Below are 230,686 nucleotides of genomic sequence, written 5' to 3' on the forward strand. Positions count from 1 at the left end.
GCCGGAGGCCGAACCAGCGATGATCTTCAGGCTCTTGCCGTGCGACTTCACATAGCCGTTGATCGCGGGGGAGGGGCCGATCCACCCGATGTCGATGGCGTTCGAGTTGAGCGCCTCGATCTCCGCGGGACCGGCGTTGAAGACCGAGGACTTCACCGCGGTGCCGCCCAGCTCCTTCTGGAACTGGCCGGTCCGCAGGCCGATCAGCGGTGTGGCATGGGTGGTGTTGCCGAAGAATCCGATCTTGACCTGGTCGAGCCCGTCGACCTTGGGCCCCTTCGGGGCGACGGAGGCCGCGGTGTCCTTGGGGGCCTGCGAGCCGTAGCCGCAGGCGCCCAGCGCGGCGGTCAGCAACGGGACGGTGGCGGCGGCCGCCAGGAGGCGATGACGAACGGCAGACACGGGAGGTGTTCCTCTCGGAGGGCCGGGGCGGTACGCGCCTCGCTAAGGGGGCGCGCCCGCCGAAAGGGTGGAACTGCGGAAGGGGGACGTGGGGGGTACGCGGTCGGGTCCGGTCAGCACACACATCGGCCGACTCCGCCCTGGCCGCTCCCGAGGGCCCCGCTGCCGACGCGGCCCCCCTCCTTCGCGAAGGTCGAGAACATGTCCCTGAGCATGATCAGAAGTCCCACCCCTCGTCGTCCGACGCATCCTCCGGCGCGGGGTCCGCGGTCGCCTCCGCGAAGGCGGTGCCCGCCATGCCCGCGGTCAGCGTGGTGCCGTCCGCCGGGTCGATCAGCAGGAAGGAGCCGGTGCGCCGGGAGTCCGCGTAGGCGTCCAGCGCCAGCGGTGCGGCGGTGCGGAGCACGACCCGGCCGATGTCGTTGGCGGCCAGTTCGCCGGGGGCCGGGTGCTGGGAGAGATCGTCCAGGGTCAGCCGGGACGGGATCTCCTTCACGATCGCCTTGACGGTGCGGGTGGTGTGCTTGAGCAGCACCCGCTGCCCGACGGCCAGCGGCCGGTCGGCGACATGGCAGACGGTGGCCTCGACGTCCTGGGTGACCGGCGGCGCCGCGTCGGCCGGGGCGATCAGGTCGCCGCGGGAGACGTCGATGTCGTCGGCGAGCCGGACGGTCACCGACTGCGGCGCCCAGGCGACGTCCACGCTCTGCCCGAGCGCGTCGATGCCCTCGATCGTGCTGGTTCGGCCCGACGGCAGCACGGTGACGGCGTCGCCGACACGCAGCACACCGGAGGCGACCTGGCCCGCGTAGCCGCGGTAGTCGGGGTGGGCGGCGGACTGCGGGCGGATGACGTACTGGACCGGGAAACGGGCCGGGTCGTCCGACGGGTCGGCGACCACCGGCACGGTCTCCAGGTGCTCCAGCACGGTCGGCCCGCCGTACCAGTCCATGGTGGCCGACGGCGTCACGACGTTGTCGCCGGCCAGCGCCGAGATCGGGATGGCGGTGCACCAGTTTTCCTGGGGGTCTTCCCCAGACCCCCAGCCCGGCACGCCCAGCGAGCCGGCGTACGCGGTGAACTCCTCGGCGATGGCCGCGAAGATGGACTCCTGGTAGTCGACCAGGTCCATCTTGTTGACGGCCAGCACGACGTGCGGCACCCGCAGCAGGGCGGCGACCGCGGCGTGCCGGCGGGTCTGCTCGACCACGCCGTTGCGGGCGTCGACGAGCACCACGGCCAGCTCGGCGGTGGAGGCCCCGGTCACCATGTTCCGGGTGTACTGCACATGCCCGGGGGTGTCGGCGAGGATGAAGCGCCGGCGCGGGGTGGCGAAGTAGCGGTAGGCCACGTCGATGGTGATGCCCTGTTCGCGCTCGGCACGCAGCCCGTCCGTCAGCAGCGCCAGGTCGGGCGCCTCCTGCCCGCGGTTGCGGGAGGCGTGCTCGACGGCCTCCAGCTGGTCGGCGAGGACCGACTTGGAGTCGTGCAGCAGCCGGCCGACCAGGGTCGACTTGCCGTCGTCCACGGAGCCGGCGGTGGCGAAGCGCAGCAGCGAGGTCGCGCCCGCGTCCACCACGCCCTCAACAACATTGGTGGAGCTCATGGTCAGAAGTACCCCTCGCGCTTGCGGTCCTCCATGGCGGCCTCGGACAGCTTGTCGTCGGCCCGGGTCGCGCCCCGCTCGGTGAGGCGCGAGGCGGCGATCTCCGCGATGACGGCCTCGATGGTGTCCGCGTCCGACTCGACGGCGCCGGTGCACGACATGTCGCCGACGGTGCGGTAGCGCACCTGCCGGACCTCCAGGTGCTCGCCGTCCTTCGGCCCGCCCCACGCACCGGGCGCCAGCCACATCCCGCTGCGGGCGAAGACCTCCCGCTCGTGGGCGTAGTAGATGGCGGGCAGTTCGATCTTCTCGCGGGCGATGTACTGCCAGACGTCCAGCTCGGTCCAGTTGGAGAGCGGGAAGACCCGGACGTGCTCGCCGGGCGAGTGCCGGCCGTTGTAGAGCTGCCACAGCTCGGGCCGCTGCCGGCGCGGGTCCCAGCCGCCGAACTCGTCGCGCAGCGAGAACACCCGCTCCTTGGCGCGCGCCTTCTCCTCGTCCCGGCGGCCGCCGCCGAAGACCGCGTCGAAGCGGTTCTTCTCGATGGCGTCCAGCAGCGGCACGGTCTGCAGCGGGTTGCGGGTGCCGTCCGGGCGCTCGCGCAGCTCGCCGCGGTCGATGAAGTCCTGCACGGAGGCGATGTGCAGCCGCAGCCCGTGCCGTGCCACGGCGCGGTCGCGGTAGTCGAGGACCTCGGGGAAGTTGTGGCCGGTGTCCACGTGCAGCAGGGCGAACGGCACCGGCGCCGGCGCGAACGCCTTCAGTGCCAGGTGCAGCATGACGATGGAGTCCTTGCCGCCGGAGAAGAGGATCACCGGACGTTCGAACTCGCCCGCCACCTCGCGGAAGATGTGCACCGCCTCGGACTCCAGGGCGTCCAGGTGCGACAGCGCGTACGGGTTGTCCAGTTCCTCGGAAACGGAAGCGACAGTGCTCACACCAGCCCCCTCTCGACGAGCAGCGCGTGCAGCGCCGCCGCGGACTCCTGCACGGTCTGGGTGTGCGACTCGATCCGCAGGTCCGGTGCCGCGGGCGCCTCGTAGGGGTCGTCCACACCGGTCAGGCCGGAGATCTCGCCGGCCGCCTGCTTGGCGTACAGGCCCTTCACATCGCGCTCGGAGCACACCTCGACCGGAGTGGCGACATGCACCTCCAGATACGGGGTGCCCTCGCTCCGGTGGCGCTTGCGCACCGCCTCGCGGCTGTCCGCGTACGGGGCGATCACCGGGACCAGGGCCTTCACGCCGTTGCGGGCCAGCAGTTCGGCGACGAAGCCGATCCGCTGGACATTGGTGTGCCGGTCCTCGCGGCTGAAACCGAGGCCCGCGGAGAGGAACTCGCGGATCTCGTCGCCGTCGAGCACCTCGACGCGGTGGCCCTCGCCGCGCAGCCGGTCGGCCAGCTCGCGTGCGAGGGTCGTCTTGCCCGCGCTCGGCAGACCGGTCAGCCAGACCGTGGCGCCCGTCATCCGTATCTCCTGAAACCCTGCCGCCGGTGCGGTCAGTTCCGTCGTTGCCGTCATCAGTGCAGTCCGCACTCGGTCTTGTCGGTGCCGGCCCAGCGGCCGGCCCGCGCGTCCTCGCCCGCCAGCACCCGGCGGGTGCACGGGGCGCAGCCGACGGAGGCGTAGCCGTCCATCAGCAGCGGGTTGGTGAGCACCCCGTGCTCGGCGACATAGGCGTCCACGTCGTCCTGCGTCCAGCGGGCGATCGGCGAGACCTTCACCTTCCGCCGCCGGGCGTCCCAGCCGACGACCGGGGTGTCCGCCCGGGTCGGCGACTCGTCCCGGCGCAGCCCGGTCGCCCACGCGTCGTAGTGGGCCAGCCCCTCCTCCAGCGGCGCGACCTTGCGCAGCGCGCAGCACCGGTCGGGGTCGCGGTCGTGCAGTCGCGGTCCGTACTCGGCGTCCTGCTCCGCCACCGTCTGACGGGGCGTCAGCGTCAGGACGTTGACGTCCATCACCGCCGCCACCGCGTCCCGGGTGCCGATCGTCTCCGGGAAGTGGTAGCCGGTGTCCAGGAACACCACGTCCACGCCCGGGAACGCCCGCGAGGCCAGGTGCGCCACGACCGCGTCCGCCATCGAGGAGGTGACGCAGAAGCGCGGACCGAAGGTCTCGGCGGCCCACCGGAGGATCTCCAGGGCGGGCGCCTCCTCCAGGTCGCGGCCCGCCTGCTCGGCGAGCCGCTGAAGGTCGGTGGTGGTCACGGCGTACCTCCGTCGGAAGCGGAAGGAGCTGCTGAAGGGGAGGGGGACGGGGCGGAACCGGCGGCTCCCGGGGCCAGCAGTCCCAGGAACTTCAGCCGGAAGGCGCGGCTGCACGCCCGGCACTCCCAGGCCGCGCCCGCTCCGCGGGGGCCGTCCTCCTCGGAGGGCCGCAGGTCCTCGTCCCCGCAGTACGGGCAGTGGAACGGCACGGCGCGCTCGGTCACTTCAGTGCCCCCTCTTCGGCGCGCGCCGCCCAGGTGGCGAACCGCTCGCCCTCCGTGCGCTGCGCCTCGAAGTTGCGCAGCACCCGCTCGACGTAGTCGGGCAGTTCGTCCGCGGTGACCTTCAGACCGCGGACCTTGCGCCCGAAGCCCGGCTCCAGGCCCAGCGCACCACCGAGGTGCACCTGGTAGCCCTCGACCTGCCGGCCGTCCTCGTCCAGCACCAGCTGGCCCTTGAGGCCGATGTCGGCGACCTGGATGCGGGCGCAGGCGTTCGGGCAGCCGTTGAGGTTGATGGTGATCGGCTCCTGGAAGTCCGGCATCCGGCGCTCCAGTTCGTCGATCAGCGTGGCGCCCCGGCCCTTGGTCTCGACGATGGCGAGCTTGCAGAACTCGATACCGGTGCAGGCCATCGTGCCGCGCCGGAACGGCGACGGGGTGACCTGGAAGTCCAGCGCCTCCAGCCCGGCGACCAGGGAGTCGATCCGGTCCTCGGTCACGTCGAGGATGATCAGCTTCTGCTCGACGGTGGTGCGCAGCCGGTCCGAGCCGTGTGCGGCGGCGAGTTCGGCGACCTTGGTGAGGGTGGCGCCGTCGACCCGGCCGACGCGCGGGGCGAAGCCCACGTAGAACCGGCCGTCCTGCTGCCGGTGCACGCCGACGTGGTCGCGCCACTTGTGCGCGGGCTGCTCGGGCGCCGGGCCGTCGACCAGCTTCCGCCGGAGGTACTCGTCCTCCAGCACCTGGCGGAACTTCTCCGCGCCCCAGTCGGCCATCAGGAACTTCAGCCGGGCGCGGTTGCGCAGCCGGCGGTAGCCGTAGTCGCGGAAGATGCCGACCACGCCGGCCCACACGTCGGCGACCTCGTCCAGCGGCACCCAGGTGCCCAGGCGCTGCGCGAGCTTGGGGTTGGTGGACAGGCCGCCGCCGACCCACAGGTCGAAGCCCGGGCCGTGCTCGGGGTGGACGACGCCGACGAAGGCCACGTCGTTGATCTCGTGCACCACGTCCTGGACGGGCGAGCCGGAGATCGCGGTCTTGAACTTGCGCGGCAGGTTGGAGAACTCCTTGCTGCCGATGTAGCGCTCGTGGATCTCGTCCACGGCCGGGGTGCCGTCGATGATCTCGTCCGCGGCGATGCCGGCCACCGGGGAGCCGATGATCACGCGCGGGCAGTCGCCGCACGCCTCGGTCGTGGAGAGGCCCACGGCCTCCAGCTTCTCCCAGATGGCCGGGACGTCCTCGATCCGGATCCAGTGCAGCTGGATGTTCTGCCGGTCGGTGATGTCGGCGGTGCCGCGGGCGTACTGCTCGGAGACCTCGCCGACGGCGCGCAGCTGGGCGACGGTGAGCCGGCCGCCGTCGATGCGGACCCGCAGCATGAAGTACTTGTCGTCCAGCTCCTCGGGCTCCAGCACTGCGGTCTTGCCGCCGTCGATCCCGGGCTTGCGCTGGGTGTACAGGCCCCACCAACGCATCCGGCCGCGCAGGTCGTTGGGGTCGATGGAGTCGAAACCGGCCTTGGAGTAGATCGTCTCAATGCGTGTCCGCACATTGAGACCGTCGTCGTCCTTCTTGAACTGCTCGTTGCCGTTGAGTGGCGTGAAGTGACCAACGGCCCACTGGCCCTCGCCGCGGTGGCGGCCGGCCTTGCGGCGGGTCGTGGCGGTGGGGCTGTCCGGGGTGGCGGCCATGGGTTTACGTCCTTCTGGGCGGCTCAAAGGGGGCGCGCAGGATGCGGTGCACCCCCGTCGACCTGCGCGGACGCGCCACGGCGCGGCGCGGGCGGGCGCGTTGCGCGGTGGGCTGCGGGGTCGGGGGCGCGACGCGTCCGCGACGGTGGGGACGGCGTGCGAAGCGGTGATGCCGGGGGCTGTCCGGGGTGACGCGGGGCGGGGCCCTCACGCGTACGGCGTCAGCCTGTCCGACAAATGGCGCTGGACATGCGGCCGAGGTCGACGTGGCGTCGACTCACCAAGGCAATTCCAGCTCGAGACATGACGGAAGCGTGGCACGCGGCTCTCCGGACAGTCCACCGTCATCCAGGATGTGGACATGGATGTCCCGCATCGCGAGACAGTGTGGCGTCGGTCACGTGGCGGAACGGATGCGTCCGGTGCGGCCGGCCGCACTCCGTGCCGGTGCCTCAGTTCGCGCCGGCCGGCACCGGGCCCGCGCCGGGCCACGGGCCGGGCTGCTCGACCTCCGGCTCCTCGGTCACCGTGGTGTCGTACACCCGGAAGCCGCGCCGCTCGTAGTTGGCCCGCGCATGGACCCCGTCGTCGCTGCACGTGTGCACCCACACCCGCCGGGTCTCCGGCAGCCCCGGCCACCGCTCGGCCAGGTCCCACGCCCGCGCGGTCCCGTACCCCAGCAGATGCCCGCCGATCCGCCGCCCCCGGAACGCCGGCAGCAGCCCGAAGTAGCCGACCTCCACCGCGCCCTCCGGACCGGACCGGAGCTCGATGAACCCCGCGGGCGTCCCGCGCTCGTACGCCACCCAGGTCTCGGTCCCCGGCTCGGCGAGGTGCTCGCTCCACCGCGCGTACGGCCACCCCAGGCGGTCGGTCCACCGGACGTCGCCGCCGACCGCCGTATAGAGGAACCGGCTGAACTCGGGCGAGGGCACCTCGGACCGGACGATCCGTACCCCCTGCTCGGCGGGCGGCTCGACGGCGGGCGCGAGATCGGTGCGCGCGGTCTGTTCGAGATACCAGGTGGTGACGGTGTGGCTCATGGCGCCAGCACATCACACCGGGGGAGGCGGCCCGGGGCCGGTCCGCGGAACGGACGGGGCCCCGCCCCGGGGTTCGGGTCGAGGGCGACGTCCCCCCCGGGCCGGCAGCCGGGGGCGGCCGGGCCGTCCGGCGCGCTCCGGGGTCGCCGCCACATCACGGAACGGGCCGTCCATCTGCTGGGACGGCAGGGCCGCGCCGCGGAGGCCGTCGCCCCACCGGGCCACCCGCTCCACCACGGCCGGTACGCTTCCGCCGCACAGTACCTCGGGGCCGTCGGGCCGCTCAGCCCCGGCCGGCGCCGGCCCCCGCACGGCGGGCCGCCAGTACCGCGGGCGCCGTGGAGTGCGGCAGCAGCTCCGCGGGCCTCGCCGGCAGCCGGAGATCCACCTCCACCCCGTCGGCGAAGCGGTACGGCCGGTGCGCCAGCACCCCGCCGAGATGGCGCCGCAGCCGGGACAGCTCGGCCCGGACCGTCACCGTCCGTCCGCCGTCGCCGAAGAGGTCCCGGGCCAGCTCGGCGGCGCTGCGGCCGGGTGGCCGGGCGGCCAGCAGGAACAGCAGCTCGGCATGGCGCGGGGTCAGCGCGTGCGACCAGCTGCCCGCGGGGCCCGCCACCGTGACCGCCGGGCCGCCGGGCCCGCCGAGGTCCAGCACCACCCGGTGCGGCCCGGCCGCCGGCTCCGGCCGGCCGGGCCGGATCAACCAGCCGCCCGGCAGCGGCTCCAGCGTGCACATCCCGTACCGCGGCAGCCACAGCGGCCCGGCCGCCGGCTCCTTGGGCAGCGCCACCCGGTCCGGCGGGGTCATGCCCGTCACCGCCGCCGTCCAGCCGTGCGGATCGACGGCCAGTGCCCGCCCGCCGATCCGCGCCAGCACCGGCGCCGCGCTCGCCCGCAGCCGCTCCAGGGACGCGTGGTGCCGGCTCCGCAACTCGCCCTCGGCGAGCCGCGCCACCGCGGAGACCAGGGCCAGCGTCGTCGGATGGAACGAGTGGGCCGGGCCGCTGACGTCCACCGTGCCCAGCAACCGCCCGTCGCGCGGGTCGTGCAGCGGCGCCGCGGCACACGTCCAGGTGTGGTGGCTGCGCAGGAAGTGCTCGGCGGAGTGCACCAGCACCGGGCTGCGGGCCACCAGCGCGGTGCCGATCGCGTTCGTGCCGACCGTCCCCTCCGTCCAGTCGGCGCCCCTCTCGAAGCCCAGCCGGTCGGCCATCCGCCGGATCGGGGCGCTGCCCTCCCGCCACAGCACCCGGCCGTCGGCGTCGGTGACCACCATGATCTGCTGGGCGGCGTCGGCGGTCGGCAGCAGTCCGCCGCCGAGCACCGGCAGTATCGACGCCAGCTGCGACTTCTGCCGCCGGTGCTCCAACTCCGCGACGGACAGCGGGTGTTGGTCGCTGCCGCGCTCCGGGTCCACCCCGCGGTCCAGCACCCGCCGCCAGGACTCGCCGATCACCGTGCGGGGCGTGTCCCGGGGCAGGTCCGCCGGCAGGTGGTCGCCGGTCAGCGCCGTCTCGTGCAGGCCGGCCAGCCGCCGCGCGGTCTCCCGGATGTCCTGGGCCGATCGGACGGCGCTCTCGAGCGGTTGTCCGGCCGGCCGCTCCCCGGCCCTGTCGATCGGTCTGTCGCTCACACTGCTCTCCGTCGTGCCCGTCCGTCGGTCCGCCGCCGGTCCGTTGCCGGTCCGCTGCGGTCGGTGCCGTGCCCATCGTGCCGTCAGCCGCCGCCCGGGGAGGGCCCATTGGCCAGATCGGTTGCAACGAGCTGCAACCGTTGTGGCCTATGACGCCGGCGGGGAACTGTGTTCTCAGCGGTCGATGGCGTCCTGTCCCCACGCCGCACGGCATGGGGGGCCCGGAGGTTTCGCCGGACACCCGACGGAGAACCCGCCGGTGCCCACCAAGGACGCGATCGACCGCCCGCGTCGTCGGCACGGTGTGGGAGGGGGCTCGCCATGGTGGCCGCCGCCCCGCGTGTCGTGGTGATCGGCACCGGCGAGGGCGGCCGGATCGCCCGCGCCGGCCGGCTTGCCGGACACTACGGCGTGCCCCGGCTGTCCGCGGTCGACGTCCTGATCAGGCGTCAGCCGCTGCCGGCCGCGGGATATGTGATCGACGGCGCGCCGCAACTCCTCGACCGGGTCGCGCGCTTCGGCGGTCCGCTGCCCGTACCGGCCTTCGCCGATCTCGTCGTGCACCTGCGCGAGGCGGAGCGGGACGGCACGGGCGACGCCTCCCGGGTGATCCGCTACTACGAGGCGCGGGGCGTCCTGGTCGGTTTCCGGCCGGACGTGCCGGACGCCGAGATCATCGTGGCCGTGGACGCGGCGCTGCGTGGGCGCACCGCGCCGCGGCCGCCGACGTGGTCCTGAAGACCGGGACCGGTGCCGAGTCGGCGCGGCACCGCTCCCCGCCCGGCGCGGCGGCGGTTCTTCCCCTGTCGCATCCCCTGCTCGGAGCCGCCTGGCCGCGCGCTCCTCGGGGGACGCGGAACCGCCGCCGCGCCACCGAGGGCCCGGCGGGCGCGCCCGGTGGCCTCCGCTACCCGGTCACCTCCGGTCGCGCCCGTTCCACCACCGCCGCCAGGTCCAGCGTGTGCGGCAGTGTGCCGAACGCCGCCCCCGCGTCGCCGCCGAGCCGGGCGGCGCAGAACGCATCGGCCACCTCCGGCGGCGCGTACCGCACCAGCAGCGCCCCCTGGAGCACCAGCGCCAGCCGCTCGGTCAGCCGCCGGGCGCGGGCCTCGATGCCCTCCAGATCGGCGAGTTCGGTCAGCAGCCCCCGGATCGCCCGGTCCAACCGGTGGTCGGCGCCCCGGGCGGTGCCGATCTCGGACAGATACGCGTCCAGCGCCGCGGGCTCGCGCCGCAGCGCCCGCAGCACATCGAGCGCCTGGACGTTGCCCGCGCCCTCCCAGATCGAGTTCAGCGGCGCCTCGCGCAGCAGCCGCGGCAGCCCCGACTCCTCCACATAGCCGTTGCCGCCCAGGCACTCCAGCGCCTCCGCCACCAGCGGCGTGCACCGCTTGGTCACCCAGTACTTGGCCGCCGGCACCGCCAGCCGCAGGAAGGCCCGGTCCCGCGCGGTGCCGCCGTCGTAGGCCGCCGCCAGCCGCAGCGCCAGGGTGGTCGCCGCCTCCGACTCCACCGCCAGGTCGGCCAGCACGTTGCGCATCAGCGGCTGCTCGGCCAGCCTGCGCCCGAACGCCTCCCGGTACGCGGTGTGGTGCAGTGCCTGCGCCACCGCCTGCCGCATCACCGCCGCCGACGCGGTGACGCAGTCCAGCCGGGTCGCCGCGACCATCTCCAGGATCGTCGCCACCCCGCGCCCCTCCTCGCCGACCCGGCGCGCCCAGGTGCGCCCGTCGAACTCCACCTCCGCGGAGGCGTTCGAGCGGTTGCCGAGCTTGTCCTTCAGCCGCTGGATCCGGAAGGTGTTGCGGGTGCCGTCCGGCAGCACCCGCGGCAGCAGGAAGCAGGTGAGCCCGCCGGGCGCCTGCGCCAGCACCAGGAACGCGTCCGACATCGGCGCCGAGCAGAACCACTTGTGGCCGGTCAGGGCGTACTCCCCGGCCGCCGCCAGCGGCTGCGCCCGGGTGGTGTTCGCCCGGACGTCGCTGCCGCCCTGCTTCTCCGTCATCGCCATCCCCGCCAGCGCGCCCGACTTCCGTGCGGCCGGCCGGAGTTCGGCCTCGTACACCCGTGACGTCAGCAGCGGTTCCCACACCGCCGCGAGCTCCGGCTCGGCGCGCAGCGCCGGCACCGCGGCGTGGGTCATCGACAGCGGGCAGCCGTGCCCCGCCTCCACCTGCGTCCACACCAGGAAGCCGGCGGTGCGCCGGACGTGCCCGTGCGGGCGCTCCCAGGCGTCGGTCAGCCCGGCCGTGACGGCGTGCCCCAGCAGCCGGTGCCAGGCCGGGTGGAACTCCACCTCGTCGATGCGGTGGCCGTAGCGGTCGTGGGTGCGCAGCACCGGCGGATACGCGTTGGCCTGTTCGCCCCAGCGCTGCGCCTGGGCCGAACCGGCCGCCTGCCCCAGCCGGCCCAGCTCCTCGCGCGCCTCGCCCAGGTGCTCCCCGGCGACGTACCGGGCCACCCCCTCGGTGAGCGCCGGGTCGGCGGCGAAGACGTCGTAGCCGGTCAGCGGCGGCGGTTGGTTCGTCACGGTATGCGTACAAGGTGTGGTAGGTGCCATGCCCGATACGGTAAGGAGGTGCAGCCGCCGAACGAACCGACCGAACCGCACGGGCCGCCCCGGGGCCGCCTCACCCGCGCCCGGGTCCTCTACCGCAACGTCTCCAAGCGGCGGCTGGTCTGGCTGCTGCTCAAGGACATCGTCGGCAGCTGCATGCGCTACCGCGTCACCGGCCTGGCCGCCGAGGCGGCGTTCTGGTGTCTGCTCTCCCTGCCCCCGCTGATCCTGGGCCTGCTCGGCGTCCTCGGATACACCGAGGCGTGGATCGGCCACACCACGCTGGAGAACTTCCGCCTGCACCTGCTGCGCGCCGCCGGCACCGTGCTCTCCCACCGCGGTGTCGACGAGATCGCCCGCCCCCTGCTGACCGACGTCTTCACCGGCCGCCGCCCCGACGTCATCTCGCTGGGCTTCGCCATCGCCCTGTGGTCCGGCTCCCGCGCGCTGAACGTCTTCGTGGACACCATCACGATCATGTACGGGCTCGACGGCCGCCGCGGCATCGTCCGGACCCGGCTGCTGTCCTTCGCGCTCTACGTCGCCGCGCTGGCGGCCGGCGCCGTCGCCCTGCCGCTGATGGTGGCCGGACCCGACGCCGTCGTCGGCTGGCTCCCCGCCGGCCAGGACATCGTCCGCATCCTGTACTGGCCGGTGGTGCTGGTGCTGTCCATCGCCTTCCTCACCACCCTCTACCACGTGTCGGTGCCGGTCCGTTCGCCCTGGCGCGAGGACATCCCCGGCGCCGTGGTCGCACTGGCGATGTGGGTCCTGGGCAGCTTCCTGCTCCGCCTCTACCTGACGGCGGCCGTCGAGGGACCCACCATCTACGGCTCGTTGGCGGCCCCGGTCGCGGTCCTGCTGTGGATCGGCGTCTCCGCGTTCGCCGTCCTGGTCGGCGCCGCCATGAACGCCGCGCTGGACCGGGTGTGGCCCTCGGTCGCCACCGCCGCCGCCCGAGCGGAGAGCGAACGGAGCCGTGCGGGAGCCGACGGCGACGACGACTGACCCGCGGCGGCCCCCGGTTGTCGGCACAGCGTCACGGTGCACGGCAGCGCCCGACCCATGACAGCGCCCGACTCACGGCACCGGAACCGGCAGATAGCGCCCGGCCACCCGCAGCTCCGCTTCCACGGCGGCGGCGGTCTCGCGCAGCGCGGGCAGCACGGCGTCCCGGGCGGCCGCCGGCGCCCGGCCCGCCGCATGGGCGGACACCGCGACCGCGGCCACCGTCCGCCCGGTACGGTCCCGCACCGGCACCGCCACGGAGCGCAGCCCCGCCTCCAGTTCGTCGTCCACCAGGGCGTGGCCGTCGGTGCGGACCCGGTCCAGCGAGCCCGGCGGCCCGGCCGGGCCCCCCGCGGGCGGCAGCGCGGCCAGCAGCACCCGGCCGGGCGCGGTGGCCCGCGCCGGGGCGCGCCCGCCCGGGCTGACGGTGACGCTCATGATGCGGGCGGCGGGCACCGCGGCGACGTACCGGACGGCCCGGTGGGCGCGGCCGGCGACGTCGTCCTCGTCGGCCAGCACCGCCAACGAGGCCGACTCGCCGACCCGTTCGGCCAGCGCGGCCAGGTGGGGCCGGGCCAGGTCGGGCAGGGTGAGCCCGGAGAGCCGCGCGAAGCCCAGGTCCAGTACCTGCGGGGTGAGCCGGTGGCGTCCTTCGGAAGAGGCGGTGTAGCCGAGGTGCTCCAGGGTGATCAGGGCGCGCCGGGCGGTGGCGCGGGGGAGCCCGGTGGCCTCGGCGACGGCGGACAGCGTCAGCGCGGACCGGCCGGCGCCGAACGCGGTGAGGACCGCCAGCCCGCGGGCGACGGACTCCACGAATCCGGGCCCCAGTTGCCGCTTGGCGGCGCGCCGGGCCGCGGTCCGGCGGCCGGCGTCCGGGTCCGCGGGGGCGGCCGGCGCGCCCGGCGCGGCCAGGGCGGCCTCCATGGCGGCGACGGTCTCGCGCAGCCGGGGGAGGACCGCCTCCGGCAGCCCGGCGGCGCTGTGCCGGCTGGTGTGGCTGACCACGCTCACCGCGCAGGCCGGTCCGCCGGCCGGGTCCCGGACCGGCACCGCCACCGCGATCAGGCCCGGTTCGATGAGCTGGTCGTCCAAGGACCAGCCGGCGGTCCGGGCCGCGGCCACCCGCGCCGCGAAGTCCGCCGCGATCCGGCGGGCCCCGGTCGGCGCGGCCTCGCCGGCGGCCCGGGCCGGTACGGCGGGGAAGCCCGCGTCGGCCGGGTCGGCGGCCCGGCGCGCCCGCCAGCGGCGCCACTCCGCCGGACTCCAGTCCGCCGCGAACAGCGCGCCCGGCGCGCCCCGTTCGGCCGGCAGCAGATCGCCGATGCGGAACGCCAGCGACATGGCGCGGCGCCGGGTCGCCTGGTGGACGAAGCGCACCCCGTCGCCGTCCGGGACGGCCAGCGACACCGACTCGTCGAGGGTGTCGGCGAGGCGGTCGGCGAGCGGACCGAGCCGGTCCGGCAGGCCGGTGGCGGCCAGATAGGCGTTGCCCAGTTCCAGCAGGCCGGGGGCGAGCGCCGCCTCGCGGCCCTCGGCGCGGACGTGGCCCAGGGCGGCGAGGGTGCTCAGGATCCGGTCCGCGCTGGCGCGCGCCAGACCGGTGGTCCGCACCAGATCGCTCACCGCCGCCCGGCCGCCGGCATCCGTCAGCGCACGCAGCACGGCCAGCGTGCGCAGCAGCGGCGTCACCGCCTCCGGCGGCGGCGTCGGGGCGGACGGGGCGGGGCGGGCGGACGGCGGCAAGGGGCTCTCCTAGATGGTCCGGGGCAGTCCGGAACCGTACCGGGCGCACCGTTGACACGACCCGGGGCCGGTACCAGACTCGGGTCAGCGCACGAGGTGAACTCCAGTTCACTGGGCGAACGCCCTTGACCTGGAAGGGACTTGACCCGCCCGAGCGGCCGGAGCACCGCGTCCGGCCGGGTCCTGACGGGTGTTCGGCAGGACGCCGCGGCCGCCGCCCCGGCGCGCCCCGGTGACCGCCGGGGAAATCGTCGGCACGCTGGACCGCGTCCCGGCAGCAGCGGTGTCCGCCGCCCGGTCCGTACCCGTCCATCGCAGGGAAAGGACACCATGACCGCACCGGCCCCCTCCGCCCCGCCGTCCCCGGCCCCCGCGCCGTACCGCGGTGCGCCGGACCGCCACCCCCGGCACCCGCGCCTCCCCGTCGCCCCCGGCACCGACCCGGAGGCCGTGGAGCTGACCGGGCCGGTCTTCGGCCTCTCCGACGTCGGCGAGCTGGACGCCGACCTCACCCGGCAGCACCCCGGCGTGCCGCTCGGCGAGCGGATCACCGTCACCGGCCACGTCCTGGACCGCGCCGGCCGCCCGGTCCGCGGCCAGCTCGTCGAGATCTGGCAGGCCAACGCCGCCGGCCGGTACGCCCACCGGCAGGACCGCAACCCGGCGCCGCAGGACCCGAACTTCACCGGCGTCGGCCGCTGCCTCACCGACGACCACGGCCGCTACGCCTTCACCACCATCAGGCCCGGCGCCTACCCGCTGCCCGACGAGCGCACCTGGCGCCCGGCCCACATCCACTTCTCCCTCTTCGGCACCGCCTTCACCCAACGGCTGGTCACCCAGATGTACTTCCCCGGCGACCCGCTCCTGCCCTACGACGAGATCCTCGCGTCGGTCCCGGACCCCGCCGACCGCCACCGCCTGGTCGCCGCCTACGACCACGAACTGTCGCTCCCCGCGGGACCGCTGGCCTACCGCTGGGACGTGGTCCTCGACGGCCCGTCCGCCACCCGGACCGAGGAGGGCCGCTGATGCCGGACACCGACGGCCGCGGGCCGCTCGCCCCGACGCCCGCCCAGACCATCGGCCCCTTCTTCGGCCACGCCCTCCCGCACCCCGGTGGCGGCCTGATCGCGCCCGAGGGGCACCCCGACGCCGTCACCGTGCACGGCCGGGTGCGCGACGGGGCGGGCGCGCCGGTGCCGGACGCGCTGCTGGAGTTCTGGCAGGCCGGACCGGACGGCAGCCCGGCCGGCGCGTCCGGCTCGCTGCGCCGCGACCGGGCCACCGGCGAGGCACCGGGCCGCGGCGCGGTGTTCACCGGCTTCGGCCGGGTCCCCACCGACGCCGACGGACGGTACGCGGTGCGCACCCTGCTGCCCGCCGGAAGCCCGGGCGCCGCGCCGCACCTCGCGGTCTGCGTGCACGCCCGCGGCCTGCTGCACCACCTGTTCACCCGGGTCTACTTCCCCGAGCACGCCGCGGCGCACGCCGCCGACCCGCTGCTGGCGGGGCTGCCCGGGGAGCGCGCCCGCACCCTGCTGGCCCGTCCCGACGGCCCGGGCCGCTACCGCTTCGACGTGCAGCTCCAGCAGCCGGCGGACGGCTCCGCCGAGGAGACGGTGTTCCTTGCCTTCGGCTGACCCGCCTTCGGCTGACCCGCCTCCGGCCGAACGACCGGCGCCGGCACCGGCTCGGCCCGCCCCGCGGCCCGGCCGTCCGCGGGCCTGCCGGGGCCGGCGCCGCCGATGCGGTACAACCTCGGTACGGCCGGGCATCCGGTCGCCCCCCTGGGGGCCCCGGGCGCGGTCCGGGGCAGCCTCGCCGCGGCCCTCACCGCCCTGACCGGCCGCGGCGGGGCCTACGGGAGGCCGGCGCCGGCCGGCACGGGCCGCCGCCCCCGCCGGCCGTCGGAGCACTCCCGCCGCCCGGGACCCCGCGCCCGGGACCGCCCGCCGCCCGGCCCGCACCCCGCCCACGGCACCACACGCACCTCACGTCACCCCGCGCACCGCCCCGCGCCTCATCCGCACCACCCGCACGACCGGTACGACCCGCAGGAGCCCGTATGACGCCGCCCGCCGCCCCCGCACTGCACCACACCGCCGACGGCCCGCCCGGCGCCCCGCCGCTCGTCCTCGGCCCGTCCCTGGGCACCGCGCTCACCCTCTGGGACGCCCAACTCCCGGCCCTGGTCCGCCGGTTCCACGTCCTGCGCTGGGACCTCCCGGGCCACGGCGGCAGCCCCGTCGACGCCCTGGCCGACCCCCGGTCCGCCACCGTCCCCGAACTGGCCGGGCTGGTCCTCGCCCTCGCCGACTCCCACGGCCTCGACCGGTTCGCCTACGCCGGCGTCTCGTTGGGCGGCGCGGTGGGCGCCTGGATCGCCGCGCACCACCCGGGCCGGATCGCCTCGCTCGCCCTGATCTGCTCCTCCGCGTGGTTCGGCGAGCCGGCCGGCTGGCGCGAACGGGCCGCCCTGGTCCGTGCCAAGGGCACCGACGCGGTCGCCGACACGGCCGCCGGCCGCTGGTTCACCCCCGCCTTCGCCACCGCCCCCGAGGCCACCGCCCTCGTCGAGGCACTCCGCACGGACGTCACCCCCGAGGGGTACGCGGCCTGCTGCGACGCCCTCGCCGCCTTCGACCTGCGCTCCGCCCTGCCCCGGATCGCCGCCCCCACCCTCGTCGTGGCCGGCCGCGCCGACCCGGCCACCCCGCCCGCGCACGCCCGTGAACTCGCCGACGGCATCCCGGGCGCCCACCTCGTCGAACTGTCCGGCGCCGCCCACCTCGCCGGCGTGGAACGCCCCGCCGAGGTCCTCGCCGCCCTCCTCGCCCACCTCGCCCCCCTCCACACCCACCCCGACCCGGGAACGGACCTCTGATGCCCCGCGGGGCCGCCCCACCGCGCGAGACCGCCGTCGGCATCATCGGCGGCGGGCCCGCCGGGCTGCTGCTGGCCCGGCTGCTGCACCGCGCCGGTGTCGACTGCGTGGTCCTGGAGAGCCGCGACCGCGACTACGTCGAGCAGCGGCAGCGCGCCGGCATCCTCGAACAGGGCACCACCGACGTGCTGCGCGCCTGCGGGGCGGGGGAGCGGCTGGACCGCGAGGGCCTCGTCCACGACGGCATCGAGCTGCGCTACGACCGGCGCGCCCACCGCCTGGACTTCCCGGCGCTGACCGGCGGCCGCCGGGTGACCGTCTACGCCCAGACCGAGGTCGTCAAGGACCTGATAGCGCTCCAACTCGCCGACGGGCCGCCGCTGCTGTTCGGCGCCCGGGCGCTCGCGGTCACCGGCGCGGACACCGACCGGCCCCGCATCCACTACGCCCACGGCGGCCGCGAACACACCCTCACCTGCGGCTACGTCGCCGGCTGCGACGGCTTCCACGGCGTGGCCCGGCAGGCGGTCCCCGAGTCCGCCCGCCGCACCTACACCCGCGGCTACCCCTACTCCTGGCTCGGCGTCCTCGCCGACGCCCCGCCCGCCCACGACGAGTTGGTCTACGCCCACTCCGAGCGCGGCTTCGCGCTGCTCAGCATGCGCACCCCCACCGTCTCCCGGCTCTACCTCCAGGTCCCCAACGGCACCGACCCGGCGGACTGGCCCGACGAGCGGATCTGGGACGAGCTCCGGGCCCGCGCCGCCGTCGACACCGCCCCCTGGAATCCGGTCCGCGGCCCGCTCACCGCCAAGGCGGTCCTGCCGCTGCGCAGTTCGGTCACCGAGCCGATGCGCTGGGGCCGGGTGCTGCTGGCCGGCGACGCCGCCCACATCGTCCCGCCCACCGGCGCCAAGGGCCTCAACCTCGCCGTCGCCGACGTCACCGTCCTGGCCCGCGCCCTGGTGCACCGGCACCGGACCGGCTCGGCCGAACTGCTCGACGGCTACTCCGCCACCTGCCTGCGCCGGGTCTGGCGCGCCGAGCACTTCTCGCACTTCATGACCACGACCCTGCACACCGCCCCGGACCAGAGCCCCTTCGACACCCGGCTCCAGCTCGCCGCGCTCGACCGGATCGCCGGCTCCCGGCACGCCGCCGCCGAACTCGCCGAGAACTACACCGGACTGCCGCTGCCCTGACCGGCCCCGGGGCCCGGCCGCTCCGGGGCCGGACGCCCCCTGCGGTACCGCACCAGCAGCATCGCCGCGTCGTCGTGCAGCGGCCCCTCCGCGTGGTCGACCACGTCCTCCCGGACCGCCTGCAGCGCCGCCTCCGGATCGGGGTCCTTCAGCAGATGGGCGCGCTCGTCCAGCGGGTAGAACCAGCCGGCCGAGTCCCGGGCCTCGGTGACCCCGTCGGTGTAGAAGAGCAGCTGGTCGCCCGGGGCGAACGGCACCTCGTAGGGGACCGGCGCGTCCGGGCGGTGGTCCATCAGGCCCAGCGGCAGGGCGCGTTCGGACGGCGCGGCGTAGCGGACCTCGCCGGAGGGGCGGACGACCAGCGGGGAGGGGTGACCGAAGTTCAGCAGCGTCGCGTTCGGCCCGTCGCCGATCTCGGCGAGCACCGCGGTCACGAACCGCTCACCGGACAGATGGCGGTTCAGCGCCCGCTCGACCCGGGCGCCCACCGCCGGCAGGTCCGGCTCGTCGTGCGCCGCCTCCCGGAACGCGCCGAGCACCACCGCCGCGCTCTCCACCGCCTCCAGGCCCTTGCCCTGCACGTCCCCGACGATGATCCGCACCCCCGCGGGCGAGGTCACCACCTCGTAGAGATCACCGCCGATCCGGGCCTCGGCCACCGCCGAGGTGTACGACACCGCGATCCGCAGCGGGCCGGCGCCGCGCGGCACCGGCCGCAGCAGCACCCGCTGGGCGACCTCGGCGATCGACCGGACGCTGGCCAGCTCCTCCTCCCGGCGCTGCCGCATCACCGCGGCCACCACACCGGCCGCGGTCACCCCGGCCACCGACAGCAGCGCGGTCAGCCCGCGTCGGTTCTCGAACAGCCCGCTGTGCACGCTGAGCCCGACGCAGAGCACGGCCGCGGTCAGCCCGACCAGCGCGGTCCGCCGCCAGCCGCCGACCAGACCGGCGAACGCCGGCCCCAGCGACACCAGGGGCAGAAAGCCGACCCCCGGGCCCGCGGTGAGGTCCACCGCGCCGACCGCGGTCATGACCAGATACGGAAGCGCCGCCAGCGCACGGGAGCGGGTGCGCTGCTCCCCCTTCTCCACGGTCAAAGGTCCACTCCGGCGTTGTGACGGCCCGGGACCGGCCGGCCGGCGGTCCCGGGGAGGCGATCGGGCGCGAAGGGCCGACCACCGGTCCGTCACATGTCCAAAACCGGCCCTGGGGCCCCCGACCTGAGCATATGCAACATTTGCCGGACTGGCCGACGGGGGCCGGACCGCCGTTACCGAATCGCAGCAGCACCGGGCGGCGTCGGCCGGCGGGGACCGGAGGGGTTACGGGAGGTACGTCCGCGCGCTGTTCACCCGGCCGGGGCGCAGGATCCGGATCGGGCCGCGGTTGCAGTCGGGACAGTCCGCGCGGGTCAGCGGTGAGGGCACCCGGTGGCCGTGCGCGAAGTAGTCGGCGCGCCGGTGGCCGGCGAGATCGGTGGTGTGCCGGATCTCGTACTCCTCCTCCCAGCCGTGACCGCAGTGCAGGCAGACGAACGCGTACGCCTCGTGAACCGTCTCGGTGTCCCTCTCCATCGTCACCACGCCCTCTCCCCGGGCCGTCGCAGCCGCGGCGGCGCCGGACGGATCCATGCCGCACCACCCATTATCGCGCCGCAGCGGCGCGCCGGAAGGGTCCGGACCGGCCCTCAGGATCGGCCCTCAGGACCGGCTCCGCATCTCCGCCAGCGCCGTGTACACCGCGGCCACCAGCGCCCGGCTCCGCGGATCCTCGCCGCTGGTCCCGCCCCCGAAGCGGTTCATGGTGTACGCGTAGGCCAGCCCGTTCTCCGGGTCGGCGAAGGCGTACGAACCGCCGGCGCCGCCGTGCCCGAACGCCCGCCGGTTGGGGCCCGCCTGGCCCCGGTCGTTGAGCATGTAGCCCAGCCCCCAGCGGTACGCCGAGCCGCGGCCCGCCGGGGCGAACGCGCCGAGCGTCAGGTCCGGCTCGTCCGGCCGGCTCTGCGAGCGGCGCATCGCCTCCAGGGTGGCCGGGCCGACCAGCCGGCCGCCGGCCAGCGCCGCGTAGACGGCGGCCAGCCCGCGCGCCGTGGCATGGCCGTTGCCGGCCGGGATCTCGGCCGAGCGGTAGGCGGCGCTGTTGACGTCGCCGATGGGGACGTAGCGCAGCGCCAGCGTGACCGGGGCCAGCGGGTGCTCCGCGATCCCGCGCACCGGGGGGTTGGGCAGGTGCGGGTAGCGCTCGTCGAACAGCTCCTCGTCCAGCTGCCCCACCATGTCGGCGCACCGCGGATGCTCCGCGGCCGGGGTGCCGACGAAGAGGTCGGCGCCGAGCGGCCCGGTGATCTCCCGGCGCAGGAACGTGCCCAGTGACTGTCCGGTGATCCGCCGGACCACCTCGCCCACCAGGTAGCCGAACGTCGTGGCGTGGTAGCCCTGCGCGGTGCCCGGCTCCCACCAGGGCGGGGTGTTCGCCAGGGCGTAGCAGACGTACTCCCAGTCGTAGGCGCGGCCCTCGGCGAGCGGTTCCCGGGGCGCCGGGAGCCCGGCGCGGTGGCAGAGCAGCCAGCGCACCGGTAAGGACTCCTTCCCCTCCCGGGCGAATTCCGGCCAGTACCGCGCGACCGGCGCGTCCAGGTCCAACTCGCCGCGGTCCACCAGGAGATGGGCGCACAGTGCGGTCATCCCCTTGGTCGTCGAGTAGACGTTGACCAGGGTGTCGCGCTCCCACGGGCGGACGCCGTCCGCGTCCGCCCGCCCGGCCCACAGGTCCACCACCGGCTCCCCGTCGAGCATCACGGCGACCGCCGCCCCGACCTCGCGGCCCGCGCGGAAGTTCCCCTCGAACGCCGTCCGCACCCCCTCGAAACCCGGTGCGCACCGGCCGTTGACGGTGGCAGCTTCCACGGTGCCTCTCCTCGCGTCGTCGCGGTGCGGTCGTGTGCCGCGCCCCACCGGGCACCTAGGGATGATCCGCCCGGGTCGATGCCTGTGGCAACCATGCGGGTGCGGCCGGAAGTCGTCCCGCCCGACCGGACCAGCGCCGCGGGGCGCGATGATGGCAGGCATGACCGCTGCTCCGCCCGCCCCGCCCGCCCGGCCGATCCGCCCCGTCCACGCGCTCCTCGTCGTCGACGTGCAGTCCGCGTTCGTCGCCGGAGAGGAGGCGGTCCCCGACGCGGAACGGGTCCTGGACCGCGCCCGCGACCTGCTGGGCCGGGCCCGCGCGGCGGGCGCCCTCGTCGTCCACCTCCAGAACGACGGCCCGCCCGGCAGCGTCGACGCCCCGCACACCCCCGGCTGGGAACTCCACCTCCCCGTGGAGTGCGGGCCGCGCGAGCACGTCGTCCGCAAGACCGAGGACGACGGCTTCGCCGACACCCGGCTCGGCGCCCTGCTCACCGGCGCCGGCGCCACTGAACTGGCCGTGTGCGGGGTGCTCTCCGAGATGTGCGTGGCCGCCACCGCGCGGACCGCGCTGGCGCTGGGCCACCGCGTCGTCCTGCCGCACGACGCGCACGCCACCTACGACATCCCGGCCGCGCCCGGCATCAGCGGCGTCGTGCCGGCCGCGATGTCCTCCCGGGCCGCCGAGTGGGCGCTCGGCGACGAGGTCGAGATCGTCCCGCACGCCGTCGCCGTGCCCTTCGCCTCCCTTCCCCTCCCTCCCGCCCCACCCGCCCCCGCCGCCTCCGGTCGTGGGCTCAGTCCTGCGGGGCCGCCGCCTTCTCCAGCGCGCTGACGTACGCGGTGATGAAGTGGTCCCGGACGCCGTCCGTGGCGGGGGCCAGCAGATCGGCGGTCAGGCCCCGGCCGCGGTCCAGCAGGCCGCCGAGCAGCGGCATGGTGTTGTGCAACGCGCCGCGGGAGTCGATGTAGCGCAGCGCGGAGACATGGCGGAAGACCGGCTCCGGGGGGAGCTGGGGGACGATGTCGTTGTTGTTGACGAAGCGGAACATCCGCTCGGTGAAGGCGGAGTTGAACTCCCGGGCCAGGGTCGGGTCGCAGGTGCGGGGCTGGCCGAAGGTGTAGACGCCGTCGGCGGTCAGCCGGGGGTCCTCGAAGTGCAGCCGGGCGCCGGCCAGCATCGCCAGCGCCCCGCCCAGGCTGTGGCCGGTGAAGTAGAGCGCCTGGTCGTCGTCCCGGAACTCCTTGAGCGTGGTGAGGAGCTGGGGCCAGACCGACTCCAGCGCCTCGGCGAAGCCGTGGTGGACGGCGCCCCGGCCGCCCGGGCCCGGCCACGGCGGGGTGTCGGCGTCGGACAGCCAGTCCCGCAGCTCGGCCGGCTCGGTGCCGCGGAACGCGGTGATGATCATGTGCCGCCCGCCGAGGGTGTACGCCTGGGTGTCCCGGAGCGGGAACGGCGGGCGGAACGCGGTGTGGTGGTGGCGCACCCGGTCGAAACCCCACCTCCCGGCCGCCGCCTCGATGGTCGGCTCGTCCTGGTACGCGAGCTCGGCTGCGCGGACCATGCACAGTGCCTGACGGAGGCTGTAGCCGGTGGCCTGCTGGTCGACGAGGGAACTGGTCAACGGGTGCTCCTGGGAGATCGGGAGAAGCGGACGGCTCGGACGCAGAGCGACTACGGAGCGCACGCTCTGACTACACAACGTAACTCCGTGGTGGTGCGGCGAGCAGGTGCGCCCGTTTAAACCACTCGTTCGAGCCTCCGGTCGCACACACCGGGGCGCGGAGCGAGCCTGGAAGCGTCCGGAACCCCCGTGCGGCACCCACAGGAAGGGCCCACAGTGAACAGCGCGGAACACGCGTCATCCCCGGAACACGTATCGGCCGAGGTCGTGGTGGAGGTCGAGGGCTGCGCTGCGGCGGACGCCCACGCCGTCTTCGGCGCCCTGCGCACCGCCTTCCGTTCCGACCGCGCCGCGGACGACGTCCCCCGGGAGATGGCCGGGCCGGGCACGACGGTGTGGACCTCCACCGTCGACGTCGGTGAGCGCGGCACCGAACCCGAACCGCGGCCGCTGACCGCCCCGGTGGTCGTCACCCTCCAGGGCGGCTACTGGGCGGTGGACCAGCTGTGCGCCGGCCTGAAGCCGGCCTTCGCGGTGACCGTCCTCGGCATGGCCGCCGGCGACCAGGAGAAGGAGGTCGAGCTGCGGCTGGAGACGCTGCGGCGGACCGTCACCAAGGGCGCCCCCTGATGGCGCCGGGGGAGGGCCTCCCGGACACCACCGACACCGGCCCCCACCCGGTCAACGGCGGCCACTCCTCGCTCGCCCTCACCATCAACGACACCCCGCACACCCTCGCCCTCGACCACCGCACCACCCTCCTGGACCTGCTCCGCGAACACCTCGGCCTCACCGGTGCCAAGAAGGGCTGCGACCACGGGCAGTGCGGCGCCTGCACCGTGCTGGTCGACGGCCGGCGCGCCAACAGCTGCCTGCTGCTGGCCGTGACGCTCGACGGCCGCCGGATCACCACCGTCGAGGGCCTCGCCGACGGCGAGCGGCTGCACCCCCTCCAGGCCGCCTTCCTGGACCGCGACGCCCTCCAGTGCGGCTACTGCACCCCCGGCCAGATCTGCTCGGCCGCCGGCGTGCTGGCCGAGGCGGCCGCCGGCTTCCCCTCCCTCGTCACCCCGGAGACCGCCCCGTCGGGGGAACCGGTGGCGCTCACCGACGACGAGATCCGGGAGCGGATGAGCGGCAACCTGTGCCGCTGCGGCGCCTACCCCGGGATCGTCGCCGCGGTCGCCGACGCGGCGGCCGCCGGGGCGGAGGTGACCGGCCGATGAGGCCCTTCGGGTACCTGCGGGTCGGCAGCGTCGACGAGGCGGTGCGCGCGGCGGCCGGCCAGCCCGGCGCCCAGTTCCTCGCCGGCGGTACCAATCTCGTCGACCTGATGAAGCTCGGCGTGGAGTCCCCGCGCACCCTGATCGACGTCGGCCGGCTCCCGCTGGACCGCATCGAGGAACTCCCGGGCGGCGGCCTGCGGATCGGCGCCATGGTCCGCAACGCCGACCTCGCCGCGGCGCCCGCCGTCCGCGACCGCTACCCCGCGCTGTCCCAGGCCCTGCTGGCCGGCGCCTCCGGGCAGCTCCGCAACGTCGCCACCACCGGCGGCAACCTCCTCCAGCGCACCCGCTGCGGCTACTTCCAGGACACCGCCAAACCCTGCAACAAACGCGAGCCCGGCAGCGGCTGCCCGGCCCGCGAGGGCGCCCACCGCGACCTCGCGGTGCTCGGCCACTCCGCGCACTGCGTCGCCACCCAGCCCTCCGACATGGCGGTCGCCCTCGCCGCCCTGGACGCCACCGTCCGCCTGCACGGCCCCGAGGGCGAACGCACCGTCCCCGCCGCCGACTTCCACCGGCTGCCCGGCGACACCCCCGAACGGGACACCGAGATCCGGCTCGGCGAACTCCTCACCGCCGTCGACCTGCCGCCGCCCCGCCCCGGCGCCCGCTCCCGCTACCGCAAGGCCCGCGACCGCGCCTCGTTCGCCTTCGCGCTGGCCTCCGTCGCCGCCGTCCTCGCCGTCCGCGACGGCCTCGTCGAGCACGCCGCCCTCGCCTTCGGCGGCCTCGCCCACCGCCCCTGGCGGGCCCGCGCCGCCGAGGCCGTGCTGCACGGCGCGCCCGCCACCGAGGAGACCTTCGCCCGCGCCGCCGACGCCGAACTCGCCGCCGCCGCACCGCTGCGCGACAACGGCTTCAAGGTCCCGCTGGCGCACGCCCTCGCCGTCGGCGTCCTCACCGACCTCGCCGCGCCCGGCCGCCCCGCCCCCCGACCGCAAGGACCCGCGCCATGAACCACGCTCCGTTCCCGCCGGGCCCGCCACCGCACCCGCTGGGCACCCCCCTGGTCCGCCGCGAGGGCCGCGAGAAGGTCACCGGCACCGCCCGCTACGCCGCCGAGCACACCCCGCCCGGCTGCGCCCACGCCTGGCCGGTGCCGGCCACCGTCGCCCGCGGCCGGATCACCGCCGTCGACACCGCCGCGGCGCTGGCCCTGCCCGGGGTGATCGCCGTCCTGACCCACGAGAACGCGCCCCGCCTGGCCGCCACCGACGACCCCACCCTCGCCGTGCTCCAGGAGGACCGCGTCCCGCACCGCGGCTGGTACGTCGCGCTCGCCGTCGCCGAAACCCTGGAGGCCGCCCGGGACGCCGCCGAGGCCGTCCGCGTCCGCTATGCCGAGGAGGAACACGACGTCCTCCTGACCGCGGACCACCCCCGGCTGTACGTGCCGGAGGAGGTCTTCGGCGGCCCGGGGGCCCGCGAACGCGGCGACTTCGACGCGGCGTTCGCCGCCGCACCGGCGACCGTCGACGTCACCTACACCGTGCCGCCGCTGCACAACCACCCCATGGAGCCGCACGCCGCCACCGCCCAGTGGGCGGACGGCCACCTCACCGTCCACGACTCCAGCCAGGGCTCCACCAGGGTCTGCGAGGACCTGGCCGCCCTCTTCAAGCTCGGCACCGACGAGATCACCGTGCGCTCCGAGCACGTCGGCGGCGGCTTCGGCTGCAAAGGGACGCCCCGCCCGCACGTCGTGCTCGCCGCGATGGCCGCCCGGTACACCGGCCGCCCGGTCAAACTGGCCCTGCCCCGCCGCCAGATGTCCGCCGTCGTCGGCCACCGCGCACCCACCCTCCAGCGGGTGCGGATCGGCGCCGGCCGGGACGGCGTGATCACCGCCCTCGCCCACGAGACCGTCAGCCACACCTCCACCCTCACCGAGTTCGTCGAACAGGCCGCGATCCCGGCCCGCATGATGTACACCTCGCCGCACAGCCGCACCGTCCACCGCATTGCCGCCCTCGACGTCCCCACCCCCTCCTGGATGCGCGCCCCCGGCGAGGCCCCCGGGATGTACGCCCTGGAGTCCGCGGTCGACGAACTCGCCGCCGCCCTGGACCTCGACCCCGTCGAACTGCGGCTGCGCAACGACCCCGACACCGAACCGGACTCCGGCCGCCCCTTCAGCAGCCGCCACCTCGCCGACTGCCTCCGCGCCGGCGTCGAGCGCTTCGGCTGGCCCGCCCGCGACCCGCGCCCCGGCGTGCGCCGCGACGGCGACCTGCTGCTGGGCACCGGCGTCGCCGCGGCCACCTACCCCGTCCTGATCTCCGCCTCCGACGCCGAGGCGCACGCCGACCCCGACGGCGGCTACCGGATCCGGGTCAACGCCACCGACATCGGCACCGGTGCCCGCACCGTCCTCACCCAGGTCGCCGCCGCCGCGCTCGGTGTCCCCGAGGACCGGGTCCGGGTCGACATCGGCAGCAGCGACCTGCCGTCCGCCGTGCTCGCCGGCGGCTCCTCCGGTACCGCCTCCTGGGGCTGGGCCGTCCACAAGGCGTGCACCGCGCTGCGGGCCCGGCTCCGCGACCACGACGGGCCGCTCCCCGCCGGAGGGATCACGGTCGCCGAGGACACCCGCCGGGAGGCCGCGGAACCCTCCCCCTACGCCCGGCACTCCTTCGGCGCGGTCTTCGCCGAGGTGCAGGTCGACACCCGCACCGGCGAGGTGCGCGTCCGGCGGCTGCTCGGCCAGTACGCGGCCGGGCGGATCCTCAACCCCCGCACCGCACGTTCCCAGTTCGTCGGCGGCATGACCATGGGCCTGGGCATGGCACTCACCGAGGACAGCGCCCTGGACCCGGTCTTCGGCGACTTCACCGCCCGCGACCTGGCCGCCTACCACGTCCCGACCTGCGCCGACGTCCGGGCCGTCGAGGCGCACTGGCTCGACGAGGAGGACCCGCACCTCAACCCCATGGGCAGCAAAGGCATCGGCGAGATCGGCATCGTCGGCACCCCGGCCGCGATCGGCAACGCGGTGTGGCACGCCATCGGCGTCCGGCTCCGCGAGCTGCCGCTGACACCGGACAAGGTCCTGGCCGCGCTGGCCGTGCCGCTCACCTGAGAGCCGGTCGACTCAAACGGACCTCCCGCGTTGCGGGCCCGGATGCCGCGGGTCAGCATGGCAGTCCACCCATACTGACGGTTGCTCACTCTTCGTGTTCGGGGTTCGTTGGTCCGACGAGGTGAAGGACGTGAGCCTCGCGGTGAGGAGCCACCACATGACACCACCCGGCGACCGGCACTACACGGTCGAACTGCACGTCTCGGCGGAGCGCGTCCCCCAGATCCGGCGGATCGTCGCCGCGCACCTGCGCCACTGGAACCTCGAACCGCAGATCCCGGCCGTGTGCGAGGGGGTGGCGGAACTCCTGACCAACGTCCACCGCCACGTCGGCCCCGACGCCCGCTGTGTGGTCGAACTCCGGCGCACCGGCCGCCATCTGACCGCCGCGGTCGCCGACGAGGGCCCCCGGCTGCCCCGGCTGGAGTCCGCCGCCGACGGCGGACTCGCCCGGATCGCCGCCCGCAACGACAGCTGGGGCACCTGCGGCACGCCCGACGGCAAGGTCGTCTGGTTCACCCGCCGCGTCGGCGCGGCCCGCACCGCCCGGTCCGCCCCGTCCGCCCCGCTGCGCAGCGTGCCCGACGTGGTGCCGCCCCCGCCCGCCCCGCAGCCGCCCCTCCCCGCGGCCGAACCCGCGGCACCCCCCGCCGCCCCGGCCCCCACCGGCCCGTCCCCGTCGGAGGCGACGCTGGTCTAGGACAGGCCCCAGCCCCGGCTCGGCACCGCGAACGGCCGGCGGGTCACGGTAGAACCACCGTGACCCGCCGGCCGTTTGTCCTGCCCGGGCGCCGCCGGCCGGCGAGTTCGCCCTCCGTACCGCGAGGTGTCACCTCCGGGACACCCCCCCTTCCCGGACCCTCGTTCCTCTTGGAACACTCTGCTGACCGCTGTACCCGCGGTATCCGAACGACCCCTTCCGCACCGCCCTCCCGACCCGACCGTCCGTCATCCCCCCACCCACACGAGGTCCCCAGACACATGGCTGACATCAACCGCCGGCGCTTCCTCCAGATAGCCGGCGCCACCGCCGGCGCCACCGCCCTCTCCAGCAGCATCGCCCGCGCCGCCGCCATCCCCGCCCGGCGCAGCGCCGGCTCCATCAAGGACGTCGAGCACATCGTCGTCCTGATGCAGGAGAACCGCTCCTTCGACCACTACTTCGGCTCGCTGCGCGGCGTCCGCGGCTTCGGCGACCCGCGCCCGGTCACCCAGCCGAACGGCAAGTCCGTCTGGTACCAGTCCGACGGCGGCAAGGACCTGCTGCCCTACCACCCCGACGCCGAGAACCTCGGCATGCAGTTCATCGAGGGCCTCAACCACGACTGGCACGGCGGCCACCAGGCGTGGAACAACGGCCGGTACGACCAGTGGATCCCCGCCAAGGGCACCGGCACCATGGCGTACCTGACCCGCAAGGACATCCCCTTCCACTACGCGCTCGCTGACGCCTTCACCATCTGCGACGCCTACCACTGCTCGCTGATGAGCTCCACCGACCCCAACCGCTACTACATGTGGACCGGCTACGTCGGCAACGACGGCACCGGCGGCGGCCCGGTCGTCGGCAACGAGGAGGCCGGCTACGGCTGGACCACCTACCCCGAGCGCCTGGAGAAGGCCGGCATCTCCTGGAAGATCTACCAGGACATCGGCGACGGCCTGGACGCGGCCGGCAAGTGGGGCTGGATCGACGACGCCTACCGCGGCACCTACGGCGACAACTCGCTGCTCTTCTTCAACCAGTACCGCAACGCCAAGCCCGGCGACGCGCTCTACGACAAGGCCCGCACCGGCACCAACGTCAAGCAGGGCGGCGGCTACTTCGACCAGCTCAAGGCCGACGTCAAGGCCGGCAAGCTGCCCCAGATCTCCTGGATCGCCGCCCCCGAGGCGTTCTCCGAGCACCCCAACTGGCCCGCCAACTACGGCGCCTGGTACGTCTCCCAGGTCCTGGACGCGCTCACCTCCAACCCCGAGGTGTGGAGCAAGACCGCGCTGTTCATCACCTACGACGAGAACGACGGCTACTTCGACCACGTCGTCCCGCCGTTCCCGCCGGCCTCCGCCGACCAGGGCCGCTCCACCGTGGACACCGCCCTGGAGCACTTCCCCGGCAACGCCACCTACGCCGCCGGCCCCTACGGCCTGGGCCAGCGCGTCCCGATGCTGGTCGTCTCCCCCTGGAGCACCGGCGGCTACGTCTGCTCCGAGGTCTTCGACCACACCTCCGTCATCCGCTTCATGGAGCGCCGCTTCGGCGTCCACGAACCCAACATCTCGCCCTGGCGCCGCGCCATCTGCGGCGACCTGACCTCCGCCTTCGACTTCTCCCTGGAGAACACCAAGCCGGCCTCGCTGCCGGACACCAAGGGGTACCAGCCGCCGGACCACAAGCGGCACGACAGCTACCACCCCACGCCGCCCGCCAACCCCGTGCTGCCCAAGCAGGAGGCCGGCTCCCGCCCCAGCCGCCCGCTGCGCTACGCCCCGCTGACCGACGGCAAGGCCGATGTCGCCGGGGGCCGCTTCACCCTCACCTTCAGCGGTGGCGGCGCCGCCGGCGCCTGCTTCCTGGTCACCTCCGGCAACCGCACCGACGGCCCCTGGACGTACACCACCGAGGCCGGCAAGACCCTCTCCGACACCTGGAACTCCGCCTACTCCAAGGGCAGTCACGACCTGACGGTGCACGGCCCCAACGGCTTCCTGCGCACCTTCCGGGGCCCCGGCAAGAAGGCGACCCCCGAGGTGACCGCCCGCCACGACGCCGCCTCCGGCAGGCTGGAGCTGTCCTTCACCAACCCGGGCACCGCCCCCGTCCGCCTGACCGTCGCCAACGCCTACGGCGGCGCCAAGCAGACCGTGCGGGTCGACCCCGGCGGCACCGTCACGCAGCGCGTGGACCTCACCGCGAGCAAGCGCTGGTACGACCTGACCGTCACCGCCGACACCGACGCCGGCTTCCTGCGCCGCCTCGCCGGCCACGTCGAGACCGGCAAGCCCGGCGTCAGCGACCCGGCACTGCACACCGCCTGACCGGCCCGGCCGGGAGGCGCCCGGCACCGGCGCCTCCCGGCCCCACCGCTGCCTGCCCCCGCCCGCCAACCCACCGGCGGGAATGTCGCCTTGCCCTGGAGCGCACTCCAGCTCCTAGCGTGTGCCCCACCACCGACCAGAGGGGAACACGTGCGGTACACACTGTTCGGCAGGACCGGTCTGCGGGTGAGCGAACTCGCCCTGGGCACCATGACGTTCGGCGAGGACTGGGGCTGGGGCGCCGCCAAGGAGACCAGCGCGCGCCTCCTCGACGCCTACGCGGACGCCGGCGGCAACTTCCTCGACACCGCGAACAACTACACCGGCGGCACCTCCGAGACGATGCTCGGCGAGCTGCTCGCCGGCCGACGGGACCGCTTCGTGCTGGCCAGCAAGTACACCTGCGCCACCGCCCAGGGCGACGTCAACGCCGGCGGCAACCACCGCAAGAACCTCGTGCAGTCCGTCGAGGCCAGCCTCCGCCGGCTGAACACCGACCGCCTGGACGTGCTGTGGGTGCACGCCCGGGACAACTTCACCCCCGTCGAGGAGGTGATGCGCGCCCTGGACGACCTCGTGCGCTCCGGCAAGGTGCTCTACCTCGGCGTCTCGGACTGGCCCGCCTGGGAGATCGCACAGGCCAACACCCTCGCCGAGCTGCGCGGCTGGACCGCGTTCGCCGGCTCGCAGCTGCGCTACAACCTGCTGGAACGGACCGTGGAGCGCGAACTGCTGCCCCAGGCCCGCGCCTTCGACCTGGCCGTCCTCGCCTGGGCACCGCTCGCCGCCGGCAAGCTCACCGGGAAGTACCGGCGCGGCGAGTCCGGCCGGCTGGACGACCACGACTGGGACAACCGCGCCGACCACAACGCCGAGGAGACCGTCACCGCCGTCCTGGAGATCGCCGAGCAGGGCGGCTGGAGCCCGGCCCAGGTGGCGCTGGCCTGGCTGCGGCAGCGCCCCGGCAACATCGTCCCGATCATCGGCGCCACCAAGGAGCACCAACTGGCCGACAACCTCGGCAGCGTCGAGGTGACCCTCGACCCGGACGCCCTGGCGCGGCTGGACGCCACCAGCGCGGTCCCGCTCGGCTTCCCGCACGCCTTCCTCCGCGAACCGGGCATCACCGAGACCGTCTACGGCGACCGCTGGGCCGCCATCGAGGACCGGCGCTCCACCTACCGGCGCACCGTCCACGACATCCGCTGACCGTCCGTACCTCCGCCCGCGCCCCGCGGAGCCCGGCCGGTACGCGGAACGCCGCCGCCCGGACGTCCCGGGCGGCGGCGCTTTCCGGTCTGATGCGGCCGGTGCGGCTGCCTCAGCGCGCCGTCACTTCAGTGCGCTGCGCTGCTGCCACTGCTGCCAGTTCTCCTGCCAGACCTCCAGGCCGTTGCCGACGTCGGTCTTCGCGGTGCTGGAGGTGCCCTTCACCTCGACCGTGGAGCCGATGCTCAGGAAGTCGTACGCCTTCTTGGCGTCCGAGGTGGTCATGCCGAAGCAGCCGTGGCTGTTGTTGACCACGCCGATGGACTGGTTCCAGGGCGCGGAGTGCAGGAAGGTGCCGGACGCGGTGAGGTGGGTGACCCACTTGGAGTCCAGCATCCACTGGTTGCCGTAGCCGATGGTGGCGGAGTCCATGGTCTCGGCGGCGTTCTTGCTGCGGACGGTGTGGATGCCGCCGCGGGTGGGGGCCTCCGGGGAGCCCGCCGAGCCCTTGATGGTGTCGACCGCCTTGCCGTTCTCGTACAGGGTCATGCTGTGCGAGGGCACGTCGATGACGGCCTTGTGGTCGGCGCCTATCTTGAAGTCGAAGTCGTAGTCCCGCGCGAAGTAGCGGCCGCCGCCGGAATCTATCCCGCCCAGCGCGCCCCGCACCGAGACCTTGGTGCCGCTCGGCCAGTAGTCCTTGGGCCGCCAGTCGATCCGGTCCTTGCCGTCCCAGTCCCGCACCCAGCCCCAGGCACCCTCCACCTTCGGCTGGCTGGTGACCTTCAGCGCCTTCTCGACCTCGGCGCGCCGGCTCTTGTCCACCTTGTCGTCGAACTTGATCGAGATCGGCATGCCGGTGCCGACCGTCTGCCCGTTGCCCGGCGTGTTGGTCAGCTTGTTGACCTTCTCGGCCTGCTCGGTGGTGAAGGTCGAGGTGGCCGAGGACTCCTTGCCGCCGGTGGACTTCGCCTTGGTGGTCACGGTGTAGGTGGTCTTCGGCCGGACCTTGCCCTCGGACGTCCAGGACGCGCCGTCGGCGGCCAGGTGGCCCGGCACCTTGTCGCCCTTGTCGTCCTTGACGTCGACCGCGGTCAGCTTGCCCCCGTCCGCCTTGACGGATATCGGCGAGCCGAGCTTCGCGGCGTTGCCGCCGGCGGCCGGGGTGACGGTCACCTTGGCCGCCGGCTCCGCCGCCGTGGACGAGCCGGCGCCGGTCCCGCACGCGGTCAGCAGCAGTCCCGCCGCGAGGGCGGCGGGTATCAACCGGGCGGTGTGGCGGCGTGTTCCGGCGTGCACGAGGGTCCCTCCAAAGCTGAACAACGGACAGCGGCGGAGCCGGAGGCATCCGCCGCATATACAGATGTTTTGTCCGCTTCAGAGGTTGTGCGGTGCGCCGGTTTATTAGGACACAGTTCGATATCGAAGTCCGGAGGGCGCCGCGCGGATCAACTGGATCCGGACCCGGTCGGGGTGCTGGGGGTCACGCTCCCGCCGGGCTGCTCCGGTGTGGTGGACCCGGGCGTGGGCTGCTCGGGGGTCGAGGGACTGCCCGGCGTCGAGCCGGGACTCGACGGGGACTCCGGCGAGGTGCCGCCCGGCGACTGAGGTGACTGCGGCGTCCCACTCCCCGGCGAACTGGGGGATGACGGGGCGGACGGCGGCGGGGAGAACGGCGAACTGGACGGCGCCGGCGCCGGCTGGTCCGTACTGCCGTCGGTGCCCTGCGGGCGGCTGAAGTACTGCCCGTTGACCCCGTCCTTGAGGACGAACGTCTGCACCGGCTCCGGCGCCGGCTGCACCGTCACCACGTCCGAGTCCCGGAACTCCGGCCAGGGTTTGCCCTGCGTCGTCAGTCCCTGCCCGCCGGCCGCCGGCTTCGTCAGCGGGTTCCCGCAGGCGCAGCGCACCCGCGGCACCCCGAGCGCGTCCACCAGCACTGCCGTGCCCGCCTGGAGCACCGCCTGGTAGGAGGTGGGTTTCCCGTCCTGGTAGCCGTGGTTGGTGACCCAGGTGTCGACCCGCAGCTGCACCGGCGTCAGCGACCGCAGATACGTCGGCAGCTCCCCGACGCTCGTCCCCACCACGCCGGCGAACGCCTGCGCCTTGTCCCGGTCGCGGTCGAGATAGCGGATCTGCTTCTCCACGTCGCAGCTGGCCTTGGATTGGCTGCCGCCGTAGAGGCCGGGCGCCGCCCCCGACACGCTCATGGCCTGGTGGTCGCCGTGCGGTGCGACGGACGGGGTGGCCGTCGGGGACGCGGTGCCGTCACCGTTCACCGTGGAGTCGGTGTACGGGGCCGGGCCCGACGAGCCGGCCGACTCCAGGTGCAGTGCGCCCGCGGTCCCGCCGCCGCCCAGGCGGGGCAGCACCACAGCGAGGACCACGGCCACGACCACCACGGCCGCGGCGAGCGCGATCCGCGGAGCCGACCGCCACCAGGGCCGGGACGGGCCGGGGGGCCCGCCGCCCGGGCCGCCCCGATCGCCGTCCCCTCCGCCTCCGTCGCCCCCTCCGCCCCCTCCGCCGCCGGTGTCGACCGGGGGCGGAGCGCCGCCGGTGCCCGGCACGGTGGGCCGCCCCGGCTGCGGCGACACGCGGGTCGGCGGGTGGGAGTCCCCGGTGGGGGTGAGCGGCCCGGACGGCGGGCCGATCGGCTCGCGTCCCGGCTGGTCGTCCGGTGGCGGTGAAGATGTCACGGGTCCCTCTTCCCGGCGTGCTGGGGCCATCGGGCAAGGCGAACTGAGCCCGGATTTGCGGGTGTAGGAGCAGGTATCGGCATATGCGCGTGTGCTTATGGGCAATTGTGTGCTCAGGTCGGGCGCGCTCCGCAAGCGGGGAGGTACGGAACGTGCGTACCGTGGCCGGGACGGCGCCTCGGCCCCGCGCCCGGCACGAGACACCCGCAGGAGGCAGTCGTGAGCCAGCCGCGCGGCCCGGCGGCGACCGGTCCGGAGAGCCCCTCCCACGGTGTCCCGGCGGTCCTGCGGGGCTGGGCGGAGGCGCTCGGCGCCGCGGTGGCGGGCCTGGTGACCATGGTCGTGACCGCCGCGCTCGGCCTGTGGGCGGCGGGCGCGGCCGACCTCCCCGCGGGCGGCTTCCCCTCCGTGGTCGCGGCCGCCGTCGTCGCCGCGGCCGGCGGCTCGCTGCACGCGACCGGAGACGCCGGGATCATCGCCGAGGCACACGCCGCCGTGGACGCCGTCCCGCTGTCGGTGACCCTCGCCGGCACCCTGGTCACCGCCGCGGTCTTCCTGCGGCCGCTGCGGCACCGCGCGGTCGCCCCGGCCGGCGAACTGCTCGGCCGGATCGCCCGGACGGCGGTGTGCTGGCTGGTCCTGCTGTGGCTGATCGCGCTCGCCGCCCGGCACGACTTCACCGTCTCCGTCGGCAACGACCTCGCCGACCGGATCGGCGCCCTCCTGGGCAGCACCCCCACCGTCGGCTTCCGCGCCGACGTCCCGGCCACCCTCGGCTACGGCCTGCTGTGGGTGCTCGCCGTACTGGCGCTGGCCTTCCTCGTCTCGCGCGGGGCGCCGCTCTCCGCCCGGCTGCTGCGCTTCCAGGACGCGGTCCGCCCGCCGGCCCACGCGATGCTGCTGACCCTGCTGGTCTACGCCGGGCTCGGGCTGCTGGTCGGGATCGCCGAGCTGATCGCCCGCGGCGAACCGGCCCGGACCCTCGCGGTGATCCTGCTGGGCCTGCCCAACCTCGCCTGGCTCGCGCTGGGCATCGGCACCGGCGGCGCCTGGACCGGCCATGTCGACAAGGCGCTCGGACTGCCGCTGCCGCACGCCCTGGAGGAGGTGCTGCGGCACCGCGGGACGCACACCGTCGACCTGGGCTCGCTCGGCGCCGAGGACGGCCGGGTCCGGCTGCTGGTCGCGGTGGCCGCGGTGGTGCTGCTCGGCGCCGCGTTCGCCGCCGCGGTCCGCGCCCCGGCCCGGACGCCCCTGTGGCGGCACGCCCTGGAGATGGCGGTGGCGCTGGCGCTGACCCTCCTCGTCGTCGGGCTGCTCACCCGGGTGGACGCCCGTTACGGGCTCTCCCTGATCGGCGTCGGCGACCTCGGCGGCGACCTGGGCGGCGCGGTGACGCTGCAGCCGCAGCTGTGGCGGCTGGTGGGGGTGGGCGCCGCCTGGGGCCTGGTCACCGGCTTCGCCGGCGGCCTCGCGGCGCGCCGGGTCCGGCACCCCGGTGAGATCCGCGACGCCCGTCCGCCGGGTCCCTGACGACCCGCCGGGCTACGCCCCCCGGGTGCCCGGTGCCGGGAACACCGGGAGTGCCCAACTCGGCGGCGGCGGGGGAGTGGTCCCCGGGCCGGTGCCGCGGTCCGCCCCGCCGGCCGGGACGTCCGACCGGGTCGGCACCGGCGCCGGCATCCCCGCCGACCCGACCCGCCCGGCCGCCCGCAGTGCCGCCACGAACCCCCGGCAGGTCCCGTACCGCTCCTCCGGTGTCTTGGCCAGCGCCCGGGCGAACACCGCGTCCACCGCCGGCGGCAGGTCGGGCCGCGCGGCGCCGGGCGCCGGCGGCGGCTGGTGCAGATGGGCGCCGAGCAGCGCCCGGTCGTCGTCGCGGACGAACGGCGGCGTCCCGGCCAGCATCTCGTAGGTCACGCAGGCCAGCCCGTAGACGTCGCACCGGCCGTCCACCGGGCGTCCGGCGATCTGCTCGGGCGCCACGTAGTCCAGCGTCCCGATGAACTGGCCGACGCTGGTGAAGCCGGTCAGCGACAGCGACTTCTTCATCAGCCCGAAGTCGGTCAGATAGACGTGCTCGGGCCGGTCGCTGTCGGTGCCCTCGGCGATCAGCACGTTGCCGGGCTTGACGTCGCGGTGCACCAGGTCGCGGGCGTGCGCGGCGTCCAGGGCGGACGCCACCTGGCCGGCGATCCGGCAGGCGGTCGCGAGCGGCAGCCGGCCCTCGGCGTCCAGCAGTGCCCGCAGATCGCGGCCCGCGACGTAGCGCATCGCGATGTAGAGGAGCCCGTCGGCCTCCCCGGCCTCGAAGACCGGCACGATGTGCGGGTGGTCGAGCGATGCGGCCACCCGCGACTCGTACGCGAAGCGCTTGCGGAAGGTGTCGTTCCGGGCGAGTTCGGGGGCCAGCAGCTTCACCGCCACGGTCCGGCCCAGCCGCAGGTCCTCGGCCTTGTAGACCACCGCCATCCCGCCCCGGCCGATCTCCTCCCCGAGCAGGTACCCGGCGATCCGCCGGCCGCTCAGCCCGCCCGAGTCCGGCGCCGGCGACCGCTCCCGGGGCCGGGCGCCCGCCGGCTCACCGGCCCGCTCGCCGCCCGGCCACCCGCTCACGTCCGGTCACCCGGCCCGCCGGGCGGTGGGAACGGCGGCGGGAACTCCGCCTCACCGGGCAGCCCGCCCCCGCCCCCCGCGCTCCTCGCGTCCTCCGCGCCGCCGGCCGGCCCGGCTTCCTCCGGCACCCGCCCGTCCCCCGAAGTCCCGTCCTCCGGTGCCCCGTCCGCCGAGGGCTCGTCCGTCACGGCGAACGTCTCCAGCGACACCCCGTCGCAGAAGCACCACCGCTCGTGCGGCGCGTCGTACAGCCACACCGCGTCGCCGTCCACCACCGCCCCGATCCGGCTCCCGCCGGTCCGCTCCGCGAACGCCTCCCGGTCCAGCCGCCCGGCCAGCAGTTCCTCGACCCCCTGCCGGTACCGGGCCAGCGCGTCCTCGACGGCGGCCAGCAGCGGGCGGGGGTCCGCGGTCCGGGCGGTGGGCCGCCCGGCGGTCGGCGGGCCGTGCGGCACCGACAGCAGCCGCCGCCCGTCCACCCACGCCGACCAGCCGTTGGAGCACCGCGCCAGCGCCCAGTCGCCGCGCCGCCGGACGACCTCGACGGGCAGCAGCGGATCGAGCGGCACCAGCGGACGGGCGGCATCGGGCGCCGCCCAGGTCGGCATCCCGTCCGGCGGGACGACATGGCTGGGGCGGAAGTCCGGCGTGGTCACAGGCGGCTCCTCCACGCTCCTCGCGCACGGCCCCGGCGCCGTACGCGCCGACGGTCCCGGCGGCTACCGGCGCATGATCTCGGGCTCATGGCGCCGCAGCAGCCGCAGGACCAGGAAGCCGCACACCGCCGACAGCACCACCAGCATCCCCATGTCCAGCAGCCAGGGGCCCACCGCGTGCCGGAGCAGCGGGTCCTCGGTCAGCGGCTGCGGCGGCAGGATCCGGTGCAGGTCGACGGTGCCCGCCATGGCCGCCAGCGCCCAGCGGGACGGCACCAGCCACGAGACCTGCTCCAGCACCGGTGTGCCGCGCAGCGAGTGCAGCGCCCCGCAGAACACCACCTGCACGATGGCGAGGAGCACCAGCAGCGGCATGGTGACCTCCTCCTTGCGCACCAGCGCCGACACCAGCAGCCCCAGCATCATCGCGGTGAACGCCAACAGCGCCACCGCCAGGGTGATTTCGAGCAGCGGCGGCATCAGCACCCCGGCGCCGCCCGGCGCCCCCAGCCCCACCCCGAACAGCGCGACCACCGTCAGCACCACCGCCTGGACCACCGTGACCGTCCCCAGCACCAGCACCTTCGACATCAGGTACGCCGACCTGGACAGCCCCACCGCCCGCTCCCGCTGGTAGATCACCCGCTCCTTGACCAGCTCGCGCACCGCGTTGGCGGCCCCGGTGAGCACCGCGCCCACGCACAGGATCAGCAGCACGTTCGTCGCGGTGTCCGCGGTCAGCCGCCCGCCGCTCAGGCCGTGCGCCATCGCCCCCATCACGAACGGCAGCGCCACCATGATGATCAGGAACGTCCGGTCCGAGGACAGCGCCGCCGCGTACCGCCGCATCAGCGTCCACAGCTGCGCGCCCCAGCGCCGGGTCGGCGGCGGCGCCGCGGCAACGGCGGCCCGTGGCACCGGCGGCGCGGGCGGCTGCCGGGTCTCCCCGGTGACGTACCGCCCGTACAGCGGCGAGGCCCGGAACTCCGCGGCCCAGTCCCGCCCGCGGTCGTTCTCGAACGCCTCGAACGCCTCCGGCCACTGCCCGAACCCGAAGTACGGCAGCGCCTCCTCCGGCGGCCCGTAGTAGGCGATGGTGCCACCCGGTGCCAGCACCAGCAGCCGGTCGCAGACGTCCAGGCTCAGCACGCTGTGGGTGACCACGATGACGGTCCGGCCGTCGTCGGCCAGCCCGCGCAGCATGTGCATCACCGACCGGTCCATCCCCGGATCGAGACCGGAGGTCGGCTCGTCGAGGAAGAGCAGCGACGGTTTGGTCAGCAGCTCCAGCGCCACGCTGACGCGCTTGCGCTGCCCGCCGGAGAGCTTGTGGATCGGCAGCCCGGCCCGCTCCACCAGGCCGAGTTCGCGGATCACCTCCTCGACCCGGGCGGCCCGTTCGGCCGGCGCGGTGTCCTCGGGGAACCGCAGCTCCGCGGCGTAGCCCAGCGCCCGGCGGACCGTCAGCTGGGTGTGCAGGATGTCGTCCTGCGGCACCAGCCCGATGCGCTGGCGCAGCTCGGCGTAGTCCCGGTAGAGGTCCCGGCCGTCGTAGAGCACGGTGCCCTCGTCGGCGGGCCGCAGCCCGGTCAGCGCGTTCAGCAGCGTCGACTTGCCCGCACCGCTGGGGCCGATCACGGCCAGCAGCGACTTCTCACCGACCGGGAACGACACCCCGCCCAGCAGCGTCCGGCGCGCGGCGCCGGTGCCGACCCGGACGGACAGCCGCTGCACGTCCAGCGAGACCTCGCCGGTGTCGACGTACTCCTGGAGCCGGTCGCCGACCAGGACGAACGAGGAGTGGCCGATGCCGATGACGTCGCCGGGCCGCACCGGGGCGACGTCGACCGGACGGCCGTTGAGGTAGGTGCCGTTGTGGCTGCCCAGGTCGGCGATGAGATAGCCGTCCGGGCCGGACCGGAGTTCGGCGTGCCGGCGGGAGACCGCGAGGTCGTCCACGACCAGGTCGTTGTCGGTGGCCCGGCCGATCCGCGTGGTGCGGGCCGGCGGCAGCGGCCGGACGGTGCTGGGCCGCCGGAAGGTGTGGGTGGCCGCCGGGTGCGACACCGACGACGGCCGGCCGACGGTCGTGGGGCGGGGGACGCCGGCGAGCACCGCGCACGGCCCGTCCGCCGGATTCCCGAAGCGGATCACGCTCCCCGGCCCGACCCCGGACCGCGACACCCGATGCCCGTCCGTGTACGTACCGTTCGTGCTGCCCTCGTCCTCCACCAGCCAGTGGCCCTCGGAGGCCCGGAGCACCGCGTGGTGCCAGGACACCCGGTCGTCGCGGAGCACCAGCTCGCTGTGCGGGTCCCGGCCGACGTGGTAGTCGTGCCCCGGACTCATCACCTGGGTGACCCCGTCGGACTCCACGAGGAGCTCGGGCGCACGGGACGCATCCGGCCGCTCAGCCATATTTCAGATTTTACGGCGCATTCCTCGCCCTCGCTCCTGGTTACTCGCGCGGAGCGACGGAGGTCAACTAGTGTGAGCGCCCCGATGAGCCCGCACCTGCGCATTCCACGGAATTACCGGACTTCGGTCCGCAGATCAAAGGATGCCCCGGCGAACCGGGACGCATCGCACCTGCAGGGCAACGCACCACCGGGCCCGGGTTCCTTCTTATTCACCTACCTCGTGAAGGCAAGGCAGAGATGGCACGACTCGCGCGTAAATCCCCTCGGCAGTTTCCCCGGCAGCGGGCCCATCCGGTCGACGAGGTGCTGCCGTTCGGCAAACTCGCCCTCTACGGCTTCCAGCACGTCCTCGCCTTCTACGCGGCCGCCGTCATCGTCCCGATCATGCTCGGCAACGCCCTCGGACTGTCCCGCGGGGAACTCGTCTACCTCATCAACGCCGACCTGCTGACCTGCGGAATCGCTTCCATCATCCAGGCGTTCGGGATATGGAAGATAGGCGCCCGGCTGCCCCTTGTCCAGGGTGTCACCTTCACCGCGGTCTCCCCGATGATCGCCATCGGACTGGGCGCGGGCGGCGGCACCGCCGGACTGCTGGTGGTCTACGGCGCGGTCATCACCGCGGGAATCGCCACTTTCCTTTTCGCCCCGTTCTTCAGCAAACTGGTGAAGTATTTCCCGCCGGTCGTCATCGGCACGATTCTCACCATCATCGGCCTCACCCTCATCCCGCAGGCGCTCCAGGACGCGGCCGGCGGCGCGCAGTTGGCCGGCAAACCGGAATTCGGCGACCTGAAGAACCTCGGATACGCGCTGGGCACCCTGCTGTTGATTCTCGCGATCGTGCGGATCGGCAAGCCGCTGCTGAGCAGCATCGCGGTACTGCTCGGACTCGTCGGCGGAACGACCGTGGCCTGGCTGCTCGGTGACGTCGATTTCAGCGGGGTCGGCCGGACCGACTGGTTCGGCGTCAGCACCCCGTTCCATTACGGAATGCCCAAGTTCGAGGCGTTCCCGATCATCGCGATGATCGTCGTCATGCTGATCACGATGGTGGAGACCACCGGCGACGTCTACGCCATCGGCGAGATCACCGGCAAGCAGGTCGGCAACGACACCGTCGCCCGGGCACTGCGCGCCGACGGCGTCGCCACCGTCCTCGGCGGCATCTTCAACTCCTTCCCGTACGTGGCCTTCGCCGAGAACATCGGCCTGGTGCGGATGTCGCGGGTGATGAGCCGGTTCGTGGTGGTCGCGGCCGGCGGCTTCATGGTCGTGCTGGGCCTGGTGCCCAAGGCCGGCTCGGTGGTCGCCGCGATCCCGCACCCGGTCCTCGGCGGCGCCGCGCTCTCCATGTTCGGCATGGTCGCCGCGGTCGGCATCCAGATCCTCGGCAAGGTGGACCTGCGCGAGGAGCGCAACGCCCTGATCCTGGCGGTGAGTCTGGGCGCCGCGTTCCTGCCCACCGCGGTCGCGCCGTTCTTCGAGCGGATGCCGCAGGGCCTCCGGGCGGTGCTCGACTCCGGCATCACCCTGGGCGGACTGACCGCCATCGTGCTGAACCTGATCTTCAACGTCCTCACCCGCCGCAGGTCGGTGGAGATCGACTGGGACGAGTTCGCGGCGGACGAGCCCGAGGACGAGGCCGTGGCCGCCGCGGACGGGCCGGCGCCGGCCGGCCCGCCGCCGCACTCCCCGAACGCCTTCGGGCCGGGCGCCTACTGACCGCGCGGCACCCCGCGCACCGGCCCCCGGCCGGACGTGCGGGGCGGGCCCACCACCGGCCCCGCCCCGCCGTCCGGCCGCCTCAGTGCACCGAGTTGAACGGCGGCGCCTCGCCCGCCTCCCCGATCAGCTCCCAGAAGTGGTCCACCAGCCGCCGCAGATACGCCGACCGCTCCGCCGCGATCTCCTTCAGCCGGGCATCGGCGTTCCGCGCCACCACATGCGCCATGTACCGCTCGGAGAAGTCCGCGAACTCCGCGTGCATGGTGCGCAGCGCGTCGCCCACCCGCGTCCGGTTCAGCGTGGTGATCTCGGTGACCGGCCCGACATGCGGCTTCCAGCGGCCCTCGATCGCCGCCCGCAGATGCCCGGCCAGCTCCTCGACCCGCCCCATCACCCCGATCAGCTTGCGCAGCGACAGCCCCAGCGCCTCCACCAGCGCCTTGGTCTGCCGGTAGTCGCCGGGCCACTCGTTGGCCGCCTCCGCCGCGTGGTACTCCTCCGGGGCCATCCCGACCAGCTGCGCCAGCCGCTCCCCGCTCAACTGCCGGGCCAGCCGGTGCTCCGCCAGCGTCCGCGGCTCCACCCCCATCAGCACCGCCGGCGGGCACCACAGCACATCCGCCAGGGCGAACAACTGCGGCTCGGTGGGCAGCAGGGAGCCGTACTCCCACGCCTCGATCACCTCGGGGCGCACCGGCGCACCGCACGCCGCCATGGACTGGGCGACCTGACTCGTGGTCAGGCCCACTCGGGCCCGTGCGGAGCGGGCCTGAGCGGGAGAGAACGGAACGCTGTTCACGTACGCGACACCTCGTTGCACCCGGTGAGTTGGGGGTGCTGGGGGGAGGAGAAATGAGCGGACATGGAGGAACATCCAGGAGCGGGCAGGTTAACAGATCGGCCAGACGTACGAACCTCCAGTCCGGTTCTCCTCACCGGGTATAGCCGATGCGCCGCTGTCTACCGGGTGGTAGCGGCAGTTGGGATCGTCACGAGGGCGGGACGTAATGAAGGCGTTACGTGGATGACGGTGCCGCGTCACAGTGGTCGCCGAGGCTGGCGGGTGCCTACGGGCCTTGCCGAGCGGGGCCCGTCGGTGTACACCAGACATCCGGTCCTCCCCCCACGATCCGATCAGGATGGGACCCTTCCTATGCGATACGCGCTCGACCGCCCCCGTGCGGCCCGATGCCTGCCGTCCGCCGTGCCGCCCGCCGGGGCCGCGTGCCACCGCGCCGCCGCCCGTCCCGCCGGGAGAAGACGCACCCCGGCGCGCCCTCTCCAGCTGTCATGCATCTGACAATCGACTGCGCGTCGCCGGCCCTCGCCCCCGAGTGCCGCCCGGCGCCCGCCTGATCGTCACCCTCCCCGCATCGCGCGCACCACGGAGCCGCCGGCGCCTCACCGCCGGCCACCCGGCATGCCCAACTCGCCGCCGCGCAAGGGCGGTTGCTCCGCCCTGCCCGCGTGGCCACCGGGTCCGGCCCGCCCCGAGGAGCCCGACCGGCTCCCGGCCACCGGCGCCCCACCGCCGGCCTCCGCGTGCCCCGCAGCCAGAAAGGACCACCTCAGGTGCTCACTTCGCACCACGCACACTCCCAGGGCGGCTCACCCACGGCCCTGCTCGGCGGCACGGACCACCCCACCCCCACCGCCCCCCACCCCGCCGGCCACGTCCTCGTCGTCGGCACCCCCGGCCCACGCCTGGAACGCCTCACCCACACCCTCCGCGCCACCGGACACGACGTCACCCACGCACCACCCGGCGAGGCCGGCCCCCGCCTCCACCAGACACCCCCGGACGCCGTCGTCGCCCTCGACGAACCGGCCACCGGACACACCGGCGCCGACGTCATCCGCGAGGTCCGCACCGCCCCCGCCGGACGCGCCCTGCCGCTCCTCATGGTCACCGGCGCCCCCGGCCCCACGGGCGTCGCCGACCTGCTCCGCCGGGGAGCCGACGACTGCATATCCGAGGCATCCGACCCCGACGAACTCTCCGCCCGCATCGAGGCCAAGCTCCGCCGCGTCCCCGTCCCCGTCGAGCACCTGCTCCGCGACCCGCGCACCGGCCTCTACTCCCGCCCCCACTTCCTCGACGAACTCGACCGCGAACTCAAGCGCCCGGACGCCGCCCGGCACCACGGTGTCCTCGCCGTCATCGCGGTCGCCGAACTCGCCGCCCTGGAGGAGCGGCTCGGCCCCCGGGTCCGCCGCGAGATCGCCGAACGGCTGGCCGCGGTCGCCGAGAAACTGGGCGGCGCCTGCGACCGGCTCGGCCGCGACGACGACGGCCACCTGCTGATGCTGCTCCCCGGCATCGACGAGGAGACCGCCGTACGCGGCCTGAGCGCCCTCGCCACCACCGCGGCCGGCACCCGCTTCGTCGTCGCCGACGAGAACGTCCGCCTCACCCCCGCCGTCGGCTGGCTCCCGCTCGCCGAGGCCGCCGACGCCGCCGACGCCGTCGACCGGGCCCGCGACGCGGCCCGCGAGGCGCTCCGCCACCGCGACCTCCGCCCCGTCCGCCACGCCCCCTGGATGCGCGGCACCCCCGGCCGCCACCGCCGGCCACCGCTGCGCGCCCTGCTCCGCCCCGCGCTCTCCGCGCTCTCCCCGGTCCTGGCGCTGCTCCTGGGCATCGGCGTGCCGTTCGTCCTCTACCAGCAGGCGTACCTGGCCGGTTGGGACCTCGGCTCCGGCATGTACTGGGCGGTGGTCGCCGGGCTGGTGCTCTCCGCGCTGCTCATCGTCCTGGAATGCCTCTACGCGCTGGACGCGCCGGCCCGGCCGCAACGACCCGGCGCCCCCTACCCGGCGGCCAGCGCGGTGATCGCCGCGTACCTCCCCAACGAGGCGGCCACCATCGTCGACACCGTCGAATCGTTCCTGCGCCAGGAGTACCCCGGCGAGCTGGAGATCGTCCTCGCCTACAACACCCCGCACCCGCTCCCCGTCGAGGACACCCTCCGCGAGATCGCCGCCCGCGACCCCCGCCTCGTCCTCCTGCCCGTCGCCGGCAGCACCTCCAAGGCGCAGAACGTCAACGCGGCGGTCACCCGCGTCCGCGGCGAGTTCGTCGGCATCTTCGACGCCGACCACCACCCCGCCCCGCACTCCTTCCGGCACGCCTGGCACTGGCTCTCCCACGGCTACGACGTCGTCCAGGGCCACTGCGTCGTCCGCAACGGCGACAGCTCCCGCGTGGCCCGGCTCGTCGCCGTCGAGTTCGAGGCGATCTACGCCGTCAGCCACCCCGGCCGCACCCGGCTCTACGACTTCGGCGTCTTCGGCGGCTCCAACGGCTTCTGGCGCACCGACCTGCTCGCCCGCACCCGGATGCACGGCTCCATGCTCACCGAGGACATCGACTCCACCCTGCGCACCCTCACCACGGGCGCCCGGATCGCCGTCGACCGCACCCTGATCTCCCGCGAACTGGCCCCCACCACCCTCACCGCCCTGTGGAACCAGCGCTCCCGCTGGGCCCAGGGATGGCTCCAGGTCTCCCTCAAACACCTCCGGAACGGCCTGCGTTCCCCCGTGCTGACGCTGCGTCAGAAGGTCGGGTTGCTGGTCCTGCTGGGCTGGCGCGAGATCCAGCCCTGGCTGACCCTCCAGATCCTCCCGATCCTGCTCTACGCCATGTGGAAGACCGGCGGGCCCGGCCACCTCAACTGGGCGGTACCGGTCTGCGTGCTCGCCCTGCTCCTCACCCTCGCCGCCGGCCCCGTCCAGGCCCTCTTCGCCTGGCGGCTGGCCGTCCCCGAACTCCGGGCGCGCCGGGGCTGGTTCTGGTCCTACCTCCTGGTGTCGACCGTCTTCTACAGCCACTTCAAGAACATGGTCGCCCGCCAGGCCCACCTCAAGGAGGCCCTCGGCGACCGCCAGTGGCGGGTCACCCCGCGCACCCGGGCGGCCGAGGCGGTGGCCCGCCGATGACCACCACCACCGCCACCGCCACCGACTCGCCGCCCACACCCGGGAGTCCGACCCGCCGCCGCCCCACCGGGGACATCGACGGCTTCCGCGGCCTCGCCGCGCTCAGTACCGTCGCCTTCCACGTCTGGCAGCAGTACACCTTCTACGACGCACGCGGCACCCACCCGCCGGTGACCAACCCGGCCCTCGACGCCGTCCTCTCCCTCGAAGTCATCGACATCTTCTTCGTCCTCTCGGCGTTCCTGCTCACCCAGTCCTATGCCCGAGCCGCCCTCGACGGCGGCTCCACCCGCCCGGCCCGCGCCTTCCTCTTCCGCCGCGCCATCCGCATCCTGCCGCTCTACGTCCTGGCCGTCGTGGTCGTCTGGGCCACCCGCAACCCCACCCTCCCCGGTGAGTGGCGGGACCTCCTCGAACACCTCACGTTCACCCACGTCTTCGATCAGGACCGGATCTTCTACACCCTCGGCCCGACCTGGTCGCTCTCCCTGGAGGTGCTCTTCTACCTCGTCCTCGTCGGCCTCGGCCCGCTCGCCGTCCGCGCCTGCCGGCGCCTGCGCCGCCGCGGCAGCAGGGTGGCGCTCTGCGCGACCGGCTGCCTCCTCCTCTTCGCCGCACCGCTGGCCTGGATCACCGTCGCGCACTACGCCCTGGACATCCCGCACACCGACTGGGTCGCCTACTTCGGCCCGCAGGCCCGCTTCGGCGGCTTCGCGGCCGGCATGGGACTGGCGGTGGCGCTGGCCGCGCTCGGCGACCGGGCCCGGCTTCCCCGGCGCGCCGCGCTGCCGCTGACCGCCCTGGCGCTGGCCGGCCTCTTCTGCCTCTCGCTCCAGTCCGACGCGGAGGGCTTCACCTTCACCTACTACCACCCGATCGCCTCCGCGCTGTGGGTGCTGCTGCTCTTCAGCACCCTGCACATCCGCCGGCGGACCGTCTGGAACCGCTTCCTGTCGGCCCGTTGGCTCACCCCGATCGGGCTGGTCAGCTACAGCCTCTTCATCTGGCACGAGCCGGTCATGCTCCTGCTCCACAACGCCGGCCTGCTGCCCCAGGGCACCTCCGGCTTCCCCTGGGCCCTGCTGATCGTCCTGGTCGCCGCCCTCGTCACGGCCGCCGCCAGCTACTGGCTCATCGAGTACCCCGCCGGCCTCCTCGCCCGCCTCAAGGACACCAACGGCCACCCCCGCAACTTCTACCCGGACGCAGCCCTGCGCTGACCTCACCGACCGCCCCGGGCGGGCGGGGCCACCCCAACCGGTCCCGCCCGCCCTTCCCGCGGCCCCTGTCGCTCACTCCGGGAAGACCGTCCCCAGCCGGTAGTCCAGCGCCCGCCGTGCCTGGGCCAACGACCGCCGGCCGTGCAGCACATCGCCGCCCAGTCCCACCGCGGCCGCCACCAGCAGGTCGGCCTCCAGGCGCGCGTCCAGCCCCGGCGCGGTCCGCCCCGCGTCCCGCGCCGCCGCGATGAGCCCCGCGACCATGTCCTCCAGCGGGTGCTCCTCGGCCAGGAACACCGCGGCCAGCGCCGGATCGGTCAGGCTGCGCGCGTAGTACGCCGCGAACACCCGCAGCGCGGCGGCCCGTTGGGCGTCCAGCGGCAGGAACTCGTCCAGCACGGCCCGCAGCAGGCCCCGCGGGTCCGCCGGGTCGACGCGGATCCGGGACCGGGCGATCCGCTCGTTCTCCTCGTGCAGCAACCGGAGCGCGTCCACCAGCAGCCGGTGCTTGTCCGCGAAGTGGTACTGCACCGCGCGCACCGACACCCCGCCCTCGGCGGCGACCTCCCGGATGCTGGCGGCGTGCAGCCCGCGTTCCGCCGCGATGCGCCACACCGCCTCGATGATCCGCCGCCGCTTCGCCGCCGCCGCGCCGCCGGCCGGGTCCGTCGCCGGGCCCGCCTCGGCGGTCGGCGGTGGGGCCGGCGGGTGCTTGCGGCGCCGGTAGGCCCGGGCCTGGCAGCTGCGCGAGCAGTAGACGGCGGGGCGGCCCAGGCCGGGTGGGGGAAGGGGGGTTCCGCAGGCGTCGCACACCCGGCGGGACGGCGGAATTTCCGCACGCTGCAAGCCCATTCGGCACCTCGCAAATACTGTGACGAAAAGCGAAATCGGTAGGGCTGAAGCCTAATACGGGGGTGGGGGCGCTGATACGTTCGTAACGTCCCCGTGGGCGGCACAACGTCGCGTCGGCGGTGGCGTTCGTGGGGTGGGTTGTCGGGTGACGTCGTGAGGAGTGCGAGGAGCGTTATGAAGTACGACATCCTGCAGGGGGCCGGAACGGTGCTGGTGGTGCTGGCCGGTCAGGGGGCCGTCCGGCTGCTGGTCGACCATGGGAACACCGGGCTGCTCGGATGGCTCGGCGCCGGCTTTCCGCTGCTGTTGACCGCCTATCTCGGCGTCACCGCCGTCGGCGTCGTGCTCGCCGGCTGGGCGCACGGGCGGGCCAAAGCGCTCGGCCGCCGGAAGTGATCCGGCGGCCGAGGCGGGGCGGGGGAGCGGGCGGCGTCAGCCGACGTGGACCCGCGGGCGGCGGCTGAGGTCCGGCTCCGCGCGGCGCAGCACCTCGCGGGTGACCGGCGCGACCTCGCCGTCACCGAAGACCAGGAACCGCAGCAGATGGCTGAGCGGATGCCCCTCGGTCCAGTTGAAGTAGATGTGCGGCACCTGGCCGGTCCGCTCCCGCAGCTGCATCAGCACCGCCGCGATGGTGTTCGGCACGCCCGCGCCCTGCACCCGCAGGATCCGCGTGCCGTACTCCTCCACGCCGTGCACCTGCGCTTCCGCGGTGAAGTCCGACGAGTCCTCGACGAGCACCTCCAGGAAGAGCACCGGCCCGCCGTCGGGGATGTGGGTCTCCTCGCGCTGGCTGTACTCCTTCTCCCGGTAGTCCGCCGCGTCGCGCTCGTCGGGCTCGTTGGCGATCAACCGCAGCGGGCCGGCGGTCATCGCCTCGTCGATCAGCCGCTCCGCGGCCTCGTCGAACACCACGTCCGCGGCGCGCAGTTCGAAGGCCCGGTGCACCCGCGAGGCGAACGACGTCAGCAGGATGCCGAGGATGAACAGCAGGGCGATCTTCAGTCCGTCCGGCCGCTCGATGACGTTGGTGACGAGGGTGTAGCCGAAGACCAGGGTGATCGTGCCGAAGCCGATGGCCGCGCCCCGGTGGCCGCGGTGCCGGGCGGCGACGGTCGAGGCGAACGACGCGGAGAGCATCAGCACCAGCACACCGGTCGCATAGGCGCCGCTCTGGTCGTCGACGCTGGCGTCGAAGACGAACGTGATCCCGAACGCGATGGCCATGAAGATCAGCACCAGCGGGCGCACCGCCCGGGTCCACTCCGGCGCCATGCCGTAGCGCGGCAGATAGCGCGGGACGAGGTTGAGCAGCCCGGCCATCGCCGACGCGCCGGCGAACCACAGGATCGCGATGGTCGAGATGTCGTAGACCGTGCCGAACGCCTCGCCCAGGTGCTGGTGCGCCAGGTACGCCAGCGCGCGCCCGTTGGCCGCACCGCCGGGGGCGAACTCCTTCTGCGGGATCAGGATGGTGGTGGCCAGACTGGACAGCAGCAGGAAGCCGCTCATGATGATCGCCGCGGTGGTCAGCAGCCGGCGGGTGTCCCTGATCCGGCCGGCCGGCTTGACCGGGTCGTCGCCGGCGTCACCGCGCACCTGCGGCATCACGGCCACGCCGGTCTCGAAGCCGGACATGCCCAGCGCCAGCTTCGGGAAGACCAGCAGGGCGACGCCGACGATCGCCAGCGGTGAGGAGTGCTGGGCGGTCATCGCGCCCCACCAGTTGCCGATGGCCACCGGGTGGGAGAGGACCTGCCAGGCGGAGGTGGCCAGCACGACCACGTTGAGCACGAGGTAGACGCCGACCAGCGCCACGGCTATCCCGATCGCCTCGCGGAAGCCCTTGAGGAAGACCGCGCCCAGCGCGGCGAGCAGCAGCAGGGTGATCCAGAGGTTGGCGCCGTGCAGGGCGGCCGGGGCGAATGGGTTCTCCACGACGTGGGCCGAGGCGTCGGCCGCCGACAGCGTCATCGTGATGACGAAGTCCGTGGCGGCGAACCCGAGCAGCACCAGCACCAGCAGCTTCCCCGCCCACCAGGGCAGCAGTCGCTCCAGCATGGCGATCGAACCCTCGCCCTGCGGGCTCTCCTTGGCGACCCGCCGGTAGACGGGCAGCGCGCCCAGCAGCGTCAGCGCGATCAGCACCAGCGTGGCGAACGGCGAGAGCAGTCCGGCCGCCAGCGCCGCGATGCCCGGCTGGTAGCCCAGTGTCGAGAAGTAGTCGACACCGGTCAGGCACATCACCCGCCACCATGAGTTGCCCTTGTGCTCGGCGGGCGGTGTGCCGTGCGGCCCGGGGTGGCGGGCGCTCTGCTCGCTCAGTCCGTCCAGCAGCCAGGACCGCCACCTCGGCGGGGCGGCGGCCGGCGGCGGAGTGGGGTCCACCTGGGTACTGGTCATGCGGCTACGTCCTGCCGATCGTGGTTCGGCCCGCCGACGGTCACGGATGTCGGTCGGGTGGTGGGTCGAGGGGTGCGGGTCTGTCGAGGGGGTTCCGGCCGCGCGGTCCACGTGCGGGCCGGGCGGGGGCGTGGGCGGAACGCGGCGTCGCATCGGGCGCCGCGGAGGCCGCTCCGAAAGCGCCCAATCCGGCATATGGGCGGCCTACCCCTATAAAGGCCGATTCCGTCCAACTCTCTCTTCCTGCCGCCTTTTGTCGCTTTCGCCACCGGTCGTCGTCCGGTGTGCCGGGCAACGAGGAGCGAGTATGCAACACACTTCCGCGCCACTCGGCGTCCGGGGCGCGTCCGGGACCATCTCGTGTCCTTCCCGCTGCCCTTCCCGTGACGTCAGGGATGCGTCAGAAATATCCCCCGGCCCGTAGGCACCGCGTTAAGTTCCCCGCCCGGGGCTTCCCCCGGCCCCCGGTCCGCGCACCCTGGCAACAGGTCCCAGGAGGTGCACTCATGGCCACCGCTCACCACCCCGTCCCCGCCCATCCGCTGCCCGTCCCGCGCTTCCCGCCGCCCGCCCCGGGCCCCGGACCGGCGGCGTCCGGTACGTCCGGCGCTCCGCTCGGGCCGGTGGCCGGTGCGCGGCGGCCCGCCGACGAGCTGGGCCGCGAACTCGCGCTGCCGGTCGGCGCGGCGCTGACCGCCCTTGCCGTGACCGCGCTGCTGGCGACCGGCCGGGCCGCCGCCCATCCGGCCTTCTCGCTCGCCGTGTTCGCGCTGCTGACGGTCGCCGTCGCGGCCGCGGCCCGGCCCCTCATGGTCCCCGCCGTGGTCGCCGTCTCCTGGTTGTTCTACGACGGCTTCGTGGTGCACCGGCACGCGGAACTCGGCTGGCAGCCGGCCGACCGGACGAGCCTGTGGGTCCTGGCGGGCGCCGGCCTGGCCGCGGCCGGGTGCGCGGTGGCCTTCCGCGCCGCCCGGACGGCCCGGGATCGGCGCGCCGGCGCCGACTGAGGCACGGGCCGGCCCGGCGCCTCCCGGGCGGACGGCGGTAGGTGCCGACCCGTCTCACCAGGCCGTCTCGTCCCACTGGTCGAGGAGCGTGTCGATGCCGTCGTTCCCGGCGTCGCCCGGTGGCGGTGCCGCGTCCAGGGTCTGTTCGGTCCAGATGACCTTGCCGTCGGGGGTGTAGCGCGTCCCCCAGCGCTGGGCGAACTGGGCGACGAGGAACAGCCCGCGCCCGCCCTCGTCGGTGGTGGCGGCCCGCCGCAGGTGCGGGGAGGCGCTGGTGCCGTCGGAGACCTCGCAGACCAGCGCGCGGTCGTGGAGGAGGCGGACGCGGATGGGCTGGGCGCCGTAGCGGATGGCGTTGGTGATCAGCTCGCTGAGGATCAGCTCGGTGGTGAAGCCGATCCCGCCCAGCCCCCAGGCTTCCAGGGTGCGCATGCAGGCGGAGCGGACGGGGCCGACCGCCGCGGGGTCGGAGGGGACCTCCCACTCGGCGATCCGGTCCCGGTCCAGGAGCCGGGTGCGGGCCACCAGCAGGGCGATGTCGTCGCTGGGGTCGGCGGGCAGCACGGCGTCCAGGACGGCGGTGCAGGTCTCCTCGGGGGAGCGGTCCGGGCCGTCGGCGAGGGTGGTGCGCAGCAGTTCCAGGCCGGTGTCGATGTCCCGCTCGCGGTCCTCGACGAGCCCGTCGGTGTACAGGACGAGCCGGGAGCCCTCGGGCAGGGCCAGCTCGACGGTCTCCACGGGCAGCCCGCCCCCGAGTCCGAGCGGCGGGGAGACCGGCACCTCGGGGAAGGAGACCGTGCCGTCGGGGAGGACCAGGGCCGGCCCCGGGTGGCCGGCGCGGGCCAGGGTGACGCGGCCGCCGACCGGGTCGTAGATGGCGTAGAGGCAGGTGGCGCCGGTGATGCCGGCCACGCCGTCGCCGACCAGGGAGGTGTCCCCGCCCGATGCCGACGCCTCGTCGGCCATCGTCCCGGCCGGGTCCTCGTCGCCCGCGGCCCCGCCCCTGCCCCCGCTCCTGTCGTCCCCGTCCGGTCCCGTCCCGCCGGGGCGGGCCTCGTCGGTGTCGATGTGGCTGACGAGTTCGTCGAGGTGGCCCAGGAGTTCGTCGGGCGGCAGGTCAAGGGCGGAGAAGTTGAGGACCGCGGTGCGCAGCCGGCCCATGGTGGCGGCGGCGTGCAGGCCGTGCCCGACGACGTCGCCGACGACCAGGGCTACCCGGGCGCCGGGCAGCGGGATCAGGTCGAACCAGTCGCCGCCGACCCCGGCCTGTGCGGGCAGGTAGCGGTGCGCCACCTCCAGGGCCGACTGCGCGGGCAGCGCCCGCGGCAGCAGGCTGCGCTGGAGGGTGATGGTGGTGGCGTGCTCGCGGGTGTAGCGGCGGGCGTTGTCGATGGAGACCGCGGCCCGCGCGGCCAGTTCCTCGGCGAACGACAGGTCCTCCTCGCCGAACACCTCGGCGCCGGCCGCCCGCCAGAAGTTGGCCAGCCCCAGCACCAGGCCCCGGGCCCGCAGCGGCACGGCGATCAGCGAGCGGATGCCGTTGTCCAGGATGCGGCCGGTGTCGTCGGGGTCCTGCTCCCGCCACTCGCGTTCGGCGCGCAGGTCCCTGACGAGGACCGGGCGGGCGTCGGCGATGCCGGCGGTGATGGGGCTGCCGGGCACAAAGCGGATCTGCTCGCCGACGCGGTAGACCGCCGAGCCCTCCGGTACGCCGTGGACGGCCAGCCGCCGCATCGGCGCGTGCTCCCCGGTCGGTTCGTCGCCGCGCAGCACCGGCTCCAGAAGTTCGACGGAGACCACGTCGGCGAACCGGGGCACGGCGACCGCGGCCAGTTCCTCCGCGGTGCGGCGGACGTCCAGTGTGCTGCCGATCCGCATGCCCGCGTCGTAGAGCAGTTTCAGGCGCCGCTGGGCGACCTCGGCCTTGCCGGTCAGGGCCCGGAGTTCGGTGGTGTCCCGCAGGGTGACGGCGGTGCCGGGCGGGCCGCCGTAGGGGCCGGTGGGGCGGATGTTGACCGCGAGCAGCCGGTCGCCGGCGGGGTGCACCTCGTCGGTCGCGGCCCGCCCGGAGGCCAGCAGGGCGGCGGTGCCCGGTTCCAGGCCCAGTTCGGTGACCCGGCGGCGTTCGGCGTCGTCGGGCAGGTCGAGCAGCCTGCGGGCCTCGTCGTTGGCGAGCAGCAGGCGTCCGTCGCTGCCGATGATGAGCACGCCCTCGCGGACGGCGTGCAGGACGGCGTCGTGGTGGTCGTACATCCGGGTCATCTCGGCGGGGTCCAGGCCGCGGGTCTGCCGTCGCAGTCGGCGGCTCACCAGGGCGGTCCCGCAGACCCCGACGACCAGGGCGCCGGCGGCGCAGCCGATCAGCAGCGGGAGCCGTTGCAGGGCCCATTCGTTGGTGCGCTGCACCTTGATGCCGGCCGCGACCAGTCCGACGACGCGGCCGCCGGCGTCCTTGACCGGGACGGTGGTGTCGACGGCGCGGCCGAACGCCGAGGAGGAGGTGGAGGTGACGGTCCGGCCGGCGAGTGCCGGGCCGTAGCCGCTGGGGACGTGCTTGCCGATCAGCCCGGGGTCGGGGTGGGTCCAGCGGATCCCGGACGGGCTGAACGCGACGAGGTAGTCGAGCCCGGCCTCCCGGCGGGCGTCCTCGGCGCGGAGCTGGAGGCGGGTGGTGGGGTCGGCGGACTGCATCGCGGCGGCGGTTCCGGGGGCGTGTGCGAAGGCCAGCGCGGCGACGGAGGAACGCTGTTCGGCCTCCCGGAGGCTGGCCTGCTGGGCCTGGAGGGCGAGGGCGATCCCGGCGGCCGCGACCAGCAGCACGACGAGGGCGAGCTGTAGGACGAGCACCTGGCCCGCGACGCTGTGCACGCTCAGCACCGAGCGGAGACGGCGCCCGACATCACGCCTGAAATGTCTCTTTCGCTCGAAATTTTCCATCACGCGCCATATTTAGCATTGTGCGCCCTCGGGCAGCGACCGGTTGCGCGCCCTCATAAGCGTTCCTTTTGGAATGACAAAGCGGCTTTGTGAGGGCAAATTTGGTCGGTTGTGAAGTGTGCCCGGGCGTCGGCGGACGGCGCCCGAGGCCCCGTCGGGTGGCCCGTGAAGGCCGATTCCACGCGGCGTGATGGCCGTGCAACGCAAGGTAATCGCACGTAGTTCCGTCATGGTGAGCTTTGGGTTCCGAGTGATTCCGGCCGCGGACCCGTCGACGGGCCGTTGCGGGCCGCATATTCCGGCCCCGACCATCCCGGTGTCCCGCATGTCGCCGGCCCCCGCGCCGGGTGGCCGGCATGCCTTCGGTCCCGTATGGAGGTCCCCTGTGAACGACCGGATGACGCTCGCCCCGGATGCGGCACGGCAACTCGCGACCACGACCAAGACCACCCCCCAGATGCGCGGCATCACCCCGCGCTACCTGCTGCGCGCCCTGCCGTGGGTGGACGTCGAATCCGGCGTCTTCCGCGTCAACCGCCGCCGCACCTACGTCCTCGGCGACGACCGCATCAGCACCTACCAGGACGGCGAGACCCACCGCGTCATCCCCGGTGACCTGCGCGAACTGCCGTATCTGCGCGAGGCAGACGACGCCCTGCTGGCCGAACTCGCCGGTGCATTCCAGATGATGCCCTTCGACGCCGGTCAAGTCCTCGCCGAGAGCGGCGAGGTGACGGACCGTCTGCTCGTCGTGGTGCAGGGCCGCGCCGAGAAGCGGGCGCGCGGCCGCTACGGCGAGGACGCGCTGCTCGAAGTGATCGGCGACGGCCAGTTCTTCGACCTCGACGCCTGGACCCGCTCGGCCCCGATGCCCTACCGGGTCACCGCGCTCACCCCCGGCACCGCGCTCAGCCTCGACCGCGCCACCCTGGCCCGCCTGGGCGACCGCGACCCGGCGCTGCGGGCCGCGACCGACGCCTACCTCGCCGCGGACGGCGTACTGCCGGGCAGCGAGGTGCCCGTCGACCTCAGCACCGGGCACACCGGCGAACCCGAACTGCCGGCGACCTTCGTCGACTACGAGGACGCGCCCCGCGAGTACCACATGAACCTCGCCCAGACCGTGCTGCGCGTCCACACCCGGGTCTCCGACCTCTACAGCGGCACCATGGACCAGGTCCGCACCCAGGCCAACCTCACCGCGCACGCGCTCCGCGAGCGACAGGAGGACGCCCTCCTCAACCACCCCGAGCACGGCCTCTTCAGCAACGTCGCCCCCGGCCAGCGCGTCCAGGCCCGCTACGGCGCCCCCACCCCCGACGACCTCGACGAGCTGCTCAGCCGGGTCTGGAAGCAGCCCGGCTACTTCCTCGCCCACCCCCGGACCATCGCCGCGTTCGGCCGGGAATGTACCCGTCGGGGTGTGCCCCCGGTGATCGACACCAGCTTCGGCAGCCCGCTGCTGACCTGGCGCGGGGTGCCGCTGCTCCCGTCCGACAAGGTGCGGTTCGCCGGCGGGGCGGACACCGGCACCACCGAGATCCTGCTGATGCGGGTCGGTGAGGCCGAGCAGGGCGTGGTCGGCCTGCGCCCGGCGAACGTCGCCGACGAGATCGAACCGGGCCTGTCCATGCGGAACATGGGCGTCGACAAGAAGGGCATCACCTCGTACCTGATGACCGCATACTTCAACGCCGCGGTCCTCGTCGAGGACGCCCTCGCCGTCCTCCAGAACGTCGAGGTGTCCCACTACCATGACTACGCCTGACCTGCTGGGGCTCCCGTCGGCCGGGACCGGCGCGGCGGGCGTCCCCACGACCGGAGCGGCGGTGCCCGGCCTCGGCGCCGCCGCGGTCCCGGCGGCGCCCGCGGCCGCGTCCGGCGCCGGCACCGGTGCCCCCGCGCCGGCCCCCGAGTCCGCCGGCACCCCCTGGAACGGCCCCGAACCGACGGGCCGTCACCTCTCCCAACAGCCCTCCTTCTCACCCGAGTTCGCGCGTCGCGACGTGCCGATCCTGCACCGGACCGTCAACGGCAAGCCGCTGGTCTGGCTCGACAACGGGGCCACCACCCAGAAGCCCCGCCAGGTCATCGAGGCGGTCTCCGGCTTCTACGGCGCGGGCAACTCCAACATCCACCGCGGCGCGCACACGATGGCCCGCGAGGCCACCGAGGCGTACGAGGCGGGCCGCACCGCCGTCGCCCGCTTCCTGGGCGCGGCGTCCCCGGACGAGATCGTCTTCACCCGCGGCACGACCGAGGCGATCAACCTCGTCGCCCAGAGCTGGGGGCGGGCCAACCTCGGCCCCGGCGACGACATCCTGGTGCCGGTGCTGGAGCACCACTCCAACATCGTCCCCTGGCAGATGGTGGCCAAGGAGACCCGGGCCCGGGTGGTGCCGGTTCCGCTGCGGCCGGACGGGCAGATCGACCTCGACGCCTACGCCGACCGGCTCTCCATGCGGACCCGGCTGGTCGCGCTCGGCCAGGCGTCGAACGTCCTCGGCACCGTCCCGCCGGTCAAGGAGATGACCGCGCTCGCCCACCGCTACCGGGCCAAGGTCCTGGTGGACGGCGCCCAGGCGGTGGCCCACTTCCCGGTCGACGTGCAGGACCTCGACGCCGACTTCTACGTCTTCTCCGGCCACAAGCTGTTCGCCCCCACGGGCATCGGCGCCCTGTACGCCAAGCCGGAGGTCCTGGCGGAGATGGCACCGTGGCAGGGCGGCGGCAACATGATCGACTCGGTCTCCTTCGACCGCACCACGTACGCGCCCGTGCCGCACCGCCTGGAGGCCGGCACCGGGCACATCGCCGGCGTGGTCGGCCTGCTCGCCGCGATCAACTGGCTGACCGGCTTCGACCGGTCCGCCGTCGCCGCGTACGAGACGGAGCTGCTGGGCCACGCCCGACAGGCACTGGCCGCGGTTCCCGGCCTGGACCTGATCGGCTCCGCCCCCGACCGGATCGCGGTGCTCACCTTCACCCTGGCCGGCCAGGACCCGGCCCGGATCGCGCAGTGGCTCGACCAGGACGGGATCGCGGTCCGGGCCGGCCACCACTGCGCCCAGCCGGCTCTCGCCCACTACGGACTGGAGAGCGCGGCCCGCGCCTCGCTCGCCCTCTACAACACCCCGGAGGAGGTGGACGAACTGGCCGCGTCGCTCCGGCGGCTCCAGCAGTCCGGCTGATCCCGGCCGGCCTCCCCGGCCTCCCCGGCCTCCCCGCCGTCCGTGCGGAGGCCGTGGTGTGCCCGTGGTGTGTAGGGTGGGGGGCTGCGAAGGGGAGTAGCCCCGCAAACCGGTCGTCGACACACTGGAGCCGCAGGCGGCTCCCGGTGGCCGGGCCCGCGCCTCACGGTGCGGGCGGGCGAGACCTTCGGCCCCTTGTCGACGATTCGAACGCGTCGGCGGGGTCGAAGCCGTCCGCCGCTCCCACGCCGGTCGCCCTCGATGCCCGCCGGTGCGGAAAGGCTGACGATCAGCGTGTTGCATTTCGTCCTGCTCATCGCGTGCGCGGTGGCGATCTACCTCTCCTGCGAGTGGTTCGTCAACGCCGTGGAATGGCTCGGTGAGCGGCTCAACGTGGGCCGGATGGCGGTGGGCACCATCCTGGCCGCCTTCGGCACCGCCCTGCCGGAGTCCGTGGTGACGCTGGTCGCGGTGACCACCGGCGCCACCCCGGAGGCCAAGGACATCGGCGTCGGCGCCGCGATGGGCGGCCCGCTGGCGCTGGCCACCGTGGCGTACGGCGTGACCGGCGTGATGCTGCTGCTCCAGCGGCGCAGGCGGCGCGCCGAGGTCGCGGCCGGCGGCTCCGCCGGCGCGGGCGGCGGGACGGCCACCGCGGAGCGGCCGGGGGAGGCCCTCGGCACGGAGCGGGACATGCGGCGGCTGGCCAAGGACCAGACGTGGTTCCTGCCGGTCTTCGTCGTCAAGGTCGTGCTCGGCCTGGTTGCCTTCGCCTTCAAGCCGGTGCTCGGCGTGGCGTTCTTCGCGGTGTACGCGCTGTACTTCTGGCGCGAGATCCGCGGCGACCACGAGGACGACGAGGAGGGTGCCGAGCTGGAGCCGCTGAAGTTCCAGCCGAAGGCCGAGTCCCCGGCGACCTGGGCGGTCGTCGCCCAGACCCTGGTCACCCTGGTGGTGATCTTCTTCGCCTCGCAGCTCTTCGTCCACCAGCTGGATGCCATCGGCCCGATGCTCGGACTCTCCGCCTCGGTCACCGCGCTGCTGCTGTCCCCGGTCGCCACCGAGCTGCCGGAGATCATGAACGCGGTGATCTGGGTGCGGCAGGGCAAGACCAAGCTGGCGCTGGCCAACATCTCCGGTGCCATGATGATCCAGGCGACCGTCCCCAGCGGCCTCGGACTGCTCTTCACCAGCTGGCACTTCGACACCGCGCTGCTGTGGTCCGGCCTGATCACCATGGTCGCGATCGGCTACCTCCTGCTGACCATGCGCGCCCACCGGCTCACCCCGCGGCGGCTGGCCCTGGCGGCCGGCTTCTACGTGGTCTTCGGACTCGGGCTGATCCCCATCCTGAGCTGAGCCGGCGCGGGCCGACCCCGGGCCGGCGCGGCGTGGTGGTCCAGCGCCGCGTGCGGATCCGCGGCGCCGTCCTCCGGGGTGTGGTCGAGGTGGACGGTGGCCGCGGTCAGCCGCGGCACGCCGTGGATCAGCGCGTGCTCGGCGGCCACCGCGATCCGGTGGCCGCGGGCCACGGTCAGCCGCGGGTCGAGGACGATGTCCGCCTCGGCCCGCAGGGTGTGACCGATCCAGCGCATCCGCAACTGCCCCACCCCGCGCACCCCGGGCACCGCCCTCAGCGCCGCCTCGGCGGCCGCCACCAGCGCCGGGTCCACCGAGTCCATCAGCCGCCGGAACACCTCGCGGGCGGCGCCCTTGAGGACCAGCAGGATCGCGGCGGTGATCAGCAGGCCGACGACCGGGTCGGCGGCCCGCCAGCCCAGTGCGGAACCGCCCGCACCCAGCAGCACCGCCAGGGACGTGAAGCCGTCGGTGCGGGCATGCAGCCCGTCGGCGACCAGGGCGGCCGAGCCGATCCGGCGGCCGGTGCGGATGCGGTGGCGGGCCACCCACTCGTTGCCCACGAAACCGGCCAGCGCGGCGGCCGCGACCGCCCACAGGTGCGCTACGTCGCGCGGGTGCAGCAGCCGGTCGACGGCGGTGTACAGGGCGGGCACCGCGGACGCGGCGATGGTGAGCACGATGACCACCCCGGCCAGGTCCTCGGCCCGGCCGTAGCCGTAGGTGTAGCGGCGGTTGGCCGCCCGACGGCCGAGGACGAAGGCGATGCCGAGGGGGACGGCGGTCAGCGCGTCGGCGGCGTTGTGCAGGGTGTCGCCGAGCAGCGCCACCGAGCCGGAGAGCACGAAGACCGCCGCCTGGACCACGGTCGTCAGGCCGAGGACCGCGAGCGAGAGCCAGAGCGCGCGCAGGCCCTCGCGGGAGCTCTCCAGCGCGGCGTCGACCTTGTCCGCGGCCTCGTGGCTGTGCGGGGTGACGGCGTGCGCGAGGCGGTGCCGCAGCCGGGCCGCCCGGGAGCGACCGCCGCGGGCCGGGTGCGGGTGGTGGTGCGCGTGGCCGTGGGATTCGGGGACCGACTCGTGCGCGTTCACAGGCTTCGCACCTTCCCGCCGTCCGGGGCGCGGCTTGTGCCGCCGCCCTCGTCACCCCATTATGTGCGTATGAGCGCACGCATGCACCTATCAGCTGCGCACGGTGCGCAGGAGCCCGACGACGGCACGCGGATCGCGGCCGCGGTGGAGATCCTCGGCCTGCTCGCCGACCGCACCCGGCTCACCCTGCTGCGGCGCCTCGGCACGGGCGAGGCCGACGTCACCACCCTGACCGAAGCCTGCGGCGCCTCCCGCACCTCCGTCAGCCAGCACCTCGCCCGTCTCCGGCTGGCCGGGCTGGTCACCACCCGCAAGGACGGCCGCCGCGCCGTGTACGCCCTGCGCCACGGCCATCTGCGGCGCCTGGTCGACGAGGCCCTCAACGCCGCCGACCACAAGGTCCGCCAACTGCCGCCGCACGACTGAGCGGACGCCGGGACCCCGGGCCGCGACGGCGCGCGCCCGTATGCCGAGCCCGGCCGGGTCGGCGATACGGGAGGGGCGGCCGTGCGGATCGGAGAACTGTCGGAACGCACCGGCAGGCCCCGGCGGTTGCTGCGCTACTACGAGGAGCAGGGGCTGCTCGCCGCCGGACTGCCGACCCGCATCATCAAGCAGATCCGGCCCTGTCTGGGGTGGGCTCGACGGACACGGCGGACGCGGTGAGTTGAGCCGGCGGCGGACCGACGCCCGCTCACTCCCAGGTCGCGGTCTCCGGATCCACGCCGTGGGCCGCCGCGTTCGCGAAGATCACATCGCGCAGCCAGACGGTGAGGTCCGGCGCGACGGTGTCGTAGTACGCGGCGTACCGGGGGTCGTCGACGAACATCCGCCCGATGCAGACCTGCATCGCATGGGAGCAGTCGAAGTACCGCGAGAGCAGCGCACGATGGCGTTCGGCCAGGGCGTTCGCCTCGTCCGAGCCGGGCGCGACACCGGCCTGCCGGGCGGTGGCGAGGTCGGCGTTGAGCGCGTCGGTCGCCGCCGCGACCTCCTTCCAGTCCTCCGGCGACATGGCGGCCGCCCGTTCGGCGTACTGGGCCCACTGCGCGGTGTCGCCCCAGCGGTCCTCGGCCTCCTCGACCCAGGCCGGCTGCCAGTCCGCGCCGAAGATCTCGACCTGCTGCTCCGGGGTCAGCCGCAGGCCCGTCCTGGACGCCTCCAGCATCCGGTCGACCGCGCCGACCATCTTCTCCAGACGGGCGATCCGGTCCACGAGCTGTGACCGCTGCCGGCGCAGATGCGCGCGGGCGTCGGTGTCCGGGTCGTCGAGCAGCCGGCCGATCTGTGCGAGCGGGAAGCCGAGCTCCTTGTAGACGAGGACCCGGTGGATCCGGGCGACGTCGTCCGCCGAGTACACGCGATACCCGGCCCAGGTGCGCCCGCTCGGCCGCACCAGACCGATCGTGTCCCAGTGGTGCAGCGTCTTCACGCTCACCCCGACCAGCGCGGCCGTGCGGCCGACGGTGAGGCCGTCGGGACCGACCGGCCCGGCGCCCTCCCAGATGATGGTCGGTTCCTCCTGGGGGGAGTCGGGGGGTTCACTCGTCATCGGGCCAGTCTCCCGCACCGCGCGGTGATCCGCCCTCCGCCACCGAGCCGGTCCCCGCCGCCGGTGCCACCGCGGGGCGGGCGGCGGATAAATCGTTGGCGCGCGCCGGCGCGCCCCGTCTACCGTCTGATCCGTCGTCGACACCGTCCGACGGCGCCCGGTGTGCTGCGCGCCGGGGAACGGCACCGAAGAGGGAGGTGGCATCTGATGACTGCCGCTGCCACGGGCACCGCTCGCATCCAGAAGACCATCGATGTCCTCCCCGCGGTCCTCGGCTGAGCCGACCCCTTCTCGTTCCTCCGCGTGCTCCTTGCGTGTGTCGGGCCCCGCCCGGCGCACCGCGCACGCACGGCCGGGACCGCGCCTTTCCGAAGGGCCCTCCCGTTGTTCGATCACGCTCTCTCCGCTGCCCATCCGCTGACCGCCGACTACGGCTGGGACGACGGATTCGCGGAGCTGTTCACCCCCTTCGCCGGGCAGGGGTTCGTGCCCGGCCGTATCGTCCGCGTCGACCGCGGCCGCGTGGACGCGGTGGTGCCGGACGGCGATGGCGTCCGCACCGTCCTGGCGGACACCGCGCTGGTGGCGACCAGCGACCCGACGCGGGTCCCCTGCACCGGCGACTGGGCCGTGCTCGACCTGCACAACGGGCGCGTCGGCGACCATCTCGACGGCGTGGTACGGGCGTTGCTGCCGCGCCGCACCGCCATCCTGCGGTCCGCCTCGACCAAGCGTTCCGAGGGCCAGGTCCTCGCCGCGAACGTCGAGTACGCCGTGGTCGCGGTCTCCCTGGCCGAGGCCCTGGACCTGGACCGCGTCGAGCGGTTCGTCTCTCTGGTGTGGGAGAGCGGGGCGCAGCCGGTGGTGGCCCTCACCAAAGCCGACCTGGTGGCGGACCCGGTCACGCTCGGCCATCTCGTGGCGGACGCGGCGGACGCCGCCCCCGGTGTGCGGGTGGTGGCGGTCAGCGCGGCCACCGGGGAGGGCGTCGACACGCTCTCCACCGTGCTCGCGGGCGCCACCTCCGTCCTTCTGGGGCGGTCCGGGGCCGGCAAGTCCACCCTGGCCAACGCCCTGCACGGCTCGGACGTCCAGGACGTGCGGGCGGTCCGCGACCAGGACGGCAAGGGCCGGCACACCACCACGACCCGCGATCTGCTGGTGCTGCCCGGAGGCGGCGTACTGATCGACACGCCGGGACTCCGCGGCGTCGGAATGTGGGACGCACAGGCCGGTCTGGCCCGGACGTTCGCCGACGTCGAGGAACTGGCCGAACGGTGCCGCTTCCACGACTGCGCACACGGCGCCGAGCCCGGCTGTGCGGTCCAAGAGGCGGTGGAGCATGGTGAGTTGACGGACCGTCGGCTGGAGAGCTACCGCAAGCTGCAACGGGAGAACCAGCGCATCGTGGCCAAGACCGACGCCCGGCTGCGCGCCGAGATCCGGCGCGACTGGAAGCAGAAGCAGGCACTGGGCCGGCACCAGATGGAACAGAAGCGGGGGCCGGCGGCGGCCGGGCGCCGGCGGACGGGCCGGTAGGCACGGGGCACGCGGGGGGGGCGGCGGCCCCGGGCCGCGGCCCGGGCCCGCCGCCCCTCAGCCCGCGAGCACCGCCCCCACCCAGGCACCCACCACCAGCAGGCACGCGAACAGTTCGACCAGCACGCTCAGGCCGATGGCGCGCAGCGCCGTACGGGTCGAGGCCCGGGCGTCGCCGTGGCTGCCCAGGCGGACGCGTTCGAGGAGGTAGAGGCCGCCGACCGCGCCGAGCGGACAGCCGACGACGGGCAGCAGGAAGAACCCCGCCACACCGGCCGCGCCCGCGAGGAGCAGCGTGCGGTAGGGCACGCCCGCATCGCGCAGACTGCGGGTCGGCAGCAGCCACTTGAGCACCTGGTTGAGCAGCAGCACGCCGGTGCCGGCCATCAGCACCGTCCAGGCCAGGGCGGACCGTTCGGCCGTCGCCCACCACAGCAGCCCCGCCCAGATGACCAGCGGACCGGGGAGGCCGGGGACCAGCACCCCGAACACGCCGAACAGCAGCACCAGCCCGACGCCGATCAGCTGCCAGGCATTCATGCGCCGGCCCCGGAGCCGCCGGCGCACCGGCACGGCCCGGACGGCGCACGCCAGGCAGGGGCCCGAACGCTGCGCTCGCTCACGGCCCGCATGGCCCAAGCCTGCCGGAAGGGGGCGGCCGGCGCTTCCTGGAATGCCCTGTTCGCGCCCTGTTTCGGCGGCATGCGCCACGGGACAATGCGGCCCATGAAGCAGCAGGGGGCGGGCCGCGGAAGAGAGGACGACTGGTGGTGGCGGGAGCTGTACGGCGACGATTCCGGAGCGGGGGAGGGGACGGGGGAGCGGCCCGGCGAGCGGCCGCGGGGCGGTAGCCGGGGCGGGCCCGGCACCCGCGGTGTCCACGAGGCCCCGGGCACGCCCCGCACCCCCGACATCCGCGACGCCCCCGGCGCCCGCGACACCGCCGACACGCTCGACGAGCGGATCGAGTCGGTGTTGCGGACGGTGGGGCGGCGCGGGGGTGCCGCGTCCGGGGAGCCCGCTCGCGGGGAGTCCCCTCCCAGGAAGTCCCCTCCCGCGGATTCCTCGCTCCCTGAGTCGTCGCACCCTGATTCCCCGTCCGCGGCAGCCGTTCCCGGGGAGGACTCCCACACGGCGTTCGAGCCCCGGCCGTGGGAGCCGAGCGCCTGGGAACCGCCGTCCTGGGACCCGCCCGCCCGGCGGGCGCCGTCCCCGCCCCGGCCCACGGAGTCCCGCCCCGCGGAGCCCCGGCCCACGGAGTCCCGCCCCGCGGAGCCCCGGCCCGTGGAGCCCCGGCCTGCGGAGCGGCCCGTGGAGCCCCGACCTGCGGAGCCCCCGCCGCCCCTGCCGGCCACCGGTGTCGCCGGGACGGCGGACGTGCCGTTCGACGACGTCATGGACGCCGAGCCCGTCGCCTGGACGACCGCCCCCGTCACCCTTCCCTTCCCCTTCCCCTCGTCTTCCTCCGAGGCGGATCCGGACGCGCTCGGCGAGCCCGTGCCCGACACGGTCCTGGGCGGCGCGCGGTTCGGTCCGGTCGACGTCCGTGCCGTCTCGCAGCGCGGCGCCGACGCGTGCCGGCGGGGCGAGGCGCGCGGGGAGGCGTTCCTCGTCGCCCGGTTCGGGGCGGACGCCGACGCGGTCCTCCTGGTGGCCGTCGCCACCGGTCTGTCCCCCAGGGGAGCGGCCGCCCAGCGCGCGGCCCGCGCGGCCTGCGCCTGGGCCGGCGATGCCGTCGGCCGCTGCGCCACCCGGTTGGCCCAGGACCTCCGCGCCGAGCGGCGCGAGGCGCTCCGGGCGGGGTTGCAGCGCCTCACCGCCCGCGGTCTCGGCCGGCTGCGCGGCCGGGCCGCGGAACTGGGCGTGGCGGCCGACGCGGACCCGGCCGCGCTGTGCTGCCTGTTGGTGCCCGACGACCCGGACTGCCGTACGCGGGTGTTCTTCGGCACCGGCGCGGGCGGACTGTTCCGGCTCCGCCACGACGGCTGGGAGGACCTGGCCCCGGCCGGCGCGACACCGGCCGCCCACACTGCCCCGGACGCCGCCCCTGCCGCCGCCCCCGCTCCTTCTCCCGCGTGCCCGTCGGCGTCCTTCCGGTTCCGCGCCGTGCCGGGCCGGTCAGGGGACGTGCTGCTGCTGTGCGGCGCCGGGGTCGCGGCACCGCTGAGCGGCGATCCGGACTTCGCCGCCCGGCTCGCCGCCGCATGGTCCGTCCCGGGCCCGCCCGACCTCGTCGGCTTCCTCGCCGCCGTCCAGCCGCGCGGCCCCGGGGAGACCAAGGACCGCACTGCGGTGGGCATCTGGGAGGCGTAGCGCACGGAAGCGGAGTCCGGCCCCCGGAGGCGGAGTGCGTCCCCCCATGGGTTCATGGGAAGGAGCCGGAGGGCCGTCGGGACGGAGCGGCCGGCCGGCCGGCCGCCGGCCCGTTCGTCGTGGTGAAGGAGGGTTTCCTCGTGGCCAAGCAGACCGTGGCCGAGCAGTTCGTCGACATCCTGGTGCGGGCCGGTGTCCGACGGCTCTACGGGGTCGTCGGGGACAGCCTGAACCCGGTGGTGGACGCCATCCGCCGCAACTCCGCCATCGACTGGATCCAGGTCCGGCACGAGGAGACCGCCGCCTTCGCGGCCGGGGCGGAGGCGCAGCTCACCGGGAAGCTGGCGGCCTGCGCGGGGTCCTGCGGGCCCGGCAACCTGCACCTGATCAACGGGCTGTTCGACGCGCACCGGTCGATGGCCCCGGTGCTCGCGCTGGCCTCGCACATCCCGTCCAGCGAGATCGGCACCACCTTCTTCCAGGAGACCCACCCGGACCGGCTGTTCTCCGAGTGCAGCCACTACAGCGAGCTGATCTCCAGCACCCGCCAGATGCCGCGGGTGCTCCAGACCGCCATCCAGCACGCCGTCGGGCAGAGCGGTGTCGCGGTCGTCTCGCTCCCCGGCGACATCGCCGCCGACCCCGCGCCGGAGCGCGCCTTCCAGCACGCCCTGGTCACCACCCGCCCCTCGGTCCGCCCCGGTGACGAGGAGATCGACGCGCTGGCCCGGATGGTCGACGCGGCCGACAAGGTCACGCTCTTCTGCGGCAGCGGCACCGCCGGCGCGCACGCCGAGGTGATGGAGTTCGCGGAGCGGGTGAAGTCGCCGGTGGGCCATGCGCTGCGCGGCAAGGAATGGATCCAGTACGACAACCCGTACGACGTCGGGATGAGCGGGCTGCTCGGCTACGGCGCGGCCTACGAGGCCACCCACGAGTGCGATCTGCTGATCCTGCTCGGCACGGACTTCCCCTACAACGCCTTCCTCCCCGACGACGTGCGGATCGTCCAGGTGGACGTGCGGCCCGAGCACCTGGGCCGGCGCACCAAACTGGACCTCGCCGTCTGGGGCGACGTCCGGGAGACGCTGCGCTGCCTGACCCCGAAGGTGCGGGTGAAGGAGAGCCGCCGGTTCCTGGACCGGATGCTGAAGAAGCACGCCGACGCCTTGGAGGGCGTGGTCAAGGCGTACACCCGCAAGGTGGAGAAGCACGTTCCGATCCACCCGGAGTACGTCGCCTCGGTGCTCGACGAGGAGGCCGCCGAGGACGCCGTCTTCACCGTCGACACGGGCATGTGCAACGTCTGGGCGGCGCGCTATCTGACGCCCAACGGGCGCCGGAGGGTGATCGGTTCGTTCAGCCACGGCTCGATGGCCAACGCGCTGCCGCAGGCGATCGGCGCCCAGTTCATGGACCGCGGGCGGCAGACCGTGTCGATGTCGGGCGACGGCGGCTTCGCGATGCTGATGGGCGACTTCCTGACCCTGGTCCAGTACGACCTGCCGGTGAAGGTGGTGCTGTTCAACAACTCCTCTCTGGGGATGGTGGAGTTGGAGATGATGGTGTCGGGGCTGCCCGCGTACGGCACCACCAACCACAACCCCGACTTCTCCGCGATCGCCCGCGCGGCCGGGGCGTTCGGCGTGCGGGTGGAGAAGCCCGGGCAGCTGCGCGGGGCGCTGCGCGACGCCTTCCGGCACAAGGGGCCGGCGCTGGTCGACGTGGTCACCGACCCCAACGCGCTCTCCATCCCGCCGAAGATCAGCGCGGAGATGGTCTCCGGCTTCGCGCTCTCCGCGGGGAAGATCGTGCTGGACGGCGGGGTGGGCCGGATGGTGCAGATGGCCCGCTCCAACCTGCGGAACATCCCCCGGGTGTGACGGTGCGTCCGGGGGCGCGGCCGGGACGGTCCGGCGGCGCACCCGGTGGGCGGGTCAGTCCGGTGGGGCGGCCGGGTGCACGGGCCGGAGCCGGAGGGTGCGGATCTGGAACGGGCGGAGGGTGAGCGTCAGTTCCGAGGTCGGGCCCTCCTCCTCGTCCCGCAGTGGGCGTTCCAGCAGGTCGGTGACGGTGGCGTGGGCGACCGGGAAGCCGGGGGAGAGGGTGCCGGTGGCCCGGCCGCCGTGGGACTCGTAGAGCCGGACGACGACGTCGCCGCTGCGGTCGTCGGCGAGTTTGACCGACTCGACGGTCAGGGCGGGGTTGTCGATGCGCACCAGGGGGGCGAGGTGCCCGGCGGCCGGGGCGGGGGCGGTGCGGAGCGGGAGGTTGAGCGCGAGGCCGCCGGCGACCGCGTCGGTGGTCCCGGCGCCGGGCAGCAGCGCGTAGCGGAAGCGGTGGGTGCCCTGGTCGGTCTCCGGGTCGGGGCTGTGCGGTGCGCGCAGCAGGGTGAGCCGCACGGTCGTGCCGACGCCGTCCTCGTGGGGGGTGCGGGTGACGTCGTGGCCGTAGGTGGAGTCGTTGAGCAGGGCGACGCCGTAGCCGGGTTCGGCGACCCGGAGCCAGCGGTGCGCGCAGATCTCGAAGCGGGCCGCGTCCCAGCTGGTGTTGGCGTGGGTGGGGCGGTGGACGTGGCCGAACTGGATCTCGGCGGTGGACCGTTCGGCGTGCACGTCCAGCGGGAACGCGGCCTTGAGGACCTTCTCCGACTCGTGCCAGTCGATGTCGGTGGTGATCTCCAGGCGGCGGGAGCCGGCGTGCAGGGTCAGGTCCTGGGTGAGGTGTGAGTCGCCGAAGGTGCGGCTGACCCGCACGGTGGCGGTGAGCGGTCCGGAGGCGACCAGTTCGACGGAGTCGGCGGCGGTGAGGTCGGTGTGCCGGTTGCGGTGGTGCCGGTCGAGGTTCCAGGCGTCGTACTGGTTGGGGTGGTCCGGGTGCAGCTGGAGAAGGTTGCCGCGGGCACCGGGCGCCAGCACTTCCCGGTCGGCGGCCAGGTCGCGTACGGAGGCCAGCAGGCCGTCGGCGTCGATACGGACCCGCAGCCGCCCGTTGTCGAGCGTGAGGTCGCGGGTGCCGGCGGTGGCGCGCACGGGCCGGGGGGCGGGGGCGGCGGCGCCGGACGGGGGGAGCGGGGCGGAGCCCAGGGCGGGGACTTGGACGGCGACGGCGGCCGGGCCCGTGCCGCCGGCGGGCAGTTCGACGATCTCCAGGCGGTCGTAGGGCGAGGCGTTGAAGACGGCGTCGGAGGCCGGGCGCCCCGTCGGCGCCGGTTCCCCCGTCCCGGCCGCCAGGGCCGCCAGCGCCTCCTCGGTCAGCGCGGTCAGCTCGGCCGCCACCGCCGCGTAGGTCGCGCGGGCCTCGCGGTGGACCCAGGCGATCGACGAGCCGGGCAGGATGTCGTGGAACTGGTGCAGCAGCACGGTCTTCCAGAGCCGGTCCAGCGCCGCGTACGGATAGCGGTAGGCGGCGTCGCCGGGCGCCGTGGCGGTGTGCACGGCCGCGGTCGCGGCCCACAGCTCGGCCTCCCGCAGCAGGTGCTCGCAGCGCCGGTTGCCCTGCTTGGTCCCGGCCTGCGAGGTGTAGGTGCCGCGGTGGAACTGGAGGTACAGCTCACCGGACCAGACGGGCGCCGCCGCCGCGTACTCCTCGTGCGCCGCCGCGAAGAAGCGGGCCGGCGGCTCGACCGCGACCCGCGGCGAGCCCTCCAGGGAGCGCAGCCGGCGGGCCCGCTCCAGCATCTCGCGGGTCGGACCGCCGCCGCCGTCGCCCCAGCCGAACGGGACCAGCGAGCGGGTCGCCCGCCCCTGCTCGGCGAAGTTCCGCTCCGCGTGGGCGAGTTCGCGGCCGTGCAGCTGGGAGTTGTAGGTGTCGACGGGCGGGAAGTGGGTGAACACCCGCGTCCCGTCGATGCCCTCCCACCAGAAGGTGTGGTGCGGCATCCGGTCGCTCTCGTTCCAGGACAGCTTCTGGGTGAGGAACCACTTCGCGCCGGCCAGCCGCGCCAGCTGCGGGAAGGCGGCGGTGTAGCCGAAGGAGTCGGGCAGCCAGACCTCCTCGGTCTCCACGCCCAGTTCGTCCAGGAAGAACCGCTTGCCGTGCACCAGCTGCCGGGCCAGGGCCTCGCCGCCGGGCATGTTGGCGTCGGACTCCACCCACATCGAGCCGACCGGCACCCAGTTGCCGTTCCGCACCGCCTTCTTGATGCGGGCCCAGAGGTGCGGCTGGTTGTCCCGCACCCAGGCGTACTGCTGCGCCTGGGAGCAGGAGAACACCAACTCCGGGTACTCGGTGGCGAGTTGGGTGACGTTGGCGAAGGTGCGGGCGGCCTTGCGGACGGTCTCGCGCAGCGGCCAGAGCCAGGCGGAGTCGATATGGGCGTGCCCGGTGGCCGAGACGCGGTGTGCGCTGGCGGTGGCCGGGCGGCTCAGCACGTCGGCCAGTTCGGCGCGGGCCGCGGCCGCGGTGCCGCCGACGTCGTGCAGGTCGAGCGCGTCCAGCATGTTCTCCAGGGCCCGCAGGATGCCGTGCCGGCGCGGCCGGTCGACGGGCAGCTCGTGCATCAGCTCCCACAGCACCTCGACGTCCAGCACCAGCTGCCAGACGGTCTCGTCGAGCACCGCGAGATCGGCGGCCGCGAAGCGGTGGAGCGGCCGGCGGGGGGCGGTGCGGATGTCGCCGAGGTCGGTGGGGCGGAAGTCGCGCAGCACGGCGGGGTTGGCGGCGGCCTCCAGCAGCAGCCGGACCTCCTCGCCGCCGTGCGCCGGGGCCGCGACGGGGACGTGCCGGTTGCGCGGGTGGACGCCCTTGAGGGGCACCCCGGCGGCGTCGTACACCAGCCCCTCCGCCTGGAATCCCGGCCCGTCGCCGGTGAACCCCGGGTCGAGGACCGCCTCCACCCGCCGCCCGGCCCACTCCGCCGGCACCTCGCCGGTCAGCCGGAACCAGCTCGTCGACCACGGCGGCCCCCAGGCGTCCCCGACCGCGAACGGCTCGTAGTCGGCGGTCAGCGCCTCGGCGGCCGCCCTGGGCTTGCCCGGTACGTGCCACACCTCCAGCCGCAGCGGGTGCCGCGCCGGGTACTGCGCGGGCCGGATGTGCTGTTCGAGCGCCCGCGCGAGGCGCCCCTCCACCAGCAGTCGGTCGTCGTGCACGGCGGCTCCTCACGCTCGTACGGCCCGCGGACCCGGCACCGGCCGGCGGACCGGCCCGCTCCGGGCGGTCGCGGAACGTATACCCACCCCGGCCCGCCGGGGCCCCGTCCCGCCGGGCGTCGCAGACCGCCCGCCGCGGGCGTGCGCCGGCCGCGCGCCCGCGGGCGGCAAGCGGAAGCATGGCGACGGGCCCGATGGGAATGCTGAGCGTGAGGCTGTTCGAGGCAGAGCGCCGGTGGTTCGTCTGGGGGGCGGGGGAGAGATGCGTCGGCCTGTGCGGTGCGAGGAAGGGAACAGACGACAGCGCACGGAAGGGGGTGACGGGAGCGGCGCGGTCGCGCTGCGCGCGCCCGGAGTACTGGAGCGCAAGGTGCGGCAGGCCGACCTCAAGGCGGTCGGCGAACTCCGCGGAGAGCTGCGGGAGTTACTGTGCCGCTGGGCGCCGCCGGACGGCGGGGCTCCGGCGGATCCCGAGGTGGCGGCGCTGCTGACCAGCGAGTTGGTGACCAACGCCCTGCTGCACACCGAGGGCGGGGCGGTGGTGACGGTCCGGGTCACCGACCGCCTGCGGGTGGAGGTGCGGGACTTCGCCGAACGCTGTCCGGAGCCGCGCGCCCCGTCGGTCGACGGCACTTCGGGGCGGGGGCTGATGCTGGTACGGGCCCTGGCGGACGCCTGGGGCATCCGGCCCGAGGGGGTCGGCAAGTGCGTGTGGTTCGAGCTGGGCGGCGGACCGGCCTGACGCGAAGCCGGGGGTGAGGGTCGGCGCGGTCCGCCACCGTTCAGCCGAACTGCCTTTCGATCTCGGCGAGTTTCTCCTCCAGGGAGTCCAGCCGGGGGATCGTCTGGGTGTCGTCCTCGGCGGTGAGGTCGACGGCGCTGCGCCGCCCGGATATGGCGGAGCCCTCGGGCTCGGTACCGTTCACGGCCTTCAGGGCCGGCCGGGGGCGGTTGGCCGCGTCGCCGGGGGGCAGCGGCGTCGGATCGACCGGCCCCACGGCGTCCGGGCCGGCCTCCACGGGCGGCAGGGGCGCGCCCGCCGGGAGGGCGTGGCGTCCACCGCTTCTGGCCCAGGAGCGGTGCTGCCGGTTGAGGGCCTTGATCCGGGCCCGGTCGAGCTTGTCCTGCTCGCGCCGGTGGAGCCGGTTCCGGGTCTTCTCCCGCTTGTCGTCGCGGACCTCCTCGACCGCCTCGTCCAGCGTCCCCACGCCCTCCAGCAGCATCAGCGACCAGGCGGCGAAGGTCTCGCGGGGCGCCCGCAGCCAGCGGACGATGCGGATCTGCGGCAACGGCCGGGGCACCAGGCCCTGTTCGCGCAGCGCCGCCCGGCGGGTCTGTTTCAGCGCCCGGTCGAAGAGGATCGCCGCCGACAGCGACATCCCGGCGAAGAACTGCGGGGCGCCCGCGTGGTCCAGTCCGCGCGGTGCGTGCACCCAGTTGAACCAGGCGGCGGCGCAGGCGAACGTCCACACCAGTATCCGGGAGCCGAGTGCCGCGTCGCCGTGACTGGCCTCGCGCACCGCCAGGACGGAGCAGAACATCGCGGCGCCGTCGAGTCCGAACGGCACCAGGTACTCCCAGCCCCCGGTGAGCCCGAGGTTCTGGACGCCGAAGCCGACCAGGCCGTGGAAGGAGAGGGCCGCGGCGACCGCGGCGCAGCAGAACAGCAGGACGTAGGCGGCCGAGGCGAAGACCGCCTCCTTGCGCCGGCGGCGGTCCACGGTGCGTTCCCAGGACTCGTCGGTGCCGGTCCGCCGGCCCGCGTGCCTGCCGCGCCGGAAGCGGAAGGCGGCGGCGGTGCCCCCGGCGAGCAGCAGAAACGTCGGAATCATCCAATTCAGCGATATCTCGTTCATTCTTACCCCGGGATTCCTTGGTGGGATGGCGGCACGTCCGCGGGTCCGCGAGTGCGCGCGTCATCCTTACGGGATCGACCCCGGTTGCAGGGGGTTTCGGGGCAAGAGAACGCCAAGGTGTACCGGGTCCCGCGGCGGAATGACCCAGAGGTCTCGAACTTCTTTGCGTCAAGGGGGAGTTGTGTGCGGATCGCGGTCGATCGCGGCGGTCCGCGGGGGCGGCGGGCGGCTCAGGCGGTCGCGGTGAGGCGGCTGACGCGTTCCGTGTCGCAGGTGCGCGGGCAGGTGACGCAGGTGTCCTCGGGGCGCAGCGTGTAGTACATGCAGCAGCTGGCGCGGTCCCGGGTGGCCAGCGTGGCGCCGTCCGGGCCGGTCAGCTCGCGGAAGCCGGCGCCGGCCACGTACGGCGCGACGGCGCCCGGCAGCAGCCGTGCCAGCTCGGCCGTCGCCCGCGCCTCCTCGCCCAGCAGGTGCCCGACGTACCAGAGCCCCTCGACGATCTCGTCGGAGGCCATGCCCCAGGCCGCCCGGGGGCCGCGCCGCATCCGGCCGCGGAGGCCCTCCAGGAGGGGCCGCAGATGGTCGGCGACCGCGGTGCGGACCTCGGCGCGCAGCGCCTCCTCGTCCGGCACCACCCGTGCGCCGGGCAGGGCCGCGGCCGGGTCGTCCGGCAGGCACCCGAACGAGGCCGCGCGCACCGCCATCCGGCCCAGCCCGCGGTGGAAGCGCACGTCCTCCGTGGAGAGGTACGGCACCCGGCGGTGCAGGAACCACGGGAGGGTGATCAGCAGGCAGGCCGGCCAGGCGTAGCGGTGCAGCGCGAAGCTCGCGACGACGTCGGGGCGGGCGGGCTGTCCGTAGTCCCGGGCGATCCGGTCCGCCTCGTCGGCGAGGAAGGTCTCCAGCGCCGGTCCGCCCGCGGCCAGGTCGGACGCCGCCAGCCAGCCGTCGCCCTCGGGTGGCGTGCTGTCCCACACCGTCACCTGGAGGCCGGGGAAGACCTCGGCGAGCCGGGCGTAGGCGTCCCCGGCGGGGTGGGCGCAGTGGGCGGCGGGCGCGGCAGCAGCGGCAGGAGGCATGCGGAGGACCACCGAATCGCGATCGTTGGCAGGTAAGGCTTACCTTATCCGACATCTCTACCCGTGCCCGCGAAGGTGTGAACCGGCACTTCGGGCGCTTATGGTGCTGACACCCCGGATCCGGACACCGGCCTCGCGCCGGCGGATCCACGCAAGCCGTCAGCAGCAGGAGGAGCGCCATGGAGCAGGGCACAGCGGAGCCGCAGCCGGAGGCCCGGGTGCGGATGCCCGGGGCCGGCGGCCTGCTGCCCCGGCCGCGGCCGCACCGTCACTCGGTGCGCGGCCAGGTCCTGGACGCGCTGCGCCAGGCACTGGCAAGCGGGGAGCTGCTCGCCGGCGAGGTCTACTCCGCGCCGGTGCTCGCCGAGCGGTACGGCGTCTCCGCGACCCCGGTCCGCGAGGCGATGCAGCAGCTCGCCGGGGAGGGCGCCGTCGAGGTCGTGCCCAACCGCGGCTTCCGGGTCTGCGAGCGCAGCTCCCGCGACCTCGCCGAGCTCGCCGAGGTCCGCACCATGCTGGAGCTGCCCGCGATCGTGCGGCTGGCCCGGGCGGTGCCCCCCGAGCGCTGGGAGGGGCTCCGGCCGCTGGCCGAGGAGGGGGTGGCCGCCGCCGCGCGGGGCGACCGGGCCGGGTACGCGGATGCCGACCACGCCTTCCACCAGGCGCTGATCGCGCTCACCGGGAACCGCCGGCTCACCCAGGTCACCGGCGATCTGCTGCGCCGCGCGCAGTGGTCGGGGGGCGGCGCCCGGCCGCGCACCGCCGAACTGCTGGCCGACGCCTCCGAGCACACGGCCCTGCTCGACGCGCTGGTCGCCTCGGAGTACGCGGTCGTCGAGCGGATCGCCCGCGAGCACCTGTCGGCGGCCCGGCACCCGCACTGAGGCGGCGGCGGTCGCGGGGCCCGGGTGCCGGGCCCGCGGGCTCAGAAGACCGGCAGGAGTTCCGCCAGCGGCAGTGCCGCGACGTCGGCGGCGGGCCGGGAGACGTAGAGCTCGGCGTGGTAGAAGCCGTCGGCCTCCTTGCCGCCGGTGGTCAGTCCGCGGGCCGCCAGCGCCTCGAAGGCCGCCCGCCGCTCGGCCTCGTCGGCGAACCGCCGCTGCCGGAACGTCCGCGTGGTGAGCCGCTCGGTGACCAGCCCGGCCCGCGCCAGCAGCGCGGAGACCGGCCGGTACGACACCGTGCGCAGCACGAACGCGGCGACCCACGGCGGAGCGGTGACGCAGTCGACGAGCCGGCCGAAGGTGCGCGCGGTGATGTAGCCGACGCCGCCGGTGACGGTGATCAGGTCGGTGCCGTCCAGCGTCCGGCACAGCTGCGGGCTCGGGGCGTCCGCCTCCAGGTTCTCGGCGAAGCCGTCGTCGAGCAGGCCGGCCGCCACGGCGTAGCCGACCGCGTGCCCCGCGGCGTCGATGCCGGTCACCCGGGCCGCGCCGGGGCGGCGCAGCCCGGCGTAGAAGGCCCGGTCCGCGCGGGCCAGGGCGTCGCCCGCCGGGGCGCCGGGCCCGCCTCCCGTGTAGCGGTCGTAGAGGTCGTCGAGGGTCAGCCGGTGGTTGAGCAGCGCCGCGTTGACCCCGTACGAGCAGCACAGGTCGACGACGCGCAGCGGCGGACGGTCGCCGCGGCGGCGTTGCAGCGCGTCGGCCAGTGCGCGGAACACCGCCTGGCCGTGGTGCGGGATCTGGTACTCCAGGGGTTGCAGCGTGCCGAAATAGCGGCGCGGATCAGGGCAGTTGTAGATCGCCTCGAAATGCGCCTTGCCCCAGTCGGTTCCGGTGCTGGTGGTGTGGGTCACTCCTGCCACGGTGCGCCTCCTGAAGGCTCTGCCAGAGGGAGCTGGTCGCGGACCAGCATCCAGGCCGCGCCGCCCGGTCGCAGTGCGACTTGTGGCCATTCTCGGGGCACGTGGGGCATGGCGCTACCGACCGATCGACGCCCGGCAGCCCCCTCGACCCGGCCGATCCGCCGCCGGCAGGGTCCGGATCCGGCCAATCGACGCGGGACGCGGCATGGCCGAGGCGGGGTGGTTGACGGCCGGAGGGCGCGGCCGCGGGCGGTGGAGGGCGGGTGGCGGGTGGCCCGGGGACCGGGGCTCGGGCCGTCCGGGCCGGAGCCGCCGGACGGGTGGCCCGCCCTAGCCCGCCGTGCCCTCCGCGGCCGCCGCAGGCTCCTCCGGCGGGGCCGGGGGCAGCTGGGCGGCGAGCCAGGTGGGGAGGCCGCCCATGAGGCGGAACAGGCGGGCGGCCTCGGTGCGCAGGCGGACCGCCTCGTCGTCGGGGACGGCGTCGGCCAGTGCGGCCAGCGCCGGCGCGGTGCCGACCAGGAAACCCAGCTCCTCGCGGATCCGCAGGGACTCCGTGAAACCGTGCCGGGCCTCCGCCAACTCCCCCTCGCGCAGCGCCAGTCCGGCGAGGTGGCGCCAGGTGAAGGAGAGCAGTAAGGCGTCGCCCTGGTCGGCGGCGCCGGCGTGGGCGCGGCGGTAGGCGGCGCGGGCGGCGTCCGGGCTGTCGGCGATGTGCTCGGCCATCAGCCCGCGGCGGTAGTCCAGCAGCGGCCGGCCGGCCTCGCCGGGGGCCAGCAGCGCGGCCGCCCGGCCGAGCGCCGACCGCGCCTCGTCGGCCCGGTCGCGGACGCCCAACACCGTTGAGGTGTAGGCGAGTTGGCCGCGCTCGCAGGCCGCGGCGCCGCGTTCGCCGTCGCCGCCGGCGAGCGCCTCCGCGGTGCGCAGCGCGTCCTCGGCCTCGGCGAAGCCGGCGGCGGTGAACATGCAGCGCTCCACCAGGAGCGCGGCGCGGCGCAGTGCGGCGGGGGCCTGCCGGGCGGCGTACGGCTCCAGGAGGGCGGCCGCGTCGAGCCAGCAGCCCCGGGAGCGCAGCCGCCACACGGCGCGGTCCAGTGGATCGTCGCCCGCCGGGCCGCCCGCTCCCGGCGCGGCTCCCGGCCGCGGTGCCGGGACCGGTACCTGATCCGCGGACCTCATGGAATCCGCGGGATCCGCGGATCCGGACATGGCGGTATCCGCCACAGTGCCCTCCCCGAGCGCGCCATTGAGCGGGAATGCAGGATGCAGTGGGCGCATCTCAGCACGAATCCCGTCGCCGGGCCAAGGGGATGGGTGAAAGTTTTCACAATCGCGCGGGGCGGTCGCGGTGGCCGATACGCGGTGGTTTGGCCGCCGTACGCCACGGGCCGTGCGCCGGGCGCGGCAACGGCGTCGACGCGATGCCGCCCGATCGGGGGACCCCGGGACGGGGTCCGGGCCGGCCGCGACCCGTCACCTCGCCCGACGGCCCGTCAGCTCATCCGCAGGGCCAGGAAGAAGTCCAGCTTGTCCTCCAGGCGCGAGAGGTCGCGACCCGTCAGCTGCTCGATCCGGCCGACGCGGTAGCGGAGGGTGTTGACGTGCAGGTGCAGGCGGGTGGCGCAGCGCGTCCAGGAGCCGTCGCAGTCCAGGAACGCCTCCAGGGTCGGGATCAACTCGGCCCGGTGGCGGCGGTCGTAGTCCCGCAGCGGGTCCAACAGCCGGGCGGTGAAGGCCCGTCGGACGTCGTCGGGGACGAACGGCAGCAGCAGCACGTGCGAGGCCAGCTCCTCGTGGCCGGCGGCGCAGACCCGGCCGGGGCGGGCGGCGGCGACCCGGCGGGCGTGCCGGGCCTCCTCCAGGGCGCCGCGCAGCCCCTCGGCCGAGTGCACCGAGGCGCTGACCCCGATGGTCAGCCGGCCGTCGTCGGCCAGCCCCCGGGCCAGCGGTTCCTGGACGGCGCGCAGCAGCCGGTCGGCGTGCAGGCCGTCCGTCGTGGCGGTGTCGGCGGATTCCTCCGGGACGGCCGGCAGCGGCACCAGAGCCACCGCCTCGTCGCCGGTGTGCGCCACCGCGATGCGGTCCGACGGCTCCGGGCCGAACGTGCCGGGGTCGATCAGCATCTCCTCCAGCAGGCTCTGCGCCACCGGGCCGCCGGGCACGTCGCCGCCTTCCCACTCGACCCGGGCCACCACGATCTGCCAGTGCGGGGCCGCACCCAGACCGGGCAGCAGCACGGGGGCGGCCACCCGCAGCCGGGCGGCGATCTCGGCCGGCGGCGCACCGGTCTGCACCAGCTCCAGGACCTCCTGGGCCAGCCGTCGGCGGACCGTGCGGGCGGCCTCCCGGCGGTCCCGTTCGACGGCGATCAGCTGGGTGACGCCGTGCAGCAGGTCCAGGCGCTCCTCGGACCAGTCGCCGGCGTCCGCCTCGACCGCCAGCAGCCAGTCGCTGAGCACCGTCTGCCTCAGGTCGCGGCCCTCGTGGCGGATCGGGAAGAGCGAGTAGGTGGCACCGGCGAGGGCGATCCGGTGCGGGCCGCGGCGGCCGCCGCGGGCGGCGGCCAGGTGCTCGCCGGCCAGGCGGGCGCCCAGTTCCGCGGGCAGCTCCGGCCCGGCGTCGGCCAGCGTGGAGCCGGCGATCTGCCGGCCGGTGGGGGAGAGCACCCAGGCGCGCAGGTCGAGGTCGGAGCCGAGCAGGTCCAGGACGACCTCGGGGCCGCCGCCGGCCGGGCCGGAGGTCATCAGCCGCCGGTGCCGGTCCACCACGGCGGCCAGGTCGCCGGCCCGCTCGCTGGAGACCTGCCGGACGACGTGCTCGGTGATCGAGGCGAACGAGACCTTCTCGTCGACCGAGAACAGCGGCAGCCGGTGCCGGGCGCACGCCTGGACCAGGTCGTCGGGGATGGCGCCCAGCTCGGCCTCGCCGGCGGCCAGCCCGGCGACGCCCGCGCCGGCCAGGATGCGGACGAACCGCTCGGAGTCCTCCGGCTCCCGGCGCCAGGCCAGGCCGGTGAGGACCAGCTCGCCGCCGGAGAGGTACCGGCTGGGATCCCGCAGGTCGGTGGTCATCACGCCACGGACGGTGCGGTCCAGCTCCTCATCGCCCCCGAGTAGCGTGAGGCCCAGAGAGTGTGTGTCCAGGAGTGCGCGGAGCCGCATGACCTCGCCCGCCGTTCTGTGTGCTGTCTTGTGTTGCCGGTGGAATGCCGCGAGGTAATGATCCCTCGTCTTTCGTTCGAATCTACAAGACGGGCAGCGTGGCCAGCCAACCGCTTCATGGTTTCGGTGACTGCACCACGTGGGTGCCGGGCGCGTTCACTAAGGCCAACCGCGTTAACAAGACATGAACGGCGCCATGGCGACAAGGGCCCGAGGTCCCGACCATGAGCAGCGGACGACCCCATTTCGTAGAAGAGGCCAACCATGGACTTCCTTCGCCCCGCCAGCTGGGAGGAGGCGCTCTCCGCCAAGGCTGAGCACCCTACCGCTGTACCCATCGCGGGCGGTACGGACGTGATGGTCGAGATCAACTTCGACCACCGCCGCCCGGAGTACCTGCTCGATCTGAACCGGATCGGCGACCTGGAGGAGTGGGAGGTCGGCGAGCGGGCCGTCCGGGTCGGCGCCTCCGTCCCGTACACCCGGATCATGGAGAACCTGCGCGCCGAGCTGCCGGGCCTCGCGCTCGCCTCGCACACGGTCGCCTCCCCGCAGATCCGCAACCGCGGCGGCGTCGGCGGCAACCTCGGCACCGCCTCCCCGGCCGGTGACGCGCACCCCGCCCTCCTCGTGGCCGGCGCCGAGGTCGAGGTCGAGTCCGCGGCCCGCGGCACCCGGATGATCCCCATCGACGAGTTCTACACCGGCGTGAAGCGCAACGCGCTGCAGCCCGACGAGCTGATCCGCGCGGTGCACGTCGCGAAGGCGGACGGCCCGCAGCAGTACTCCAAGGTCGGCACCCGCAACGCCATGGTCATCGCGGTGTGCGCCTTCGGCCTCGCGCTGCACCCCGAGACCCGCACGGTGCGCACCGGCATCGGCTCGGCCGCCCCGACCCCGGTCCGGGCCAAGGCCGCCGAGGAGTTCCTGAACGCGGCCCTGGAGGAGGGCGGCTTCTGGGACAACGGACGGATCATCACCCCGTCGGTCGCCAAGCAGTTCGCCGACCTGTGCGCGGCGGCCTGCAACCCGATCGACGACGTCCGCGGTACCGCCTCGTACCGCCGCCACGCGGTCGGCATCATGGCCCGCCGCACGCTGACCTGGGCCTGGGAGTCCTACCGCGGCCCGGGTGCGGCCACTTCTCAGAAGGGGGGCGTCGCGTAATGCGCGTCAATTTCACGGTCAACGGCCGCAAGCAGGAAGCCGACGACGTGTGGGAGGGCGAGTCGCTGCTGTACGTCCTGCGCGAGCGGCTCGGCCTGCCCGGTTCCAAGAACGCCTGTGAGCAGGGCGAGTGCGGTTCGTGCACGGTCCGCCTGGACGGCGTGCCGGTGTGCTCGTGCCTGGTGGCCGCCGGCCAGGTGGAGGGCCGCGAGGTCGTCACCGTCGAGGGCCTCGCCGACTTCGCGAAGAACCGCTCCTGCGGCGGCCACGAGGAGGGCGGCGCCGGCGGCACCTCCCTCCAGGAGGCCCAGGGCTGGTCCGCCAAGGGCACCGACTCGCAGACCGGCGAGGGCGCCGAACTGGCCCCGATCCAGCAGGCGTTCATCGACGCCGGCGCCGTCCAGTGCGGTTTCTGCACCCCGGGCCTGCTGGTCGCCTCCGACGAACTCCTGGAGCGCACCCCGAACCCGTCCGACGCGGACATCCGCGAGGCGCTCTCGGGCAACCTGTGCCGCTGCACCGGCTACGAGAAGATCATGGACGCGGTGCGGCTCGCCGCGGCCCGCCAGTCCGAGGCTGTTCCGAGCCAGGGAGCCTGACACCATGGCAGACACACGCACCACCGGTATCCCGTTCAAGGTCACCCAGGGGTCGCAGACCAAGGGCGGCATCGGCGAGTCCACGCTCCGCCCCGACGGCACCCTGAAGGTCACCGGCGAGTTCGCCTACTCGTCCGACATGTGGCACGAGGACATGCTGTGGGGCCAGATCCTGCGCTCCCCGGTCGCGCACGCCGAGATCGTCTCGATCGACACCGGCGAGGCCCTGGCGACCCCCGGCGTCTACGCCGTCCTCACCTACGAGGACCTGCCGACCGAGGTGAAGAACTACGGCCTGGAGATCCAGGACACCCCGGTGCTCGCCCACGGCAAGGTCCGCCACCACGGCGAGCCGGTCGCGCTGGTCGCCGCCGACCACCCGGAGACCGCCCGCCGCGCCGCAGCCAAGATCAAGGTCGAGTACCGCGAACTGCCGGTCATCACCGACGAGGCGAGCGCCACCGCGCCGGACGCGATCCTCGTCCACGAGCACCGCGACGACCACCACATCGGCCACGTCCCGCACCCGAACATCGTGCACCGCCAGCCGATCGTCCGCGGCGACGCCGACGCGGCCGCAGAGCGGGCCGACGTCATCGTCAAGGGCGAGTACACCTTCGGCATGCAGGACCAGGCGTTCCTCGGCCCGGAGTCCGGGCTCGCGGTGCCCGCCGAGGACGGCGGCGTCGACCTCTACGTCGCCACCCAGTGGCTGCACTCGGACCTCAAGCAGATCGCGCCGGTGCTCGGCCTGCCCGAGGAGAAGGTGCGGATGACGCTCTCCGGCGTCGGCGGCGCGTTCGGCGGCCGCGAGGACCTGTCGATGCAGATCCACGCCTGCCTCCTGGCGCTGCGCACCGGCAAGCCTGTCAAGATCGTCTACAACCGGTTCGAGTCGTTCTTCGGGCACGTCCACCGCCACCCCGCCAAGCTCTACTACGAGCACGGCGCGACCAAGGACGGCAAGCTCACGCACATGAAGTGCCGGATCGTCCTGGACGGCGGCGCCTACGCCTCCGCCTCCCCGGCCGTCGTCGGCAACGCCTCGTCCCTGTCGGTCGGCCCGTACGTGATCGACGACGTCGACATCGAGGCGTACGCGCTCTACACCAACAACCCGCCCTGCGGCGCGATGCGCGGCTTCGGCGCGGTCCAGGCGTGCTTCGCCTACGAGGCCCAGATGGACAAGCTGGCCGACCGGCTGGGTCTGGACCGGGTCGCGTTCCGGCAGCTGAACGCCATGGAGCAGGGCACGATCATGCCGACGGGCCAGCCCGTCGACTCCCCGGCCCCGGTCGCCGAACTCCTGCGCCGCATCAAGGCGATGCCGCTGCCGCCCGAGCGCCAGTGGGAGTCCAGCGAGGGCGCCGACGTCCGGCAGCTGCCCGGCGGCCTGTCCAACACCACGCACGGCGAGGGCGTCGTCCGCGGCGTCGGCTACGCGGTCGGCATCAAGAACGTCGGCTTCTCCGAGGGCTTCGACGACTACTCCACCGCCAAGGTCCGCATGGAGGTGCTCGGCGGCGAGCCCGTGGCCACCGTGCACACGGCCATGGCGGAGGTCGGCCAGGGCGGGGTCACCGTCCACGCGCAGATCGCCCGCACCGAGCTGGGGGTCACCCAGGTGACCATCCACCCCGCCGACACCCAGGTGGGCTCGGCCGGCTCCACCTCCGCGTCGCGGCAGACCTACGTCACCGGCGGCGCCGTGAAGAACGCCTGCGAGCTGGTGCGCGAGAAGGTCCTGGAGACCGGCCGCCGCAAGATGGGCACGTACCACCCGGCGTGGGCGACCGCCGAACTCCTCCTGGAGGGCGGCAAGGTCGTCACCGACGGCGGCGAGGTCCTCGCGGACCTGGCCGACGTGCTGGAGGACGAGGTCGTCGAGATCGAGGCGGAGTGGCGCCACCGGCCCACCGTGGCCTTCGACCTCAAGACCGGCCAGGGCGACGGCCACGTCCAGTACTCCTTCGCCGCGCACCGCGCGGTGGTCGAGGTGGACACCGAGCTCGGCCTGGTGAAGGTGATCGAGCTGGCCTGCGCCCAGGACGTCGGCAAGGCGCTCAACCCGCTCTCCGTCGTCGGCCAGATCCAGGGCGGCACCACCCAGGGCCTGGGCGTGGCGGTGATGGAGGAGATCATCGTCGACCCCAAGACCGCGAAGGTGCGCAACCCCTCCTTCACGGACTACCTGATCCCCACCATCCTCGACACGCCGACCATCCCGGTCGACGTCCTCGAACTCGCCGACGAGCACGCCCCGTACGGGCTGCGCGGCATCGGCGAGGCCCCGACCCTGTCGTCCACCCCGGCCGTCCTCGCGGCGATCCGGAACGCGACCGGGCTGGAGCTCAACCGGACCCCGGTACGTCCCGAGCACCTGACGGGCACCTAACGGGACCGCCTGGGGGCCACCCCCCCCAGGCCCTCGAACCCTCCGGGCGGTGTGCAGCAAGGGGTGTCCTGTCCGTCCTCCTCAGCGCACCGCCCGGAGTCCCCACCGCACCAACCCCAGGCTGACCTGCACAACTCCGCGCAGGCAGTACCACGTTCGTCTCGGGCCGTCCCCCGGGTCGTGCAGCCGAAGTTTCATCCCAAATCTCGCCCCCTCGCGAGTGCCCCTGTGAACCTTGGGAGTAAGGCACCATGACCCAGCAGTCCACCGAGCCGAGGACCACGGCGGAAGACGCCGGTGACGGCTCGCGCCCGCCCGCCGGCCGATCCTGGCTCGACCGGTACTTCCACATATCCGACAGAGGGTCGACCCTCGCGCGCGAGACGCGCGGCGGCATCACCACCTTCATGGCAATGTGTTACATCCTGCTGCTCAACCCCGTGATCCTGGGGTCGGTGCAGGATGTCCAGAAGCACAGCCTCGATCACTCCGCCCTGGTGACGGCCACCGCCCTGGGGGCAGCCGTCTGCACCCTGCTGATGGGCTTCGTCGGCAAGGTGCCGCTGGCCCTGGCCGCCGGCCTCAACGTCTCCGCGGCGCTGACCACCCAGGTCGTCCCCAACATGACCTGGCCGCAGGCCATGGGCATGTGCGTGATGTACGGCGTCGTCATCTGCCTGCTGGTCGTCACCGGGCTGCGCGAGATGGTCATGAACGCCATCCCGCTCGCGCTCAAGCACGCGATCACCATGGGCATCGGCATGTTCGTGGCCCTGATCGGCCTGGTGAAGGCCGGGTTCGTCGGCAAGGGCATCGGCACCCCGGTGACCCTCGGCGCCACCGGAGACCTCTCCGGCTGGCCCGTCCTGTTCTTCTGCCTGACCCTGCTGCTGATCTTCATGCTGCAGGCCCGCAAGGTGCCCGGCGCCATTCTGATCGGCATCGTCGTCGGCTCCGCGCTCGCCATCGGGGCCACCAGGTTCGGCGGGCTGACCGCCAAGGACTGGGGCGGCACGCCCCCGGCGCTGGGCGGCTCGGCGGTCTCCATGCCGGACTTCGGGCTCTTCGGACATGTGCAGTTCGGCGGCTGGGGCTCCATCGGCGCCCTCAGCGTGGCCATGATCGTCTTCACCCTGGTGCTGGCCGGGTTCTTCGACGCGATGGCCACCATCATCGGAGTCGGCACCGAGGCCAAGCTCGCCGACGACAAGGGCCGGATGCCGGGCCTGTCCAAGGCGCTGTTCGTCGACGGCGCCGGCGGTGCGATCGGCGGCCTGACCGGCGGTTCCGGCCAGACCGTGTTCATCGAGTCGGCCAGCGGCGTCGGCGAGGGTGCCCGTACCGGCCTGTCGTCGGTGATCACCGGTCTGCTCTTCGCGGCCTGCCTCTTCTTCACCCCGGTCACCCAGCTCGTGCCCGCCCAGGTGGCCGCCGCCGCGCTGGTCGTCATCGGGTCGATGATGATGAGTGTTGCGGGGCATGTGGACTGGAGCGACCGGGCGACCTCGATCCCGGTGTTCCTGACCGTGGCTCTGATGCCGTTCACGTACCAGATCACCACCGGCGTCGGTGCCGGCGTCATCGCCTACACCGCCATCAAGGCGGCCCAGGGCAAGTGGCGCGAGATCGGTGCCTTCATGTGGGTGCTGACCGGCATCTTCCTCGTCTACTTCTCGCTCCATCCGATCGAGCAGTGGCTGGGCGTCAAGTAGCGCCCGCCCTCTCCCCGTCCGTAAGGAGACCGACATGCTGGACATCGCCGACGAGCTCAACCGGTGGATGGAGCAGGGACGCACCTTCGCCGTGGCCACCGTCGTGGCCACCAACGGCAGCGCCCCCCGCCAGCCCGGCGCCGCACTGGCCGTCGACAGCGACGGCACGGCGATCGGGTCGGTCTCCGGCGGATGCGTGGAGGGAGCGGTCTACGAGCTGTGCCAGGAGGCCCTGCAGACCGGCCGCCCGGTCCTGGAGCGCTTCGGATACAGCGATGAGGATGCCTTCGCGGTGGGCCTGACCTGCGGCGGAATCATCGACATCCTCATCACTCCGGTACGGGCGAGCGCTCCCGCCGACGGCGGCGGTGCCGCGGGGGACGTGGTGGACGGCAATGCCGCGACGCTCGCCTCCGCGCTGGCCGCCGCCGCCTCGGGGGAGGCGGCGGCGGTCGCGCGGATCATCGACGGCCCGGCCGAACTGCTCGGCCGCGCCCTCCTGGTCCGCCCCGACGGCAGCCACACCGGCAGCCTCGGCGGACACCCGGCTCTGGACCGCACCGCGGTCGAGGAGACCCGGGCCCTGCTGGACGCCGGGCGGACCACGACGCTGGAGATCGGCGCGGACGGCTCGCAGTGCGGCCGGCCGGTCGTCCTGCTCGTGGAATCCTCCGTCCCGGCCCCCCGCATGATCGTCTTCGGGGCGATCGACTTCGCGTCCGCGCTGGTCAAGGTCGGCAAGTTCCTGGGCTACCACGTCACGGTCTGCGACGCCCGCCCCGTCTTCGCCACCCGCACCCGCTTCCCGGACGCGGACGAGATCGTCGTCGACTGGCCGCACCGCTACCTCGACTCCCAGCAGCTGGACTCCCGCGCGGTGCTCTGCGTCCTCACCCACGACGCCAAGTTCGACATCCCGCTGCTGGAGCGGGCGCTCAAGCTCCCGGTCGCCTACGTCGGCGCGATGGGCTCCCGCCGCACCCACCTCGACCGCCAGCAGCGGCTGCGCGACGTCGGACTCACCGAGCTGGAGCTGAACCGGCTGCGCTCGCCCATAGGGCTGGACCTGGGCGCCCGCACCCCCGAGGAGACCGCGCTCTCCATCGCCGCCGAGATCGTCGCCAACCGCCGCGGGGGCACCGGCGCCCCGCTGACCGGCGCGCACACCCCCATCCACCGGGAGACGTCCCGGCCGGTGGGGCGGATCGGCGAGGTTGCCTGACTTGGCGTCAAGTGCGCGGCACGCCAAGGGGGGTGGTGGCGCCTAGGAACGCCGTCACCCGGTCACGGCACGGGGCGCGGCAGGGTGGGGGTCGCGCCCGTGTCGGCGCGCTTCCGGGCCGCGGCCTGGGCCGCCCGGCCCGTCCGGCGGCCCCGCACGGCGCCGCCGCACCAGTCCGGCCGCCGCCACCAGCAGGGCCGTCAGCGTCAGCCCGGCGGGCACGGCCAGTCCCGCGTGGTAGCCGGCCAGTACCGCGCCGGGGGTGCCGCCGGCGCCGGTGGCCGCGACCGTCACCGCGGTCACCGCCGACAGCCCGAAGGCCGCGCCGAACTGGAACGAGGTGTACAACAGGCCGCCGGCCAGGCCCTGTTCGGCGGCCGCCACCCCGTCCGTCGCCACGATCGTCAGGGGCCCGTAGACCAGCGCGAACGCGACGCCGACCAGCAGCATGCTCGGGAACATCGCCGGGTACGGCCAGTCCGCGCCCACCGGCAGGAACAGCGCATAGCCCAGCCCGGCGCACAGCAGCCCGGCGACGATCACCCGGGCGTGCCCGAACCGCCGCACCAGCCGCGGGGTGAGCACCGGCGCCAGCACCGCGTCGGCGCCCATCGCCAGCATCGCGTAACTGGTCCGCTCGGCCGACCAGCCGCGCAGCTCCTGGAAGTAGAGCACCGCGACGAACTGGAAGCCGAAGAACCCCGCGGTGAAGAGCAGCCCCGTCACGTTCGCCCGGACCAGCGACCAGGAGCGCAGCAGGCCCGGACGGACCAGCGGCGCCGCGGACCGCCGCTCGATCGCCACGAACGCGGTCAGCAGCGCCGCCCCCGCGGCCAGCACCGCCGCGGTGCGCACCACCGGTGCGTGCGCGGCCTGTTCGACGGCGAGGACGAGCAGCAGCGCGGCGCCGGTCACGGTCAGCGCACCGGCCATGTCGACCGACGGCCGGGCGCCGTCCCGCAGCGCGTCCCGTGGCACCAGGCGGCACCCGGCGACCAGCACCAGCAGCGCCGGCACCATCGGGGCGAAGAACACCCAGCGCCAGTCGACCGCGGTCAGCAGCCCGCCGGCGATCAGCCCGGCGGAGAACCCGCCGCCGGAGGTCCCGGAGTAGATCAGCAGCGCCCGGTCGCGGCGCGGCCCGGCCGGGAAGCTCGTGGTGATGATCGACAGCCCGGCGGGGGCCATGAACGCCGCGCACACCCCGGTCACGAAGCGCGCCCCGATCAGCGTCCACCCCTCGGTCGCCAGCCCGCCCAGTCCCGAGAACACCAGGAACACCGCGAGCGGCACCAGGAACATCCGGCGGCGTCCGAAAAGGTCCGCGGCCCGCCCGCCCAACAGCATGAACCCGCCGTAGCCCAGCACATACGCGCTCATCACCCAGGTCAACTCGCCGGTGGACAGGCCCAGTTCGGCGCGGATCGACGGCAGCGCGACATTCAGCATCCCGATGTCGATGCCCTCCAGGAAGATCGCCCCGCACAGGACGAGCAGCAGCGGCCAGGACGCCGCCGGGGACCGGGACATAGCGATGCTCCCTCACATGACCTCGATGGTTACCTCTTGTTACTGACCGCATCGTGCGGCACCGTGGAGGATCATGGAAGAAGGCACTGTGAAGTCACCCGGTCACTCCGGAGGAACCATGCACGGGGAACCGGCCAACGCCCCCACCGGCCCCACGGGTTGCGCCGACGGCGCCGCGGCCGACGTCGACTGCGACTACGACGCCCGCCAGTGGGACGTCCGGGAGGGCTGCGAGGTCCGGCAGATTCTCGACCGGGTGGCCGACAAGTGGTCGCTGCTGGTCATCGCCCTGCTCGACCGGCGGGTGCTGCGCTTCACCGAACTCCGCCGGGAGGTCGACGGCATCAGCCAGCGGATGCTGACCGTCACCCTCCGCCAACTGGAGCGCGACGGCCTGGTCCGCCGCACCGTCCACCCGGTCGTCCCGCCGCGGGTGGACTACGAACTCACGCCGCTGGGCGCGACCCTGCACGACACCATCCAGTCCCTGGTCACCTGGACCGAGGAACACCAAGACGAAATCGCGACCGCCCGCGCCGCCTATGACGAACGCAACGCCCGCGAACAACGCGACGCACCTCACATCCCGTAATGACGGAATGGGTCGAAAGGACGACGGGCGATGGGTGAACGTATGGCAGGATGGGGCAGCGAGGGAGCCCTTCCAAGGGGCGCCCGGCGATGTCCGCGCGAGCAAGGAGGTGATCGGGATGAGTCCCGAAGGAAGTCCTTGCCGCAGCGCTGCCGCCAGCTGATCGTGCCGTTCTCCGCGCGACCGTGACCGCGGCTCTTCTCCGCACTGCTGTGTGCTTCCACCGGTGAGTTCCGGGCGCCCTGCGCTCCCCGTCGACCTGGCGGTCCCCGCTGGGGCCCGGTTCACCGAAGAATGCCCTGACCGGTAGTTTTCCGTCTTTCTCAGCGCCCGCGCGCACCGGATTTTTCGGCCTGCCCGAAAACATTTCAACGGAGCGGCCACAGGCTTTTTCCGCATTCCGTCGTAGGGATTTCTTTGTTTTTCTCTGCGGCCTGCTGCGGCTTTCCATGGATTTCGGCAGCTTTCCGCGGCTGATGCGAAGGGGCCCGTTCTCCGCTCTCTCCCGGTGTTCTTCCGCAGTTTCCCCGGATTCCTTCGGGGGTTCCTCCCGGGCTCCGCCGGCCTTCGGCGGCGGTCGGTTCCGGCTGCCCGCGTGCGCGTCAGGAGGTTTCGCCATGACCACGATGACCCCGACCACCCCGCCCACGAAGGGGACGCTCGCTCCGCCGGGCCGCCGTCCCCGCCGGGAGCGCCGGGCCGCCGAGCTGGAGGCCCGCACCCGGCGCGTCGCCGGCCGGCTCGCCGAGTACAGCGCCCGCCCCGCCGAGCAGGTCCTGTGCGACCTCGCCGCCACTCCGGCCGGCCTCTCCCACCGCGAGGCGGCGCTGCGCCGGGAGCGGGACGGTGCCAACACCATCGCCCAGGAGCGCCCGGCCCGTTGGTACGTGCAGCTCGCCAAGGCGTTCTGGAACCCGTTCATCCTGGTGCTCGCGGTGCTGGTCGTCGTGATGTACGGGCAGTGGCTACAGGTCGCCGACACCGAGCCGTTCGACCCGAAGATCGCCATCCTCGGCGCGATGGTGCTGATCAGCGCCGGGCTGCGGTTCTGGCAGGAGTACCGTTCCGGGGCCGCGGCCACCGCGTTGCGCGCCCTGGTCACCACGACCACCGCGGTGCAGCGCCGGGCGGGCCGCGGCCGGGCGCCGGCCACCGTGGAGGTCCCCATGGCCGACGTGGTCACCGGCGATGTCGTCAGGCTGGCCGCCGGCGACCTCGTCCCGGCCGATCTGCGGCTGTTGGCCGCCAAGGATCTGATGGTCAGTCAGGCCGCGCTGTCCGGCGAGTCGCTGCCGGTCGCCAAGGACGACACCAAGCTGGCCACCGACCGCGGCCAGGACACCACCGCCGACCCGGTCGAGGCCGGCAACCTCGTGCTGACCGGCACCTCCGTCACCTCCGGCAGCGCCGCCGGCGTGGTCGTCGCCACCGGCTCGGACACCTACCTCGGCTCGATGGCCGGCGCGCTGGTCGGCGAGCGCCCGGAGACCGGCTTCGACATCGGCGTCAGGAAGGTCAGCTTCCTGCTGATCCGCTTCATGATGGTGATGGTCCCGGTGGTCTTCCTCATCAACGGCCTCACCAAGGGCGACTGGGCCGAGGCGTTCACCTTCGCGGTGGCCGTCGCCGTCGGCCTCACCCCCGAGATGCTGCCGATGGTCGTCACCACCAACCTGGCGCGCGGCGCGGTCGCCCTCTCCCGCCGCAAGGTCGTCGTCAAGCAGCTCAACGCCATCCAGAACCTCGGCGCCATGGACGTGCTGTGCACCGACAAGACCGGCACCCTCACCGAGGACCGGATCGTCCTGGACCGCTACCTCGACGTGCACGGCCGGCCCGACACCGAGGTCCTCGAACTCGCCTACCTCAACAGCCACTTCCAGACCGGGCTGCGCAACCTGATGGACCAGGCCGTCATCGACCGGATGCACGAGGCCGAGGAGGTTGTCGTCGACGCCCGCTTCACGCTGGTCGACGAGATCCCCTTCGACTTCGCGCGCCGGCGGATGTCGGTGGTGCTGCGCCGCAACGACCTCGACGGCCCCGCCGCCGAGCACCTGCTGATCACCAAGGGCGCGGTGGAGGAGGTCCTCGACCGCTGCGACCGGGCCGTGCACGCCGGCGACACCGTCGAACTCACCGACGCGCTGCGGGACACCGTGCTGCGCACCGCCGAGGACCACGCCCGGCAGGGCCTGCGGGTACTGGCGGTGGCGACCCGCACCCTGCCCGCCACCGCCCCGGACGGCCCCACCGCTCCGGACGGTCCTGGCGGCCCGGAAGGCACCCCCGCCTGCTACACCGTCGCGGACGAGGCCGGGCTGACCCTCATCGGCTTCCTCGCCTTCCTCGACCCGCCGAAGCGGGACGCCGCCGAGGCGCTGCGGGCGCTCGCCGACAACGGCGTCGCCGTCAAGGTCGTCACCGGCGACGGCGAACTGGTCGCCGCCCGGGTCTGCGAGCAGGTCGGCATCGCCCCCGGCACCCCCGTCACCGGCGCCGGGATCGACGCCCTCGACGACCTGGAGCTGCTGGAGCGGGCGCGCACCGCGACCCTGTTCGCCAAGGTCAACCCCGTCCAGAAGGCCCGGATCGTGCGTGCCCTCCAGGCCGACGGGCACACCGTCGGGTTCCTCGGCGACGGCATCAACGACGCCGCCGCGCTGCGCGACGCCGATGTCGGCATCTCCGTCGACACCGCCGTCGACATCGCCAAGGAGTCCGCCGACATCATCCTGCTGGAGAAGGACCTCACCGTCCTCGGCCAGGGCGTGCTGCGCGGCCGGCTGACCTTCGGCAACACCATCAAGTACCTGAAGCTGACCGCCTCGTCGAACTTCGGGAACGTCTTCTCGGTGCTCGCCGCGTCCGCGTTCATCCCGTTCCAGCCGATGCTGGCGCTCCAGCTGCTGGTGCAGAACCTCCTGTACGACATCTCCCAACTGGCCACGCCCTGGGACCGGATGGACGCCGACTACCTGCGCACCCCGCGCAGGTGGGACGCCCGGGGCATCCGCCGCTTCATGCTCGTCCTCGGCCCGACCAGCTCCGTCTTCGACATCACCACCTTCGCGCTGATGTGGTACGTCTTCGGCGCGAACAGCGAGGTGCACCAGGCGCTGTTCCAGTCGGGCTGGTTCGTGGAGGGCCTGCTCACCCAGACCCTGGTCGTCCACATGCTGCGGACCCGCCGGATCCCGTTCGTCCGGTCCCGGGCGGCCTGGCCGGTGCTGGTGATGACCGCGCTGGTCATGGCCGTCGGCCTGTGGCTGCCGTTCTCGCCGGTGGCCGGGGCACTGGGCATGCAGGCGCTGCCGGCGGCCTACTTCCCGTGGCTGGCCGCGACCCTGGCGGCGTACTGCCTGCTCACCCAGGGCGTCAAGGGCTGGTACATCCGCCGCTTCGGCGAGTGGCTGTGAGGGGTGGGTGGCTGTGAGGTGATCGGTGCCGGGGCGCCACGGTTGTGGCGCCCCAGTGGCGGTGCCCGGTGGTGGCACCGGGTGGCTACTGCGCGGTGCGGGCCGGGTCCGACGGCCGCAGCGCCGCCATCAGCAGCACGTCGTGCCAGGCACCGTCCCAGTACAGCGCCTCGCGCATCCGGCCCTCCAGGGCGAAGCCGCACGCCTCGTAGGCGCGCCGGGCCCGCTCGTTGTAGGAGTAGACCTCCAACTGGACGCGGTGCAGGCCCACCCGGTCGAAGGCGTGGCCGAGCAGCAGCCGGATCGCCTCCGGGCCCAGGCCGCGTCCGGTGGCGGCGGGGACCAGCGCGATCCGGAACGCGCCATGGGCGTTGTCCCGGTCGATGCCGCTCAGCGCCAGCTCGCCGAGGAAGGCGCCGGTCTCCCGGTCCTCGATGGCCAGATCCAGCCGGTCGGTGCGCTGTGCGCACTGGGCGACCCAGGCCCCGATCCCGGCCCGCGTCCAGTCCTGGTGGGTGCCGGTCAGGCGCCTGGTCTCGGGGTCCTGGAAGTTGTCGTGGAAGGCGTCGGCGTGCCGCTCGGACAGCGGCACCAGTCGGATCCGGTCGCCTTCGAGAACCGGCTTCTCGGCGAGCGCGGTGGCATCGATCATGGAGAGATGATGTCCGCGCCGTCGCCCGCGCGGCAAGGGAATTGACCAGGGGGCGGCCGTTGTTGGGGCACCGGCCCGGGCCTGACCGCCCTCGCCGCGATCGGCGCCTGCGCCGCCCCCGAGGCCATGTGGACCGCCGTCCACGCGGCCCATGCCCGCCGACTGCCCGTGCCCGGCGTGGCGTATCTGCCGTTCCGCAGCCCGGGCATGGAGCTGACCACCTCCCTCGCGGTCCGCCGCACCGACCCGCCCGACGGCGTCGACCTCCTGCTGCGCGCCTGCGCCACGGCGGCCGACCGCAACGCACCGGCCGCCCCCGTGCTCCCGCCAGGCCCCGCGAGGACCGCCCCGCGGTGAGACCGCCCGAGCCGTCCCTCCCGGGGCGCCCCTCGGTCCCGTTCTTCCCCCAATCACGGCCGACCGCATGACGATTGCGTCCACAGGAGCTGCCGTCGGCCGTGCCAGCTGCCACACTCACTTCCACCTGCACACATGACGCGCATCGACGTGCACACGCGAATGCCCCGGGCACGACCAGCACAGGAGAGAACGCATGCGGACACCGATGACGATCGCCGACTTCCTCGACCGGGCCGAGTGGGGTTTCCGGCACAGCCCCGGCGTCGTCGACGAGCCGCGGCAACCCGCCCCGCCGGTGCCCGAGGCGACCTATGGACGGTTCGCCGAACGCGTCCGCGCCTGGCAGGCGGGCCTGGACGCCCTCGGAGTCGGCGAGGGCGAACGGGTGGCAGTGGCCGCCCACAACTCCGCACGCCTCCTGGAACTCCTCTTCGCGGTCCCGATGAGCGGCCGCATCTGCGTCCCGATCAACTTCCGCCTCAAGCCCGAAGAGGTCGCCTACCTGGTGGAGCAGAGCGGCGCCTCCGTCCTCCTCGTCGACCCCGAGCTGGACGACGCCCTCTCGCACATCAAGGTGCGCCACCGCTTCGTCCTCGGCGAGCAGACCGAAACCGAGCTGATGCGGTTCGGCATCGACCCCCGCCCGTGGTCCCACCCCGACGAGGACGCCACCGCCACGATCAACTACACCTCCGGCACCACCGCCCGCCCTAAGGGCGTCCAGCTCACCCACCGGAACATCTGGGTCAACGGCATGACCTTCGGCCTGCACACCCGCGTCTGGGAACGCGACGTCTACCTCCACACCCTCCCGATGTTCCACTGCAACGGCTGGGGCATGCCGTATGTGATGGCGGGGCTCGGCGTGAAGCAGGTGGTCCTGCGCAAGGTCGACGGCGCCGAGATCCTCCGGCGCGTCGACGAACACGGCGTCACCCTCATGTGCGGCGCGCCCGCCGTCTGGAACATGGTCCTCGACGCCGCGACGACCTGGCAGGGCGAGATCCCGGGCCGCGACCGGGTCCGGGTCGTCTGCGCCGGCGCCCCGCCCCCCACCAGGACCATCCAGCGCGTCGAGGAGGAACTGGGCTGGGAGTTCACCCAGATCTACGGCCTGACCGAGACCTCCCCCCTCCTCACCTTCAACCGCACCCGCCCCGCGGACGTCGGCCTCCCCGCCGAGGAGCGGGCCCGCAGGCTCTCCCGCGCGGGCGTCCCCGCACTCGGCGTCGAACTGGGGATCTCGGCGGACGGCGAGGTCCTGGCCCGCTCGAACACGGTCCTCGACGGCTACTGGGAGAAGCCGGAGGAGACGGCACAGGCTCTGGAGGACGGCTGGTTCCACACCGGCGACGGCGGCACCCTCGACGAGGAGGACGGCCACCTGACGATCTCCGACCGCAAGAAGGACGTCATCATCACCGGCGGCGAGAACGTCTCCTCCATCGAGGTCGAGGACACCATCTTCGGCCATCCGGCCGTCGCCGAGGTCGCCGTCATCGGCGTCCCCCACGAGAAGTGGGGCGAGACCATCAAGGCCCTGGTCGTCCTCGCCGAGGGCGCAACGGCCCGGGAATCCGACATCATCGCCCACTGCAAGCAGCACCTGGCCGGCTACAAGGCCCCCACCTCCGTCGAGTTCCGCGACTCCATCCCGCGCACCGCCACCGGCAAGATCCAGAAGTTCAGACTCCGCCGGCCGTACTGGGCCGACCTCGACCGAGAGGTCAACTGAGACCGGACCCTCGACGGAGAGGAGCCGGCCGGCAGGCGCTGCCGGCCCACCGCGAGGTGACAGCCGCCCGAAGTCTCCTGCCTCGGGTCAGGGGGCGGCGACCTTGTGGACGGTGGTGTCGTCGGGGTCCAGCCGTTGCCCGTCCGCGGACAGCACTTCCAGGGCACGGAGCGGCTGTCCCCGGCGGCGGTCGAGCAACTCGGAGTGCGGTTCGCCAGGGGCGAAGAAGTGCGCTTCGCCCCACTGCCGCAGCGCCACGATGACGGGGAAGAGCGCCTTGCCCTTCGGAGTCAGTGCGTACTCGCGGTAGGCGCTGCCGTCGGAGGCGGGGACGGATTCGAGGACGCCGCCGGCGACGAGGGTGCGCAGGCGCGCGGTGAGGATGTTCTTCGCCACGCCCAGGCTGCGTTGGAACTCCCCGAAGCGCCGGCTGCCGTCGAAGGCGTCCCGCACGATCAGCAGGGACCACCAGTCGCCGATCGCGTCCACGGACCGGGCGACGGGACATTCGCTGTCGTCGAAGCGGGTTCTGGTCACCATGGCGTCCCTCACTCTCACGATGGTTGCAACATGCTACCAGGGGAGGTTACTGTCGCGCTGGTTTCAAGTTGAAACCGAATGCCGAGACCTCCGACGAGCACGTCAGTGGGGAGTGGGGAGTGCCGATGCCTGGCAACCGTGGGGCCGTGACACGACGGACCGAGGCCCGAGGCGGGGCGGGGCCCGCGTTCGTACTGTCCCGTGGCGTCGTCATACTCTTCGCCGTCGCCTGCGGGGCGGCGGTGGCCAACGTCTACTTCTCCCAGCCGCTCCTGGTGACCATGGGCCACGACCTGGCCATGAGCCCGGCACTTGTCGGCAGCGTGGTCACCCTGACGCATGTCGGATACGGGCTGGGGCTGTTCTTCCTGGTGCCGCTGGGCGACGTGGCCGACCGCAGACGGCTCGTCGTGGCCCAACTGCTGCTGCTGGTCGTGGCATTGGTAGTGGTGGCCGTCGCCCGTACGGCGGCGGTGCTGCTCGCCGGCATGGCCGCGACGGGGCTTCTCGCGGTCGTCACGCAGACGTTGGTGGCCTTCGCGGCGTCCCTGGCCCCGCCCGCCGGGCGGGGACGGATCGTCGGCCTGGTCACCAGCGGCGTGGTGATCGGAATCCTGCTCGCCCGCACCGCGTCCGGCCTGATCGCCGATCTCGCGGGCTGGCGCTCCGTCTACCTCGCCTCGGCGTCGCTCACCGCCCTGCTCGCCCTGGTCCTGTACCGCGTGCTGCCGCGGCACGACGCGGCCCCGCGGACGACCCTGCGCTACGGACAGCTCCTGCGCTCCACACTCACCCTGTTCGCGCGGGAACGGCTGCTGCGGATCCGGGCCCTGTTCTGTCTGCTGGTCTTCGCCGCCTTCAGCACCCTGTGGAGCAGCATCGCGCTGCCGCTCAGCGAGGCCCCGTACTTCCTGTCCCACAGCGCGATCGGTGCGCTGGGGCTGATCGGTGTCGCGGGCGCCCTGGCCGCGACCGTGGCGGGCCGACTCAACGACCGCGGCCTCTCCCGGCGGACCACCGGGATCGCCCTGGCGCTGCTCGCCGTCTCATGGGTGCCGCTGGCCTACACCCGCAGCTCGCTGTGGGCCCTCTTCGCCGGGGTGATCCTGCTCGACCTCGCCGTGCAGGCGGTGCACGTCACCAACCAGACCCTGATCTACGCGCTGCACCCGGACGCGGGCAGCCGGCTGATCGGCGGCTACATGGTCTTCTACTCGATCGGCAGCGCCACCGGCGCCATCGCCGCGACCTCCCTCTACACGGCGGCCGGCTGGGGCGCCGTATGCGCCCTGGGCGCCACGTTCAGCTGCCTCGGGCTCGTGCTGTGGGCGTTCACCCGGCACAGCATGCCGGGCCCTGCCGCCGCCGGGGCGACCCCCGGCGACGAGGACGTAGTACGGGGCTGAGCGGGCAGGTCGGCGGCGGGCCGGGCCGCTGCCTCGCGAACGGCCGCGCGTCCCCGTACCGGAGTCTGGCCGGAGTGCGGAGGGAACACCGAGTCGGCGGTGTGGAGTTCGACGGTCCGGGCGGTGAGCGCGGTCAAGTCACGGAATTCCGCCACGGGTCCCCGGGGCCGCGCCCGGAGCGCATGATGTGGCCATGAAGATTCCCGACCGACGGATCGGACCGTTCGCCGGCACCGGCGGCGAGCACCGGTCCGGTGCCGGCGGCTGCACGGGCAACGGGCCGACACTGCAAGCCTGTTGGTGACCGGGGTCACCATTCCGGGTGAGACCCCGCGGGTGGTCCGGTGCGACGCCGGCTTCGGTGCGTGGTTCCGCGCCGGCGGTCCTCGCTGCGACCGTCGCTCCGCCCGTCGCCTCGGCCGTCGGGCCGGTGGTGGGGCCGGCCGTCGCGGAGGCCGTCGTGTCCCGCAGCCGACCGGCTTCTGCTGAACGGATGACGCCCGGGCGAAGGTGGGACCCGTGGAGTGGCCGGGCATCGCGTCGGACCCCGGCGGACGCCATGCTGGGCAGGGCACGAACGGGATGTTCGTGGGAAGCCGTCTCCGGCGAGATCCGCCGCACCGCCTCGCGCGAGCGCACCGCGCGGGGGGCCGGCGGTGCCGAGTACTGGGAGGAGAACGACCGTTGAGCAGTCAGTCGCACACCGAGCTGTCGTACGCGAGCGGGGCGGCGGACCGGCCGCTGCTCGGCCGCACCATCGGCGCCGACCTGGCCCGCACCATCGCCCGCTTCGGCGACCGGGAGGCGCTCGTCGAGGTCGCCGCCGGCCGCCGCTGGACCTACGCCGAACTGGGGCGCGCCGTAGAGGAGGTGGCGCTCGGGCTGCTCGCCAAGGGCGTCGGCAAGGGCGACCGGGTCGGCATCTGGTCGCCGAACTGCGCCGAGTGGGTCCTCGTCCAGTACGCCACCGCCCGGATCGGCGCGATCCTCGTCAACGTCAACCCCGCCTACCGGGTCCACGAGCTGGCGTACGTGCTGAAGCAGGCCGGGGTGACCGTGCTGGTCTCCGCCGTCGCCCACAAGACCAGCGACTACCGGCGGATGATCGAGCAGGTGCGGGCCGACTGCCCGGCGCTCCGCGACGTGGTCTACATCGGCGACCCGACCTGGGGCGGGCTGCTGGCCGCCGGCGCGGCCGTGCCGCACACCCGGCTCACCGAGTGCGAGAAGGCCCTGACCGCCGACGACCCGGTCAACATCCAGTACACCTCGGGCACCACCGGCTTCCCCAAGGGCGCCACCCTCTCGCACCACAACATCCTCAACAACGGCTACTGGGTGGCCGAGACGCTCGGCTACACCGAGCACGACCGGGTGTGCCTGCCGGTGCCCTTCTACCACTGCTTCGGCATGGTGATGGGCAACCTCGGCATCACCTCGCACGGCGCCTGCATCGTCGTCCCGGGGCCCGCCTTCGAGCCGGCCGCCACCCTCCGGGCCGTCCAGGACGAGCGCTGCACCTCGCTCTACGGCGTGCCCACCATGTTCATCGCCGAGCTGAACCTCCCGGACTTCGCCGACTACGACCTCTCCTCGCTGCGCACCGGCATCATGGCCGGCTCACCCTGTCCGGAGGAGGTGATGAAGCGGGTGATGTCCGAGATGCACATGGCCGAGGTCGCCATCTGCTACGGCATGACCGAGACCTCGCCGGTCTCCACCCAGACCCGGCGGGACGACGACCTGGCGCACCGCACCGGGACCGTCGGCCGGGTGCTGCCGCACATCGAGGTCAAGGTCGTCGACCCGTCGAGCGGGGTGACCGTGCCCCGCGGCACCCCGGGCGAGCTGTGCACCCGCGGCTACAGCGTGATGCTCGGCTACTGGGAGGACCCGGAGCGCACCGCCGAGGTCGTCGACGCGGCCCGCTGGATGCACACCGGCGACCTGGCGGTGATGAACGACGACGGTTACGTCCGGATCGTCGGCCGCATCAAGGACATGATCATCAGGGGTGGAGAGAACGTCTACCCGCGGGAGATCGAGGAGTTCCTCTACTCCCATCCCAAGATCGCCGATGTGCAGGTCGTCGGGGTCCCGGACGCCAAGTACGGCGAGGAGATCGCCGCCTGTGTGATCCTCCGCGATCCCGCCGACACCCTGACGCGCGACGAGTTGGCCCGCTTCTGCCGCTCCCGGCTCGCGCACTACAAGGTGCCGCGCTACCTGGAGATCACCGACGCCTTCCCCATGACCGTCAGCGGCAAGGTCCGCAAGATCGAGCTCCGCGAGCGGCTCGCGGCGCAGTGGGGCACACCGGTGGCGGAGCCCCGGGCGGCGACCGCGGCGGAGCGGCCGGGAAAAGCCGCCGGGGCGGCCCGGGAGGACAGTCTGGGGACGGTGTGACGGGCTGAACGGTCCGGCGTGGGCGGTGGGGCGAGGAGGGGAGCCGGGGGAGCGCCCCGGGCGGGCCGGCGGGCCGGGGGGTGACGTTCGGCCCCGCCACCGGGTCGCCGTCGGTCCCCGCCCGCCCGGCCGATAGGGTCCTGAGCTGGCTCGTTCCCCGTCGTCGGGAGCGGGTGAAAGGCCGTCAACCAGGCCGAACAGTACGGCCGTTAACCAGGCCGGAATTCCCGCGGGATTCCCGCCAAGAGGGGACATTCATGACCCGTATCGCACGTTGGGCGACCACTGCCGCCGCTGTGGCCGCCGCCCTGGGGAGCTTCGCCGCCCCCGCCTACGCCGACGTCGTCCAGCCCGGCACTCCGGACGGTCCCACCCGCGAGGTGCTCACCGCCGGTTGTGCGAGCGGCGAGGACGCGGCGACCGTGGCGCCGACCGTGGTGGACGCCGACAGCGCCGCGCGCTTCTACCGCTGCGACCCGGTCACCCACCGCGTCGCGACCGGGGACGGGCACGCGACCTGCACCCCCGGCGGTCTCTTCGACTGGAACCGCGGCCTGTGCGAACCGGCCGCCACGGTACCCGAGATGGCGACCCGGCTGACCGCCGGCAAGGCCACGCTGTCCACCCGGCCGCTGAAGGTCGTCGGGCTGCACGCCACCCTGGTGCGGGCCCGCGCCGCCGGTCCGCAGGACGCCATCTGGAACGCCACCGTCACCTTCAAGGACACCACCGGCAAGGTGCTGTGCGTGGCGCGCACGGACATCGCCGGCCAGGCGTCCTGCGACGCCGTGCGGCCGCGCTCCGGCGCGGACGTGCTGCGCGGCGGCTACACCGCCGAGTACGCCGGCAACGGCGCGGTGAACGGCGGTTACGACACCGTCGCGCCGGCCACCGCACAGGGCGGCATCCGCGCCGTCCTGCCGCCGCAGGGCTGACCGCCGGCCCGGCGCGACGCCCCGCAGCCGCTCCTGGCCGGCCGCGGAGGGCCGGCCCCGGTGGGAGGCCCGGCCGCGGGGCGTGGCGCCGGTACCGCGGCCGGCGGCGGTCACCGGCGCTCGCCCGGCCAGTCCAGGAGGAGCCGCTGGGCGCGCGGGAGCGAGGCGACGACCAGGTCGTAGGAGTCCTCCAGCAGCTCCCGCACCAGCCGGTCGGGCAGGCCGCCGGTGAGTGAAACGGTGTTCCAGTGACGCTTGTTGAGGTGGTAGCCGGGGACCACCTCGGAATGCTCTGCGCGCAGCCGCTGGGCGAGTTCGGGGTCGCACTTGAGGCTGACGGTCAGCGGCGCGGCGTCCAGCGACGTCAGCGCGAAGATCTTGCCGCCCACCTTGAACGTCGAGACCTCCGGGTGCCGGGGGAAGGGATTCTCCTCGGTCGCGCCGTTGAACCCCAGGCAGGCGGCACGGAGGGCGTTCGCATCGATCATCGGCACATTATGGCCCGCGGCGCCGACAGTGTTGATGGAGCGTCATATCAGGTGCGTGCCGCCGCCTCCCGGCGCATGCAGACCCGGGGCCAGCGGTCCAGTCCCAGCTCCGCCTCGTGCGCGCGGATCGCCCGCAGGCCCGGCGTCAGTTCGTCCACGGCCAGCCGGCGGAAGCCGAGCCGGGCGTAGTACGGGGCGTTCCACGGCACTTCGGCGAAGGTGGTCAGGGTCAGCGCCGGCAGCCCGCTCTCCTGCTCGGCGCGGTCGATCAGCGCCCGGCCGATGCCGCGCCGGGCCCGCTCCGGGTGGACCGAGACCTGCTCGACGTGGGCGCAGCCGTCGACCCGGTCCCACAGGAGGTAGCCGCGGGGCGGCTCGCCCGGGCGCCCGGTGTCGTAGGCGGCGAGGGCCCGGCCCACCCGCCGGTACTCGGCCAACAGCTCGGCCGGCGGCGGCTCGTCGTCCGCGATCGGCGCCATGCCGAGGGCCCGGAACGGCTCTCCGGCGGCGCGTTCGAGGGCGCGCAGGGCGGTCAGGTCGGCGGGGTCCGGGACGCGGATGAGCATGCGCCCAGTATCGCCGCCCGGGATGCTCGGGGCATGGGGGTACCTCCCCTGCCCTCACGGCGATGGGGGAGGGTTTCCGGCGCCGGGGCCGGCCGGTGGGGCGGTGGGCTCAGCCGGTCGGGCGGTCCCCCTCGCCGATCAGCTCGTCGGCCGCGTCGTTGACCGGCTGCGGGGTGCCGGTGAGGTCCATGACGAACAGCGGGACGTGCAGCTCGTCGGCGCGCGACCGGGCGTCGCGGGCGTAGCCGGCCAGCGAGAAGAAGACCGCGATCGCGGAGTCGGCCAGGCCGTTGAGCCAGAGGCACTCGATGTCGCGGAGGGTGGTGGCCCGGGTCGTCGGATCGACCTGGGCCACCAGGCCGGTGCCGCGCAGGTCCACGCCGGCGGCGGTCCGCTCCTGGGACCGGGCCACGTCGGGGAAGCCCAGCCACTTCAGGTACTGCGCGGCCGCGGTGACGCAGTCCCGCGCGGTCCGGATCGTCACCGGGCGGAACACCGGCCGCTGCGCCGGTGGTTCGGCGTCCGGACCGGGCCCCGGACGGGCGGCAGCGGAGGAGGGGAGCGGCCCGGTGGGCGGTCCAGGCGCGGCCGGCACCACGGGCGGCGGGTCGACCGGCACCCGGACGACGGTGCCGCAGGCGCAGCCGCTCTCCGGCGCCGGCCAGGCGTCCTGCCGTCCGCACACCTCACACCGGACCTCCACCCAGGACGCTTCCCAGGTGCGGTGCAGTATTTCGACCGGCATCCCGCCGCGCAGCACCGGAAGGGTCAGCGGGGCACCGCAGGCGCAGGGGAAGGTCGGCGGGGTGAAGGCGTTCTCGCGGCGGCACGTGGGGCACCGCACCGGCACGCTGTCGGCCATGGTCGGCTCCGGGCAGGTCGGGCAGGCGGTCGGTCGGCTCTGCTGGGCGTCCATGGTCCCTCCAAAAGCGCCCGTCCGGGGCGGGAATGCGCCGAGAGCCGCCGGTCGCAAGGGGGCACGGGGGAGCGCGGGCACGGCACAGGGCCCGGCACGCGTGACCGTACGCGTACCGGGCCCTGTGAGTGGGTCCCGCCCGACAGTGCGAGAGATGGGCGCGACGGGACATCGCACCGCCGGACGGAGCAGGGGAGAGGGGTGGTTCTCATGGGGCAGCAGGCGGGCTCCGCGGCGGGGAGGCGGCCCGCCCTCCTTGACGGGCGGGCCTGCCACCGCACTGGAATCTCCCCGGGTTCCGCGGAGCTCCGCGCTACCTCCCCGTACCGGCCGACCACCCCTCAACGGGCCGGCCGGTACGGGAGCGCAAGGATGTCGACCTCCCGTCAGTCCTCGCGCAGCTCGCGGACGCGCGCCTCGACGCGCTTGCCGTAGTCCGGGTCGGCGGCGTGGAAGTGCGCGAGGTTCTTCTCGATCACGTCGTCCCGGCCGACCTGGGAGAGACCGCCGGCGATGTTCTCCACCAGGCGCTTCTTCTCGTCCTCGGACATCAGGCGGTACAGCTCACCGGCCTGGAAGAAGTCGTCGTCCTTGGTGTGCGCCGGGGCCTCGTGGGTGCCCACGTATCCGGAGACGGCCAGCGGCGCGGAGAGCGGCCGGTCGGTCTGGACCGGGCCGTCGTAGGAGTTCGGCTCGTAGTTCTTGGCGCGGCGGTCGTAGGCGTTGGTCGCCATCAGGCCGTCCCGGCCGTAGTTGTTGGCCTCGGTCGCCTTGGGGGCGTTGACCGCGAGCTGGGTGTGGTTGACGCCCAGGCGGTAGCGGTGCGCGTCGGCGTAGGCGAACAGCCGGCCCTGCAGCATCTTGTCCGGGGACGGGCCGATGCCGGGCACGAAGTTGTTGGGCGAGAACGCGGACTGCTCGACCTCGGCGAAGACGTTGTCGGGGTTGCGGTCCAGGACCATCCGGCCGACCCGCTGGAGCGGGTAGTCCGAGTGCGGCCACACCTTGGTCAGGTCGAACGGGTTGAAGCGGTAGTTCGCCGCCTCGGCTGCCGGCATGACCTGCACGTACAGGGTCCAGGAGGGGTACACGCCGCGCTCGATGGACTGCAGCAGGTCGGTCTGGTGGCTGTTGGCGTCCCTGCCCACCAGCTCCGCGGCCTGCTCGGCGGAGAGGCTGCGGATGCCCTGGTTCGTCTTGAAGTGGTACTTGACGAAGAAGGACTCGCCCTCGGCGTTGGTCCACTGGTAGGTGTGGGAGCCGTAGCCGTTCATGTGCCGGTACGACGCCGGGATGCCGCGGTCGCCCATCAGCCAGGTGACCTGGTGGGTGGCCTCGGGGGCGTGCGCCCAGAAGTCCCAGACGTTGTCCGGCTCCTGCTTGCCGGTGAACGGGTCGCGCTTCTGCGAGTGGATGAAGTCGGGGAACTTGATCGGGTCCTTGATGAAGAACACCGGGGTGTTGTTGCCGACGAGGTCGTAGTTGCCCTCCTCGGTGTAGAACTTCACCGCGAAACCGCGCGGGTCCCGCACGGCGTCCGCGCCACCGAGGTTGTCGGCCACGGTCGAGAAGCGGATGAACAGCTCCGTCCGCTTGCCGACGGTGCCGAGGAAGCCGGCCCGGGTGAAGGCGGTGACGTCGTCGGTCACCTCGAAGTAGCCGTACGCACCGGAGCCACGGGCGTGCACGACCCGCTCCGGGATGCGCTCGCGGTTGAAGCGCGCGAGCTTCTCCAGCAGGTGCTGGTCCTGGAGAATGATCGGGCCGCCGACGCCGGCGGTCGAAGAGTTCTGGTTGTCGGCGACCGGGGCGCCGGACTCGGTCGTCAGCGTGGGCTTCGACATGGTGACCTTCCGTACGAGAGCGCGGAAGTTGGCTTCCGCATGTCGGAGCGTAGAAAGCGCTCCGACCAAACGTCAACAGTTTGTTGAAACAATCTGTGTTGCTGAGGGGCGGGTATTCCGGGCGGCGGCCGCGCCTGGGCGCGACAGGACAGGTGTCAGCGCGACCACCGCCCGGAAGCTTGGTTCGACGGGCCCGGGAAGCCCCTCCGCGGGGGGCTTTCAGGTCCCGTACGCACGGCCCTGCGCGAGGCCCGCCGGCAGCCCGCCGCGGGCGTCCGCCGCGCGCTCGGTGCGGACCTCCACCAGGACCGGCCGCCGGGTGGAGACGGCCTCCTTGCGGGCCCACTCGACCGCCGACCGGAGCTCCGCCGGATCGAGCACGTCGCGGCCCGTGCAGCCGTACGCCTCGGCGAGCTTCACCGGGTCCGTGAACGGGTCGGCGTCCTCGGGGCCGCCGAGCAGCACCACCACGAACGGCACTTCGTACTGTGCCGCCGCGGCCAACTCCCCGGCGGTCAGCGGGAAGCCGCGGCCGTCGACGACCACCACGACCTCCGCCGCCCGCTCGCCCCGGGAGTCCAGCGCCTTGCGGACCCCGATCGCGGTCGGCACCTCCCAGCCCGGCGGGCCGTTCCGGCGCGGCACCCGGTGGCGGCGCCCGGTGCCGGCGCCGCCGGCGCACACCTCCGGCAGTCCGCTGACGACATGGGTGTCCGCCGGCGACCGTCCACCGAAGACCTCGGCGAGCTCCACCAGGGCCCGGTGCACCCCGGAGGCCACCCGGTCCGCGGGTACGGCCAGGGGTACCACCGCTCCCGGCGCCGGGGACCGGTCGCCGTCCACCAGTGCCGGTCCGGCGCCGGGAGCGGAAGGGGCCACCGGCCCCGGACCGCACACGATCTCCGCCGCGGCCAGATCGGCCGGAACGTCGATCAGCACGGGCCCGGGCCGGCCCGCCCGCGCGATCCGGAACGCCTCGCGGAAGGCGCCCGGGATCCGCGCGGGATCCTCGATCCGCTCGGCACGCTTGGTGAGCGCACCGGCCAGCCGGACCAGATCCGGCGGGCGGTGGCCCGCGTGCCGCAGCGGTACGGCGGGGGCGGGCGGCACGGACGCCGCCCGGCCGGTGACGCACACCAGCGGGACCGCGTCCTGCTGCGCCGCGTACAGGCCGCTCAGCAGCCGGACCGCCCCGGGGCCGCCGGCCACCGCGGCCACGCCGGCCCGCCCGGTCGTCCGGGCCCAGCCGTCGGCCATGTGCGCGGCGCCCTCGGCGTGGCCCGCGGACAGATGGGCGATGCCGCCGGCCCGCTCCATCGCCGCGTAGAGCGGCAGCAGCGCGGCGCCGGGGCAGCCGAAGACGGTGTCGGCGCCCTCGTCCTTCATGATCTCAACGGCCGCCTGTACGGCGGGAATCCGACGTGCCCCCATGATCCGGGTCTCAGCTCTTGAGGTCGTATCCGGAGAGGCGTTCGACGCCGCGGAGGAGGGCGGAGTGGTCGAGGTTGCCGTCGCCCTGGGCGCGTAGGGAGGCGACGAGGTTGGCGACGACGGAGCCGACGGGCAGGGCGGCGCCGACGGTGCGGGCGGCGTCGGTGACGATGCCCATGTCCTTGTGGTGCAGGTCGATGCGGAAGCCGGGTTTGAAGTCGCGGTTGATGAAGTTGCCGGTCTTGCGTGCCAGCACGGTGGAGCCGGCCAGGCCGCCGCCCAGGACGTCGAGGGCGGCGGGCAGGTCGACGCCGGACTTCTCCAGGAAGACCACGGCCTCGGCGCAGGCTTGGATGTTGACGGCGACGATGAGCTGGTTGGCGGCCTTGACGGTCTGGCCCGAGCCGTGCGGCCCGCACAGCACGATGGTCTTGCCCAGGGCCTGGAGGATCGGGGTGGCGGCGTCGAAGTCGTCGCGGTTGCCGCCGACCATGATCGACAGGACGGCTTCGATGGCGCCGGCCTCGCCGCCGGAGACCGGGGCGTCCAGCACCCGGATGCCCTTCTCGGCGGCGTTCGTGGCCAGGTCGATGGAGGTCTGCGGGGTGATCGAGGACATGTCGATCAGCAGCGCGCCGCGCTTGGCGTTCGCGACGATCCCGTCGGGGCCGTAGGCGATGGCCTCGACCTGCGGGGAGGCCGGGACCATCGTGATGATCACGTCGGCCTCGCGCACGGCCTGGGCGATCGAGGTGGCCGCGGTGCCACCGGCGGCCGCCAGCCGCTGGAGCTTGTCGGCCTCCAGGGTGTAGCCGGTCACGTCGTAACCGGCCTTGATCAGGTTCTCGGACATGGGCGAACCCATGATGCCCAACCCGATCCAGGCGATCTTGGGAAGACTGCTCATCGAAAAGCCTCTTTCACACGCAAACGTAAAGGGGGAGGGCGGCAGGCGACGCGAGCGCCGGGTTCAGCGGGCCGCGCGCAGGGCCGGGGGGAGCCAGCCGAAGGACTCGGCGCTGGGGCGCTCGCCCGGCTTGTACTCCAGACCCACCCACCCCTCGTAGCCGGCCTTGCGCAGCCGGCCCAGCAGTTCCTCCAGGGGGAGGGAGCCCGTCCCCGGAGCACCTCGGCCCGGGTTGTCGGCGATCTGCACATGGCCGGTCCTTGCGGTGTAGCGGTCGATGACCTCCACCAGGTCCTCGCCGTTCATCGCCAGGTGGTACAGATCCATCAGGAATCGGGCGTTGTCCAACCCGGTGGCGGCGTTGACCGCATCGACCACCTCGACCGCCTTGGGCGCCGAGACGATCGGACAGGCCGGCGACTCCGGCGCGTTGAGCGCCTCGATGAGCAACGTCCCGCCCACCTCGCCCACCGCCCGCGCCGCGAACGCAAGGTTCTCCAGCGCCAACGCATCCTGCTCCTGCGGCGTGGCCTGCTCGACGCGATTGCCGTACAGGGCGTTGAACGTCGTACAGCCCAGCGCGGCGGCGAAGTCGATCGCCACCGGCACATTGGCACGGAAGCGCTCCGACTCCTCGCCCGGAACCGACAACGCACCACGATCGGGCCCCGGCAGCTGTCCGGCGTAGAAGTTCAGACCGGTCAACTGCGTACCGGCATCGCGCAGGGCATCGGCCAGCGCCGCCAGCTCCGCCCGCTCCGGGGTCGGGGCGTCCACCCACGGCCACCACAGCTCCACCGCCGTGAAACCCGCCGCCCGCGCGGCCGCCGGCCGCTCCAGCAACGGAAGCTCGGTGAACAGGATCGACAGATTGACGTTGAAGCGCGTGTCCGTGAAACCCATAGGGCCCGACGCTCCTTCCGGATAGCGGAACTTAGTTTCTGCGTAATGGAACATTGCCGGGCGGGTGGCGAAGCTGTCAAGGGGGGTCCTGGGCAATTTCTGGTCGGCGGGGCCAACCGCGCGTAGGTTGAACCGCGTGCGATTGAGAGTTGAGTTCACGACCGAACCGTTCGATCTGGACGAGGCGCCGGCCCATGCCGTGGTGGCGCGGGAGATCGTCACCGGCGCCGAGCTGGACGCCGTCGACGTCGGGCCCTTCGGCAACACCGCGGAGGGCGACGCGGACCGGGTGCTGAACGCGGTCGGCGCCCTGCTGCGGCAGTCCCTGGAGGCCGGCGCGACCCGGGTCTCGCTCCAGGTCAACGTGATCGCGGACGGCCCGCAGGGCGGCGCGGCGACGGGCGAGGGGGACGTGACGTGATCGAGCCCGCCGACCACCCCTTCGTCCGGGCGGTCAAGCCGCTGGTGGACGCCATGGGCGGCCGGATGGTCGCGCCCGAGCAGGCCCGGGGCGACGACGTCGTGCTGGCCTGGGAGGGGCAGGACCGGGTCGCCGTCCGGCTCCCGCACCTGTCGGAGTCGCTCGACCACATCCTGGCCGAGCTGGAGCGCCGGCACGGCATGCCGCTCGCCGAGCTGGACCGGAAGACCAAGCAGTCGGTGGTGCGGATACTGGAGAGCCGGGGCGCCTTCTCGGTGCGGCACGGGGTGGAGACCGTCGCCGGCGCCCTCGGTGTCAGCCGTTTCACCGTGTACAACTACCTGAACCGGGAGAATGCCCAGCGGGATACGAACCCGCAGGCAGAAGGCTGATCACCAGACGGTCGACTCCCGTCTGGAGCCGACCGTCCCACAATTTCCCACAGGCTTTTTGGTCATGGCCGTGTGGCCGCAGCAGGCCCTCAGGGCCCCAGGAAGGTGTGTACGTGGTTCGGCAGCCCCACGCTGAACTGGTCCATGAAGACTTGCCGTGAGGTGGTGTCTGCCACTTGGTTACACCACTCGAAGGCATTGATGGGCACCAGTTCCGGAAAACCGTCGGTTCCCGGCCATTGGTACCCATCAATCGAGTGGGCGTAGCAGTACCAATACTGATTCACCTCACGGACATCGCCGCCGTAGACGACAGCCGATTGCCCTGCGTCGATTTTCCACCAGCCTTTTTTGATCCAGTCGCCCCCGTCAGGGCAGTTGGGTCGATACCACTCGACCATTGCCCATATGGAGGAGTAGTGCTGGTTTGCGAACGTTAGCGACATGACGCCTCCTTGCCTTAAATCGGCTCTTTTCTGACTGCCGTGCCGGTGCTCTTTGTCTTCGCCTGAGCCTTTGGCCCTCCGCCGGGGCGGGTTCGGCTCGTACTGGCGCCCGCCGTGGTGGGCTCTTCTGCGGCTGCCTGTCCGGAGGCCAGCGCACGGTCGAGGGCATCCTCGTCTGTATTGGTTGTCGGGGTGACGTGATCGAATCCATGCTGAGGCATTGCGAGCACTTCCTTTTGTGAGGCTGGGTGGCAAAGGCCGTGTAGCGTTACCGCTCTTATTCCAGACGCTTCTTCGGTGGATCCCACGGACCGGGAGGCCAGTGGTCAGGAGGCCAAGGTGGATGTTTAGGACCGCAGGTGATGCTCTCCATGAACTGGTTGAGGTGCTGTCCTGCGCCGTCTTCTTCGACAGCTTCGGGTGACTCCCCCTCGGACGCCAGTGCCTTCCGCTCGCGCAGCATGGCTTGCACGGACCGCACAGGTTCAATGCTCACCACGATCGAGTCGCAGCTTTTGTCCTTGAGGTGCGCTAGCACCTCATCCCAGAGGCCGTTCTCGCTGATCGCCTTGGCCACGAAGGCGAATCGCTTCAGCGAGACCGCTTCCAGATGGAGGAGGTTTAGCTCTTCTGGTGCCGGCTGTTCTGCCATGGCAGCACCTCTCGCTTGAGTCTCGATCATTCATTTGACGGCCCCGGACCCAGCGGACGACCGCTGACCGCAGCCCGTCTCGTCGCATATTCCTCGGGCAAGGCCCTGCGTCCAGTGCTCCACAGAGCCCCGCGTCCTGCAGCTAGATGTAGGCCAGATGGGTGATGCTGGGGCGGAGTCGAGGATGCGCAGACTGACCGAATGGACTGGGTTCTTTGACGTGCAGGGAATCCGCGGCAGCATGCCCCGTCAAGGAAGGGAGGGGTGCTTGGTGAGCCTGTAGCCGCGCACAAAATGGGAGACCGCGAAAAGCGGTCTCCCTGTCTTGCGGGCGGTGGGGCTTGTACCTCCTTCCTGGTCTCCCTGCAGCCCGTCTCGGTTCTTCATTCTGCAAGTCATCAGAACCTGACAAGGCTCTTGGCGCGGTATGCCCATCTCGCTCCGTCGAGCCCTTGTCGTCTCTGCGTGATTTTCAGGATCTGCGCCTTCGGCCGGTGGCTCTCTGCGGAAGGCTGATGACGTACAAATTGATTTGTTGCCCCGGCCGGTGGGGTCGGCGCCGGCCGGGATGGTGAGGTTCGGTTGGTTCGTTGTCAGTGGTGGATGACGATGAGGGGTGCGGTGTCGGTGGCGGGGGCGAGGGTGGGGGTGCCGGCGAAGGTGGCGGTGTACTGCCGGGCGCGCACTGCCTCCACGAAGGCGACTCGGCCGTGGCAGGTTGCGGTGCCGGTGCTGTCGGTGACCGCGGTGCACACGGTGCGGGTGAGGACGGTGAAGGTGATCGTCTGGCCTGGGACGGGTTGTCCGGTGACGGTGTCGGTCAGTGTGGCGGAGAGGTCGAGGAAGATGTCCGGCGGGCCGGGCGGGGTGACGGAGGCCACGATCGGGTGGGCGGTGAGGTTGGTGGTGTCGGGGTCGTAGGTGTAGAGGTCGGCGGGGCTGGTGGCGCTGGTGCCGGCGGGGGTGGTGACGGTGACGTCCACGGTGCCGGTGCCGGCCGGGGCTGTCGCGGTGATCGAGGTGTCGTCGTTGACGGTGAAGGACGTGGCCGGGGTGGTGCCGAAGGTGACGGCGGTGGCGCCGAGCAGGTCGGTGCCGATGATGGTGACGCTGGTGCCGCCGGAGGCGAATCCGTGCGTCGGGTTCAGGGCGGTGACGGTCGGGGCGGGCTCGTCGTAGGTGTACTGGTCGGCGGGGTCGGTGGGGCTGGTGCCGGCGGGCGTGGTCACCGTGACGTCGACGGTGCCGTCGGTGTGCGCCGGGATCGTGGCCGTGACCGTGAAGTCGTTGACGACGGTGACGTCGGTGGCGGGGGTCGCGTCGAAGTCGACGGCTTGGGCGCCGGACAGGTGGGTGCCGCTGATCGTGATGGTGCCGCCGCCTGCTTCCGGGCCGTGGGTGGGGTCGAGTGCGGTGACGGCCGGCGGGGCGGTGGCCTCGGCGAGGCCGAACGGGGTGTTTCCGACTGGGACGGTGGCGGTGACGGTGTTCGTGGCGGTGTCGATCACCGAGACGCTGCTGCCGACGAAGCACGCTACGTAGGCGTGGGTGCCGTCGGGGGTCACGGCGATACCGAAGGGCTGGTTGCCGACCTGGACGGTCGCGGTGACGGTGTTCGTTGCCGTGTCGATGACGTCGACGCCGCCGATGCCTGGGCTGACGAAGCGGCCGACGTAGGCGTGGGCGCCGTTGGGGGCGAAGGCCACGGGGTTCGGGAACCGGCCGACCGGGATGAGGGCGGTGACGGTGTTCGTTGCGGTGTCGATCACCGACACGGTGCTGTCCGCATCGTTGGTGACGTAGGCGTGGGCGCCGTCCGGGGAGACCGCGACCCCTTCGGGGAACCGGCCGACCGGGATGGTCGAGACGACCGTGTCGGTCGTCGGGTCAATGACCGAGACCGCATTCCCCCGTAGATCGGCGACGTAGATCAGGGACATCGATGACACCTCTCTGTGACACGGCGACTCGACGTTCCGGCGTGGGTCGGTATCCCGATCGAGACGGTGACGCCCTTGAGTCCGACGTGCCGTCGCCTCCCGGTCCGCACACGAAGTCGCCCCGTGAAAGACCTGGTTGGCCGACAAGCCGGCCTCAAGGCAGCGTTGCTACCCGGCCTGCCGGCAAGAGAGTTCGCGGGATGTCTTGAGCTCATCCCGTGCTGATCTGAGTTGTGACCATGGCTGAGGACCGGCGAGGGCACGGACGTCCATCAGGAAGCTTCCGGTGGGCCGGCCTTGCTCGCCGTAAATATCATGTATGTTTCCGACGTTTCACCGTAAGGGGCTACTGAGGGGCGCAGTTGGAGAAAAACGGTCATTCAGGGGCGCTGTGTGGGCGCGCGGGCAACGAATCGCGCCCCGGGTCATTCGATCGCGCGGAGCCAGGTGATGGCGCAGCGAAGAGTGGGATCCACTCCACAACGCGACCGGCTCCTCAAGGCTGATCCGGTCGGGAGCATCGCCGTCCACCGTGCTGTAAGAAGCGCCGTAACGCCCAAGAGCGCGGAGCCTGTTGGCGGTACGCATCTTCCTGCGAGGCGCTCCGCTGCTCTTTCGCCAGGAACGCTCCTTCCCGCGCCATGATGTGGCCGGGCCGAAGCGTGGTGGCAGGGATGCCTTCCTCCAGGCCGTCTGCCTCCGTCGCCTTCGTGTCGTCCCCTCCCCTCTCAAGCCAAGCTCGCGCATGGTGCTCGAAGGCCGGCTGCAAGGCGGCCCGTGAGATCCGCTGACTGGATGTCCTCACGCCTCGCGTCCCACTCCAGCCCGCCGCCGACTGGTCGCAGCCGGATGCTTCGCGAGCTGCTGCACCGCGCACCGGATACCGGTATCGGCGAGGGCGTCCGCGCTCGCACGAAGCGCCGGCAAGCCCTCCACGAGCCGGGACGGCGCTTTCACCTCGTCGTCCGGGAAGCAGCGCTTCGTGCCTTGATCTGCCCGCCCGAGGTCATGCTCGGCAGACTCTGGGTGCCTGGCTCGATCATTCCTTATGGGTGCAACGGCTCCATTTTCCCTGGGGCGGCTGTGTCCTCGCTGGCCGATGGGGGAGGCCCTTCGCCTCGGAGCGGCTTCGCTACCACGCGTACCGGCTCATGCGGGAGGTCGGCGTGCGCAAGGTCCGTCCCTGCGGCGCACGCCACAGCGCCCTGACGTTTCCGGCCACCAGCGGGGTGCCGGACGCGGTGCTTGCCGCGTGGGCCGGTAGCTCAAACGCTGCCTTCATCGAGCGGGGCTATGTCACTGTGGATCCCGAGCACCTTCGGGTGGCGGCCCAAGCATTTGATCGACTGCTGGCCCAGCCCCCTCGTGGCCCGCTTCGTCGTCTCACTCACGGATTTCTCACGGATTGGCTGTGAGGAGGTGGGTAGGAGGTCTCTGACCTGGATGTTTGCGGTGGTTCGTGGAATGTCTGGACGGTACGGACGTGGTGGTGAGCAAACTGCCCGAACAGGGAAAGCGCCGCGAAGGACGCCGACTGAGGCGAATCGGGGCGGACCTCTCGTCCGGGCGCAACTCCATGCTCAACGGTCGCAGCCGCCGTCCGGAGGCCCCGGATGGCAGCTTTTGTGTTGCCGACTTTTCAACAAAGTGTTGACGTGATGTTGCCGGAGGTCTTAGCTGTTTCCAGCCAACCAGAGCTGTCCAGCACCAGGCCACGGAGGCTTCCCGTGTCTTCGAGTACGCCCCAAGGACTTACCCGGTTCAACACCGCCGATGCCGGTGAGGCCCAGGCCGCCCTGCACGAGGTGTGTGCCAGCCGGGCCTGGGGGAGCAGCATCCTCGCCCGGCGCCCCTACGCCACCGCCGACGCCCTCTTCGCCGCCAGCGACGCCGCCATGGCGGAGCTGACCGCGGACGACCTGGCCGAGGCGATGGCCGGGCACCCGCCCATAGGGCGGCCCAAGCCGGGCGACGCCACGTCGAACCGCGAGCAGAGCGGCATGGCCGGCGCCTCCGACGAACTCAGGACGGAGATGCTCGAACTCAACCTGTCCTACCAGGAGAAGTTCGGCCACGTCTTCCTGATCTGCGCCTCCGGCCGTACCGGGGAGCAGATGCGTGACGCGATCCGTAACCGGATCGACAACACGCCGGAACAGGAGCGCGAGATCGTCCGTGTGGAGCTCGGCAAGATCAACCGCATCCGCCTGAACCGCATCGCAGAGGGAGAACCAGCATGAGCAGCGAGACGGCCGCACCGACGTCGGTGTCCACGCACATCCTGGACACCAGCGTGGGCCGCCCCGCCGGGGGCGTCGCCCTCACGCTCTCGGTGCGCTCCGGCAGCAGCGGCGACTGGACCGTCCACGGCGCGGGCAGCACCGACGCCGACGGACGCTGCAAGGACCTGCCGGCACTGCCGGAGGGCACCACCCACGTACGCATCGCGTTCGAGACCGAGGCGTACTTCTTTTCCCAACAGCACAGCCCTTCCGAACAGCACAGCCTTTCCAGCCAGCACAGCGTCAACCAGCAAGCCGAGGAACAGCAGGACGCCCCCGCGCTACGGGACAGCGGAGCCTTCTTCCCGGAGGTGGCAATCACCTTTGCCGTCAAGCCGGGCGAGCACTACCACGTACCGCTGCTGCTCAACCCGTTCGGCTACTCCGTATACCGAGGGAGCTAGCACCGACATGCCCACGATTCTCGGCCAGAACCAGTACGGCAAGGCGGAAAACCGCGTCGTCAAGATCACCCGTGACGGCACCACGCACCACATCAAGGACCTCAACGTCTCGGTCGCGCTCTCCGGCGACCTGGAGGAGGTCCACCTCTCCGGCTCCAACGCCAACTGCCTGCCCACCGACACGACCAAGAACACCGTGTACGCCTTCGCCAAGGAGTACGGGATCGAGTCGGCCGAGCAGTTCGGCATCCACCTGGCCCGGCACTTCGTCACCAGCCAGGAGCCGATCAAGCGGGCCCGGATCCGGATCGAGGAGTACGCCTGGGAGCGCATCGGGACCTCGGACGGCAACTCCCGCTTCATCGGGGCCGACGAGGTCAAGCACTCCTTCGTCCGCAAGGGCCAGGAGGTCCGCCTGACCGAGATCACCTACGACGGTGAGAACTGGCAGGTCATCTCCGGTCTGAAGGACCTGATCGTGATGAACTCCACCAACTCGGAGTTCTGGGGGTACATCAAGGACAAGTACACGACCCTGAAGGAGGCGTACGACCGCATCCTGGCCACCCAGGTGGCCAGCCGCTGGCGCTTCAACTGGACCTCCGACGACCAGCGGATGCCCAACTGGGAGCGTTCGTACGAGCAGGTCAAGAAGCACATGCTGCAGGCGTTCGCGGAGACCTACAGCCTGTCGCTCCAGCAGACCCTGTACCAGATGGGTTCGCGCATCATCAACAACAGGTCCGAGGTGGACGAGATCCGGTTCTCGCTGCCGAACAAGCACCACTTCCTCGTGGACCTGGAGCCCTTCGGGCTCAAGAACGACACCGCCGAGGGGGCCGTCTACTACGCGGCGGACCGCCCGTACGGCCTGATCGAAGCCACTGTTCTGCGCGACGGCGTCGAAGCCCGGATCCCGATGGATCTGACGAACCTCTAGCGGCTCGACGGAACGCCGTGCCTCGCGTCCCCTCCCCACCCCGCAGCGGGGAGGGGACGCGATCTCCGAGGGGAACGACCCATGGCACAGCAAGAGCAAGCCCCGCACCACCCAGCCCCACCGGTCCACCCGGTGGACGAGAAGCCGGCCGTGAGGCGGCTCGTCCCCGCCGCGCTCCAGCACATCGCGGCGATGTACGCCGGTGTCGTCACCCCTCCGCTCATCGTCGGCCAGGCCGTCGGCCTGGACACCGCGGGCCGGACCCGGCTCATCGCCGCCAGCCTGCTGATCGCCGGCCTCGCGACCCTGCTGCAGACGCTCGGCGTCGGCACCTTCGCCGGCAACCGCCTCCCGTTCGTCAACGCCGCCAGCTCCGCCGGCATCACGCCGATGCTCGCCATCGCCGAGACCACCGCCAAGGGCCACCAACTCCCCGCCATCTACGGGGCGGTGATGTGCGCCGGGGTGTTCTGCCTGGCGGTCGGACCCTTCTTCGGGAGGCTGCTGCGGTTCTTCCCGCCGCTGGTCACCGGCGTCGTGATCACCCTCATCGGGGTCACGCTGATGCCCGTACCCGTCGGCTGGGCACAGGGCGGCGACAGACACGCCGCCGACTTCGGCTCCATGAAGAACCTCGCACTGGCCGGCTTCACCCTCCTCGTGGTGCTGCTCGTCCAGCGCTTCGCCAAGGGATTCGTCAAGCAGATCGCGCTGCTGATCGGCCTGGTCGTCGGCACCCTCGCCGCGATCCCGTTCGGCATGGCCGGCTTCGACGGACTGCGCTCGGCCCCGATCGCCGCGCTGCCCACCCCCTTCGCCTTCGGGCCCCCGGAGTTCCAGCCCGCCGCGATCCTCTCGCTGTGCATCGTGATGCTGGTGCTGATGACGGAGTCGTCGGCCGGGATGCTCGCCCTCGGCGAGATCTGCGACCGGCGGACCACCAGCACCACCATCACCCGCGGGCTGCGCACCGACGGCATCGCCACCCTCCTCGGCCCGATCTTCGGCTCCTTCCCGACCAGCGCCTTCGCGCAGAACGTCGGCGTCGTCTCGCTGACCCGGGTGCGCAGCCGCTATGTCGTCGCGCTGGCCGGCGCGGTGCTGCTGATCCTCGGTGCCTTCCCCGTCCTGGGCGCCGTGGTCTCGCTCGTACCGATGCCGGTCCTCGGCGGCGCGGGTATCGTCCTGTTCGGATCGATCGCGGTCAGTGGCATCCGTACGCTCTCCGAAGCCGGACTCGATGACAGCTCCAACATCATCCTGGTGGCCGTGTCGCTCGGCGCGGGAATCATCCCGCTCGCCGCGCCGACCTTCTACGCCGGGTTCCCCGCCTGGGCGCAGACCGTGCTCGGCTCCGGGATCAGCGCCGGAGCCCTGGTCGCGGTCGCGCTCAACCTGTTCTTCCACCATCTCGGCACCCGGAGCACTCCGCGGGCAGCGGTACTGTCAGCCGCCTCGCCCGGCTCCGGCACTCAAATCCCCTAGGGCCATGCCGTGCCCAACCGCCACTGAAAGAACGAGGAAAGCACCATGGCACCTGCACCGGCATCCCCTGACAGTGCGGTGAAGCAGCGCATCGTCATCGAGAACTGCGCCATCGCGACCGTCGACGCGGACGACACCGAGTACGCGAGCGGCCACCTCGTCGTCGCCGACAACGTCATCGAGTCCGTCGGCGCCGGCAGGGCACCGGAGGGCCTGGCGAACGTCGTCCGGCGCATCGACGCCACCGGCCACCTGGTCACCCCCGGCCTGATCAACACCCATCACCACTTCTACCAGTGGATCACCCGTGGTCTGGCCACCGACCACAACCTCTTCAACTGGCTGGTCGCGCTCTACCCGACCTGGGCCCGGATCGACGCGGAGATGCTCACCGCGGCCACCCACGGCTCGCTCGGCATGATGGTCAAGGGCGGCGTCACCACCGCCTCCGACCACCACTACGTCTTCCCCCGGGGCGCCGGGGACCTCGTCGGCGCCGAACTCGCCGCGGTCGCCGACATCGGCGCCCGGATCACCCTCGCCCGCGGCTCGATGGACCGCAGCGAGAAGGACGGCGGGCTGCCCCCGGACTTCGCCGTCGAGACCACCGAGGGCGCCCTGCTCGGCACCGAGGAGGCCATCGACAAGCACCACGACTCCTCCTTCGGCTCGATGGTGCACATCGCCGCGGCCCCCTGCTCGCCGTTCTCCATCTCCACCGAACTCCTCCGCGAGGGCGCCACGTTGGCCCGCCGCAAGGGCGTCCGGATGCACACCCACGGCTCGGAGACCGTGGAGGAGGAGAAGTTCTGCCACGAGCTGTTCGGCATGGGCCCGACCGACTACTTCGAGTCCACCGGCTGGCTCGGCGAGGACGTGTGGATGGCGCACTGCGTCCACATGAACGACTCCGACATCGCCGCCTTCGCCCGTACGAAGACCGGCGTGGCGCACTGCCCGTCCTCCAACGCCCGCCTGGCCGCCGGCATCGCCCGCGTCCCGGACATGCTGGCCGCCGGCGTCCCGGTCGGCCTCGGCGTGGACGGCACCGCCTCCAACGAGTCCGGCGAACTCCACACCGAGCTGCGCAACGCGCTGCTCATCAACCGCCTCGGCGCCCACCGCGAAGCCGCCCTCGACGCCCGCAAGGCACTGCGACTCGGCACCTACGGCGGCGCCCAGGTCCTCGGCCGGACCGGCGAGATCGGCTCCCTGGAGCCGGGCAAGCTCGCCGACCTGGTCCTGTGGAAGCTGGACGGGCTCGGCCACTCCTCGATCGCCGACCCGGTCACCGCCCTGGTCTTCGGGCCGGCCGCCCCGGTCACGCTGTCGCTGGTCGACGGCAAGCCGGTGGTCGAGGACAACCACCTCACCAACATCGACGAGGACGCCATCGCCCGCTCCGCGCGGGCCGAGGCCCGGCGTCTGGCCCGTATCGCGGCCGAGGGCTGATCCCCCGGACGCGGCACACCCCCAAGACTCGGCCGGGAGGGACGGCTCCCGGCCGGGCTTGCGGACCCGAGCGGGGTCCGCAAGCGCCGTGACCCGGGGGTGCGGAACGCTCCGTACCCCCGGGCCGGTGGCCCCCACACCCCGCCCACGCGCCACAAGCGCGGCCATGCGCACGCTCACCAGCGCGACGTCCGGCCCACCCGCACCACATCGCACGCCCTCCGTGACAGCCTCGCCCGCCAACTCCCCCCGGCGGAGCAGAAATCGACAGGAGGCCCGCAGTGGCCGCAACTACCGGGCAGAAGCCGGAGGAGGACCGGAAGCATCCGGTCGACGAGACCCTCCCGCCCTTCAAGATGTTCACCAGCGGCCTCCAGCACGTGGCCGCCATGTACGCGGGTGTGGTGGCCCCGCCGATGATCGTGGGGCCCGCCTGCGGGCTCAGCCCCACCGAGACCGCGTTCCTGATGGGTGCCAGCCTCTTCACCGCGGGCATCGCCACCCTGCTCCAGACCCTCGGCTTCTGGAAGGTCGGCGCCAAGCTCCCCTTCGTCAACGGCGTCTCCTTCGCCGGCGTCACCCCCATGGTCGCCATCGCCAAGGAGCACAGTCCGCACGACGCGCTGCCGATCGTCTTCGGCGCGGTCATCGTCGCCGGCGTGCTGGGCTTCCTGCTGGCCCCCTACTTCTCCAGACTCGTCCGCTTCTTCCCGCCGGTGGTCACCGGCACCGTCATCACGCTGATCGGCATCTCGCTGCTCCCGGTCGCCTTCCGCTGGTCCCAGGGCGGCAACGAACAGGCCGCCGACTACGGCTCGTTGAAGAACATCGCGATGGCCGCGGTCACCTTCCTGATCGTGCTGGTGCTGCGCCGGGTGCTGCGCGGCTTCCTCCAGCAGATCGCGATCCTGCTCGGCCTGGTCGCCGGCACGCTGCTCGCGATACCGGCCGGCCTCACCGACTTCTCGGTGCTGACCAGGGCGCATCTGATCGGCTTCCCGACGCCGTTCCACTTCGGCGCCCCGCAGTTCGACGTCGCGGCCATCGTCTCGATGTGCATCGTGATGCTGGTCTGTATGACCGAGTCCACCGCCGACATGCTCGCCCTCGGCAAGATCGTGGGCCGCCCGGCGGACGAGCGCACCATCGAGGGCGGACTGCGCGCCGACACCCTCGGCACCGCGATCAGCCCGCTCTTCAACGGCTTCGCCAACAGCGCCTTCGCCCAGAACATCGGGCTGGTCGCGATGACCAAGGTCCGCAGCCGCTTCGTGGTGGCCACCAGCGGGGCGATCCTGCTCGTGCTCGGCCTGAGTCCGGTCGCCGCCTCGATCATCTCCCTGGTGCCGCTGCCGGTCCTCGGCGGCGCCGGCATCGTCCTCTTCGGCTCGGTCGCCGCCAGCGGCATCCAGACGCTGGCCACCGCCGCCATGGAGAAGGGCGAGAACTCGCTGATCGTCGCCGCGTCGATCGGCATCGGCCTGATCCCGATCGCGGCGCCGGAGTTCTACCACAACTTCCCCAAGGACCTGCTGGTCGTCCTGGACTCCGGCATCAGCACCGGCTGCCTGGTCGCCATCGTCCTCAACCTCGCCTTCAACCACTTCGGCGGGAAGAAGACCGCATCCGCCGGGGCGGACCCGCACGCCCCTGATCCCCACGGCCCGCATGCCGCCGCCCCGCACTCCGCCGATCCGGACGACCCGGCGGCCGTCCCCGAAATACCCCAGCAGCCCGACCGCGGCCGCATGGACGACGGCGAGACCGCCACTTCGCCCACCCACTGAGGTTCCGCCCCACCGACAACGGCCCGTACGGACCGGCAACCGCCGTCTCCCTACGGGCCGTTGGGCTTCCCGGCGACCAGGAACGGGACCGGGATCGGGACCAGGACCGGGACCAGGGGCCGGTACCGGGTCCGGGAGCGTGGGCTCAGCCGATGTGGTAGCTGTCCCCGTACACCTTCCAGTTCAGCGGCGTGTGCAGGTCCAGGTTGCCGTTCCCGAGGAACACCCGCTGCTCGGTGTCCACCCGACTGGTGTCGCTGTGCGCCTGCTCCTGCTTCATCGCCCACACCCGGGCGTCGAGGAAGGCGTTCAGATACGTCTTCTCGTCGCCCCCCTGAGCCGGCGGCTGCGCCGTGGCCAGCGCCCGCCTGCGGATGTGGGAGAAGCTCGTCGGGTCGTCGCCGTCGCCGTGCATCACGAGCGCGTCGTAGTACGCGAACTGCCCCAGTACGCCGACCCCGTCGGCCTTCCCCTGCCCGACCGCCGGATCGAAGTACACCCGGTCGCGCTCGTCGTCCTGCGCCTTGCGGAAGACCGGGTCCTGCGCGGCCGTGTGCCAGTCCTTCGGGTAGTCCGGGTCCAGCCCGTCGTGCGAGTCGCTGCCGTCCACCTTGCGCAGCGCCGGGAGGTACTTGGCCAGGACGTTGTCCGGCTCCCGCTTCGTGTACAGCTCGACGAGCTCCAGCATGTCGTGCGTGCCGGAGGTGAAGCCGACGATGCCGCCGGTGTAGCCGCGGCCGTCGCCGATGTCCTCGATGTACGTGTACTGGGCCTTCCAGTCCAGCGAGGAGTTCTCCGCGCTGGACACCAGCTGCATGGCGATCTCCTTCTTCGCCGGGTCGTCCAGCCCGACGCCGGCGCGTGCGGTGCGGGGTGCGGTGGGGGACGGGGCCGCCGCCCGGCCGTCCGGTGCGGCGGCGACCGCGGTCGCGGGGACGGCGAGCAGCGCCACGCCGAGCGTGACGCGGGCGGCGGCCCTGGCTATCGATCGGGAGCGCATGGAGTCCTCCTGTGTCGGAGTGGCCGTGGGGGGTTCCCCAATCGTTAGGAAGCTTTCCTACCAGACTCCGGGAGTGCCGCCTAGCCATCGGAAGCGCCAACATGCCTTGTTCGACGTCCAGTTGGGCCGTGACGGCCGGTCGCGATACGCGCTGTGCGGCACCTGGTGCGCGGCATGCGATACCTGTGTGCGGCACGCGATGCATGGTGTGCGGTGCGGGGATCGGGGCGGCGTCCGCGGTCAGCCCGTGCGTCCGCGCACCGCCGGGTCGGCCAGCAGCCCGTCCACCAGTGCCCGCATCTCCTCCGAGGGGTCGAACGCCCCGTCCGGAAAGGCGAGTTGGCGCATCACCACCCCTTCGAGGTGGTCGACCAGGATCCGCCCGTGCCGCTCCGGTGCGCCGGAACCCAGCCGGCGCACCCACTCCGTGCTCCGCTCCAGCACCGCCTGCCGCCCCCGTCCGAGCGGTGCCCGCACCTCGGGGCGCGCCGCGGACTCCAGCAGCAGTGCCCACCGCGCGGCAGTACGCGACCGCCCCGGGCCCGCCGCGTGCCGGGCGAACGCCGCCATCGCCGCCGCCAGTTCGGTCGACCCGGCCGGCGCCGGCCGTGCCGCCAGCGCCTCCCACTCCCGCCGCTCCAGCGCCGTCAGATGCTCGACGATGCCGCCGACGAGCGCGGCCCGGCTGCGGAAGTAGTTGGACGTGGTCCCCGTCGGCACCCCGGCGGCCCGGTCCACGGCCTGATACGTCAGGCGCCGCGCCCCCTCCGTCCCCAGTACCTCGACTGCCGCGTCCAGCACCTGCTCCCGCCGCCGCGCCAACACTCCACCCGCCCTTACAACTCCGCTACTACGCCCATAGTAGTGCGATTCCACCAGGGTTTGCGGCGGCCGACCATCGGCAAGATGCACCGATATGCTGCGGTCTGCGGAAAAGTGACAGGTATTCAACGTGCGCGTCCGCGCAGCCGGGCGCCACAGAGAGGGGGCCCTCGGTGCCCCACGAAGCCCACGCGTCGAAGTCGCCCACGGCGGCAGAGCTGACCGCCACCGTCGACGGCCCGATGGACGACCTCTGTAACCTGCACGGCCCCAACGAACGGGTCCTGCTCTCCGAACTCCGCGGGGCGCTTCTGGCCGAGCCCCTCTTCCTCGCCGAGTTCGCCGCCGCGCACCGCCCCGGAGGCGTGGCATGACCGCCGACGGGGAGGAGCGGCGCCGCTTCACCTTTCCCAGCGCCCTCACCGTCCTCGCCCTCGTCACGGTCGTCGTCTGGGCGCTGGCGTTCGTGCTGCCCTCCGGCACCTACGTCCGCAACGCCGCCGGCCGCCCCCTCCAGGGCTCCTACCACCGCATCCCGTCCGGCCGGACCTTCCCCGAACGGCTCGGCGACCTCTTCCTCTCCCCGGTCAACGGCCTGTACGGGATCAAGGACGCCCGCACCGGCCTGGTGGGCCCGGACCTGACCGGCGAACTGTACGGGAGCGCCGGGGTCTTCCTCTTCGTCCTCGCCATCGGCGCCTTTATCACCGTCGTCTTCGCCACCGGCGCCCTGGACCGCGGCATCGGCCGCCTCGCCCACCGGCTCCGCGACCGGGGCGCGTTCCTCATCGCCGGCGTCATGGCGGTCTTCTCCCTCCTCGGCACCGTCGAGGGCTTCGCCGAGGAGACCCTGGGCTTCTACGGACTGATCGTCCCCCTGATGCTCGCGCTCGGCTTCGACCGCCTGGTGGCCACCGGCACGATCATCCTCGGCGCCGGCATCGGCGTGCTGTGCTCCACCGTCAACCCGTTCGCCACCGGCGTCGCCTCCTCGGCCGCCGAGATCTCGCTCGGCGACGGCATCACGCTGCGGGTCGCGATGTGGCTGGTGCTCACCGCCGTCACCATCGCCTACGTCATCCGCTACGCCCGCCGGGTCCGCGCCGACCCCGGCCGCTCGCTCTGCGGCTTCCGCCCCGGCGACCGCGAACACGCCCAGACCGCCCCCGACGTCCCCGAACCGCCCCCGCTCACCGCCCTCCACAAAACGGTCCTGATCGCCGTCGCCGTCCTCTTCACCTTCATGATCTTCTCGGTGATCCCCTGGGCCGGTGCCGTGACCGGCCGCGCCGACGCACCCCCCTACGCCTGGGAACTCGACTGGTCGTTCCCGCAGTTGGCGGCGATGTTCCTCGTCGGCGCGGTGCTGGTGGGGATGCTGGCGCGGATGGGGGAGCAGCGGCTCAGCGCGACCTTCGTCCAGGGCGCCGCCGACTTCATCGCACCCGCGCTGGTCATCGTCCTCGCCCGCGGTGTCACCGTCATCATGAACAACGCCAAGGTCACCGACACCGTGCTGCACTCCATCGAGGGCGTGGTCGCGGGCACCCCCGCGGCGCTCTTCGGCGTCATCGTCTTCATCGTGAACCTCCCGCTGGCCTTCCTGATCCCCTCCACCTCCGGCCACGCCACCCTCGCCATGCCGATCCTGGCCCCGCTCGCCGACTTCGCCGGCGTCACCCGCCCCGTCGTCGTCACCGCCTGGCAGGCCGCCAGCGGCTGGATGAACCTCTGGGTCCCCACCACCGCCGTCATCATGGGCGGCGTCTCCCTTGCCAAGGTCGGCTACGACACCTACCTTCGCTTCGTCGCACCCCTCCTCGCCCTCCTCTTTGTCCTGATCTGCGCCTTCGTGGCCCTGGGGGCGGTGGTGACGTGACCGGGCCGGGTGGGCCGCCCCTCCTCCGGCCAGGCGGCCACGGTCACCGCCCACTGTCGGTGCCCGCGCATAGAGTTGACCCATGGCCGAAGAGACGCGGACGACGCGGAACAGCGTGGCGGGGGAAGCTCAGGTGGAGAACCTGATGCAGGCCGGACACATGACGGTGCATCTGCACGGGGCGCAACCGGGTGCGCAAGGTCGGACGCCCTGTCAGTTACCGCTGGAGATACAGCACTTCGAGAACCGCGAGGACGAACAGGCGCGCGTCCACCGGGCCGGCGAGGACTGGTTCGCGGGCGACTCGGACCCGGCGCGTCCGCTGATCGTCAGCATCAGCGGACTGGCGGGGGTGGGGAAGACGACCCTCGGCTTCCGGATCGCCCGACGGCTGCTGGAGAGCTGCCCCGACGGCGTGCTCCACGCGGACCTCGACGAGGGGCGCCGCGACGGCACCGCCGACGTCGCCGATGTGCTGCGCCAGATGCTGCGGGCGCTGAACGGTTCCGAGGGCGAGGTCGGGCACTCCCTCGCCGAGCGCCGCCGGGAGTATCTGGACGCGACCCGGCACCGACGGCTCGTCGTCGTCCTCGACAACGTGCGGCGCTTCGAGGGGGAGGCCGAGCTGCTGATGCCCGCCTCGGCCGGCAGCGCGGTCGTGCTCGTCGGCCGGCGCACGCCCGCCGACCTCGATCCCGGGGTGGCGGTCGAGCTGCCGCTGCGCCCGCTCACCGAGGAGCACGCGGTGCGGCTCCTGCTCCGCATCGCCGGCGATCCGGCACCGGCCGCCGACCCGGAGGCCCTCGCCGAGCTGGCCCGGCTGTGCGCCGGTCTGCCCGCCGCCCTGCGCGTCGCGGGCCGATGGGTCCGCAGGAACCGGCGGCGCGACCGGGCGCGGCTGCTCGCCGGCCTCACCGTCGAACTGCGGCAGAACGGCGTACCGGAGACGGAGCCGGTGTGGAACGCGACGTACCACGACCTCGGTGACCCGGCCCGTACGCTCTACCGCCTGCTCGCCGTCGAACCGGCGCCGGGCATCAGTCCGCAGGCCGCGGTCGCCCTCCTGGGCGCGGGGGAGGACACCGCCGAGGAGGCACTGGCGGAGCTGGAGGACGCCGGACTGGTGGACATCGTCCCGGATCTGGACGACGACCGGGCCGTCCGGCTGCGGATGCACGACCTCGTGCGCGCCCACGCCCTCCGCCGCGCGGCGACCGACGCGGCCGACGGGGAGGCGGCCGGCGGGCGGCAGCGGACCATCCGCTGGCATCTGCGCCAGGCACAGCGCGCCGACGAGCTGTGGGCCGGGAAGCGGATGACCCTCGCCGCACCCGTCGCGGCACTGCCCGACGCCCCGGACGTCGACTTCGGCGGCAAACCGGAGGCCCTGCACTGGCTGCACAGCGAGCGGCGGGTACTGCACTCCTGCGTACGCGTCGCCTACGACGCCGGGCTCGACGCCGAGTCCTGGGCACTGTGCGAACCCCTGTGGACGCATCAGCTCGATCACCCGGGCAGCGCCGACGACATCGACTCCTTCCGCCTCGGCCGGGACGCCGCCCTGCGTGCCGGGGACCTGCCGGCCGTGATCCGGATGCGCTGCCAGCTCGCCCGGCCACTGTGGGAGAGCGAGCGGTTCACCGAGGCCGGGACGGAGCTGGACGCCGCGGTGAGCGCGGCCGCCCTGCTCGTCGGAAGAGAGGACGAGCACCGCAAGCTGTACGCCTCCGCCCTCGAATTCCGCGGCCGGCTCCGGGCCGAGCAGGGCCAGTGGTCCGCCGCGGTCCCGGACTACCGACACTCCCTGCGCCTGCACCAGCAGATCGAGAACCCCTACGGCGAGCTGCTGCTGACCTATCTGCTCGGGCAGGCCAGCGAGGGCCTGGACGAACTCGACCGCGCCGTCGAGGAGTTGCGGCACGCCCATGCGATGGCACGGGAGCTGCGGCGCGAGCGGATGACCGCGCGCACCGGATTCGCGCTGGGCCGGGTGCTGCTGCGGCTGGGCCGGGCCGAGGAGGCCCGGGAGCTGTACGAGGCGGCCCTCGGCGCGGCACGGGAGCGCCGCTCCATCTCCGAGCAGGTGCGGGTGCTGGAGGCGCTCGCCGCACTGCACCGAAGGGAGGGGGACGAGGCCGCCGCCGAGCGGTGCCTGGCCACGGCCCGCGCCCTGAAGTCCGCCGGCGGCGCTCAGAACGCGTGAGCCGCCTCGTCATCCGTGGCCGGCGCGATGCGGACCGGGTAACTCCGCTCCCCGATACGGCAGTCGAGGGTCGCCGGCAGGGACGGCGTGCCGGTCGCGCTGAGCCAGCAGTGCACCGCCGACACCACCGCCGCCGGATCGGCCCGGAACACCCGGCCGGCCTCCGTGCCCGCCCCGATGCGGGCCGACAGCAGGGGCCCGCCACGTCGGCGCAGCACGCAACGGGAGGCGGAGAGCACCACGGCGGCGGTACGGCGGCCCGGGTACCGGTCGAGTGCCCAGGTGATCCAGCCGTCCACCGTCCAACTCTCCACGGCCCCCGGTACGTCGGCCGGAGCGCCGCGGGCGCGGCGGAAGAGGACCGCCGCGCTCTGCGCGTGCCGCACGCTCGCCGCGTCCTCCTCGGCGGCGAGGTGCGCGGCCGGCCCGGCGTAGTGCGGCGGACGGCGCTCGACGCGTACGCGGTCGCCGTCGACGGCGGCGGTCACCGCATGGACTGCCGGTGCGCGCGCCGGCACGCGGGGTACCGGCAGCAGCCGGGGCTCGGCCGGTGTGCCCGGTGGCGTCAGGCCGAGGCGCGCGTACAGCGCCGTGCGGAGCAACGCCAGGGCGCGCCCCTGTTCGGCGAAGGCGGGCTCGGCCAGGGCGCGCACGGCCCCCGGCCGGTGTTCTGCCACGGCCCGGACGATGTCCTCGGCGACCCGGGCAGGGCCCTCCGAGCCCTCCGAGTCCTCCCAGGTGAAGCCCAACGCCGGTACCGCATCGAGCAGTCGGGCCATCGGGCTGCCGGGGATCAGCTCGTCCCCGCCGTCGCAGACGGCCAGCAGTGGGCGGTCCAGAGCGGCCGCGTACAGGGCCGTCGAGCCGTGGTCGGTGAGCACCGCGTCCGCGGCCACCAGCACCGCTGCCCACTCCTCGTACGGCCGGGGCGTCAGAAGTCCGGCGCCGAGGGCCGGGGCGAGGTGCTCGGCGAGGTCGTGGGCCCCGCTGCGGCTGTAGTCGTTCGGGTGCATGACGAGCGCCAACTGGTAGGAGTCCGCCGGTAGTTCGGTGCGCAGGCGGGCCGGCAGGTGCGGGTGCCGGGCGAGCAGCGACTCCGGGCCCCAGGTCGAGGTGAGGACGACCAGCCGGCGGCCACCGGTGCCCAGCGCGGTGCGGTATCTGTCGCGCAGCCCCTGTGAGGCGAGCAGCCGGTCGAGGGTCGGATCGCCGACCACCGTGGCGCGTTCGGCCGCCGAGGGACACCGTGCCGCCAACTCGTTGACCTGGCCTGGGTGGGCGAGGGCGTGCAGCGCGGCCAGTGGGGTGCCCCGGCGCAGCAGATAGGCGGCGTCCAGGCCCGAGGCGGAGTCCGCGGTGCCCTCCTCGGGGAGCGCCTTGCCGAAGCCCGCGCCGTGCGGCAGCAGGACGAGCGGTCCCCGCAGCCGGTCGAGATCGCCCTTGGGACTCGCGGCGAGCGTCAGGTCGTACGGCGTGCGGACGGCCTCGTCCCAGGAGACGCAACGGGCCCCGACGGCGTCCAGCGCGGCCAGCGCTTCGGTGCCGAACTCGGAGCCGGGGACGAGTGCGAAGCGGCGCTCGATGCGGTCGTCACCGGAGAAGACGGGCAGGACGTCCAGGAGCCGGTGCAGCGCGACCGCGGAACGCGCCGCGAAGAGCACCGACCTGCGGCCACCGGACCCGCTGCCCGCTGCCCGCTGCCCGCTGCCCGCTGCCCGCTGCCCGCTGCCCGCTGCCCGCTGCCCGCTGCCCGCTGCCGCAGGGTGCATCCTAGGCCCGCGGGCTGCCTCCTGTACGCCGTTTCCGCAGTTCGGAGCGGGTTCCGGCGGGGGTATCGGCGGCATGCCAGCGATGGTACCCGGGGCGCGCCGGAGGGCCGGTACGCACCTGGTGCCTACCGGCCCGCCGGCCTCTTCGGGGCTCTGACGCCCTGGCTCAGCCCAGCAGCTCGTACGCCGGCAGGGTCAGGAAGTCGGCGTAGTCGGCGTCCAGGGAGACCTTCAGGAGCAGGTCGTGGGCCTGCTGCCACTTGCCGGCGGCGAAGGCGTCCTCGCCCACCTCGGCGCGGATGGCGGCCAGTTCGTCGTCGGCGATCCGGCGGACGAGGTCGGCGGTGGCCTTGGTGCCGGCGTGCTCACCGTCCTGGAAGACGACGCCGGCGTCGACCCACTGCCAGATCTGGGAGCGCGAGATCTCGGCGGTGGCGGCGTCCTCCATCAGGCCGAAGATGGCGACCGCGCCGAGCCCGCGCAGCCACGCCTCGATGTAGCGGGTGCCGACCTGGACGGCGTCGACCAGGCCCTGGTAGGTGGGCCTGGCGTCCAGCGAGTCGATGGCGATGAGGTCGGCGGCCCGGACGTCCACGTCCTCGCGGAGGCGGTCCTTCTGGTTGGGCCGGTCGCCGAGGACCGCGTCGAAGCAGGCGCGGGCGACCGGGACCAGGTCCGGGTGGGCGACCCAGGAGCCGTCGAAGCCGTCGCCGGCCTCCCGGTCCTTGTCGTTCTCGACCTTGGCCAGGGCCTTCTCGTTGGCCTCGGGGTCACGGCGGTTGGGGATGAAGGCCGCCATGCCGCCGATGGCGTGCGCCCCGCGCTTGTGGCAGGTGCGGACCAGGAGTTCGGTGTAGGCGCGCATGAACGGGGCGGTCATCGTCACCGCGTTGCGGTCCGGGAGGACGAACTTGGCGCCGCCGTCACGGAAGTTCTTGACGATGGAGAAGAGGTAGTCCCAGCGGCCGGCGTTCAGGCCCGAGGCGTGGTCGCGCAGCTCGTAGAGGATCTCCTCCATCTCGTACGCGGCGGTGATGGTCTCGATGAGGACCGTGGCGCGGATGGTGCCCTGCGGGATGCCGACGTAGTCCTGGGCGAAGACGAAGATCTCGTTCCAGAGGCGGGCCTCCAGGTACGACTCGGTCTTCGGCAGGTAGAAGTACGGGCCCTTGCCGAGGTCCAGCAGGCGCTGGGCGTTGTGGAAGAAGTAGAGGCCGAAGTCGACCAGGGCGCCGGGGACCGGGCGGCCCTCGAACTGGAGGTGGCGCTCCTCCAGGTGCCAGCCGCGCGGCCGCATCACGACGGTGGCGAGCTCCTCGGCCGGCTTGAGGGCGTAGGACTTGCCGCTTCGGGCGTCGGTGAAGTCGATCCGGCGCTCGTAGGCGTCGATCAGGTTGACCTGGCCGCCCACGACGTTCTCCCAGGTGGGAGCGGAGGCGTCCTCGAAGTCGGCGAGCCAGACCTTGGCGCCGGAGTTGAGCGCGTTGATGGTCATCTTGCGGTCGGTGGGACCGGTGATCTCCACCCGGCGGTCGTCGAGCGCGGCGGGCGCCGCGGCCACCCGCCAGCTGTCGTCCGCGCGGATGTGCGCGGTCTCGGGGAGGAAGTCCAGCGTGCTGGTACGGGCGATCTCGGCGCGGCGCTCGGCGCGGCGGGCGAGCAGCTCGTCACGGCGGGGGGTGAACCGCCGGTGCAGCTCGGCGACGAAGGCGAGCGCGGCGTCGGTGAGGACCTCGCCCTGGCGTTCCGGGGTGTGGGCGGGGTCGACTTCGACGATGGCCAGCGGGGACGGCGCTGGTGCGGACATGAGCTGTCACTCCATTCAGCGGCGGTGCCTGGCGGCCGACGGGGCACCTGGGCGGCACGGGGTGCCGCGGGTTCCTGGATACGGTCGCGGGCGCCGTTCGGGTACAGGGCGCTTCTGACCAGTGGAGACTAGTTTCCTTATCGCGGAACTTCAATGGTTTGTTGACGTCGAGATTCTCCGGGTCGACACAAGTGCTGATCGAATGGCTCTCGGTGCCACACCGGTCACTCTCCATCACCCCGCCTCCGGGACGATGGATTCGCGCCACCTCGCGCCACCTCGCGCCGAGCCGTGGCCGGGGCGGGCGTTCTGCTCGTCCGGCGGGCCGGCCGCCGCGGATCGTGCGGTGGGCCACCGGCGCCGACCCACCGGCACCCCTCCCTCCCGCCCGCTCACTCCTCACTCCAACCGTCGCAGATCCGCCGGGGTGTCGATGTCGTACGCCTCGGCCACATCCCCGCACTCGACGAGCGCGAGGGCCCCGGCGTGCCGCCGCAGATAGGCCCGCGCCCCGCGGTCGCCCTCCGCGCCTTTCGCGATCTCCGCCCACCGCTCGGCGCCGAACAGCACCGGGTGCCCCCGCTCGCCCCCGTAGGCCGCGGCCGCCAGCGCGTCCCGCCCCGTGTACGCGGCCACCACCCGGGCCACCGCGGCGGCGCCGATGCCCGGCTGGTCGACCAGGGACACCACCACCGCGTCCGCCCCCGAACCGGCCAGCGCGGCCAGCCCCACCCGCAGCGACGAGCCCATGCCCTGCGCCCAGTCCGGGTTGACCGAGACGCCGTAGGGCGCCAGATCGGCCCGCTCCCGGACGGTCTCCGCGGCCGCGCCGAGCACGATGTGCACCGGCGCGCAGCCACCGTCCCGCAGGACCCGTGCGGCATGCTCGACCAGCGGGCGCCCCCGGTGGTCGAGCAGCGCCTTGGGCCGTCCCCCCAGCCGCCGTCCGCCGCCCGCGGCGAGCAGCAGCCCGGCCACCTTCCCCTCGGGCCGTACGGCCCCCGCTTTCCCCCCGGCGCGCGCGCTCTCCCCTGGATGTGCCATGGGACCTGCTTACCTCATGGCGTCGCGCGGCGCCCTGTGCCGCCCGGAATCAGGCGGCGTCCCCCGACGTCCGCTGCCGCGGGATCCTCGGCCGCGGACGGCTCCGGAGCTGCTCGGCCCGCCCGCCCGTGTGCGGGTGCTCGGCGACGTAGCGGTTTATGTGCTCCTCGGTGATCTCGGAGGCGTCGGCCAGGCCGTACGCCCGGCAGATGAGCTGGACGACGCTGAGGCGGGAGTCGGGGCCGGGGCGGTCGGGGTCGGGGCCTGGGTTGGCCTCCATGGCGTTCTCCGATCCAGTGGTCCAGTGATGTGCGATTCAGTGATATGCCGGACATTTCCCGGAAGGGAGGATGCTCCATCGCGCGGCGCCGTACGCCTTGTACGGGATACGCCCACGCCAACGGGTGCCCGGGGGAACGCACGTGCTGACGCGTGGTCGGAAACGGAGCGGGTATTCGCGCGTGGCGTCCGCGGTTACGCCCGGGGTGTGAGGTGCCCGAGGGGCGAACGGGGTGGGCGTGGAACCGGCCACGGGGTCGGGAAATCGGGGTCCGGGAGACGAAAACCGGCCAAGGGGGACGGGTGGGGAGGCCGGGGCGGAAGTCGGGCCGTGGCACGCGCGCACCGTCCCGGCGCGGTGGCCCCGGTCGATCGTCAAGTGCCTTGCGTGGGCGGGCGGTCGGGATGCTCGCGGCGACCCCCGCATCGAGTCCCCGACCGGGAGTCGCTCCCGGGCGGGCGATCGATATTTCGGCCCGGCGTATGGCGCTCGCCGCACACCGTGGCGTTAACTGTCCGGCATCGCGGAACGGGCAACGGCCGGGGAGGATGCCGTCGTTGGGGAACGAGTACAGAGGGACGGCCGCGTGACCGGGGGCGGAAACGACCCGCAGGTCCGCGAGCTGCGCGCGGCGGTGGCCCGGCTCCGCCGTCAACTGGCCCTGTTACCAGGGGAGTTGCCGGACCGGACGGCCGCCGACGAGGAACTGGCGGCGCTGGACGCGATGGTCGGACACGGCGCGCCCGAGGTGCCCCGACTGCGTCGCTCGCTGCTGCTGATCGCCGGGGCGGTGGGGTCGGTGAGCGCGCTGTCGCCGGCGCTCTCGGAGGTCCGGGAGCGGATCGACGGCTTCGGCCGGCTGCCGCGGGGGTGAGGCGGCACCGGCCGCCCCACCCGGGGACGTCACGCCGGAGTCTGGTTGGCCAGCGCCACCGACAGCTGGGCCGCGACCTCCTGGAGCACCGGGACGATCTTGTCCGTCGCGGCCTCCGTCACCCGGCCGGTCGGCCCGGAGATCGAGATCGCCGCGGAGGTGGGGGAGTTGGGGACCGGAACGGCCAGGCAGCGGACGCCGATCTCCTGCTCGTTGTCGTCGACCGCGTAGCCCAGGCGCCGGACGTCGGCGAGGGCGTCGAGGAAGTGGTCCGGGTCGGTGATGGTCTTCTCGGTCGCGGCGGGCATGCCCGTACGGCCGAGGAGGGCCCGGACCTCCTCCGGCGGGTGGTTGGCCAGCAGGGCCTTGCCGACGCCGGTGGAGTGCGGCAGCACGCGCCGGCCGACCTCGGTGAACATCCGCACCGCGTGCCGGGACGGGACCTGCGCGACATAGACGATCTCGTCGCCGTCGAGGAGGGCCATGTTGGCGGTCTCGCCGGTCTCCTCCACCAGGCGGGCCAGATACGGCCGGGCCCAGGTGCCCAGCAGCCGGGAGGCGCTCTCGCCGAGCCGGATCAGGCGCGGGCCGAGGGCGTACCGGCGGTTGGGCTGCTGGCGGACGTAGCCGCAGGCGACCAGGGTGCGCATCAGGCGGTGGATGGTCGGCAGGGGCAGCCCGCTGCTGCCGGAGAGCTCGCTCAGCCCGACCTCACCGCCGGCGTCGGCCATCCGCTCCAGGAGGTCGAAGGCGCGCTCAAGGGACTGGACACCGCCGCTGGCGCCTGCGGGCTTGGCATCGGTGGCGGAGGTGCTGGCGCTGGACGACGGCACGTCGCGTTCCTTTCGGGGCGGGTCGGATCGGTCTCGGCTCTACGCCTTGCTGGCGCCGGGCCCGACCGGAGCAGCCTACCGGTCACACCGCGCAGGCACATCGCGTATCGCACACTCGTTCCTGCCGGTCAGCGGCTATATGCCCGTAGGGGCCGGCGGCATGCCCGAGATCTCTTGACGGTGCCAGTGGCCGTAGCTACGTTCTGCTGCGCGAAACCTACTGTCCATTCTGTGGAATCCTCCAAATCGTTGGAGTGTCATGCGCATTCTCGTCATGAACCCGAACACCACGGCTTCCATGACCGCGTCGATCCGCGCCACCGCCACCGCGGTCGCCGCGCCGGGCACTGAGATCCTCGCCACCGAACCGCTCTGGGGCCCCGAGTCCATCGAGGGTCACTTCGAGGGCTACCTCAGTGCCGCCGCCGTCCTGGACCGGCTCGCCACCCTGGACACCCCGTTCGACGCGCTGGTCATGGCCGGCTTCGGCGAACCGGGCCGGGAGGGCGCGCAGGAGCTGCTGGACGTTCCGGTCCTGGACATCACCGAGTGCGCGGCGCAGATGGCGCTGATGCTCGGCCACGCGTACGGGATCGTCACCACCCTCGACCGGGCCGTGCCGCAGATCCGGGACCGGCTGCTGACCGCCGGGCTGCTCCAGCGCTGCGCCGCGGTCCGCGGCACCGGACTCGGGGTCCTGGAGCTGGAGGAGGATCCGCAGCGGACCGTCGCGATGATCATCGAGACCGCGCGCGAGGCGGTCCGGGACGGGGCGGAGGTGATCTGCCTGGGGTGCGGCGGCATGGCCGGGCTCCGGGAGGAGGTCGCGGCGACGCTGGGAGTGCCCGTCGTCGACGGGGTCGCCGCCGCGGTGAAGTTCGCGGAGGCGGTGGTCGGCCTCGGCCTGACCACCAGTACCCGGCGCAGTTTCGCCCCGCCCCGCCCGAAGGTCATCGGCTCCTGGCCGGTGAGCCGTCACCTCGTGCCTACGGCCCCGGCGGCGCCGGGCCGTATGCGGGGCGCCGCCCGCCCCGTCGATCTTTCCGGAGAAACATCAGACATCTGATGACTGGCGCCGGAGCTCCACCCAACCCGTCCGGGAGGGACACATGAGCACATCCCCGCAGCACCGTCCGGGGCCGCCGGACCCGCGGCTCTTCAATGAGGACCTCGCGCCGGCGGCGCGGCGCACCTGGGGCACGTACAGCGTCTTCGCGCTGTGGATGTCCGACACCCACGCGATCAGCAACTACGCCTTCGCCGCCAGCCTCTTCGTGCTGGGGCTGCCGGCCTGGGAGGTCTTCGCCGCGCTGCTGGCCGGCATCACGATCGTGCACTGGCTGATGAACCGGATGGGGCACGCCGGGCACCGCACCGGCGTCCCCTACCCGGTGCTGGCCCGGGCCAGCTGGGGCGTCTACGGCGCCAACATCCCGGCACTGCTGCGCGCGGTGATGGCGGTCGCGTGGTACGGCATCCAGACCTGGCTGGCCTCGACGGCCGTGGTGCTGCTGACGCTGCAGATCGCGCCCGGGCTCGACGCGTACAACCACAACTCGGTGCTGGGACTGTCCACCCTGGGCTGGATCGCGTTCCTGGTGATGTGGGGGCTGCAGGCCGCCCTGCTGACGCGCGGGATGGAGTTCATCCGCAAGGTGCAGGACTTCGCGACCGGGCCGGTGGTCTGGCTGGTGGTGCTGGCGCTGGCGGTGTACCTGGTCGTCGCGTCGCACGGCGAGATCTCGCTGACCCGCAGCCTGACCGGGCTCGGCGGCACCGAGCAGGTCCGGCAGAGCCTGATCGCGGTCAGCCTGACCGTGGCGACCTTCCTGACCCTGGTCCTCAACTACGCCGACTTCGCCCGTTTCACCCCCGACCACCGCTCCTACCGGCGGGGCAACCTCATCGGGCTGCCGGTGAACTTCACCGCCTTCGCGGTGGTCGCCGTGCTGGTCACCGCCGGCACCATCGCGGTCTTCGGGCAGGCGATCTACGACCCGGTGAAGGTGATCCAGAAGATCGACAACCCGGTGGTCACCGTCGTCGGCGCGCTCGCCTTCATCATCGCCACCATCGGCATCAACGTCGTGGCCAACTTCGTCTCGCCCGCCTACGACTTCGCCAACCTGCTGCCGAAGTACCTGGACTTCAAGCGCGGCGGCATGATCACCGCGGTGCTGGCGGTGCTGGTCCTGCCCTGGAAGCTGTACTCCTCGGCGCTGGTGATCCAGTACTTCCTGGGTGCGCTGGGGGCCTTCCTGGGTCCGCTGGTGGCGATCCTGCTGGTCGACTACTACCTGGTGCGGCGCGGCCGGATCGATGTCGACGCGCTGTTTTCGGCCGATGCCGAGGGCGCGTACTTCTACCGGCGCGGCTACAACCCGAAGGCCGTGATCGCGTTCGTGCCGGCCGCCGTGGTCGCGGCCGCGCTCGCGCTGCTGCCGGTCTTCGACGTCGTGGCGCCGTTCTCCTGGATCTTCGGGATGGGGCTCTCCGGGCTGCTCTACACCGCGGTCTCGGGCCGCGCCCGGGCCGCGGCGGGCACCGGACCGATCCCGCGGGACATCATCGCGTCGCAGGTCAGGGGCGAGGCGGTGGAGGCGGCCGAGGAGTCGGCGCGGTCCGGCGTGGGCCTCGGCCCGGCCGCCGCACCGGGGTCTTGACGGGCCGCGGTCCGAAGTGAAGACTCATTCAACAGACTGTTGAATTCCGTATGTCGACGGGCCGAACCGGCATTCCGGAGGCCCCGGAATGCCGCGCCGGCCGCGCCCCACAGGCGCCGGCCCGCGACCATGAAGCAACGATAGGGGAGGTACTGGGTGTCCGAAACAGAGCTGGTGCTGCGGTCCACGCGCGTCGTCACCCCGGAGGGTACGCGGGCCGCGTCCGTCGCCGTCCGGGACGGGAAGATCACCGCCGTCCTGCCGTACGACGCCGCGGTCCCGGCCGGCGCCCGGCTGGAGGACTTCGGCGACGACGTCCTGCTGCCCGGCCTGGTGGACACCCACGTACACGTCAACGACCCCGGCCGCACCCACTGGGAGGGCTTCTGGACGGCCACCCGCGCGGCCGCCGCCGGCGGCATCACCACGCTCGTGGACATGCCGCTCAACAGCCTCCCGCCCACCACCGACACCGCCAACCTCGACATCAAGCGCGAGGTCGCCCGCAGCAAGGCCCATATCGACGTCGGCTTCTGGGGCGGCGCCATCCCCGGCAACGTCAAGGACCTGCGCCCGCTCCACGAGGCCGGCGTGTTCGGCTTCAAGTGCTTCCTGTCGCCCTCCGGCGTCGACGAGTTCCCCCAGGTCGACCAGGCGCAGCTGGCCGCCGCGCTCGGCGAGATAGCCGGCTTCGGCGGGCTGCTGATCGTGCACGCCGAGGACCCCGGCCACCTGGAAGCCGCCCCCGAGGCGCACGGCCCCAAGTACGCCGACTTCCTCGCCTCCCGCCCCCGGGCCTCCGAGAACGACGCCATCGCCGGCCTGATCGACCTCGCCCGCAGGCTGGACGCGCGGGTGCACGTACTGCACCTCTCCTCCGCCGAGGCGCTGCCGATGATCGCCGCCGCCCGCGCCGACGGCGTGAGGATCACCGTCGAGACCTGCCCGCACTTCCTCACCCTGACCGCCGAGGAAGTCCCCGACGGCGCCACCGAGTTCAAGTGCTGCCCGCCGATCCGCGAGGCCGGCAACCAGGACGCCCTCTGGCAGGGCCTGGCCGACGGCACCATCGACTGCGTCGTCTCCGACCACTCGCCCTCCACCACCGACCTCAAGACCCCCGACTTCGGCACGGCCTGGGGCGGCATCTCCTCCCTCCAGCTCGGCCTGCCGGCCGTCTGGACCGCCGCCCGCGAGCGCGGTCACGGCCTGGAGGACGTGGTCCGCTGGATGTCCACCGCCCCCGCCGAGCTGGTCGGCCTGGACGCCAAGGGCGCCATCGCCCCCGGCCGGGACGCCGACTTCGCGGTGCTGGCGCCCGACGAGACCTTCACCGTCGACCCCGCCGAACTCCAGCACCGCAACAAGATCACCGCGTACGCCGGCCGGACCCTCCACGGCGTCGTCCGCTCCACCTGGCTGCGCGGCCGGCGGATCAACGACGGCACCACCCTCGCCGAGCCCACCGGCGAACTCCTCGAAAGGCCGCGCGCATGACCACCGGAGACCTCCCGCACTACACCGGGGACGCCGGCCCCTACGGCGGCGGCGATCCGTACGCCGACTACCGCACCCCGGGACCGGCCGGCTTCCCCTTCTCCCACCTGCCCGACCTCGCCGACCGGCGGCTCGGCGCCGGCGTGCTCGCCGCCAACGACGAGTTCTTCGCCGAGCGCGAGAACCTCCTGACGCCCGGGGCCGCCCACTTCGACCCGGAGGCGTTCGGCCACAAGGGCAAGATCATGGACGGCTGGGAGACCAGGCGCCGCCGCGGCACCGACGGCGACCACCCCTTCCCGACCGACGAGGACCACGACTGGGCGCTGATCCGGCTCGGCGCCCCGGGCGTGATCCGCGGCATCGTCGTCGACACCGCCCACTTCCGCGGCAACTACCCGCAGTCGGTCAGCGTCGAGGGCGCCTGCGTCGAGGGCTCCCCCTCGCCGGCCGAGCTCCTCGGCGACGCCGTGAAGTGGACCCCGCTCGTCCCGCGCACCGCCGTCGGCGGGCACGCCGCCAACGGCTTCGCCGTCCACGCCGAGCAGCGCTTCACCCACCTCCGGCTCAACCAGCACCCCGACGGCGGCATCGCCCGCCTCCGGGTCCACGGCGAGGTCGTCCCGGCCCCCCGCTGGCTGGCCGCGCTGGGCACCTTCGACCTCGCCGCGCTGGAGAACGGCGGCCGGGTCGAGGACGCCTCGGACCGTTTCTACTCCTCGCCCACCCACACCATCCAGCCCGGCCGCTCCCGCAAGATGGACGACGGGTGGGAGACCCGGCGCCGCCGCGGCACCGGCAACGACTGGGTGCGCTACCGCCTCACCGAGCAGTCGGTGATCCGCGCGGTGGAGATCGACACCGGCTACCTCAAGGGCAACGCGGCCGGCTGGGCGGCCCTCTCCGGGCGCGACGGCGAGCACGGCGACTGGACCGAACTGCTGCCCCGCACCCGGCTCCAGCCCGACACCGTCCACCGCTTCCTGCTGACCGACGCCCCCGCGGTGACCCACGTCCGGCTGGACATCTTCCCCGACGGCGGCATCGCCCGGCTCCGGCTGCACGGCGCACTCACCGGGGAGGGCGCCGCCCGACTGGCCACCCGCCACCGGGAGCTCGGCGGCTGACGTCACGTCATGTCACGTCTGTCGACCCACCCTTGACGTTCCATCAGGAGCATCGAGGGCGGGTTGACGGACCATCGGGCGCCGACCGGTCACTCGTCGAGCGCGTCCCAGAACATCGCCTCGTACGCCTGGAGGAGCTGCCCGTGGCGGTGGGCCGCCGCGGGCCGCGCCTGGCCGGTGTCCAAGCCCTGCTGCACCGCCGCGCGGGCCGCGTCCGCCAGCTCCGGCGCAGGTTCGGCGAACAGCGTGAAGAAGCCGCGGGCCGCCTCCGGGAAGTCGTAGTGCTCCCGCATCGCGGTGCGGACGGTGGCGCAGTAGCCGCCCCAGGCCGCGAAGTTGGCGGTCAGCGCGATCGCCGCGTCGGTGGGCTCGGCGGTCAGCGCCAGCCGCGCGGTGTACGAGGGGAACGCCTGGCAGCCGGGGCGCGGCCGGTACCCGGCGATCTCCCGCGCGGTCAGCCCGCAGGCGTCGGCGAGCGCCGCCAGCCGCGCCAGGGCCCGCGCCTCCCCCTCGGCGAGCAGGTCGAAGAAGTCCGCCACCGGCGGATCGCCGTCCGCCCGGCGGGCCAGGTGCTGGAAGCTGAGCCGGTCGGCGGCGATGACCTGGTGCTGCTCCAGGGCGAAGGTGGTGAAGACCGCCCGCGGCGCCCGCCCCGCGGCGATCCGCCGGACGAGCCGGTTGGCGCCGTCCTCCGGGGCGAGCGCGCGCACCGCCTCGTCGAGGACGGTGGTGGCGTGCGACGGGCCGGCGGGTCGGGCCATGGCGGTCTCCTCCGGGGGCGCGAGGCGGGGAAACGGGGCGGGGGCCGGGGCCCGCCGCTTGCCTGACGGGCCCTCAGCGTAGGCGCCGGCCGCCCGCGCGGCGCGCAGGCGGCCCGTCGCCGGGCGCACGGGATCACCTCATTGCCCGCGCCGCCCGGCCAGCGCGTCCGCGACGAAGGTGTCCAGCACTCCGTCCCCGATCACCACCGGGATCCGCTTCCCCTTCATGTCGACGTAGACGTACGACTTCGCCTTCGTCACCAACCCCGGGATGCGCGCCCGCAGTTGCCGGGCGGTCGCCGTGTCGCCGGACCGGTCCGCCTCGATCAGCCGCAGCGCGTCGCGGGCCGCGACCGCCCAGGCCCGGGTGGCGTCCAGCCACGGCGCGGTCTCCCGGACGAAGGCGCGCCCGGGGAGCCGGTCGCGCAGCACCCCCGGTGCGTCCCGCAGATCGCGCAGCACCGCGTCCAGCCGCCGGGCGTCGCCGCCCCGGCGGAACCGTTCGAGGGCCGCGGAGAGTTCGGGCGCCTGCCGCGGGTTGATCGCCGAGGTGTAGTTGACGTCCGCGAAGGCCCGCAGGGCGCGGGCGGCCCGGGCGTCGCCGCCGGCCAGTTCGTCGATGGCGATGCTCCAGGAGGCCCGCGCGTCGTACGCCCGGTCGTTCCAGCTGTAGTCGGCGACGGTGGCCAGGGCCAGCTTGGACGCGGCCGGCTGGATCATCGGGTTCGCGGTGATGCCGGCCAGCCGCTCCGGCACCCCGGGCTCCCGCGCGTTGTACGGGGCGAGCATCAGCCGCTTGCTGACGTAGTCGTTGACCGGGTAGTTGTCCCAGAGCAGGATCGGGTGCCCGTAGAGATTCCGGGCCTGCCGGGCCTGGTCGGCGCTCATGGTCGGCGCGATCACGCCCACGCCCGTCCACTCCACCAGTACGTTGGCGTCCAGCTTGGCGGCGAGTGCCGCCTTGTAGGGCGTCGCCTTGAGGTCGGAGTACTCGGTGGGCACCATCTGCAGCGGCCGGGCCCCGGGGTGGCGGGCGATGAACTCCCGGTTGACGTGGTCGAGCAGCTGCGCCTGCGCGGTCCCGGCCGCACCGCCGCCGGTCCCGAACCGCTCCCTGTCCGCCGCGCAGTTCCACTTGGTGTAGCTGATGTCGTCCAGCGGCACCGCGAAGGTCCGCACCCCGATGTCCCACAGCGTCTGGAACTTCGCGGTCAGCGCCCGGACGTCGGAGGCCGAGCTGTAGCAGACGGACAGCCCGGGGGAGAGGGCGTAGGTGAACTCCACGTGCCGGGCCCGGGCCCGGTCCACCAGCTCCTTGATCTGGTCCAGCCGGTCCGCCGGGTAGGGGTCGCGCCACTTCTCCCTGAGATAGGCGTCGTCCTTGGGGGAGTAGACGTAGATGTTCATCTTGTGCCGGGCCGCGAAGTCCAGCTGGTCGAGGCGGGCGGCGTGCGACCACGGCGTGCCGTAGAAGCCCTCGACCACACCGCGCAAGGGGGTTGCCGGCCAGTCCCGTACGACGGTGCCGGGCACTCGGGCGCCGGGACGGTCGCGGTGCGGCAGCAGTTGGCCGAGCGTCTGGGCGGCGTAGTACGTGCCGGTGGCGTCCTTGCCGGCCAGCGCGATCCGGCCACGGGCCACGGCCAGTGTGTAGCCCTCCGCGGGGAGCCCGGCGGTGCCGCGCGCCCCGAGCCCGGCCAGGGTGCGGTCGGCGGCCGGCCCGTCCACGTAGACGGACAGCCGCCCGCCACCGGGGGCGGCGCGTGCGGTCCGTACGACGTGCTGTGCGCCGGCGTCCTTCAGGGCCCTGGTCACCAGCGCCAGCGCCGGGGCGTCGGTTCCCGGCCCGGCGACCAGGGTCACGGTCCGGGTGATCGTGAGGTGGTCGGAGCGGTCGTGGACGGACTGCGGGGCGGGGGAGAGGGAGGCGACGGCCGGCCGGGTCCGGTCGCCGCCGGGCCCATGGGCCGGCGCGGCGCCGGACGGCCCCGCCGGGCCCGCCAGCGGGATCACGGCGAGGGCCACGGCGAGGCCGCCGGCGGCCGTGGTGCGCGTACGGTGCATCCTTCGGTCCTCCTCGGTGCAGCGAGGTTCACGGACGAGTCTGGAGCGTGCGTCGCGCCGAGAGCGCGCGGCCGGGCGCGCGTCGGGCACGGTGCGGCAGCAGGGTTCACCCGATCGCCGGGCCGGGGCAAGGGGGCCGGGGTGCCCGGTCCCTATCGGGACTTGGCGAGGACCACCAGCAGGCTCATGAAAGCCAGCAGCGCGTGGGTGGCCACGACGTAGATGAAGACCCGTACGTACATGCCGCGCGGTGGCTTGTTCTCGACGTAGCGGCGGGAGGTCGGGGCGTCGGGCGCGCCGCCGGCCTCGGGAGTGGACGGGGCGGGGGTGGTGTGGTCGGGCACGGCGGACGGTCCTTCCCTTCCGGAACGGTGGACGGGGCGGCGGCTGGCGGACGGTCGACGGCGCGGTTCAGCCCGGGCGGCGGTGCGCGGCGCGGTCGCCCAGGCACAGCTCGGCGGCGCCGCTCTGCAGCAGCGTGTGCACGAACAGCAGCTCCGCGCCGCCGCGCGAGACGGCCGCCAGCCGGTGCGGGACGAGCGAGTCGAAGTGCGCGGCGTCCCCCGGCTCCAGTACGTGCACCGCCTCGCCGAGGGTGAGCCGCAGCCGCCCGGTGAGGACGTAGAGCCACTCCTCGCCGGGGTGCACCCGCACCAGATCGCCCTGCGCCCGCTGCGGTACGTGCACCCGCAGCGCCTGCATGGCGCGTCCGGCCCCGCCGACGGTCCGGTACGTCCAGCCGCCGGCCTCCGAGGGCTCGGCGCGGCCGGCCCGCACGATCGGATCGCGCTCCGGGGCGGTCTCGCCGAGCAGGTCGGATACCGTGGTGCCGTACGTACGGGCCAGGGCCAGCAGCATCGGGAGCGACGGCTGCCGCTGACCGGTCTCCAGCCGCGACAGGTGCGCGGGGGACAGCCCCACCCGCCGGGCCGCGGTCTCCAGCGTCAGCCCGCTGCGCCGCCGCAGCTCGCGCAGGCGCGGGGCCACGGTGGTCAGCTCCTCGGGGGCGGAGCCGGAGGGCGGATCGGGCAACTCGGTCATGTCACCGGTATAGCCAGCCTTCACCTCTGAGGCAAAAGTTTTGCCTGAGAGGCAAAAAAGCCCGCCGCCCGGAGAGGCGGGCGGGGCGGGGGCATTTCGGATGTTTGCGCCGACCGTGCGCGTCCCGTGTGAACTCCCGGGAAACATCGGGCTCTTGGGATTGACAGGGGCATGTCTACGCGCGTCATGCTGATGCGCATGAGAATCCCCCCACGGATGACCAGAATCGGCGCTGCCGGCGCCCTCGTTTCGACCCTCCTCCTCGGTGGCACGGCGGTCGCCGCGACCCCGGCCGCCACGGCGCACCCGGCCGCGGTGCGCACCGCGACCGTCCATGTGACGTCGGTCGGCAGCGTCTGCTACTCCAAGCTGCCGTCCCAGGCCCACGACACCCTCGCCCTGATCGACAAGGGCGGCCCCTTCCCGTATCCGAAGGACGGCACCGTCTTCGACAACCGCGAAGGCGTCCTGCCGTCCCAGGGCACCGGCTACTACCACGAGTACACCGTGGTCACGCCGGGCTCGCCGGACCGCGGTGCCCGACGCATCGTCACCGGTGAGAAGCAGAAGGAGGACTACTACACCGCCGACCACTACGCGACCTTCAACCTCGTCGACTTCGGCTGCTGAGGCCGGCGCACGACACCACCGCACGAGCGGTACACACGGCGGCCGGGGTGCCCACGCACCCCGGCCGCCGTTGTGCTCCCCCGGACACCGCGGTCCCGCCGGCCACTTCCCCCTCTCCTCCGCCCATTCTCGGCAGAAGGGGCGCACAGGGGCGCACCCCGAGAGAGGATTGTCGGTGGTTGGCGGTAGCGTTTCGGCAGAAACGAGGAATGGGCGGGCATCGGCGGCAAACGGGCCATGAGCGGTCGGCCGGCGCTGCGCGTCCCCGGACAGTGCTGGGTCAGTCGTGAGCCGCGCCCCCGCGGCGAGGCGTCGGAGAAGAAGAAGGGCGGCGAACTGCCGTGTATCGCTGGGAGATCACCCGGGCCGCACTGGCGCAGCGCGTTTTCGCCATCGTCCGCAGCAGGACCTACGACGAGGCGAGCGCCACCGCCGACACCCTGCTGTCGGCGGGCATCACGAGCCTGGAGATATCCCTGACCACACCGTTCGCCCTGGAGGCGGTCACCACCCTCTCCCGCGAACTCGGCGACGACGCGGTCATCGGCGCCGGCACCGTCCTTGATGCCGCATCGGCCCGGATGGCGGTCGACGCCGGCGCCCGCTATCTGGTCTCCCCGAGCCTGGACGCCGAGGTCATCCGCACCGGCCACCGCTACGGCGTCCCCGTCTTCGCCGGCGTCTCCACGCCCACCGAGATCGTGCGGGGCCTGGAGCTCGGCGCGGACGCCCTCAAGCTCTTCCCCGCCGCCGGCCACCACCCGTCCTGGGTCGCCGACGTCAGAGCCGCCCTGCCGCAGGCGCCGCTGGTGCCGACCGGCGGCGTGACGCCCGAGACCGCGCCGGAGTGGATAGCGGCCGGCGCCGTCGCGGTCGGCATGGGCGCGGCCCTCTCGGAGGGCGACCGCGAGACAGTGGCCAAGCGCGCCGCGGTCCTGCTCGCCCGGCTCGCCGACGCGGTGCCGCAGCCGGGCGAGGCCGGCCCGACGGACCCGTACGGCGGCTGACAGGCCGGCCCCTCGGCCGACGCCGTCCACGGGCCGGGCGGGGGCTTCACCGGGCGGCCGGGCTCTGCCACCCTGAGCGCTTCGGCCACCTGATCAGGAGTCAGCCCACGATGAAGCGCGCTGCGATCCTCCCCGCACTCGCCTGCCTGCTCGCCGTCACCGCCGCGGCCCCGGCGGCCTCGCACGCCTCCGCCCGGTCCACCGGCCCCGCCACCGCGGCCACCGCCCAGCGGGACCGGCGGCCGGCCACGCTCCTGGACGCCGTCCCGCAGCGCGGCGTGCTGCGGGTCTGCACCACCGGCGACTACCGCCCCTTCAGCTACCGCGACCCCGCCACCGGCGGCTACCGCGGCGTGGACATCGACATGGCCCGGGACCTCGCCAAGAGCCTGGACGCCAGGCCCCGTTACGTCCCGACGACCTGGTCCGGACTGGTCGGCGACCTGACCGCCGGCCGCTGCGACATCGGCGTGGGCGGCGTCTCGATCACGCTGGCCCGCGCCCGCTCGGTCTACTTCAGCGAGCCGACCCGCACCGACGGCAAGACCCCCATCGTCCGCTGTGCGGACCAGGAGAAGTACCAGACCCTGGCGCAGATCGACCGCCCCGGCACCCGGGTCGTCGTCAACCCGGGCGGTACCAACGAGCAGTTCGCGCGCGCCCACATCAAGCGGGCCACCCTCACCGTCCACCCGGACAACACCACGATCTTCGACGAGATCATCGCCGGCCGTGCGGACGTGATGATGACCGACGCCAGCGAGACCCGCTACCAGGCCAGGATCCATCCCGAGCTGTGCGCGGTCCACCCCGACCGGCCGTTCACCTTCTCCGAGAAGGCGTACGCGCTGCCCCGCGGCGACGACCAGTTCAAGGCGTATGTGGACCAGTGGGTCCACCTCGCCACCCACGACGGCACCTACCGGAAGTACGAGGACGCCTGGATGAAGTAGGCCGGCCGCGCGCGGGGGCGCCGGGGCTTCAGTCCTCCGCCGGCCGGCGGTGGCCCAGGACGTTGACCACCCGTCCGTCCGGGTCCTCGGCGAAGAAGCGGCGCACTCCCCACTCCTCGTCGCGCAGCGGGTGCACGATCCGCGCGTCGGCGGCCCGGACCGCCGCGTACGCCGCGTCCACGTCCTCGACCTCGATGCTCAGATCGGGGGCGACCGGCGCGGTCGCGTCGTGCGTCATGAAGGTGAGCTGCGCGGTGGGGTTCGCGGGGGAGGCCAGCGTCATCACCCAGCCGTGGTTCATGACCTCCTCGAAGCCCAGCAGCCCGTAGAAGGCGCGGTGGCCGGCCAGCGCCTCGGGGGCGCCGTCGGGGGCGATGTGGAGATCGGGGACGACGCGACGTACGGACACGGAAGCTCCTTGGCTCCTCGGCGGGCCGGGCCCGGCGGCGGACCGGTTGACGGGATGTTACGTGCCGGACCGGTCGGGGCGGGCCGATTCGGCACCAACTACCGTGGACCGGCCCCGGGTTGGGGTGGGCGCCCCGGAGTCTCCCCCGTCGTCTCCCGGGTGACGCGGCGGCCGTACGGGCGTCCAGGCCGGTGTCTGTGCCGGCGTCCCGAGCGGTGTCCCAACCGGCGTCCATACGGGCGGACGCGTCCCGACGACGGTGACCGCCGGCCCCCGACCGGCCAGGTATCCGGCCAGATGCCCCACACCACCGCACCACCGCCCCATCACCGGCCCAGCGCACGCCCCTCCCCTCCCCGTCCCTCCCTTCCCGCCCGCCCGACAGGAGCAGCCCCCATGCCGTCCCCCACCGACTCTCCCGAGTTTCCGGACTCTCCCACCGCGCCGCTCGCCCTCGTCACCGGTGCCACCCGCGGCATCGGCCGCGAGGTGTGCCGCCAACTGGCCGCGTGCGGCCACACCGTGCTGCTCACCGGGCGCGACGAGGACGCCGCCGGGCGCGTGGCCGAGGAACTGCGCGCCGGGGCGCGGCCCGGTACCGCGGACATCCGGCCGCTCCAGCTGGACGTCACCGACGACCGCGGCGTGGCGCGCGCCGCGGCCCGGGTCGCCGACACCTTCGGCCGGCTGGACGTCCTGGTCAACAACGCGGCCATCACCTACGACACCTGGCAGCGAGCCGCCACCGCCGATCTGGCGGTGGTCCGCGAGGCCGCCGAGGCCAATCTCTACGGGCCGTGGCGGATGGCCCTCGCCTTCGTGCCGCTGCTGCGCGCCTCGGCGCATCCCCGGCTGGTCAACGTCTCCAGCGAGGCCGGCTCGCTGGCGTCGATGGGTGGCGGCACCCCCGCCTACGCCGTCACCAAGGCCGCCCTGAACGCGCTGACCAGGATGCTCGCCGCCGAGCTGCGGCCGGACGGGATCCTCGTCAACGCGGTCTGCCCGGGCTGGGTGGCCACCGACATGGGCGGGGCGGGCGGACGGCCGGTCGCGGAGGGCGCGGCGAGCGTCCTGTACGCGGCGACCCTCCCCGACGACGGGCCGACCGGCGGCTTCTTCCGCGACGGCCGTCCGCTGCCCTGGTAGTCCCGCGCCCGGCCCGCCGCGTTCTCCGCCCCTCCGGACCCACGACCGGCCTTGTCCGGACAATGTGACCTCCGGACTTCCCGTCATCTGTGCGGGCGGATACGCTCGCGAACGTGGGGAAACGCGAGAGAGATGCCGGGGGCGCCGAGGGCCCCGTCCAGTTCAGCGTGGACCGGAACAGTCCGGTCCCGTTGTATTTCCAGCTGTCGCAGCAGCTGGAGGCCGCGATCGAGCACGGCAGGCTCGCCCCCGGCAGCCTGCTCGGCAACGAGATCGAACTGGCCGGCCGGCTCGGCCTGTCCCGGCCCACGGTGCGCCAGGCCATCCAGTCGCTGGTCGACAAGGGCCTGCTGGTCCGTCGCCGCGGCATCGGCACCCAGGTCGTCCACAGCCAGGTCAAGCGCCCCCTGGAGCTCAGCAGCCTCTACGACGACCTGGAAGCGGCCGGGCAGAAGCCGGCCACCCGGGTCCTGCGGAACACCACCACCGAGGCGGACGCCGAGATCGCCGCCGCGCTGGGGCTCGCCGAGGGCGCGGAGGTCGTGCTGATCGAGCGGCTGCGGATGACCCACGGCGAGCCGGTCGCCCACCTGCGCAACCACCTCCCCGCCGGGCTGCTGCGGCTGGAGACCGCCGACCTGGAGCAGACCGGCCTGTACCGCCTGATGCGGGCGGCCGGGATCACCCTGCACAGCGCCCGCCAGGCGGTCGGCGCCCGCGCCGCCTCCGCCGAGGAGGCCGCCCGGCTCGACGAGCCCGAGGGCGCCCCGCTGCTCACGATGCAGCGCACCACCTTCGACGACACCGGCCGTGCGGTGGAGTTCGGTTCGCACGTCTACCGCGCGTCCCGCTACGCCTTCGAGTTCCAGCTGCTGGTCAGGCCCTGAGTCGCCGGGCCGTACGGTGGAGCGGGACCGGAACGCGTCGACCGCTGGTCGTCAGAATGTTCTGACAAACCATTGACGTGGTTCGGCGGGCGCCGCTAGAACTCCTCCAGCCGCAATCCGGCGGCGGGGGAGCGAAGGCGGTCCACCATGATCAACGTCAGCACGGCCCGGCCCGGAAGCAGCCGGTCCGGAACTCTCCGAACATCTGCCGTCCCGCCCGTCCCGGTCGAGGCCGGGACCCCGTGAAACGGTACAGAACGCCGGTAACGGATACTTGGAAGGTTGCCCGGTCCGGTAGCCGGCCGGCTCCGCGGCGACACCAGACAGACCCGGGACAGCGACAAGAGCGGGAAAGGCAAGTCCTCGTGGCAAGGGTTCGAAGAAGAGGACGCATCGCGGCCGCCGTACTGGCGGCGCTGCTCGGCGCCTCCCTGGCGGGATGCAGCAGCACCGGAGGCAAGCGGGCGGAGGAGGAGCGCGCCGCGCAGACCGCCGGCGGCAAGGCCGCCGTGCACACCCCCCGGTGGACCTTCGCGATGGTCACCCACTCCGGAGACGGCGACACCTTCTGGGACATCGTGCAGAACGGTGCCCGGCAGGCCGCCGTCAAGGACAACATCAACTTCGTCTACGCGCACGACAAGGAGGCCCAGCGGCAGAGCCAGCTGGTGCAGTCCTACATCGACCAGAAGGTCGACGGGCTGATCGTCTCGCTGGCCAAGCCGGACGCGATGAAGGACGTGGTCCTCAAGGCCGAGAAGGCCGGCATCCCGGTGATCACGGTGAACTCCGGCGCCGAGGAGTCCAAGGCGTTCGGCGCGCTCACCCACATCGGCCAGGACGAGACGGTGGCCGGCGAGGCGGTCGGCGAGGAGCTGACCAAGCGCGGCAAGAAGAAGGCGGTGTGCGTCCTGCACGAGCAGGGCAACGTCGGTCACGAGCAGCGCTGCGACGGCGCCGCGAAGACCTTCAAGGGTCAGATGCAGAAGCTGTACGTGGACGGCACCAACATGCCCGACGTGGAGGCTTCCATCGAGTCCAAGCTCCAGGCCGACCCGTCCATCGACGCCGTGGTGACCCTCGGCGCGCCGTTCGCGCCCACCGCCGTCCAGGCCAGGGAGCAGGCCGGCAGCAAGGCCGAGGTCGACACCTTCGACCTCAACGCTCAGGTCGCCAAGGGGCTGGAGGACGGCTCCCTCGGCTTCGCGGTCGACCAGCAGCCCTACCTCCAGGGCTACCAGGCGGTCGACCTGCTGTGGCTGTACAAGTACAACGCGGACATGCTCGGCGGCGGCAAGCCGGTCCTCACCGGGCCCCAGGTGATCACCAAGAAGGACGCCGCGGCGCTCCAGGAGTACACGCAGCGGGGGACCCGATGAGCGCGGCCGACGCCCCGACCCGGAAGCCCGCGCCCCCCGGCGGCGCGGGCGACGAGCGACTGCTGCACCGCTCCCTGGCGCGCCGGCTGATGGGCCGCCCCGAGCTGGGCTCGGTGGTCGGCGCCGTCGCGGTCTTCGTCTTCTTCTCGCTGGTCGCCGAGCCGTTCCTGCGGCCCGCCAGCCTCTCCACGATCCTCTACGCCTCCTCGACGATCGGGATCATGGCGGTGCCGGTGGCACTGCTGATGATCGGCGGGGAGTTCGACCTGTCGGCCGGCGTCATGGTCGTCAGCTCGGCGCTGGTCTCGTCGATGTTCAGCTACCAGATGACCGCCAACACCTGGGTCGGCGTCGGGGTCTCGCTGCTGGTCACGCTGTGCTTCGGCGTCCTCAACGGGGTGCTGCTGACCCGGACGAGGCTGCCCAGCTTCGTGATCACGCTGGGCACCTTCTTCATGCTGACCGGCCTCAACCTGGGCTTCACCAAGCTGATCAGCGGCACCGTCTCGACCAAGTCCATCTCCGACATGGAGGGCTTCGCGTCCGGCCGCGCGGTGTTCGCCTCGCACCTGACCGTCGGCGGCGTGGACATCCAGATCACCATCGTGTGGTGGCTGGTGCTGGTCGCGGTCGCCACCTGGATCCTGCTGCGGACCCGGGCCGGCAACTGGATCTTCGCGGTGGGCGGCAACGCGGACGCGGCCCGGGCGGTCGGCGTCCCCGTGACCCGTACCAGGATCGGCCTGTACATGGGCGTCGCGTTCTGTGCCTGGATCTCCGGCCAGCACCTGCTGTTCTCGTTCGACGCGATCCAGTCCGGCGACGGCGTCGGCAACGAGTTCCTCTACATCATCGCGGCGGCGGTCGGCGGCTGTCTGATGACCGGCGGCTTCGGCTCGGCGATCGGTGCCGCGGTCGGCGCGTTCATCTTCGGCATGGCCAGCAAGGGCATCGTCTACGCGCAGTGGAACCCGGACTGGTACAAGTTCTTCCTCGGCGCGATGCTGCTGCTCGCCACGCTGCTGAACGCCTGGGTCCGCAAGCGGGCGGAGGCCGCCACATGACCGCACTCGTCGAACTCCGCGACATCAGCAAGTTCTACGGCAGCGTCAAGGCCCTGACGGGCGTGTCACTGGAGGTGCACGCGGGCGAGATCACCTGCGTCCTCGGCGACAACGGTGCCGGCAAGTCCACCCTGATCAAGATCATCGCGGGGCTGCACCGGCACGACGCCGGCACCTTCACCATCGAGGGCGAGGAGACCCGGCTCGGCTCCCCGCGCGAGGCCCTGGACCGCGGCATCGCCACCGTCTACCAGGACCTGGCCGTGGTGCCGCTGATGCCGGTGTGGCGGAACTTCTTCCTGGGCTCGGAGCCGACCACCGGCGTCGGCCCGTTCCGCCGGCTCGATGTGCACACCATGCGCGAGACCACCCGCTCCGAGCTGCTGCGGATGGGCATCGACCTGCGCGACGTCGACCAGCCCATCGGCACCCTCTCCGGCGGCGAGCGGCAGTGCGTCGCCATCGCCCGCGCCGTCTACTTCGGCGCCAAGGTCCTCGTCCTGGACGAGCCGACCGCGGCGCTCGGCGTCAAGCAGTCCGGGGTGGTGCTCAAGTACGTCGCGGCCGCCCGGGACGCCGGCCTCGGCGTGGTGTTGATCACCCACAACCCGCACCACGCCTATCTGGTCGGCGAGCGCTTCGTCCTGCTCAAGCGCGGCACCATGGCCGGCAGCCACCTCAAGTCGGAGATCGCGCTGGAGGAGCTGACCCGCCAGATGGCGGGCGGCAGCGAGCTGGAGCAGCTCAGCCACGAGCTGGCCCGCGGCGGCCCGACGGAGTTCCCCGGCGGTCACCGGCCGGAGTGAAAGCCCGGGGCGCGCCCCGGCCCGGCTCCCGGCCGGTACGGGGCGCGCCACCCGGCACCGCGGTGCGCCGGACGTCGCGGGTGATGCACAATCGCACCGGACCATCCACCGAGGCCCCGGCCTCCCCGAGACCCGCAGGGACGAGACGACTCTTGCGCGCACGCAGCCGTCGAGACCGTAACGGCAGCCGTACCGGCTGTCCCGGCCGCCGCCCCGGCAGCCGTACCGGCGACGAGGTCCGAGGGGTGATCCGATGAGCGTCTACCGCGACCGGACGCACCGCGGCACCGCCCGCGCCACCGTCCTCCGCACCGTCGGCGCCAGAGAGCGCCGCTCCCACCTGACCGCGCCCCGGGTGCCCACCGTCGGCATCGACATCGGCGGCACCAAGGTCATGGCGGGCGTCGTCGACCCCGACGGCACCATCCTGGAGAAGGTCCGCACCGAGACGCCGGACAAGTCCAAGAGCCCCAAGGTCGTCGAGGACACCATCACCGAGCTGGTGCTGGACCTCTCCGACCGGCACGACGTGCACGCGGTGGGCATCGGCGCGGCCGGCTGGGTGGACGCCGACCGCTCCCGGGTGCTCTTCGCCCCGCATCTGAACTGGCGCAACGAGCCGCTCCGCGACCGCCTCGCCGAACGCCTCGCGGTCCCGGTCATGGTCGACAACGACGCCAACACCGCCGCCTGGGCGGAGTGGCGGTTCGGCGCCGGCCGCGGCGAGGACCACCTCGTCATGATCACGCTCGGCACCGGCATCGGCGGCGCGATCCTGGAGGACGGCGCGATAAAGCGCGGCAAGTACGGGGTGGCCGGCGAGTTCGGCCATATGCAGGTGGTGCCCGGCGGCCACCGCTGCCCGTGCGGCAACCGCGGCTGCTGGGAGCAGTACAGCTCCGGCAACGCCCTGGTCCGCGAGGCCCGGGAGCTGGCCGCCGCCGACTCCCCGGTCGCGTACAACATCATCGAGCGGGTCGGCGGGCGGATCGGCGACATCACCGGTCCGCTGATCACCGAGCTGGCCCGGGAGGGCGACGCGATGTGCGTCGAGCTCCTCCAGGACATCGGCCAGTGGCTCGGCGTCGGCATCGCCAACCTCGCCGCCGCCCTCGACCCGTCCTGCTTCGTCATCGGCGGTGGCGTCAGCGCCGCCGACGACCTGCTGATCGGCCCGGCCCGGGACGCCTTCCGGCGCCATCTCACCGGCCGCGGCTACCGCCCCGAGGCGACCATCACCAAGGCCCAGCTGGGCCCCGAGGCCGGAATGGTCGGCGCGGCCGACCTCGCCCGGCTGGTCGCCCGCCGCTTCCGGCGCGCCAACCGTCGACGCGTGGAGCGCTACGAGCGCTACGAACGGGCGGGCCGCCGATGACCGAACCGGACCCATCGCCCATGCACGACGAACTCCAGCCGGTGAGCGCGCCGCGTACCCGGCCCCGCCGGCCGTTCCTCTTCGCCCTGATCGTCTTCCTGCTGATCACGATCCCGGCCGGCTACTTCGTCATCTCGGCCGAGCAGAGCCGCGACAGCGGAGAGGACAAGGAGTCCGAGGCCGCCGCCACCGGCCTGACCAACGCCTTCCCGTCCCGTCTGCAGCAGCGGATCTACGACGTCCCGGTGCCCATCGGCTCCACCCCCGTCTACTACTACGAGACCAACTCCTGGAAGACCAGCTCGCTGTTCGTGCAGTTCCGGACCAACGACTGGGGCCTGGACAAGTACCTCGCGGCCGTCGGCACCAGCACCGCCGCACTGAAGCAGGGCGCGATCACCATTCCGCCGGACCAGGCCGCCAAGGTCGGCTGGGACTTCAGCGCGGACTGGCCCTGGCGGGGCGTCGCCGTCGACCGCAAGGCGCCGCAGCCCTCCCAGCGGATCGTGGTCAGTTACGACGAGCCCGGGCACCCGGTCGTCTACACCGTTTCGACCGTGCGGTTCTGAAGGTGACCATCCCTTCCTGACCCGGGTGTCGGGACCGCGTCACGTGATCTTGCCGTCGGTGCGTTCGGGCAGCGCTGCATCAGCCGCTCGAACGCTTCCATCAGCGAGCGGTCGATCTCGTCACCCCACGGGGCCGAAAGCCCCTACCAGGCCGCCGACCTGCGGCCCGGATCCGGCGCGGTCCGGGGCAGGTCGCCCGAGGTGTAGGGGATCGAGGCCGCCACCGGGACAACGACTGCCCCCAGCCGCGCAGCCGCGGAAGCATGGACGGCATCTGGGCCAGCGCCGCCTGAGCCTTGCCTTCCTGGCGGCACTGCCGTACGGCTTTCCGCGCTGCCTCGAAGCCGGCAAACACATCGTTTCCGTCGACCCGTTGCGTCGACGTCCCGTAGCCCTGCGCGCGCCGGACCTCGCCCTCCAGGAGGCCGAGGTGGCGATCGACGCACTGCTGCACCACTTCCCCGGCCTCGCCCTGGCCGTGGCGCCGTCCGACCTGGAGCGCCAGCTCTTCCCCGGCGCCTGGCGGCTGAGCGCCCTGCCGCTGCGGCTCTGATGCCCTTGCCCCGGCGCGCCACCGGGCGGTACCCGGCCATCGCCGAGCACCGCCCCGTGGCGCACGCCGCACCGGATTCACGCCGTGGCGAATGCGGTGATCCGGCCCTCGCACAGCGACAGATGCGAGCCGCTGAACCGGGACCGCATCCGGCGGTCGTGGGTGACGACCACCACGGCGCCCTGGTAGTCCGCCAACGCCTGCTCCAACTCCTCCACGAGCACGGGGGAGAGGTGGTTGGTGGGCTCGTCCAGCAACAGCAGGTCCACCGGGTCGCTCACCAGCCGCGCGAGCTCGATCCGCCGCCGCTGCCCGTATGAGAGGTCGCCCACCCGCTGTTCCAGTTCCGCCGGGCCGAACAGGCCCAGCGAGAGCAACTCCTCGGTGTGGTCGTCGAGGTGGCCGGGGCGGCCGTGCGCGAATGCCTCCGTCACGGTCAGCCCGGCCGGCCAGGGCACCTGCTCCTGCCGCAGATGCCCTACGCGCCCGGACACGTGCACCGTCCCGCTGTCCGGTGCCAGTTCCCCGGCCAGCACCCGCAACAGTGTGGTCTTGCCCGCCCCGTTGGGCCCGGTGATCAGCAGCCGCTCGCCGGGATGTACGGATACCGACGCCACCTCCAGCCGGTCCCCGACGCACACCTCGGAGAGCTCGGCCACCGGGGCCTGCACCGTTGCGTCCGGGCCCGCGGTGGCGATGTGGGCCGTGAAGGTCAGCGGGTCGGCCGGCGGGGCAACGGGGTTCTCCGTCAGTCGGGCCATCCGTTCCTTGGCGTTGCGGATGCGGCTCATGGCGCCGTGCCCGCGGCCTCGCGACCGGAAGGCACCGTGGCCGAAGACGGCGAACGGCACCTTGCGCGGAATGTTGTCCAGTCGCGACACGTTGGAGGTGACCAGCTCCCGGTTGCGGTCCAGCTCGGCGCGCCACTCCTCGTACTCGCGCAGCCGCCGCTCACGCTCCGCGGCCTTCGCGGTGAGATAGCCCTCGTAGCCGTTCCCGTAGCGACTCACGTTGCCGGCGTTCACTTCCAGGATGGTGGTGGTGAGCCGCTCCAGGAAGACTCGGTCGTGGGTGACCGCGATCACGGTGCCGCGATGTGCCCGCAGATGGTCCTCCAGCCAGCTCACCGCCTGGTCGTCCAGGTCGTTGGTCGGCTCGTCCAGCGCCAGCAGTTCGGGCGCCGACGCCAGCGTCGCGGCCAGGGCCAGCCGCGAGCACTCGCCCCCGGAGAGGGTGCCCAGCCGGCGATTGCGGTCCAGGCTCGGCAGGCCGAGCCCGTGCAGTGCGATGTCCACCCGGGCGTCGGCCTCGTAGCCGCCGCGAGCCTGGTACTGCTCGACCAGGTCGGCGTAGGTTTCCAGAAGAGCGGCCAGTTCCCGGTCCGGGCCTGCCCGATAGGGCCGTTCGGCCAGCTCGGCCTCGGCCCGCCGCACCCCCGCCGCAATCTCGCGCAGCTCGACCATGGCAAGGTCGACGGCGTCTTGAACGGTGGCCTCGGGGGCAAGTTCCAGTGTCTGCGCCAGATAGCCGGTGCCGCCGGGAGCGACCACGGTGACGGCCCCGTTGTCGGCCTGCTCCCGCCCGGCGATCAGCTTGAGCAGGGTGGACTTGCCGGAGCCGTTGTCGCCGATGATGCCGACCTTCTCGCCCGGCTTGATGGTGAAACCGACCCGGTCGAGTACGACACGGTCGTGGTAGCGCTTGGTGATGTCATGCAGGGCTAGTTGCGCGGTAAGCATGTGAGGTCCTCCTGAATAACGGCCGAGGATGGATGGGGGATCCGCGCACACGACAGGCTGTCCGGGCGCGATGGCCCAACAGAGAACGCCGATACGGCCGATGACGTCGGAACGGCGTGTTTCAGAAGCGCACGGATGGATGCGGCGGAGCAGAGCTCGACGCGGCGACATCCTCAACTATCACAGAGAACCCATAACATCCAATCTATGCGGCAAATTACTGTCGCGGCAAGCGTGTGTCGACCATGAAGAGACGTCGACGAGTGCCGGGTCTCATCGCACCGGAGTGCAATCCAATTCCCGGGACCTCACGGGGCATTCGGAGGATTCGCCGGAAGTGCCTGTTCAGGCAGGGGCCGCCATTAAATCAGGGGACGCCATCAAATCCCGGAGGGCTCGTCGGTCGTGATCGCGCCTTCAGGTGGCTGGGATACTTTCCATCGGCAGCCGCTGCCTGACGTTTTTCCGATCAACTCGACGCTTTTTGTGCCGACTTGCCCGGCTCCTTGGTCGACGTTTAACCGTTGAGATAGGCGCGGGCTCCGGCCGGGTGGCCAGGGGTACTGGCGTCGGCTGGACGCTCCATGCTCGCGGTGGGGATCGATGCCCACGGGGCAAGTCGACTGACCGCCGAATCACTTCCCGATGTCACGGTGGTGAACGAGAACTTTCTGACCTTGCAACTGCCCAGGCAGTCAATCCGTCTGATTGGCGATCTTCCCTTGTGTCCGGCACCAAGATACTGAGGCGCTGCCTGGAGCTGAGGCCGAATCGGATGCGCCAGGGGGAATTCCTGCTTCAGCGTGAGTATGTGGGCAAGTGGACCGGTGCCTGGGGCGGCAATCTTTTCAACGCCCAGTGGGAGCCGTGGTATCCGTTCGAAGGGGGCCGGCTTTCTCCCGCAACGAATTCAGCTCCGTACCGCGCGCCGACGCCCAGGCGCTGGTGCGCCGCGGCCATGTCCGGTTCGTGCGCAGTGCCGGGGCGCGGCCGGCCGATCGAGTCAAGGATCTCGCGGTCCGGGACTGGGTCGCACTGTTCCGCGCGAACCCCTGGCAGGCCGACTCCGCGCATCGCCTTGCGGGAGAGATCGGCGCGGGTTCCGCCGAGCCCCGGCATGTTTCCTGCTCTCCTGGCCAGGGGTTTCCCCTTTCGTCGGTGGGATGAGGCGCTCCGTTTCGTTGTGCTGACGAGTCTGGGCGGTGCGTATCGACTTGTCAAGACGATACGAATCGTCTCGCCATGCTCTTGCGCCGGACATCGATACGCGGATCGCCGTACCCGGCTCGTCGTGGCTCATCATGATCGGCTGGTACGGACGCGGTGCCTTGCTCGCGATCAGGGCCGGGGTCTTTGGGCCCGGTCGCCTGGTCGTCCACGTCGTCTCCACGGTGAGCATCTGACCTACATGGATCCCGTTTCGGGCGCGATCGGCGGGCCGTGCCCTGACGGCTCTTCCTGACCCGAGTGTCAGGACCGCGTCACGGCGTCGGTTAGCGTGTCGGGGTGAGCGAGAAGACCCTGCAGCACCGGATCGACGGTCCCGACGGCGCCCCCGTGCTCGTCTTGGGGGCCGCCCTCGGGACGACCTGGCACATGTGGGATCGGCAGATCCCCGAGCTGACCCGCCAGTGGCGCGTCATCCGCTTCGACCTGCCCGGCCACGGCGGATCCCCCGCACACGCGGCGAACTCCGTCGCCGAAGTCGCCGACCGGCTGGTGGCCACCCTGGACGCGCTGGGCGTGGAGCGGTTCGGCTACGCCGGCTGCGACCTCGGCGCCGCGGTCGGCACCCAGCTGGCGCTCACCCGCCCGCACCGCGTCACCTCCCTCGCGCTGGTGTCCTCCTCCCCGCGCTACGGCACCGCCGACGCGTGGCGGCAGCGCGGCGTGGTGATCCGCACCAATGGACTCGACCCGATCGCCCGCACCTCGCCGGAGCACTGGTTCACCCCGGGCTTCGCCGGCGCCCAGGCCGCCATCGTCGAATGGGCCGTCCAGATGGTGCGGACCACCGACCCCGGTTGCTACATCGCCGCCTGCGAGGCGCTCGCCGCCTACGACGTGCGCTCCTCCCTGGGGCGGGTGGGCGTGCCCACGCTCGTCGTCGTCGGTGCCGAGGACCAGGTCACGCCCACCACCGACGCCCGCACCCTGGTCGCCGGCATACCGGACGCCAGTCTGGCGCTGATACCCGGCACCTCGCACCTGGCACCCGTCGAGCAGCCCGCCGCCGTCACCGAGCTGCTCATCCGCCACTTCAGCACCGCCTGGCACGACAAGCCCGGTCCGGCCGCCATCAGCGCGGCCGCCCCCAAGGCGCAGATCGCGCCGCCCATGCCGACCCACGCCCCGGCCGCCATCGAGTCCGGCCTGACGCAGCCCGACCAGGTCCGCGGCGGCACCTACGAGCAGGGCATCAAGATCCGCCGCGAGGTCCTGGGCGACGCCCATGTGGACCGGGTCGAGGCCGGCGCCGACGACTTCACCGCCGACTTCCACGACTTCATCACCCGGTACGCCTGGGGCGAGACCTGGACCCGGCCGGGCCTGGACCGCCGCACCCGGAGCGTCATCACCCTCACCGCGCTGGTCGCCCGCGGCCACTTCGAGGAGCTCGCGCTGCACACCCGTGCCGCCCTCCGCAACGGTCTGACGCCCGTGGAGATCAAGGAGATCCTGCTGCACACCGCGGTCTACTGCGGCGTCCCGGCCGCCAACTCCGCCTTCGCGGTGGCCCAGAAGGTCATCCAGGAGGAGACGACCCCGGAGGGGTGAAGGAGCGGGCGGGCCCGGGGCGGACTGCTCACAGGCAGCCGCCCGTGCGTCGACGCGCGGCAGGATGGCCCCATGGAACTCACCAAGAAGACCCACTCCTGCGTCCGGATCGAGAAGGACGGGCGGACGCTGGTGATCGATCCGGGGGTGTTCAGCGAGGCGGACGCGGCCGTCGGCGCGGACGCGATCCTGGTGACGCACGAGCACCTGGACCACTTCGACGAGGAGCGGCTGAGCCGGGGCATGGAGGCGAATCCGGCGGCCGAGATCTGGACGTTGGCCAGCGTCGCCGACCAGATCTCCGCGGCCTTCCCGGGCCGGGTGCACACCGTCGGCGAGGGCGACACCTTCACCGCCGCCGGCTTCGACGTCGAGGTCCACGGCCAGCTGCACGCAGTGATCCACCCGGACATCCCGCGCATCACCAACGTCGGCTTCCTCCTGGACGGCACCGTCTTCCACCCCGGCGACGCGCTGACCGTCCCCGAGGGCCGCACCGTCGACACCCTGCTGCTCCCCGTCCACGCGCCGTGGAACAAGGTCGGCGAGATCATCGACTACGTCCGCGCGGTCGCCCCGCGCCGGGCCCTGGACATCCACGACAGCCTGCTCCAGGACCACGCCCGCCCGGTCTACGACGCCATGATCGACAAGCTCGGCGGGGCCGACCACGGCCGCCTCGCACCGGGGGCGCACACCGAGGTGGGCTGATTGTCGGTGGCGGGCGGTAGGTTTACGGACATGCGCATCGCGACCTGGAACGTCAACTCGATCACCGCCCGCCTCCCGCGGTTGCTGGCCTGGCTGGAGAAGTCCGGCACGGACGTGCTGTGCGTCCAGGAGACCAAGTGCTCCGCCGAGCAGTTCCCCTACGAGCAGCTCCGCGAGCTGGGGTACGAGGCCGCGGTCAACGCCGACGGCAGGTGGAACGGCGTCGCGCTGCTCTCCCGGGTGGGCCTGACGGACGTGGTCATGGGCCTGCCCGGCGGCCCGGAGTACGACGGCGCCCAGGAGCCCCGCGCCGTCTCCGCGACCTGCGGCCCGGCCCGCGTCTGGTCGGTCTACGTGCCCAACGGCCGCGAGGTCGACCACGCCCACTACGCCTACAAGCTCGGCTGGTTCGAGGCCCTCAAGGCGGCGGTCGCCGAGGACGCTGCGGGCAGCCGCCCGTTCGCCGTCCTCGGCGACTACAACGTCGCCCCGACCGACGAGGACGTCTGGGACCCGGCCGTCTTCGAGGGCCTGACCCATGTCACCCCGGCCGAGCGCGCCGCCCTGGCCGCCCTGCGCGAGGCCGGCCTGTCGGACGTGGTGCCCCGCCCGCTGAAGTACGACCACCCCTACACCTACTGGGACTACCGCCAGCTCGCCTTCCCCAAGAACCGCGGCATGCGCATCGACCTCGTCTACGCCAACGAGCCGTTCGCCAAGGCCGTCTCGGACGCCTATGTCGACCGCGAGGAGCGCAAGGGCAAGGGCGCCTCGGACCACGCGCCGGTCGTGGTGGACCTCGACGTGTGAGCCGGTCTCACGCCGGCCGCCTCCCCGGTGCGGCGCACTCGGGAGCCGAGGAGCCCCCGGCGCCGTGCCGCGCGCCTGTGGCCGTGGCACACGGGCGGGTGGGACCCTCGCAGCATGAACCTGTCTTTCCTGGACAAGTGGCGTAGGCGCATCGACGCGGCCGGCTCGGTGCCGCTAGCCGAGTCGGTGCGCGCGGATCCCGAGAGCGTCGTCGAGCTGCTCTCCGAGTGCGAGCTGCTGCGCGACCAGGCGGCCACCGCGGGCGTCGAACTCGACGACTCCGTACGGTCGTTGGCGGAGCTGGACCAGCTCCAGCCGGTCTGGCGCGACGACCCGGAGGTGCTGTCCTGGCTCGGCAACGACGCCGGGCTCTACCTCGGAACGGTCCTGGTGCGCACGGTCCGCGACGCGGTCTGGTATGTCTGGCCGGACGGGCAGCCGGTGGTGCGGCTGGCCTCCGGCCGGGAGGTCGACGTGGTGACCGCCGGCCATGCCTGGGCCGACGACGGCGCACCCGAGCTCTCCCAGGTCTACGCCGAGGTCGCGGAGGGCTGACCGGCCCGTCCGAACGGCCCGCCCCGCGCGTGTCACCGGCGAAGTGCCCCATTCGTACGGATAGGTTGCGATCTCCCCGTACGGATGAGAGGGGGCGGGCCGGGCATGGCCGGTGACGCGCTGATCGAACTGCGCGGGGTCAACAAGCGCTACGGCGCGCTGCACGTCCTCCGGGACATCGACCTCACCGTCGGCCGCGGCGAGGTCGTGGTGATCATCGGCCCCTCCGGGTCCGGCAAGTCGACCCTGTGCCGGACCGTCAACCGTCTGGAGACCATCGAGTCGGGCACCATCCTGCTCGACGGCGTGCCGCTGCCCCAGGAGGGCCGGGCGCTGGCCCGGTTGCGCGCCGACGTCGGCATGGTCTTCCAGTCGTTCAACCTCTTCGCGCACCGCACCGTGCTGGACAACGTGACGCTGGCGCCGATGAAGGTCCGCCGGAAGCGCAAGGAGGACGCCGAGCGCAGGGCCCGCGAACTCCTGGACCGGGTGGGGCTCGCCGCCCACGCCGCCAAGTACCCGGCGCAGCTCTCCGGCGGTCAGCAGCAGCGGGTCGCCATCGCCCGGGCCCTCGCCATGGATCCCAAGGCGCTGCTCTTCGACGAGCCCACCTCGGCCCTCGACCCCGAGATGATCAACGAGGTGCTGGAGGTGATGCGGCAACTCGCCCGGGAGGGCATGACGATGGTCGTGGTCACCCACGAGATGGGCTTCGCCCGCTCCGCCGCCCACCGCGTGGTGTTCATGGCCGACGGCCGGATCGTCGAGGACCGCGCCCCGGAGGAGTTCTTCGCCGCGCCGCGCAGCGCACGCGCCAAGGACTTCCTCGCCAAGATCCTCAAGCACTGAACGGGGCGCGCGATGCCGCACCTTCCCACCCCGCCGCCCGGCCGCGCCCGCCCGGTCCGGCTCGCCGCCCTGCTGCTCGTCCTCCTCACGCTGGCCGCGGCGGCCTGCGGCCGGCCCGGCAGCCCGCCCGTCAAGGGACCCAGGGCCGGCGACCTGCCCGCCTATCCGGTGGCCCGGGGGTTCTCGCTGCCCGCCTCGCCGACCTGGCGGGCGGCCGAGCGCCGCGGCCGGCTCGTCGTCGGCGGCAAGGAGGACCAGCCCTACCTCGGCGAACGGGACCCGGCGACCGGCGTCCGCCGCGGCTTCGACATCGAGATCGCCAAGATGATGGCCGCCGCGCTCGGCTTCCCCGCCCGTGCGGTGGACTTCGTCACCATCGCCTCCGCCAACCGCGAGACCGCGCTGCAGAACGGCCAGATCGACCTGTACGTCGGCTCGTACACCATCAACGCCAAGCGGAAGCAGCAGGTCGGCTTCGCCGGCCCGTACTACATGGCGGGCCAGTCGCTCCTGGTGCGCCGCGACGAGCACGGCATCCACGGCCCGCAGGACCTGGCCGGGAAGCGGGTCTGCTCGGCCGCCGGCTCCACCCCGTACCAGCGCATCCAGGCGGACTTCCCCCAGGTCGTGCTGGTCGCCTACGACACCTACTCGGCGTGTGTGGACAACCTGTTGACCTACCAGGTCGACGCGGTCACCACCGACGACGCGATCCTGCTCGGCTACGCCGCCAAGGCGCCCGACCAGCTGAAGGTCGTCGGCAGACCGTTCTCGAAGGAGCCGTACGGCATCGGCGTGCCCCGCTCCGACAACGCGCTGCGGTTCGCGCTGGACGACGCGCTCGCCGCCGACGAGCGCAACGGCGCCTGGCGGAAGGCGTACCAGGCGACGCTCGGGGTGTCCGGGATGCCGCCGCCGGCGCCGCCCCCGATCGACCGCTATCCGGCGACCTGAGGAGCCAAGGGACCGACCGATGAACGTTCTCCTCGACAACCTCTCCCGCTACGGCCGGGGACTGCTGGGCACGGTCGAACTGACCGTCTACGCCTCGCTGTTGGCGCTGGTCCTCGGTTTCCTGATGGCGGCCTTCCGGGTCGCGCCGGTCCGCTCGCTGCGGGCCTTCGGCACGGCCTGGGTGACGGTGCTGCGCAACACCCCGCTGACGCTGCTGTTCTTCGCGGTGGTGCTGGGGCTGCCGCGGTTCGGCCTGGTGCTGCCCTTCACCCTCTTCGCCGTGCTGGCGCTGGGCTGCTACACCTCGGCGTTCGTCTGCGAGGCGGTGCGGGCCGGCATCAACACCGTGCCGTCCGGGCAGGGCGAGGCGGCCCGCAGCCTGGGCATGACCTTCGGGCAGACGCTGGGGCTGGTGGTGCTGCCGCAGGCGTTCCGCTCGGTCATCCCACCCCTCGGCTCGACCCTGATCGCGCTCGCCAAGAACTCCGCGATCGCCGGCTCGTTCAGCGTCGTCGAACTCCTCGGCGTCTACAAACCCCTCAACGAGCTGGGCTACAGCGCCATCTGGTCGTTCGTCTGGATCGCGCTCGGCTACCTCCTCGTGACCCTGACCATCAGCGCGCTCTTCAACGCGCTGGAGAGGCGCTACGGAGTGGCCCGATGAGCACCGTCCTGTACGACCTGCCGGGCCCGCGGACCCGGCGCCGGCACCGGTACTACGGGCTCGCCGGGACGCTGGTGCTGCTCGCCCTGGCCGGCTGGGTCCTGTCTCTCCTCTTCCGCACCGACCAGTTCACCGCGGGGAAATGGACGCCCTTCACCTATGTGGGCATCCAGGAGCTGCTGTTGACCGGACTGGGCAACACCCTGCGGGCGTTCGGGCTGGCGGCGGTGCTGTCGCTGGCGCTGGGCGCGGTGCTGGCGGCCGGGCGGCTCTCCGTGCACCGGCCGCTGCGCTGGGCGGGCACCCTGCTGGTGGAGTTCTTCCGGGCCATGCCGGTGCTGGTGATGATCTTCTTCATCTATGTGGCGCTGCGTGCGGAGCCGTTGACGGCCCTGGTCAGTGGGCTGGCGCTGTACAACGGCTCGGTTCTGGCGGAGGTCTTCCGCTCCGGGGTGAACGCCGTCGAGCGCGGCCAGGGCGAGGCGGCGTACGCGCTGGGGATGCGCAAGACCCAGGTCATGGTGCATGTGCTCGTCCCGCAGGCGGTCCGGGCGATGCTGCCGGCGATCATCTCCCAGCTGGTGGTGGCCCTGAAGGACACCTCGCTGGGCTTCCTCATCAGCTACGAGGAGTTCCTGCACGCCGGCAAGCTCATCGCCGCCAACCTCGACTACGACCTGCCGTTCATCCCCGTCGTCATGATCGTCTCGCCGGTCTACATCGGGTTGTGCATGCTGCTGTCCTGGCTGGCCACCTGGGTCGCCCGGCGGCAGCGACGCAGTCCGAAGGTCGACACGGACGAGGTGGCCGCGCCGGAGCCGGCGACGCTCCGGCCGGACGACCACCGGGCGCACGGCTGAGTGGCCGGCGTCAGACCCGCCAGACGCCGTCCCGCATCAGCTCCCGCCCGGCCAGTTCGTTCGCCTCGCGCCAGACCAGCAGCCGGTGCGGGGTGAAGCGGAGGAAGACCCAGGGATCGCGGCCGCGCGGGTTCCAGCCGAGTTTGGCAGCCAGGGCGTCCGTGGCGTCCTGCGGTAGCGCGTCGTTGGCCAGGACCTCCACGGTGCAGTCGGCGAGCACCACGTCCCGGGTGGTGCCCAGCGCCACCCGGCTCTCCCCGCGGGCGGCGAGGTTGCGGGCGGTGGGGTTGGTGCCCTTGGTGGACATCACCAGCCGCTCCCCGTGCCAGACGAACGACAGCGGCACCAGGGTGGGCGCGCCGTCGGGGGAGGCGGAGGAGACCCAGGCGTCCTCCTCCGTCTCCAACAGTCGGAGCGCGTCCCGTTTGCGTTGCCCGGCGTCGCGGGGCGGGGGGTGGTTCGTCATGCCGCGGAGCCTAACGAGCCGCTGCCGCCCGGCGCTTCGGGCGCGGGCCGTAGGGCGGTGGTCGTAGGCCGCCCCGCCGACCGTCGTCCGCCGGTTCAGTCGCGGACCGGCACCGACACATACGACGGGTCGTTGGCGGGCGAGGAGAACGACAGCCGGGCGCCGGCGGGGTTCTGGGCGATGTAGAGCGGGTCGACGGTGTCCACGACCACCGCGAGCCGGTGTCCGGCGGGTACGTCGTAGGCGGTGGCGAAGAGGTCCAGGTCCAGGGTGAAGGGCTTGCCCGGCGCCCTGCCGTGGAAGGTGACCGGCGCGTGGGTGACCAGTTTTCCCAGGCCCAGCGGGCCGACGTCGTAGAGGTAGGCGATGGCGGTGCCGTCGGCGGCGGTGGGGGTCACGGTGGTGTGCAGCCGGGTGGTGCCGCGCACCCGCTGCCCGCTCCCGTACGGCGCGGACTCCCAGACCGCTGCTGCCGAGCGCGGCAGCAGCGGGATCGACGCCATCGGGGGCAGCCGGAAGAACTGGTCGAGGATGCTGGAGAGGAAGATCAGTCCGCCGTCGGCGCCGGAGTCGGTGCCGGTGCGGATGCGCCGGGTGCCGTCGAGCGCGATCCGGCGGTGTGCGGAGGGGACGTCCTGCCAGCTCTTGTAGCCCTCGTAGGCGCCGGTGGAGCGGGACTTGAGGAGGACCGGCGGCTCGCGGTCGATGCCGTTGTCGGTGCCCCTGAGGTAGTGGTCGAGCCACCGCCTGGTGTCGTTCCAGGTGTCGTTGGGCAGGCCGAGCAGGCCCAGGCCCTCGGCCGTCGCGTGGTCGCCGGGGCGGAACTCCAGCCGCTTGGGGCCCTTGAGCTTCTCGAAGAACGCCGCGTACTGGTCGGGCGGGAAGAGGGAGTCGCCCCAGGCGTTGCCGAGCAGGATCGCCGCCCCGTTGGCGTTGATCCGGTCGAGGTAGGTGGCCGGGGAGCGCTTCCGGCCCCAGGCGATCATGTCCTTCTCCTTGGACATGTCGGCGCTGAGGAACTCCTTGAGCACCCGCTGGAGTTCGGGGCTGGGCCGGCCGGTCAGCGCGCCGGCGCCGCCGAGCATCGCGGCGGCCTGGAGGTGCGGGGTGCGGCCGCTGTAGATCGAGCCGATGAGGTCGGCCCAGCCGCTGAGCGCCGCGACCGCCTTGATCCGCTTGTCGGCCCCGGCGGCCAGCAGGCTGATCCCGGCGCCGTAGGAGACCCCGGCCATCCCGATCTTCCGCGGGTCGGCGGAAGTGTGCGCCAGCCCCCAGTCGATGACCTTGGAGGCGTCGGCGACGTCCTGCGGTCCGGCGGTCTCTATCTGCCCGCCGGACTGCCAGAAGCCGCGCGAGTTGTAGCCGATGACGACATAGCCGGAGGCGGCCAGCTTCCGGGCCTGTGCGAGGTATTCGACCTGCGGCATCGCCCAGCTGGTGGGCAGCACGACGAGCGGGTACCGGTGGGTGCCGTCGGCCCCGGCGGGGGTGAAGACGTTGGCCTTGAGGGTGATCCCGCCCGCGCCGGTGATGTCGACGAACCGCAGGGTGGGGGAGTCCGCGGCGGCGGGCCGGGCGGTGGCGGCCGAGGTGCGGGCCGGGGCCGGCGCGGCCTGGGCCGGGGCGCAGGTGAGGGCCGTGGTGGCGAGCACCGCCGCGGAGACGGTGCCGATGGCGGCGCGCACAGTGGTGCGGGAGGGCGTCATCTTCTGCTCCAGATCTCGATGCGAGCCGCACGGGGCGCTGTCCCGCGGACCTGGGGACAGGAGGGGGTGCCAGGCGGCTCGAATGTGACTGGAGGGTAAGGTCCGTTGCTTACCGTTGGTAACCCATCGGTAGGTTACGGCTGGGTAACGTCGAGGTGTGGCGGGAGAGTTCGGAGCGGTCCGGGGCGTTGGTGCGTAGAACGTGACGGGCGAGATGCATGGGATGCATAAGGCGGAAGGGGCGGGTGTGACGAACACCGGAGAGGCGTCGGCGCAGTTCGCGGGGGAGACGCCGTTCGACGTCGGTGAACGGCGGGCGTGGGCCGGGCGGGCCGCGGCGTACGCGGCGGGCTTCGGGCGACTGTGCGCGTATACGGTCCCGCGGCTGCTGGACGCCGCGGGCGTCACCGAGGGCAGCCGGGTGCTGGACGCCGGCACCGGGACCGGTGCCGCCGCGGCGGCCGCCTGCGCCCGCGGGGCCCGGGTGACCGCCGTGGACGCCGAACCCGACATGGTGCGCGCTGCCGCGGCCGCCGCCCCCGAGGTCGCCGTCCGGCTGGCCGCACTGCCCCAACTGCCCTTTGCCGACGAATCGTTCGACGCCGTCGTCGGCAACTTCGTGCTCAACCACGTCGGACGGCCGCGGGCGGCCCTCGCGGAGCTGCGTCGGGTGACCCGCCCCGGCGGCCGGATCGCGCTGACCATCTGGGCGGCGCCGCCCGCATCGGGCCAGGCGCTGCTCGGCCGCGCGGTGCAGGCGGCCGGCGTACCGCGACCGCCGGACATCCCCGCCCTCGCACCCGAGGACGACTTCCCGCGCACCGAGCCGGGGCTCGCGGAACTGCTCCGCACCGCGGGCCGCCTGGCCGGGGTGGTGTGCTCCGCGGTCTCCTGGGATCACCGCACCACGCCGGAGGAGTGGTGGCACGGTCCGGCATCCGGCGTGGCGACCATCGGCCGGGTCGTGACCTCCCAGGGCCCCGCGGCGACCGAGCGCATCCGGCGTCATTTCCGCGACCTGGCGGTCGAGTTCGCCGCTCCGGACGGGCAACTGGTGCTGCCGCACACGGCGTTGCTGGCCTCGGGGCGGGTAGCCGGGTAGCCGGGTAGCCGGGAAATCGGGCCGTTGGGGCGCAGGGGGCGCGCCCCCGGGCGGGGCGCGCTCAGCCCTCAGGGGCGGCGGCCGGGGCCGGCAGCGCGGCCAGGAACTCCGTCAGCGCCGCGTTGAACTCCTCCGGGCGCTCCAGGTTCGGCATATGGCCGGCGTCCTGAACGATCCTCAACCGCGCGCCCGGCACCGCCTCGTGGATCACCCGGGCGTCGGCGACCGGCGTGAACTCGTCCTCCGTGCCGACCACGACCAGGGTGGGCACGGAGATCTCCGGCAGCATCCCGGTGTAGTCCCGCCGCTCCGCCCGGCCGCGCAGGGCGGCCGCGGCGCCCTCGGGGGAGGTGTTCCGCATCATCCCCAGGACGTGCTCGGCGACCGCCGGCAGTGCCGTGACATGGGCCGGCGCGATCATCTTGGGCAGCACCTCCCGCGCGTACCCGTCCATCCCCTCCGCGAGCAGCCGCTCCGCGGTCCGCAGCCGCACCGCCCGGCCCTCGGCGGTGTCCGCCGCCGCGAAGGTGTCGGCGAGCAGCAGTGCCCGGATCCGCTCCGGGAATCGGCGGTAGCACTCCATGACGATCTGCCCGCCCATGGACAGCCCGCCCAGCACGCACCGTTCGACGCCGAGATGGTCGAGCAGTGCGGCGACGTCCCCGGCGAAGGTCTCCAGCGGGGTCTTGCCGGGCACCACCGGGCTCTCGCCGTAGCCGCGCAGGTCCGGGGTGATCACCCGCATGCCGGCGCGGCTGAAGTGCTCCCTCTGCGGGCGCCACATCGAGCGGTCGAAGGGGTGCCCGTGGATCAGCACCAGCGGCTCGCCGCTGCCCTCGTCGTCATACGCGATCGAGATCCCGTCGCATTGCACCGATGCCATGGCACACCTCTCCTTGCCGCATCACCTGCGGCCTTGCCGTGTCCGGGAGTTGACGGCTCGATGCTATGAGGGGCATTGTCTCGGCACAATAGGAACAATGTGCTCGGTGCAATGCCGCTGGTGCAGGTCAGCAGTGTCAGGTCAGCAGTGCAGTGCCATGGCAGTGGTGCGATGCCGGCGGCGCAATGCCGGGGAGGGGAGTGCACAAGTGCCGGGGGACGACTACCGCGCCATCGCCGACGAACTGGCCGCGGTCATCGGGGAAGGCCGGCTCCGCCCGGGGGACCGGCTTCCGCCGCTGCGCCGGTTCGCCCGCCGACGGCGGATCGCGGACTCCACCGCGGCCCGGGTCTACCGCGAACTGGGCCGCCGCGGCCTGACGGTGGGCGAGGTCGGCCGCGGCACGTTCGTCCGCACGGCGCCCCCGGCGCCCGAGCCCGCGCTGGCCGAGCCCGGCGGCCACCGGATCGACCTGGAGCTCAACTTCCCCGTTCTGCCCGGGCAGCCCGCGCTCCTCGCCAGCAGCCTCGGCCGGCTGCTCCAGCAGGACGACACGATGGCGGCGGCGCTCCGCCCGGGTGCCGCCGCCGGCACCCCCGCCGCCCGCCGGGCCGCGGCCAGGCACCTCGCCCGGGCCGGCTGGGTCCCCGACGCCGGCCGGCTGCTCTTCGCCGGCAGCGGCCGCCAGGCCCTCGCCGCGGCCTTCGCCACCCTCGTCCCGCCCGGCGAGCGCCTGGGCGTCGAAGCGCTCACCTTCCCCGTCGTCAAGGGCATCGCGGCCCGGCTGGGCATCACCCTCGTCCCGCTGGCCATGGACGAGCACGGCGTGACCCCCGACGCGCTGCGGGCCGCCGCGCCGCTGCGCGCGGTCTATCTGCAACCCGCGCTGCACAACCCGCTCGGTACCACCATGCCCGACGCCCGCCGGGTCGAACTCGCCGAGGAATTGAGGGAGTTGGAACTGTTCGCGGTCGAGGACGCCGTCTACGGTTTCCTCCGCCCCGACCTGCCGCCGCTCGCCTCCCTGGCGCCGGAGCGCACGGTGCTCGTCGACAGCCTCTCCAAACGCCTCGCCCCCGGACTGACGCTCGGCTTCCTGGTGCCCCCCGTCCGCGACGCCGGTCCCGACTTCGCCGCGGCGCTCCGCTCCGGCGCCTGGACCGCGTCCGGTTTCGCGCTGGCCGCGGCGGTCCGCTGGCTGGACGACGGCACCGCGGCCGCCGTCGAGGCGGAGAAGCGCGCCGACGCGGCGGCCCGTCAGCGGATCGCCGCGGACCGCCTCGCCGGTCAGCGGCTCCGTACCGACCCGCACTCCTACCACTGCTGGTGGGAACTTCCCGAGCCCTGGCGGGCGGACACCTTCGTGGCCGCGGCGGCCCGCCACGGCATCGCGGTCACCCCGTCCGGCGCCTTCGCCGCGGGCCGGGGTCACGTCCCCAACGCGGTGCGGCTGGCGCTGTCCGCGCCGCCCGTCGACGTCCTCGCGGACGCCCTCGACGTGCTGGCCGGACTGGCCCGCCGGACGCCGGAGGACGCCGGGGCGGATTGACTTGCTCCCCGGGCTGAAGTCCGAGGATTCTGGCCTTCTCTCTCGTCGCTGTGCCGCTACGCGGAGCAGGCTTTGGGAGGGGATCCGTGGCTTCCTGCTTCGTTGTGCTGTGCCAGAACGGATTCTGGGCTTGTCGGCGCTCCACAGGCCGATACCGCCAGTCCGGCGGCCTTCGCAAATGGGGGCAGGCGAAACTACCGAAGCTGGGCTGGGTGCGCTTTCGCTGGTCGCGTCCGCTCGGTGGTGAGATCCGTTCGGCTACCGTCAGCCGATGGCACCGCCTCGAACTCGCCCTCTCCAGCGCGGCCCGCTATACCGGCACGCGCGTGGTGAAGGTCAATCCCGCGTACACGTCGCAGCGGTGCTCCGCCTGCGGCTTCGTCGCCGAGAACAACCGCGAGCCGAGGGGGAGGAAGCCAACTGCTGGAAGTCGTTGGGCTCGGTCAGCCCAGCCGGGTCAGATCGGGCCGCAGCCGGTGCCAGACCGGGTGCCGGATCCGGCCCGCCGACGTCCATCCGCTGAAGGCGATCTCGGCCACCAGCCGGGGCTCCGCCCAGTGCACCCCCGTCAGCTCGACGGCGTTGACGAACGGCGAGCGGTCCAGCGGGATCACGCCGAAGTAGCGCGCCAGCTCCTGCCGTTCGTGGTCGGAGAGCCCGGAGCCCACCGCGCCCACGAACCGCAGCCCGGCCGGCTCCGCGACCCCCGCCAGCACCGACCCCGGCAGGCCGCCGAGCGCGCCGCGCCCCTCCGTCCAGCCGCCGATGACGATGTCCAGCGTCTGTAGGTACTTGGTCTTCACCCAGTCGTCCGAGCGCACCCCGGGCAGGTAGGGCGAGGACAGCCGCTTGGCCATCACGCCCTCCAGGCCGCCGTGCAGCGCCGCGTCCCAGGCCCGCCGGCCGTGCCCGGCCAGGTAGCCCGGCACCGACCAGTTCGGGCCGTCCAGCCCGAGCCCTGCCAGGACCGCCCGCCGCTCGTGGTAGGGCGCGTCCAGCAGCGGCCCGCCCAGGTACATCACGTCGAAGAGCACCAGCTGGACGGGGAGTTCCATGGCCAGCCGGGCGGTGCGGCGCGGGTTGAGCACGCCCATCCGGCGTTGCAGCAGCCCGAAGTCGGGGCGTCCGGCGGGGTCCAGCACCACCACCTCGCCGTCCAGCACCGCGGGCCGGCCGCGCAGCTGCTCGCCGAGCGGGCTCAGCTCGGGGTAGGTCGCGGTGGCGTCGTTGCCGGCCCGGGTGACCAGCCGGAGGGTGCCGTCGCCCGGCGTGTTCACGATGCACCGGGCCCCGTCCCACTTGGCCTCGAACGCCCAGGCCGCCTGCTCGTGGTCGGGCGGCAGCGGCCCGAGCACGGCGAGCATCGGCCGGATCACGGGATACGGGGGCGGGGCCGCGGCGCCGCCCCCGGGGGTCGGGGCCATACTCCGATGATCGGCGGAGGCGCAGCTCCCCGCAGGGCGGGCCAGGAGGGCGGTGGCCCCGGGCGGCCGCCCCGGTGCCCGGCCCCGATCCGTGGTCAGTGGTCCGTCGCCTCCGGCTGCCCCACCGGCTCCGCGGGCCGCAGCCGTCGCAGCCACGTCCGCACCGCCTCCGGGTACGCCGCGTCCAGCCACCAGGGCGCCCACCACGCCCGCCGGCCCAGCAGCGCCAGCGCCGCGGGCATCAGCAGCGGCCGCACCACCGCCGCGTCGAGCAGCACGCTCGCCGCCAGGCCCAGCCCGAGCATCTTCACCACCACGACGTCGCTGAGCAGGAAGGCGGCGAAGACCCCGGCCGTGATCAGGGCGGCGCAGGTGAGCACCCGGGAGGTGTCCGCCAGGGCGTGCGCCGCGCCCTCGGCCGGGTCGACGTAGCGCGGCCGGTTCGCCCGGACCCGGGAGAGCAGGAAGGAGTCGCAGCCGGTAACCAGTCCGAAGCCGATCGCGCACAGCACCGGCGGAACCCAGCCCTCCACCGGCACCGGTCCCGCGACGCCCAGCGCCGGGCCGCCCCACCCCCACTGGAAGACCGCCACCACCACCCCGTACGACGCCGCGACCGACAGCGTGGTGAGCACCGTGGCCTGTAGCGCGGCCAGCACGCCCCGGCACACCGCCAGCGCGGTCAGGAACGCCAGGCAGACGACCAGGGCGATCACCGACGGCAGCCGGTCGGCGACCCGGTCCAGGAAGTCCACCTGGGTCGCGGTGGCGCCGGTGACGTAGCCGCGGGCCTCGTAGCCGTCCAGGGCGCGGGGGAGCACCGAGTCCGTCAGGTGGTGGACGAGCGTGGCGGTGGCGGCGTCCCGCGGGGCCCGTGCGGGGTAGGCGGTGGCGGTCAGCACCGCGCCGTCCGGGGCGGCCGTGAGCGGGGTGACGGCGGCGGTGCCGGGGATCCGGCCGAGCACCTGCCGGGCCTGCCGGGCCAGCGCCGGGCGGTCCGCCTCCGGTACCGCGCTGCGGTCGACGACCAGCGTCAGCGGCCCGGGGGCGCCGGGGCCGAACGCCGCGGTCATCAGGTCGAAGGCGCGCCGGGCGGTGGACGACGGCGGGTCCGCTCCGGCGTCGAGGTGCGCCGGCCGCGCCGAGAGGGCCGGGCCGGCGAGCACCGTCAGGGCGAGCACTCCGCCCGCCAGGAACGGCCAGGGGCGGCGGGCCACCCGCTGGGCGCGGCGGAGGACGCGGCGCGCCCCGGCGGCCGGTTCCGGGGCCGTCTCGGCGGCCGGCCCGCGCACCCGGAGCCGGTCGAACCGCCGGCCCAGCAGCCCGAGGAGCGCCGGGACGAGGGTGAGCGCCCCGAGCACCGCGGTGGCCGTGGTGAGCGCGGCCGCGGCGGCCAGCCCGGTGAGGAGGCCGACGCGGGCGGCGGACAGGCCCAGCAGCGCGACGAGCACAGCGGCACCCGAGACCAGGACGGCTCGGCCGCCGCCGGCCGCGGCCCGGCCCGCGGCGGTGGCCGGGTCCGCACCGTCCCGCAGCAGCTGCCGGTGACGGGTGATCAGGATCGGTGCGTAGGCGATGCCCAGGCCGAGGCCGAGCAGGGTGGCCAGGGTGGGGGAGACGGGGGCGAAGGGGAAGGCGGCGGCCAGCAGGCCCAGACAGCCGGTCCCGCAGACCACGCCGATCAGCGCGGTCAGCAGCGGCAGGCCGGCGGCCAGTACGCCGCCGAACACGGCCAGCAGTACGGCCGTGGCCACCGCGAACCCGAGCAGCATGCCCGGCCGGTCGTCGGTGCCCGGCCGCGCCAGGTGACCCAGCGCACCGCCGAACTCCACCTGGACGCCCGCCGCGCGCAGCGGCGCCACCGCCCGGTCCGTGCCCGGCAGGACGTCCGGCCCCAGGCGCCCCGGCGGGTCCCGGAACCGCACGGTGAGGTATCCGGTCCGGCCGTCGGCGGAGAGCGGCCCGGTGGGTGCCGTGCCGGGGGCGGGGGACGGGGTCCGGGACCCCGGCGGCGGCAGCGGCCCCTGTGCGGACAGCGCTGCCGGCAGCTTCGCCAGGGCGGCGGTGGCGCGGTCGATCGGGCCGGCGTAGGCGGTCAGCGGCCGGTCGGCGTGCAGCACGACCTGGCCGGCGTAGCCGCCGGCGGCGGGGTGGTGTGCGGTGAGCACCTCCCGGCCCTGGACGGACGGGGCTCCGGGCAGCGAGAAGTCGTCGGCGTAGACCCCGCCCAACGTCCGCTGGAGCACCTGCACGCCGGCCAGTCCCACCAGCCACAGCACCAGGACGAGCACGGCGTGGCGGGCGCACCACTCGCCGAGGCGCCGCAGGGTTCCCTCGGGCCGCCGGCGGACCGGCGCAGATGGCAACGACATGTCTCGCATTCAAGGCGCGTTCCGGCGCGGCGGCATGCGGGGGGAGCGAGACGGGTGGTGCGGCCGCGGGCGTACGGCGCGGGGCCGTACCGGGGGGTGCCCCTATGGGTTTCGTCAACCCGTGGGGGCTGGTTGGGGTTGGTAGAAGGTGCCGTCGCGGAGCATGGCGAAGAGCACGTCGGCTCGTCGTCTGGCGAGGCAGAGGAGGGCTTGGGTGTGGTGTTTTCCCTGGGCGATCTTCTTGTCGTAGTAGGCCCTGGAGACGGGGTCGGCCAGGGCGGCGAACGCGGAGAGGAAGAAGGCGCGTTTGAGCTGTTTGTTTCCTCTGCGCGATGGCTGTTCGCCGCGGATGGAGGACCCGGAACTGCGGGTTGCCGGGGCGAGGCCGGCGTAGGCGGCGAGGTGGGCGGCGCTGGGGAAGCTGCTGGCGTCGCCGATGTCGATGAGGATGCGTGCTCCGGTCCTGACGCCGATCCCCGGCATGGACGTCAGGACCTTGGAAAGAGGGTGAGCCTCCAGCAGTTCCTCGATCCTTGTGGCGAGGAGTTTGCGCTGGTCAAGTACCGACTGGAGCGAGCTGGCGAGGCTGGGGACGATCAATGCGGCCGCGGCCGTGCCTGGCACGACCACTGTCTGCTCGTCCAGGGCGGTGAAGATGTCATCGACGAGCCGTTCCGCCATCCGTGGTGCCTTTGGGCGGATCAGGTTCACCAGCCGACGCCGTCCGGCCTTGCGGACCTGGGCCGGCGAACCGCACTGGTCGAGCAGCTTGAGCACGGCTGGGTGCTGCATTCGCGGTCCCAGTACCCGTTCCAGCGACGGGTGGATCTGTGTCAGCAGTCCCCGCAGTCTGTTGCTGATGCGGGTGGCTTCGCCGGCCAGGTCGTCGTCGAAACCCACGATCATTTCCAGCTCGGCTACTGCCTCGTCGGCAAGCTCGACGGCCCGCAGAGTGTGCGGCATCGACCGGGCCGCGTCCGCGATGATGAAGGCGTCGCGGGCGTCGGTTTTGGCTTCACCGGGGTAGAGGTCGGCGATCCGCCGCATCGTCAGGCCCGGCAGGTAAGCCACGGGGCAGTCCATGTCGCGGGCCACGGCCAGCGGCAGGGCGCCGATGGAGGCGGGCTGGTCGACGACCACGAGCACGGTGCCGTGCTTGGCTTTCAGCTTGGCGAACACGTCGCGGAGCTTGGGTTCGCTGTTGGGCAGCCGCTTGTCGAAGGCCTTCCTTCCGGCCGGAGTGACGGCGGTGGCGTGGTGTTCGCTCTTGCCGACGTCCAGGCCGAGGAAGGCGCCGATCTCACTGACGTCGATCACGTGCGTCCTCTGGTCGTTCCCGCCCGGCCGTCCCACGGCACCGATCGCCACATCCACATTACGAAGAGCCTCCCGACCTGCGGACAAGCCGGTGGTCATGCCCCTAATCAGCGGTCTGTCGATGCCTCCGGAGCCGGTGACACCACCCCCCAGGCCATACGTTCGACAGGGGGAGAAAGTCATGCCAACTCCGAAGGCCGGGCGCCCCATTGCGGGGCCACCAAGAAGGTAATGGGGGGAGCGGGGGAAGCCCCGGCCGGACGGGGGAACCCGGCCGGGGCGGTTCGAGGGGCGCGGCCCGGGGGCGCGCTGCCAATTGAACGGTAAACCATTAACGGGGGCTCCGGGGCGCCGGGTGACCGCTCTCACGTACCGGCCGCACCGGGGCGAACCCTCAGGGGCTGACCGCCAGCACCAGGTACGCCGCGAACAGCGTCAGATGGACGCTGCCCTGCAGCACGGTGGCCCGGCCCGGCACCACCGTCAGGGTGCCGACGGCGACGGTGAGCGCCAGCAGCACCATGTGACTGGCGCCCAGCCCGAGGATGAGCGGGCCCTTGAGCCAGATCGTGGCCAGCGCGACCGCGGGGATGGTCAGGCCGATGCTGGCCATCGCCGAGCCCAGGCCGAGGTTGATGCTGGTCTGCATCCGGTCCCGCCGGGCCGCCCGGACCGCCGCGATGGTCTCCGGGAGCAGCACCAGCAGCGCGATCACCACACCCACCACGGACGACGGCAGGCCGGCCGAGGCCACCCCGGACTCGATGGTGGGCGAGACCGCCTTGGCCAGCCCCACCACCGCGACCAGCGCCACCACCAGCAGCCCCAGGCTGCTCAGCGCGACCCGCAGGGACGGCGGATCGGCGTGGTCCTCGGTGTCGATCACCTCGCCGGCCGTGGTGACCGGCAGGAAGTAGTCCCGGTGCCGGATGGTCTGGGTCGTCACGAACAGCCCGTACAGCGCCAGTGCGGCGATCGCCGCGAAGATCAGCTGCGGGCCGGAGAAGCGCGGCCCGGGTGCGGTGGTGGTGAAGGAGGGCAGCACCAGGCTGAGCCCGGCCAGCGTGGTGACCGAGGCCAGCTCCGCCCCGGTGCCCTCGGCGTTGAAGACCGCCACCCGCCGCTTGAGCGCACCGATCAGGAGGCAGAGCCCGACGATGCCGTTGCAGGTGATCATGACGGCCGCGAAGACGGTGTCCCGAGCCAGCCCGGCGCTCTTCTCCCCGCCGTCCGCCATCAACGTGACGATCAGCGCCACCTCGATGATGGTCACCGCGACCGCCAGCACCAGTGACCCGAACGGCTCGCCCACGCGGTGCGCGATCACCTCCGCGTGGTGCACCGCGGCCAGCACCGCCGCGGCCAGGAACAGCGAGACCACGCCGACCAGTGCGGTCGGCAGCGAGCGCCCCCACACCAGCACCAGCAGCACCACCGCCACGACCGGCAGCGCACCGCTCCAGTGCAGGAAGGGCGTACGCGGGCGGGGGCTCATGCCCCGAGCCTGACAGAGAAGCCGGGCCCCCGCCCGTCGGTGAGGTCGCCTCAGGCGGTCGCCCGGTGCTGGCCCTTGGTCTCCGCCGGTGCCAGTGCCGGCTTGCTGACATCGGCCACCAGCTCCACCACGTCGGGCCCGTACGCCTGCGAGTTGACCACCTTCAGCAGCAGCGCGAACTGCCCGTCCGTGCCGTACCGGCGGGCCAGCTTGGAGCGGTTGCGGACCAGATGGCGGACCGCGGCCCGGTGGGTGACCGGCCGCTGACCGGCCGCCAGGAACACCGGCCGGCCACCCTCCCCGGCCGTCAGCCGGGCCAGCAGCACGTACTCCACCGCCCCCGGCTCCATCCGGTACGCCGTCCCGCCGATGGTGAACGTGCCCCGGCCGGCGCCGGTCGCGTCGCCCGGGTGGACCGCGACGCCCGGCAGCAGGCTCGCCAGATGGGCGGCGAGCCGGCGGTGCGCGGTCGGGTCGCCGACGCAGAACTCGGTGCGCGCCCCGAAGCCCTGGAGCCCGGTGTCGTGCGGGGCGACCTCCGGGTGCGCGCCGCAGTTCTCGATCACCGACGCCAGCCCCAGCAGGGCCAGTGCGTCGTGCCGCGGGATGCTCCACTGCGCCGAGGCGCTGTCCCGGTGGGTGACCAGGACGCACTCGGAACCGTCGGGCAGCCCGAAGAAGCCCTGTTCGCGGGTGCGCTTGCGGCGGGTGACCGCGGAGAGCCCGGCCCAGCCGACGGCCAGCCCCACGAGGAGGGCCACCGCCGCGGTCAGGAGGAGCAGCAGGGTGTCGTCCATGGCGGGCGAGCGTAGCCGCTGTCGGGCGGGTGTTCGATGTCGGGCCGTCGCGCCGCACCCCTTGCCCCGGTCCGTGCGGATAGGGCGGGCACGTACGGCTCGTCCCCGAACCGCCCGGTCCCGCGCACCGCCCTCACCGAGCGGCCGCCGCCCCCGAAATACCCCCTGTCGGCGCGCTGTTGGCCCGGGTAGGCTCCGGCCCCTGCCGCCCCCTTCGCACCACCTCAGGAGGAAGTCCAGGTATGTCCCACGCCCGTCGTCTCACCGTCCTGGGAGTCACGGCCGCACTGGCCGGCTCCCTGATGGCGGTTCCGGCCGCCGCCCGCACCGCGGCGCCCCCGCCCGGCACCACCGCCCCCGCCAAGACCCCGGTCGCCGTCGGCTACGGCGGGGCGGTCGCCAGCGTCGACGCGGACGCCTCCGCCGCCGGCATCGAGGTGCTCCGCAAGGGCGGCAACGCCGTCGACGCCGCGGTCGCCACCGCCGCCGCCCTCGGCGTCACCGAGCCCTACTCCGCCGGCGTCGGCGGCGGCGGCTACTTCGTCTACTACGACGCCAGGTCGAAGACCGTCCGCACCCTCGACGGCCGCGAGACCGCCCCCCGCACCGCCACCAAGGACCTCTTCCTGGAGAACGGCAAGCCGATACCGTTCGCCGACGCGGTCACCAGCGGCCTCAGCATCGGCACCCCCGGCACCCCCGCCACCTGGGCCAGCGCCCTGAAGAAGTGGGGCAGCCGCCCCCTGGCACAGGTCCTCCGGCCCGCCGAGAAGCTCGCCGCCGACGGCTTCACCGTCGATCCGACCTTCCGCCGCCAGACCGCGGACAACGAGGCCCGCTTCCGCGACTTCCCGGCCACCGCCGCCCTCTTCCTGCCCGGCGGCAAGCTCCCGGTCGTCGGCTCGACGCTGAAGAACCCCGATCTGGCCCGCACCTACCGCCAGTTGGGACAGCAGGGCGTCGGCGCGCTCTACCACGGCGCGATCGGCCGGGACATCGTCCGCACCGTCCAGCGCCCGCCGGTCCGCGCCGGCAGCACCCGCAAGGTCCGCCCCGGCCACCTGACCACCGCCGACCTCGGCGCCTACGGCACGATCGGCCACGCGCCGACCCACACCACCTACCGCGGCCTGGACGTCTACGGCATGGCCCCGTCCTCCTCCGGCGGCACCAGCGTCGCCGAGGCGCTCAACATCCTGGAGAAGACCGACCTTTCGCACCTGACCGAGCAGCAGTACCTGCACCGCTACATCGAGGCGAGCCGGATCGCCTTCGCCGACCGCGGCCGCTGGGTCGGCGACCCGGCCCAGGTGAACGTCCCGGTCAAGGGCCTGACCTCCAAGCGGTTCGCCGCCTCCCGCGAGTGCCTGATCAACGACCGCAAGGCCCTCACCAGCCCGCTCGCCCCCGGCGACCCGCGCCACCCGAAGCCCTGCGGCACCACCGGCCGGGCCGCCCCGACCACCTACGAGGGCGAGAACACCACCCACCTCACCGTCGCCGACAAGTGGGGCAACATCGTCTCCTACACCCTCACCATCGAGCAGACCGGCGGCAGCGGCATCACCGTCCCCGGCCGCGGCTTCCTGCTCAACAACGAGCTGACCGACTTCTCCTTCGCGCCCGCCGACCCGGCCGTGCCCGACCCGAACCTCCCCGGCCCCGGCAAGCGGCCCCGCTCGTCCATCTCCCCGACCGTCGTGCTGCACCACGGGCAGCCCGTGCTGGCGCTGGGCTCGCCCGGCGGCGCCACCATCATCACCACCGTGCTGCAGACCCTCCTCAACCACCTCGACCGCGGCATGCCGCTGGTGGACGCCATCGCCGCACCCCGCGCCAGCCAGCGCAACGCCGCCGCCACCGAACTCGAACCGGCCCTGTACGACAGCCCGCTGCGCAAGCAACTGGAGGCGCTCGGCCACACCTTCAAGCTCAACCCGGAGATCGGCGCCGCCACCGGTGTGGAACGGCTTCCGGACGGCCGCTGGCTCGCCGCGGCCGAGAAGGCCCGGCGCGGCGGCGGCTCCGCGATGGTCGTCCGCCCGGCGCCGTAACAACCCAGCGCCGGCGCCCAGTCGGCAACACCGTCGACACCCGGACGGGCCGTGTGTGCCGTCCGTGTGTCGTCGATGTGTCGTGCCGCGCGGCGTCGTTGCCGCCCCCCGCGGTGCCGATTAGCCTCCTGGAACCGTTCGTTCGAGTGAGCGGTCCCAGGGAGGGCACGCACCGTGAGCGTCGACGAGAACCATGAACGCCGGGCCGGGCGGTCCCCGGAACGCCCCCGTCGCCCGGGGCCCGCCGCCCCGTCCGGGCGCCTGGACGGACAGTGGGAGGGGCTCACCGAGCAGGCCCGGGCCCTGGCCGAAGGCCGGGTCACCGCCGTCGCCCTGACGCAGCGCTGCCTGGACCGCATCGCGGCCACCCAGGACACCGTCAACGCCTTCCGCCGGATCCGGTCCGAGGCGGCGCTCACCGAGGCCGCCGAGGCGGACCGCCGGCTCGCCGCCGGCGAGCGGCTGCCGCTGCTCGGCGTGCCGGTCGCGGTCAAGGACGACACCGACGTGGCGGGCGAACCCACCGCGTTCGGCTGCGCCGGGGAGTTCCCGCCCAAGCAGCAGGACGCCGAGGTGGTCCGGCGGCTGCGCGCGGCCGGCGCGGTCATCGTCGGCAAGACCAACGCCTGCGAGCTGGGCCAGTGGCCGTTCACCGAGGGCCCGGCCTTCGGCGAGACCCGCAACCCCTGGAACCTCGCGCACACCCCCGGCGGATCCTCCGGCGGCTCGGCCGCCGCCGTCGCCGCCGGAATGGTCCCCGCCGCGCTCGGCACCGACGGCGCCGGCTCGGTCCGGATCCCCGCCGCCTGGTCCCACCTCGTCGGCATCAAGCCCCAGCGCGGCCGGATCTCGACCTGGCCCGACCCGGAGGCGTTCCAGGGCATCACCGGCATCGGCCCGCTGGCCCGCACCGTCGAGGACGCCGCCCTGCTGCTGGACGTCGCCAGCGGCAACCACGCCGGGGACCTGCACCGGCCACCGGCCGTCGCGGCCCGGGAGGCGGCCGGTCGCGACCCCGGGCGGCTGCGCATCGCGCTCTCCTGGAAGCCCGCCGCCACCTTCACCCGCAAACCGCTGCACCCCGACGTCCGGGACGCGGTGACCGCGGTGGCCCGCACCCTGGCCGGCCTCGGCCACTTCGTCGAGGAGGCCGAACCGGACTACGGGCTGGTCGGGCTGGCCTTCGTCCCGCGCGCCACGGCCGGCGTCGGCGAATGGGCGACCCGGGTCCCCGACCCGCGGCTGCTGGACCGCCGCACCCAGGGGGCGGCCCGGCTGGGCCGGCTCCTCGGCGGCCCGCCGCTGCGCCGCGCCCGGGCCGTGGAACGGCGGCAACAGCGCCGCATCGGCATGCTGTTCGGCCGCTACGACGTCCTGCTGACGCCGACCACCGCGACGCCGCCGCCGCGCGTCGGCACCCTCGCCCGGCTCAGCGGCTGGCAGACCGACAAGGCCATGATCGCGGCCTGCCCGTACGCCTGGCCGTGGAACGTGCTGGGCTGGCCCGGTCTCAGCGTCCCGGCCGGCTTCAGCACGGACGGGCTGCCGCTGGGCGCCCAGCTGCTCGGCCCGGCACACGCCGAACCCCGACTGATCTCGCTGGCCGCCCAGCTCCAGGACGCCCTGCGGTGGCACGAGCGGCGCCCCGACGGACACCCCGCGCCGACCGCCGACGTCAGCCCAGAAGGCCGATGAGCGCCTCCGTGGTGTCGGTCTCGCCCAGCCGCGGGAAGATCCGCTGCACGCTGTTGCGGTGCGCCTCCGGGTCGAGGTCGGTCACCGCGTCGACGGCGACGGTGACGTGGTAGCCGTGCTCGTGCGCGGCCCGGGCGCTGGACTCCACCCCGACGCTGGTGGCGATTCCGCCGAACACGAGCTGGGTGACCCCGCGCCGACGCAGCTCCGCGTCCAGCCCGGTGCCGTGGAAGGCGCCCCACCGCTCCTTGGTGACGAGCAGGTCGCCCGGCTGCCGGTCCAGCTCGGGGACCAGCTCCGCCCAGTCGGCCGGCAGGGTGCCGCCGCCGGCCCGCCCGGCCTCGGTGCGGCCCGGCGCCCCGCCGGTGACGTTCACCAGGACGACCGGCAGCCCGCGGGCGCGGAACGCCGCCGCCAGCCGGGCCCCGCGGGCCACGACCTCGTCGGCGGGGTGGACGGTGGGCAGCGCGGTGATGCCCTTCTGAAGGTCGATCAGCACGAGCGCGGAGGTCGGGTCGAGAACGCTTGCGGGCACGGTAACTCCTGGGTGTGGAGAGGTGGTTGGGAGGGTCGATCGGTGAGGGAAGCGCTCGTCGGGGAACGGCTGTCGAGAGGTGATCAGCCGAGGGCCCGGTGGCCGGTGGTGCGCAGGCTGCGGTCGGCGAGCGTGAGGACGAGCAGCAGCACGCCCAGGACCGCGCCGGTCAGCGCGATGGCGTGCAGCCCCGCGTCCGTGGCGCGGGGCCCGTACACCAGGCCGATCAGACTGGCCGCGGTGATCGCGCCGAGGTACTGGGCGGTGCGCTGGAGCCCGGCGGCCGCGCCCACGCCGTCGGCCGGTGCCTGGGCGTAGACGGCGGCCTGGTTGCCGGTGGAGGCCAGCCCCTGGGGGATGCCGAACAGCGCCGCGGCGACCAGCAGCACCGGCAGCGCACTGCTGCCGCGCAGCAGCAGGAAGACCGCGCTGCCCGCGATCAGACAGACCGCGGCGACCGCCAGCGGCGCGCGGACGCCCTTCGCCCGGGCCCCGGCCAGCGAGCAGACCGCGGCCGCGCCGGACATCGGCAGCATCACCAGCCCGGCGTGGAAGGACGAGAGCCCGTGCGCCTGCTCCAGCCACTGGCTGAAGCCGTACAGGACGCAGTAGATGAGCAGGTAGGCCAGGCCGTGCCGCAGATAGGTCAGCACCAGCGGGCGGTTGCGGGCCAGCATCCGCAGGTCGAGGAAGGGCTGCGGGTGGCGCAGCTGCCACCACACCAGGACGGCGGCCAGCACCGCGGTCGGCGCGAGCAGTGGCCAGCGCGGCGCGTCCAGCCGCAGCAGGAAGAACATCGCGCAGGTCAGCGCGGAGGCGAAGAGCGCGATGCCGAACGGGTCGAGGGAGCCCCGGGCCGGGCCGCCCGCCCCGTCGGGCGCGGCCGCCGCCCGGGTGTCCCGGTCGGCCGGCAGCCACGCCAGGGCGCCGGCCAGCGCCAGCAGCGCGAGCGGGATGTTGACCGCGAAGACCGCGCGCCAGCCCGCCGTCGCGGCGAGCAGCCCGCCGAGGGTCGGGCCGACCGCCGCACTGGCCAGCGCGGCCAGCGAGATCCGGCCGAGGACCTTCCGGGGCGTGGGCCGGCCCACCCGCCGCGACTCGGCCCGCAGCATCGCCATCGCCGCCGGGTAGGCCGCCGCGGTGCCGGCGCCGAGCAGGATCCGGGAGACCACCAGCAGGGCGAAGGCCGGCGCCAGCGCCCCGAGGATGCCCGCCGCGCAGACCGCGACGGTGCCGCCGACGAAGACCCGCCGCGGCCCGATCCGGTCCGCGATCCGGCCCAGTGCCGGCTGTCCCACCGCACTGGCGAGGTACATCGCCGAGACCAGCCAGGCGGTGCCGGCGGCGCCGACCCGGAAGTCCCGGCCGATGGCCACCAGCGCGGTGGCGATCATCGTCGAGTTGATGGGGTTGAGGAGCGACCCCAGCAGCAGCGGGGTCATCAGGCGGGCACCGAAGCTGGGCTCGTCCGCAGGGAGTTGGGGGTGCTCGCCGGCGGTTCCGGCGGCGCGACCGGCGGCCCGGTCCGGGGCGTCGGGGGCGCTCATCGTGGCTTCCTCCGTGGATACCCCCACATGTACGTGGGGGAGGAAACGGAGCCCCTGCGGAGCAGGCCAGGGAAGGACGAATCGCCGCCCGGAGATTCGTCCTTCCCTGCCAACCGCCCGCAGTGGCACACAAGTTGACATGATAGTTTGTGAGGCATGTCGACCTCTCGCGTGAAGCGGGCGTTCAAGTACCGCTTCTACCCGACCGATGCGCAGGCAGCCGAGCTGTCGCGCACGTTCGGGTGTGTGCGGAAGGTCTACAACATGGCGCTCGCGGCTCGTACCGAGGCGTGGGCGCGGCAGGAGCGGGTGAACTACAACCAGACGTCGGCGCTGCTGACGGCATGGAAGAAGACCGAGGAACTCGCCTACCTCAACGAGGTCTCCTCGGTTCCCCTCCAGCAGGCTTTGCGGCACCTCCAAGTGGCGTTCGCCAACTTCTTCGGCAAGCGGGCGAAGTACCCGCGGTTCAAGTCGCGTAAGAAGTCGCGGAAGTCCGCCGAGTACACCACTAGCGCGTTCCGCTACCGGAACGGTCGCCTCACGCTCGCCAAGATGCGCGAGCCTCTGGACATCGTGTGGTCCAGGCCGCTTCCAGAGGGTGCGTCGCCGTCCACGGTGACCGTCTCCCAGGACAGTGCGGGGCGCTGGTCCGTCTCGATGCTGGTCGAGGACCCGAGCGTGAAGCCGCTCCCGGCCGCGGAAACGGCGGTCGGGATCGATGTCGGTCTGGATCACCTGCTGACACTGTCCACCGGGGAGAAGATCGCTAACCCGAGGCACGAACGCCACGACCGGGCCCGGCTCGCTCGGGCTCAGCGGGAGCTTGCCCGCAAGGCCAAGGGCTCGGCGAACCGGGCCAAGGCCCGGCGCAGAGTTGCCCGCATCCATGCCCGGATCACTGACCGCCGGCGTGATCACCTGCACAAACTCACCTCGAAGCTCGTGCGCGAAAACCAAACGCTCGTGATCGAGGATCTGACCGTGCGCAACATGGTCAGGAACCGGAGTCTGGCCCGCTCCATCAGTGATGCGGCGTGGGCCGAGTTCCGGAGTCTTCTGGAGTACAAGGCTTCCTGGTGCGGGCGGGAAGTGATCGCGGTTGACCGCTTCTTTCCCTCCTCCAAGCTGTGCTCTGCCTGCGGCGCCCTTCAAGAGAAGATGCCGCTGCATGTCCGCACCTGGACGTGCAGCTGCGGCACGACCCATGACCGGGACGTGAACGCGGCGAAGAACCTCCTGGCCGTCGGGCTGACGGCGTCTGTCTGTGGAGCTGGTGTAAGACCTCAACGGAGAACTCCGGGCGGGCAGTCGGCGGTGAAGCAGAAAATCCCACGGCGCGAGTCGTAGGAATCCCCCCTCGTTCACGAGGGGGGAGGAAGTCAATCCTCGGTCAGCCGTCGGATCAGCGCGGTCGCCTCGGCCAGCGTCCGCTGTTCGTCGCCGGTAAGCCGGTCGGCGATGGCCACCGCGAGCCAGTCGTTCTTGGCGGCGCGGACGTCCCGGAGGACCCGGCGGCCCTCGTCGGTGAGCGAGAAGACCACCTGGCGGCCGTCGGTGGGGTGTGGGCTGCGGGCGAGTATCCGGTGCTCCTCCAGCGCGCCGACGGTCACCCGCATCGACTGCGGGCGCACCAGTTCGGCGCGGGCCAGGGCCGCGATCGTGGCCGGTCCGTCGGCGTCGATCCGCGCCAGCACCGCGCGCTGGGTGGGGGTCAGTTCGCCCTGCGGCGACGCGGCGCGCAGCCGGCGCATCAGCAGGGACACGGTCGCGCCGAGGTCGGTGGCGAGCCGTTCCTGATTCTTGTCGGGCATGCGTCGAGCCTAGAAGAAAGACAGGGAAACTTGCAAGTAAAACTTGCAAGTTTCCTGTCGGGTGTTGCCCGTGTCACTCACCGTGCAGCCGGACCCCGGCGACGACGGACTTCCCGCCGGGGTGGCGCGGCACGACTGCCCAGGCGGCGGAGACCGCGTCGACGAGAGCCAGCCCCCTGCCGAAGGCAACGCCTATATCGCCGTCAGCGGCCAGGAGGATCGCTACCTCACCGACTCGATAGAGGCGCTGCGTACGTTGATCCGCGACGTGAAGGCGGGCAAGGCGGATCACCTGCTGTAACGCGAACGCGCGGGACCGGCTGGCCAGGGGTGACGTGCGAGCGGCCTGAGGATTCGGAAAAGTCCCCGTAGCACGCACGTCACCCTCCCCGAAACATGCCGGGTGTCCAATGCGGGCAGGCCGGAGAAGTCCGGTCCGGAGGGGGAGGGTACGGCAGTGACGGACACGCAACTCCTTCCGCCCGCGAGGGAGTTAGGCCGGTACCTGACCGGTCTCGGGCGGCTGCTCGACCCGGCGGCCGGGTGGTACGGGGTCTTCGCGCGGCGCGACCCGGAGGGCCTGCGGGCCTGCCTGGAGGGCCGGGAGGTGCCGCCCTGGGACGTGGTGGAGTCGCTGCTGCGCGATCTCGCGGCGCGCCATGGCGAGCGGGCGGTACGCGACGCGGAGCCGCGCGCCAGACTGCTGCACGCCCGTGCGGTCGCCGACCACGACGCCCGGCCCGGCAGCCGCCCCGCCCTCCGGGAGCGGCTGGAGCTGATGCTCCGCGAGCAACAGCGGGCCGCCCGGCGCGCCCGCGAACTGGAGGCCGTCGCCCGGACCGCCGCCGGTCCGCCCGAGGGGGCGCAGCTCTCCCGGGAACTGGCCTGGGCCCGGGACGACCTGGCGCGCGCACAGGCCCGGGTGCGGGAACTGCGGGCCCGCCTGGCGGCGCTGCCGGACCGGCCGGGCCCGGGGGTCGACCCCGCGGCGGGCGTCCCGGGACCACCCGCGGAAATGCGTCCGGGCGCGCCCGGCGAAGCCGTCCCGCACCTATCCGTCGAGGCCGGCCCCGAGCCACCCGCCGAAGCCGTCCCGGGCTTACCCGTCGAGGCCGACCCCGAGGCGCCCGCCGCGGCCGTCCGCCCCCGGGCCGGGGCGCGGACGGCCCGCCCCCGGGGCGCGCGGTTCGCCGGGCTGGAGCTGTCGGACGGGCCGTCGTACGCCGACCCGGTGACCGTCGAGCCCCCCACGGCGCGGCCCGCCGCCGCGCCCCGACCGGCCCCGCGCGGCGCCCGCTTCGCCGGGGCGTACGCCGCACCGGACGCGGAGAGTGGCGCACCCGACGACGCCCCGCCCGCCGACCCCGGACCCGCCCCCGAGGCCCGTCGTGTCGCCACCGCCACCGCGCACCGCCTCGCCCGACTCCGCGCTACCGGCGCGACCGGCCCCGCACACGCCGAACTGTGCGCCGCCGCGACCCGCCCGGCCCCTGAACTCCCCCTCCTCCTCGCCGCGTTGGAGGACGTCGGCCTCGCCTCCGACGTCCCGGTCCTGCTCTGGGAGGCGGCCGGTCTGCCGCCCGCCGGGCTCGCCGCCGCCGCCGACGCGCTGGCCGCCGCGGGCCGCTCCGCCGACGGTACGACGCTGCTCCGGCAGAGCGTGGCCCGCCCCGTGGCCGAGGTCGCGGCGACCGCGCTGGCCCTGCTCGACCTCGGTCGCCCCGGCCAGGCCGGGGAACTGCTGGCCGGGGTGGCCAGGTCCCGCACCCCCGACGAGGCGGCCGCGCTGGCCGCGGCGGACCCCGGCGCCCTCGGGCCGCTGCTGCTGGCCGCGGCCCGCGCCGTCTCCCGGGACCGCCACCGCGACCTCGCACACGCCCTGCGCGCCGCCGGCCTCACCGCCGCGCCCTGACCGGCTCCAGGCTCCACCGCGCCGCGCCGCTCCACGAGATGGTCTTGCCACACCCGATGACGCGGCTTACCGTCGCCTCCACACGCGTAGACATCCACGCGCGGCGGGCCGACGCAGCGACAAAGGAGCAGCCCATGGCCGATGTTGTGCGTGCCGCACTGGTCCAGGCGACCTGGACCGGCGACACCGAATCGATGATCGCGAAGCATGAGGAGCACGCCCGGGCGGCGGCCGCGCAGGGCGCGAAGGTGATCGGCTTCCAGGAGGTCTTCAACGCCCCGTACTTCTGCCAGGTCCAGGAGCCGGAGCACTACCGCTGGGCCGAGCCGGTGCCGGACGGCCCGACCGTCCGCCGGATGCAGGACCTCGCCCGGGAGACCGGGATGGTGATCGTCGTCCCGGTCTTCGAGATCGAGCAGTCCGGCTTCTACTACAACACCGCGGCCGTCATCGACGCCGACGGTACCGTCCTCGGCAAGTACCGCAAGCACCACATCCCGCAGGTCAAGGGCTTCTGGGAGAAGTACTACTTCCGCCCGGGCAACGTCGGTTGGCCGGTCTTCGACACCGCCGTGGGCCGGATCGGCGTCTACATCTGCTACGACCGCCACTTCCCCGAGGGCTGGCGCCAACTGGGCCTCAACGGCGCCCAGCTCGTCTACAACCCCTCCGCCACCTCGCGCGGCCTCTCCGGCTACCTGTGGAAGCTGGAGCAGCCCGCCGCGGCCGTCGCCAACGAGTACTTCGTCGCCGCCATCAACCGCGTCGGCGTGGAGGAGTACGGCGACAACGAGTTCTACGGCTCCAGCTACTTCGTCGACCCGCGCGGGCAGTTCGTCGGCGAGCCGGCCAGCGACACCAAGGAGGAACTGGTCGTCCGCGACCTGGACTTCGGCCTGATCGACGAGGTCCGCCGGCAGTGGGCGTTCTACCGCGACCGCCGCCCCGACGCGTACGAGGGGCTGGTCCAGCCGTGACGCCCGACCCCGGCAGCCTGCACGCCCGCCACCGGGCCGTGATGCCGTCCTGGTTGAGCCTCTACTACGAGCACCCGCTGGAGCTCACCCACGGCGAGGGCCGGCACGTCTGGGACGCCGAGGGCAACCGCTACCTCGACTTCTTCGGCGGCATCCTCACCACCATGACCGCGCACGCCCTGCCCGAGGTGACGAAGGCGGTGAGCGAGCAGGCCGGCCGGATCCTGCACACCTCCACGCTCTACCTCTCCCGTCCCATGGTCGAGTTGGCGGAGCGGATCGCCGCGCTCTCCGGCATCCCCGACGCCCGGGTCTTCTTCACCACCTCCGGCACCGAGGCCAACGACGCCGCGCTGTTGCTGGCCACCACCCACCGCCGGTCCAACCAGGTCCTGGCGATGCGCAACAGCTACCACGGCCGTTCCTTCTCCACCATCGGCATCACCGGCAACCAGAGCTGGTCGCCCACCAGCCTCTCGCCGATCCAGACCCTCTACGTCCACGGCGGGGTGCGCTCCCGCGGCCCGTACGCGCACCTGGACGACGCGGAGTACATCGCCGCCTGCGTAGCGGACCTGGAGGACATGCTCCAGCAGACCGCGGGCGGGGTCGCCGCGCTGATCGCCGAACCGGTGCAGGGCGTCGGCGGGTTCACCGCCCCGCCGGACGGGCTGTACGCGGCGTTCCGCGAGGTGTTGGCCCGCGAGGGCATCCTGTGGATCAGCGACGAGGTGCAGACCGGCTGGGGGCGCACCGGGGACCACTTCTGGGGCTGGCAGGCACACGCCGGGAACGGCCCGCCCGACGTGCTCACCTTCGCCAAGGGCATCGGCAACGGCATGTCCCTCGGCGGGGTGGTGGCCCGCGCCGAGATCATGGACTGCCTGCCGGCCAACTCCATCTCGACCTTCGGCGGCAGCCCGATCACCATGGCCGCGGGCCTGGCCAACCTCGGCTACCTCCTCGAACACGACCTCCAGGGCAACGCCCGGCGGGTCGGCGGCCTGCTCATCGAGCGGCTGCGGGCCGTGGCGGCGGGCCTGGACGTGGTGCGGGAGGTCCGCGGCCGGGGCCTGATGATCGGGGTCGAGCTGGTCCGGCCGGGCACCGACGAGCGCTCGCCGCAGGCCGCCGCGCTGGTGCTGGAGGCGGCCCGGGAGCGCGGCCTGCTGATCGGCAAGGGTGGCGCGGGCGGCGCCGCGCTCCGCATCGCCCCGCCGATGACGCTCACCGTCGCCGAGGCCGAGCAGGGCGCGGAACTGCTCGCCGACGCCCTGCGGTGGACGCAGCATCAGCTCGCGGACGCGCCGTAGGGCGTCCCCGCGCCGGGCTCCCGTCCGCCGGGCCGCACCGGATTCCCGTCCGGTGCGACCCGGCCTTTCGGGCCCCGCCTCGAACCGCGGGACGGTGGATCGGCCGGTCGATCAGTCGGCCGGCGCGACGTCCCGGTAACTCCGGCCCACCGCAGGGCTGTTCAGCCAGGCGGTGGCCGGTCCCTCGATGCCGTCGGAGCGGTAGACGCCCCACTTGTCGGTGACCCAGTCGCCGCGCAGGGTCGCCGCGCGGTACTGCTCGGTGCCGCCGGGCAGCTGCTGGGGCGTGCCGTCGTGCCACAGCCGCACCCAGCCGCGGGCCGGGTCCTTCGAGACCTTGATGCCGATGACGAAGTCGTGCCAGGTGTGGAGGGTGAGCGGGGTGTGCCAGAGCTGTGTGGTCCGCAGTTCCGGGTCGCAGTACTCCAGGTCGACGGTGCCGTCACCGCGGGCGCGCAGCGACAGCGGCGGGGTGGCGGCGCCCGAGCCGTAGTCCTTGAGCTGCCACAGGACCACCCAGTCGCCCTTCTTCGTCGGCAGCGGGCCCCACATCGAGCGCCAGCCGACGTAGTAGACGTCGCCGTCCCGGGAGAAGCGCAGCGGGCCGGCGCCGGTGCGGTGGCCGCGGGTCTCCACCCGCACCCGGGTGGGGCCGTCGATCTTCTTGCCGGAGGTGTGCAGCTCGAAGGAGTTCCCGTGCCGGCCGGCCGGGTCGTCGACCGCTCGCACCGTGCCCGGCTTGGTCTCCGTGCCCTCGAAGTCGGCCGAGCCGCGGGCCGGGTCGGCGCGCCACAGCGTCGCCGCGTGCCGGCCGGTGGCCGGGGGCGCGTCACCGGTGCGGGCCGCGGCCGGGGCCTGGTGTGCGACCGTCGAGCAGGCGCAGGTCAGCGCGAGGCCGGCCGCGAGGACAACGCCCTTGCGCAGGTGGGGGGTTAGGGGTCGCTTCATGGCGGACTCCCGACGTGGGGGATGGGACGGGAGTGAAAGTTAGGTTTGTTTCCAGATGCCGTCAAGGGGGTGCGCGGACGCCCCACCGCCACCGCACCGAGGGCTCCTGGGGGCTATCTCCGGGCGGCGGCCGCGCGCACCGCGTCGGCCACCTCGGTGAAGAAGCGGGTGTGCGCGCGCCGGCTGACCGGCGCCTCGGGATTCCAGGGCAGCAGCCGCACGCGGGCTTCGAGCGCCCGCCAGTTCTCGTCCGTCCGCAGCGCCTCGACCCGGGTGGCGTTGGCCCGTACGTCGATCAGGACCACGTCCGGGGCGAGCGCGGCGGCCTCCGCCCAGCCGACCGTCGACCAGTTGCTGCCGGCGCCGGCCATCGGCTCGGGCAGCTCGACGCCGTGCTCGGCCAGCGCCCGCAGATCCGGCCAGGTGCCCGGCCGGGCCAGGTGCACCTTGTCCGGCCCGGCGGGGGACAGTGCCACCACCCGCGGGCGCACCGGGCCGCCGGTCGCCTGCCGCAGCGCGTCCTCGGCGGCGTCCAACTCCCTCGCCATGACGAGCGGTTCGCCGTGCCCCAGGGAGCCGGCCAGCGCCGCGAAGCGCTCCCGGACCTCGGCCAGGCTGCGGCCCGGTCCCACCGCGACGGTGGCCACCGGGACCTTTTCCTCCACCTCCTGTGCGGTCTTCGCCTCCAGTCCGTAGACCTGCTCGCCGTCGTAGGTCACCGCCACCACGAGGTCCGGGCGGACCTCCAGCAGCGTGTCCGGGCGCAGCGCGGCGCCCGAGCCGAGGTAGCGGGTCTCGGCCAGCGGCAGGTCGCCGGCCTTGGCCGGGTCGGCCGCCACCCCGTCGTGCTGGGAGCCGAACAGGCCCACCGGACGGATGCCGTGGTCCCACAGCGTGGCTCCCGCCTGTATGTACGCCGCGATCCGTTCCGGCCGTGCTCCGGCCACCACCAGGCGCCCGCGGTCGTCGGAGAACTCCCACGGTGTGCTCTGCTCCATGACGCATCGCCTTTCTGACATCATCTGTGCGCTTTTCGACGCCCTTAGTGCCGATTGTGAAGGTGTGGTTCCTCAATGACTTTCGAAGTTGTGGGTTCCGGAGTCTGTTACCTGCCCATCCGGCCGCCCCCGCACCCCTCCCGGGCCCGGCCCCCGACCCCTCGCGCGCCCCCGTTCAACCACCCGGCTGACCGCCGTCCCGACATCCGCCCGACGGCTGATCCTTCGTCACGGTATTGCCACCTTGGGTGACATGCTTCTACGGTGTCTGCTTCCCGTCCGGAATCTACGGGTGTAGACCAGCTTTGACGTGCCGTCAGGTAGGGAGCCGAGATGAGCCGTACGGTCGTCCGGGGCGGACTGGTGATCACCGCCGCCGAGGAAATGCACGCCGACGTCCTGATCGAGGGCGGCCGCATCGTGGCCGTCGCCTCCTCCGGCACACAGGAGTGGACCGCCGACCGCGTCATCGACGCCTCGGGCAAGTACGTCATCCCGGGCGGCGTCGACGTCCACACCCACATCGAGATGCCGTTCGGCGGGACGATCTCCTCCGACACCTTCGAGTCCGCGACCCGCGCGGCGGCCTGGGGCGGCACCACCAGCATCATCGACTTCGCGATCCAGTCCGTCGGTCAGTCGCTGCGCGAGGGGCTGGACCTGTGGCACGCCAAGGCCGACGCCCAGTGCGCCATCGACTACGGCTTCCACATGATCCTCTCCGACGTCAACGCCTCGACGCTGCGTGAGATGGACGGGCTGGTGAGCGAGGGCGTGACCTCGTTCAAGCTCTTCACCGCGTACCCGGGCGTCTTCTACAGCGACGACGGGCAGATCCTGCGGGCGATGCAACGGGCCGCGGACAACGGCGGGTTGATCATGATGCACGCCGAGAACGGCATCGCCATCGACGTACTGGTGCGGCAGGCCCTGGAACGCGGCGAGACCGGCCCCCGCCACCACGGCGAGGTGCGCAGGGCCCTGCTGGAGGCCGAGGCGACGCACCGCACGATCCAGCTCGCCCGGGTGGCCGGCGCCCCGCTCTACGTCGTCCACGTGGCGGCACAGGAGGCCGTCGCGGAGCTGACGGCCGCCCGCGACCTGGGGCTGCCCGTCTTCGGGGAGACCTGCCCGCAGTACCTCTACCTCTCCACGGACAACCTCGCCGAGCCCGACTTCGAGGGCGCCAAGTACGTGTGCAGCACCCCACTGCGGCCCCGCGACCATCAGGCGGCGCTCTGGCGCGCGCTGCGCACCGACGACCTCCAGGTGGTCTCCACCGACCACTGCCCGTTCTGCTTCGCCGGCCAGAAGGAGCTGGGCCGCGACGACTTCTCCAAGATCCCCAACGGACTGCCCGGCGTGGAGAACCGCATGGACCTGCTCCACCAGGCGGTCGTCGACGGGCACCTCACCCGCCGCCGCTGGATCGAGATCGCCTGCGCCACCCCGGCCCGGATGTTCGGCCTGTACGGCAAGAAGGGCACCATCGCCCCCGGCGCCGACGCGGACGTGGTCGTCTACGACCCCACCGCCGAGCAGGTCATCTCGGCGGCCACACACCACATGAACGTCGACTACTCCGCCTACGAGGGCAAGCGCGTCACCGGCCGGGTGGAGACCGTCCTGTCGCGCGGCGAACTCGTCATCGACCGGCGGAAGTTCACCGGGCGCGCCGGCCATGGCCAGTACATGCCGCGCGCCACCTGTCAGTACCTGCACTAGGAGGCCCCAGCGTGGATTTCGGAATCGTCCTGCAGACGGACCCGCCCGCATCGACGGTCGTCGAGCTGATGCGGCGCGCGGAGAGCAAGGGCTTTCGCTACGGCTGGACCTTCGACTCGTCGGTGCTCTGGCAGGAGCCCTTCGTCATCTACAGCCAGATCCTGGAACACACCACCGACCTCGTCGTGGGACCGATGGTCACCAACCCGGGCACCCGCACCTGGGAGGTGACCGCCTCGACCTTCGCGACGCTCAACGACATGTTCGGCAACCGCACGGTGTGCGGCATCGGCCGCGGCGACTCGGCGATGCGGGTCGCCGGCCGGAAGCCGAACACGCTGGCCACGCTCGGGGAGGCGAGCCGCGTCATCCGCGAGCTGGCCGAGGGCCGGGAGGCCGAGGTGGAGGGCCGCACCCTGCGGATCCCCTGGGTGCGGGACGGCCACCTGCCGGTGTGGATGGCGGCCTACGGCCCGAAGGCGCTGGCTCTGGCCGGCCGGGAGGCGGACGGCTTCATCCTCCAGCTCGCCGACCCGTATCTGACGGAGTGGATGGTCAAGGCGGTCCGGGACGCCGCGACCGCCGCCGGCCGCGACCCGTCGTCGGTGAAGGTCTGCGTGGCCGCACCCGCCTACCTCACCGACGACACCTCACCCGCCGCGCTGGCCCACGCCCGTGAGCAGTGCCGCTGGTTCGGCGGCATGGTCGGCAACCACGTCGCGGACCTCGTCGCCCGGTACGGCGAGCACTCCGCCGCCGTCCCCGAGGCCCTCACCGACTACATCAAGGGACGCGACGGCTACGACTACGCTCACCACGGCCGCGCCGGGAACCCCGACACCGCCTTCGTCCCCGACGAGATCGTCGACCGGTTCTGCGTCATCGGCACCGCGGAGCAGCACATCGACAAGCTGCGCCGGCTCAAGGCCCTGGGCGTCGACCAGTTCGCGCTCTACGCCATGCACGACGCCCGCGAGCAGGTCATCGACGGCTACGGGGCAAGCGTCGTCCCCGCCCTGCGGGACTGAAGCGGGCCCGGTGGGCGGCGGCCCGGTTGCCGCCGCCCGCCGCACACGGCAGGACCGGGGTGCCGACCACGGCGACATGGCGCGGAGCCGTACGAGGTGCACCATGGAGACAGAGGTGCACGATGAAGACCACCGAGATCGTCTCCCAGCTGCTGTCCGAACACGGCCGGACCTTCGCCGAGGAAGCCGGCATCACGCTCCGCGACAAGCCCGCACCGCTGTACCAGCTGCTGGTCCTCACGGTGCTGTGCTCGATCCGGATCAAGGCCGAGATCGCCACCGCCGCCGCCCGGGAGCTGTTCGCGGCGGGCTGGCGCACACCACGGGCGATGGCCGACTCCGCCTGGCAGGACCGGGTGGACGCGCTCGGCCGAGCCCGCTACGTCCGCTACGACGAGAGCACCGCGACCACCCTGGCCAACGGGGCGGAGCTGGTGCTCGACCGCTGGCACGGCGACCTCCGGCGGATGTGGCAGGAGGCCGACGGCGACCCCGCCAAGCTCCGGGAGCTGCTCAGGGAGGTCCCCCGGATCGGGCCGGTCGGCGCGGACATCTTCTGCCGCGAGGCCCAGGCGGTCTGGCCGGGGCTGCGCCCCTTCTTCGACGAGCGGACCTGCGGGACCGCGCGCGAACTGGGGCTGCCGCACACCCCGCGCGGCCTCGGTGACCTGGTGCCCCCGAAGGACCACGCCCGGCTGGCCGCGGCCCTGACCCGCGTCGGCCGGTCCGAACACGCCGTCCGGGAGCTCCAGTCCGCGTAACACGCGGCCCGTGCCCGTGCCCCGGGAGCCGGGGCGGTTCCGCCGGACCCCGCGCCCCGGCGTACTGTTGCCCGCCGACGGCCCGGACGATCACCGGGCCGTGGCCGCGCCGGCACCCGGCGCCGGGCGGCCGGGCCCCAGGGGGAGGATGCGGCATGAGCAAGGTCGAGGAGTTCGAGGAACTGCGGCCGCTGCTGTTCTCGATCGCCTACCGGATTCTGGGCAGTGTGGCCGAGGCCGAGGACGCGGTGCAGGAGACCTGGCTGCGCTTCGACGCCGTCTCGACCCGGCCCGCCTCGACCCGGGCCTTCCTGTCGACCGCGGTGACCCGGATCGCGATCGATGTGCTGCGCTCCGCACGGGTGCGGCGCGAGGAGTACGTCGGCCCGTGGTTCCCCGAACCGCTGTTGAACGATCCGTACCAGGACCCGGTGCGCTCGGCGGAGCTGACCGACTCGGTGTCGGTGGCGGCGCTGTTGCTGCTGGAGCGGCTCAGCCCGCTGGAGCGGGCGGTGTTCGTGCTGCGGGACGCCTTCGGCTTCGGGTTCGACGAGGTCGCCGCGGCGGTGGGGCGTTCGGAGGCGGCGTGCCGGCAGCTGCTGGTGCGCGCCCGGCGCCACATGGCGGACCGGCGGCCGCGGTTCACGGCGGACCGGCAGGAGCGCCGGGAGCTGGCGGCACGGTTCGTCGGCGCCCTCCGCGAGGGCGACCTCGACGGCCTCCGGGAACTGCTCGCCGCCGATGTGTCGATGGCCGGCGACGGCGGCGGCCGGGCCCCGCAGCTGGCCCGCGCCGTCGTCGGCGCCGAGAACGTGGCCCGGCTGCTGGCTGCCGTCTTCCCCTGGCTGGCCCGGATCGAGGTGACCGCCGAGCCGCGGGAGATCAACGGCCAGCCCGGCGCCCTCTTCCACGACCGGGACGGCAGGGTGCTGCACGCCCTGACCCTCGATGTCCTCGACGGCCGGATCCAGGACATCCGCTTGGTGCTCAATCCCGACAAGCTCGGCCACTTGGGGCCGGTCGCCGATGCCTGGGCCGTCGACCGGGAGCTGAAGCAGGCGCGACGGCAGGGTAGTTGATGCTCTGGCGCTCCGGCAGTGGGTCAGCCGCGATATCCCGTGGTCGCCGCCGGCAGCGGCCCCTATGATGTGCCCATGCAGCTGTCGTCGTGCCTGAGCTGGTGGCGCTCCTCGTAGGAGCGGCCGCCTCTCGCGCATGACCAAGGGCCGTTCGCACGGACGGCCCTTTTCGTGTCCCCTGGAACAGGGGTGGTGCCGTCCCGACGGCACCACCGACCACCAGGAGACCTCATGGACACCACGGCCCCGATCGCGGACTTCGACGCCCCTGCCGCGCCCACTCCCGCCCCCGCCTCTTCCTCGGCCCTTCCGGATGCCTCGGCTTCCGAAGCTGTCGCGGCCGACCGGCTGGGGGCCTCGGCCGCGCGGGAACGCACCGCGGTGCTGGAGGAACTGATCCGTACCGACCCCGGGCAGTTCCGGGTCCTGACCGGCGACCGCCCCACCGGACGGCTGCACCTGGGCCACTACTTCGGCACGCTCCACAATCGGGTACGGCTGCAGAACCTGGGCGCGGAGCTGTTCGTGATCATCGCGGACTACCAGGTGCTCACCGACCGCGATGTGGCCGACAACCTGACCACGTACGTCGAGGAACTGGTCCTGGACTACCTCGCCATCGGCGTGGACCCGGAGCGCAGCACGATTTTCACGCACAGCGCCGTCCCCGCCCTCAACCAGCTGCTGCTGCCGTTCCTCAGCCTGGTCTCCGTCGCCGAACTCAACCGCAACCCCACCGTGAAGGACGAGATCAGCCACTCCCGCCAGTCGGCCGTCAGCGGCCTGATGTTCACCTATCCCGTCCACCAGGCCGCCGACATCCTCTTCTGCAAGGCCGATCTCGTCCCGGTCGGCCAGGACCAGCTTCCGCACCTCGAACTCACCCGCACCGTCGCGCGCCGCTTCAACGACCGCTACGGCAACGGCTCCACGGTCTTCCCCCGGCCCGACGCCCTGCTGTCGAGCGCGCCGCTGCTGCTCGGCACCGACGGCACCAAGATGAGCAAGAGCCGGGGCAACGCCCTCACCCTGGCCGCCGACGCCGATGAGACCGCCCGGCTGATCAAGGGGGCGAAGACCGACGCCGAGCGCCACATCGGCTACGACCCGGCCACCCGCCCCGAGGTGTCCTCACTGCTCCTCCTGGCGGCCCTCTGCCAGGGCCGGACCCCCGAGCAGGTCGCCGCCGACATCGGCTCCGCGGGCGCCGCCGCGCTGAAGCGGACCGTGACCGAGGCGGTCAACGAGTACCTGGCGCCGATCCGGGCCCGCCGCAGGGCGTACGCGCAGGACCGCGCCCTGCTCCGCCGGATCCTGCGCGAGGGCAACGAGCGGGCCAACGCCGTGGCCGACGCCACCCTCGCCGAGGTGCGCACCGCGATGAACAGCCACTACTGATGATCAGCCACTACTGAGGGCGCGGCCGAAGGCGCAGGCGCCACTCAGTCGGGGACCGTGACGGCCTGTGGGGTCGCCTCCCGGATCCGGGTGGTGATCCACTTGATCTGGGTGCGGTTCTCGTCGTGCAGGGCGGATGCCTCGGCGAGCAGTTCGCACTCGCACAGCGCCCGGGCGACCTGGCCGAGCATCACCCAGCGGATGTGGACGCGCTGCGCCTTCTCGTGCAGGTGGCACAGGTCGTGGAGCAGGGCCAGGCCGGCCTCGCGGCGGTCGCGGCGGAGCGCCGCGGACGTGTGGCGGACGGCGTCCCGCACCGCGGACAGCGGCTCGGGCGCGGTCGTCTGCGCGTGCAGGCGCACCTCGAAGCGCTCGCCCCAGGCCCGGACGCGCTCGGCGTGCCGGTCGCACTGCGCGGCGACGGTGTGGGCCGGGTGGTACGTGCCGCAGTCCGCCGCCTGGCGTTCGGCGACGCTCCGGCAGGTCCTCGCCAAGTCCGTCACGGCGTCGTGGAGTTCCCGCAGGAGGGCGCCGGGCCTGTTCATCGTCGCGGCCCCGGCTCCGCGGCATCGGCGACCTTGGTCAGCCGCACCGGAGTGGCCTTGTAGACGGGTTGCTTGGACACCGGGTCCCATGCGGTGTGGGTGAGTTCGTTGGCGGCCCGGTCGTGCCGTCCGGGGTCGGTCCGGTCGAAGTAGCCGTAGTGGAACGGGACGAACACCAGGCCGGGACGGCTGCCGCGCAGCACCGCGGGGGCCTCGATCTCGCCCTGGCGGGAGGACACCCGCACCAGGTCGCCCTCGGCGATGTCCCGGCTGTGCGCGTCGTCGGGATGCAGCTCCACCCACACCTCCGGGGCCGCGTCGTCGAGTTCGGGGACGCGGGCGGTCTTGGTGCGGGTGCGCCAGTGGTACACGCAGCGGCCGGTGGTCAGCTGCAACGGGTGGTCCTCGTCCGGGAGTTCGTGCGGCGGCAGGTAGTGCGCCGCCTTCAGGACGGCCCGGCCCGCGGGGTCGTGCAGCCGGTACTCGTCGGGTTCGTGCTGGGCGCCGGTGGCGAGGTCGTGCCCGTAGTCCTCGCAGCGGTCGGCGGCGGTGGGGAAGACATGGTCGGTGTAGAGGCGCTCGGTGCCGTCGGGGGCGGACTCCGTGCAGGGCCACTGCACACCGTCGCTGCCGCGCAGCCGCTCGTAGGTGAGGGCGGACTGGTCGCAGGGCCGCCCCTCGGTCAGGGCGATGAAGTCGTGCCAGGCGTCCTCCGGCTGGTGCCAGCGCACCAGCGGGCCGCCGTCGCGGTCGGTCAGGTGCATCCGCCGGGCGTAGTCGAGCAGGACGGCGAAGTCGCTGCGGGCCTCTCCGGGCGGTTCGACGGCCTTGTGCGACAGGTGGACGGTGCGGTCGGCGTTGGTGACACAGCCGGTCTTCTCGCCCCACATGGCGGCGGGCAGCACCACGTCCGCCAGGGCGGTGGTCTCGGTCGGGAAGGCGTCGGAGACGACGAGGAAGAGCCGGTCGGATCCGAGGACGGAGCGGATGCGGTGCAGGTCGGGGAGGGAGACGGCGGGGTTGGACCCGGTGATCCAGAGGAACCTGATCGAACCGGTCTCGCAGAGCCGGAAGATCTCCATGGCGTGCGTGGGCGACCAGTGGGGGATGCGCGGTGCGTCGACGTTCCAGTGGTCGGCCAGGCGTCGGACATGGGCGTCGTTCTGCCAGTTGAGGAAGGCGGGCAGGGAGCCGTCGGCGCCTGCCTCCCGGGCGTTCTCGGCGCTGGGCTGGTCGTTCATCTGGAAGACCGTGGCCCCGGGCCGTCCGATCATGCCGCGTACCAGGTTGATGTTGTTGACCTGCACGGCCGCCGCGGTGGCCTGGTGCGACTGGTAGACGCCCTGTAGGACGGTCGACACCAGGTGGTGGGCGGTCCCGAGGAGGTGCGCCGCGCGCCGGACGAGGTGCGCCGGGACGCCGCAGATCTCCGCGGCCCGCTCCGCGGGATAGTCCGCGACGGTCCCGGCCAGCTCGGCGAAGCCGGTGGTGCGGGCGTCGACGAAGCTCCGGTCGATCCGGTCGTTCCGGATCAGTTCGTGCAGCAGCGCGTTGAGCAGGGCGACGTTGGTGCCCGGCCGGACGGGCAGGTGCACGTCGGCGGCGCGGGCGGTCGGCGTCAGCCGCGGATCGACGACGATCAGCCGCGGGCGGTCCGGACCGTGCAGCCGGTCGAGCATCCGCGCCCACAGCACCGTCTGGCTCTCGGCGACGTTGTGGCCGACGAGGAACAGCGTGTCGCAGTGGTCGATGTCGGTGTACGAGCCGGGGTCCCCGTCGCTGCCGAAGCTCTCGACCAGCGCCGATCGCGCGGTCGCGGTGCACAGCCTGGTGCTGCCGTCCAGATGGGGCGTGCCGATCCCGCCGCGGGCGATCAGCGCCTGGGCGTAGTGCTCCTCCGCGAAGAGCTGGCCGCTGGTGTAGAACGCCATGGCCAGCGGGCCGTGGCGGGAGAGCACGGCCTGCGAACGCTCGACCACGGCCGTCATGGCGGTGTCCCAGTCGACCCGCCGCAGCGCACCGTCGATCCGCATCTGCGGGTGGAGCAGCCGGTCCCGCGCGTGGCCGGCCTGCCAGCCGAACAGTCCCTTCGGGCCGAGCCGGCCGTGGTTGACGCGGTCCTGGGCGCGGCCCCGCACCCCCACGATGCGGCCGTCGGAGACGGCGATGTCCAGTCCGCAGCCGTTGGAACACAGCATGCAGACCGACGGCACCCACCGTTCGACGTGGTCGTGCGGGATCGCCAGGCAGGCATCGACGCGGAGCGGCCAGCCGCCGCCGGCGGGATAGGGGGTCCGCTTGCCCCACACATCGCCGATCCGGTCAGCCATTGTGTGCTCCCTTCCCTCACTGTCCGCCGAACCGGACGCTGGGCCGCGCCCGCCGGACTCCGCCGCACCAGCGGCCCGCGCCGGCCGGGGACCGCGCGGACCGCGACCGGTCGGCCGCCCCCGACCTTACGCTGCGTGATCGCCCAACTCCGGCTGCGAATCCCGGCGCACCCGCGCGTCCGGCCGCCGCGCACCCGGCCGACGCGCGTCCCGGGTCGCCGGGCACCCCGCTGAGCTGAGGCTTCGTCAGATCCAGGCGGGTGCACGGCGCATGGTCGGTCGAAACGAAAACCGCCCGTCTGGCGTCGCCTGACGTGCCGTCAGATAGCCGCGCGGAGGCCCATCCGGGCGAACGCCCCGGTGCGGTCGGTCAGCGTTTGCCGCCCCGGGGGCCGGCGACCACAGTGGGAGGTGGGGCCGTCCGGCGAGCCGTCGCAGGAGGAGTGCAGCCATGAGGCGTCCACGCACCGGGACCGAGCCGGTGACCGCCCGCAGCCCCCTGCGGCTGCGGCTCATCATGGCCTCCGCCGCGCTGGTCGTCTTCGTCGCGGCGACGGCGGGCCTGGTGATCTGGGCGGACTCCGCCGGCCCGAACACCTACCCCGGCCGGAACGCGCTGCTCGTCCTGGCCGTGGTCTGCGGCATCCTCGCGCTCCTCGCCGCCGTGGACCTCGTCGTGCTCGCCCGCCGCCACCGACGCGGGGAGGACGCGGACGCTTAGCGTCTGCCCGACGGGCCGGGGCCGGGAGAGCGGCGTCGGCCGGGCGGGACGGCCGCGAGCGCCGCAACGCCCCCAAGGTGGGCTGGTGTTGGGCCGGCAGCCGTCACGCCTGGCTCGGCTTCGCCTCGGCGACGGGGCGGCGGTCCGGCTGGTCCGCCTACTCCGCCTGCCCCTTCCGGTCCGCCTGCCCCTTCCAGTCCGTCCGGCCCTTCCGGATCGTCCGTCCGTCTAGTCGGGCCGTACCGAGTTGAGGAGGGTGGCGCACCGTTGCAGCAGGCCGACGAGGGTCGCCCGTTCCTCGTCCGTGAACTCGTCGGCCAGCGCGCGCTCCACGCTCACCGCCCGCGCGTCGGCGATCGCCATGACCGCGTGGCCCTCGTCGGTGAGCCGGATCTCCAGCACGTTCCGGTGCCACTCGTGCGGGGTGCGCTGGATGAGGCCGCGCTCCTGGAGGTTCTTCAGCACCGTGTTCATCGTCGGTGGCGTCACGCCGCACGCCCGCGCCAGCGCGGCGGCCGAGATGCCGGGCCGCTCGGAGCTGTAGAGCAGGGCCGCGTACTGCGGGACCGTCAGGCCGGCCGGCTTCAGCGCCGCGTGCTTGGCGCCGTTCAGGGCCTGCTCGGCGCGCTTGATGGAGGAACCGAGGCGCTCGGACACGGGCATGGACGTCATCCCTGCATCGTAATGGCCGTATAGCAGGTGAGGGCTCGCTCGGCAATGTGCATCCACATGAGGATTAGTGTCTTGACGAGCATTAGAGTTCGAATCTACCTTCGTGTTCGTTCACTCGTTTCTTGCGACCAGTCGGTCGTCTGCGGATGCCAGGTGTCAGCTGTAGGCGGCCTCAACGGGGGGGACCCACCCATGACTTGCTCGATCGCCCGCCGCGCTCTGGTGCCGGCCGCTCTGGCGCTGGCGGCGGCCGTCGTCGTACCGCCGGTCGCCACCGCGAGCACCCGACCCGAATCCCACGCCCGCACCCAGGGACACGTCCGTACCGCCCACGTCCGTACCGCCTACGACCTGCCCGGCGAGCGCGCCTACCCGGAGGGCGTCGCCGCCGACCCGCGCACCGGCGACATCTACGTCGGCTCCTACGCCACCGGCGCCGTGTACCAGGCGACGCCCGGACGCCACGCCGCCCGGATCTTCCTGCCGGCCGGCGCCGACGGGCGTACCACCGCCAACGGCCTCAAGGTCGACCGCGCCGGCCGACTGTGGGTCATCGACTCGACCGCCGGCGTCGCCGTCTACGACCTCCGCGACCGCAGGCTCCTCGCCCGCTTCGACGTCACGGGAACCGCGAGGTCCTTCGTCAACGACCTGGTCGTCACCCCGGACGGCACTGCCTATCTGACCGACAGCTACCGGGGTGTCGTCTACCGCGTCACACCCGGTCAGCTGGCCCGGGTCGCGGCGCACGGTCGACGTGCCGGGCTGACCGCCGCCTACGACCTGTCCCGCGTACTCCCCCCGGTCCCGGCCGGCACCGTCACCCTCAACGGCATCGCCGCCGCCCCCTCCGGCCGCTACCTCCTCACCGTCGACATGACCGCCGGCACCCTCTACCGCATCGACCCGACCACCGGCGCGATCCGCCAAGTCGCCCTGCACGGCGGCGACATGAAGCACGGTGACGGCCTCGAAATGCGCGGAAACACCCTCTGGGTCGTCCACAACGTGGCCAACAGCATCAGCCGGTGGCGGGTAACCGATGACGGCCGCGCCGCCCGCAGGGAGCGCAGCCTCACCGACCCGGCGCTGCAGATTCCGACCACGGTCGTCCACAGCGGCGGCCGGATGCTCGTCGTCCGCTCGCAGTTCGACAAGGGCGGCCCCATGGGCGGCAGCGACCCGCAGCCCTTCACCGTCGCCGAGGTCGACGGCATCTGAGCCGCGCCGGCGCGCCACCCGCCCAACCGTCCGGAGGCGACGAATGCGCCCGGGAATTCCGGGAGTTCGGTTACTTCTCGTTCAGGGAATTCGCGCCGTCCACTCCTCGTTCTGGAATTTACGGAGGACGAGCTCCCGGGCGCGGGCGAGTTCTCCGGGGGTGACGTCGCCGCGGGTGAGTCCGTAGCGCGAGCGGAAGGAGTCGATCATCTTCTCGATGACGGCTTCGCGGGGGAGCCCGGTCTGGCGGCGCAGCGGATCGACGCGTTTCTTGGCGCTTCTGGTCCCCTTGTCGGAGAGCTTTTCCTTGCCGATGCGCAGCACGTCGAGCATTTTGTCGGCGTCGATGTCGTAGGACATGGTGACGTGGTGCAGCACCGCGCCGGGGCCGCCTCCCGGGCCGACCATCCGTTTCTGTGCGGCGCCGGCCACCTTCCCCAGTTCGGTGGCGATGTCGTTCAGCGGCTGGTACCAGGCTTTGATTCCCATGTCGCCGAGCGCGGTGAGCACCCAGTCGTCGAGATAGGCGTAGGAATCCGCGAAGGACAGTCCGGAAACCAGGGCCTCGGGCACCGCGAGGGAGTAGGTGATGGTGCTCTGCGGCTCGGCGAACATCGCCCCGCCGCCGGAGATCCGGCGCACCACCGTGACGCCGTGGCGGGCCGCGCCCGCGGCGTCGACCTCGTTGCGCAGGGACTGGAAGCTGCCGATGATGACGGCCGGGGCGTCCCATTCCCAGACCCGGAGGGTGGGCGGCCGGCGGCCCGCCGCCACCTCCGTGGTGATGACCTCGTCGAGGGCCATGTGAAGGGCCGGCGGCTGCGGCGCGGTGTGGATGAGCTGCCAGTCGTAATCGCTCCAGTCGGTGGCCTGGGCGAGGGCCCGGCGCACCGCGACGGCGACGCTCTCACTGGTGAAACCGAAAAGCACCGCCGATTCGGGGAGTGCGGTGTCGATACGGTCCCGCAGGCCGGCGGTATCGGTGTCGACCGGTGCGCCTTCCAGCGCGGAGTTGATGTCCAGGATCGCCTCGTCGGGTTCCAGGAAGAAGTCACCGGCCACCCGGACATTTCTCAGCCGGCCGCCCTCGACGTCCAGATCGACGACCACCAGCTTGCCGCCCGGGACTTTGTATTCGCCGTGCACTCCGCACTCTCCGCCTCGTAAAGCACCGTGATCCGACACGGTGCCGGATTCTCCTGACACGGTAACCGCACGGCGGGTGAATACGGTGCGGCGTACCGTCACACCCCGGGGGTCGTGGGCGTCGCCGCCCAGCTCGCCAGCAGCCTCAACCGCTCCTCCGTCCGCGAACCCGGCTCCGGCGTGTAGACCACCAGCATCTGGTCCGGCTCGCCCGGGACCGTCAACGTCTCGTAGGGCAGGGCCAGTTCGCCGACCACGGGGTGCGCCAGGCGCTTGGTGCCGTAGCTCTTCTCCCGGACCTGATGGTCCGCCCACAGGCGGCGGAAGTCCTCGCTCGCCAGCGACAACTCACCCACGAGCGTGGCAAGTTGAGGGTCCTGCGGATGGTTTCCGGCGTCCAGGCGCAGATGCGCGACGGTCTCCGCGGCCACCGCCGGCCACTCCGGGTACGTCTCGCGGGCCCGCGGGTCGAGGAACACCTGGCGCGGTATGTTGCGGTCCCGGGGTGCCATCTGTGAGAAGCCGACGACGGCGTCACCCAGGTCGTTCCAGGCGAGCACGTCCATACGGCGGCCGAGGAGGAACGCCGGGGCCCGGTCGACGGTGTCCAAGAGCAGCCGCAGGCCGGGGCGGACCTTCTGGGGCGCGGGGTCGGCGGCGGCCCTCCGGGGCCCCGCGCGGCGCACGCCCGGCCGGGCGACCTTGCGCAGATACCCCTGCTCGGTGTCGTCCAGGCGCAGCACCCGCCCGATCGCATCGAGCACGGCATCCGAGACCGACGGGCCACGGCCCTGCTCCAGCCGGATGTAGTAGTCGACGCTGACGCCCGCGAGCTGGGCGACCTCCTCCCGGCGCAGCCCCGGCACCCGCCGCCGGCCATGACCGGGCAGCCCGACCTCCTCCGGCCGGATCCGCGCGCGCCGCGACCGCAGGAAGTCCCCGATCTCCCGCCCTATGGGTGTGTCCATGCCGGTGATCCTAGGACGTGTCCCCGCGTCTTTCCTGGTACTGCCGGACCCAGGAAAACGGTGGACCTGGGTCGCCGCGTCGACGGGTTGCACTGTGGTGGACGTCGCCGGGAGACGCCCGGTGGCGAACATCGCGAAACCAGGAGCCACCATGTCGTACGACGCCCTCGCCGGCCGCACCGCCGTTGTCACCGGAGCCGCCAGCGGCATGGGTGAGGCCACCGCCCGGCTGCTTGCCTCGTACGGCGTGCGGGTGGCGCTGCTCGCCCGCCGGGCCGAGCGGCTGACCGACCTGGCCGCCAAGATCGAGGCGGACGGCGGCCGGGCCCTCGCCGTCCCCACCGACATCACCGACGCGGCCTCCGTGGACGCCGCGGTGCGGCAGGTGCACACCGCGTACGGCGCCGTCGACCTCGTCGTCAACGCCGCGGGCGTGATGCTGCCCAACCCCGTCACGGCGGGCCGCGCCGACGAGTGGCAGCGCATGCTGGACACCAACGTGGCCGGTGCGCTGCGCGTCATCCGCGCCTTCACCCCCGACCTGATCGCGGCCGCCGCGGCGGGCCGGACCGCGGACCTGGTCAACATCTCCTCGATCGGCGCCCACGTCCCCTTCCCCCACTACGCGGTCTACGGCGCGACCAAGGCCGCGCTGACCTACCTCTCGCAGTCCCTGCGCACCGAACTGGGCCCGCGCGACGTCCGCGTCACCAACATCGAACCGGGCCTGACCGACACCGAACTGGCCGACCACGTCGACAACGCGGAACTCTCCGGCCAGTTGGACGGCATGTTCGACGCGCTGATCGGACTCTCCGCCGACGACATCGCGGACCTGATCGCCTTCACGACCAGCCGTGCCCGCCACGTCAACCTGCGCCAGGCGATCGTGCTGCCGACCCGGCAGGCGTGACCGCGTCAGCCGAGCGCGGCCAGCAGCCGGGGGAGGGCCGTGCCGATCGGCTCGCGCACCACCTCGGTGGCCAGCTCGTCGTAGGGGGTCGGCTCGGCGTTGACGATCACCAGGCGTGCACCGTGCTCCACGGCCGTCCCGGCGAGCGAGGCGGCCGGCTGCACCTGGAGCGTGGTGCCCACCGCGAAGAACAGCTCGGCGGCCTTCGCCACCGCCACCGCCTGGCCGAGCACCCGCGGATCCAGCCGCTCGCCGAACATCACCGTCGCCGACTTGAGGATCCCGCCGCACGCCCGGCACGCCGGGTCGGGCTCGCCGGCCGCCACCCGCTCCAGCGCCTGCGCCATCGACGACCGGGCATGGCAGCCGGTGCACGTCACCTCGCGGGCGGTGCCGTGGAGTTCCAGCACCTTGCGGGCCGGCAATCCGGCGAGCTGGTGCAGCCCGTCCACGTTCTGGGTGAGCACCCGCACCGGCGTCCCGGACCGCTCCAGCCGGGCCACCGCCTCGTGCGCGGCGTTCGGCCGGGCCCGGAACACCGGGCTCTCCCGACGCATCCGCCACGACCGCCGCCGGATCTCCGGATCCGTCATGTACGCGTCGTAGGTGACCAGCTTCTCGGCCGCCGGATCGCGCCGCCACAGCCCGTTCGGACCGCGGTAGTCGGGGATCCCGGAGTCGGTGGAGATCCCGGCGCCGCTCAGGATCGCGACCAGGGGGCGGTGCGCGGGCCGGCCGTCGGTGCTGCTCATGGGCCGAGCGTACGGAAGGTGGCGGGGGAGGGCGAATGGTTTGGGGGTGGGGGCGGGGGCGGTTCGCCGGGCGGTCGGTTGGTCGGCGGAGGGGGACCGGCCCGTCCGGTGGAGTGGCGGAACCGGTCGGTCCGAGGGGCTGATAAGCCCGCCAGCGTGGGAAGGGGTGAGAAGTCGATCCGGCCGGGGAGATTACGGGGGACCCGTACGTCCCGTCGGCCCGCCATGGGCCGCCACGTCCCACAAGAGCCGCCACGCCCCACAAGGGATGCCACAGCCCACGACGATGAGGAGCCACCGTGTTCACCACCCGCCCCACCCTCCACGGCACCTTCGGTATGGCCGCCACCACCCACTGGCTGGCGTCCCAGTCCGCGATGGCCGTACTGGAGGACGGCGGCAACGCCTTCGACGCCGCCGTCGCCGCCGGGTTCGTGCTGCACGTCGTCGAACCGCACCTGAACGGGCCGGCGGGCGAGGTGCCCGTCATCCTGGCCCCGGCCGGCGGACCGGTGCGGGTGCTCTGCGGACAGGGCCCCGCCCCCGCCGGCGCGACCGTGGCCCACTACACCTCCCTCGGACTCGACCTCGTCCCCGGCGCCGGACCGCTCGCCGCCGCCGTCCCCGGCGCCTTCGACGCCTGGATGCTGCTGCTGCGCGACCACGGCACCAAGTCCCTGGCCGAGGTGCTCCGTTATGCCATCGGATACGCCGAGCACGGCCACCCCGCCGTCGAACGGATCGGGGAGACCGTGGAAGCCGTCCGTACGCTCTTCGAGACCGAGTGGACCTCGTCGGCCGAGCTCTACCTCCGGGGCGGCCGCGCCGTCCGCCCCGGCGAACTGCTCACCAACCGCCCCCTGGCCGACACCTGGCGCCGCCTCCTCACCGAGGCCGCGGCCGCCTCCACCGACCGCGAGGGACAGATCGAGGCCGCCCGCCGCATCTGGCGCGAGGGCTTCGTCGGTGAGGCGCTCGCCGACTTCGCCGCCCGCCCCGCCATGGACAGCTCCGGCGAACCGCACGCCGGCACCCTCACCGGCGACGACCTGACCGCCTACACCGCCACCTACGAGGACCCGGTCACCCACGACTGGCACGGCTGGACCGTGGCCAAGGCCGGCGGCTGGACCCAGGGTCCCGTATTCCTCCAGCAACTCGCCCTTCTGCCCGAGGAGTTGCCCGGCTACGGCAGCCCGGAATACGTCCACCTCCTCATCGAGGGCAGCAAGCTCGCCATGGCCGACCGCGAGGCGTGGTACGGCGATGCCGCCGACGTCCCGCTCGCCGCCCTGCTCGGCGACGACTACAACACCGCCCGCCGCGCCCTCATCGGCGACCGCGCCTCGTACGCGCTGCGGCCCGGCAGCCCCGACGGACGCACCCCGCGGCTGAGCAAGCACACGCAGGCGGTGGCCGGCGGCGCCGGCGGGTTCGACGTGGCGGGCGCCCTGGCCGGCGGCACGGGGGAGCCGACCATGGCCCCCGGACCCGCCGCACCCGGCCGCGGCGAACCGTCCCCCGGCGCCCCCGAGGTCGGCCGCGACGGCACCACCCGCGGCGACACCTGCCACATCGACGTCGTCGACCGCTGGGGCAACCTCGTCTCCGCCACCCCCTCCGGCGGCTGGCTTCAGTCCAACCCCGTCGTCCCCGGCCTCGGCTTCCCGCTCGGCACCCGCCTCCAGATGACCTGGCTGGAGGAGGGCCTGCCCAACTCCCTCACCCCCGGACGCCGCCCCCGCACCACCCTCACCCCGTCCCTGGCCCTGCGCGACGGCGTACCCGTCATGGCGTTCGGCACCCCCGGCGGCGACCAGCAGGACCAGTGGCAGCTGCACTTCTTCCTGGCGGTGGCGCTGCGCCCGCAGGTCCGCGGCGGCCTCGACCTCCAGGGCGCCATCGACGCCCCGAACTGGCACCACGACTCCTTCCCCGGCTCCTTCTTCCCGCGCCTCATGCGGCCCGGCGGCGTCACCGTCGAATCCCGGATCGGCGACGCGGTGATCGACGGGCTGCGGCGGCGCGGCCACGACGTGACGGTGGGCGGCGCGTGGTCGGAGGGGCGGCTGTGCGCGGTGGCCCGCGACCCGCGGACCGGGGTGCTGTCGGCCGCGGCCAACCCGCGCGGCATGCAGGGGTACGCGGTCGGGCGGTGACCGACGGCCGGCCGTCTCGGGACACCGGTCCCGGGGCGGCCTCAAAGCGCTGACCTGGGGAGATGTCGGTGGGGCGGGGGCTGCCGGCGCCCGTGGAGGGCGGTCCGCGGCACCTGCCCGTGGCCCGTACGGCACCCGGAGTTCACCCGGAGTCCGGTCGGAGTGTCAGTGGTCCGTGGTTCGATGGATGCATGATCGAAGCACTGGACATCCGCACTCCGGGAGACCCCACGGACACCACGGACCTCACCGACGCCGTCACCCTCACCCCGGCCGCCGCACCCGCGGCCGCGCCCTGCCCTGCCACCGCGCCCGCCGCCGAGCCCGATCTCTCCGGGCTGGACTGGGCCGCCGTGGAGGCCGCCGTCCGGCAGGCCGCGGCCGACGAGATCACGCCCCGTTTCCGGCAGCTCGCCGTCGAGGAGATCGTCGAGAAGAACGGCCCGCACGACCTCGTCACCATCGCCGACCGGCGCGCCGAGGAGCACCTCACCGCCGCCCTCACCGCCCTGCTGCCCGGCTCCCGGGTCGTCGGCGAAGAGGCCGTGCACGCCGACCCCACCGTCCTCGACGCCCTCCACGGCGACGCCCTGGTCTGGATCGTCGACCCGGTCGACGGCACCCGCCAGTTCGTCCACGGCGACCCCGGCTTCGCCACCCTGGTCGCCCTGGCCCACCGCGGCGAGGTGCTCGCCTCCTGGACGTACGCCCCCGCCCTCGGCCAGATGGCCGTCGCCCGCCGCGGCGCCGGCGCCTGGCTCAACGGCGAGCGGCTCACCGCCGGCCACCCCGCCCCCGGCGCCGATCTCGAAGTCGCCACCTCCCACCCCGACTTCACCACCGACGACCAGAAGCGCGTGCTGGCCGCCCTGGAGACCCCCGGCGTCGCCCCCCGCCCCTGCGGATCCGCTGGCCTGGAGTACCTCCACATAGCCCTCGGCCGGCTCGACGCCACCGCCTTCAGCTGGGAGAACTCCTGGGACCACGCCGCCGGCCTGCTCCTCGTCCACGAAGCGGGCGGCACCAGCGGCACGGTCGCCGGCCGGCCCTTCCGCATCCAGGGCGGCAACGCGCTGCCCTTCACCGCGGCACGGGACGCCGAAACGGCGCGGCGTATCCTCGGACTGCTGGCTGCCGCCAACTGACCCTCACCGACGAGGGTCGGACACGAGGGGAGTGGCGCAGGTGCGGACGATGCTCGACGCCGTCGTGATCGGATCGGGGCCCAACGGCCTGACAGCGGCGGTCGAACTCGCCCGCCGCGGCATGTCCGTCGAGGTCTTCGAAGCCCGCGACACCATCGGCGGCGGCGCCCGCACCGAGGAGCTGACCCTCCCCGGCTTCCGTCACGACCCCTGCTCCGCGGTGCACCCGCTCGCCGCGGGCTCCCCCGCCTTCCGCGCCATGCCCCTGGAGCGGCACGGCCTGGAATGGCTCCACCCCGACCTCCCCATGGCGCACCCCTTCCCGGACGGCACCGCCGCGGTCCTGGCGCACTCCGTCGGCGAGACCGCCATGTCGTTCGGCGCGCACGACGCCGGCGTCTACCGCCGGCTCGTGGCCCCGTTCACCGGAAGGTGGGATGCCCTGGCCCGCGACTTCCTGCGCACCCAGTGGCTGGGCCTGCCTCACGACCCGTTTACCTACGCCCGCTTCGGGCTGGTCGCCATGCAGCCGGTCACCCTGCTCAACCGCCGCTTCCAGGACGAGAAGGCACGCGCCCTGCTCGCCGGACTCGCCGCCCACGCCATCGCCCCGCTCCGCGGCTTCGGCACCAGCGGCCTGGCCCTGATGTTCGCCCTCGCCGCCCACGCCAACGGCTGGCCGGTGCCCCGCGGCGGCTCCCAGGCCATCTCCGACGCCCTCGCCGGCCTCCTGCGCGCCCACGGCGGCGCCGTCCACACCGACTTCGAGGTCAAGCGCCTGGACGACCTCCCGCCGGCCCGCGCCTATGTCTTCGACACCTCCCCGACGGCCCTCGCCCGCATCGCCGGCCTCGGCAACGCCTACCGCGACGTGATCTACGGTCCCAGCGTCTTCAAGATCGACTATGCGCTGTCCGGCCCCGTCCCGTGGACCGCCCCGGAAGCCCACCACGCCGGCACCGTCCACATCGGCCCCACCAGCGGCGAGATCTCCGCCGCCCTCGACGCCGCAGTCCAGGGCCGCGACCCCTCCGTCCCCTTCCTCATCACCGCCCAGCCCAGCCTCATCGACCCCACCCGCGCCCCCGAGGGCAAGCACACCTTCTGGGCCTACGGCCACGTCCCCAACGGCTGGACGGGCGACGCCACCGACGCCGTCGAGCGCCAGATCGAACGCTTCGCCCCCGGCTTCCGCGACCTCGTCCTCGCCCGCGCCGTCGCCGGCCCCCCGCAACTCGCCGCCCGCAACGCCAACTACGTCGGCGGCGACACAGCCACCGGCTCCGCCGCCGGCCTCCGCCTCCTCATCCGCCCCAAACTCACCCGCGTCCCCTACGAAACCGCCCACCCCGCCGTCTTCCTGTGTTCCCAGGCCACCCCACCCGGCCCCGGCGTCCACGGCATGTCCGGCCACCACGCCGCCCGAGCCGTCTGGCGCCGCCTCCGGGGGAGCAGCGGCCGCTAGGTCCTGTCGTCGAACTCCCGCCTGCCGTCCGGCGCCCGGCACGCACTCTCGCCGCACCGGGCGAACAACGGGAGTTCGACGACAGGACCTAGGCGGCCGGCCGGAGCCACGGGTCCGTCCACTCAGCCTCCGCAGCCGTGGCCTCCGCAGCCGTGGCCTCCGCAGCCGTGGCCTCCGCAGCCGTGGCCTCCGCAGCCGTGCCCTCCGCAGCCGTGCCCTCCACCGCCGTGCCCACCACCGCCGTGTCCACCACCGTGTCCTCCGCCACTGTGCCCTCCACCGCTGTGGCCGCTTCCGCTTCCGCTTGCGCAGTCGTAGCTGTCCCCGCCGCCCCAGCTGTGGTCCCCGCTGGAGCGCTGCCCCGGTTTCCAGGAGTTCGACCGGCCTTGCGTCCTCGGCCCGCCGCTCCGGCGCGGGGCCGATCGCCGCCCCTCGTCGGCCCGTTGCTGCTGGCGCAGTCGCGCTTCCAGCTGCTCCGCCCGCTCGCGTTTCTCCTGCTCCTCCTTGCGGATCCGTTCGCGCCGGGCGGCGTCCCGGGCCGCGCCGTCGGCCGGCTGCCACGGGCCGAGGCCGTGGCGGCGTCGCGCCAGCAGCGGCGCGACCGTGACGCCGGCATAGGTGCGTTCCTGCTCCGGCCCCTGGTACGCGCTGCGCTCGATGACGGCGTATTCCAGAGCGACTTCGGCGCCTTCCCAGAGCGCGCCGTACAGGACCGCTTCGAACGGTTCGCTGCGGGGATCGATGTCGTAGTGCCCTTCGTCGGGTCGGAAGGTGGAGCTGGTGCCCACCAGACGCGCCGTGCGGTCGGTGTCCCGGTCCTTGGGGAAGTACGCGATCAGGGGCTGCCCCGAGGTGGAGAGGGCATCCGGATACAGCCAGTGGTAACCGTCCGGCGCGATTCGCACACCCACCATCAGAGTCGGCTGGGGCTCCTCGTGCAGGCGATGCGCCGCCCGGAAGGCGGCATGGCCGCGCCCGTACACGGTGGTGCCGGGAACGAGGAACAGCAGGGCGGCGATCTGCTGCCCGACGGCGTCGTACGGCGCGCGGTCCGGTGCCGTCAGGTCCTCGACGAGACCGGCGGTGAGGACGGCGCCGGCGACGAGGCAGAGGACGAGCCCGAGGTAGACCTGCCGGTACCCGCGGTAGTCGTCCGTCTCGGGCGCCCCGTCCGGGAGTTCGCGTCGGCGCCGGCCGGAAACGGCGAGCGCCAGCGCCCGCTGCCTGCGGCGGGCCCGAAGGCGCAGGCACGCACCGGTGAACGCCCATACGGAGACGGCGAGGGCCAGCAGGTATCCGCCTGCGGCCGGGCCGTCGTCGGCGCTCGCGCCGGCGCCGGGTGACGCCAGGGACACGGCCGCGTCCACCGCGACCACGACCGCGGCCGGCACGGTCGGGACCGGCAGATGGCGGTACCACAACGGCAGCGCGGCCAGCAGGACCGCCCCGGGATAGCCGAGCCAGTCGGTGCCAGCGGGCGCGGACCCGCCACCGCCCCACCGCGCGATCGAGAACCCACCGGTCAGGACGTACGCCCCGGCGACCAGGACGAGCAGGACCCAACTGCCTGCGACCGGGGCGAAGGCCGCCGGGACACGAGCCTTCCGCCACCGCTCGGCCTCGGCGACGGACCAGGACTCCACACCGCCCTCGGGCAGTGCCCCCGGAGGCAGACGCTTGACGTAGTCATGCACGGCGCACTCCTTCCGCAGCACGCCGGACAGTTGAGGCTGCGCACTGCCTCGCCAACTTCGGTCGGGCCATGGTCCCCGGGCGGGGACGGCCATCACCGACTCTGCAGACGACGAGCCCAGGTTGAGAGCGGCCGATGAAATCGCCCTGAAACAGCGAAGAAAAGGCTCAGGCTCAGGCACACGAAGAGGCGCAGGAACAGGCGCAGGCACGGAAAAAGGCAAAGGCAAGGAGAACTCTCTCCCTGCCACTCTCAACATATAGCGCACCAGGGGGCTTGCGGCAAGGCCCCGGTCGTGCCGCAGAATCGTCCGCCGACGCCACAACCTGCGGAAACGGCGGCAGCGCGGGCGTGTGTTGTCGTCGACGTCCGGGCGGAGGTACGGGGTCGGTCACCCCAGTACGACGGAGCACGGCTGCCTCGGAGGTACCCCAGTGAGCGACGCGACGAACGAGGCAATGAACGGGGCCAGGAACAACGCAATGAACGATCAGTATGTTTTGGATCTCCAAGAGGTGGACGAGACGCAGGTCGCGGTCGTCGGTGGCAAAGGCGCGCACCTGGGCGAGCTGTCGCAGATCGATGACATCCCCGTGCCGGGCGGCTTCTGCGTGACGACGAACGCCTTCCGCCGGATCATGGCGGAAGCGCCTTCGCTCGACGACCGGCTCGACGAACTGTCCCGCCTGGACCCGGACGACCAGGAGGCGATCCGCACGCACAGCGCGCGGATCCGCCGGACCATCGAAGAGACCGCCATCCCGGGCGATCTCGCGTCGGCGATCACCCGCGCGCTCGCCCGACTCGGCGCGCAGGCCGCCTACGCCGTCCGATCCAGTGCGACGGCAGAAGACCTCCCGACGGCCTCCTTCGCTGGCCAGCAGGACACGTACCTCAACGTCGTGGGGCCGACGGCGATCCTCCAGCACATCAGCCGGTGCTGGGCCTCGCTGTTCACCGAGCGGGCCGTGACCTACCGCCGGCGCAACGGCATCGACCACCGTACGGTCCACATGGCCGTGGTCGTGCAGCGGATGGTCTTCCCGCACGCGTCCGGCGTCCTCTTCACGGCCGACCCCGTCACGGGCAACCGGAAGGTCGCCACCGTGGACGCCGGCTTCGGCCTCGGCGAGGCCCTGGTCTCCGGCCTGGTGAACCCGGACGTCTTCACGGTGCGGCACGGCCAAGTCGTCGCCAGGACGATCGCCGCCAAGGAGCGTGCCGTCCACGCCCTGCCGGCCGGCGGTACGCAGGAGGTGGCGATCGACCCGCAGCGGCAGCGGCAGCCGGCGCTGACGGACGCGCAGGCGGTGCGGCTCGTACAGCTCGGGCGGCGGATCGAGGCGCACTTCGGCCGTCCGCAGGACATCGAATGGTGTCTGGTCGACGACGGCTTCCGGATCGTTCAGAGCCGGCCGATCACCACGCTGTTCCCCATCCCCGAGACCGGCGACCAGGACAATCACGTCTACGTCTCCGTCGGTCACGGGCAGATGATGACCGACCCCATGAAGCCCCTGGGGCTCTCCATGTGGCAGCTGACGGCCATGGTGCCGATGCACGAGGCCGGCGGAAGGCTGTTCGTCGACGTCACCCGGCGCCTGGCCTCGCCCGCGAGCCGCGCCGGCCTCCTGGACGTCATAGGGAGAGGCGACCCGCTGATCAGGGACGCGCTGGAGACCGTCCTCGACCGCGACGACTTCGTCCCGTCGCTCCCGGACGCGGGCCCCGCCGGACCGCTGGCCACCGGCGCGTCCACCCCGATCGAGACCGACCCGGCCATCGTCACCGAACTGATCGAGCGCAGCCGGGCGTCCATCGCCGCCCTGGAGCGCGACATCCGGACGAAGACCGGACCGGCGCTCTTCGACTTCCTGCTGAGCGCCTTCGAGGAGCACAAGCGAATCCTCAGCGATCCGCTGAACCTTCAGGCGATCACGGCGGGGATGGAGGCCACCTGGTGGCTCAACGACAAGCTGCGGGAATGGCTGGGCGAGAAGAACGCGGCTGACACGCTGACCCTGTCCGCCCCCGACAACGTCACATCCGAAATGGGTCTGGCACTGCTCGACGTCGCCGACGTGATCCGCCCGCATCCGGAGGCGGTGGCGTTCCTACAGCGCGGCGCGGACGAGGACGAGGACGTGGACTTCCTGGACGAGCTGGCAAAGCTCCCGGGCGCGACCGCAGCGCGCGCCGCCATCGAGACCTACCTCGACCGCTACGGCATGCGCTGCGTGGGCGAGATCGACATCACCAGGCCACGGTGGCGCGAACGCCCCACCACGCTCGTCCCCGCGATCCTCGACAACGTCCGGAACTTCCAACCGGGCGCCGCCGAACGGCGCTTCGAGCAAGGGCGGCAGAAGGCGCGGCAGAAGGAACAGGACGTGCTGGCACGCCTGCGCGCCCTGCCGGACGGGGACCGCAAAGCCGACGAGACCAAGCGCATGATCGACCGGGTCCGAACCTTCATCGGCTACCGGGAATACCCCAAGTACGGCATCATCAGCCGCTACTTCGTCTACAAGCAGGCCCTCATGGCGGAGGCCGAGCGCCTCGTACGGACCGATGTGCTTCCTGAGCGGGAGGACATCTTCTACCTCACGTTCCAGGAACTCCACGACGTCGTGCGCTCGAACCAGGTGGACGCCCGACTCATCCGGCAGCGCAAGGACGCGTTCCGCTCGTACCACGCGCTCACACCGCCCCGGGTGCTCACCTCGGATGGCGAGGCCGTGACCGGCGCGTACCGGCGCGACGACGTCCCGGCCGGCGCCCTGGTCGGCCTACCGGTCTCCGCCGGGACCATCGAGGGACGGGCCCGCGTCATCCTCGACATGGCCGATGCCCATCTCGAAGCGGGCGACATCCTGGTCACGCCCTTCACCGACCCCAGCTGGTCGCCGCTGTTCGTCGGCATCGCGGGCCTGGTGACGGAGGTGGGCGGCCTGATGACCCACGGCGCCGTCATCGCCCGGGAGTACGGCCTGCCGGCCGTCGTGGGCGTCGAGCAGGCCACCCGGCTGATCCGAGACGGCCAACGGATCCGCGTACACGGAACCGACGGCTACCTCGAGCTCCTCCCTTGACCTTTGACCGACCACACCGAGAAGCCCCGTACGCGCCTCCGCCCCTCCCCCCGCCCTACGCTCACCACATGACCACCACCACTCTCACCCTCGTCCAGGGCGACATCACCGAACAGGCCGTCGACGCCGTGGTCAACGCCGCCAACTCCGCCCTGCTCGGCGGCGGAGGCGTGGACGGCGCGATCCACCGCCGCGGCGGGCCCGACATCCTCGCCGAGTGCCGTGCCCTCCGCGCCAGCCGGTACGGCCGCGGCCTGCCCACCGGCCAGGCCGTCCCCACCACCGCCGGCCGACTGCCCGCCCACTGGGTGATCCACACCGTCGGCCCGCGCTTCAGCCGCGAGGAGGACCGGTCGCAACTGCTGGCCTCCTGCTATCGGGAGTCGCTGCGGGTCGCCGACGAACTGGGCGCCCGTACGGTGGCGTTCCCGGCCGTCTCCGCCGGGATCTACGGGTGGCCGATGGAGGACGCCGCCCGGATCGCGGTGGAGACGGTGCGGAGCACGCGGACCACGGTCGAGGAGATCAGGTTCGTCCTCTTCGACGAGCGGGCGTACGAGGCGTTCGCCGCACAACTCCGATAGCGATCAGCCTCGACGCTGCTCGACGGCGGCGGTACGGGCCATCGCGCCTTGGCTGGGGCGCGGCTCATGGGGCACGGAGCGCCTCCAAAGAAGGGTGGGAGTGCTGCCCCCCCTCTGATCGGGCGATCTCGGCAAGGGAATCGGTATCCATTCGGCGAAATCCAGGCAACCTGCATTGCGGTTCAACTATCAGCGACGAAGGGGTGTTTTATGTATCGCATCGCCACCGCTGTTCTCGGGTTCACGGCACTACTAGGCGCCATTGCCACCCCAGCACAGGCTGCCCCCGCCAAGCGGATCGTCAAGCGGGAATTCGCGGTGAGGGCAGGGTACTGGGGTGCGTACGGAGAGGGCACCGCACGCTGCCCCGAGGGTTCTGCGGTTGTCGGCGGCGGATTCGACTCAGGGCGCTTGAGATTGTTCGCATGGGCCAGCCGCCCGACGGATGACGGCAAGGGCTGGACCGTGCGAGTCACAGATGGTGGCGAGTGGAAATTCTCAGCGGGGACGGCCACGGTCTATGCCGTGTGCGAGTTCGAGTAACAGCAGCGTCTCCATGCGGATGCCGCCCCGCGCGGGAACGCCCCCTGCCCCCGGGGCCTGCTCAGGCCCGGGCCGGCGTGCTTCACGCTTCGCAGGTGTCTGATCGCTGCAGCGACCGGGGTAATGATTGTCGGCCGTTGGAGTGGGCTTTCGGCGCGCCTGTGTGACATCGGGTGTGGGGAGGTACTCATTCGGCGTCCGATTGCCTGTCGATTAGGAGAAGCGATGCGTCCGTTCATAGGTCGTTCGCTTGCCGTCGTGGTGGTAAGCGTGGCGACCGGTGTCCCGATCGCCGATATATCCCAGGCCGTGCCTCAGAGCCGGTCCATGGTGCTGAGTGGTGAACACCGCCGTATGCAGCGTCACGACGGGTGCGACGCGTGCGAGTGCGGCGACGACTCCGGCTCGGGCGGCGGCGGTGCGGTTGATACCGGTCCGGGCGGCGGCGGTCCTGGTGGTGGGGAGCCGACGGGTACGGGTCCTGGTGGTGGGGAGCCGACGGGTACGGGTCCTGGTGGTGGGGAGCCGACGGGTACGGGTCCTGGTGGTGGAGAACCGACGGGTACGGGTCCTGGCGGTGGGGAGCCGACGGGTACCGGTCCTGGTGGTGGGGAGCCGACGGGTACGGGTCCCGGTGGTGGAGAACCGACTGGTACAGGTCCAGTCGGTGCCAGTCCATGCGGTGCCGGTCCCGGTGATGGGGAACCTGCTGGTACGGGTCCAGGAGGTGGGGAACCGGCTGGTACGGGTCCAGGAGGTGGGGGAGTTGGCAGCGGTCCCGGTGGTGGGGGTCTGGTGGGTACCAGTCCCGCTGGCGACAGTTCGGGTGATGGCGCGGACGGATTCGATCTGGGGAACCTGTTCGACGGGTTCGGCTCCGGGCTGGTCGGCATGGGACCTTACGGCCTGGCGCCGTTCCGCGACTTCGGGTCCCTGCTCGGCTGGTTCTGACCTGCGGCAGCCCGGCGGCAGTCGCAGCGAAGTGCCGTCCCAGTGGCACGGGGGGCGTACCCAGAATGGGCCATCACACGTTTCGACGTTCCGCCGGTCATCGCGAACATGACCCTTGCGACGGCTACGTCCACCTGAGGTGAGCCGGCAGCCCGCCCCCACGCCCAACGGCCACCCTCCAACCAAGGCGCCGGCTCCGGGGCGGGCCGCTCGTCGCCGAAGCGAGGAAACCGTCGCGGAAGAACTCCGGGCGGCGCCGCATCAGGGCCGGGATGACGTCCCGAACGGCAAGCAGGTCACGTTTGGTGGGAAGCCGGGTGTGCCGGCGTCGCCGATGTCGCCGATGGGCGTGGCGAAGGCGGTCTGGGCGGAGGATGGGTGGCCGTTGGTCGGCGAGGTGCGGTCGGTGGGTGGGGCGCCGTTGGCCGGTGCGGCGTCATCGGGGGGTGAGGCGCCGTCGGTCGGCGGGGCGCCGTCGGTGGGTGCAGCGCCGTGGGCTTGGGCCGCGTCGTGCCGCTGTGCGTCCGGGAGCCGGTCGGCGGCTTGGTTCCGGGTGGTTTGCGGCGGGCCGGGTGGCCGGACTCGAGGCCGCCGCCGGGGTCCGTACTACAGCCGCACTCGGTGACCGTGAGGGTGAAGGTCGCCGTGTGCGTGGTGGATGCGCGGGCGCCGGTGACGATGATGTGGTAGGTGCCCGGCGGGGTCGAGGTGGAGGTGGCCAGGGTCAGCGTGGACGTGTTGTGGGCCGCGGTGACCGACGTCGGGTTGAAGCGCGCGGTGGTTCCCCTCGGCAGCCCGGACACCGACAGGCTCACCGGTTGTGCCGGTCCGGAGGTGACCCGGGTGGAGACCGTGGTGGTGGCCCGCGACCCGGCGGTCGTGCTGGGGGAGGTCGGACTGACCGCCAGCGAGAAGTCGTTGCTCGATGTGGAGGGATTGTTGCTCGGTGTGGAGGACCCGCAGTTGGGCAGCGTGAACGAGGCCAGCCTGGTGTGCCAGTTATAGCTGCCGTTGGACGGGATGTACTCGTTCGTGTACCAGAACGTGCAGTCGTCCGCCGGGTCCACGGCCATGGAGGTGTAGTCACCCCAGCGTTCGACCCCTGTCTGGGAGCCGCCGCCGGTGATCGGGGTGGCTTCGCCCTGTGTCATGAGCCCGGGGGTGTCGCCGGCCAGCCGACCGGTGTAGCGGATCGACGGATGCACCGACGGCGAGGACTGCGAGTAGCCGAGCCCGATGTTGCCGACCTTGTCCTGGGCCATCGAACCCACCCAGCGGTACGTGGAGTCGGGTGCGTAGGTGCCCTGTTGGTAGACGGTGGGGGTGCCGCCCGACAGCCGGAACTCGTACCAGCGCACGCCCGCCGAACTTCCCGCGGCCACCGCGTGGTTCACCACGAGCGACTCGTGTTCGCCGTAGTTGCGATAGGCCAGCCGGAACATCAACCGGTCGGAGACGGATTCGAGTTGCTGACTGGTGTCGCCCTGCGGGATGCAGGTCCCTGAACTGCCGCAGGCGGTGGTGTAGGGCGCCACGGGCAGCGTCGACGGACCGGTGAAGGTGGAGCCGGCGGGGTTGCTCCAGTCGACGTGGAACTTCCAGTAGGCCAGCCCCGAGTTGGAGGTCCCCAGGTCCATCATCAGTTCTGGCTCCCCGGAAGGGGGCGCGGTCCGGCCGTCCAGGTCCGCGCCGAGCAAACCGCCGTACGAGGGCGAGGTGGTGAAGCACTGCTGCGCGGCACCGGCGCCGGTCAGCATGTTCGCCCGGTTCAGCGCGCACGCCTCGGCGTACAGGAAACCGCCGGAGGGGCTGATCATGTTGTACGTGACGTAGTAGGCGTCGGGCCACACCGACAGCTTCGGGTAGTCCGGAAAGTTGGCGTATTGGAACGCGTAGCGGTAGTAGCTGCCGGTGGCGTCCTCGCTGGTGGAGACGGCCACGCACTGGTAGTACGGGCCCGAGGCGGACCTGATGTTGGCGAGCTGGGTGACCACCCACCGACTTGCGAGACTGTCCCAACGGACCACGGCATCACCGTCGTTGGTGGTCTCGCAGGAGCCGCCGAACCCGGACCACAGGGTGTTGGTGTCGGTCGGTGCGAGGACTGTGGCCCCGCTCTTCGAATACACCGCGTAGGCGGTGTTGACGGTCTCGACGATCTGATTGGAGCCGGCGGCCGCGTTCGGGTCCGGCGGGATCTGGGTGACCGAGTAGTTGCCGGCGCCGATGCCCTCGAAGTTGGCCCCCGAGGAGGGGGCGGCGGAGCCGCGGGGGCTCGGCTGCACCACCCTGTCCGGAAGGGCTGAAGCGGGTGGATGCGGCAACCGCTGGTGCTTCTGGCCTTGCTGCTTCCTGCCGTCGCGCCCGCGGTGGTGGCCGTGCGCGGCGGCCATGGACCGCAGGGTACGAGAGGTGTCGTGTCGTACGGCGGAGCCGGTGTCGGACGAGCGGTGTCGCGCCGGAGCGGGGCGCGCGGCGTGGCCGGCGGAGGCCGAGAACCAGAATCCGGACATCGCGGTCAGTGCAGCGATGAGCATGGCCATCAGGCCGCGCCTGTGTCGGGAACGGAGCACTGCACATCCTTTCGCGTGCTCGGGGATCGGTCCGGCCTACGGAGGCGCGACAAGGCTCGCCCAAGGTGTGACGCAGCGGAGGCAAGGCGCTCGGAAAAATCGGCTTTATCCCCGCAATGGGCGAGGCGGCGAAGCGGCCATCCCGCTGACGACCCGTCGGAACACGGAGCCACCCGGACGGTTCCCCGTCACCCGGCCGCTCCGCCTCGGTGACCGCGGGCGCCGCCGCCTCCGGGCCGACCTCGCCACGGCGCTGATCAGCCGGCAGCCGGCAGCCGACGGCCCCGGGCGGCCGGCTGGACGGCGCGATGACTTACCTGGCCGCCGGCGTGCCGCGGGTACTCCCGGACTGGTTCCCGACTTGGCTGCTACCTGACCTTCTGACGCCGGCACGGGCGGTCCGCTCCCCACGCGCGGGGAAATCCGCCACCGTGACGGCGCCGTGCGCGAGCGGCCACGCATGCCACCAGGAGCAAGGCGGGCGCCATGATCGACCGCTGCCTCATCGGCCGGAACCGGCGCGCTGCCGGCACGCGGAGAATCGCGAAGCGGCGGCCGAAGTGGGCCGTCCGATCCTGCAGGCATGGATATGTGGTTGTTCATGGCTGGGTGCGGTGCTTCGACGGCTGGGTGAATCCTCCACACCCTCGGCCCCGTCCACTCGGCCTCCGAGGACGGCCCCGAACTCCTGGCCTCCTGCTGCCGAGAGTCCCTGCGTGTCGCCGCGCACCTGGGCGCCCGCGCCGTCGCGTTCCCCGCCATCTCCACCGGCGTCTACCGCTGGCCGATCGCCGATGCCGCCCGCACCGCCGTCGCCACCGTCCGGGCCGCCCTCGCCGACACCCCCGACGCCTTCGACGAGATCCGCTTCGTGATCTTCGACGGCCGCGCCCGCACCGCCTACGGGACCGCCCTCGCCGAGCGACGGCCACGCCGCGCGCCCGCCCCTGCCAGCTGCAACGGGCAGACGAAGGCGAATCGGCGTGGGGACTGACGCGCCCAGGCGAATCGGTGTCCGGGCCGACCAGCCCAGGCAAATCGGTGTCCGGGCCGACCAGTCGAGGTTGATGTCGGATTTCCGCCAGCCCGTGCCCAGCCGGCTGAGGAATCCTGGAGGACATGCACACCGACACCGAGCGCTGTCTGCGCGCCGTGCAGTCCAAGGACGCCCGCTTCGACGGATGGTTCTACATCGCCGTCGTCACCACCGGCATCTACTGTCGGCCCAGCTGCCCGGTGGTGCCCCCCAAGCCCCAGAACATGCGCTTCTACCCCAGCGCGGCCGCCGCCCAGCAGGCCGGCTTCCGGGCCTGCAAACGCTGCCGCCCGGATGCCAGCCCCGGTTCCCCGCAGTGGGACGAGAGGGCCGACCTGGTCGCCCGCGCCATGCGGCTGATCGCCGACGGCATCGTCGACCGCGAGGGCGTCCCCGGCCTCGCCGCACGCCTCGGCTACAGCCCCCGCCAGGTCGAACGCCAGCTCCGCGCCGAGCTGGGCGCCGGCCCCCTCGCCCTGGCCCGCGCCCAGCGCGCCCAGACCGCCCGGCTCCTGATCGAGACCACCACCCTCCCGATGGCCGAGATCGCCTTCGCCGCCGGATTCGCCAGCATCCGTTCCTTCAACGAGACCGTCCGCGAGGTCTTCGCCCTCGCGCCCACCGAACTCCGCGGCCGCGCCCGCCCCGGCCCCCGCGCCACCACCCCCGGAACCCTCTCTCTGCGGCTCCCCTTCCGACAGCCGCTCAACCCCGACAACCTCTTCGGGCACCTCGCCGCCACCGCCGTCCCCGGCGTCGAGGAATGGCGCGACGGCGCCTACCGCCGCACCCTCGACCTCCCCTACGGGCACGGCATCGTCGCCCTCATCCCCCACCCCGACCACATCGACTGCCGGCTCTCCCTCACCGACCTTCGCGACCTCGCCGGTGCCATCGCCCGCTGTCGCCGGATGCTCGACCTCGACGCCGACCCGGAGGCCGTCGACAGCCTGCTCCGGGAGGACCCGCAGCTCGCCCCGCTGGTCGACAAGGCCCCCGGCCGCCGGGTGCCGCGCACCGCCGACGCCGACGAGTTCGCGGTCCGTGCCGTCCTCGGCCAGCAGGTCTCCACCGCCGCCGCCCGCACCCACGCCGGCCGCCTGGTCCTCGCCCACGGCGAACCGGTCGACGACCCCTGCGGCGGCCTCACCCACCTCTTCCCGACTCCCGCCGCCCTCGCCGCCCTCGACCCGGAAACCCTCGCCATGCCCCGCACCCGACGCGCCACCCTCACCGGCGTCGTCGCGGCCCTCACCGACGGCACCCTCCAACTCGGCGTCGGCAGCGACCGGGACGAGGCCCGCGCCCGCCTCGCCGCGCTCCCCGGCATCGGCCCCTGGACCGTCGAATGCATCGCCATGCGCGCCCTCGGCGACCCCGACGCCTTCACCCCCACCGACCTCGGCCTCCGCCGCGCCGCCGCCGGCCTCGGCCTGCCCGCCACCCCCGCGGCCCTCACCCGTCACTCCGCCCGCTGGCGCCCCTGGCGCGCCTATGCCGTCCAGTACCTCTGGGCCACCGACGACCACCCCATCAACCGCCTCCCCACGAATTGAGCCCCACCATGCCCGCACCCGTCACTGCCGCCCGCGCGGCCACCCCCGCTGCCAAAGCCACCACAGGCCCCGCCGGCCCGGTGACCCACACCGTCCTCGACGACACCCCTGTCGGCCCGCTCACCCTCGTCGCCCACGGCGACGCCCTCAGCGGCCTCTACATGACCGACCAGCGGCACCGCCCGCCCCAGGAGACCTTCGGCACCCCCGCCGACCCCGACGAACCACCCTTCGCCGCGACCATCGCCCAGCTCCGCGCCTATTTCCGGGGCGAACTGACCACCTTCGACCTGCCGCTCGCGCTGCACGGCACCCCGTTCCAGCGCCGCGTCTGGGCAGCCCTGTGCACCATCCCCTACGGCGAGACGATCTCCTACGGGCAGCTTGCCGCCCACCTCGGCGCCCCGAACGCGTCCCGCGCCGTCGGCCTGGCCAACGGCCGCAACCCGATCGGCATCATCGTCCCCTGCCACCGCGTCGTCGGCGCCAACGGCAGCCTCACCGGCTACGGCGGCGGCCTCGACCGCAAGCGCCGCCTGCTCACCTTCGAACGCGGCGCCGACGGGCTCTTCCCACCGGACGACTGCGCCTGAGCGGTGCCCGGGGCGTGTCGGTGTGGTCCAGCGGCGGCCGAGCGGGCGTGACCGATGACGAACGCACGGCCCGCCCGGCGGCCGCCCCGCGCGCCCGGCCGGCCCGCCTCCGACCCGTTACGCGTCGCCCGACGGCGCGAGTCCGCCCAGCAGCGCCCGTACCGTCTCCGCCGCGAACTCCTCCTCGCGCTCGGGCCGCAGCGCTCCCGTCGGTGCCTCCCCGTCGAAGAACAGGTCGAGGAACGCCCGGTGGAAACAGGCCCCGATCAGCAGATTGGCCGCCGCATGGGGATCGGCCGTGGCCGAGATCCGTCCCAGCTTCTGCTCGGCCGCCAGATACGCCGCCAGCTGACCGCTCGCATTGTGCGGTCCCATGGCGCCCAGCTCGTCCAGCTTGCGACGGTGCGTCGCCAGCAACTCCGGACTGGCGAACAACGATGCCGCGATCGGGAACGACTCCCGGTAGAACCGCAACGCGGCCAGCACCACCTCTTCGAGGAGCCCGGCCGGACCGCGTTCGTCACCGGCCCGGTCCGGCAGCTGCGCCAACGCGTCGGAGAACTGCGGCACCCGCTCGTGCAGCACCCGCACGAAGATCTCTTCCTTGTTGCGGAAGTGCTTGTAGAGCGTCGCCTCGGAGCAGCCCGCCTTCTTGGCGATCTGCTTGGTCGTGGTGTGGGTCAGGCCCACGCTCGTCATCAGCGCGGCGGCGGCGTCCAGGATGCGGGAGCGCGTCAACGCCCCTCCGGACAGCGGGGCATTGGCTTCAGGGCTCATGGGGCGACTCTACATTGACAGGTGAGTGAACACTCACCCACACTGGTGGGTAAGTACTTACTCACCCTCGCCCTTGCCCGCTTCCCCCTCTCTTCTCCGCTCGGGCCGGGAAAGACCACCGGAGGACCCATGAAGATCACGGTTGTCGGAGCCTCGGGAGGCATCGGCCGGCACCTCGTCAGGCAGGCACTGGCAGACGGACACGACGTGACCGCCGCACTGCGCAGCCCCGAGAAACTGACCGTCCGCCACCCGCGCCTCACGATCGTCCGCACCGACGCGCTCGACGCCGCCTCCGTCGAACCCGCCGTCGAGGGCGCCGACGCGGTCCTCTCCGGCATCGGCCAGGTCGGCCGTCACGATCCACTGCGCCCCGCCTCCACCTCGGCCCGCGCGGTGGCCGAGGCCATGGCGGCAACCGGCGTACGCCGCCTGCTCGTTGTCAGCGCCGGCCCGCTCAACCGCACCGGCGCCGGCCAGCCGGTCCTCACCCACCGGGTCTTCGGACCGCTCCTCTGGGCCATCCTCAAGGAGGTCTACACCGACCTCGAACGCATGGAGGCCGTGCTCCGAGAGACCGACCTCGACTGGACCTCCGTCCGTCCGCCCCGGCTGCTCGACAAGCCGGGCACCGGCCGCTATCGCCACGCCGTCGAAGCCGGCCCGTCCGGCAGCTCCATCCCTCGCGCCGACGTCGCCCGCGCCATGCTCGACTTCATCCCCGACCCCACCACCTACCACCACGCGGTCGGCGTCAGCAGCTGAACCCCACTGCCTCCCTTCATCCGTCCCCCTCCCCCTCTCCTCACCCCTCGGCCGTGATCACCTCCCTCACCTCCGTCACCAGGTGTTCCGCCTGGGTGAGGGTGTGGTGCAACTGGGCCTGGGTGTGGCCGAGTTCGCCGAGGAGTGTGGTGGCGCGGGCGGTGAAGCCCGGTGGGGTGTGGGGGAGGGCTGCGACCGCCGCCAGGGCGCCCTTTTCGTTGAGGCACCAGATGCGGTGGTGGGCGTGCAGGGCCTGGACGAGGGCGCCGACCGCCCGGGACAGGCACAGTGAGGCGTGCAGGACATCGGCGGTCGCGGCCGACTTGGCCGCCATCGCCACCGAGAAGCCCGCGTCCCAGACGGCGGCCCCGGCCAGTGCCTTGCGCAGGGGCTCGGGATACGTCCCGGTCTCCTCTTTGAGGCGACCCAACTCCCCGGACTCGTCGGCCAGTATGCGGCCGAGGGCCACCTCGCCCGGATAGGCGGGAGACCAGAAGCCGAGCGGGTGGCCGGCCTGCATGCCGGTCTCGAAGCGGCCGGTGCGGCAGTCCTCCCACACCCGCCGCACCCGGTCCAGATCCCGGAAGATCCAGTCCACATGGCTGCCGTCGGGCAGGACCAGCCACGCCCCGCCGTTCACCCAGGGCCCCCAGGCACCCGGTGGGTGTATCTCGACGGGGCCGCCGGTCACGTCCGCCGCCAACGCCTCCAGCGCGGGCAGGTCCAGTGTGTCCCGGTAGTAGACGCCCAGGTCCCAGTCGGAATCAGGGCGGTTGGTTCCTCGTGCGCGGCTGCCCCCGAGCATGACCCCGATGACTCCCGGCACCCGCGCGATGCGTGCCGCGATCTCTTTCATGGCAACGAGGCTAGGGGCCGGGCGGGGGGAAGGAATCAACCCACGGTTCTCAAACCTGGGTATGAGCCGCCCGGTTCTGCCTCCAGCCCCGCCTGGCCGCGCAGTTCCCCGCAGGTCGCCCCCTCAATCCGGCCGCAGGCCGTCCTCCAGCTCCACCGGTCCGTGGCCGTTCTCCAGGGCGTCCAGGGCGCCGCGAACGCGTAGGCACAGGCCCTTGGCCAGCAGGGTTTCAGCCTCGTCCCAGTGGGCCAGGCGCCAGGAGAGGAGTTCCTCCTCCTGCAGGCGGATCGCGGCGAGCTGTGCCGCGTCCAGTACTCCGCCGTCGAAGAGGTACGACACCAGTGGGGGCCGGGCCTCCCCGTGCACCCAGTCGACGGCGAGCAGCCGGCCCGGTGCCACGTCCAGGCCGATCTCCTCCAGGGTCTCCCGGCGGGCGGCCTGGCGCGGGGTTTCCCCGGTGTCGGACTCGATGGTGCCGCCGGGCAGGATCCAGGTGTCCCGGTAGTTGGGTTCCACGAGCAGCAGGCGGCCTTCCGCGTCGCGGAAGATGACCCCCGCGCCGGCGAGCACACGGGGCAGTCCGGCGATATAGCGGGCGTAGTCGTCGTCCATGGTCGTCACGGGCGCGAGCCTAGGGGGTGGCCGGCGGCGCGGAGAAGCGCGGGCCAGGGGCTGACGGGACGCGGGGAGAGCGGACAGGGGCAGGTGAGGAGGGGAGGGCGGATGATCTCGGTCCGGTCCGTCCGCTCTGTTCGGCGGGGGTGTCGGGCGGATAAGGTCGCAGCGGCGCGACTGCCAGTTCGAAAGCAAGGGGAAACACGGTGGCGGACGCAGCAAGGACAAACACAGCACATGTGCTGATCGCCGCGGACAAGTTCAAGGGCTCGCTCACGGCCGTCGAGGTCGCCGAGCACGTGACGGCCGGTCTGCGGCGCGTGGTCCCCGGTCTGGACGTGGCGGCGGTCCCGGTCGCGGACGGCGGTGACGGGACGACCGCGGCGGCCCTCGCGGCCGGTTTCACCCGGCACGAGGCACGGGTCACCGGCCCCACCGGCGAGCCGGTGACGGCCACCTTCGCGCTGCGCGAGGACGGTACGGCGGTGGTGGAGATGGCCGAGGCATCCGGCCTCCAGCACCTCCCGAAGGACGTCTTCGCCCCCCTGACGGCCACCACCTACGGCACCGGTGAGCTGCTGCTCGCGGCGCTGGACGCGGGGGCCACGTCGATCGTCTTCGGGGTCGGCGGCAGCGCCACCACCGACGGCGGCGCGGGCATGCTGGCGGCGCTGGGCGCCCGCTTCCTGGACGCCGGCGGAGCACCGGTCGGGCCGGGCGGCGGCGGACTGCGGGAGCTGGCCACGGCCGACCTGTCGGGACTCGACCCGCGGCTGGCCCGTACGGACATCGTGCTCGCCAGCGACGTCGACAATCCGCTGACCGGTCCCAAGGGCGCGCCGGCCGTCTACGGGCCCCAGAAGGGCGCGAGCGAGGAGGACGTCGCCGTTCTGGACGCCGCGCTGGCGCACTTCGCCGAGGTGCTGGAGCGCGCCGTCGGCCCGAAGGCGGCCGAGCACGCGCTGGCCCCCGGGGCCGGGGCGGCGGGCGGCATCGGGTACGGCGCGCTGGTCGGGCTGGATGCCGCGTTCCGGCCGGGGATCGACGTGATGCTGGACGTGCTGGGGTTCGCGCCGGCGCTGGCCCGGGCCACGTTCGTGATCACCGGTGAGGGGTCGCTCGACGCGCAGACCCTGCACGGCAAGGCGCCGGCCGGGGTCGCGGCGGCGGCGCGGGCGGCGGGCATCGAGGTGGCCGCGGTCTGCGGGCGGCTGCAACTGCCCGAGGAGGCGCTCGCGGCGGCGGGCATCCGCCGTGCGTACGCCCTGACGGACCTGGAACCCGACCCGGTCCGCTGCATGGCCGAGGCGGGCCCGCTGCTGGAGCGGGCGGCGGAGAGCCTGGCGCGGGACTTCCTGGTCTGAGGGCCGGTCTCTGAGGGCCGGTCTCCGGGGACCGGGGGCCGAGGCGACCCGGCGGAATGCCGGAGAGGCGGGCCGGGCACGGGCCCACACACGAAAAGGCCCCGAGCGGAATGTTCCGCTCGGGGCCTTTCGGCGTTCTCCGGGGGGTGCCGCCGCCCGGGCCCGTCAGGGCTGGTGCGCTGCGCGCGACTCGGCGCGCGACTCGCGGCGGTTGTCGCGGAAGGTGTTGACCCTCCGGGCCGTCGCGAAGACCGGGATCATGGCGCCCAGCACGATCTGCAGGGAGCAGCCGGTCTGCAGCAGCAGCTGGCCGCCGGGGGCGTCCAGAGCCCAGGCGGCGAGCATGCCCATGCTGAGCACGATCCAGCTGAGCATCGCCACCGCGAGCCGGCCCCGCGGCTTGGGGTACTCGACCCGGCTCACCATCAGCCAGGCCACGCCGATGATCGCCAGCAGGGTCGGCAGGAACGGCAGCTCCAGCAGGACGATGGCGACGACGGTCAGGGCGCCGAAGGGGCTCGGCATGCCCTGGAAGATGCCGTCGCGCAGCGTGACGCAGGAGAAGCGGGCAAGCCGCAGCACCACCGCCAGCAGCACCACCACCGCCGCGACCACCGACACCCGCTGGTGCGCGTCCTGGGCGACCATGCCCCAGGTCACCACGAAGTAGGCGGGTGCCAGGCCGAAGCTGATCAGGTCGGAGAGGTTGTCGAGCTCGGCCCCCATCGCCGAGGCCCGCAGCTTGCGCGCCACCAGCCCGTCGAAGAGGTCGAAGACCGACGCCAGCAGCATCAGGATCACGGCCATCGCCGCGCTGTGCCGTGCCATCCCGCCGTCCTCGGTCCCCGTCAGGTGGGGGATGAGGACGCCGGTGGTGGTGAAGTACACGGCCATGAAGCCGCAGATGGCGTTGCCGAGCGTGAGGGTGTCCGCTATTGACAGCCGCGTGGACAGCGGCATGTCGTCGTCCTCGTCGGTTTCGGGCGCCCAGCCCGCCTGCGTCTCGGGATCAATCACGGTCAAGGCGAGTCACCCCCGCGGTAGTGGCCTGGCCGACCTCGACGGCCGGCTCGACGCCCTCCGGGAGATAGACGTCCACCCGCGAGCCGAAGCGGATCAGACCGATGCGCTCGCCCTGCTCGACCTTGGTGCCCTGGGGCACGTAGGGGACGATGCGGCGGGCGACCGCGCCGGCGATCTGCACCATCTCGATGTCGCCCAGCTCGGTGTCGAAGTGCCAGACGACCCGCTCGTTGTTCTCGCTCTCCTTGTTGAACGCCGGGACGAAGCCGCCGGGGATGTGCTCCACGGACGTCACCGTGCCGGCCAGCGGCGCGCGGTTGACGTGGACGTTCAACGGGCTCATGAAGATCGCGACGCGGGTGCGGCCGTCCTTCCACGGCATGATGCTCTGCACCACGCCGTCGGCCGGAGAGATGACGCGGCCCTGAGCGATCTCTCGCTCGGGGTCGCGGAAGAACCACAGCATGCCCGCCGCGAGTGCGGTGGTGGGCACGGCGACGGCGGCCCAGCGTCCCGACCGGCGGGCGCGGGCCACGCTGAGCGCCGCCGTTGCCACGGTCGGGAGGAGCCACGGCGACGCTCCGCGCGCGAGGCGGACGCGACCGCGTTGTGCAGAGGATTGGCTGTGGGGCATGGATGACCTTCGTAGCGGAGGATGCCGCGTATGGATACGGGGGACGGCGGCTTTCCTGGGATGCTATCGGTTGCGAGCGGCAACTGGCCAAGAGCCAGAGCCAATCCGTGGCCGAAGAACGATGACAGGGTGTGATCTTTATCTAGCAGAAAGCGCCCCAAAAGGGATCTTCAGCCCTGGATCCGGTACTCCTCAAGTAGCCGCCGGCCAATGATCATTTTCTGGATCTCGGCCGTGCCCTCGCCGATCAGCAGCATCGGGGCCTCGCGGTAGAGGCGCTCGATCTCGTACTCCTTGGAGAAGCCGTAACCGCCGTGGATGCGGAACGCGTCCTCGACCACCTCCTTGCAGTACTCGGAGGCCAGGTACTTCGCCATGCCCGCTTCAAGGTCGTTTCGTTGCCCCGAGTCCTTTTTGCGTGCGGCATTAACCATCATGGCATGCGCCGCCTCCACCTTTGTCGCCATTTCCGCAAGTTTGAACTGGATCGCCTGGTGCTGGGCGATCGGCTTGCCGAACGTGTGCCGCTGCTGCGCGTACGCCACGCCCAGCTCGAAGGCCCGCTGGGCCACCCCGCAGCCGCGGGCGGCCACATTGACCCGGCCCACCTCGACGCCGTCCATCATGTGATAGAAGCCACGCCCGGTCTCGCCGCCGAGGACCCGGTCCGCCGGCACCCGCAGACCGTCCATGATCAGCTCGGTGGTGTCGACCCCCTTGTACCCCATCTTCTCGATCTTGCCCGGAATGGTCAGGCCCGGCCGGACCTCGCCGAAGCCCGCCTCCTTCTCCACCAGGAAGGTCGTCATCGACTTGTGCGGGGCGGTGCCCTCCGGGTGGCCCTCGTCCGTGCGGCACAGCACCGCCACGAGGGTGGACGAGCCGCCGTTGGTCAGCCACATCTTCTGGCCGTTCAGGACGTACTCGTCGCCGTCCCGGACACCCTTGGAGGAAATCGCCGACACATCGGAGCCCAGCGCCGGCTCCGACATGGAGAAGGCGCCCCGGATCTCACCGGCCGCCATCTTCGGGAGGAAATAGTCCTTCTGCTCCTGCGTGCCGTGCTGCTTGAGCATGTACGCCACGATGAAGTGCGTGTTGATGATGCCGGAGACGCTCATCCAGCCGCGGGCGATCTCCTCGACCGTCAGCGCATAGGTGAGCAGCGACTCGCCCAGCCCGCCGTACTCCTCGGGAATCATCAGCCCGAACACGCCGAGTTCCTTCAGGCCCTCGACGATCTGCATCGGGTATTCGTCGCGGTGCTCCAGCTCCGTGGCGACCGGGATGATCTCCTTGTCCACGAAATCCCGGACGGTGGAGAGGATTTCCCCCTGGATGTCGGTCAGGCCCTCGGTCCGTGCAAGACGCGCCATGGGGTCACTTCTCCTTCCGGGCCGCGGGGGCCTTGAGCTCGGGGCGGCCGGGCTGCTCGCCGCCGCGCTCCTTGATGTAGGTGGCCGTGGGGACCATCACCTTGCGCCGGAAGACGCAGACCAGGGTGCCGTCCTGCTTGTAGCCCTTGGTCTCGACGTGGACGATGCCCCGGTCGGACTTGGACCTCGACGGCGTCTTGTCGAGCACCGTCGTCTCGCCGTAGATCGTGTCGCCGTGGAACGTGGGCGCCACGTGCTTCAGCGACTCGATCTCCAGATTGGCGATGGCCTTTCCGGAGACGTCCGGCACCGACATGCCGAGCAGCAGCGAGTAGATGTAATTGCCGACGACCACGTTCTTTCCGAAGTCGGTGGTCTGCTCGGCGTAGTTGCTGTCCATGTGCAGCGGATGATGGTTCATGGTCAGCAGGCAGAACAGGTGGTCGTCGTATTCGGTCACCGTCTTTCCCGGCCAGTGCTTGTAGACGTCGCCGACGGTGAACTCTTCATAGGTACGGCCGAACTGCATTGCGCTCATGCCTCCGGGGCTTCGAAAGTGGACGTACGGGCCATGCCGGCGGCCCGGCCCTTTCCGGCGATGACCAGCGCCATTTTGCGGCTCGCCTCATCGATCATCTCGTCGCCGAGCATCGCGGAACCCTTCTTCCCGCCCGCCTCGGACGTGCACCACTCGTACGCGTCCAGGATCAGCTCGGCGTGGTCGTAGTCCTCCTGGGACGGCGAGAAGACCTCGTTGGCCGCCTCCACCTGACCGGGGTGCAGCACCCACTTGCCGTCGAAGCCCAGCGCGGCGGCCCGGCCGGCCACCTCGCGGAACCCCTCGACGTTCTTGATCTGGAGGTAGGGGCCGTCGATGGCCTGGAGGTCGTGCGAGCGGGCCGCCATCAGGATGCGCATCAGGATGTAGTGGTAGGCGTCCGCCGGGTAGCCGGGCGGCTGCTCGCCGACCACCAGGGACTTCATGTTGATCGACGCCATGAAGTCCGCCGGGCCGAAGACGATGGTCTCCAGGCGGGGTGAGGCGCCGGCGATCGCGTCGACGTTCACCAGCCCCCTGGCGTTCTCGATCTGTGCCTCGATGCCGATCCGGCCGACCTCGAAGCCCATGGCCTTCTCGATCTGCGTCAGCAGCAGGTCCAGCGCGGTCACCTGCGCGGCGTCCTGCACCTTCGGCAGCATGACGCAGTCGAGGTTCGGGCCGGCGCCCTCGACGACGGTGACGACGTCCCGGTAGGTCCACTCGGTGGTCCAGTCGTTGACCCGCACCACCCGCGTCTTGCCGCTCCAGTCGCCCTCGTTGAGGAACTTGACGATGGTGTGCCGGGCCTCCGGCTTGGCCAGCGGAGCGCAGGCGTCCTCCAGGTCCAGGAAGACCTGGTCGGCCGGCAGGCCCTGGGCCTTCTCCAGGAAGCGGGGGTTGCTGCCGGGTACCGCCAGGCACGAACGGCGCGGGCGCAGCCGTTGCACGGGCGGGGTCATGCGAGGACCTCCAGGGGGTCGAGCCGGTTCGCGGTGCGGATCTCGTCGACGATACGGCCGATGATCTCCGTGATCCCGAAGTCCTTCGGGGTGAAGACGGCCGCGACACCCGCCTCGCGCAGCGCCGCGGCGTCCGCGGACGGGATGATGCCGCCGACGATGACCGGCAGGTCCGGGGCCCCGGCGCGGCGCAGCCGCTCCAGCACGTCCGGCACCAGCGCGGCGTGCGACCCGGACAGGATCGACAGCCCCACGCAGTGCACGTCCTCGGCGACCGCCGCGGCCACGATCTGCTCCGGGGTGAGCCGGATGCCCTGGTAGACCACCTCGAAGCCGGCGTCCCTGGCCCGCACCGCGATCTGCTCGGCACCGTTGCTGTGCCCGTCCAGACCGGGCTTGCCGACCAGCAGCCGCAGCCGGCCGCCGCCCAGGTCGGCCGCGGTCCGGGCGACCTTCTCCCGGACCGTCGCCAGCGGCGAGCCGGCCGCGGCGGTGACCGCCACCGGTGCCCCCGAGACGCCTGTGGGGGCCCGGAACTCGCCGAAGACGTCCCGCAGCGCCCAGGCCCACTCGCCGGTCGTCACCCCGGCGCGGGCGCACTCCAGCGTGGCCGGGAAGAGGTTGGTGTCGCCCGCCGCGGCCTTCTTCAGGGCCGAGAGCGCCTCCTGGGCCCGCAGCTCGTCGCGGTTGTCCCGCCACGTGTGCAGGGACCGCACCACCCGCTCCTCGTTGGCCGGGTCCACCGTCATGATGGCGGTGTCCAGATCGGCGGTGAGCGGGTTGGGCTCGGTGCCCTCGAAGCAGTTGACGCCGACGATCTTCTCCTCGCCGGACTCGATCCGGGCCCGCCGCTCGGCGTGCGCGGAGACCAGCTGCGACTTCAGGTAGCCGGACTCCACGGCCGCCATCGCGCCGCCCATCTCCTGGATCCGGTCGATCTCGACCAGGCAGTCGGTCACCAGGGACTCCACCTTGGCCTCGATGACGTGCGACCCGGCGAAGATGTCCTCGTACTCCAGCAGGTCCGACTCGTGCGCGAGGACCTGCTGGATACGCAGCGACCACTGCTGGTCCCAGGGCCGCGGCAGCCCCAACGCCTCGTTCCAGGCGGGCAGTTGGACGGCACGGGCGCGGGCGTCCTTGGAGAGCGTGACGGCCAGCATCTCCAGGACGATCCGCTGGACGTTGTTCTCCGGCTGCGCCTCGGTCAGCCCCAGGGAGTTGACCTGGACGCCGTAGCGGAAGCGGCGCTGCTTGGGATCGTCGATGCCGTAGCGCTCGCGGGTGATCTTGTCCCAGATGCGGCCGAAGGCGCGCATCTTGCACATCTCCTCGACGAAGCGGACGCCCGCGTTCACGAAGAACGAGATACGGGCCACGACATCGCCCCGCCGCTCCTCGGGCACCTGGCCGGAGGCGAACACCGCGTCCAGCACGGCGATCGCGGTGGACATCGCGTACGAGATCTCCTGGACCGGTGTGGCGCCCGCCTCCTGCAGGTGATAGCTGCAGATGTTGATCGGGTTCCACTTGGGGATGTGGTTGACCGTGTACGTGATCATGTCGGTGGTCAGCCGCAGCGACGGTCCCGGCGGGAAGACGTGCGTCCCGCGCGAGAGGTACTCCTTGACGATGTCGTTCTGCGTGGTGCCGGACAGCTTGGTGATGTCGGCGCCCTGCTCCTCGGCGACCACCTGATAGAGCGCCAGCAGCCACATGGCGGTGGCGTTGATGGTCATCGAGGTGTTCATCTGCTCCAGCGGGATGTCCTGGAACAGCCGCCGCATGTCACCGAGGTGGGACACCGGGACCCCGACCCGGCCGACCTCGCCGCGGGCGAGGACGTGGTCGGGGTCGTACCCGGTCTGCGTCGGGAGGTCGAACGCGACCGACAGGCCGGTCTGGCCCTTGGCGAGGTTGCGCCGGTACAGCTCGTTGGACGCCTCGGCGGTGGAGTGCCCGGCGTACGTCCGCATCAGCCACGGACGATCCTTCTGACGCTCAGTCATGAAGTGGACCTCAGATGTTCCTGCTGTGGTGGCCGGCCCGTTCCGCTCACGCGTCACGAC

General features: G+C 73.0%; 195 protein-coding genes and 5 pseudogenes (1 of these 200 only partly in view). 110 read left to right on the forward strand and 90 right to left on the reverse strand.

Translation table 11 applies throughout. The features are described from left to right. The 10 genes from K2224_RS35830 to K2224_RS35870 form a co-directional block, all read right to left on the reverse strand. Positions 1-402: the beginning of an aliphatic sulfonate ABC transporter substrate-binding protein gene (locus K2224_RS35830; RefSeq protein ID WP_221911276.1), read on the reverse strand. The gene continues 708 nt to the left of window position 1, outside the view; the window shows 402 of its 1,110 coding nt (coding positions 1-402); it begins with the start codon at positions 400-402; its stop codon lies off the left edge, out of view. 217 nt (positions 403-619) lie between these two features. Further along, positions 620-2,008, reverse strand: coding sequence for a sulfate adenylyltransferase subunit 1 (locus tag K2224_RS35835; RefSeq protein WP_221911277.1), 1,389 nt, complete (start codon positions 2,006-2,008; stop codon positions 620-622). Between the two features lie 2 nt (positions 2,009-2,010). After that, a complete protein-coding gene (gene cysD / locus K2224_RS35840) occupies positions 2,011-2,946 on the reverse strand; it encodes a sulfate adenylyltransferase subunit CysD (RefSeq protein ID WP_221911278.1) in 936 nt (311 codons plus the stop codon). Beyond that, positions 2,943-3,476, reverse strand: coding sequence for an adenylyl-sulfate kinase (gene cysC / locus K2224_RS35845; protein ID WP_221911279.1), 534 nt, complete (start codon positions 3,474-3,476; stop codon positions 2,943-2,945). The genes cysD and cysC overlap by 4 nt, the downstream gene beginning before the upstream one ends. Positions 3,477-3,529: 53 nt before the next feature. Continuing rightward, positions 3,530-4,216, reverse strand: a complete 687-nt coding sequence (locus tag K2224_RS35850; protein WP_221911280.1) for a phosphoadenylyl-sulfate reductase — start codon at positions 4,214-4,216, stop codon at positions 3,530-3,532. Beyond that, the gene (locus K2224_RS35855; RefSeq protein ID WP_221911281.1) at positions 4,213-4,440 is read right to left on the reverse strand and encodes a hypothetical protein; all 228 of its coding nucleotides are present in this window, start codon (positions 4,438-4,440) and stop codon (positions 4,213-4,215) included. The genes K2224_RS35850 and K2224_RS35855 overlap by 4 nt, the downstream gene beginning before the upstream one ends. After that, a complete protein-coding gene (locus tag K2224_RS35860; RefSeq protein WP_221911282.1) occupies positions 4,437-6,131 on the reverse strand; it encodes a nitrite/sulfite reductase in 1,695 nt (564 codons plus the stop codon). The genes K2224_RS35855 and K2224_RS35860 overlap by 4 nt, the downstream gene beginning before the upstream one ends. Positions 6,132-6,352: 221 nt before the next feature. After that, positions 6,353-6,436 (reverse strand): putative leader peptide, encoded by an 84-nt coding sequence (locus tag K2224_RS41805; protein WP_352300790.1) that lies wholly within the window; start codon positions 6,434-6,436, stop codon positions 6,353-6,355. Positions 6,437-6,583: 147 nt separating this feature from the next. Then, the gene (locus K2224_RS35865; protein ID WP_221911283.1) at positions 6,584-7,174 is read right to left on the reverse strand and encodes a GNAT family N-acetyltransferase; all 591 of its coding nucleotides are present in this window, start codon (positions 7,172-7,174) and stop codon (positions 6,584-6,586) included. Positions 7,175-7,457: 283 nt separating this feature from the next. Then, entirely contained in the window at positions 7,458-8,807 is a 1,350-nt protein-coding gene (locus K2224_RS35870; RefSeq protein ID WP_221911284.1) for a helix-turn-helix domain-containing protein, read from the reverse strand. Between the two features lie 321 nt (positions 8,808-9,128). Here K2224_RS35870 and K2224_RS35875 point away from each other — a divergent pair, with 321 nt between their 5' ends. Beyond that, positions 9,129-9,545, forward strand: a complete 417-nt coding sequence (locus K2224_RS35875) for a hypothetical protein (RefSeq protein ID WP_221911285.1) — start codon at positions 9,129-9,131, stop codon at positions 9,543-9,545. A 169-nt stretch (positions 9,546-9,714) separates the two neighbouring features. Here K2224_RS35875 and K2224_RS35880 read toward each other — a convergent pair whose 3' ends face one another. Beyond that, positions 9,715-11,367 carry an acyl-CoA dehydrogenase family protein gene (locus K2224_RS35880; protein WP_221911286.1) on the reverse strand — a complete coding sequence of 551 codons (1,653 nt, stop codon included), beginning with the start codon at positions 11,365-11,367 and terminating at the stop codon, positions 9,715-9,717. Positions 11,368-11,385: 18 nt separating this feature from the next. On the opposite strand from K2224_RS35880, the gene K2224_RS35885 reads away from it, so the two are divergent. Beyond that, complete coding sequence (locus K2224_RS35885) at positions 11,386-12,372, forward strand: YihY/virulence factor BrkB family protein (RefSeq protein WP_221911287.1); 987 nt, start codon at positions 11,386-11,388, stop codon at positions 12,370-12,372. Positions 12,373-12,444: 72 nt separating this feature from the next. On the opposite strand, the gene K2224_RS35890 is transcribed toward K2224_RS35885, so the two are convergent. Beyond that, entirely contained in the window at positions 12,445-14,115 is a 1,671-nt protein-coding gene (locus tag K2224_RS35890) for an IclR family transcriptional regulator C-terminal domain-containing protein (RefSeq protein ID WP_260693676.1), read from the reverse strand. A gap of 330 nt (positions 14,116-14,445) precedes the next feature. Here K2224_RS35890 and pcaH point away from each other — a divergent pair, with 330 nt between their 5' ends. The 5 genes from pcaH to K2224_RS35915 all read left to right on the forward strand — a co-directional run bounded on the left by pcaH (position 14,446) and on the right by K2224_RS35915 (position 18,204). After that, a complete protein-coding gene (gene pcaH / locus K2224_RS35895) occupies positions 14,446-15,147 on the forward strand; it encodes a protocatechuate 3,4-dioxygenase subunit beta (protein WP_221911288.1) in 702 nt (233 codons plus the stop codon). After that, entirely contained in the window at positions 15,147-15,758 is a 612-nt protein-coding gene (gene pcaG, locus K2224_RS35900) for a protocatechuate 3,4-dioxygenase subunit alpha (protein WP_221911289.1), read from the forward strand. The genes pcaH and pcaG overlap by 1 nt, the downstream gene beginning before the upstream one ends. Before the next feature lie 105 nt (positions 15,759-15,863). Further along, entirely contained in the window at positions 15,864-16,187 is a 324-nt protein-coding gene (locus tag K2224_RS35905) for a hypothetical protein (protein WP_221911290.1), read from the forward strand. Continuing rightward, positions 16,184-17,002, forward strand: a complete 819-nt coding sequence (gene pcaD, locus K2224_RS35910; protein WP_221911291.1) for a 3-oxoadipate enol-lactonase — start codon at positions 16,184-16,186, stop codon at positions 17,000-17,002. Before K2224_RS35905 ends, pcaD begins: the two co-directional genes overlap by 4 nt. After that, on the forward strand, positions 17,002-18,204 hold the full coding sequence (locus K2224_RS35915; protein WP_221911292.1) for a 4-hydroxybenzoate 3-monooxygenase: 1,203 nt from the start codon (positions 17,002-17,004) through the stop codon (positions 18,202-18,204). The genes pcaD and K2224_RS35915 overlap by 1 nt, the downstream gene beginning before the upstream one ends. On the opposite strand, the gene K2224_RS35920 is transcribed toward K2224_RS35915, so the two are convergent. From K2224_RS35920 to K2224_RS35930, 3 genes are all read right to left on the reverse strand, one after another. Next, positions 18,180-19,304 (reverse strand): PP2C family protein-serine/threonine phosphatase, encoded by a 1,125-nt coding sequence (locus K2224_RS35920; RefSeq protein WP_221911293.1) that lies wholly within the window; start codon positions 19,302-19,304, stop codon positions 18,180-18,182. The genes K2224_RS35915 and K2224_RS35920 overlap by 25 nt on opposite strands. 225 nt (positions 19,305-19,529) lie before the next feature. Further along, positions 19,530-19,838 (reverse strand): hypothetical protein, encoded by a 309-nt coding sequence (locus K2224_RS35925; RefSeq protein WP_260693677.1) that lies wholly within the window; start codon positions 19,836-19,838, stop codon positions 19,530-19,532. Between the two features lie 69 nt (positions 19,839-19,907). Continuing rightward, a complete protein-coding gene (locus K2224_RS35930) occupies positions 19,908-21,113 on the reverse strand; it encodes a serine hydrolase domain-containing protein (RefSeq protein WP_221911294.1) in 1,206 nt (401 codons plus the stop codon). A 160-nt stretch (positions 21,114-21,273) separates the two neighbouring features. On the opposite strand from K2224_RS35930, the gene K2224_RS35935 reads away from it, so the two are divergent. Further along, a complete protein-coding gene (locus K2224_RS35935; RefSeq protein WP_221911295.1) occupies positions 21,274-21,948 on the forward strand; it encodes an isochorismatase family protein in 675 nt (224 codons plus the stop codon). Here K2224_RS35935 and K2224_RS35940 read toward each other — a convergent pair. Then, a complete protein-coding gene (locus tag K2224_RS35940) occupies positions 21,911-22,738 on the reverse strand; it encodes a lipase family protein (RefSeq protein ID WP_221911296.1) in 828 nt (275 codons plus the stop codon). The two genes, K2224_RS35935 and K2224_RS35940, sit on opposite strands and share 38 nt — an antisense overlap. Positions 22,739-22,954: 216 nt before the next feature. Here K2224_RS35940 and K2224_RS35945 point away from each other — a divergent pair, with 216 nt between their 5' ends. The 7 genes from K2224_RS35945 to K2224_RS35975 all read left to right on the forward strand — a co-directional run bounded on the left by K2224_RS35945 (position 22,955) and on the right by K2224_RS35975 (position 31,351). Continuing rightward, positions 22,955-23,368, forward strand: a complete 414-nt coding sequence (locus K2224_RS35945; protein ID WP_221911297.1) for a hypothetical protein — start codon at positions 22,955-22,957, stop codon at positions 23,366-23,368. Next, positions 23,368-23,964 carry a (2Fe-2S)-binding protein gene (locus tag K2224_RS35950; protein ID WP_260693678.1) on the forward strand — a complete coding sequence of 199 codons (597 nt, stop codon included), beginning with the start codon at positions 23,368-23,370 and terminating at the stop codon, positions 23,962-23,964. The genes K2224_RS35945 and K2224_RS35950 overlap by 1 nt, the downstream gene beginning before the upstream one ends. After that, on the forward strand, positions 23,961-24,980 hold the full coding sequence (locus K2224_RS35955) for a xanthine dehydrogenase family protein subunit M (RefSeq protein WP_221911298.1): 1,020 nt from the start codon (positions 23,961-23,963) through the stop codon (positions 24,978-24,980). The genes K2224_RS35950 and K2224_RS35955 overlap by 4 nt, the downstream gene beginning before the upstream one ends. Then, positions 24,977-27,103: a xanthine dehydrogenase family protein molybdopterin-binding subunit gene (locus K2224_RS35960; protein WP_221911299.1), complete on the forward strand. Its 2,127-nt coding sequence runs from the start codon at positions 24,977-24,979 to the stop codon at positions 27,101-27,103. The genes K2224_RS35955 and K2224_RS35960 overlap by 4 nt, the downstream gene beginning before the upstream one ends. Positions 27,104-27,260: 157 nt before the next feature. After that, positions 27,261-27,803, forward strand: coding sequence for an ATP-binding protein (locus K2224_RS35965; protein ID WP_221911300.1), 543 nt, complete (start codon positions 27,261-27,263; stop codon positions 27,801-27,803). Between the two features lie 281 nt (positions 27,804-28,084). Beyond that, positions 28,085-30,142 carry a phosphocholine-specific phospholipase C gene (locus K2224_RS35970; RefSeq protein ID WP_221911301.1) on the forward strand — a complete coding sequence of 686 codons (2,058 nt, stop codon included), beginning with the start codon at positions 28,085-28,087 and terminating at the stop codon, positions 30,140-30,142. A 150-nt stretch (positions 30,143-30,292) separates the two neighbouring features. Beyond that, positions 30,293-31,351 carry an aldo/keto reductase gene (locus tag K2224_RS35975; RefSeq protein WP_221911302.1) on the forward strand — a complete coding sequence of 353 codons (1,059 nt, stop codon included), beginning with the start codon at positions 30,293-30,295 and terminating at the stop codon, positions 31,349-31,351. Positions 31,352-31,474: 123 nt separating this feature from the next. On the opposite strand, the gene K2224_RS35980 is transcribed toward K2224_RS35975, so the two are convergent. Continuing rightward, entirely contained in the window at positions 31,475-32,650 is a 1,176-nt protein-coding gene (locus K2224_RS35980) for an Ig-like domain-containing protein (RefSeq protein ID WP_260693679.1), read from the reverse strand. 149 nt (positions 32,651-32,799) lie between these two features. Next, positions 32,800-34,050, reverse strand: a complete 1,251-nt coding sequence (locus K2224_RS35985; RefSeq protein WP_221911303.1) for a DUF6777 domain-containing protein — start codon at positions 34,048-34,050, stop codon at positions 32,800-32,802. Positions 34,051-34,269: 219 nt separating this feature from the next. Here K2224_RS35985 and K2224_RS35990 point away from each other — a divergent pair, with 219 nt between their 5' ends. Continuing rightward, positions 34,270-35,583 (forward strand): streptophobe family protein, encoded by a 1,314-nt coding sequence (locus K2224_RS35990; protein WP_221911304.1) that lies wholly within the window; start codon positions 34,270-34,272, stop codon positions 35,581-35,583. A gap of 12 nt (positions 35,584-35,595) precedes the next feature. Here K2224_RS35990 and K2224_RS35995 read toward each other — a convergent pair whose 3' ends face one another. The 3 genes from K2224_RS35995 to K2224_RS36005 form a co-directional block, all read right to left on the reverse strand. Further along, positions 35,596-36,666 carry a serine/threonine-protein kinase gene (locus K2224_RS35995; RefSeq protein ID WP_398200867.1) on the reverse strand — a complete coding sequence of 357 codons (1,071 nt, stop codon included), beginning with the start codon at positions 36,664-36,666 and terminating at the stop codon, positions 35,596-35,598. Continuing rightward, positions 36,663-37,322, reverse strand: a complete 660-nt coding sequence (locus K2224_RS36000) for a hypothetical protein (RefSeq protein WP_221911305.1) — start codon at positions 37,320-37,322, stop codon at positions 36,663-36,665. Before K2224_RS36000 ends, K2224_RS35995 begins: the two co-directional genes overlap by 4 nt. Before the next feature lie 63 nt (positions 37,323-37,385). Next, positions 37,386-39,740, reverse strand: a complete 2,355-nt coding sequence (locus K2224_RS36005) for an FHA domain-containing protein (protein ID WP_221911306.1) — start codon at positions 39,738-39,740, stop codon at positions 37,386-37,388. Positions 39,741-39,979: 239 nt separating this feature from the next. Between K2224_RS36005 and K2224_RS36010 the strand changes: the two genes are divergently transcribed. Next, entirely contained in the window at positions 39,980-41,467 is a 1,488-nt protein-coding gene (locus tag K2224_RS36010) for a nucleobase:cation symporter-2 family protein (protein ID WP_221911307.1), read from the forward strand. 82 nt (positions 41,468-41,549) lie between these two features. Here the strand turns inward: K2224_RS36010 and K2224_RS36015 are convergent, their stop codons facing one another. Beyond that, entirely contained in the window at positions 41,550-42,185 is a 636-nt protein-coding gene (locus K2224_RS36015; RefSeq protein ID WP_221912168.1) for a transcriptional regulator, read from the reverse strand. A gap of 857 nt (positions 42,186-43,042) precedes the next feature. Here K2224_RS36015 and K2224_RS36020 point away from each other — a divergent pair. Together K2224_RS36020 and K2224_RS36025 are read left to right on the forward strand one after the other, a co-directional pair. After that, a complete protein-coding gene (locus K2224_RS36020; protein WP_221911308.1) occupies positions 43,043-45,412 on the forward strand; it encodes a glycosyltransferase in 2,370 nt (789 codons plus the stop codon). Then, on the forward strand, positions 45,409-46,632 hold the full coding sequence (locus K2224_RS36025) for an acyltransferase (protein WP_260693681.1): 1,224 nt from the start codon (positions 45,409-45,411) through the stop codon (positions 46,630-46,632). Before K2224_RS36020 ends, K2224_RS36025 begins: the two co-directional genes overlap by 4 nt. 72 nt (positions 46,633-46,704) lie before the next feature. Here K2224_RS36025 and K2224_RS36030 read toward each other — a convergent pair whose 3' ends face one another. After that, on the reverse strand, positions 46,705-47,484 hold the full coding sequence (locus K2224_RS36030) for a TetR/AcrR family transcriptional regulator (RefSeq protein ID WP_221911310.1): 780 nt from the start codon (positions 47,482-47,484) through the stop codon (positions 46,705-46,707). A 174-nt stretch (positions 47,485-47,658) separates the two neighbouring features. Here K2224_RS36030 and K2224_RS36035 point away from each other — a divergent pair, with 174 nt between their 5' ends. Beyond that, positions 47,659-47,880, forward strand: a complete 222-nt coding sequence (locus tag K2224_RS36035; RefSeq protein WP_221911311.1) for a hypothetical protein — start codon at positions 47,659-47,661, stop codon at positions 47,878-47,880. A 36-nt stretch (positions 47,881-47,916) separates the two neighbouring features. Here the strand turns inward: K2224_RS36035 and K2224_RS36040 are convergent, their stop codons facing one another. Further along, on the reverse strand, positions 47,917-49,887 hold the full coding sequence (locus K2224_RS36040; RefSeq protein WP_221911312.1) for an amino acid transporter: 1,971 nt from the start codon (positions 49,885-49,887) through the stop codon (positions 47,917-47,919). A gap of 506 nt (positions 49,888-50,393) precedes the next feature. On the opposite strand from K2224_RS36040, the gene K2224_RS36045 reads away from it, so the two are divergent. Continuing rightward, positions 50,394-50,894 (forward strand): hypothetical protein, encoded by a 501-nt coding sequence (locus K2224_RS36045; RefSeq protein WP_260693682.1) that lies wholly within the window; start codon positions 50,394-50,396, stop codon positions 50,892-50,894. 54 nt (positions 50,895-50,948) lie between these two features. Here the strand turns inward: K2224_RS36045 and K2224_RS36050 are convergent, their stop codons facing one another. Continuing rightward, positions 50,949-53,771, reverse strand: a complete 2,823-nt coding sequence (locus K2224_RS36050; RefSeq protein ID WP_221911313.1) for a SpoIIE family protein phosphatase/ATP-binding protein — start codon at positions 53,769-53,771, stop codon at positions 50,949-50,951. 445 nt (positions 53,772-54,216) lie between these two features. Here K2224_RS36050 and K2224_RS36055 point away from each other — a divergent pair, with 445 nt between their 5' ends. The 3 genes from K2224_RS36055 to K2224_RS36065 all read left to right on the forward strand — a co-directional run bounded on the left by K2224_RS36055 (position 54,217) and on the right by K2224_RS36065 (position 58,381). After that, the gene (locus K2224_RS36055) at positions 54,217-55,599 is read left to right on the forward strand and encodes a family 2B encapsulin nanocompartment shell protein (protein ID WP_221911314.1); all 1,383 of its coding nucleotides are present in this window, start codon (positions 54,217-54,219) and stop codon (positions 55,597-55,599) included. Beyond that, the gene (locus K2224_RS36060) at positions 55,586-57,022 is read left to right on the forward strand and encodes a cysteine desulfurase (RefSeq protein WP_221911315.1); all 1,437 of its coding nucleotides are present in this window, start codon (positions 55,586-55,588) and stop codon (positions 57,020-57,022) included. The genes K2224_RS36055 and K2224_RS36060 overlap by 14 nt, the downstream gene beginning before the upstream one ends. Before the next feature lie 294 nt (positions 57,023-57,316). Then, a complete protein-coding gene (locus K2224_RS36065) occupies positions 57,317-58,381 on the forward strand; it encodes a sodium:calcium antiporter (protein WP_221911316.1) in 1,065 nt (354 codons plus the stop codon). Here the strand turns inward: K2224_RS36065 and K2224_RS36070 are convergent. Continuing rightward, positions 58,339-59,472, reverse strand: coding sequence for a cation diffusion facilitator family transporter (locus tag K2224_RS36070; protein ID WP_221911317.1), 1,134 nt, complete (start codon positions 59,470-59,472; stop codon positions 58,339-58,341). The two genes, K2224_RS36065 and K2224_RS36070, sit on opposite strands and share 43 nt — an antisense overlap. Before the next feature lie 69 nt (positions 59,473-59,541). Between K2224_RS36070 and K2224_RS36075 the strand changes: the two genes are divergently transcribed. Together K2224_RS36075 and K2224_RS36080 are read left to right on the forward strand one after the other, a co-directional pair. After that, entirely contained in the window at positions 59,542-59,898 is a 357-nt protein-coding gene (locus K2224_RS36075; RefSeq protein WP_221911318.1) for a metalloregulator ArsR/SmtB family transcription factor, read from the forward strand. Positions 59,899-59,979: 81 nt separating this feature from the next. Further along, positions 59,980-60,105, forward strand: a pseudogene (locus tag K2224_RS36080) (MerR family DNA-binding transcriptional regulator); the annotation flags it as partial. A 61-nt stretch (positions 60,106-60,166) separates the two neighbouring features. Here K2224_RS36080 and K2224_RS36085 read toward each other — a convergent pair. Beyond that, a complete protein-coding gene (locus tag K2224_RS36085) occupies positions 60,167-61,024 on the reverse strand; it encodes a MerR family transcriptional regulator (RefSeq protein ID WP_221911319.1) in 858 nt (285 codons plus the stop codon). A gap of 384 nt (positions 61,025-61,408) precedes the next feature. Between K2224_RS36085 and rsgA the strand changes: the two genes are divergently transcribed. Continuing rightward, positions 61,409-62,563 carry a ribosome small subunit-dependent GTPase A gene (rsgA, locus tag K2224_RS36090; RefSeq protein WP_221911320.1) on the forward strand — a complete coding sequence of 385 codons (1,155 nt, stop codon included), beginning with the start codon at positions 61,409-61,411 and terminating at the stop codon, positions 62,561-62,563. Positions 62,564-62,620: 57 nt separating this feature from the next. Here rsgA and K2224_RS36095 read toward each other — a convergent pair whose 3' ends face one another. Further along, on the reverse strand, positions 62,621-63,103 hold the full coding sequence (locus K2224_RS36095) for a DUF456 domain-containing protein (protein WP_221911321.1): 483 nt from the start codon (positions 63,101-63,103) through the stop codon (positions 62,621-62,623). Between the two features lie 186 nt (positions 63,104-63,289). Here K2224_RS36095 and K2224_RS36100 point away from each other — a divergent pair, with 186 nt between their 5' ends. Together K2224_RS36100 and K2224_RS36105 are read left to right on the forward strand one after the other, a co-directional pair. Then, on the forward strand, positions 63,290-64,876 hold the full coding sequence (locus tag K2224_RS36100; RefSeq protein ID WP_221911322.1) for a protein phosphatase 2C domain-containing protein: 1,587 nt from the start codon (positions 63,290-63,292) through the stop codon (positions 64,874-64,876). Between the two features lie 140 nt (positions 64,877-65,016). Then, positions 65,017-66,759: a pyruvate dehydrogenase gene (locus K2224_RS36105; RefSeq protein WP_221911323.1), complete on the forward strand. Its 1,743-nt coding sequence runs from the start codon at positions 65,017-65,019 to the stop codon at positions 66,757-66,759. Positions 66,760-66,813: 54 nt separating this feature from the next. Here the strand turns inward: K2224_RS36105 and K2224_RS36110 are convergent, their stop codons facing one another. After that, positions 66,814-69,969 carry a glycoside hydrolase family 38 C-terminal domain-containing protein gene (locus K2224_RS36110; RefSeq protein ID WP_221911324.1) on the reverse strand — a complete coding sequence of 1,052 codons (3,156 nt, stop codon included), beginning with the start codon at positions 69,967-69,969 and terminating at the stop codon, positions 66,814-66,816. Between the two features lie 262 nt (positions 69,970-70,231). Between K2224_RS36110 and K2224_RS36115 the strand changes: the two genes are divergently transcribed. Next, positions 70,232-70,711, forward strand: coding sequence for an ATP-binding protein (locus K2224_RS36115; RefSeq protein ID WP_260693683.1), 480 nt, complete (start codon positions 70,232-70,234; stop codon positions 70,709-70,711). Positions 70,712-70,751: 40 nt separating this feature from the next. Here K2224_RS36115 and K2224_RS36120 read toward each other — a convergent pair whose 3' ends face one another. Both K2224_RS36120 and K2224_RS36125 read right to left on the reverse strand, forming a co-directional pair. Beyond that, positions 70,752-71,825, reverse strand: coding sequence for a DUF2637 domain-containing protein (locus K2224_RS36120; protein ID WP_221911325.1), 1,074 nt, complete (start codon positions 71,823-71,825; stop codon positions 70,752-70,754). A gap of 230 nt (positions 71,826-72,055) precedes the next feature. Beyond that, the gene (locus tag K2224_RS36125) at positions 72,056-72,904 is read right to left on the reverse strand and encodes a (2Fe-2S)-binding protein (RefSeq protein WP_221911326.1); all 849 of its coding nucleotides are present in this window, start codon (positions 72,902-72,904) and stop codon (positions 72,056-72,058) included. 179 nt (positions 72,905-73,083) lie between these two features. Here K2224_RS36125 and K2224_RS36130 point away from each other — a divergent pair, with 179 nt between their 5' ends. After that, positions 73,084-73,788, forward strand: coding sequence for a GntR family transcriptional regulator (locus tag K2224_RS36130; RefSeq protein WP_221911327.1), 705 nt, complete (start codon positions 73,084-73,086; stop codon positions 73,786-73,788). Between the two features lie 41 nt (positions 73,789-73,829). On the opposite strand, the gene K2224_RS36135 is transcribed toward K2224_RS36130, so the two are convergent. The 3 genes from K2224_RS36135 to K2224_RS36145 form a co-directional block, all read right to left on the reverse strand. Continuing rightward, positions 73,830-74,699: a hypothetical protein gene (locus K2224_RS36135; RefSeq protein ID WP_221912171.1), complete on the reverse strand. Its 870-nt coding sequence runs from the start codon at positions 74,697-74,699 to the stop codon at positions 73,830-73,832. Positions 74,700-75,038: 339 nt separating this feature from the next. Continuing rightward, entirely contained in the window at positions 75,039-75,884 is an 846-nt protein-coding gene (locus K2224_RS36140) for a hypothetical protein (RefSeq protein ID WP_260693684.1), read from the reverse strand. Positions 75,885-76,198: 314 nt separating this feature from the next. After that, positions 76,199-77,866, reverse strand: coding sequence for a PucR family transcriptional regulator (locus K2224_RS36145; RefSeq protein WP_221911329.1), 1,668 nt, complete (start codon positions 77,864-77,866; stop codon positions 76,199-76,201). Positions 77,867-78,130: 264 nt separating this feature from the next. Between K2224_RS36145 and K2224_RS36150 the strand changes: the two genes are divergently transcribed. The 5 genes from K2224_RS36150 (at position 78,131) to K2224_RS36170 (ending at position 84,961) form a co-directional block, all read left to right on the forward strand. Continuing rightward, positions 78,131-79,033: a xanthine dehydrogenase family protein subunit M gene (locus K2224_RS36150; protein ID WP_221911330.1), complete on the forward strand. Its 903-nt coding sequence runs from the start codon at positions 78,131-78,133 to the stop codon at positions 79,031-79,033. Beyond that, the gene (locus K2224_RS36155) at positions 79,033-79,632 is read left to right on the forward strand and encodes a (2Fe-2S)-binding protein (RefSeq protein WP_221911331.1); all 600 of its coding nucleotides are present in this window, start codon (positions 79,033-79,035) and stop codon (positions 79,630-79,632) included. Before K2224_RS36150 ends, K2224_RS36155 begins: the two co-directional genes overlap by 1 nt. 4 nt (positions 79,633-79,636) lie before the next feature. Beyond that, a complete protein-coding gene (locus tag K2224_RS36160) occupies positions 79,637-82,027 on the forward strand; it encodes a xanthine dehydrogenase family protein molybdopterin-binding subunit (RefSeq protein ID WP_221911332.1) in 2,391 nt (796 codons plus the stop codon). A gap of 251 nt (positions 82,028-82,278) precedes the next feature. Continuing rightward, positions 82,279-83,739, forward strand: a complete 1,461-nt coding sequence (locus K2224_RS36165; protein ID WP_221911333.1) for an NCS2 family permease — start codon at positions 82,279-82,281, stop codon at positions 83,737-83,739. 34 nt (positions 83,740-83,773) lie between these two features. Continuing rightward, positions 83,774-84,961 (forward strand): XdhC/CoxI family protein, encoded by a 1,188-nt coding sequence (locus K2224_RS36170; protein ID WP_221911334.1) that lies wholly within the window; start codon positions 83,774-83,776, stop codon positions 84,959-84,961. A 54-nt stretch (positions 84,962-85,015) separates the two neighbouring features. On the opposite strand, the gene K2224_RS36175 is transcribed toward K2224_RS36170, so the two are convergent. Further along, the gene (locus tag K2224_RS36175; protein WP_221911335.1) at positions 85,016-86,491 is read right to left on the reverse strand and encodes an MFS transporter; all 1,476 of its coding nucleotides are present in this window, start codon (positions 86,489-86,491) and stop codon (positions 85,016-85,018) included. 73 nt (positions 86,492-86,564) lie between these two features. Between K2224_RS36175 and K2224_RS36180 the strand changes: the two genes are divergently transcribed. Then, complete coding sequence (locus K2224_RS36180) at positions 86,565-87,083, forward strand: helix-turn-helix domain-containing protein (RefSeq protein WP_221911336.1); 519 nt, start codon at positions 86,565-86,567, stop codon at positions 87,081-87,083. 626 nt (positions 87,084-87,709) lie between these two features. Continuing rightward, positions 87,710-90,502 carry a magnesium-translocating P-type ATPase gene (gene mgtA / locus K2224_RS36185; RefSeq protein ID WP_221912172.1) on the forward strand — a complete coding sequence of 931 codons (2,793 nt, stop codon included), beginning with the start codon at positions 87,710-87,712 and terminating at the stop codon, positions 90,500-90,502. A gap of 85 nt (positions 90,503-90,587) precedes the next feature. On the opposite strand, the gene K2224_RS36190 is transcribed toward mgtA, so the two are convergent. Next, positions 90,588-91,154, reverse strand: a complete 567-nt coding sequence (locus K2224_RS36190; protein WP_221911337.1) for a GNAT family N-acetyltransferase — start codon at positions 91,152-91,154, stop codon at positions 90,588-90,590. Between the two features lie 126 nt (positions 91,155-91,280). Here K2224_RS36190 and K2224_RS36195 point away from each other — a divergent pair, with 126 nt between their 5' ends. Next, on the forward strand, positions 91,281-91,511 hold the full coding sequence (locus K2224_RS36195; protein WP_221911338.1) for a hypothetical protein: 231 nt from the start codon (positions 91,281-91,283) through the stop codon (positions 91,509-91,511). Between the two features lie 196 nt (positions 91,512-91,707). Further along, positions 91,708-93,249, forward strand: a complete 1,542-nt coding sequence (locus tag K2224_RS36200; RefSeq protein ID WP_221911339.1) for an AMP-binding protein — start codon at positions 91,708-91,710, stop codon at positions 93,247-93,249. An 87-nt stretch (positions 93,250-93,336) separates the two neighbouring features. Here the strand turns inward: K2224_RS36200 and K2224_RS36205 are convergent, their stop codons facing one another. Further along, positions 93,337-93,789: a helix-turn-helix domain-containing protein gene (locus K2224_RS36205; protein ID WP_221911340.1), complete on the reverse strand. Its 453-nt coding sequence runs from the start codon at positions 93,787-93,789 to the stop codon at positions 93,337-93,339. A 125-nt stretch (positions 93,790-93,914) separates the two neighbouring features. Here K2224_RS36205 and K2224_RS36210 point away from each other — a divergent pair, with 125 nt between their 5' ends. From K2224_RS36210 to K2224_RS36220, 3 genes are all read left to right on the forward strand, one after another. Then, positions 93,915-95,195: an MFS transporter gene (locus tag K2224_RS36210; RefSeq protein WP_221911341.1), complete on the forward strand. Its 1,281-nt coding sequence runs from the start codon at positions 93,915-93,917 to the stop codon at positions 95,193-95,195. Between the two features lie 684 nt (positions 95,196-95,879). After that, entirely contained in the window at positions 95,880-97,601 is a 1,722-nt protein-coding gene (locus tag K2224_RS36215) for an AMP-binding protein (protein WP_221911342.1), read from the forward strand. Positions 97,602-97,858: 257 nt separating this feature from the next. Beyond that, a complete protein-coding gene (locus K2224_RS36220) occupies positions 97,859-98,536 on the forward strand; it encodes a hypothetical protein (RefSeq protein ID WP_221911343.1) in 678 nt (225 codons plus the stop codon). 110 nt (positions 98,537-98,646) lie between these two features. Here the strand turns inward: K2224_RS36220 and K2224_RS36225 are convergent, their stop codons facing one another. The 7 genes from K2224_RS36225 to K2224_RS36255 all read right to left on the reverse strand — a co-directional run bounded on the left by K2224_RS36225 (position 98,647) and on the right by K2224_RS36255 (position 105,591). After that, positions 98,647-99,024 carry an MmcQ/YjbR family DNA-binding protein gene (locus tag K2224_RS36225; protein ID WP_221911344.1) on the reverse strand — a complete coding sequence of 126 codons (378 nt, stop codon included), beginning with the start codon at positions 99,022-99,024 and terminating at the stop codon, positions 98,647-98,649. A 47-nt stretch (positions 99,025-99,071) separates the two neighbouring features. Then, the gene (locus K2224_RS36230) at positions 99,072-99,590 is read right to left on the reverse strand and encodes a GNAT family N-acetyltransferase (RefSeq protein WP_221911345.1); all 519 of its coding nucleotides are present in this window, start codon (positions 99,588-99,590) and stop codon (positions 99,072-99,074) included. A 109-nt stretch (positions 99,591-99,699) separates the two neighbouring features. Continuing rightward, on the reverse strand, positions 99,700-100,452 hold the full coding sequence (locus K2224_RS36235) for a hypothetical protein (RefSeq protein WP_221912173.1): 753 nt from the start codon (positions 100,450-100,452) through the stop codon (positions 99,700-99,702). A gap of 440 nt (positions 100,453-100,892) precedes the next feature. Continuing rightward, the gene (locus K2224_RS36240; protein WP_221911346.1) at positions 100,893-102,350 is read right to left on the reverse strand and encodes a catalase; all 1,458 of its coding nucleotides are present in this window, start codon (positions 102,348-102,350) and stop codon (positions 100,893-100,895) included. 219 nt (positions 102,351-102,569) lie between these two features. Further along, complete coding sequence (locus K2224_RS36245; protein ID WP_221911347.1) at positions 102,570-103,781, reverse strand: thiamine pyrophosphate-binding protein; 1,212 nt, start codon at positions 103,779-103,781, stop codon at positions 102,570-102,572. 10 nt (positions 103,782-103,791) lie between these two features. Then, complete coding sequence (locus tag K2224_RS36250) at positions 103,792-104,688, reverse strand: 2-hydroxy-3-oxopropionate reductase (RefSeq protein WP_221911348.1); 897 nt, start codon at positions 104,686-104,688, stop codon at positions 103,792-103,794. 63 nt (positions 104,689-104,751) lie between these two features. Beyond that, on the reverse strand, positions 104,752-105,591 hold the full coding sequence (locus tag K2224_RS36255; RefSeq protein ID WP_221911349.1) for a TIM barrel protein: 840 nt from the start codon (positions 105,589-105,591) through the stop codon (positions 104,752-104,754). Positions 105,592-105,727: 136 nt separating this feature from the next. On the opposite strand from K2224_RS36255, the gene K2224_RS36260 reads away from it, so the two are divergent. Continuing rightward, positions 105,728-106,012, forward strand: a complete 285-nt coding sequence (locus K2224_RS36260; protein ID WP_221911350.1) for a hypothetical protein — start codon at positions 105,728-105,730, stop codon at positions 106,010-106,012. Further along, positions 106,009-106,404 (forward strand): helix-turn-helix domain-containing protein, encoded by a 396-nt coding sequence (locus tag K2224_RS36265; RefSeq protein ID WP_221911351.1) that lies wholly within the window; start codon positions 106,009-106,011, stop codon positions 106,402-106,404. Before K2224_RS36260 ends, K2224_RS36265 begins: the two co-directional genes overlap by 4 nt. Positions 106,405-106,493: 89 nt before the next feature. Here the strand turns inward: K2224_RS36265 and K2224_RS36270 are convergent, their stop codons facing one another. The 3 genes from K2224_RS36270 to K2224_RS36280 all read right to left on the reverse strand — a co-directional run bounded on the left by K2224_RS36270 (position 106,494) and on the right by K2224_RS36280 (position 109,442). Then, entirely contained in the window at positions 106,494-106,850 is a 357-nt protein-coding gene (locus K2224_RS36270; RefSeq protein WP_221911352.1) for a DUF1036 domain-containing protein, read from the reverse strand. Between the two features lie 277 nt (positions 106,851-107,127). Then, on the reverse strand, positions 107,128-107,502 hold the full coding sequence (locus K2224_RS36275; RefSeq protein WP_221911353.1) for a hypothetical protein: 375 nt from the start codon (positions 107,500-107,502) through the stop codon (positions 107,128-107,130). 593 nt (positions 107,503-108,095) lie between these two features. Continuing rightward, on the reverse strand, positions 108,096-109,442 hold the full coding sequence (locus tag K2224_RS36280) for an IPT/TIG domain-containing protein (RefSeq protein WP_221911354.1): 1,347 nt from the start codon (positions 109,440-109,442) through the stop codon (positions 108,096-108,098). Between the two features lie 849 nt (positions 109,443-110,291). On the opposite strand from K2224_RS36280, the gene K2224_RS36285 reads away from it, so the two are divergent. The 7 genes from K2224_RS36285 (at position 110,292) to K2224_RS36315 (ending at position 117,792) form a co-directional block, all read left to right on the forward strand. Next, positions 110,292-110,651 (forward strand): DUF5753 domain-containing protein, encoded by a 360-nt coding sequence (locus K2224_RS36285; protein WP_260693687.1) that lies wholly within the window; start codon positions 110,292-110,294, stop codon positions 110,649-110,651. A 518-nt stretch (positions 110,652-111,169) separates the two neighbouring features. Beyond that, on the forward strand, positions 111,170-111,682 hold the full coding sequence (gene uraD, locus K2224_RS36290; RefSeq protein ID WP_221911356.1) for a 2-oxo-4-hydroxy-4-carboxy-5-ureidoimidazoline decarboxylase: 513 nt from the start codon (positions 111,170-111,172) through the stop codon (positions 111,680-111,682). Further along, the gene (locus K2224_RS36295; protein WP_221911357.1) at positions 111,679-112,128 is read left to right on the forward strand and encodes a hydroxyisourate hydrolase; all 450 of its coding nucleotides are present in this window, start codon (positions 111,679-111,681) and stop codon (positions 112,126-112,128) included. The genes uraD and K2224_RS36295 overlap by 4 nt, the downstream gene beginning before the upstream one ends. Before the next feature lie 7 nt (positions 112,129-112,135). Continuing rightward, on the forward strand, positions 112,136-113,068 hold the full coding sequence (pucL, locus tag K2224_RS36300) for a factor-independent urate hydroxylase (protein WP_221911358.1): 933 nt from the start codon (positions 112,136-112,138) through the stop codon (positions 113,066-113,068). Positions 113,069-113,149: 81 nt separating this feature from the next. Continuing rightward, positions 113,150-114,553 (forward strand): nucleobase:cation symporter-2 family protein, encoded by a 1,404-nt coding sequence (locus K2224_RS36305; RefSeq protein WP_221911359.1) that lies wholly within the window; start codon positions 113,150-113,152, stop codon positions 114,551-114,553. A 45-nt stretch (positions 114,554-114,598) separates the two neighbouring features. Then, on the forward strand, positions 114,599-116,005 hold the full coding sequence (locus K2224_RS36310) for an 8-oxoguanine deaminase (protein WP_221911360.1): 1,407 nt from the start codon (positions 114,599-114,601) through the stop codon (positions 116,003-116,005). A 281-nt stretch (positions 116,006-116,286) separates the two neighbouring features. Then, complete coding sequence (locus K2224_RS36315; RefSeq protein WP_221911361.1) at positions 116,287-117,792, forward strand: nucleobase:cation symporter-2 family protein; 1,506 nt, start codon at positions 116,287-116,289, stop codon at positions 117,790-117,792. A 145-nt stretch (positions 117,793-117,937) separates the two neighbouring features. Here the strand turns inward: K2224_RS36315 and K2224_RS36320 are convergent, their stop codons facing one another. Both K2224_RS36320 and K2224_RS36325 read right to left on the reverse strand, forming a co-directional pair. After that, complete coding sequence (locus K2224_RS36320; protein WP_221911362.1) at positions 117,938-118,792, reverse strand: chitosanase; 855 nt, start codon at positions 118,790-118,792, stop codon at positions 117,938-117,940. A gap of 240 nt (positions 118,793-119,032) precedes the next feature. Beyond that, a complete protein-coding gene (locus K2224_RS36325; RefSeq protein WP_313904824.1) occupies positions 119,033-119,617 on the reverse strand; it encodes a TetR family transcriptional regulator in 585 nt (194 codons plus the stop codon). Positions 119,618-119,787: 170 nt separating this feature from the next. Here K2224_RS36325 and K2224_RS36330 point away from each other — a divergent pair, with 170 nt between their 5' ends. From K2224_RS36330 to K2224_RS36340, 3 genes are all read left to right on the forward strand, one after another. Beyond that, positions 119,788-119,988 carry a hypothetical protein gene (locus K2224_RS36330; RefSeq protein ID WP_221911363.1) on the forward strand — a complete coding sequence of 67 codons (201 nt, stop codon included), beginning with the start codon at positions 119,788-119,790 and terminating at the stop codon, positions 119,986-119,988. After that, a complete protein-coding gene (locus K2224_RS36335) occupies positions 119,985-121,493 on the forward strand; it encodes a YfcC family protein (RefSeq protein ID WP_221911364.1) in 1,509 nt (502 codons plus the stop codon). The genes K2224_RS36330 and K2224_RS36335 overlap by 4 nt, the downstream gene beginning before the upstream one ends. 82 nt (positions 121,494-121,575) lie before the next feature. Further along, positions 121,576-123,696: a tetratricopeptide repeat protein gene (locus K2224_RS36340; RefSeq protein ID WP_221911365.1), complete on the forward strand. Its 2,121-nt coding sequence runs from the start codon at positions 121,576-121,578 to the stop codon at positions 123,694-123,696. Here the strand turns inward: K2224_RS36340 and K2224_RS36345 are convergent. The 4 genes from K2224_RS36345 to K2224_RS36360 form a co-directional block, all read right to left on the reverse strand. Further along, a complete protein-coding gene (locus K2224_RS36345; protein ID WP_260693688.1) occupies positions 123,684-125,465 on the reverse strand; it encodes a translation initiation factor 2 in 1,782 nt (593 codons plus the stop codon). The genes K2224_RS36340 and K2224_RS36345 overlap by 13 nt on opposite strands. Before the next feature lie 166 nt (positions 125,466-125,631). Continuing rightward, the gene (aceB, locus tag K2224_RS36350) at positions 125,632-127,272 is read right to left on the reverse strand and encodes a malate synthase A (RefSeq protein ID WP_221911366.1); all 1,641 of its coding nucleotides are present in this window, start codon (positions 127,270-127,272) and stop codon (positions 125,632-125,634) included. 399 nt (positions 127,273-127,671) lie between these two features. After that, positions 127,672-128,250, reverse strand: a complete 579-nt coding sequence (locus K2224_RS36355) for an NTP transferase domain-containing protein (protein WP_221912176.1) — start codon at positions 128,248-128,250, stop codon at positions 127,672-127,674. Positions 128,251-128,365: 115 nt separating this feature from the next. Next, a complete protein-coding gene (locus K2224_RS36360; protein ID WP_221911367.1) occupies positions 128,366-128,596 on the reverse strand; it encodes a hypothetical protein in 231 nt (76 codons plus the stop codon). A gap of 586 nt (positions 128,597-129,182) precedes the next feature. Here K2224_RS36360 and K2224_RS36365 point away from each other — a divergent pair. After that, entirely contained in the window at positions 129,183-129,470 is a 288-nt protein-coding gene (locus K2224_RS36365) for a DUF5955 family protein (RefSeq protein ID WP_221911368.1), read from the forward strand. Positions 129,471-129,499: 29 nt separating this feature from the next. On the opposite strand, the gene K2224_RS36370 is transcribed toward K2224_RS36365, so the two are convergent. Beyond that, positions 129,500-130,303: an IclR family transcriptional regulator gene (locus K2224_RS36370; protein ID WP_221911369.1), complete on the reverse strand. Its 804-nt coding sequence runs from the start codon at positions 130,301-130,303 to the stop codon at positions 129,500-129,502. Positions 130,304-130,562: 259 nt separating this feature from the next. On the opposite strand from K2224_RS36370, the gene K2224_RS36375 reads away from it, so the two are divergent. The 4 genes from K2224_RS36375 (at position 130,563) to alc (ending at position 135,590) form a co-directional block, all read left to right on the forward strand. Then, positions 130,563-131,369, forward strand: a complete 807-nt coding sequence (locus K2224_RS36375; protein ID WP_221911370.1) for an aspartate/glutamate racemase family protein — start codon at positions 130,563-130,565, stop codon at positions 131,367-131,369. Positions 131,370-131,412: 43 nt separating this feature from the next. Then, positions 131,413-132,966: an NCS1 family nucleobase:cation symporter-1 gene (locus K2224_RS36380; protein WP_221911371.1), complete on the forward strand. Its 1,554-nt coding sequence runs from the start codon at positions 131,413-131,415 to the stop codon at positions 132,964-132,966. A gap of 156 nt (positions 132,967-133,122) precedes the next feature. After that, positions 133,123-134,463, forward strand: a complete 1,341-nt coding sequence (gene allB, locus K2224_RS36385; RefSeq protein ID WP_221911372.1) for an allantoinase AllB — start codon at positions 133,123-133,125, stop codon at positions 134,461-134,463. Next, on the forward strand, positions 134,460-135,590 hold the full coding sequence (gene alc / locus K2224_RS36390; RefSeq protein WP_221911373.1) for an allantoicase: 1,131 nt from the start codon (positions 134,460-134,462) through the stop codon (positions 135,588-135,590). Before allB ends, alc begins: the two co-directional genes overlap by 4 nt. 89 nt (positions 135,591-135,679) lie before the next feature. Here the strand turns inward: alc and K2224_RS36395 are convergent, their stop codons facing one another. The 4 genes from K2224_RS36395 to K2224_RS36410 all read right to left on the reverse strand — a co-directional run bounded on the left by K2224_RS36395 (position 135,680) and on the right by K2224_RS36410 (position 139,456). Then, the gene (locus K2224_RS36395) at positions 135,680-136,351 is read right to left on the reverse strand and encodes a transcriptional regulator (RefSeq protein ID WP_221911374.1); all 672 of its coding nucleotides are present in this window, start codon (positions 136,349-136,351) and stop codon (positions 135,680-135,682) included. A 138-nt stretch (positions 136,352-136,489) separates the two neighbouring features. Next, entirely contained in the window at positions 136,490-138,415 is a 1,926-nt protein-coding gene (locus K2224_RS36400; protein WP_221911375.1) for a beta-N-acetylglucosaminidase domain-containing protein, read from the reverse strand. Between the two features lie 152 nt (positions 138,416-138,567). Then, complete coding sequence (locus K2224_RS36405; protein WP_221911376.1) at positions 138,568-138,759, reverse strand: DUF6126 family protein; 192 nt, start codon at positions 138,757-138,759, stop codon at positions 138,568-138,570. A 67-nt stretch (positions 138,760-138,826) separates the two neighbouring features. Next, positions 138,827-139,456: a helix-turn-helix domain-containing protein gene (locus K2224_RS36410; protein WP_221911377.1), complete on the reverse strand. Its 630-nt coding sequence runs from the start codon at positions 139,454-139,456 to the stop codon at positions 138,827-138,829. 198 nt (positions 139,457-139,654) lie between these two features. Here K2224_RS36410 and K2224_RS36415 point away from each other — a divergent pair, with 198 nt between their 5' ends. From K2224_RS36415 to K2224_RS36425, 3 genes are all read left to right on the forward strand, one after another. Continuing rightward, positions 139,655-140,086, forward strand: coding sequence for a ribonuclease (locus K2224_RS36415; RefSeq protein WP_221911378.1), 432 nt, complete (start codon positions 139,655-139,657; stop codon positions 140,084-140,086). Positions 140,087-140,427: 341 nt separating this feature from the next. Further along, a complete protein-coding gene (locus K2224_RS36420; RefSeq protein WP_221911379.1) occupies positions 140,428-141,093 on the forward strand; it encodes a bifunctional 4-hydroxy-2-oxoglutarate aldolase/2-dehydro-3-deoxy-phosphogluconate aldolase in 666 nt (221 codons plus the stop codon). 110 nt (positions 141,094-141,203) lie between these two features. Next, a complete protein-coding gene (locus tag K2224_RS36425; RefSeq protein ID WP_221911380.1) occupies positions 141,204-142,046 on the forward strand; it encodes a transporter substrate-binding domain-containing protein in 843 nt (280 codons plus the stop codon). A gap of 28 nt (positions 142,047-142,074) precedes the next feature. Here K2224_RS36425 and K2224_RS36430 read toward each other — a convergent pair whose 3' ends face one another. After that, entirely contained in the window at positions 142,075-142,455 is a 381-nt protein-coding gene (locus K2224_RS36430; RefSeq protein ID WP_221911381.1) for a VOC family protein, read from the reverse strand. Between the two features lie 396 nt (positions 142,456-142,851). On the opposite strand from K2224_RS36430, the gene K2224_RS36435 reads away from it, so the two are divergent. The 8 genes from K2224_RS36435 to K2224_RS36470 all read left to right on the forward strand — a co-directional run bounded on the left by K2224_RS36435 (position 142,852) and on the right by K2224_RS36470 (position 150,234). Beyond that, the gene (locus K2224_RS36435) at positions 142,852-143,601 is read left to right on the forward strand and encodes an SDR family oxidoreductase (RefSeq protein WP_221911382.1); all 750 of its coding nucleotides are present in this window, start codon (positions 142,852-142,854) and stop codon (positions 143,599-143,601) included. 167 nt (positions 143,602-143,768) lie between these two features. Continuing rightward, complete coding sequence (locus K2224_RS36440; protein ID WP_313904838.1) at positions 143,769-144,488, forward strand: GntR family transcriptional regulator; 720 nt, start codon at positions 143,769-143,771, stop codon at positions 144,486-144,488. 392 nt (positions 144,489-144,880) lie between these two features. Then, on the forward strand, positions 144,881-145,867 hold the full coding sequence (locus K2224_RS36445) for a sugar ABC transporter substrate-binding protein (RefSeq protein WP_221912177.1): 987 nt from the start codon (positions 144,881-144,883) through the stop codon (positions 145,865-145,867). Continuing rightward, positions 145,864-146,931: an ABC transporter permease gene (locus K2224_RS36450; RefSeq protein ID WP_221911384.1), complete on the forward strand. Its 1,068-nt coding sequence runs from the start codon at positions 145,864-145,866 to the stop codon at positions 146,929-146,931. The genes K2224_RS36445 and K2224_RS36450 overlap by 4 nt, the downstream gene beginning before the upstream one ends. Next, a complete protein-coding gene (locus tag K2224_RS36455) occupies positions 146,928-147,737 on the forward strand; it encodes an ATP-binding cassette domain-containing protein (RefSeq protein ID WP_221911385.1) in 810 nt (269 codons plus the stop codon). Before K2224_RS36450 ends, K2224_RS36455 begins: the two co-directional genes overlap by 4 nt. A gap of 253 nt (positions 147,738-147,990) precedes the next feature. Beyond that, complete coding sequence (locus K2224_RS36460; protein WP_221911386.1) at positions 147,991-149,112, forward strand: ROK family glucokinase; 1,122 nt, start codon at positions 147,991-147,993, stop codon at positions 149,110-149,112. Continuing rightward, positions 149,109-149,681: a hypothetical protein gene (locus tag K2224_RS36465; protein ID WP_221911387.1), complete on the forward strand. Its 573-nt coding sequence runs from the start codon at positions 149,109-149,111 to the stop codon at positions 149,679-149,681. Before K2224_RS36460 ends, K2224_RS36465 begins: the two co-directional genes overlap by 4 nt. Positions 149,682-150,054: 373 nt before the next feature. Further along, entirely contained in the window at positions 150,055-150,234 is a 180-nt protein-coding gene (locus K2224_RS36470) for a cytochrome P450 (RefSeq protein WP_221911388.1), read from the forward strand. Positions 150,235-150,311: 77 nt separating this feature from the next. Here the strand turns inward: K2224_RS36470 and K2224_RS36475 are convergent, their stop codons facing one another. Further along, complete coding sequence (locus K2224_RS36475; protein WP_221911389.1) at positions 150,312-151,973, reverse strand: TlrC/CarA/OleB/SrmB family ABC-F type ribosomal protection protein; 1,662 nt, start codon at positions 151,971-151,973, stop codon at positions 150,312-150,314. Positions 151,974-153,479: 1,506 nt separating this feature from the next. Here K2224_RS36475 and pcaC point away from each other — a divergent pair. The 8 genes from pcaC to K2224_RS36515 all read left to right on the forward strand — a co-directional run bounded on the left by pcaC (position 153,480) and on the right by K2224_RS36515 (position 160,154). Then, positions 153,480-154,751, forward strand: coding sequence for a 4-carboxymuconolactone decarboxylase (gene pcaC / locus K2224_RS36480; RefSeq protein ID WP_221911390.1), 1,272 nt, complete (start codon positions 153,480-153,482; stop codon positions 154,749-154,751). Between the two features lie 72 nt (positions 154,752-154,823). Then, positions 154,824-155,462 (forward strand): MBL fold metallo-hydrolase, encoded by a 639-nt coding sequence (locus K2224_RS36485; RefSeq protein ID WP_221911391.1) that lies wholly within the window; start codon positions 154,824-154,826, stop codon positions 155,460-155,462. Positions 155,463-155,492: 30 nt separating this feature from the next. Beyond that, positions 155,493-156,272 carry an exodeoxyribonuclease III gene (locus K2224_RS36490; protein WP_221911392.1) on the forward strand — a complete coding sequence of 260 codons (780 nt, stop codon included), beginning with the start codon at positions 155,493-155,495 and terminating at the stop codon, positions 156,270-156,272. A gap of 114 nt (positions 156,273-156,386) precedes the next feature. After that, the gene (locus K2224_RS36495) at positions 156,387-156,827 is read left to right on the forward strand and encodes a DUF6278 family protein (protein ID WP_221911393.1); all 441 of its coding nucleotides are present in this window, start codon (positions 156,387-156,389) and stop codon (positions 156,825-156,827) included. A gap of 105 nt (positions 156,828-156,932) precedes the next feature. Beyond that, entirely contained in the window at positions 156,933-157,676 is a 744-nt protein-coding gene (locus K2224_RS36500) for an amino acid ABC transporter ATP-binding protein (protein ID WP_313904825.1), read from the forward strand. Positions 157,677-157,688: 12 nt separating this feature from the next. After that, entirely contained in the window at positions 157,689-158,630 is a 942-nt protein-coding gene (locus tag K2224_RS36505) for a glutamate ABC transporter substrate-binding protein (RefSeq protein ID WP_221911394.1), read from the forward strand. A gap of 19 nt (positions 158,631-158,649) precedes the next feature. Next, positions 158,650-159,294 carry an amino acid ABC transporter permease gene (locus K2224_RS36510; RefSeq protein ID WP_221911395.1) on the forward strand — a complete coding sequence of 215 codons (645 nt, stop codon included), beginning with the start codon at positions 158,650-158,652 and terminating at the stop codon, positions 159,292-159,294. Next, complete coding sequence (locus tag K2224_RS36515; protein WP_221911396.1) at positions 159,291-160,154, forward strand: amino acid ABC transporter permease; 864 nt, start codon at positions 159,291-159,293, stop codon at positions 160,152-160,154. Before K2224_RS36510 ends, K2224_RS36515 begins: the two co-directional genes overlap by 4 nt. A 10-nt stretch (positions 160,155-160,164) precedes the next feature. On the opposite strand, the gene K2224_RS36520 is transcribed toward K2224_RS36515, so the two are convergent. Both K2224_RS36520 and K2224_RS36525 read right to left on the reverse strand, forming a co-directional pair. After that, positions 160,165-160,620, reverse strand: a complete 456-nt coding sequence (locus K2224_RS36520) for a pyridoxamine 5'-phosphate oxidase family protein (RefSeq protein ID WP_221911397.1) — start codon at positions 160,618-160,620, stop codon at positions 160,165-160,167. A gap of 95 nt (positions 160,621-160,715) precedes the next feature. Further along, on the reverse strand, positions 160,716-162,326 hold the full coding sequence (locus K2224_RS36525; RefSeq protein WP_221911398.1) for a CocE/NonD family hydrolase: 1,611 nt from the start codon (positions 162,324-162,326) through the stop codon (positions 160,716-160,718). Positions 162,327-162,573: 247 nt separating this feature from the next. On the opposite strand from K2224_RS36525, the gene K2224_RS36530 reads away from it, so the two are divergent. Next, positions 162,574-163,428 (forward strand): class I SAM-dependent methyltransferase, encoded by an 855-nt coding sequence (locus tag K2224_RS36530; RefSeq protein ID WP_221911399.1) that lies wholly within the window; start codon positions 162,574-162,576, stop codon positions 163,426-163,428. A gap of 61 nt (positions 163,429-163,489) precedes the next feature. Here the strand turns inward: K2224_RS36530 and K2224_RS36535 are convergent, their stop codons facing one another. After that, entirely contained in the window at positions 163,490-164,311 is an 822-nt protein-coding gene (locus K2224_RS36535) for an alpha/beta fold hydrolase (RefSeq protein ID WP_221911400.1), read from the reverse strand. A gap of 208 nt (positions 164,312-164,519) precedes the next feature. On the opposite strand from K2224_RS36535, the gene K2224_RS36540 reads away from it, so the two are divergent. From K2224_RS36540 to K2224_RS36545, 3 genes and pseudogenes are all read left to right on the forward strand, one after another. After that, entirely contained in the window at positions 164,520-165,860 is a 1,341-nt protein-coding gene (locus K2224_RS36540) for a PLP-dependent aminotransferase family protein (protein ID WP_221911401.1), read from the forward strand. Positions 165,861-166,033: 173 nt separating this feature from the next. Then, positions 166,034-166,132: pseudogene (locus K2224_RS41810) on the forward strand (RNA-guided endonuclease TnpB family protein); the annotation flags it as partial. Further along, positions 166,109-166,255: pseudogene (locus K2224_RS36545) on the forward strand (zinc ribbon domain-containing protein); the annotation flags it as partial. The pseudogenes K2224_RS41810 and K2224_RS36545, both read left to right, overlap by 24 nt. Positions 166,256-166,303: 48 nt before the next feature. Here the strand turns inward: K2224_RS36545 and ligD are convergent. The 5 genes from ligD to K2224_RS36570 form a co-directional block, all read right to left on the reverse strand. Beyond that, positions 166,304-167,284, reverse strand: coding sequence for a non-homologous end-joining DNA ligase (gene ligD, locus K2224_RS36550; RefSeq protein ID WP_221911402.1), 981 nt, complete (start codon positions 167,282-167,284; stop codon positions 166,304-166,306). A 95-nt stretch (positions 167,285-167,379) separates the two neighbouring features. Beyond that, positions 167,380-169,656 carry an MMPL family transporter gene (locus K2224_RS36555; RefSeq protein WP_260693695.1) on the reverse strand — a complete coding sequence of 759 codons (2,277 nt, stop codon included), beginning with the start codon at positions 169,654-169,656 and terminating at the stop codon, positions 167,380-167,382. A 114-nt stretch (positions 169,657-169,770) separates the two neighbouring features. Next, complete coding sequence (locus K2224_RS36560; protein WP_221909414.1) at positions 169,771-170,973, reverse strand: IS110 family transposase; 1,203 nt, start codon at positions 170,971-170,973, stop codon at positions 169,771-169,773. Between the two features lie 394 nt (positions 170,974-171,367). Continuing rightward, positions 171,368-172,468: a calcium:proton antiporter gene (locus K2224_RS36565; RefSeq protein ID WP_221911403.1), complete on the reverse strand. Its 1,101-nt coding sequence runs from the start codon at positions 172,466-172,468 to the stop codon at positions 171,368-171,370. A gap of 50 nt (positions 172,469-172,518) precedes the next feature. Next, on the reverse strand, positions 172,519-173,265 hold the full coding sequence (locus tag K2224_RS36570) for a hypothetical protein (protein ID WP_221911404.1): 747 nt from the start codon (positions 173,263-173,265) through the stop codon (positions 172,519-172,521). 242 nt (positions 173,266-173,507) lie between these two features. Between K2224_RS36570 and ggt the strand changes: the two genes are divergently transcribed. Next, positions 173,508-175,319 carry a gamma-glutamyltransferase gene (ggt, locus tag K2224_RS36575; RefSeq protein WP_221911405.1) on the forward strand — a complete coding sequence of 604 codons (1,812 nt, stop codon included), beginning with the start codon at positions 173,508-173,510 and terminating at the stop codon, positions 175,317-175,319. A gap of 174 nt (positions 175,320-175,493) precedes the next feature. Beyond that, positions 175,494-177,014: an amidase gene (locus K2224_RS36580; protein ID WP_221911406.1), complete on the forward strand. Its 1,521-nt coding sequence runs from the start codon at positions 175,494-175,496 to the stop codon at positions 177,012-177,014. Here K2224_RS36580 and K2224_RS36585 read toward each other — a convergent pair. Both K2224_RS36585 and K2224_RS36590 read right to left on the reverse strand, forming a co-directional pair. Then, on the reverse strand, positions 176,995-177,549 hold the full coding sequence (locus K2224_RS36585; protein ID WP_221911407.1) for an isochorismatase family protein: 555 nt from the start codon (positions 177,547-177,549) through the stop codon (positions 176,995-176,997). The genes K2224_RS36580 and K2224_RS36585 overlap by 20 nt on opposite strands. Before the next feature lie 83 nt (positions 177,550-177,632). After that, on the reverse strand, positions 177,633-179,096 hold the full coding sequence (locus tag K2224_RS36590) for an MFS transporter (protein ID WP_221911408.1): 1,464 nt from the start codon (positions 179,094-179,096) through the stop codon (positions 177,633-177,635). 156 nt (positions 179,097-179,252) lie between these two features. On the opposite strand from K2224_RS36590, the gene K2224_RS36595 reads away from it, so the two are divergent. Continuing rightward, a complete protein-coding gene (locus K2224_RS36595) occupies positions 179,253-180,446 on the forward strand; it encodes an RNA-guided endonuclease TnpB family protein (protein WP_221911409.1) in 1,194 nt (397 codons plus the stop codon). 32 nt (positions 180,447-180,478) lie between these two features. Here K2224_RS36595 and K2224_RS36600 read toward each other — a convergent pair whose 3' ends face one another. Further along, positions 180,479-180,910 (reverse strand): MarR family winged helix-turn-helix transcriptional regulator, encoded by a 432-nt coding sequence (locus K2224_RS36600; RefSeq protein WP_221911410.1) that lies wholly within the window; start codon positions 180,908-180,910, stop codon positions 180,479-180,481. Positions 180,911-181,031: 121 nt separating this feature from the next. Between K2224_RS36600 and K2224_RS36605 the strand changes: the two genes are divergently transcribed. The 4 genes from K2224_RS36605 to K2224_RS36620 all read left to right on the forward strand — a co-directional run bounded on the left by K2224_RS36605 (position 181,032) and on the right by K2224_RS36620 (position 185,112). Continuing rightward, the gene (locus K2224_RS36605; RefSeq protein WP_260693924.1) at positions 181,032-181,211 is read left to right on the forward strand and encodes a hypothetical protein; all 180 of its coding nucleotides are present in this window, start codon (positions 181,032-181,034) and stop codon (positions 181,209-181,211) included. A 156-nt stretch (positions 181,212-181,367) separates the two neighbouring features. Beyond that, positions 181,368-182,822, forward strand: coding sequence for a hypothetical protein (locus K2224_RS36610; protein WP_260693696.1), 1,455 nt, complete (start codon positions 181,368-181,370; stop codon positions 182,820-182,822). A gap of 134 nt (positions 182,823-182,956) precedes the next feature. After that, positions 182,957-183,799, forward strand: coding sequence for a nitrilase-related carbon-nitrogen hydrolase (locus K2224_RS36615; protein WP_221911411.1), 843 nt, complete (start codon positions 182,957-182,959; stop codon positions 183,797-183,799). Then, positions 183,796-185,112: an aspartate aminotransferase family protein gene (locus K2224_RS36620; RefSeq protein ID WP_221911412.1), complete on the forward strand. Its 1,317-nt coding sequence runs from the start codon at positions 183,796-183,798 to the stop codon at positions 185,110-185,112. The genes K2224_RS36615 and K2224_RS36620 overlap by 4 nt, the downstream gene beginning before the upstream one ends. A 111-nt stretch (positions 185,113-185,223) precedes the next feature. On the opposite strand, the gene K2224_RS36625 is transcribed toward K2224_RS36620, so the two are convergent. Then, positions 185,224-186,060 (reverse strand): heparin lyase I family protein, encoded by an 837-nt coding sequence (locus K2224_RS36625; protein ID WP_221911413.1) that lies wholly within the window; start codon positions 186,058-186,060, stop codon positions 185,224-185,226. A gap of 113 nt (positions 186,061-186,173) precedes the next feature. Then, entirely contained in the window at positions 186,174-187,058 is an 885-nt protein-coding gene (locus K2224_RS36630; protein ID WP_221911414.1) for an ABC transporter substrate-binding protein, read from the reverse strand. A gap of 333 nt (positions 187,059-187,391) precedes the next feature. Here K2224_RS36630 and hydA point away from each other — a divergent pair, with 333 nt between their 5' ends. The 5 genes from hydA to trpS all read left to right on the forward strand — a co-directional run bounded on the left by hydA (position 187,392) and on the right by trpS (position 193,049). Continuing rightward, entirely contained in the window at positions 187,392-188,783 is a 1,392-nt protein-coding gene (gene hydA, locus K2224_RS36635) for a dihydropyrimidinase (protein ID WP_221911415.1), read from the forward strand. 11 nt (positions 188,784-188,794) lie between these two features. Further along, positions 188,795-189,811: a TIGR03842 family LLM class F420-dependent oxidoreductase gene (locus K2224_RS36640; RefSeq protein WP_221911416.1), complete on the forward strand. Its 1,017-nt coding sequence runs from the start codon at positions 188,795-188,797 to the stop codon at positions 189,809-189,811. A 122-nt stretch (positions 189,812-189,933) separates the two neighbouring features. After that, entirely contained in the window at positions 189,934-190,572 is a 639-nt protein-coding gene (locus K2224_RS36645) for an endonuclease (protein WP_221911417.1), read from the forward strand. Between the two features lie 155 nt (positions 190,573-190,727). Continuing rightward, positions 190,728-191,651: an RNA polymerase sigma-70 factor gene (locus K2224_RS36650; protein WP_221911418.1), complete on the forward strand. Its 924-nt coding sequence runs from the start codon at positions 190,728-190,730 to the stop codon at positions 191,649-191,651. Positions 191,652-191,882: 231 nt separating this feature from the next. Next, the gene (gene trpS, locus K2224_RS36655) at positions 191,883-193,049 is read left to right on the forward strand and encodes a tryptophan--tRNA ligase (protein WP_221911419.1); all 1,167 of its coding nucleotides are present in this window, start codon (positions 191,883-191,885) and stop codon (positions 193,047-193,049) included. Positions 193,050-193,093: 44 nt separating this feature from the next. Here trpS and K2224_RS36660 read toward each other — a convergent pair whose 3' ends face one another. Together K2224_RS36660 and K2224_RS36665 are read right to left on the reverse strand one after the other, a co-directional pair. Continuing rightward, the gene (locus K2224_RS36660) at positions 193,094-193,594 is read right to left on the reverse strand and encodes a hypothetical protein (protein WP_221911420.1); all 501 of its coding nucleotides are present in this window, start codon (positions 193,592-193,594) and stop codon (positions 193,094-193,096) included. Continuing rightward, complete coding sequence (locus tag K2224_RS36665) at positions 193,591-195,924, reverse strand: molybdopterin oxidoreductase family protein (RefSeq protein ID WP_221911421.1); 2,334 nt, start codon at positions 195,922-195,924, stop codon at positions 193,591-193,593. The genes K2224_RS36660 and K2224_RS36665 overlap by 4 nt, the downstream gene beginning before the upstream one ends. Positions 195,925-196,375: 451 nt before the next feature. Here K2224_RS36665 and K2224_RS36670 point away from each other — a divergent pair, with 451 nt between their 5' ends. Beyond that, a complete protein-coding gene (locus K2224_RS36670) occupies positions 196,376-196,645 on the forward strand; it encodes a DUF6343 family protein (protein ID WP_221911422.1) in 270 nt (89 codons plus the stop codon). Then, positions 196,621-196,788, forward strand: a pseudogene (locus tag K2224_RS41815) (DUF5701 family protein); the annotation flags it as partial. The gene K2224_RS36670 and the pseudogene K2224_RS41815, both read left to right, overlap by 25 nt. A gap of 85 nt (positions 196,789-196,873) precedes the next feature. Here the strand turns inward: K2224_RS41815 and K2224_RS36680 are convergent. Continuing rightward, positions 196,874-197,308, reverse strand: a complete 435-nt coding sequence (locus K2224_RS36680) for a MarR family winged helix-turn-helix transcriptional regulator (RefSeq protein ID WP_221912180.1) — start codon at positions 197,306-197,308, stop codon at positions 196,874-196,876. Between the two features lie 201 nt (positions 197,309-197,509). Here K2224_RS36680 and K2224_RS36685 point away from each other — a divergent pair, with 201 nt between their 5' ends. Beyond that, on the forward strand, positions 197,510-198,538 hold the full coding sequence (locus K2224_RS36685; protein WP_221911423.1) for an SMP-30/gluconolactonase/LRE family protein: 1,029 nt from the start codon (positions 197,510-197,512) through the stop codon (positions 198,536-198,538). Between the two features lie 81 nt (positions 198,539-198,619). Here K2224_RS36685 and K2224_RS36690 read toward each other — a convergent pair whose 3' ends face one another. After that, positions 198,620-199,684, reverse strand: a complete 1,065-nt coding sequence (locus K2224_RS36690) for a biotin/lipoate A/B protein ligase family protein (protein WP_221911424.1) — start codon at positions 199,682-199,684, stop codon at positions 198,620-198,622. A gap of 98 nt (positions 199,685-199,782) precedes the next feature. Continuing rightward, positions 199,783-200,652 carry a helix-turn-helix transcriptional regulator gene (locus K2224_RS36695; RefSeq protein WP_260693698.1) on the reverse strand — a complete coding sequence of 290 codons (870 nt, stop codon included), beginning with the start codon at positions 200,650-200,652 and terminating at the stop codon, positions 199,783-199,785. Positions 200,653-200,803: 151 nt separating this feature from the next. Between K2224_RS36695 and K2224_RS36700 the strand changes: the two genes are divergently transcribed. Further along, positions 200,804-201,565 carry an SDR family oxidoreductase gene (locus tag K2224_RS36700; protein WP_221911425.1) on the forward strand — a complete coding sequence of 254 codons (762 nt, stop codon included), beginning with the start codon at positions 200,804-200,806 and terminating at the stop codon, positions 201,563-201,565. 5 nt (positions 201,566-201,570) lie between these two features. On the opposite strand, the gene K2224_RS36705 is transcribed toward K2224_RS36700, so the two are convergent. Further along, positions 201,571-202,317 carry a Sir2 family NAD-dependent protein deacetylase gene (locus tag K2224_RS36705; RefSeq protein WP_221911426.1) on the reverse strand — a complete coding sequence of 249 codons (747 nt, stop codon included), beginning with the start codon at positions 202,315-202,317 and terminating at the stop codon, positions 201,571-201,573. A 299-nt stretch (positions 202,318-202,616) separates the two neighbouring features. Between K2224_RS36705 and K2224_RS36710 the strand changes: the two genes are divergently transcribed. The 3 genes from K2224_RS36710 (at position 202,617) to K2224_RS36720 (ending at position 207,086) form a co-directional block, all read left to right on the forward strand. Next, positions 202,617-204,476 carry a gamma-glutamyltransferase family protein gene (locus K2224_RS36710; RefSeq protein WP_221911427.1) on the forward strand — a complete coding sequence of 620 codons (1,860 nt, stop codon included), beginning with the start codon at positions 202,617-202,619 and terminating at the stop codon, positions 204,474-204,476. Positions 204,477-204,667: 191 nt separating this feature from the next. Beyond that, positions 204,668-205,621 carry an inositol monophosphatase family protein gene (locus tag K2224_RS36715; RefSeq protein WP_260693699.1) on the forward strand — a complete coding sequence of 318 codons (954 nt, stop codon included), beginning with the start codon at positions 204,668-204,670 and terminating at the stop codon, positions 205,619-205,621. 49 nt (positions 205,622-205,670) lie between these two features. Next, complete coding sequence (locus K2224_RS36720) at positions 205,671-207,086, forward strand: phytoene desaturase family protein (RefSeq protein WP_398201017.1); 1,416 nt, start codon at positions 205,671-205,673, stop codon at positions 207,084-207,086. 122 nt (positions 207,087-207,208) lie between these two features. Here the strand turns inward: K2224_RS36720 and K2224_RS36725 are convergent, their stop codons facing one another. Continuing rightward, a complete protein-coding gene (locus K2224_RS36725; protein WP_221911429.1) occupies positions 207,209-208,780 on the reverse strand; it encodes a hypothetical protein in 1,572 nt (523 codons plus the stop codon). 481 nt (positions 208,781-209,261) lie between these two features. Between K2224_RS36725 and rph the strand changes: the two genes are divergently transcribed. The 3 genes from rph (at position 209,262) to K2224_RS36740 (ending at position 213,949) form a co-directional block, all read left to right on the forward strand. After that, positions 209,262-211,871: a rifamycin-inactivating phosphotransferase gene (gene rph / locus K2224_RS36730; RefSeq protein WP_221911430.1), complete on the forward strand. Its 2,610-nt coding sequence runs from the start codon at positions 209,262-209,264 to the stop codon at positions 211,869-211,871. Positions 211,872-211,939: 68 nt separating this feature from the next. Further along, positions 211,940-212,455: an O-acetyl-ADP-ribose deacetylase gene (locus tag K2224_RS36735; protein ID WP_221911431.1), complete on the forward strand. Its 516-nt coding sequence runs from the start codon at positions 211,940-211,942 to the stop codon at positions 212,453-212,455. Positions 212,456-213,793: 1,338 nt separating this feature from the next. Then, complete coding sequence (locus tag K2224_RS36740) at positions 213,794-213,949, forward strand: hypothetical protein (protein ID WP_221911432.1); 156 nt, start codon at positions 213,794-213,796, stop codon at positions 213,947-213,949. Positions 213,950-214,245: 296 nt separating this feature from the next. Here the strand turns inward: K2224_RS36740 and K2224_RS36745 are convergent, their stop codons facing one another. Continuing rightward, positions 214,246-216,486, reverse strand: a complete 2,241-nt coding sequence (locus K2224_RS36745) for a hypothetical protein (RefSeq protein WP_221911433.1) — start codon at positions 216,484-216,486, stop codon at positions 214,246-214,248. A gap of 670 nt (positions 216,487-217,156) precedes the next feature. On the opposite strand from K2224_RS36745, the pseudogene K2224_RS36750 reads away from it, so the two are divergent. From K2224_RS36750 to K2224_RS36760, 3 genes and pseudogenes are all read left to right on the forward strand, one after another. Next, positions 217,157-217,516 (forward strand): annotated as a pseudogene (locus tag K2224_RS36750) (macro domain-containing protein); the annotation flags it as partial. Between the two features lie 125 nt (positions 217,517-217,641). After that, positions 217,642-219,114 carry a DNA-3-methyladenine glycosylase 2 family protein gene (locus K2224_RS36755; RefSeq protein ID WP_221911434.1) on the forward strand — a complete coding sequence of 491 codons (1,473 nt, stop codon included), beginning with the start codon at positions 217,642-217,644 and terminating at the stop codon, positions 219,112-219,114. An 8-nt stretch (positions 219,115-219,122) separates the two neighbouring features. Beyond that, positions 219,123-219,707 carry a methylated-DNA--[protein]-cysteine S-methyltransferase gene (locus K2224_RS36760; protein WP_260693701.1) on the forward strand — a complete coding sequence of 195 codons (585 nt, stop codon included), beginning with the start codon at positions 219,123-219,125 and terminating at the stop codon, positions 219,705-219,707. Between the two features lie 117 nt (positions 219,708-219,824). Here K2224_RS36760 and K2224_RS36765 read toward each other — a convergent pair whose 3' ends face one another. After that, positions 219,825-220,484 carry a TetR/AcrR family transcriptional regulator gene (locus K2224_RS36765; protein WP_221911435.1) on the reverse strand — a complete coding sequence of 220 codons (660 nt, stop codon included), beginning with the start codon at positions 220,482-220,484 and terminating at the stop codon, positions 219,825-219,827. Positions 220,485-220,613: 129 nt separating this feature from the next. Here K2224_RS36765 and K2224_RS36770 point away from each other — a divergent pair, with 129 nt between their 5' ends. Then, a complete protein-coding gene (locus K2224_RS36770; RefSeq protein WP_221911436.1) occupies positions 220,614-221,249 on the forward strand; it encodes an NAD(P)-dependent oxidoreductase in 636 nt (211 codons plus the stop codon). A gap of 40 nt (positions 221,250-221,289) precedes the next feature. Here the strand turns inward: K2224_RS36770 and K2224_RS36775 are convergent, their stop codons facing one another. Both K2224_RS36775 and K2224_RS36780 read right to left on the reverse strand, forming a co-directional pair. Continuing rightward, entirely contained in the window at positions 221,290-222,105 is an 816-nt protein-coding gene (locus tag K2224_RS36775) for a nucleotidyltransferase domain-containing protein (protein ID WP_221911437.1), read from the reverse strand. Positions 222,106-222,228: 123 nt separating this feature from the next. After that, positions 222,229-222,726, reverse strand: a complete 498-nt coding sequence (locus K2224_RS36780) for an NUDIX hydrolase (protein ID WP_221911438.1) — start codon at positions 222,724-222,726, stop codon at positions 222,229-222,231. A 233-nt stretch (positions 222,727-222,959) separates the two neighbouring features. Here K2224_RS36780 and K2224_RS36785 point away from each other — a divergent pair, with 233 nt between their 5' ends. After that, positions 222,960-224,084, forward strand: a complete 1,125-nt coding sequence (locus tag K2224_RS36785) for a glycerate kinase (protein WP_221912184.1) — start codon at positions 222,960-222,962, stop codon at positions 224,082-224,084. A 165-nt stretch (positions 224,085-224,249) separates the two neighbouring features. Here K2224_RS36785 and pssA read toward each other — a convergent pair whose 3' ends face one another. From pssA to K2224_RS36815, 6 genes are all read right to left on the reverse strand, one after another. Then, a complete protein-coding gene (pssA, locus tag K2224_RS36790; protein ID WP_221911439.1) occupies positions 224,250-225,107 on the reverse strand; it encodes a CDP-diacylglycerol--serine O-phosphatidyltransferase in 858 nt (285 codons plus the stop codon). Next, the gene (locus K2224_RS36795) at positions 225,094-225,741 is read right to left on the reverse strand and encodes a phosphatidylserine decarboxylase (RefSeq protein WP_026247163.1); all 648 of its coding nucleotides are present in this window, start codon (positions 225,739-225,741) and stop codon (positions 225,094-225,096) included. Before K2224_RS36795 ends, pssA begins: the two co-directional genes overlap by 14 nt. Before the next feature lie 170 nt (positions 225,742-225,911). Continuing rightward, entirely contained in the window at positions 225,912-227,117 is a 1,206-nt protein-coding gene (locus K2224_RS36800; protein WP_221911440.1) for an acyl-CoA dehydrogenase family protein, read from the reverse strand. 4 nt (positions 227,118-227,121) lie between these two features. Continuing rightward, positions 227,122-227,646 carry a MaoC family dehydratase gene (locus K2224_RS36805; protein ID WP_221912185.1) on the reverse strand — a complete coding sequence of 175 codons (525 nt, stop codon included), beginning with the start codon at positions 227,644-227,646 and terminating at the stop codon, positions 227,122-227,124. A 5-nt stretch (positions 227,647-227,651) separates the two neighbouring features. Further along, positions 227,652-228,617, reverse strand: a complete 966-nt coding sequence (locus K2224_RS36810; RefSeq protein WP_221911441.1) for a CoA ester lyase — start codon at positions 228,615-228,617, stop codon at positions 227,652-227,654. Then, positions 228,614-230,626 carry a protein meaA gene (locus tag K2224_RS36815; RefSeq protein WP_221911442.1) on the reverse strand — a complete coding sequence of 671 codons (2,013 nt, stop codon included), beginning with the start codon at positions 230,624-230,626 and terminating at the stop codon, positions 228,614-228,616. Before K2224_RS36815 ends, K2224_RS36810 begins: the two co-directional genes overlap by 4 nt. Between the last annotated feature and the right edge of the window lie 60 nt (positions 230,627-230,686).

This window comes from Streptomyces sp. BHT-5-2 (assembly GCF_019774615.1).
Taxonomy (GTDB): Bacteria; Actinomycetota; Actinomycetes; order Streptomycetales; family Streptomycetaceae; genus Streptomyces.

Bases quoted from the DNA above. Each gene is read 5' to 3' on its own strand.
- K2224_RS35835 (WP_221911277.1), bottom strand. From the start codon at position 2,008: ATGAGCTCCACCAATGTTGTTGAGGGCGTGGTGGACGCGGGCGCGACC.
- cysC (WP_221911279.1), bottom strand. From the start codon at position 3,476: ATGACGGGCGCCACGGTCTGGCTGACCGGTCTGCCGAGCGCGGGCAAG.
- K2224_RS35860 (WP_221911282.1), bottom strand. From the start codon at position 6,131: ATGGCCGCCACCCCGGACAGCCCCACCGCCACGACCCGCCGCAAGGCC.
- K2224_RS41805 (WP_352300790.1), bottom strand. From the start codon at position 6,436: ATGTCTCGAGCTGGAATTGCCTTGGTGAGTCGACGCCACGTCGACCTC.
- K2224_RS35865 (WP_221911283.1), bottom strand. From the start codon at position 7,174: ATGAGCCACACCGTCACCACCTGGTATCTCGAACAGACCGCGCGCACC.
- K2224_RS35875 (WP_221911285.1), top strand. From the start codon at position 9,129: ATGGTGGCCGCCGCCCCGCGTGTCGTGGTGATCGGCACCGGCGAGGGC.
- K2224_RS35880 (WP_221911286.1), bottom strand. From the start codon at position 11,367: ATGGCACCTACCACACCTTGTACGCATACCGTGACGAACCAACCGCCG.
- pcaH (WP_221911288.1), top strand. From the start codon at position 14,446: ATGACCGCACCGGCCCCCTCCGCCCCGCCGTCCCCGGCCCCCGCGCCG.
- pcaG (WP_221911289.1), top strand. From the start codon at position 15,147: ATGCCGGACACCGACGGCCGCGGGCCGCTCGCCCCGACGCCCGCCCAG.
- K2224_RS35905 (WP_221911290.1), top strand. From the start codon at position 15,864: ATGCGGTACAACCTCGGTACGGCCGGGCATCCGGTCGCCCCCCTGGGG.
- pcaD (WP_221911291.1), top strand. From the start codon at position 16,184: ATGACGCCGCCCGCCGCCCCCGCACTGCACCACACCGCCGACGGCCCG.
- K2224_RS35915 (WP_221911292.1), top strand. From the start codon at position 17,002: ATGCCCCGCGGGGCCGCCCCACCGCGCGAGACCGCCGTCGGCATCATC.
- K2224_RS35925 (WP_260693677.1), bottom strand. From the start codon at position 19,838: ATGGATCCGTCCGGCGCCGCCGCGGCTGCGACGGCCCGGGGAGAGGGC.
- K2224_RS35935 (WP_221911295.1), top strand. From the start codon at position 21,274: ATGACCGCTGCTCCGCCCGCCCCGCCCGCCCGGCCGATCCGCCCCGTC.
- K2224_RS35950 (WP_260693678.1), top strand. From the start codon at position 23,368: ATGGCGCCGGGGGAGGGCCTCCCGGACACCACCGACACCGGCCCCCAC.
- K2224_RS35955 (WP_221911298.1), top strand. From the start codon at position 23,961: ATGAGGCCCTTCGGGTACCTGCGGGTCGGCAGCGTCGACGAGGCGGTG.
- K2224_RS35960 (WP_221911299.1), top strand. From the start codon at position 24,977: ATGAACCACGCTCCGTTCCCGCCGGGCCCGCCACCGCACCCGCTGGGC.
- K2224_RS35965 (WP_221911300.1), top strand. From the start codon at position 27,261: ATGACACCACCCGGCGACCGGCACTACACGGTCGAACTGCACGTCTCG.
- K2224_RS35970 (WP_221911301.1), top strand. From the start codon at position 28,085: ATGGCTGACATCAACCGCCGGCGCTTCCTCCAGATAGCCGGCGCCACC.
- K2224_RS36005 (WP_221911306.1), bottom strand. From the start codon at position 39,740: ATGGCTGAGCGGCCGGATGCGTCCCGTGCGCCCGAGCTCCTCGTGGAG.
- K2224_RS36010 (WP_221911307.1), top strand. From the start codon at position 39,980: ATGGCACGACTCGCGCGTAAATCCCCTCGGCAGTTTCCCCGGCAGCGG.
- K2224_RS36015 (WP_221912168.1), bottom strand. From the start codon at position 42,185: ATGGCGGCGTGCGGTGCGCCGGTGCGCCCCGAGGTGATCGAGGCGTGG.
- K2224_RS36025 (WP_260693681.1), top strand. From the start codon at position 45,409: ATGACCACCACCACCGCCACCGCCACCGACTCGCCGCCCACACCCGGG.
- K2224_RS36030 (WP_221911310.1), bottom strand. From the start codon at position 47,484: ATGGGCTTGCAGCGTGCGGAAATTCCGCCGTCCCGCCGGGTGTGCGAC.
- K2224_RS36035 (WP_221911311.1), top strand. From the start codon at position 47,659: ATGAAGTACGACATCCTGCAGGGGGCCGGAACGGTGCTGGTGGTGCTG.
- K2224_RS36040 (WP_221911312.1), bottom strand. From the start codon at position 49,887: ATGACCAGTACCCAGGTGGACCCCACTCCGCCGCCGGCCGCCGCCCCG.
- K2224_RS36045 (WP_260693682.1), top strand. From the start codon at position 50,394: ATGGCCACCGCTCACCACCCCGTCCCCGCCCATCCGCTGCCCGTCCCG.
- K2224_RS36060 (WP_221911315.1), top strand. From the start codon at position 55,586: ATGACTACGCCTGACCTGCTGGGGCTCCCGTCGGCCGGGACCGGCGCG.
- K2224_RS36075 (WP_221911318.1), top strand. From the start codon at position 59,542: ATGAGCGCACGCATGCACCTATCAGCTGCGCACGGTGCGCAGGAGCCC.
- K2224_RS36085 (WP_221911319.1), bottom strand. From the start codon at position 61,024: ATGACGAGTGAACCCCCCGACTCCCCCCAGGAGGAACCGACCATCATC.
- K2224_RS36095 (WP_221911321.1), bottom strand. From the start codon at position 63,103: ATGAATGCCTGGCAGCTGATCGGCGTCGGGCTGGTGCTGCTGTTCGGC.
- K2224_RS36100 (WP_221911322.1), top strand. From the start codon at position 63,290: ATGAAGCAGCAGGGGGCGGGCCGCGGAAGAGAGGACGACTGGTGGTGG.
- K2224_RS36115 (WP_260693683.1), top strand. From the start codon at position 70,232: ATGCGTCGGCCTGTGCGGTGCGAGGAAGGGAACAGACGACAGCGCACG.
- K2224_RS36120 (WP_221911325.1), bottom strand. From the start codon at position 71,825: ATGAACGAGATATCGCTGAATTGGATGATTCCGACGTTTCTGCTGCTC.
- K2224_RS36125 (WP_221911326.1), bottom strand. From the start codon at position 72,904: ATGCCTCCTGCCGCTGCTGCCGCGCCCGCCGCCCACTGCGCCCACCCC.
- K2224_RS36130 (WP_221911327.1), top strand. From the start codon at position 73,084: ATGGAGCAGGGCACAGCGGAGCCGCAGCCGGAGGCCCGGGTGCGGATG.
- K2224_RS36140 (WP_260693684.1), bottom strand. From the start codon at position 75,884: ATGAGGTCCGCGGATCAGGTACCGGTCCCGGCACCGCGGCCGGGAGCC.
- K2224_RS36145 (WP_221911329.1), bottom strand. From the start codon at position 77,866: ATGCGGCTCCGCGCACTCCTGGACACACACTCTCTGGGCCTCACGCTA.
- K2224_RS36150 (WP_221911330.1), top strand. From the start codon at position 78,131: ATGGACTTCCTTCGCCCCGCCAGCTGGGAGGAGGCGCTCTCCGCCAAG.
- K2224_RS36155 (WP_221911331.1), top strand. From the start codon at position 79,033: ATGCGCGTCAATTTCACGGTCAACGGCCGCAAGCAGGAAGCCGACGAC.
- K2224_RS36160 (WP_221911332.1), top strand. From the start codon at position 79,637: ATGGCAGACACACGCACCACCGGTATCCCGTTCAAGGTCACCCAGGGG.
- K2224_RS36165 (WP_221911333.1), top strand. From the start codon at position 82,279: ATGACCCAGCAGTCCACCGAGCCGAGGACCACGGCGGAAGACGCCGGT.
- K2224_RS36170 (WP_221911334.1), top strand. From the start codon at position 83,774: ATGCTGGACATCGCCGACGAGCTCAACCGGTGGATGGAGCAGGGACGC.
- K2224_RS36175 (WP_221911335.1), bottom strand. From the start codon at position 86,491: ATGTCCCGGTCCCCGGCGGCGTCCTGGCCGCTGCTGCTCGTCCTGTGC.
- K2224_RS36180 (WP_221911336.1), top strand. From the start codon at position 86,565: ATGGAAGAAGGCACTGTGAAGTCACCCGGTCACTCCGGAGGAACCATG.
- mgtA (WP_221912172.1), top strand. From the start codon at position 87,710: ATGACCCCGACCACCCCGCCCACGAAGGGGACGCTCGCTCCGCCGGGC.
- K2224_RS36190 (WP_221911337.1), bottom strand. From the start codon at position 91,154: ATGATCGATGCCACCGCGCTCGCCGAGAAGCCGGTTCTCGAAGGCGAC.
- K2224_RS36195 (WP_221911338.1), top strand. From the start codon at position 91,281: ATGTGGACCGCCGTCCACGCGGCCCATGCCCGCCGACTGCCCGTGCCC.
- K2224_RS36200 (WP_221911339.1), top strand. From the start codon at position 91,708: ATGCGGACACCGATGACGATCGCCGACTTCCTCGACCGGGCCGAGTGG.
- K2224_RS36205 (WP_221911340.1), bottom strand. From the start codon at position 93,789: ATGGTGACCAGAACCCGCTTCGACGACAGCGAATGTCCCGTCGCCCGG.
- K2224_RS36210 (WP_221911341.1), top strand. From the start codon at position 93,915: ATGCCTGGCAACCGTGGGGCCGTGACACGACGGACCGAGGCCCGAGGC.
- K2224_RS36220 (WP_221911343.1), top strand. From the start codon at position 97,859: ATGACCCGTATCGCACGTTGGGCGACCACTGCCGCCGCTGTGGCCGCC.
- K2224_RS36225 (WP_221911344.1), bottom strand. From the start codon at position 99,024: ATGATCGATGCGAACGCCCTCCGTGCCGCCTGCCTGGGGTTCAACGGC.
- K2224_RS36230 (WP_221911345.1), bottom strand. From the start codon at position 99,590: ATGCTCATCCGCGTCCCGGACCCCGCCGACCTGACCGCCCTGCGCGCC.
- K2224_RS36235 (WP_221912173.1), bottom strand. From the start codon at position 100,452: ATGGCCGACAGCGTGCCGGTGCGGTGCCCCACGTGCCGCCGCGAGAAC.
- K2224_RS36240 (WP_221911346.1), bottom strand. From the start codon at position 102,350: ATGTCGAAGCCCACGCTGACGACCGAGTCCGGCGCCCCGGTCGCCGAC.
- K2224_RS36245 (WP_221911347.1), bottom strand. From the start codon at position 103,781: ATGGGGGCACGTCGGATTCCCGCCGTACAGGCGGCCGTTGAGATCATG.
- K2224_RS36250 (WP_221911348.1), bottom strand. From the start codon at position 104,688: ATGAGCAGTCTTCCCAAGATCGCCTGGATCGGGTTGGGCATCATGGGT.
- K2224_RS36255 (WP_221911349.1), bottom strand. From the start codon at position 105,591: ATGGGTTTCACGGACACGCGCTTCAACGTCAATCTGTCGATCCTGTTC.
- K2224_RS36270 (WP_221911352.1), bottom strand. From the start codon at position 106,850: ATGTCGCTAACGTTCGCAAACCAGCACTACTCCTCCATATGGGCAATG.
- K2224_RS36275 (WP_221911353.1), bottom strand. From the start codon at position 107,502: ATGGCAGAACAGCCGGCACCAGAAGAGCTAAACCTCCTCCATCTGGAA.
- K2224_RS36280 (WP_221911354.1), bottom strand. From the start codon at position 109,442: ATGTCCCTGATCTACGTCGCCGATCTACGGGGGAATGCGGTCTCGGTC.
- K2224_RS36285 (WP_260693687.1), top strand. From the start codon at position 110,292: ATGCTTCGCGAGCTGCTGCACCGCGCACCGGATACCGGTATCGGCGAG.
- K2224_RS36295 (WP_221911357.1), top strand. From the start codon at position 111,679: ATGAGCAGCGAGACGGCCGCACCGACGTCGGTGTCCACGCACATCCTG.
- pucL (WP_221911358.1), top strand. From the start codon at position 112,136: ATGCCCACGATTCTCGGCCAGAACCAGTACGGCAAGGCGGAAAACCGC.
- K2224_RS36305 (WP_221911359.1), top strand. From the start codon at position 113,150: ATGGCACAGCAAGAGCAAGCCCCGCACCACCCAGCCCCACCGGTCCAC.
- K2224_RS36310 (WP_221911360.1), top strand. From the start codon at position 114,599: ATGGCACCTGCACCGGCATCCCCTGACAGTGCGGTGAAGCAGCGCATC.
- K2224_RS36320 (WP_221911362.1), bottom strand. From the start codon at position 118,792: ATGCGCTCCCGATCGATAGCCAGGGCCGCCGCCCGCGTCACGCTCGGC.
- K2224_RS36335 (WP_221911364.1), top strand. From the start codon at position 119,985: ATGACCGCCGACGGGGAGGAGCGGCGCCGCTTCACCTTTCCCAGCGCC.
- K2224_RS36340 (WP_221911365.1), top strand. From the start codon at position 121,576: ATGGCCGAAGAGACGCGGACGACGCGGAACAGCGTGGCGGGGGAAGCT.
- K2224_RS36345 (WP_260693688.1), bottom strand. From the start codon at position 125,465: ATGCACCCTGCGGCAGCGGGCAGCGGGCAGCGGGCAGCGGGCAGCGGG.
- aceB (WP_221911366.1), bottom strand. From the start codon at position 127,272: ATGTCCGCACCAGCGCCGTCCCCGCTGGCCATCGTCGAAGTCGACCCC.
- K2224_RS36360 (WP_221911367.1), bottom strand. From the start codon at position 128,596: ATGGAGGCCAACCCAGGCCCCGACCCCGACCGCCCCGGCCCCGACTCC.
- K2224_RS36375 (WP_221911370.1), top strand. From the start codon at position 130,563: ATGCGCATTCTCGTCATGAACCCGAACACCACGGCTTCCATGACCGCG.
- K2224_RS36380 (WP_221911371.1), top strand. From the start codon at position 131,413: ATGAGCACATCCCCGCAGCACCGTCCGGGGCCGCCGGACCCGCGGCTC.
- alc (WP_221911373.1), top strand. From the start codon at position 134,460: ATGACCACCGGAGACCTCCCGCACTACACCGGGGACGCCGGCCCCTAC.
- K2224_RS36395 (WP_221911374.1), bottom strand. From the start codon at position 136,351: ATGGCCCGACCCGCCGGCCCGTCGCACGCCACCACCGTCCTCGACGAG.
- K2224_RS36400 (WP_221911375.1), bottom strand. From the start codon at position 138,415: ATGCACCGTACGCGCACCACGGCCGCCGGCGGCCTCGCCGTGGCCCTC.
- K2224_RS36410 (WP_221911377.1), bottom strand. From the start codon at position 139,456: ATGACCGAGTTGCCCGATCCGCCCTCCGGCTCCGCCCCCGAGGAGCTG.
- K2224_RS36415 (WP_221911378.1), top strand. From the start codon at position 139,655: ATGAGAATCCCCCCACGGATGACCAGAATCGGCGCTGCCGGCGCCCTC.
- K2224_RS36425 (WP_221911380.1), top strand. From the start codon at position 141,204: ATGAAGCGCGCTGCGATCCTCCCCGCACTCGCCTGCCTGCTCGCCGTC.
- K2224_RS36435 (WP_221911382.1), top strand. From the start codon at position 142,852: ATGCCGTCCCCCACCGACTCTCCCGAGTTTCCGGACTCTCCCACCGCG.
- K2224_RS36450 (WP_221911384.1), top strand. From the start codon at position 145,864: ATGAGCGCGGCCGACGCCCCGACCCGGAAGCCCGCGCCCCCCGGCGGC.
- K2224_RS36455 (WP_221911385.1), top strand. From the start codon at position 146,928: ATGACCGCACTCGTCGAACTCCGCGACATCAGCAAGTTCTACGGCAGC.
- K2224_RS36460 (WP_221911386.1), top strand. From the start codon at position 147,991: ATGAGCGTCTACCGCGACCGGACGCACCGCGGCACCGCCCGCGCCACC.
- K2224_RS36465 (WP_221911387.1), top strand. From the start codon at position 149,109: ATGACCGAACCGGACCCATCGCCCATGCACGACGAACTCCAGCCGGTG.
- K2224_RS36475 (WP_221911389.1), bottom strand. From the start codon at position 151,973: ATGCTTACCGCGCAACTAGCCCTGCATGACATCACCAAGCGCTACCAC.
- K2224_RS36485 (WP_221911391.1), top strand. From the start codon at position 154,824: ATGGAACTCACCAAGAAGACCCACTCCTGCGTCCGGATCGAGAAGGAC.
- K2224_RS36490 (WP_221911392.1), top strand. From the start codon at position 155,493: ATGCGCATCGCGACCTGGAACGTCAACTCGATCACCGCCCGCCTCCCG.
- K2224_RS36495 (WP_221911393.1), top strand. From the start codon at position 156,387: ATGAACCTGTCTTTCCTGGACAAGTGGCGTAGGCGCATCGACGCGGCC.
- K2224_RS36500 (WP_313904825.1), top strand. From the start codon at position 156,933: ATGGCCGGTGACGCGCTGATCGAACTGCGCGGGGTCAACAAGCGCTAC.
- K2224_RS36505 (WP_221911394.1), top strand. From the start codon at position 157,689: ATGCCGCACCTTCCCACCCCGCCGCCCGGCCGCGCCCGCCCGGTCCGG.
- K2224_RS36510 (WP_221911395.1), top strand. From the start codon at position 158,650: ATGAACGTTCTCCTCGACAACCTCTCCCGCTACGGCCGGGGACTGCTG.
- K2224_RS36515 (WP_221911396.1), top strand. From the start codon at position 159,291: ATGAGCACCGTCCTGTACGACCTGCCGGGCCCGCGGACCCGGCGCCGG.
- K2224_RS36520 (WP_221911397.1), bottom strand. From the start codon at position 160,620: ATGACGAACCACCCCCCGCCCCGCGACGCCGGGCAACGCAAACGGGAC.
- K2224_RS36525 (WP_221911398.1), bottom strand. From the start codon at position 162,326: ATGACGCCCTCCCGCACCACTGTGCGCGCCGCCATCGGCACCGTCTCC.
- K2224_RS36535 (WP_221911400.1), bottom strand. From the start codon at position 164,311: ATGGCATCGGTGCAATGCGACGGGATCTCGATCGCGTATGACGACGAG.
- ligD (WP_221911402.1), bottom strand. From the start codon at position 167,284: ATGGCCCCGACCCCCGGGGGCGGCGCCGCGGCCCCGCCCCCGTATCCC.
- K2224_RS36555 (WP_260693695.1), bottom strand. From the start codon at position 169,656: ATGTCGTTGCCATCTGCGCCGGTCCGCCGGCGGCCCGAGGGAACCCTG.
- K2224_RS36565 (WP_221911403.1), bottom strand. From the start codon at position 172,468: ATGAGCCCCCGCCCGCGTACGCCCTTCCTGCACTGGAGCGGTGCGCTG.
- K2224_RS36570 (WP_221911404.1), bottom strand. From the start codon at position 173,265: ATGGACGACACCCTGCTGCTCCTCCTGACCGCGGCGGTGGCCCTCCTC.
- ggt (WP_221911405.1), top strand. From the start codon at position 173,508: ATGTCCCACGCCCGTCGTCTCACCGTCCTGGGAGTCACGGCCGCACTG.
- K2224_RS36590 (WP_221911408.1), bottom strand. From the start codon at position 179,096: ATGAGCGCCCCCGACGCCCCGGACCGGGCCGCCGGTCGCGCCGCCGGA.
- K2224_RS36595 (WP_221911409.1), top strand. From the start codon at position 179,253: ATGTCGACCTCTCGCGTGAAGCGGGCGTTCAAGTACCGCTTCTACCCG.
- K2224_RS36600 (WP_221911410.1), bottom strand. From the start codon at position 180,910: ATGCCCGACAAGAATCAGGAACGGCTCGCCACCGACCTCGGCGCGACC.
- K2224_RS36615 (WP_221911411.1), top strand. From the start codon at position 182,957: ATGGCCGATGTTGTGCGTGCCGCACTGGTCCAGGCGACCTGGACCGGC.
- K2224_RS36625 (WP_221911413.1), bottom strand. From the start codon at position 186,060: ATGAAGCGACCCCTAACCCCCCACCTGCGCAAGGGCGTTGTCCTCGCG.
- K2224_RS36630 (WP_221911414.1), bottom strand. From the start codon at position 187,058: ATGGAGCAGAGCACACCGTGGGAGTTCTCCGACGACCGCGGGCGCCTG.
- hydA (WP_221911415.1), top strand. From the start codon at position 187,392: ATGAGCCGTACGGTCGTCCGGGGCGGACTGGTGATCACCGCCGCCGAG.
- K2224_RS36645 (WP_221911417.1), top strand. From the start codon at position 189,934: ATGAAGACCACCGAGATCGTCTCCCAGCTGCTGTCCGAACACGGCCGG.
- K2224_RS36650 (WP_221911418.1), top strand. From the start codon at position 190,728: ATGAGCAAGGTCGAGGAGTTCGAGGAACTGCGGCCGCTGCTGTTCTCG.
- trpS (WP_221911419.1), top strand. From the start codon at position 191,883: ATGGACACCACGGCCCCGATCGCGGACTTCGACGCCCCTGCCGCGCCC.
- K2224_RS36660 (WP_221911420.1), bottom strand. From the start codon at position 193,594: ATGAACAGGCCCGGCGCCCTCCTGCGGGAACTCCACGACGCCGTGACG.
- K2224_RS36665 (WP_221911421.1), bottom strand. From the start codon at position 195,924: ATGGCTGACCGGATCGGCGATGTGTGGGGCAAGCGGACCCCCTATCCC.
- K2224_RS36670 (WP_221911422.1), top strand. From the start codon at position 196,376: ATGAGGCGTCCACGCACCGGGACCGAGCCGGTGACCGCCCGCAGCCCC.
- K2224_RS36680 (WP_221912180.1), bottom strand. From the start codon at position 197,308: ATGCCCGTGTCCGAGCGCCTCGGTTCCTCCATCAAGCGCGCCGAGCAG.
- K2224_RS36685 (WP_221911423.1), top strand. From the start codon at position 197,510: ATGACTTGCTCGATCGCCCGCCGCGCTCTGGTGCCGGCCGCTCTGGCG.
- K2224_RS36695 (WP_260693698.1), bottom strand. From the start codon at position 200,652: ATGGACACACCCATAGGGCGGGAGATCGGGGACTTCCTGCGGTCGCGG.
- K2224_RS36700 (WP_221911425.1), top strand. From the start codon at position 200,804: ATGTCGTACGACGCCCTCGCCGGCCGCACCGCCGTTGTCACCGGAGCC.
- K2224_RS36705 (WP_221911426.1), bottom strand. From the start codon at position 202,317: ATGAGCAGCACCGACGGCCGGCCCGCGCACCGCCCCCTGGTCGCGATC.
- K2224_RS36715 (WP_260693699.1), top strand. From the start codon at position 204,668: ATGATCGAAGCACTGGACATCCGCACTCCGGGAGACCCCACGGACACC.
- K2224_RS36720 (WP_398201017.1), top strand. From the start codon at position 205,671: ATGCTCGACGCCGTCGTGATCGGATCGGGGCCCAACGGCCTGACAGCG.
- rph (WP_221911430.1), top strand. From the start codon at position 209,262: ATGAACGATCAGTATGTTTTGGATCTCCAAGAGGTGGACGAGACGCAG.
- K2224_RS36735 (WP_221911431.1), top strand. From the start codon at position 211,940: ATGACCACCACCACTCTCACCCTCGTCCAGGGCGACATCACCGAACAG.
- K2224_RS36745 (WP_221911433.1), bottom strand. From the start codon at position 216,486: ATGCTCATCGCTGCACTGACCGCGATGTCCGGATTCTGGTTCTCGGCC.
- K2224_RS36755 (WP_221911434.1), top strand. From the start codon at position 217,642: ATGCACACCGACACCGAGCGCTGTCTGCGCGCCGTGCAGTCCAAGGAC.
- K2224_RS36760 (WP_260693701.1), top strand. From the start codon at position 219,123: ATGCCCGCACCCGTCACTGCCGCCCGCGCGGCCACCCCCGCTGCCAAA.
- K2224_RS36765 (WP_221911435.1), bottom strand. From the start codon at position 220,484: ATGAGCCCTGAAGCCAATGCCCCGCTGTCCGGAGGGGCGTTGACGCGC.
- K2224_RS36770 (WP_221911436.1), top strand. From the start codon at position 220,614: ATGAAGATCACGGTTGTCGGAGCCTCGGGAGGCATCGGCCGGCACCTC.
- K2224_RS36775 (WP_221911437.1), bottom strand. From the start codon at position 222,105: ATGAAAGAGATCGCGGCACGCATCGCGCGGGTGCCGGGAGTCATCGGG.
- K2224_RS36795 (WP_026247163.1), bottom strand. From the start codon at position 225,741: ATGCCCCACAGCCAATCCTCTGCACAACGCGGTCGCGTCCGCCTCGCG.
- K2224_RS36800 (WP_221911440.1), bottom strand. From the start codon at position 227,117: ATGGCGCGTCTTGCACGGACCGAGGGCCTGACCGACATCCAGGGGGAA.
- K2224_RS36805 (WP_221912185.1), bottom strand. From the start codon at position 227,646: ATGCAGTTCGGCCGTACCTATGAAGAGTTCACCGTCGGCGACGTCTAC.
- K2224_RS36810 (WP_221911441.1), bottom strand. From the start codon at position 228,617: ATGACCCCGCCCGTGCAACGGCTGCGCCCGCGCCGTTCGTGCCTGGCG.
- K2224_RS36815 (WP_221911442.1), bottom strand. From the start codon at position 230,626: ATGACTGAGCGTCAGAAGGATCGTCCGTGGCTGATGCGGACGTACGCC.